At 34.0% G+C, this 230686-nt stretch carries 218 protein-coding genes, 7 pseudogenes, 1 riboswitch and 6 other annotated features (1 of these 232 cut by a window edge); of the genes and pseudogenes, 175 read left to right on the top strand and 50 right to left on the bottom strand.

Translation table 11 applies throughout. The annotated features are described in order from the left end of the window. Nucleotides 1-406, top strand: the 3' portion of a protein-coding gene (locus FH036_RS06190) for a hypothetical protein (protein ID WP_044792580.1). Its footprint begins 164 nt before the window's first position; only the last 406 of its 570 coding nucleotides appear in the window; its start codon lies off the left edge, out of view; its stop codon occupies nt 404-406. A 125-nt stretch (nt 407-531) separates the two neighbouring features. Here the strand turns inward: FH036_RS06190 and FH036_RS06185 are convergent, their stop codons facing one another. Continuing rightward, nucleotides 532-1437, bottom strand: coding sequence for an excalibur calcium-binding domain-containing protein (locus tag FH036_RS06185; protein ID WP_139895517.1), 906 nt, complete (start codon nt 1435-1437; stop codon nt 532-534). A gap of 208 nt (nt 1438-1645) precedes the next feature. Between FH036_RS06185 and exsG the strand changes: the two genes are divergently transcribed. Together exsG and FH036_RS06175 are read left to right on the top strand one after the other, a co-directional pair. Next, a complete protein-coding gene (exsG, locus tag FH036_RS06180) occupies nt 1646-1798 on the top strand; it encodes an exosporium protein ExsG (RefSeq protein WP_000395675.1) in 153 nt (50 codons plus the stop codon). 162 nt (nt 1799-1960) lie between these two features. Beyond that, nucleotides 1961-2170, top strand: a complete 210-nt coding sequence (locus FH036_RS06175) for a hypothetical protein (RefSeq protein WP_000830253.1) — start codon at nt 1961-1963, stop codon at nt 2168-2170. Nucleotides 2171-2265: 95 nt separating this feature from the next. Here the strand turns inward: FH036_RS06175 and FH036_RS06170 are convergent, their stop codons facing one another. Beyond that, nucleotides 2266-3105 carry an arylamine N-acetyltransferase family protein gene (locus tag FH036_RS06170; protein ID WP_000988060.1) on the bottom strand — a complete coding sequence of 280 codons (840 nt, stop codon included), beginning with the start codon at nt 3103-3105 and terminating at the stop codon, nt 2266-2268. Between the two features lie 548 nt (nt 3106-3653). Between FH036_RS06170 and FH036_RS06165 the strand changes: the two genes are divergently transcribed. Next, on the top strand, nt 3654-5255 hold the full coding sequence (locus tag FH036_RS06165) for an esterase/lipase family protein (protein ID WP_139895516.1): 1602 nt from the start codon (nt 3654-3656) through the stop codon (nt 5253-5255). 429 nt (nt 5256-5684) lie between these two features. Continuing rightward, nucleotides 5685-5960: a stage V sporulation protein SpoVS gene (gene spoVS / locus FH036_RS06160; RefSeq protein ID WP_000427804.1), complete on the top strand. Its 276-nt coding sequence runs from the start codon at nt 5685-5687 to the stop codon at nt 5958-5960. A gap of 94 nt (nt 5961-6054) precedes the next feature. Here the strand turns inward: spoVS and FH036_RS06155 are convergent, their stop codons facing one another. Beyond that, the gene (locus FH036_RS06155) at nt 6055-6555 is read right to left on the bottom strand and encodes a YxiF family protein (protein ID WP_000069072.1); all 501 of its coding nucleotides are present in this window, start codon (nt 6553-6555) and stop codon (nt 6055-6057) included. A gap of 84 nt (nt 6556-6639) precedes the next feature. On the opposite strand from FH036_RS06155, the gene FH036_RS06150 reads away from it, so the two are divergent. Beyond that, on the top strand, nt 6640-6831 hold the full coding sequence (locus tag FH036_RS06150) for a DUF3954 domain-containing protein (protein WP_000512861.1): 192 nt from the start codon (nt 6640-6642) through the stop codon (nt 6829-6831). A 319-nt stretch (nt 6832-7150) separates the two neighbouring features. Here the strand turns inward: FH036_RS06150 and FH036_RS06145 are convergent, their stop codons facing one another. The 6 genes and pseudogenes from FH036_RS06145 to FH036_RS06120 form a co-directional block, all read right to left on the bottom strand. Next, nucleotides 7151-7468: a hypothetical protein gene (locus FH036_RS06145; protein ID WP_000734956.1), complete on the bottom strand. Its 318-nt coding sequence runs from the start codon at nt 7466-7468 to the stop codon at nt 7151-7153. Nucleotides 7469-7553: 85 nt separating this feature from the next. After that, nucleotides 7554-7841 carry a hypothetical protein gene (locus tag FH036_RS06140; protein ID WP_014481644.1) on the bottom strand — a complete coding sequence of 96 codons (288 nt, stop codon included), beginning with the start codon at nt 7839-7841 and terminating at the stop codon, nt 7554-7556. Between the two features lie 132 nt (nt 7842-7973). Beyond that, nucleotides 7974-8315 (bottom strand): hypothetical protein, encoded by a 342-nt coding sequence (locus FH036_RS06135; RefSeq protein ID WP_000384716.1) that lies wholly within the window; start codon nt 8313-8315, stop codon nt 7974-7976. Nucleotides 8316-8520: 205 nt separating this feature from the next. After that, nucleotides 8521-8832 carry a contact-dependent growth inhibition system immunity protein gene (locus FH036_RS06130; protein WP_000923400.1) on the bottom strand — a complete coding sequence of 104 codons (312 nt, stop codon included), beginning with the start codon at nt 8830-8832 and terminating at the stop codon, nt 8521-8523. A gap of 16 nt (nt 8833-8848) precedes the next feature. Continuing rightward, nucleotides 8849-9738 (bottom strand): annotated as a pseudogene (locus tag FH036_RS06125) (RNase A-like domain-containing protein); the annotation flags it as partial. A gap of 306 nt (nt 9739-10044) precedes the next feature. Further along, nucleotides 10045-10806, bottom strand: coding sequence for a hypothetical protein (locus FH036_RS06120; protein ID WP_139895515.1), 762 nt, complete (start codon nt 10804-10806; stop codon nt 10045-10047). Nucleotides 10807-10915: 109 nt separating this feature from the next. On the opposite strand from FH036_RS06120, the gene FH036_RS06115 reads away from it, so the two are divergent. The 5 genes from FH036_RS06115 to FH036_RS06095 all read left to right on the top strand — a co-directional run bounded on the left by FH036_RS06115 (nt 10916) and on the right by FH036_RS06095 (nt 15116). After that, nucleotides 10916-11563: an HD domain-containing protein gene (locus FH036_RS06115; RefSeq protein WP_000163595.1), complete on the top strand. Its 648-nt coding sequence runs from the start codon at nt 10916-10918 to the stop codon at nt 11561-11563. Next, nucleotides 11560-13455: an ABC-F family ATP-binding cassette domain-containing protein gene (locus tag FH036_RS06110; RefSeq protein WP_000783207.1), complete on the top strand. Its 1896-nt coding sequence runs from the start codon at nt 11560-11562 to the stop codon at nt 13453-13455. The genes FH036_RS06115 and FH036_RS06110 overlap by 4 nt, the downstream gene beginning before the upstream one ends. A gap of 75 nt (nt 13456-13530) precedes the next feature. Next, entirely contained in the window at nt 13531-14262 is a 732-nt protein-coding gene (locus FH036_RS06105) for a Bax inhibitor-1/YccA family protein (protein WP_001260643.1), read from the top strand. Between the two features lie 105 nt (nt 14263-14367). Next, nucleotides 14368-14622 carry a DUF4318 domain-containing protein gene (locus FH036_RS06100; RefSeq protein WP_000975123.1) on the top strand — a complete coding sequence of 85 codons (255 nt, stop codon included), beginning with the start codon at nt 14368-14370 and terminating at the stop codon, nt 14620-14622. A 158-nt stretch (nt 14623-14780) separates the two neighbouring features. Next, nucleotides 14781-15116, top strand: a complete 336-nt coding sequence (locus FH036_RS06095) for a single-stranded DNA-binding protein (protein WP_000982023.1) — start codon at nt 14781-14783, stop codon at nt 15114-15116. Between the two features lie 28 nt (nt 15117-15144). Here the strand turns inward: FH036_RS06095 and FH036_RS06090 are convergent, their stop codons facing one another. Further along, nucleotides 15145-15735, bottom strand: a complete 591-nt coding sequence (locus FH036_RS06090; RefSeq protein ID WP_044792573.1) for a TetR/AcrR family transcriptional regulator — start codon at nt 15733-15735, stop codon at nt 15145-15147. Between the two features lie 122 nt (nt 15736-15857). Then, nucleotides 15858-16991 carry an FAD-dependent monooxygenase gene (locus FH036_RS06085; RefSeq protein WP_001066846.1) on the bottom strand — a complete coding sequence of 378 codons (1134 nt, stop codon included), beginning with the start codon at nt 16989-16991 and terminating at the stop codon, nt 15858-15860. 257 nt (nt 16992-17248) lie between these two features. Between FH036_RS06085 and FH036_RS06080 the strand changes: the two genes are divergently transcribed. From FH036_RS06080 to FH036_RS06025, 11 genes are all read left to right on the top strand, one after another. Next, nucleotides 17249-18376: a conserved virulence factor C family protein gene (locus tag FH036_RS06080; RefSeq protein WP_000692584.1), complete on the top strand. Its 1128-nt coding sequence runs from the start codon at nt 17249-17251 to the stop codon at nt 18374-18376. Between the two features lie 3 nt (nt 18377-18379). Beyond that, nucleotides 18380-18763 (top strand): thiol-disulfide oxidoreductase DCC family protein, encoded by a 384-nt coding sequence (locus tag FH036_RS06075; protein WP_000634875.1) that lies wholly within the window; start codon nt 18380-18382, stop codon nt 18761-18763. 83 nt (nt 18764-18846) lie between these two features. Continuing rightward, the gene (locus tag FH036_RS06070) at nt 18847-19281 is read left to right on the top strand and encodes a BrxA/BrxB family bacilliredoxin (RefSeq protein ID WP_000063713.1); all 435 of its coding nucleotides are present in this window, start codon (nt 18847-18849) and stop codon (nt 19279-19281) included. A gap of 49 nt (nt 19282-19330) precedes the next feature. Beyond that, the gene (locus tag FH036_RS06065) at nt 19331-20107 is read left to right on the top strand and encodes a class I SAM-dependent methyltransferase (RefSeq protein ID WP_000637469.1); all 777 of its coding nucleotides are present in this window, start codon (nt 19331-19333) and stop codon (nt 20105-20107) included. A gap of 40 nt (nt 20108-20147) precedes the next feature. Then, nucleotides 20148-20362, top strand: a binding site (T-box leader). A gap of 45 nt (nt 20363-20407) precedes the next feature. Then, on the top strand, nt 20408-22096 hold the full coding sequence (gene argS / locus FH036_RS06060) for an arginine--tRNA ligase (RefSeq protein WP_139895514.1): 1689 nt from the start codon (nt 20408-20410) through the stop codon (nt 22094-22096). A gap of 114 nt (nt 22097-22210) precedes the next feature. Beyond that, complete coding sequence (locus FH036_RS06055) at nt 22211-22540, top strand: DUF2085 domain-containing protein (protein WP_000620803.1); 330 nt, start codon at nt 22211-22213, stop codon at nt 22538-22540. A 29-nt stretch (nt 22541-22569) separates the two neighbouring features. After that, nucleotides 22570-22788 (top strand): hypothetical protein, encoded by a 219-nt coding sequence (locus FH036_RS06050; protein WP_000498526.1) that lies wholly within the window; start codon nt 22570-22572, stop codon nt 22786-22788. 135 nt (nt 22789-22923) lie between these two features. After that, entirely contained in the window at nt 22924-23802 is an 879-nt protein-coding gene (locus FH036_RS06045) for a class I SAM-dependent methyltransferase (protein WP_139895592.1), read from the top strand. Nucleotides 23803-24120: 318 nt separating this feature from the next. Beyond that, nucleotides 24121-28323 (top strand): bacteriocin-processing peptidase family protein, encoded by a 4203-nt coding sequence (locus FH036_RS06040; protein WP_139895513.1) that lies wholly within the window; start codon nt 24121-24123, stop codon nt 28321-28323. 146 nt (nt 28324-28469) lie between these two features. After that, nucleotides 28470-28709, top strand: a binding site (T-box leader). Nucleotides 28710-28763: 54 nt separating this feature from the next. Next, nucleotides 28764-31865, top strand: a complete 3102-nt coding sequence (gene ileS, locus FH036_RS06035) for an isoleucine--tRNA ligase (RefSeq protein ID WP_000754919.1) — start codon at nt 28764-28766, stop codon at nt 31863-31865. Between the two features lie 330 nt (nt 31866-32195). After that, a complete protein-coding gene (locus FH036_RS06025) occupies nt 32196-33707 on the top strand; it encodes a M36 family metallopeptidase (RefSeq protein WP_000482291.1) in 1512 nt (503 codons plus the stop codon). Between the two features lie 107 nt (nt 33708-33814). Here the strand turns inward: FH036_RS06025 and FH036_RS06020 are convergent, their stop codons facing one another. Then, the gene (locus tag FH036_RS06020; protein WP_001167915.1) at nt 33815-34294 is read right to left on the bottom strand and encodes a hypothetical protein; all 480 of its coding nucleotides are present in this window, start codon (nt 34292-34294) and stop codon (nt 33815-33817) included. 63 nt (nt 34295-34357) lie between these two features. On the opposite strand from FH036_RS06020, the gene FH036_RS06015 reads away from it, so the two are divergent. From FH036_RS06015 to FH036_RS05905, 19 genes and pseudogenes are all read left to right on the top strand, one after another. Next, a complete protein-coding gene (locus FH036_RS06015) occupies nt 34358-35740 on the top strand; it encodes a UDP-N-acetylmuramoyl-tripeptide--D-alanyl-D-alanine ligase (protein ID WP_139895512.1) in 1383 nt (460 codons plus the stop codon). Nucleotides 35741-35805: 65 nt separating this feature from the next. Then, nucleotides 35806-36017, top strand: a binding site (T-box leader). Nucleotides 36018-36122: 105 nt separating this feature from the next. Then, nucleotides 36123-37409, top strand: coding sequence for an aspartate--tRNA(Asn) ligase (aspS, locus tag FH036_RS06005; protein WP_138322085.1), 1287 nt, complete (start codon nt 36123-36125; stop codon nt 37407-37409). A gap of 200 nt (nt 37410-37609) precedes the next feature. Further along, entirely contained in the window at nt 37610-38374 is a 765-nt protein-coding gene (locus FH036_RS06000; protein ID WP_000966843.1) for a vWA domain-containing protein, read from the top strand. Between the two features lie 10 nt (nt 38375-38384). Beyond that, a complete protein-coding gene (locus tag FH036_RS05995) occupies nt 38385-39158 on the top strand; it encodes a PP2C family serine/threonine-protein phosphatase (RefSeq protein ID WP_000922386.1) in 774 nt (257 codons plus the stop codon). A gap of 29 nt (nt 39159-39187) precedes the next feature. Further along, nucleotides 39188-39550, top strand: coding sequence for a ubiquitin family protein (locus FH036_RS05990; RefSeq protein ID WP_000391133.1), 363 nt, complete (start codon nt 39188-39190; stop codon nt 39548-39550). A 31-nt stretch (nt 39551-39581) separates the two neighbouring features. Next, the gene (essC, locus tag FH036_RS05985) at nt 39582-43589 is read left to right on the top strand and encodes a type VII secretion protein EssC (RefSeq protein WP_139895511.1); all 4008 of its coding nucleotides are present in this window, start codon (nt 39582-39584) and stop codon (nt 43587-43589) included. A gap of 127 nt (nt 43590-43716) precedes the next feature. Next, complete coding sequence (locus FH036_RS05980; RefSeq protein ID WP_000136046.1) at nt 43717-43989, top strand: WXG100 family type VII secretion target; 273 nt, start codon at nt 43717-43719, stop codon at nt 43987-43989. An 82-nt stretch (nt 43990-44071) separates the two neighbouring features. Then, nucleotides 44072-46747, top strand: a complete 2676-nt coding sequence (locus FH036_RS05975) for a tetratricopeptide repeat protein (protein WP_044792559.1) — start codon at nt 44072-44074, stop codon at nt 46745-46747. A gap of 23 nt (nt 46748-46770) precedes the next feature. Continuing rightward, nucleotides 46771-49581 carry a hypothetical protein gene (locus FH036_RS05965; protein WP_180358375.1) on the top strand — a complete coding sequence of 937 codons (2811 nt, stop codon included), beginning with the start codon at nt 46771-46773 and terminating at the stop codon, nt 49579-49581. A gap of 80 nt (nt 49582-49661) precedes the next feature. Further along, nucleotides 49662-49865 (top strand): hypothetical protein, encoded by a 204-nt coding sequence (locus tag FH036_RS05960; RefSeq protein ID WP_241747708.1) that lies wholly within the window; start codon nt 49662-49664, stop codon nt 49863-49865. 7 nt (nt 49866-49872) lie between these two features. Beyond that, the gene (locus FH036_RS05955; protein ID WP_000997786.1) at nt 49873-50265 is read left to right on the top strand and encodes an immunity 22 family protein; all 393 of its coding nucleotides are present in this window, start codon (nt 49873-49875) and stop codon (nt 50263-50265) included. A 335-nt stretch (nt 50266-50600) separates the two neighbouring features. Then, a complete protein-coding gene (locus FH036_RS05945; protein WP_000414658.1) occupies nt 50601-51005 on the top strand; it encodes an immunity 22 family protein in 405 nt (134 codons plus the stop codon). A gap of 710 nt (nt 51006-51715) precedes the next feature. Continuing rightward, complete coding sequence (locus FH036_RS05935) at nt 51716-52501, top strand: recombinase family protein (RefSeq protein WP_139895508.1); 786 nt, start codon at nt 51716-51718, stop codon at nt 52499-52501. 155 nt (nt 52502-52656) lie between these two features. Continuing rightward, nucleotides 52657-53892, top strand: coding sequence for an IS110 family RNA-guided transposase (locus tag FH036_RS05930; protein ID WP_139895507.1), 1236 nt, complete (start codon nt 52657-52659; stop codon nt 53890-53892). 212 nt (nt 53893-54104) lie between these two features. Further along, the gene (locus FH036_RS05925) at nt 54105-54404 is read left to right on the top strand and encodes a hypothetical protein (RefSeq protein WP_139895506.1); all 300 of its coding nucleotides are present in this window, start codon (nt 54105-54107) and stop codon (nt 54402-54404) included. A 4-nt stretch (nt 54405-54408) separates the two neighbouring features. Beyond that, nucleotides 54409-55221: an Imm47 family immunity protein gene (gene imm47 / locus FH036_RS05920; protein WP_139895505.1), complete on the top strand. Its 813-nt coding sequence runs from the start codon at nt 54409-54411 to the stop codon at nt 55219-55221. 491 nt (nt 55222-55712) lie between these two features. Beyond that, nucleotides 55713-55844, top strand: a pseudogene (locus tag FH036_RS27715) (PepSY domain-containing protein); the annotation flags it as partial. 108 nt (nt 55845-55952) lie between these two features. Beyond that, nucleotides 55953-56201: a binding site (T-box leader), on the top strand. Nucleotides 56202-56316: 115 nt separating this feature from the next. Continuing rightward, complete coding sequence (locus FH036_RS05910) at nt 56317-57657, top strand: sodium-dependent transporter (protein ID WP_139895504.1); 1341 nt, start codon at nt 56317-56319, stop codon at nt 57655-57657. 36 nt (nt 57658-57693) lie between these two features. Then, nucleotides 57694-58608, top strand: coding sequence for an alpha/beta fold hydrolase (locus FH036_RS05905; protein ID WP_139895591.1), 915 nt, complete (start codon nt 57694-57696; stop codon nt 58606-58608). A 41-nt stretch (nt 58609-58649) separates the two neighbouring features. On the opposite strand, the gene FH036_RS05900 is transcribed toward FH036_RS05905, so the two are convergent. Together FH036_RS05900 and FH036_RS05895 are read right to left on the bottom strand one after the other, a co-directional pair. Continuing rightward, complete coding sequence (locus FH036_RS05900) at nt 58650-59219, bottom strand: nucleotidyltransferase family protein (RefSeq protein ID WP_139895503.1); 570 nt, start codon at nt 59217-59219, stop codon at nt 58650-58652. 32 nt (nt 59220-59251) lie between these two features. Further along, nucleotides 59252-60049 (bottom strand): lipid II flippase Amj family protein, encoded by a 798-nt coding sequence (locus tag FH036_RS05895; RefSeq protein ID WP_139895590.1) that lies wholly within the window; start codon nt 60047-60049, stop codon nt 59252-59254. Between the two features lie 195 nt (nt 60050-60244). Between FH036_RS05895 and FH036_RS05890 the strand changes: the two genes are divergently transcribed. The 12 genes from FH036_RS05890 (at nt 60245) to FH036_RS05835 (ending at nt 70666) form a co-directional block, all read left to right on the top strand. Beyond that, nucleotides 60245-60910: an HAD family hydrolase gene (locus FH036_RS05890; protein ID WP_139895502.1), complete on the top strand. Its 666-nt coding sequence runs from the start codon at nt 60245-60247 to the stop codon at nt 60908-60910. A gap of 205 nt (nt 60911-61115) precedes the next feature. After that, nucleotides 61116-62555, top strand: coding sequence for a GntP family permease (locus FH036_RS05885; RefSeq protein ID WP_044792543.1), 1440 nt, complete (start codon nt 61116-61118; stop codon nt 62553-62555). 52 nt (nt 62556-62607) lie between these two features. Beyond that, entirely contained in the window at nt 62608-63810 is a 1203-nt protein-coding gene (eutG, locus tag FH036_RS05880) for an alcohol dehydrogenase EutG (protein WP_139895589.1), read from the top strand. Nucleotides 63811-63958: 148 nt separating this feature from the next. Further along, entirely contained in the window at nt 63959-64657 is a 699-nt protein-coding gene (locus tag FH036_RS05875) for an aspartate/glutamate racemase family protein (RefSeq protein WP_139895501.1), read from the top strand. A gap of 87 nt (nt 64658-64744) precedes the next feature. After that, nucleotides 64745-65218 carry an SAM-dependent methyltransferase gene (locus FH036_RS05870; protein WP_044792542.1) on the top strand — a complete coding sequence of 158 codons (474 nt, stop codon included), beginning with the start codon at nt 64745-64747 and terminating at the stop codon, nt 65216-65218. After that, complete coding sequence (locus FH036_RS05865) at nt 65215-65655, top strand: GNAT family N-acetyltransferase (RefSeq protein WP_001223874.1); 441 nt, start codon at nt 65215-65217, stop codon at nt 65653-65655. Before FH036_RS05870 ends, FH036_RS05865 begins: the two co-directional genes overlap by 4 nt. A 164-nt stretch (nt 65656-65819) precedes the next feature. Continuing rightward, a complete protein-coding gene (locus FH036_RS05860; protein WP_000895245.1) occupies nt 65820-66530 on the top strand; it encodes an ABC transporter ATP-binding protein in 711 nt (236 codons plus the stop codon). After that, on the top strand, nt 66523-67722 hold the full coding sequence (locus FH036_RS05855; protein WP_139895500.1) for an ABC transporter permease: 1200 nt from the start codon (nt 66523-66525) through the stop codon (nt 67720-67722). Before FH036_RS05860 ends, FH036_RS05855 begins: the two co-directional genes overlap by 8 nt. Before the next feature lie 285 nt (nt 67723-68007). Beyond that, a complete protein-coding gene (locus FH036_RS05850; RefSeq protein WP_001134413.1) occupies nt 68008-68595 on the top strand; it encodes a YpjP family protein in 588 nt (195 codons plus the stop codon). 105 nt (nt 68596-68700) lie between these two features. Beyond that, the gene (locus FH036_RS05845; protein WP_041184213.1) at nt 68701-69336 is read left to right on the top strand and encodes an HAD family hydrolase; all 636 of its coding nucleotides are present in this window, start codon (nt 68701-68703) and stop codon (nt 69334-69336) included. 1 nt (nt 69337) lies between these two features. Then, nucleotides 69338-69724 (top strand): VOC family protein, encoded by a 387-nt coding sequence (locus FH036_RS05840; protein ID WP_001094656.1) that lies wholly within the window; start codon nt 69338-69340, stop codon nt 69722-69724. Between the two features lie 12 nt (nt 69725-69736). Further along, the gene (locus FH036_RS05835; RefSeq protein ID WP_139895499.1) at nt 69737-70666 is read left to right on the top strand and encodes an aminoglycoside phosphotransferase family protein; all 930 of its coding nucleotides are present in this window, start codon (nt 69737-69739) and stop codon (nt 70664-70666) included. 25 nt (nt 70667-70691) lie between these two features. On the opposite strand, the pseudogene FH036_RS05830 reads toward FH036_RS05835, so the two are convergent. Next, a pseudogene (locus FH036_RS05830) lies at nt 70692-71009 on the bottom strand (S41 family peptidase); the annotation flags it as partial. 122 nt (nt 71010-71131) lie between these two features. Then, entirely contained in the window at nt 71132-72589 is a 1458-nt protein-coding gene (locus FH036_RS05825) for a serine hydrolase (RefSeq protein WP_139895498.1), read from the bottom strand. A gap of 184 nt (nt 72590-72773) precedes the next feature. Between FH036_RS05825 and FH036_RS05820 the strand changes: the two genes are divergently transcribed. The 6 genes from FH036_RS05820 (at nt 72774) to FH036_RS05795 (ending at nt 80776) form a co-directional block, all read left to right on the top strand. Beyond that, complete coding sequence (locus FH036_RS05820) at nt 72774-75356, top strand: alpha-L-rhamnosidase (RefSeq protein ID WP_139895497.1); 2583 nt, start codon at nt 72774-72776, stop codon at nt 75354-75356. A gap of 106 nt (nt 75357-75462) precedes the next feature. Continuing rightward, entirely contained in the window at nt 75463-76419 is a 957-nt protein-coding gene (locus FH036_RS05815) for a thymidylate synthase (RefSeq protein ID WP_044792536.1), read from the top strand. A 19-nt stretch (nt 76420-76438) separates the two neighbouring features. Beyond that, the gene (locus tag FH036_RS05810) at nt 76439-76927 is read left to right on the top strand and encodes a dihydrofolate reductase (protein ID WP_014893782.1); all 489 of its coding nucleotides are present in this window, start codon (nt 76439-76441) and stop codon (nt 76925-76927) included. A gap of 154 nt (nt 76928-77081) precedes the next feature. Further along, entirely contained in the window at nt 77082-79067 is a 1986-nt protein-coding gene (gene pbpC / locus FH036_RS05805; RefSeq protein WP_139895496.1) for a penicillin-binding protein 3, read from the top strand. A gap of 242 nt (nt 79068-79309) precedes the next feature. Further along, on the top strand, nt 79310-79945 hold the full coding sequence (locus FH036_RS05800) for an FMN-dependent NADH-azoreductase (RefSeq protein WP_000170021.1): 636 nt from the start codon (nt 79310-79312) through the stop codon (nt 79943-79945). A gap of 111 nt (nt 79946-80056) precedes the next feature. Further along, nucleotides 80057-80776: a lysophospholipid acyltransferase family protein gene (locus FH036_RS05795; RefSeq protein ID WP_139895495.1), complete on the top strand. Its 720-nt coding sequence runs from the start codon at nt 80057-80059 to the stop codon at nt 80774-80776. Nucleotides 80777-80817: 41 nt separating this feature from the next. Here FH036_RS05795 and trhA read toward each other — a convergent pair whose 3' ends face one another. Next, complete coding sequence (gene trhA / locus FH036_RS05790; RefSeq protein ID WP_000136894.1) at nt 80818-81474, bottom strand: PAQR family membrane homeostasis protein TrhA; 657 nt, start codon at nt 81472-81474, stop codon at nt 80818-80820. A gap of 360 nt (nt 81475-81834) precedes the next feature. Between trhA and FH036_RS05785 the strand changes: the two genes are divergently transcribed. The 5 genes from FH036_RS05785 (at nt 81835) to tnpB (ending at nt 86049) form a co-directional block, all read left to right on the top strand. Continuing rightward, entirely contained in the window at nt 81835-82020 is a 186-nt protein-coding gene (locus FH036_RS05785) for a twin-arginine translocase TatA/TatE family subunit (protein ID WP_000492443.1), read from the top strand. 42 nt (nt 82021-82062) lie between these two features. Then, nucleotides 82063-82806 (top strand): twin-arginine translocase subunit TatC, encoded by a 744-nt coding sequence (tatC, locus tag FH036_RS05780; protein ID WP_000390139.1) that lies wholly within the window; start codon nt 82063-82065, stop codon nt 82804-82806. Nucleotides 82807-83148: 342 nt separating this feature from the next. Beyond that, nucleotides 83149-83400, top strand: coding sequence for a DUF2535 family protein (locus FH036_RS05775; protein WP_000629015.1), 252 nt, complete (start codon nt 83149-83151; stop codon nt 83398-83400). Between the two features lie 152 nt (nt 83401-83552). After that, nucleotides 83553-84395: a DegV family protein gene (locus FH036_RS05770; RefSeq protein ID WP_041184214.1), complete on the top strand. Its 843-nt coding sequence runs from the start codon at nt 83553-83555 to the stop codon at nt 84393-84395. 526 nt (nt 84396-84921) lie between these two features. Continuing rightward, entirely contained in the window at nt 84922-86049 is a 1128-nt protein-coding gene (tnpB, locus tag FH036_RS05765) for an IS200/IS605 family element RNA-guided endonuclease TnpB (RefSeq protein ID WP_139895494.1), read from the top strand. Between the two features lie 236 nt (nt 86050-86285). Here the strand turns inward: tnpB and FH036_RS05755 are convergent, their stop codons facing one another. After that, nucleotides 86286-87260, bottom strand: coding sequence for an MBL fold metallo-hydrolase (locus FH036_RS05755; protein ID WP_044790705.1), 975 nt, complete (start codon nt 87258-87260; stop codon nt 86286-86288). Between the two features lie 334 nt (nt 87261-87594). Here FH036_RS05755 and FH036_RS05750 point away from each other — a divergent pair, with 334 nt between their 5' ends. Then, on the top strand, nt 87595-88182 hold the full coding sequence (locus FH036_RS05750) for an SCO family protein (protein WP_000833353.1): 588 nt from the start codon (nt 87595-87597) through the stop codon (nt 88180-88182). Nucleotides 88183-88220: 38 nt separating this feature from the next. On the opposite strand, the gene FH036_RS05745 is transcribed toward FH036_RS05750, so the two are convergent. Further along, a complete protein-coding gene (locus FH036_RS05745; RefSeq protein WP_001288082.1) occupies nt 88221-88682 on the bottom strand; it encodes an Hsp20/alpha crystallin family protein in 462 nt (153 codons plus the stop codon). A gap of 217 nt (nt 88683-88899) precedes the next feature. Here FH036_RS05745 and asnB point away from each other — a divergent pair, with 217 nt between their 5' ends. From asnB to FH036_RS05700, 9 genes are all read left to right on the top strand, one after another. Further along, nucleotides 88900-90801: an asparagine synthase (glutamine-hydrolyzing) gene (gene asnB / locus FH036_RS05740; protein ID WP_000333816.1), complete on the top strand. Its 1902-nt coding sequence runs from the start codon at nt 88900-88902 to the stop codon at nt 90799-90801. Between the two features lie 93 nt (nt 90802-90894). Next, nucleotides 90895-91254: a GNAT family N-acetyltransferase gene (locus FH036_RS05735; RefSeq protein WP_044790704.1), complete on the top strand. Its 360-nt coding sequence runs from the start codon at nt 90895-90897 to the stop codon at nt 91252-91254. A gap of 48 nt (nt 91255-91302) precedes the next feature. Next, on the top strand, nt 91303-91632 hold the full coding sequence (locus FH036_RS05730; protein WP_044790703.1) for a hypothetical protein: 330 nt from the start codon (nt 91303-91305) through the stop codon (nt 91630-91632). Nucleotides 91633-92017: 385 nt separating this feature from the next. Beyond that, on the top strand, nt 92018-92866 hold the full coding sequence (locus tag FH036_RS05725; RefSeq protein WP_044790702.1) for a phosphatase PAP2 family protein: 849 nt from the start codon (nt 92018-92020) through the stop codon (nt 92864-92866). A gap of 144 nt (nt 92867-93010) precedes the next feature. Then, complete coding sequence (locus FH036_RS05720; RefSeq protein ID WP_044790701.1) at nt 93011-93976, top strand: ABC transporter substrate-binding protein; 966 nt, start codon at nt 93011-93013, stop codon at nt 93974-93976. 126 nt (nt 93977-94102) lie between these two features. Continuing rightward, complete coding sequence (gene dat / locus FH036_RS05715) at nt 94103-94978, top strand: D-amino-acid transaminase (protein WP_000648366.1); 876 nt, start codon at nt 94103-94105, stop codon at nt 94976-94978. Nucleotides 94979-95076: 98 nt separating this feature from the next. Continuing rightward, nucleotides 95077-95724, top strand: coding sequence for a nitroreductase family protein (locus tag FH036_RS05710; protein ID WP_001105300.1), 648 nt, complete (start codon nt 95077-95079; stop codon nt 95722-95724). Between the two features lie 260 nt (nt 95725-95984). Next, nucleotides 95985-96473, top strand: coding sequence for a hypothetical protein (locus FH036_RS05705; RefSeq protein ID WP_000713490.1), 489 nt, complete (start codon nt 95985-95987; stop codon nt 96471-96473). Nucleotides 96474-96893: 420 nt separating this feature from the next. Continuing rightward, a complete protein-coding gene (locus FH036_RS05700) occupies nt 96894-97442 on the top strand; it encodes a cysteine hydrolase family protein (protein WP_044790700.1) in 549 nt (182 codons plus the stop codon). A 36-nt stretch (nt 97443-97478) separates the two neighbouring features. Here the strand turns inward: FH036_RS05700 and FH036_RS05695 are convergent, their stop codons facing one another. Next, nucleotides 97479-97928: an NUDIX hydrolase gene (locus FH036_RS05695; RefSeq protein ID WP_000540509.1), complete on the bottom strand. Its 450-nt coding sequence runs from the start codon at nt 97926-97928 to the stop codon at nt 97479-97481. Between the two features lie 226 nt (nt 97929-98154). Here FH036_RS05695 and FH036_RS05690 point away from each other — a divergent pair, with 226 nt between their 5' ends. The 5 genes from FH036_RS05690 to adhP all read left to right on the top strand — a co-directional run bounded on the left by FH036_RS05690 (nt 98155) and on the right by adhP (nt 103222). Then, nucleotides 98155-98592 carry an Hsp20/alpha crystallin family protein gene (locus FH036_RS05690; RefSeq protein WP_001245061.1) on the top strand — a complete coding sequence of 146 codons (438 nt, stop codon included), beginning with the start codon at nt 98155-98157 and terminating at the stop codon, nt 98590-98592. 296 nt (nt 98593-98888) lie between these two features. Next, nucleotides 98889-99782, top strand: coding sequence for a mechanosensitive ion channel family protein (locus tag FH036_RS05685; RefSeq protein WP_000055420.1), 894 nt, complete (start codon nt 98889-98891; stop codon nt 99780-99782). Nucleotides 99783-99938: 156 nt separating this feature from the next. Next, on the top strand, nt 99939-101057 hold the full coding sequence (locus tag FH036_RS05680; RefSeq protein WP_474001840.1) for a GAF domain-containing sensor histidine kinase: 1119 nt from the start codon (nt 99939-99941) through the stop codon (nt 101055-101057). A 14-nt stretch (nt 101058-101071) separates the two neighbouring features. Then, nucleotides 101072-101722 (top strand): response regulator, encoded by a 651-nt coding sequence (locus FH036_RS05675; RefSeq protein ID WP_000694619.1) that lies wholly within the window; start codon nt 101072-101074, stop codon nt 101720-101722. A gap of 462 nt (nt 101723-102184) precedes the next feature. After that, entirely contained in the window at nt 102185-103222 is a 1038-nt protein-coding gene (gene adhP, locus FH036_RS05670; protein ID WP_139895493.1) for an alcohol dehydrogenase AdhP, read from the top strand. 298 nt (nt 103223-103520) lie between these two features. Here the strand turns inward: adhP and FH036_RS05665 are convergent, their stop codons facing one another. Next, nucleotides 103521-104540 carry an ABC transporter permease gene (locus FH036_RS05665; RefSeq protein ID WP_000836560.1) on the bottom strand — a complete coding sequence of 340 codons (1020 nt, stop codon included), beginning with the start codon at nt 104538-104540 and terminating at the stop codon, nt 103521-103523. After that, entirely contained in the window at nt 104537-105439 is a 903-nt protein-coding gene (locus FH036_RS05660) for an ABC transporter permease subunit (protein WP_138322067.1), read from the bottom strand. The genes FH036_RS05665 and FH036_RS05660 overlap by 4 nt, the downstream gene beginning before the upstream one ends. Before the next feature lie 409 nt (nt 105440-105848). Here FH036_RS05660 and FH036_RS05655 point away from each other — a divergent pair. From FH036_RS05655 to FH036_RS05585, 16 genes and pseudogenes are all read left to right on the top strand, one after another. Further along, nucleotides 105849-106563: pseudogene (locus tag FH036_RS05655) on the top strand (serine hydrolase domain-containing protein); the annotation flags it as partial. A 153-nt stretch (nt 106564-106716) separates the two neighbouring features. Beyond that, nucleotides 106717-108048 (top strand): erythromycin esterase family protein, encoded by a 1332-nt coding sequence (locus FH036_RS05650; RefSeq protein WP_139895492.1) that lies wholly within the window; start codon nt 106717-106719, stop codon nt 108046-108048. A 501-nt stretch (nt 108049-108549) separates the two neighbouring features. Further along, on the top strand, nt 108550-108738 hold the full coding sequence (locus FH036_RS27545; RefSeq protein WP_002036301.1) for an FGGY family carbohydrate kinase: 189 nt from the start codon (nt 108550-108552) through the stop codon (nt 108736-108738). Between the two features lie 42 nt (nt 108739-108780). Next, complete coding sequence (locus FH036_RS27540) at nt 108781-108999, top strand: hypothetical protein (RefSeq protein ID WP_139895491.1); 219 nt, start codon at nt 108781-108783, stop codon at nt 108997-108999. Between the two features lie 151 nt (nt 109000-109150). Next, a complete protein-coding gene (locus tag FH036_RS05635; protein ID WP_000526212.1) occupies nt 109151-110371 on the top strand; it encodes a tetratricopeptide repeat-containing glycosyltransferase in 1221 nt (406 codons plus the stop codon). Between the two features lie 34 nt (nt 110372-110405). After that, the gene (locus FH036_RS05630; RefSeq protein ID WP_070805930.1) at nt 110406-111560 is read left to right on the top strand and encodes a CgeB family protein; all 1155 of its coding nucleotides are present in this window, start codon (nt 110406-110408) and stop codon (nt 111558-111560) included. 144 nt (nt 111561-111704) lie between these two features. Then, nucleotides 111705-112241, top strand: coding sequence for an NADPH-dependent FMN reductase (locus tag FH036_RS05625; protein ID WP_000780354.1), 537 nt, complete (start codon nt 111705-111707; stop codon nt 112239-112241). Between the two features lies 1 nt (nt 112242). Continuing rightward, nucleotides 112243-113472, top strand: coding sequence for an MFS transporter (locus FH036_RS05620; protein ID WP_044790690.1), 1230 nt, complete (start codon nt 112243-112245; stop codon nt 113470-113472). A 63-nt stretch (nt 113473-113535) separates the two neighbouring features. Then, nucleotides 113536-114093 (top strand): YdcF family protein, encoded by a 558-nt coding sequence (locus FH036_RS27005; protein WP_044790689.1) that lies wholly within the window; start codon nt 113536-113538, stop codon nt 114091-114093. A gap of 102 nt (nt 114094-114195) precedes the next feature. Beyond that, nucleotides 114196-115143, top strand: a complete 948-nt coding sequence (locus FH036_RS05615) for an ABC transporter ATP-binding protein (RefSeq protein ID WP_139895490.1) — start codon at nt 114196-114198, stop codon at nt 115141-115143. 3 nt (nt 115144-115146) lie between these two features. Then, entirely contained in the window at nt 115147-116658 is a 1512-nt protein-coding gene (locus FH036_RS05610) for an ABC transporter permease/substrate-binding protein (RefSeq protein ID WP_139895489.1), read from the top strand. Nucleotides 116659-116872: 214 nt separating this feature from the next. After that, entirely contained in the window at nt 116873-118300 is a 1428-nt protein-coding gene (gene arcD, locus FH036_RS05605; RefSeq protein WP_000129464.1) for an arginine-ornithine antiporter, read from the top strand. Between the two features lie 76 nt (nt 118301-118376). Then, entirely contained in the window at nt 118377-118637 is a 261-nt protein-coding gene (locus tag FH036_RS05600; protein ID WP_000398576.1) for a hypothetical protein, read from the top strand. A 106-nt stretch (nt 118638-118743) separates the two neighbouring features. Continuing rightward, nucleotides 118744-120564, top strand: coding sequence for an AAA family ATPase (locus tag FH036_RS05595; protein ID WP_000766183.1), 1821 nt, complete (start codon nt 118744-118746; stop codon nt 120562-120564). After that, nucleotides 120554-122404: a hypothetical protein gene (locus FH036_RS05590; protein ID WP_044790686.1), complete on the top strand. Its 1851-nt coding sequence runs from the start codon at nt 120554-120556 to the stop codon at nt 122402-122404. The genes FH036_RS05595 and FH036_RS05590 overlap by 11 nt, the downstream gene beginning before the upstream one ends. Before the next feature lie 275 nt (nt 122405-122679). Beyond that, nucleotides 122680-123276, top strand: a complete 597-nt coding sequence (locus tag FH036_RS05585) for a hypothetical protein (protein WP_000487805.1) — start codon at nt 122680-122682, stop codon at nt 123274-123276. A 95-nt stretch (nt 123277-123371) separates the two neighbouring features. Here the strand turns inward: FH036_RS05585 and racA are convergent, their stop codons facing one another. Beyond that, nucleotides 123372-123914 (bottom strand): chromosome-anchoring protein RacA, encoded by a 543-nt coding sequence (racA, locus tag FH036_RS05580; protein WP_000456006.1) that lies wholly within the window; start codon nt 123912-123914, stop codon nt 123372-123374. A gap of 353 nt (nt 123915-124267) precedes the next feature. Between racA and FH036_RS05575 the strand changes: the two genes are divergently transcribed. Both FH036_RS05575 and FH036_RS05570 read left to right on the top strand, forming a co-directional pair. Further along, nucleotides 124268-125623, top strand: coding sequence for a hemolysin family protein (locus FH036_RS05575; RefSeq protein ID WP_014481655.1), 1356 nt, complete (start codon nt 124268-124270; stop codon nt 125621-125623). A 133-nt stretch (nt 125624-125756) separates the two neighbouring features. After that, on the top strand, nt 125757-127181 hold the full coding sequence (locus FH036_RS05570; RefSeq protein WP_139895488.1) for an aldehyde dehydrogenase family protein: 1425 nt from the start codon (nt 125757-125759) through the stop codon (nt 127179-127181). Nucleotides 127182-127299: 118 nt separating this feature from the next. On the opposite strand, the gene FH036_RS05565 is transcribed toward FH036_RS05570, so the two are convergent. Further along, the gene (locus FH036_RS05565) at nt 127300-127692 is read right to left on the bottom strand and encodes a YueI family protein (protein WP_000247572.1); all 393 of its coding nucleotides are present in this window, start codon (nt 127690-127692) and stop codon (nt 127300-127302) included. A gap of 245 nt (nt 127693-127937) precedes the next feature. Here FH036_RS05565 and FH036_RS05560 point away from each other — a divergent pair, with 245 nt between their 5' ends. Continuing rightward, nucleotides 127938-129056, top strand: coding sequence for a BA2291 family sporulation histidine kinase (locus FH036_RS05560; RefSeq protein WP_000451748.1), 1119 nt, complete (start codon nt 127938-127940; stop codon nt 129054-129056). A 33-nt stretch (nt 129057-129089) separates the two neighbouring features. Here FH036_RS05560 and FH036_RS05555 read toward each other — a convergent pair whose 3' ends face one another. Next, nucleotides 129090-129839, bottom strand: a complete 750-nt coding sequence (locus FH036_RS05555) for a DUF4397 domain-containing protein (protein WP_000083263.1) — start codon at nt 129837-129839, stop codon at nt 129090-129092. Between the two features lie 990 nt (nt 129840-130829). Here FH036_RS05555 and FH036_RS05550 point away from each other — a divergent pair. The 10 genes from FH036_RS05550 (at nt 130830) to FH036_RS05505 (ending at nt 140136) form a co-directional block, all read left to right on the top strand. After that, nucleotides 130830-132140, top strand: a complete 1311-nt coding sequence (locus FH036_RS05550; RefSeq protein ID WP_001205894.1) for an aspartate aminotransferase family protein — start codon at nt 130830-130832, stop codon at nt 132138-132140. After that, nucleotides 132137-132835 (top strand): acetate CoA-transferase subunit alpha, encoded by a 699-nt coding sequence (atoD, locus tag FH036_RS05545; RefSeq protein ID WP_000208105.1) that lies wholly within the window; start codon nt 132137-132139, stop codon nt 132833-132835. Before FH036_RS05550 ends, atoD begins: the two co-directional genes overlap by 4 nt. Beyond that, a complete protein-coding gene (locus FH036_RS05540; protein WP_000525283.1) occupies nt 132820-133482 on the top strand; it encodes a CoA transferase subunit B in 663 nt (220 codons plus the stop codon). Before atoD ends, FH036_RS05540 begins: the two co-directional genes overlap by 16 nt. Nucleotides 133483-133497: 15 nt before the next feature. Then, nucleotides 133498-134766 carry a peptidase gene (locus tag FH036_RS05535; protein WP_139895487.1) on the top strand — a complete coding sequence of 423 codons (1269 nt, stop codon included), beginning with the start codon at nt 133498-133500 and terminating at the stop codon, nt 134764-134766. Continuing rightward, nucleotides 134763-135608, top strand: a complete 846-nt coding sequence (ablB, locus tag FH036_RS05530; RefSeq protein WP_000878613.1) for a putative beta-lysine N-acetyltransferase — start codon at nt 134763-134765, stop codon at nt 135606-135608. The genes FH036_RS05535 and ablB overlap by 4 nt, the downstream gene beginning before the upstream one ends. 99 nt (nt 135609-135707) lie before the next feature. After that, entirely contained in the window at nt 135708-137093 is a 1386-nt protein-coding gene (gene rocR / locus FH036_RS05525; RefSeq protein ID WP_001997445.1) for an arginine utilization transcriptional regulator RocR, read from the top strand. Nucleotides 137094-137304: 211 nt separating this feature from the next. Next, nucleotides 137305-138726 carry a lysine 2,3-aminomutase gene (kamA, locus tag FH036_RS05520; RefSeq protein ID WP_000902136.1) on the top strand — a complete coding sequence of 474 codons (1422 nt, stop codon included), beginning with the start codon at nt 137305-137307 and terminating at the stop codon, nt 138724-138726. Then, nucleotides 138723-138995 (top strand): YokU family protein, encoded by a 273-nt coding sequence (locus FH036_RS05515; RefSeq protein WP_000995764.1) that lies wholly within the window; start codon nt 138723-138725, stop codon nt 138993-138995. Before kamA ends, FH036_RS05515 begins: the two co-directional genes overlap by 4 nt. Before the next feature lie 72 nt (nt 138996-139067). Further along, the gene (locus FH036_RS05510) at nt 139068-139283 is read left to right on the top strand and encodes a YozE family protein (protein WP_139895486.1); all 216 of its coding nucleotides are present in this window, start codon (nt 139068-139070) and stop codon (nt 139281-139283) included. A gap of 190 nt (nt 139284-139473) precedes the next feature. Beyond that, nucleotides 139474-140136, top strand: coding sequence for a hypothetical protein (locus tag FH036_RS05505; protein WP_000101501.1), 663 nt, complete (start codon nt 139474-139476; stop codon nt 140134-140136). 4 nt (nt 140137-140140) lie between these two features. On the opposite strand, the gene FH036_RS05500 is transcribed toward FH036_RS05505, so the two are convergent. Beyond that, complete coding sequence (locus tag FH036_RS05500; protein ID WP_000456537.1) at nt 140141-140308, bottom strand: DUF3930 family protein; 168 nt, start codon at nt 140306-140308, stop codon at nt 140141-140143. Nucleotides 140309-140458: 150 nt separating this feature from the next. Here FH036_RS05500 and FH036_RS05495 point away from each other — a divergent pair, with 150 nt between their 5' ends. From FH036_RS05495 to FH036_RS05475, 5 genes are all read left to right on the top strand, one after another. Next, entirely contained in the window at nt 140459-140638 is a 180-nt protein-coding gene (locus tag FH036_RS05495; protein WP_000658451.1) for a YozD family protein, read from the top strand. 110 nt (nt 140639-140748) lie between these two features. Beyond that, on the top strand, nt 140749-140931 hold the full coding sequence (locus tag FH036_RS05490; protein ID WP_000473370.1) for a hypothetical protein: 183 nt from the start codon (nt 140749-140751) through the stop codon (nt 140929-140931). Further along, nucleotides 140931-141752, top strand: coding sequence for a serine/threonine protein kinase (locus FH036_RS05485; protein ID WP_000872045.1), 822 nt, complete (start codon nt 140931-140933; stop codon nt 141750-141752). Before FH036_RS05490 ends, FH036_RS05485 begins: the two co-directional genes overlap by 1 nt. Then, nucleotides 141734-142489, top strand: a complete 756-nt coding sequence (locus FH036_RS05480; RefSeq protein WP_000486607.1) for a sporulation protein — start codon at nt 141734-141736, stop codon at nt 142487-142489. Before FH036_RS05485 ends, FH036_RS05480 begins: the two co-directional genes overlap by 19 nt. Before the next feature lie 77 nt (nt 142490-142566). Continuing rightward, nucleotides 142567-143202 (top strand): phosphatase PAP2 family protein, encoded by a 636-nt coding sequence (locus FH036_RS05475; RefSeq protein WP_000833371.1) that lies wholly within the window; start codon nt 142567-142569, stop codon nt 143200-143202. Here FH036_RS05475 and FH036_RS05470 read toward each other — a convergent pair. The 3 genes and pseudogenes from FH036_RS05470 to FH036_RS27535 all read right to left on the bottom strand — a co-directional run. Further along, nucleotides 143192-144073, bottom strand: coding sequence for a cation diffusion facilitator family transporter (locus FH036_RS05470; RefSeq protein WP_000380376.1), 882 nt, complete (start codon nt 144071-144073; stop codon nt 143192-143194). The two genes, FH036_RS05475 and FH036_RS05470, sit on opposite strands and share 11 nt — an antisense overlap. A gap of 290 nt (nt 144074-144363) precedes the next feature. After that, the gene (locus tag FH036_RS05465) at nt 144364-144678 is read right to left on the bottom strand and encodes a thioredoxin family protein (RefSeq protein ID WP_000658775.1); all 315 of its coding nucleotides are present in this window, start codon (nt 144676-144678) and stop codon (nt 144364-144366) included. Nucleotides 144679-144718: 40 nt separating this feature from the next. Further along, nucleotides 144719-144942: pseudogene (locus FH036_RS27535) on the bottom strand (hypothetical protein); the annotation flags it as partial. Between the two features lie 109 nt (nt 144943-145051). On the opposite strand from FH036_RS27535, the gene FH036_RS27000 reads away from it, so the two are divergent. Further along, the gene (locus FH036_RS27000; protein WP_014481658.1) at nt 145052-145213 is read left to right on the top strand and encodes a hypothetical protein; all 162 of its coding nucleotides are present in this window, start codon (nt 145052-145054) and stop codon (nt 145211-145213) included. A gap of 228 nt (nt 145214-145441) precedes the next feature. Here FH036_RS27000 and FH036_RS05455 read toward each other — a convergent pair whose 3' ends face one another. Next, the gene (locus FH036_RS05455) at nt 145442-146050 is read right to left on the bottom strand and encodes a hypothetical protein (RefSeq protein ID WP_044790679.1); all 609 of its coding nucleotides are present in this window, start codon (nt 146048-146050) and stop codon (nt 145442-145444) included. 75 nt (nt 146051-146125) lie between these two features. Here FH036_RS05455 and FH036_RS05450 point away from each other — a divergent pair, with 75 nt between their 5' ends. The 3 genes from FH036_RS05450 to FH036_RS05440 all read left to right on the top strand — a co-directional run bounded on the left by FH036_RS05450 (nt 146126) and on the right by FH036_RS05440 (nt 147840). Further along, nucleotides 146126-146356: a terminase small subunit gene (locus FH036_RS05450; RefSeq protein WP_000883185.1), complete on the top strand. Its 231-nt coding sequence runs from the start codon at nt 146126-146128 to the stop codon at nt 146354-146356. A gap of 449 nt (nt 146357-146805) precedes the next feature. After that, nucleotides 146806-147159 (top strand): hypothetical protein, encoded by a 354-nt coding sequence (locus FH036_RS05445; protein ID WP_080776398.1) that lies wholly within the window; start codon nt 146806-146808, stop codon nt 147157-147159. 405 nt (nt 147160-147564) lie between these two features. Next, nucleotides 147565-147840 (top strand): hypothetical protein, encoded by a 276-nt coding sequence (locus tag FH036_RS05440; protein ID WP_000525898.1) that lies wholly within the window; start codon nt 147565-147567, stop codon nt 147838-147840. Nucleotides 147841-147963: 123 nt separating this feature from the next. Here the strand turns inward: FH036_RS05440 and FH036_RS05435 are convergent, their stop codons facing one another. After that, entirely contained in the window at nt 147964-148101 is a 138-nt protein-coding gene (locus tag FH036_RS05435; protein ID WP_000443219.1) for a DUF3956 family protein, read from the bottom strand. Nucleotides 148102-148305: 204 nt separating this feature from the next. On the opposite strand from FH036_RS05435, the gene FH036_RS05430 reads away from it, so the two are divergent. From FH036_RS05430 to FH036_RS05400, 6 genes are all read left to right on the top strand, one after another. Next, on the top strand, nt 148306-148704 hold the full coding sequence (locus tag FH036_RS05430; protein WP_044790676.1) for a CHRD domain-containing protein: 399 nt from the start codon (nt 148306-148308) through the stop codon (nt 148702-148704). Nucleotides 148705-149076: 372 nt separating this feature from the next. After that, on the top strand, nt 149077-149328 hold the full coding sequence (locus FH036_RS05425) for a DUF3947 family protein (protein ID WP_139895485.1): 252 nt from the start codon (nt 149077-149079) through the stop codon (nt 149326-149328). A gap of 616 nt (nt 149329-149944) precedes the next feature. Continuing rightward, the gene (locus FH036_RS05420; protein ID WP_000401919.1) at nt 149945-150445 is read left to right on the top strand and encodes a sigma-70 family RNA polymerase sigma factor; all 501 of its coding nucleotides are present in this window, start codon (nt 149945-149947) and stop codon (nt 150443-150445) included. Then, on the top strand, nt 150435-151457 hold the full coding sequence (locus tag FH036_RS05415; protein WP_139895484.1) for an anti-sigma factor: 1023 nt from the start codon (nt 150435-150437) through the stop codon (nt 151455-151457). Before FH036_RS05420 ends, FH036_RS05415 begins: the two co-directional genes overlap by 11 nt. Then, entirely contained in the window at nt 151439-151750 is a 312-nt protein-coding gene (locus tag FH036_RS05410) for a hypothetical protein (protein ID WP_138322057.1), read from the top strand. The genes FH036_RS05415 and FH036_RS05410 overlap by 19 nt, the downstream gene beginning before the upstream one ends. Nucleotides 151751-151982: 232 nt before the next feature. Beyond that, nucleotides 151983-152519 carry a C1q-like domain-containing protein gene (locus FH036_RS05400; protein ID WP_001278095.1) on the top strand — a complete coding sequence of 179 codons (537 nt, stop codon included), beginning with the start codon at nt 151983-151985 and terminating at the stop codon, nt 152517-152519. Between the two features lie 926 nt (nt 152520-153445). Here FH036_RS05400 and FH036_RS05395 read toward each other — a convergent pair. Further along, on the bottom strand, nt 153446-153640 hold the full coding sequence (locus FH036_RS05395) for a hypothetical protein (RefSeq protein WP_000412567.1): 195 nt from the start codon (nt 153638-153640) through the stop codon (nt 153446-153448). Nucleotides 153641-154030: 390 nt separating this feature from the next. On the opposite strand from FH036_RS05395, the gene FH036_RS05390 reads away from it, so the two are divergent. From FH036_RS05390 to FH036_RS05380, 3 genes are all read left to right on the top strand, one after another. Next, the gene (locus FH036_RS05390; protein ID WP_000727481.1) at nt 154031-154882 is read left to right on the top strand and encodes a peptidylprolyl isomerase PrsA; all 852 of its coding nucleotides are present in this window, start codon (nt 154031-154033) and stop codon (nt 154880-154882) included. 486 nt (nt 154883-155368) lie between these two features. Next, on the top strand, nt 155369-155587 hold the full coding sequence (locus tag FH036_RS05385) for a hypothetical protein (protein ID WP_000864286.1): 219 nt from the start codon (nt 155369-155371) through the stop codon (nt 155585-155587). 537 nt (nt 155588-156124) lie between these two features. Next, the gene (locus FH036_RS05380) at nt 156125-156460 is read left to right on the top strand and encodes a YolD-like family protein (RefSeq protein ID WP_001000620.1); all 336 of its coding nucleotides are present in this window, start codon (nt 156125-156127) and stop codon (nt 156458-156460) included. A 187-nt stretch (nt 156461-156647) separates the two neighbouring features. Here FH036_RS05380 and gerPF read toward each other — a convergent pair whose 3' ends face one another. Continuing rightward, complete coding sequence (gerPF, locus tag FH036_RS05375; protein ID WP_001141565.1) at nt 156648-156863, bottom strand: spore germination protein GerPF; 216 nt, start codon at nt 156861-156863, stop codon at nt 156648-156650. A 209-nt stretch (nt 156864-157072) separates the two neighbouring features. Here gerPF and FH036_RS05370 point away from each other — a divergent pair, with 209 nt between their 5' ends. The 4 genes from FH036_RS05370 (at nt 157073) to FH036_RS05355 (ending at nt 158871) form a co-directional block, all read left to right on the top strand. Beyond that, nucleotides 157073-157408, top strand: coding sequence for a hypothetical protein (locus FH036_RS05370; RefSeq protein WP_001045105.1), 336 nt, complete (start codon nt 157073-157075; stop codon nt 157406-157408). Nucleotides 157409-157449: 41 nt separating this feature from the next. Beyond that, nucleotides 157450-157650: a hypothetical protein gene (locus tag FH036_RS05365; protein WP_000915131.1), complete on the top strand. Its 201-nt coding sequence runs from the start codon at nt 157450-157452 to the stop codon at nt 157648-157650. 147 nt (nt 157651-157797) lie between these two features. Further along, nucleotides 157798-158457, top strand: coding sequence for a DUF6944 family repetitive protein (locus FH036_RS05360; RefSeq protein WP_139895483.1), 660 nt, complete (start codon nt 157798-157800; stop codon nt 158455-158457). Nucleotides 158458-158658: 201 nt separating this feature from the next. Continuing rightward, the gene (locus FH036_RS05355; RefSeq protein WP_000990223.1) at nt 158659-158871 is read left to right on the top strand and encodes a YqaE/Pmp3 family membrane protein; all 213 of its coding nucleotides are present in this window, start codon (nt 158659-158661) and stop codon (nt 158869-158871) included. A 67-nt stretch (nt 158872-158938) separates the two neighbouring features. Here the strand turns inward: FH036_RS05355 and FH036_RS05350 are convergent, their stop codons facing one another. Continuing rightward, on the bottom strand, nt 158939-159148 hold the full coding sequence (locus tag FH036_RS05350; protein WP_000970367.1) for a KTSC domain-containing protein: 210 nt from the start codon (nt 159146-159148) through the stop codon (nt 158939-158941). Nucleotides 159149-159613: 465 nt separating this feature from the next. Here FH036_RS05350 and FH036_RS05345 point away from each other — a divergent pair, with 465 nt between their 5' ends. Then, nucleotides 159614-162085, top strand: coding sequence for a transglycosylase domain-containing protein (locus FH036_RS05345; protein WP_139895482.1), 2472 nt, complete (start codon nt 159614-159616; stop codon nt 162083-162085). Between the two features lie 100 nt (nt 162086-162185). Here the strand turns inward: FH036_RS05345 and FH036_RS05340 are convergent, their stop codons facing one another. Next, nucleotides 162186-162467: a hypothetical protein gene (locus FH036_RS05340; RefSeq protein ID WP_044790670.1), complete on the bottom strand. Its 282-nt coding sequence runs from the start codon at nt 162465-162467 to the stop codon at nt 162186-162188. 238 nt (nt 162468-162705) lie between these two features. On the opposite strand from FH036_RS05340, the gene FH036_RS05335 reads away from it, so the two are divergent. The 8 genes from FH036_RS05335 (at nt 162706) to FH036_RS05300 (ending at nt 172559) form a co-directional block, all read left to right on the top strand. Beyond that, the gene (locus FH036_RS05335) at nt 162706-163851 is read left to right on the top strand and encodes an MFS transporter (protein WP_000440668.1); all 1146 of its coding nucleotides are present in this window, start codon (nt 162706-162708) and stop codon (nt 163849-163851) included. Between the two features lie 16 nt (nt 163852-163867). Beyond that, entirely contained in the window at nt 163868-164158 is a 291-nt protein-coding gene (locus tag FH036_RS05330; protein ID WP_044790668.1) for a HesB/YadR/YfhF family protein, read from the top strand. Between the two features lie 398 nt (nt 164159-164556). Continuing rightward, entirely contained in the window at nt 164557-165678 is a 1122-nt protein-coding gene (gene mmgD / locus FH036_RS05325; RefSeq protein WP_041184105.1) for a citrate synthase, read from the top strand. 98 nt (nt 165679-165776) lie between these two features. Further along, entirely contained in the window at nt 165777-167213 is a 1437-nt protein-coding gene (gene prpD, locus FH036_RS05320; RefSeq protein WP_000598129.1) for a 2-methylcitrate dehydratase, read from the top strand. Between the two features lie 18 nt (nt 167214-167231). Further along, nucleotides 167232-168140: a methylisocitrate lyase gene (gene prpB, locus FH036_RS05315; protein ID WP_000312655.1), complete on the top strand. Its 909-nt coding sequence runs from the start codon at nt 167232-167234 to the stop codon at nt 168138-168140. Between the two features lie 305 nt (nt 168141-168445). After that, complete coding sequence (locus FH036_RS05310) at nt 168446-170155, top strand: acyl-CoA dehydrogenase family protein (protein ID WP_000416019.1); 1710 nt, start codon at nt 168446-168448, stop codon at nt 170153-170155. A gap of 16 nt (nt 170156-170171) precedes the next feature. Then, nucleotides 170172-171062, top strand: a complete 891-nt coding sequence (locus FH036_RS05305) for an NAD(P)-dependent oxidoreductase (RefSeq protein WP_139895481.1) — start codon at nt 170172-170174, stop codon at nt 171060-171062. A gap of 36 nt (nt 171063-171098) precedes the next feature. Next, nucleotides 171099-172559: a CoA-acylating methylmalonate-semialdehyde dehydrogenase gene (locus FH036_RS05300; protein WP_000633357.1), complete on the top strand. Its 1461-nt coding sequence runs from the start codon at nt 171099-171101 to the stop codon at nt 172557-172559. Nucleotides 172560-172629: 70 nt separating this feature from the next. Here the strand turns inward: FH036_RS05300 and FH036_RS05295 are convergent, their stop codons facing one another. Together FH036_RS05295 and FH036_RS05290 are read right to left on the bottom strand one after the other, a co-directional pair. Then, nucleotides 172630-173262: a LysE family translocator gene (locus FH036_RS05295; RefSeq protein ID WP_000572325.1), complete on the bottom strand. Its 633-nt coding sequence runs from the start codon at nt 173260-173262 to the stop codon at nt 172630-172632. Nucleotides 173263-173484: 222 nt separating this feature from the next. Next, nucleotides 173485-174540 (bottom strand): enoyl-CoA hydratase/isomerase family protein, encoded by a 1056-nt coding sequence (locus FH036_RS05290; protein WP_139895480.1) that lies wholly within the window; start codon nt 174538-174540, stop codon nt 173485-173487. A gap of 316 nt (nt 174541-174856) precedes the next feature. Here FH036_RS05290 and FH036_RS05285 point away from each other — a divergent pair, with 316 nt between their 5' ends. The 4 genes from FH036_RS05285 (at nt 174857) to FH036_RS05270 (ending at nt 179797) form a co-directional block, all read left to right on the top strand. Beyond that, nucleotides 174857-175114 (top strand): hypothetical protein, encoded by a 258-nt coding sequence (locus FH036_RS05285; protein ID WP_001145041.1) that lies wholly within the window; start codon nt 174857-174859, stop codon nt 175112-175114. A gap of 184 nt (nt 175115-175298) precedes the next feature. Continuing rightward, entirely contained in the window at nt 175299-175538 is a 240-nt protein-coding gene (locus FH036_RS05280; RefSeq protein WP_000667348.1) for a DUF2584 domain-containing protein, read from the top strand. 15 nt (nt 175539-175553) lie between these two features. Beyond that, nucleotides 175554-176711 carry an exonuclease SbcCD subunit D gene (locus tag FH036_RS05275; RefSeq protein WP_000765137.1) on the top strand — a complete coding sequence of 386 codons (1158 nt, stop codon included), beginning with the start codon at nt 175554-175556 and terminating at the stop codon, nt 176709-176711. Beyond that, nucleotides 176708-179797 (top strand): AAA family ATPase, encoded by a 3090-nt coding sequence (locus tag FH036_RS05270; RefSeq protein ID WP_138322049.1) that lies wholly within the window; start codon nt 176708-176710, stop codon nt 179795-179797. Before FH036_RS05275 ends, FH036_RS05270 begins: the two co-directional genes overlap by 4 nt. A gap of 222 nt (nt 179798-180019) precedes the next feature. Here FH036_RS05270 and FH036_RS26995 read toward each other — a convergent pair whose 3' ends face one another. Further along, nucleotides 180020-180193 carry a hypothetical protein gene (locus FH036_RS26995; RefSeq protein WP_001142746.1) on the bottom strand — a complete coding sequence of 58 codons (174 nt, stop codon included), beginning with the start codon at nt 180191-180193 and terminating at the stop codon, nt 180020-180022. A gap of 330 nt (nt 180194-180523) precedes the next feature. Here FH036_RS26995 and FH036_RS05265 point away from each other — a divergent pair, with 330 nt between their 5' ends. After that, nucleotides 180524-180823 carry an ArsR/SmtB family transcription factor gene (locus FH036_RS05265; protein ID WP_000214798.1) on the top strand — a complete coding sequence of 100 codons (300 nt, stop codon included), beginning with the start codon at nt 180524-180526 and terminating at the stop codon, nt 180821-180823. A gap of 210 nt (nt 180824-181033) precedes the next feature. On the opposite strand, the gene FH036_RS05260 is transcribed toward FH036_RS05265, so the two are convergent. Next, nucleotides 181034-181219: a YkvS family protein gene (locus FH036_RS05260; RefSeq protein WP_000646794.1), complete on the bottom strand. Its 186-nt coding sequence runs from the start codon at nt 181217-181219 to the stop codon at nt 181034-181036. Between the two features lie 566 nt (nt 181220-181785). Between FH036_RS05260 and FH036_RS05250 the strand changes: the two genes are divergently transcribed. The 10 genes from FH036_RS05250 to FH036_RS05205 all read left to right on the top strand — a co-directional run bounded on the left by FH036_RS05250 (nt 181786) and on the right by FH036_RS05205 (nt 198405). Beyond that, nucleotides 181786-182988 carry an L-lactate MFS transporter gene (locus FH036_RS05250; RefSeq protein ID WP_000748920.1) on the top strand — a complete coding sequence of 401 codons (1203 nt, stop codon included), beginning with the start codon at nt 181786-181788 and terminating at the stop codon, nt 182986-182988. 628 nt (nt 182989-183616) lie between these two features. After that, nucleotides 183617-184387 carry a 2,3-dihydro-2,3-dihydroxybenzoate dehydrogenase gene (gene dhbA / locus FH036_RS05245; RefSeq protein ID WP_001048424.1) on the top strand — a complete coding sequence of 257 codons (771 nt, stop codon included), beginning with the start codon at nt 183617-183619 and terminating at the stop codon, nt 184385-184387. 26 nt (nt 184388-184413) lie between these two features. Continuing rightward, nucleotides 184414-185613 (top strand): isochorismate synthase DhbC, encoded by a 1200-nt coding sequence (dhbC, locus tag FH036_RS05240; RefSeq protein WP_000657801.1) that lies wholly within the window; start codon nt 184414-184416, stop codon nt 185611-185613. Between the two features lie 13 nt (nt 185614-185626). Then, a complete protein-coding gene (locus FH036_RS05235) occupies nt 185627-187243 on the top strand; it encodes a (2,3-dihydroxybenzoyl)adenylate synthase (protein ID WP_139895479.1) in 1617 nt (538 codons plus the stop codon). Between the two features lie 29 nt (nt 187244-187272). Next, nucleotides 187273-188166 (top strand): isochorismatase, encoded by an 894-nt coding sequence (gene dhbB / locus FH036_RS05230; protein ID WP_139895478.1) that lies wholly within the window; start codon nt 187273-187275, stop codon nt 188164-188166. Between the two features lie 31 nt (nt 188167-188197). Then, nucleotides 188198-195355 carry an amino acid adenylation domain-containing protein gene (locus tag FH036_RS05225; RefSeq protein WP_139895477.1) on the top strand — a complete coding sequence of 2386 codons (7158 nt, stop codon included), beginning with the start codon at nt 188198-188200 and terminating at the stop codon, nt 195353-195355. After that, nucleotides 195352-195576 carry an MbtH family protein gene (locus FH036_RS05220; protein WP_098671266.1) on the top strand — a complete coding sequence of 75 codons (225 nt, stop codon included), beginning with the start codon at nt 195352-195354 and terminating at the stop codon, nt 195574-195576. Before FH036_RS05225 ends, FH036_RS05220 begins: the two co-directional genes overlap by 4 nt. Continuing rightward, nucleotides 195576-197018, top strand: a complete 1443-nt coding sequence (locus tag FH036_RS05215; protein WP_139895476.1) for an MDR family MFS transporter — start codon at nt 195576-195578, stop codon at nt 197016-197018. Before FH036_RS05220 ends, FH036_RS05215 begins: the two co-directional genes overlap by 1 nt. Before the next feature lie 59 nt (nt 197019-197077). Continuing rightward, nucleotides 197078-197827, top strand: a complete 750-nt coding sequence (gene sfp / locus FH036_RS05210; RefSeq protein ID WP_044791060.1) for a 4'-phosphopantetheinyl transferase Sfp — start codon at nt 197078-197080, stop codon at nt 197825-197827. A 35-nt stretch (nt 197828-197862) separates the two neighbouring features. Next, on the top strand, nt 197863-198405 hold the full coding sequence (locus tag FH036_RS05205) for a hypothetical protein (protein ID WP_044791062.1): 543 nt from the start codon (nt 197863-197865) through the stop codon (nt 198403-198405). Nucleotides 198406-198442: 37 nt separating this feature from the next. Here the strand turns inward: FH036_RS05205 and FH036_RS05200 are convergent, their stop codons facing one another. After that, a complete protein-coding gene (locus FH036_RS05200; protein WP_001043907.1) occupies nt 198443-198715 on the bottom strand; it encodes an HU family DNA-binding protein in 273 nt (90 codons plus the stop codon). 205 nt (nt 198716-198920) lie between these two features. On the opposite strand from FH036_RS05200, the gene FH036_RS05195 reads away from it, so the two are divergent. After that, nucleotides 198921-199688 (top strand): DUF3891 family protein, encoded by a 768-nt coding sequence (locus FH036_RS05195; protein WP_044791063.1) that lies wholly within the window; start codon nt 198921-198923, stop codon nt 199686-199688. A 14-nt stretch (nt 199689-199702) separates the two neighbouring features. Further along, entirely contained in the window at nt 199703-200227 is a 525-nt protein-coding gene (locus tag FH036_RS05190) for a DinB family protein (protein ID WP_044791064.1), read from the top strand. A gap of 100 nt (nt 200228-200327) precedes the next feature. Here FH036_RS05190 and FH036_RS05185 read toward each other — a convergent pair whose 3' ends face one another. From FH036_RS05185 to FH036_RS05175, 3 genes are all read right to left on the bottom strand, one after another. Continuing rightward, nucleotides 200328-201521 (bottom strand): S8 family peptidase, encoded by a 1194-nt coding sequence (locus FH036_RS05185; protein WP_139895475.1) that lies wholly within the window; start codon nt 201519-201521, stop codon nt 200328-200330. A 232-nt stretch (nt 201522-201753) separates the two neighbouring features. Beyond that, nucleotides 201754-203121 carry an alanine/glycine:cation symporter family protein gene (locus FH036_RS05180; RefSeq protein WP_000451019.1) on the bottom strand — a complete coding sequence of 456 codons (1368 nt, stop codon included), beginning with the start codon at nt 203119-203121 and terminating at the stop codon, nt 201754-201756. Nucleotides 203122-203228: 107 nt separating this feature from the next. Continuing rightward, nucleotides 203229-203349, bottom strand: a riboswitch (glycine riboswitch). Between the two features lie 217 nt (nt 203350-203566). Beyond that, the gene (locus tag FH036_RS05175; protein WP_001170886.1) at nt 203567-204142 is read right to left on the bottom strand and encodes a hypothetical protein; all 576 of its coding nucleotides are present in this window, start codon (nt 204140-204142) and stop codon (nt 203567-203569) included. A 133-nt stretch (nt 204143-204275) separates the two neighbouring features. On the opposite strand from FH036_RS05175, the gene FH036_RS05170 reads away from it, so the two are divergent. The 10 genes from FH036_RS05170 to FH036_RS05125 all read left to right on the top strand — a co-directional run bounded on the left by FH036_RS05170 (nt 204276) and on the right by FH036_RS05125 (nt 216678). Continuing rightward, on the top strand, nt 204276-204635 hold the full coding sequence (locus FH036_RS05170; RefSeq protein ID WP_373995679.1) for a hypothetical protein: 360 nt from the start codon (nt 204276-204278) through the stop codon (nt 204633-204635). A gap of 205 nt (nt 204636-204840) precedes the next feature. Continuing rightward, on the top strand, nt 204841-205461 hold the full coding sequence (locus tag FH036_RS05165) for a YdbC family protein (protein ID WP_138322044.1): 621 nt from the start codon (nt 204841-204843) through the stop codon (nt 205459-205461). Between the two features lie 185 nt (nt 205462-205646). Next, nucleotides 205647-206354, top strand: a complete 708-nt coding sequence (locus FH036_RS05160; RefSeq protein ID WP_139895474.1) for a pseudouridine synthase — start codon at nt 205647-205649, stop codon at nt 206352-206354. 124 nt (nt 206355-206478) lie between these two features. After that, nucleotides 206479-206702, top strand: a binding site (T-box leader). Between the two features lie 39 nt (nt 206703-206741). After that, nucleotides 206742-206965, top strand: a binding site (T-box leader). 44 nt (nt 206966-207009) lie between these two features. After that, complete coding sequence (gene thrS / locus FH036_RS05155; protein WP_139895473.1) at nt 207010-208929, top strand: threonine--tRNA ligase; 1920 nt, start codon at nt 207010-207012, stop codon at nt 208927-208929. Between the two features lie 435 nt (nt 208930-209364). Next, entirely contained in the window at nt 209365-210132 is a 768-nt protein-coding gene (locus FH036_RS05150) for an ABC transporter ATP-binding protein (protein WP_000106430.1), read from the top strand. A gap of 12 nt (nt 210133-210144) precedes the next feature. After that, nucleotides 210145-212025 (top strand): FtsX-like permease family protein, encoded by a 1881-nt coding sequence (locus tag FH036_RS05145; RefSeq protein ID WP_139895472.1) that lies wholly within the window; start codon nt 210145-210147, stop codon nt 212023-212025. 210 nt (nt 212026-212235) lie between these two features. Continuing rightward, a complete protein-coding gene (locus FH036_RS05140) occupies nt 212236-213267 on the top strand; it encodes an alpha/beta hydrolase (RefSeq protein ID WP_138322041.1) in 1032 nt (343 codons plus the stop codon). 220 nt (nt 213268-213487) lie between these two features. Beyond that, nucleotides 213488-214750 carry an MFS transporter gene (locus FH036_RS05135; protein ID WP_000661752.1) on the top strand — a complete coding sequence of 421 codons (1263 nt, stop codon included), beginning with the start codon at nt 213488-213490 and terminating at the stop codon, nt 214748-214750. Nucleotides 214751-214805: 55 nt separating this feature from the next. Next, a complete protein-coding gene (locus tag FH036_RS05130; RefSeq protein ID WP_138322040.1) occupies nt 214806-215672 on the top strand; it encodes an ABC transporter permease subunit in 867 nt (288 codons plus the stop codon). Nucleotide 215673: 1 nt separating this feature from the next. Beyond that, nucleotides 215674-216678, top strand: coding sequence for an ABC transporter permease subunit (locus FH036_RS05125; protein ID WP_000267884.1), 1005 nt, complete (start codon nt 215674-215676; stop codon nt 216676-216678). Nucleotides 216679-216721: 43 nt separating this feature from the next. Here FH036_RS05125 and FH036_RS05120 read toward each other — a convergent pair whose 3' ends face one another. Then, a complete protein-coding gene (locus FH036_RS05120) occupies nt 216722-218422 on the bottom strand; it encodes a pyruvate oxidase (RefSeq protein WP_000467229.1) in 1701 nt (566 codons plus the stop codon). 82 nt (nt 218423-218504) lie between these two features. Further along, nucleotides 218505-219242: a ZIP family metal transporter gene (locus FH036_RS05115; RefSeq protein WP_139895471.1), complete on the bottom strand. Its 738-nt coding sequence runs from the start codon at nt 219240-219242 to the stop codon at nt 218505-218507. Between the two features lie 154 nt (nt 219243-219396). On the opposite strand from FH036_RS05115, the gene FH036_RS05110 reads away from it, so the two are divergent. The 3 genes from FH036_RS05110 (at nt 219397) to FH036_RS05100 (ending at nt 221820) form a co-directional block, all read left to right on the top strand. Then, nucleotides 219397-220167: a class I SAM-dependent methyltransferase gene (locus tag FH036_RS05110; protein WP_001193763.1), complete on the top strand. Its 771-nt coding sequence runs from the start codon at nt 219397-219399 to the stop codon at nt 220165-220167. A 48-nt stretch (nt 220168-220215) separates the two neighbouring features. After that, nucleotides 220216-220845 (top strand): immunity protein Imm33 domain-containing protein, encoded by a 630-nt coding sequence (locus FH036_RS05105; protein ID WP_044791085.1) that lies wholly within the window; start codon nt 220216-220218, stop codon nt 220843-220845. Between the two features lie 108 nt (nt 220846-220953). Then, nucleotides 220954-221820, top strand: a complete 867-nt coding sequence (locus FH036_RS05100) for an MBL fold metallo-hydrolase (protein ID WP_044791086.1) — start codon at nt 220954-220956, stop codon at nt 221818-221820. 78 nt (nt 221821-221898) lie between these two features. Here the strand turns inward: FH036_RS05100 and FH036_RS05095 are convergent. After that, nucleotides 221899-221973: pseudogene (locus FH036_RS05095) on the bottom strand (nucleoside hydrolase); the annotation flags it as partial. 33 nt (nt 221974-222006) lie between these two features. Beyond that, complete coding sequence (locus tag FH036_RS05090; protein ID WP_044791087.1) at nt 222007-222609, bottom strand: DUF2441 domain-containing protein; 603 nt, start codon at nt 222607-222609, stop codon at nt 222007-222009. A gap of 203 nt (nt 222610-222812) precedes the next feature. Between FH036_RS05090 and FH036_RS05085 the strand changes: the two genes are divergently transcribed. Next, nucleotides 222813-223298 (top strand): DUF2798 domain-containing protein, encoded by a 486-nt coding sequence (locus FH036_RS05085; RefSeq protein WP_044791089.1) that lies wholly within the window; start codon nt 222813-222815, stop codon nt 223296-223298. A 298-nt stretch (nt 223299-223596) separates the two neighbouring features. Here the strand turns inward: FH036_RS05085 and FH036_RS05080 are convergent, their stop codons facing one another. Further along, on the bottom strand, nt 223597-223953 hold the full coding sequence (locus FH036_RS05080) for a PH domain-containing protein (RefSeq protein ID WP_044791090.1): 357 nt from the start codon (nt 223951-223953) through the stop codon (nt 223597-223599). Between the two features lie 574 nt (nt 223954-224527). Here FH036_RS05080 and FH036_RS05075 point away from each other — a divergent pair. Together FH036_RS05075 and FH036_RS05070 are read left to right on the top strand one after the other, a co-directional pair. Next, nucleotides 224528-224935, top strand: coding sequence for a GNAT family N-acetyltransferase (locus tag FH036_RS05075; protein WP_000797949.1), 408 nt, complete (start codon nt 224528-224530; stop codon nt 224933-224935). Nucleotides 224936-225001: 66 nt separating this feature from the next. Then, nucleotides 225002-225655: an MBL fold metallo-hydrolase gene (locus FH036_RS05070; protein ID WP_139895470.1), complete on the top strand. Its 654-nt coding sequence runs from the start codon at nt 225002-225004 to the stop codon at nt 225653-225655. Between the two features lie 135 nt (nt 225656-225790). Here the strand turns inward: FH036_RS05070 and FH036_RS05065 are convergent, their stop codons facing one another. Next, nucleotides 225791-226414: a TetR/AcrR family transcriptional regulator gene (locus tag FH036_RS05065; RefSeq protein WP_139895469.1), complete on the bottom strand. Its 624-nt coding sequence runs from the start codon at nt 226412-226414 to the stop codon at nt 225791-225793. Nucleotides 226415-226536: 122 nt separating this feature from the next. Between FH036_RS05065 and FH036_RS05060 the strand changes: the two genes are divergently transcribed. After that, nucleotides 226537-228768 (top strand): MMPL family transporter, encoded by a 2232-nt coding sequence (locus FH036_RS05060; RefSeq protein ID WP_139895468.1) that lies wholly within the window; start codon nt 226537-226539, stop codon nt 228766-228768. A gap of 42 nt (nt 228769-228810) precedes the next feature. Here FH036_RS05060 and FH036_RS05055 read toward each other — a convergent pair whose 3' ends face one another. Continuing rightward, nucleotides 228811-228993, bottom strand: coding sequence for a DUF4021 domain-containing protein (locus FH036_RS05055; RefSeq protein ID WP_044791097.1), 183 nt, complete (start codon nt 228991-228993; stop codon nt 228811-228813). 156 nt (nt 228994-229149) lie between these two features. Here FH036_RS05055 and FH036_RS05050 point away from each other — a divergent pair. After that, nucleotides 229150-229896 (top strand): annotated as a pseudogene (locus FH036_RS05050) (GNAT family N-acetyltransferase); the annotation flags it as partial. Between the two features lie 150 nt (nt 229897-230046). Continuing rightward, nucleotides 230047-230559 (top strand): GNAT family N-acetyltransferase, encoded by a 513-nt coding sequence (locus tag FH036_RS05045; protein ID WP_000153562.1) that lies wholly within the window; start codon nt 230047-230049, stop codon nt 230557-230559. The last annotated feature ends 127 nt before the right edge of the window (nt 230560-230686 follow it).

Below are 230686 nucleotides of genomic sequence, written 5' to 3'. Positions count from 1 at the left end.
AGAATGTTTATGGAATGATGTCGTGCATTTTTTACCACTGCATCCTTATGAGATTTATAAAGTATTATTGGAAATAGGAGTAAACATCCATACAAATAAGCTATTTTATAGAATTCCTATTAGCGCATTGAAGGGTCAGTGTATGGCAATATACAAGTACTCAAAGCACAATTGGGCTGGACCAAATAGCGAATTAAAAGAATGTGAAATAGAATTCATCAATTTTAATGAATATAAAGAATTAAAGCAATTAAATACCTACACAAAAGAATATTATAGAGATGAATACAAAATTGGTAGAAGATTTGGGATGTTTCACTTAATTCCACATGTTCTTGTCAAAGGGAAAGTGGAGGTGAAAAATATTGAAATCATTAATTGGAGTATTGCTCCAGTTAATGGTTAATAGTACAAGTGTTTAAAAAATAAGATGCCATTTTGAATTGATATAGGGCTTAAAAGAATGGAAGAGTAATTAGATCTTATACGTAATAATAAAAAAGAAGCTTACTAGAAGCTTCTTTTTTATTGCTATTTTTCACATGCGACTCCATCGCCATCACGATCAAGATGTGAGGCATAACCTGGTTGTCCTTTATATAGGGGCGCTTTCCCAGCAGCTCTAACTGCGGCACAATTTTTGTAATATGCACTACTAGTATTTCCTGAAGCAGGTTGTGTTTGAGTTTGCTGTGTTTTTTGCTCTTCTTGTTGTTTACGAGCTTGTTCATCAGCCTGGCGTTTTTGCTCTTCTTGTTGTTTACGAGCTTGTTCATCAGCTTGGCGTTTTTGTTCCTCTTGTTGTTTACGAGCTTGCTCATCAGCCTGGCGTTTTTGTTCCTCTTGTTGTTTACGAGTTTGTTCATCAGCAAGACGTTTTTGTTCTTCTTGTTGTTTACGAGCTTGTTCATCAGCCTGGCGTTTTTCATCCTCTTGCTTACGAGCTTGTTCCTCGGCTTGACGCTTCTCATCTTCTTGCTTTTGAGCTTTTTCGTCTGCTTCTTTTTTTTCTAGTTCTTTTTTGTCGCTATCTTTTTGTTCTGTAGTGTTAGAAGCAACTTTTTTACTAGTTGCTGTCGTTTTTTCAGAAGTAGGATTTGAAATACTTGATAACGCACCAAAAATAACAAATAAAATAGCAGTGATAATAAATTGTTTTTTTGCTACACCTGTCTTTTTAATTACAGATAAGATTGCTAGTACAAGGAAGAAAATAAATAAAATGAAACTTAAAATAGTAAAAAATTCGATGACTGGATGTTCTGAATTTGTTGAGCCAGTTACCATCAATATAATCGAAATCATAAAAAGAATAACAGTAGGACGACCATACTGTGTTGCTTTTCCATTTTTCTTGAAAAATGAAATAATACATAAGATTAAAAGAATAAAAGCAATTAAAAATAAAGCTGCACCAATATTACTCAAAATCGCCATTTTTATACCTCCATTTGTAAGATTTTCATTATTGATTATATAGGAACTTACTGGATATTACACGATTTATATAAATTTAGAAAATTAATATTTTTAATAGACTTATAAACATTTATTTTGTATATAAGGAAAAATAGATATATTTCCTATTACGTTTTTAAAGAGAATTCATAAAGTATAGTATATCGATTGAAAGGAGGAGATTTGAATGGAATTTCAATTGTTAGTGAATTGTGTGTTACAAGAAGGTAATGCTTACTTTCTAGTAACGAAGGTAGACGATGTAATTACTTTGAAAGTACCGATTACAGCGGGAGTAGCAGGTTTATTCTTAGCTTTCGGTGTACCAAGATGTTCTTAATTTAAATCTTTGCAGTAGAAAGAGGAGGACAAGCCTCTTTTTACTGTTACATAATAATTTTATGTAAACTAAAATTATATTTTATTAATAGCACATTTAAAATGGACATGCATATACTATAATGTTTTTTAAGTTATGAAAATTAAAGAGGTGCTATTATATATGAAAAGAAGGACATTTGATATTCCAGTTACATTGCGAAGAGAGTGGTTTTTAATAGAATTAGCCCATTTAACGAAGAAATATGGAATTGAAATTGCAACTAGCAAAATGGAAGCTGCACCGTTTTTAAGAGATCAAGTTACGGAATCAAAAATAGGGTCAGGGCTCCAATACGATAAATATGATGATGAGTATATCATTGAAAATTAAAGGATAAGAGCAAAACAAATTTCTTTATAACAAAATATAAAATAAAGCAGATTCTAAATATGGAATCTGCTTTATTATGAAATACTTCTAATCAACTATCCTCTTTCGAGTGTTTTTCCTACATATTTTACTTGCGTTATTCCAAAAGATTCACGAAGAATGCGAGCATAATCTTTTGATTCTATTGGTCGTTTGTTTTTAGTGCCTTTAAAGGTTTCTGTATAATTTTTATTTGTTAATGATACGTGACCATAATCAGTTAATTTACAAGTGATAGCCCCTTTATTAAAAGGAGATTCTTTATGTTCTACAATGACTTTCTGAATGTTATTCACCTTTTTCTCATCTATTGGATCTAAAGTGAAGGCATAGCCTATTTTCCATTCATCTGAAGGTTCAGATTGCAAGAAATTTGTAGATTCCCCGTTAGCTCCTTTTCTCATTTCTAAAATGTGTGTACCTTTTCGGGTAATTCGTTTGCGAATTCGATATTCACCCGTTTGAGAAGAGATGACTTCTCCGTTAAAAGGGACTGGATGTAAAGGTAGATGAGAGGCAAAACCGGCGTCTATAACATAATCTTTATTATTATGATGTAATATGATAATGACATGACCATCATCAGGTTTCCATTTATTTTCATAAAGGTCATAAACAGTACCAGCTACTTTATATACTTGAAATCCACAATCCATTAAAAAGTAATACAATAAGGAGTTTAATTCATAACAAAGACCGCCTCGTTTTTGAATAAGTAACTTTTCTATTAAGTTATTTTTTGAGATGTTTTTAATAGTACCAGCCATAATGTCGAGATTTTCATAGGGGAGAATCAATCCCATTTGTAAGAGAATTTCATCTAAATCATCAAATGTTATTTCTTTTGCAGGAATTTTTAATCGTTTAAAAAACTCCTTTTGTAAATCGGTCATCATAAAGCATTCTCCTTTCTTTTTACAGAATTTTCTTCTGCTCACCGCTAGGTTAGTACTTCTAAAAGTTTAATTCAAGTCTGCGAAAATTATCATAATATATGTTTCTGAAAACCTTATTATCTATTTAGAAATTTCAGTTTAATCTTTCGTCGTAGGAAAGTCTTACAGCATAAGCTTCTATTCGTTTGTTTTGTATTAAATTAAATAAAAGTACATATCTTCATTCCTCTTTTTTTATAACTAGGTAGTAATAAAGTGTTATTTTTCTAAAGTTTTTTCAAGATTTGTATACTTTATATAGACAATGATGATTAAGAGATATTTGGATTTAGTACGGTTAACAATTATTGAGAAACTTTTTTATAGTGTTCTCTCAAAAGGAAGAGATAGAAACAAAGAGAATAACGTGTGTTAAGGAAGAAGGGGTACTAGTAATCTCTTGAGAATAGGAACAAGATTTTGTTTAAGTAAAAAGATTATCTAGTATTAAGAAAGAAGATAAAAAATTACAAAGAGCACCTTCTTTCAAAAAAAGTGGGGGGAGTAACATGCGATTGATGAGAAGATGTGTGGCCTTACTAATTGTATTTTTTATCATGGTTCCAATGATTAGCACAAATGTGCGAGCAGAAGTTGTAAAAGAGCTTAAAACAGGCTTTCCAGATCAAGAAGTCTTTACACCTGGAGATTGGTTTTTAGGGCAAAAACCTGCAAATTATGATGAGAATAAACCTCCAATTCTTTTTGTACAAGGAAGGAATGGGAATGCTGATAGTTGGTATGGAAAGACAGTATATCACGATATAAATGATATGTATGACTATGCTTTAAAAGCAGGCTATCAAACAGTATTTATACAATTATATGATGCTGCTGGAAAAGGATCAGCTAGTCAGTGGGACAACGGAAAATTGTTAGCACAAAAATTAGAAGAAATATATAATCATTTCGGTAAAAAAGTTAATATTGTAGCACATAGTAAAGGTGGTATCGATACACAAGCTGCATTAGTAGAATATGGGGCAAATCGATTTGTCGGAAATGTTATTACACTTGCGACGCCACATCATGGATCAAACTTAGCGGATTTATCATATAGTTGGTGGGCAGGATGGCTTGCTTCTATATTAGGTCAAAAAGATGATGGTACGTACTCATTACAAATGGGCGAAATGGCAAAATTTCGTTCAACGATTGATAATAATCCAGCAGCTAAATTAAACCGTTATTATACAGTTACGGGAACTAGTTGGGGCCCTGTATTCTCGGCGTTATCCATGGGCGGATTATATTTGTCATCATACGGTTCAAATGATGGACTAGTAAATGAATGGAGTGCTAAGCTGCCGTATGGAACTCATTTATTTACAGATTCCAGATTTGATCATGATAATATACGAAAAGGATCAGCTGTTTTCTCGCGAATTGAACCATATTTACGTACATCAAATGTAGCCGTACCAGCTTTAGCAGCATCCAGCACTAGTTCAAATGAAAATATAGAACAATTAAATACAACTTCAAATCAAAACATTTTAGGAGGAGAATTGCCACAAAATCAGTGGATAGAGCAAACTGTTGCGGTTGATAAAAAGGCAGAAGGAATTATTTCTATATTAACTGCTTCGTCGGATGTAGAAGTACAAATGATATCACCAAAAGGAAAAGTGTATACAAATAAGGATAGTGTTATAACTACTGGTGAAGATGAATCTTTCTTTGGTGGCGCAACAATTAGAACATTTAAATTTGATAAAATGGATGTAGGAGAATGGAAAGTTAAAATGATGGCGAAGCAGTCGAAAGATGCATATTTAGTTGTAAGCGATTACAAGATTGGCGCACCATTTGTTCTTCAAATGCCTACAAAAGTTAAAGTAAATAAACCTGAGTATAAACTGAAAAAATCACCTGTAGCACCTGAAATGAAGGGGGATCTTTCCATAACAGTAAGAGTCGTGAATAAAGAAGGGAAACTAGTCTCTGAATATAATGAATTACAAAATGTTAATAACAATACGTTTACTGGTGCTTTGAAGGATATAAAGCAACCAGGAGTATATAACGTTACGATGGATATAAAAGGGATGAATAAAGAAGGACAACCTTATAGTCGTACAATTGTTAAGTCAGTTTATGTGGAGGAGTAAGAAAGAATGAGAAAAAAGTACCGAACTTTTGTAGTAGTAAAGTTCGGTACTTTTTCATGTTTATTAGATTAACAAAAAGGTACAATGAGAATTTTTGAAGGCACAAAGGTTAAGTATTTGGTAGAGAATTCTTGAAATGCAGCAGGGATGCTTTTCATATTGTAGTAACACCTGCAAAAATAAAACCATTATCTTCGGTTGCAATAATGTGATTGTTTAAGTGAATTTATGTCTTTTAAATATTTGTATATATAAGGTTTGGAGTCGTTGACCTTTATTTACGTAGCACAGCAGGAAGAAGACAAAAAGTATCGAATGAATGTACATATGTAGTATTGTTTGCTTTTGGTGTGAATAGTAGTTAAAGATACGTTGAAATATTTTATACGGTAACAAAAGAGTAATTAAATAATAGAGGGAGCAACTTACATGGAAAATATATTAAAGGTATCTTCAAAATCAAGCCCCAATTCAGTCGCAGGTGCAATAGCAGGTGTACTAAGAACAAGTGGAAATGTAGAAATTCAAGCGATTGGAGCGGGTTCATTAAACCAAGCAATTAAAGCAATTGCAATCGCAAGAGGATTTGTTGCTCCAGGTGGTATTGACTTAGCCTTTGTTCCAGCATTTCAAGAGGTTACTATTAATGATCAAGAAAGAACGGCGATTAAATTGATTATAGGTCCTAGGAAGAAACGTTCTTAAAAAGAGTATTGATAAGTGGGATTTGAAAAAACTGATAGATAAAGTAATAAAAAGACCACTCTCATTTTGAAGTGGTCTTTTGTATTTTCGTATTTCATATTGTGGATACACCCCACATACTGAATTCGTAGTGATATTCAGTGCGTTCAATAACGATCCCGAATTCTAAATCATCCCCAGCTAATACAAAATCTGCATATCCAGTTAGAAATCTTGATATGGTTGATAACTCTTCTAAATTCTCAAATACTTCACCAATGTTCAGTTTAACTGCTTCAAATTTACCACCCTTAGAGAAAAAGAGTCTCCCTTGATCAACTGGAAATTTAATGGTTTTAGCTGTTTCTTTTAACAGTACTATTGATAGTCTTCTGTTTTCTTCATAATTAGTGCTACCAAAGTTTTTTATGTTTGAAGTTTGTGTTAGCGTATTAAATAAGTCTTTACAAAATAAATCATTAGATTCTGGCTCCATAAATGAGTCCATAGAAACTGTAACAATATTAGAAAGTTCGTCTATCAGTTCTTTTCTACTACCAGTTCTTTTTGCTTTCATTTTTAGAATTTCAATTCGGCTTTTATTCATATTACTCAAAAATTTTCACACCTTTACTTGCGTGGTGGGTGAATAAAACCACTTACTTCGACAAAGTAATTATAGCATATGGGAGTAATCTTGGTGGGAATTAGAAAAGAAAATCTTGTTGAAATGACAGCTAAAATCGATTTGGGTATAAATGGAATATATGTTGTTGAAAATGGTCAGGTTCAGCTAATAGAACCACCCAAAAGTGGATTTGGTGAACAATCATTTGTATATCAAAGTGGAAAAGTAATTCGGATGGAAAAGCGGAAGACGAGATTAATTTAATACTATTTTAGAAAAGAAGATTTGAGAAAAAATCGAGATTTAAAGGAGTCTTGGAGTGCTAATTTTATGAGTTTTTTATTTTCAAAAAAGTATGTTTTAATTTGCGAGGATGACAGGACTGTGAAAAGGTCTATACGAATTGATATGAGGTAGAGGGTTTAATCATTTATTTTAATTGTAAAGCAATTGAATTAATGGGGAGAGTATGAAACACAAGGCCCAGACAAAGTTTAACTATAATCTTTATCTGGGTTTTGTCTATGTATTTGATATTATAGAGGGTGAAAATGCTATTAGAGAAAAAAGTCAATTTGTAATGTTAATAACTTATACTACCAACTGTATAATCATTACTGTAATCTATACTTGCAGAAACCTTCTTCTGTTTGTCACCAGATATATAGCCAGATACCTCAAGCCTACTACGAGAGATATCTGTAGAAAATTCTACTTTTGTCACTGTAATATCCCAATTTTTCTCCTTTTTAAAATACTCGATAGCGGATTGTGATGCTTTTTCTTTCATTTCATTTTGTTCTTTTTCACTATAAGGGTGGGTAGCCTTATAAATTTGATATATAGTGTACGAACCTAAACCTAAAGTAACCAATAACGTTATTAAAAGGAGTTTTTTCATTTGTAACCACCTCTATTTTTCATTCGGTTTTGAAGCCTGGACATCCCTGTTTAGGTGGTTAACTGAAATCACATAGCTCTCTTTTTTATGGTGAGGAAAGTTCTCTTACTTCGTAATCATTGGTAGAAGATACTACAACTGAAAAAGTTTTATTTTTATCATTAGAAATATATCCGTTAACAAAAAGTTTTAATCCGCCCAATTCACTTGAAAATTCAGTATCTGTAATAGTAACATCAATATTTTTTTCTTTCTTAAAATATTCTATCGTAGCTTTGTTTGCTTTATTTTTAATTTCTTGCTTTTCTTGGGGAGTCATTGACATTAAAGGATTTGCTGTATGTATGAATTTTATAGCTGCGCAAGAAGCCATACCGACAAGAATTACGCTGACAATTATTGTGATTTTTAGTGATTTTTTGATTGTAATTCACTTCCTACTATAATTATACTTATATTACCAAATGAATGGGATTAAGGAAAGAGGGAGAAAGGTTGACTACTACTAATTGTTATTTTTTTCGGTTTTCAATTTTGTGTATTCATTTAACCAAATATCTATTAGATTTCTTAATGTAATAGTTTCTATTTCAAGAGGGATTTCGATTTCATCTTCATCATACTTATTAAATATAACAGTTTTATCTCTTCGAACATCTGCCCTAAAAATATTCGCACTTATTTTTTCATAATCACTTTTTTCATTTAAAACTTTATCTACAGTTTCTGCTATCCAATCACCGAATTCAGATACCTCTACATTTAAAAAAGCTTCTAAAATATCGAATTCCTTTGGTAGTCTAATAACTAAACTTCCTGTACTAAGTAACTCAAATTTGTAATCCATATTATTTTCTCCCTTAAAAATTAAATTATCGACCTTGTCTTGGAAATGCAGAAATAATTTTACCGTTACCATCTAAAAACAAACGAATAGGTAGGCCATTCTATCTTCATCTTTTCGTTAACAATTTATGTAATTGTAAATAAAGCCTATGTGTATGTGAAGTAATATGAACAAAAGACCGCCTATTACGGGCGGTCAATTTTTACTAATTATTTTTTAATGCTTGTTTTATCGTTTTAACTGTTTGTTCAAGCCATTCTAATGGTGTTACTTCTAACCCATCAAAATATATTCCATCTGCAGAATACCGTATGTATTCATTTTTTTCTGTATTACTATAATCGCTTTGAATAAATTCAGTTAGAAAAATAACAGCATCTTGCAAATACTCTTTTGATACCTCTTCTAGTAATTCTTGGAGCGCTTCTTCATAGGAAGTATCTTGGTGAAAAGTACCCGCTAGAAATTGAAATACCTCATCATCTTCGAGATTATCGAAATTGTCTTCTAATAACATAATCTTCCTCCTATTATCAAGATGGATATCCAGTTAAAATAAAACTTCCATTTATATCCTTCTTCAGTACAATTTTTGCATTTGACATATCTTCAACTGTTGTAGAACCTCTTATTACACCTCGTCCAATTATTTCAGTACCATGATAACGTAAAATTAATTTATTATCTCTTGGACTATTTAACCAACTTTGAATGCGTACTTGATTACGAGGGTTATTCAAGACGGTAGTCGCTATTTTTTCAGCTGATGCCCTATCAGTAAAAGTAGATGCACCTGTTATTCTAGGATCACTTTGCATTCTTTGCAATAGTTCTTCATCCGTTTTTCCTACATGTCGTTCAAGTAAATGTCCACCCCTAGCTTCATGTGCGGCTAGTCCACCTCCTGGAGTAAGCGAACTGATATCACCGGATTTCACAGTAGTGGTATTTTCTCCTGTAGCAAACTGATAGGTCGATAGCTTTTCCTCAGCTGCTCTAAAATCAGGTGTATTAAATACAGAGCGTATATTATTTCCACCAGCGAAAGCAAACTCATTGTAATTACGAATGCAGCGTCTTGCAAGCTTTGATTAGCAGTTCGTGAAATCTCAGCTAATTTTGTGCCAGGGTTCAACATTGCAATTTTATCCACGCCTTTTGTTCCTACGAATAGTTGTCCAACAGCCAATATAGTATGACCAGCCGCGCTTCCATACCATTCTGCACCACTATACGAGTCACCATTGGTAACATCACGATTCCAAGAATCAGAAATTGCTTGTTTTATCGCATTGAACGTCTCGACTGGGTGAGAAACGGCTTCAATCGTGTTATTAAATGTGTCAATTGGATGGATAACTGCATCTGCAAGTCCTAATAATTCATCACCTATAGCGTCGCCCACTCCCTTTTTAAAGTGATAGGAAGGTATATTTTCCGTACGCAAGTTCAACAATGGGAACGGTAATAGCTATTTATCAAAATGATTATAATTCAAGATTTATCGTAGAAATTTATGTTAAAAGAATCGTTTTAAATTAGAATTCAAGCTAATACAGTTTAATTAAAAGGTTATTATTTGCTCACAAATAATATAAAAACATGTGAAAAAATATGAAATACCCTTTTGAAGTAGAATACAATATAATAAATAAAAAGCGTCACAAATGCTTGTATAACAGGCACTTGTGACGCTTTTATAGTTTTATTTAATAAAAAATAAACAACCCTAAAACTGCTCATTCTTCTCCCAAGATTCCACAATATAATGTGCAATCGTCGGGTTGAATCCTTTCCCAACTAAAAACATAATGGCAGCAACTTCTGTTAAAGCGTGTTTGTGTGATGTATGTTTTGCTTCATTTAAGCCGTAATCTACCCAAGGTTTTACGAAATCTAGTACAGGTTTCTTTAAAGGTAAAAACTGTGTACCGACAACTTGTTGAATTTGTTGTTGCGTTGGTTCTGTAATTGGTCCAGGTGGTAAGATTTGTGGCTGTGTAATATCTAATGTTGGTCCAGGTGGTAAAATTTGTGGTTGTGTAATATCTAATGTTGGCGGTTTAGGTGGTGAGACACGTGCGTCGTAGTTTGGTTGATACATTTGTTGTTGATATTGAGGTTGTTGTGGCTGAGTTGGGTATGGGTTTTGTTGAAACTGTTGTTCTTGAGTTTGTGCTGCTACATATGGATTTTGTTGAAATTGTTGTTCTTGAGTTTGCGGTGCTACATATGGATTTTGAGGATATTCATAATTTGGACGTGTGTCGTATGAGTTTTGTTGAAATTGTTGTTCTTGAGTTTGCGGCGCTGTATATGGATTTTGTGGATATTGAAGTTCCTGATTTTGCGGTGTTGCGTATGGATTTTGTTCATATTGTTGCTCTTGCTGTTGTAACTCTTGTTCTTCATATTGTTCTGTATATCTTTGTTCTTGTTGCTGAGGGTAAAATGGTTGTTGTGGGTAAGGCGGTTGATTATTATAGAACATATTTATTCCTCCTTCATGATGATGCCTACCACCTAGTGTATGGGCGGACAAGAAAATATGTGATGAAAAAATGCGGGCGTGTTACAATAAGTAACTGGGTGAAGATAAAATGACAAAACTAGAAAAGATAGAAAAAACAATTACTTTTGTAAAACATATTTTAGAAAAAGATGCGAGTGGGCATGATTGGTATCATATTGAGCGCGTACATAAACTGGCGATTTCTTTATCAGAGCAAGAAGGAGGAAATCGTTTTATAATTGAAATGGCAGCATTACTTCACGATGTGGCAGATGAGAAGTTAAATGAAAGTGAAGAAGCAGGAATGAAAAAAGTTTCTGATTGGTTAGAAGAGTTACATGTTGAAGAAGAGGAAAGTAAGCATGTTCTTCATATTATCGCCAATATGTCTTATAAAGGTGGTCATGGCGGTAAAGTGGAGTCAATTGAAGGGAAGATTGTTCAAGATGCAGATCGCTTAGACGCTCTTGGTGCAATTGGAATAGCTCGCACATTTGCGTATGGCGGGGCGAAAGGGAGACTAATGTATGATCCAACTATTCCTCCTCGTGAAGTGATGACGAAAGATGAATATAGAAAAAATAATGACCCATCTTTAAATCATTTTTATGAAAAACTTTTAAAACTAAAAGACTTAATGAATACGAATGCAGCAAAACAAGAGGCTGAAGTTCGTCATCGTTATATGGAACAGTTTATTGAACAATTTATGAAAGAGTGGAATGCACAAATATGAAAATGTTAACTGTGGAAAACTTATCAAAATCATATGGAGAGAAACCGTTATTTGATGGATTATCATTTAGTATTGCAGAAGGACAACGTGCCGGAATTATCGGTGTAAACGGTACTGGTAAATCAACTTTATTAAAAATTATTGCAGGGGCAGAAATTCCTGACACAGGTGATATGACTCATTCACGTGGGTATACAATTAGTTATTTATCACAGCAACCAGAGTTTGATGAACAATTAACAGTATTAGAACAAGTCTTCCATGGTGATACACCTTTAATTCGTCTTCTTCGTGATTATGAAAAGGCGCTATTACATATCGAAAAAGATCCAAGTAATGAAAAGGTACAGGAACAATTATTTGCAGTGCAACAACGTATGGACGCAATGAGTGCGTGGGAAGCAAATGCGAATGCAAAATCGTTATTAACGAAACTAGGAATTACGGATTTCACAGCAACTGTTGGAAATTTATCTGGTGGGCAGAAAAAACGTATTGCGATGGCGCAGTGTTTTATTGAAACACCGGATCTATTAATTTTAGATGAGCCTACGAACCATCTTGACCATGAGACAGTTGAGTGGTTAGAGGAATATTTAGCAAGGTACACAGGTGCGGTATTACTTGTAACCCATGATCGTTATTTCTTAGATCGTGTGACGAATCGTATTTTCGAATTAGATAATGGAAAATTGTATAGTTATGAAGGGAATTACAGTACGTTTTTAGAAGCGAAAGCACTTCGTGAAGAACAAGAACTTGCACAAGAATCAAAACGTCAAAACTTATATCGCCGTGAACTAGCGTGGATTCGCCGTGGTGCAAAAGCTCGTTCGACAAAGCAAAAGGCACGTATTCAACGATTTGAAGAGTTAAAAGGTCAAGAAGGTCCAGCTGCAAAACAGTCAGTTGATATTGCGCTTAGCGGTAGTCGCCTTGGAAAAAAAGTACTTGAGTTAAAAGATGTAACGAAAAAATTTGGCGATAAAACAGTATTAAACAACTTCAATCATATCGTGAAACCAGGCGATCGTATCGGAATTATTGGAGCGAATGGAAGCGGGAAATCTTCGCTATTAAATATGCTTGCAGGTAAAATATCTCCTGATAGTGGTGAAATTGAAGTTGGGCAAACAGTAAAAATCGCTTACTATACGCAAGAAAATGAAGAGATGAATTTAAATCAACGTATGATAGAATACATTAAAGAAATCGCGGAAGTCATTCATACGACAGACGGAAAAGTAATTGGTGCGTCTCAAATGTTAGAACGTTTCTTATTCCCACCACATTCACATGGTACACCGCTTGGCAAATTATCTGGTGGCGAGAGAAGACGTTTATACTTATTACGTATATTAATGGGAGAACCGAACGTACTATTACTCGATGAGCCTACGAATGATCTAGATACACAAACATTAACTGTATTAGAAGATTATTTAGAAGATTTCCCGGGTGTCGTTTTAACTGTATCGCATGATCGTTACTTCTTAGATAAAGTAGTAGATGAATTGTTCATCTTTACGGGAGAAGGAGAAGTACGTGAATTTTTAGGTAGTTATACGGATTACTTAGAAATGGAAAAAACGAGAGAACTTATTGAGAAAGCGGAAGTGCAGAAAGAGAAAAAAGTAGTAGAAGAAGCACCGAAACAACAACGTAAGCGTAAACTTTCATATAACGAGCAGCGCGAATGGGAAACTATTGAAGATACAATTGCGGAACTTGAAGAAAAGCTAGAATCAATTGGAGAAGAGCTTGCGAATGTTGGTTCTGATTTTACGAAAGCGCAAGAATTGTCTGAAGCACAACAAAAAACAGAAGAAGAGCTAGAAAAAACGATGGAAAGATGGAGTGAACTATCGGACATTGTTGAAGGATTAAAATAAAAACAAGCTGCATATATTGAAAAGTAAAGAGAAAAACTTTACACTATTGGTAGAACCTATTTTAGGAGGGAAAAAATGAGAACATCTAATCCAATGTTGAAAAAAGAGGCATTCCGTAAAGAAGGAGCAAGTGCTTCTGCGATGACTATTGGCGGAACAGTAGGCAAAACGTTTATTATGCTTATCTTGCTACTTGCAACGTCTGTCTATTCATACATACAGATGCTAGAGGGTACGATGAAGATGCCAGTATTAATTGGCGCTTTAATCGTTGCGGCAATCATCGCATTTGCGTCTATGTTCTTCCCGCGTATTTCACCGTTTGGTGCACCAATCTATGCGGCGGTAGAAGGGGTTGTATTAGGTAGTATTTCAGCTGTTTATACAATGAAGTTTGGCGATTCTATCGTTTTAAATGCTGTATTACTAACAATCTCAATTCTATTTGCAATGTTAGTGTTATATGCAACACGTGTAGTAAAAGTAACGGATAAATTCCGTACAGGCGTGATGGCAGCAACACTTGGAATTATGGTTATGTACTTAGTCGTATTTCTACTAAACATGTTTGGTGTAACGGTTCCGTACATTCATCAAGGTGGTACAATCGGTATTATTATTAGTGCAGTTGTTATCGTAGTTGCTGCATTAAACTTATTACTAGATTTCGATTTAATCGAAAATGGTGTACGTAGTCAAGCTCCGAAATATATGGAGTGGTACACTGCAATGGGACTAATGCTTACATTAGTTTGGTTATACTTAGAAATTCTTCGTTTCGTTTCTTACTTTACGAAAAATGACTAATAAAAAATCCTGCATTTTTCATGCAGGATTTTTTGTTTTTCAAAGATAAATTGATGATGTGGTATAATATGGATGTTAGTAACTTTAAATTGAAGGGGATGGAATATGATGAAAGAGAAGAAAGGGATTATGAAAAAACTATTTTCTAAAAGTTTTTTCATAGAACTAGATGATGCTTTAACGTATCCATCGGGAGAAGTTATTACTTCAGCTATTGAAAGTTATGCAGCTGAATGTAATGAACAACTGAAATTTGAGAGTAAAGTAAAACCGATAACTTTTTACTTAGAAGAAGTATTGTATCGTGCGGAAATAAAGATGGCCCGTGGAGGATATTACATTTCATGCAGTGAAGTATAAATTTTGAAACCTTACATGTTTAAAATATGTAAGATTTCTTTTTTTCTTTTATAGCATAAAAAATAATCTTTTTTACTTTAAAATATATTATTTTACGCTTTTTACCCTTCATATATTTTTATTTACAATGAAGAAAAATATGTGAGGTGGTATAACTTATGATGAATCGAGTTGTATTAATCGGTAGATTGACAAAGGAGCCAGAATTATACTACACAAAGCAAGGTGTCGCTTATGCACGAGTATGTGTTGCGGTGAATAGAGGTTTTCGAAATAGCTTAGGTGAGCCACAAGTAGATTTTATTAATTGCGTCGTATGGAGAAGGTCAGCTGAGAATGTAACTGAATATTGTAAGAAAGGTTCACTTGTTGGAATTACTGGACGTATTCATACGAGGAATTACGAGGATAATCAAGGAAAGAGAATATATATAACGGAAGTTGTGATTGAGAGCATTACATTTTTGGAGAGAAGGAGGGAGGGCGCATCGTAAGAAGAGGGCTTAGTAATATAGCCCTCTATCACTTTTGATTGATCCCTTCCCAAACAACATCTAATTGTTGGTTGAGTGTATTTTTCACGTTTATTTCATTAGCATGTAATAGTGAATGGGACATTAATGTATAAAAATAAGTGCTCATAACAGTAGAAGTGATAATATGTATATCCCATTGACTGTTTAATTTTCCTGCCTCTTTCGCTTCTGTAATAATTGAAGACAAACCCTCTTGTAGCTGTTGTATACTTTTTAATTCATTTTCTACTAAGTAGTTTGACTTTATAATCTCAAAGACGGCATGCTTCATTAAATCACCATGTCCAGTAAATCGATCCAGTAAATCGCCTAAAACAAGTTTGATTCTTTCTTTTGGATGTTCCACATTTTCGTAAGTTTTTAAACTTTCATTCCATAGCTCAATTTGAGAATCACCTAAAAATAATAATATGTTCTCCTTTTTCGGAAAGTAGTTGAAGAAAGTACCCTTCGCTATCCCACATGCAGTAGTAATATCTTGAACCGTTACATTTTCGTACCCGCGTTCTTGGAAGAGTTGTACTGCTTTTAGGAATATAAGTTCTTTTAATTCTTTTTTTCTCGTTTCTCTCAGCATATAATCTACTCCTAACACAAACAATTATATATGTTTAATAGATAATCTCAAATAAAATCTTACTTCATGATTAAGTTTAATGTAATTGAAAGAAGGATAGAGAATGCTGTTTCTTATTTTTATTATAAATGAAAGTTGTATAGTTCATGTGCTTGCCTTTCAGAAATCCATTTTGGAATACGTTTCATTACTTCATTTCTTACTATAGTTAAAGGTTTACTTTCTATTTGCGCCATTTTTCCAACTGTCCACGCAGTGTTTGAGATTTTTTCAATTCTATCTCGTCGTTTTTGTTCATATTCTAAAAATGCTTGACGATAATGGGCATTATTTTTGATGCATTCCGCCAAAATAATCGCATCTTCAATTGCTTGGCAAGCACCTTGGCCTAAATTCGGAGTAAGTGCATGGGCAGCATCCCCAATAAAAACGATGCGTTTTTCAAAAAATTGATTCATTGGCATAATGTCTACAATATCACGATGAATCATATGAACGTCCGATGCATTATGCAAAATAGATGGTATGGGATTGTGGTAAGATTTGAAATGATTATATAAATCTGCTGTTGTGTAAGCTTTGTATTTTGGATCTCTAGCTTTCGCGTTTATGAGCGCATACCAGTATACTTCGTTGTTGGGAAGAGGGACGATACCAAATCTACCGTTCGTTCCCCAAGTTTCAATAAAGTCATTTGTTAAAGAAAGATTATTAGTAGGAGTTATGCCACGCCAACACGTATATCCTGCATAACGATAATTATCCCTTTGTGTTACTTGTTTTCGAACGACAGAATGAATACCATCGGCAGCAATCAGTATATTGCCAAATGCTTCACTACCATCTTGAAATACTATTTTTAAGGCGTCTTCCTCATTTCGTTCTATTTTTACACATTCTTTTCCCCATTCGACAGTATCTTCTTGTAGTTCAGAAAGTAGCAATTGATGTAAATCTTTTCTATGAATAGAGTACATTTTAGGATAACAAGCTGGGATAATCAATTTATTGAAAATAGTTCCTTTTTCGGATACAAGTTTAAAGCCGTTACTTTCGTTGCCGAATTTTTTTATTCTCTCAGAAATTCCGTACGGCTCAAGTGCTTGCATTGCATTTGGAGCAATGATAATACCCGCACCAGCAACAGTAGGCTCATTGTTTTTATCATATACTTTTACTTCTATTCCTATTTTTTGTAAGGAAATTGCTGCGCAAAGTCCAGCAATACCGCCACCAATAATTATGACATTGTTCATTTGTTATCACTCCACCTTTGAATGACTTTGTTCATAAAATGACCTCGGTCATTTTATGAGTTAAGGTTAATCCCTTTTTATGTAATTGTCAATTATACTTTTAACTATAGTTATGGAATGATTAGGTGAAAATAGAATGAATGAAACTTTCCAGCAATGTAGAAAAGTAAATAGTAAAATTAAGCATCCGAGTAGGAGTATAGAGTGATAACATGTTACAATACAGCTAAGAACATGCAATAAAGGAGAGTTTTTACGTGAAGATTAAAGCAATTGAACCGACGCCAAGTCCAAATACAATGAAAGTTATTTTGAATGAAGTATTACCATCAGGAGCACGTAATAATTATACAAATGAAAATAAAGAACAAGCACCAATGCAAGTGCAAGAAATTTTGAAAATTGAAGGCATTAAAGGTGTATATCATGTAGCCGACTTTTTAGCAGTCGAGCGAAATGCAAAGTATGACTGGAAAGTTTTATTACAGCAAGTTCGTGCTGTTTTTGGCGAAGAAGTAGTGGAAGAAAGTGAAGAGCAACAACTTGCTCATTTTGGAGAAGTGAAAGTGTTTGTTCAAATGTTCTTTACAATTCCAATGCAAGTAAAGTTAACAGATGGAACGACGGAAGAACGTGTTGGTTTACCAGATCGTTTTAAAGAATCAATTATGAAAGTTCAAATGTCTGCACCAAACGTTGTAAAAGAGCGTAAATGGGTGGAACAAAGTACACGTTACGGTAATTTTGAAGAAATCGGGAAAGAAGTAGTAGAAGAAATTGTTGCTGCTTATTCAGAAGAACGTGTAAATGAAACGGTTAAAGAATTATTAAATCAAGCAGGTGCTGTTGAAGTAACGATTCAAAAGCGTGAGCCATATAAAGTAACAGAAGAGATGATGAAAGATGTTGACTGGAAAAAACGTTTTGCAGCATTAGAACAAATGGATCCTACAGAAGAAGATATTCCAGTGTTGAAGATGGCGTTAGATGATGAAAAAGTTTCGATTCGCCGTTTAGCAACAGCATATTTAGGTATGGTAAAAGGTGATGAAGTATTGCCGTTATTATATAAAGCGCTATTAGATCGTTCAGTAAGTGTACGTCGTACAGCGGGTGATTGCTTATCAGATGTAGGTGATCCGGCAGCGATGTTTGTTATGATTAAATCTCTGAAAGATCCAAGTAAATTAGTACGCTGGCGTGCAGCGATGTTCTTATTTGAACTAGGAGACGAAAGTGCGATTCCAGCATTAAAAGCAGCGCAAGATGATCCAGAGTTTGAAGTAGCGATGCAAGCACGTCTAGCATTAGAGCGTATTGAAGGCGGAGAAGAAGCAAAAGGTTCTGTATGGAAACAAATGACGGAGTCTCGTAAAGGGGAATAATGTATGATTGTTTTCTATGATAGTTGGTGTCCGATGTGTACGGCGGTTGCAGAACGTACGAAAAAATTAGATAAAAAGGGTAAGATGAAATTTGTTTCATTTCGAGATGAAGATGTAGTTGAGAAGTATGAACTTTCTCAAGAATTACAAAGTAAGATGGAACAAAGACTGTATATTTTAAAAAATAATAAGTGGTATGACGGCATTCATAGCATACATGTATTAGCAAAGGCCGTTCCATCTTATTGGTTTGCAGTTCCTTTTATAAAGCTATCTATCGTACTTGGTTTTGGAAGTAAAGTATACGATTATATCGCTAACAATAGAAAACTTGTCCCAGTTGGACATTGCCGCGAAGGGATTTGTGAAATCCCTACAAAAAAATAAAATCATCGTTATCTTTCTTTTGCACCTATTAATAGAGCGTGATATGATGAATTTGGAATGAAAGTTGAAGGAGAGATTACAAGATGTCAAATGCTTATGAAGAATACATGCGCCAAATGGTAATCCCAATGCGTCAAGAATTAGTGCGCTCTGGGTTTGAAGAGTTAACTACAGAAGAAGCTGTAACAGAATTTATGGAAAACGTAACAGGTACAACTTTAGTAGTTGTAAATTCTGTTTGTGGTTGTGCAGCTGGTTTAGCACGTCCATCAGCAGGTCAAGCGGTTGTTCGTGCTGAAAAACAACCTGATCATCTTGTAACTGTATTTGCAGGTCAAGATAAAGATGCTACTGCAAAAATGCGTGAATACTTCGGAGAAATTCCTCCATCTTCACCATCTATGGCATTGTTAAAAGGAAAAGAAGTTGTTCACTTCATTCACCGTCATGAAATTGAAGGTGCAACTATGGACGAAATTATTACGAACTTAGAACAAGCTTTCGAAAAGAATTGCTAAAGAAGGGGGAGAGTAAATCTCCCTCTTTTCTTTATATAGAGGTGAAACAATGATAGTAACAACAGCAGGAAGAACGAACAAAGAAATGACAGATTATGCAAACCGGGTAGCAGCAGAATTAAATACTTCTTTCGTTAAACGTAATGACATACCAGTACATAAACTGCATGAGCAGTATGAACAAGATGTACTTGTCGTAGGGAAGAACCGATTAGCTATTTATCCGAAAGGTACGGAAGAATCGTTTTTCTTTCATCCGAACTCAGCGATGTTTCGTGTGAAAAGGTTAATGCGCGGAGAACACGATCCGTTTGTACAAGCCACGCAATTAGAGAGAGGAATGACAGTGTTAGATTGTACGCTCGGGATGGCATCAGATAGTATTGTAGCTAGTTATATTGTTGGTGAAAGCGGAAAAGTAACAGGACTTGAAGGCAATGAGTATATGGCTTATATTATGGAAAATGGTTTGAAAACATGGTCTTCATCCGTTTCTAAAATTGATGAAGCAATGCAACGAATTGATGTAAAGCAAACGGAGCACTTCGCATTTTTAAAACAATGTGAAGATAATAGCTATGACATCGTTTATCTCGATCCGATGTTTGAAGAAACTGTCATAGAATCTGACGGAATTAAAGGATTAAAACATTTCGCTTTGTATCATGATATTACTGATGAAACAATTGCGGAGGCGAAGCGAGTGGCGAGAAAGCGTGTCGTTCTGAAAGACCATTTCCGTAGTTCTAGATTTGAAAAACATAATTTTTACGTATACAAAAGAAAAAGTGCTAAGTTTCACTTTGGTGTAATTGACCCTTGCTAATTGTTTGAAAAGATGTATAATAAGCAATAATTAATTAAATATACTGTCTGTGATGAAGAGAGTAGTCTTTTTTAGAAGGAAAGCGAGCTAGGGATGGTGTGAGCCTAGTGCGGAAGAAAAAGATGAAGCGCACTTCGGAGATGCTTCTTGAACGAATAGTAGAGTAAGCCGAGGCCCCCTGTCCTCGTTATAAACGGGAAAGTGGTTCGTAATGAACAACAAGGGTGGTACCACGGGTTCAAACTCGTCTCTTTTTTAGAGACGAGTTTTTTGTGTTTAAAAAAATAAGGGGGTTGTAGTATGGATTATAAAACACAGTTTGCGGAAAGTTTATCTAATATTTTTACGAATGAATTAACGCAAAAGCAAATTTTAGATTTAATTGAAACACCGAAACAAGATGAATTCGGAGATGCTGCATTTCCATGTTTTTCACTTGCGAAGCAATATGAAAAATCACCAGCTATTATCGCAAAGGAAGTTGCAGAGAAATTAAGTGATCCGTTTTTTACGAAAGTAGAGGCTGTTGGTCCTTACGTAAATGTCTTTTTTAATCGTGAAACAGTAAGTGATGAAGTATTAAAAACGATTTTAGCGGAGAAAGAAGAGTACGGTCAAAATCATTTTGGATGTGAAAAAACGGTTGTTATCGATTATTCCTCTCCTAATATCGCGAAGCCTTTTTCAATGGGGCATTTACGTTCTACAATGATTGGAAATTCATTGAAACATATCGCTGAAAAATGTGGGTATGAAGTTGTAGGGATTAATTATATTGGGGATTGGGGAACACAGTTTGGAAAGTTAATTACGGCTTATAAAAAATGGGGAAATGAAGCAGTAGTGAAAGAGGATCCAATACGTGAACTATTTAAGTTATATGTTCAATTCCATGAAGAGGTAAAAGTCGACGAAGAATTAGAAGAAGAAGGACGTGCTTGGTTTAAGAAATTAGAAGAAGGTGATGAAGAAGCTGTTGAGCTTTGGAATTGGTTCCGTCACGAGTCTTTAAAAGAATTTTCTCGTATTTATGAACTTCTCGGTGTGGAATTTACTAATTTTCAAGGAGAAGCTTTTTATAATAATTTAATGGAAGACTTTATTGGGATTTTAGAGGAACATGATTTACTTGAAGAGTCAGAAGGTGCATTAGTCGTTAATTTAGAAGAAGAGGGCATGCCGCCTTGCTTAATTAGAAAATCAGATGGTGCGACGATTTACGCAACGCGTGACTTAACGGCAGCGTTATATCGTCAAAACACATATGCGTTTGATAAAGCGTTATACGTAGTTGGCCCAGAACAAAGTTTACACTTCAATCAATTTTTCACTGTATTAAAAAAGCTCGGCTACACTTGGGTTGATGGCATGGAACATGTACCGTTTGGGTTCATTTTAAAAGATGGTAAGAAAATGTCCACACGTAAAGGAAGAGTTATTTTACTCGAAGAAGTACTTGAGGAAGCAATAGACCTTGCAAAACAAAATATTGAAGAGAAAAATCCAAATTTAAAACAGAAAGAAGAAGTAGCAAAGCAAGTCGGTGTAGGTGCAGTTATCTTTCACGATTTAAAAAATGAGCGTATGCATAATATTGAATTCTCATTAGAAAATATGCTGAAATTTGAAGGGGAAACAGGACCGTACGTACAGTACACACATGCACGTGCTTGCTCTATTTTAAGAAAAGAAAGTGTAGAATTTGAAACGTGTACGTTTGCATTAAAAGATGATCATAGTTGGAATATCGTAAAATTACTAAACAAATTCCCGGAAGTAATTGAAGCAGCATGTAACAAAAATGAGCCATCGGTTATTTCGAAATACGTATTAGATGTAGCGCAATCGTTTAATAAATATTACGGGAATGTGCGTATATTAGAAGAGAGTGAAGAGAAAGACAGTAGACTGGCATTAGTGTATGCTGTGACGGTTGTATTAAAAGAGGGGTTACGTTTACTTGGGGTGGAGGCACCTGAGGAGATGTAGCATAGTAATAAACTGACAAACTGGGTTTAGTATATAAACCTGGTTTGTTTTTTATTTGGATATATAATTAATTTTCAAAATCAATTAAAATCTTTTTAGAGAGGAGGATTTATATTGATTCGAAATATGATTTTACAAATTCCTTGTCATAGAAGATCAGATAGAAGTTTTCTTAAACTACAAAAATACATACCTTTATGTGCGCGTTGTACAGGCATGCTTATCGGTATATTAATGTTTCCAATTTATTTTTATATAACACTTTCATTTCTTTTTGCAATTATACTATCATTTTCTGCTCAAATTCCGTTACTTATTGATGGATTTACCCAAAAGTGGAAATGGAGAAGTAGCACAAATTTACTAAGAGTAACTACTGGTGTATTAAGCGGTAATGGTATGGGGTTATTTATTTCATCAAGTGTTATTTGGATATTATCTTAAGGTATATAGTAACGGAGGTATTTACATAGATGTTCTGGTTTTACTTAATTCTAATTTTTATTTCAGGTGGAAGTGGAATTGGTTTTATGATTCAAAATAAGTATACAGAAGCAATAATAGCTTTTACTATTTGTATACTATTGTTTGGGCTACTGTATTATTATCTTAAGAGAAACAAAAGAAAGAGAAAAGCAGATTGTGGCGATTTAGATTGTACGGATTGTTTTGATTGTGATTGTACTTGTTAAATTTTTCTTCCAAATAAAAAGCTAGGTATTTTTAATAATACACTAGCTTTTTGCTTTGAAATTTTAAGAAAAGTGTAGGAATACGACTATTATATAGAGAACTTTAGTTTTGTATATAAAAGGAGGCGTTAGATGTTGGAAACGTATGATTGGAACAGTAAACTAACTTATTTAAAAAATACAAGAGATTTATATTACAACGACGATTATGTAAGCTTTTTAGTAAATACAGTTTGGAAGATTAATAAGCCCGTACATATCGTTGATTTCGGTTGTGGATATGGTTATTTAGGCTTAGTATTAATGCCATTACTTCCAAAAGCTTCAAAGTATACAGGCATTGATAGCGGGGGAACATTACTTGCTGAAGCGAGAGAATTGTTTCGTTTACTTCCGTATGAGTCAGAATTTCTTGAGGGAGATGCTACAGAAATTAAATTGAATGATACATACGATATAGCAATTTGTCATGCGTTCTTGTTACATATGAGTTCACCAAAAACGATGTTACAAAAAATGATGCATTCAGTTAAAAAGGGCGGAAAAATAATCTGTTTTGAACCACATTGGATTTCTAATATGGCTTCTTATTTACGAGATGGGGAGAAACAATCGGAATTTATTCCGCTAGGTGTTTTGCAGAAATTATTTGAAAGTGATACGCAAAGAAATGGTAAAGATGGCAATATAGGCATGAAAATACCGATATATTTAAGTGAATTAGGTGTGAAAAATATTGAGTGTAGAGTAAGTGATAAAGTGAACTTTTTAGATTCTAATATGCACCATAATGATAAACAAAGTTTGTATCATTCATTAAAAGAAGAGGGGATTGCAGGCAATCCGGGTGATAAGCCACAATTTATAGAACGTTTAATAGACAGAGGATTAACATATGATAATGCGCTAGCTCAATATGAAGCTGAACTACGATTTTTTAAAGCATTTCATATACATTCTTCAGTAGTGTACGCTCCGAATATGAAAATTACATTTGGTGAAATAGTATGTTAATAGGTAGTAATACGATGAAACATGTCGCTGAATGTCGATAAATCGATATTCGACATACAATCGCTGATATATTTAAATTATCGCCGGTATAATTTCATGTACTGATTTCAACTATATAAAGATAAGGTCCGCATGTAACGTTATTCCATTTAATCAAACAAAATATGGAGAAAAACAATCATTTTTACTATATTTTGTTATAAATCCAAATAATATTAAATAATACTATCTATTATAGGAGATTTTAGTTGAATACATACAATATGATGTGTAAAATCTAAGCAAGTAGCAGTGCAAAAAATTATTCGAGGTGAATACATGCTAGATTTTAAGCAGTTAGATGCTTGTTTGAAAGACAAGAGATTTATAGAGGGATTACAGGAAATAAATAATGAAATTTCATATATAAAAGAAAAGAATACTTTATCTTATGTAAAGAATTGGCTTGCTAATATTCCTTCATATAAGGAGTTTGATATATTAATTCGTCTTACTGATGAAGGGCTTATGCACCAATACAGTTCATTCCTCATTCGCTACGCTTATAAAAAATTCCCAAATATGAGAACGCTCTCTTTATATTGTGATGAGTTAATTGATGAGCGGAAAATTCTTGAAGCAGAACAGTTGCTAAAAGACGCTTTAGAAGAGAGCAATAAAGAAGAAATAGATGCCGATTTTTTAGCGAAAACATATTTTACGTTAGTAAGATGTCTTTTAGAAATGAAACGAAATGAAGAAGCGCTAATCTATATGCAAAAAGCAGAGGAGTACAGTGAACGTGCCGTGTTTGATAAATGGGGATACGTCTATATGCATACAGGTGAATGGGAGAAAGCAGAAGAACAATTTATAGCTGGTATGCAGCATAAAGATTGTGAAGAGTTATCTACCTATTTATTATCACAGTTATATGCGAATAAAGGAGAACAAAAACGTGCATTACAGCTAATTGATGATGCGATTGTAAAGTTCCCGCAAGTACCATATTTTCATTTTGAAAAGATAAAATATGTATTAGATTTAGGGGAGTACGAAGATATGTTATCAGTAATAGATAACATAAATAAACAGCTTCCTTATCATGCGTATAAAGCTTATTTCGTACATTTGCGAGCAGAAGCACTGTACAAAATGAATAAACTTGTAGATTTACAACAGTTATTAAAAGAAGAAAAAAGTTTAAAAGGGTCTTTATATCATAATTTAGAAAAAAATCCAGATGGAAAAAAGGTTCACCTGCCGATCGTTCCCATTGTACAAAAGGATAATTATTGTGTGCCGACAAGTTTAGAAATGATGTTGCAGTTATGGGGAGAAAAACGTACACAAGATGAAATAGCAGAGTTTATTTTTGATATGACAGGATCGAAGTTTTCAGATACTGTTTCTTATTTAGAAGAATTAGGTTATGAATATCGTTATTTTAAAGGGAATGTAGAAAATTATAAGAGACTGTTAGATCAGGGGATTCCCGTTTTATTAAGTATAGATATTGAGCATGCTTCACATGTGCAAGTGCTAGCTGGCTACGATGATATGTTACAAGCTTTTTATGTTCAAGATCCGAATTTTATTGAACCAGTTATTATAGAATATAGTAAGTTGCAAGAAAAATATCGTTATACAGGCTGCTTAGCGATTACGTTTGTTCCGAAAGAAAAAAAGGAACTACTATCATTTCTAAATGAAGAAGAACATCATTATTTTAAATCTATTTTTTCTTTAACAGATCATTTGGATGAACAAGATAAAGAGGGGATTCATGACTTAGTACAGTTTTTAAAAGGGACGAGTGATAATCCGAATACATGGTTATATACGGTTAAGCATTTAGATGTTGAAGTAGATAAAGAATTTATTTTATATTGTATAGAAAAGTTAATGGAGAAGTTTCCTAACTCAGATTTTGTTAAATTACATGGTGCACAGTGCTTTATTCGCCTGGAAGAGTTAGAAAAAGCGGGGCACATGCTTGCGAGTGTTGAGAAGAAAAATAATCGTGCTTTATATCATTTAATAAACGGAAGGTATGCTTTTGAGCAGGAAAGTTATATAGAAGCGATTTCAAGTTTTCGTTCCTCGTTACAATTAGACGCAGATCAGCCGATTGCTTGGAGTTTTCTCGCTTTATCATATATGTATATCGACCAATCTGAAAAGGCGTTGCAGTTTTCTCAAGTAGCTTTAGAGCGTAGTCCTGAAAGATTTACTTTAACGAATCACGGGTTAATATTAATAGATTTAGAAAGATATGAAGAAGCGTATGAAATCTTTAATGATTTGTTAAAAGAATATAAAAATGAGGCACATGTATGGTATGAGCGAGCGAGATGTGCGCATCATTTAGGGAAAGTATATTTAGCGATAAAAGGGCTTAAAATAGCAATTCATTTGGATAGTAATGCACCATACATTTATACGAAACTTGCGGAAATATACGAATCTGATTTGAAGGATGAAGAAAGTACGAAAGAAATTTTATTAAAAGGTATTGAGAATTGTGATGATAAGGCACCTCTATATGTAAAACTGGGTGACTATCATTTTCAAAATGATAGCCTGGAAGAAGCAGAATCGTTGTATACTCGTGCTTTAGAAGAAAATCATGATGATGTTTATTCTCACTTCGGACTTACGCAAGTTTATATGGCAAGAGAACAGTATAAGGAAGCGAAAGAATATATTCTCGGTATTGAAAAACAAATTGAAAAGAGTCAAGATTTTCTTATGAATGCAGGAATGGTTTTATGGGATGCTGAAGTTGAACTTGGTGGAAGTGAAGAAGGGTTTAAAGTAGCATTGTCTAAGTTAGAGAGTGGTATAAAGCAGAGCGAATATAATGTAGCAAGTGCGTTAGATGAATATGTGAATCGAATGAAAGGAACAGTATTTGTACAACGAGGAATAGCATTTTTAAGAACGTTACAAAAAGAAAGAAATGAAGTAAGTGAATACGGTTGTTATACAGGTGTTTTATATGAATCTATCGGACAGTATGGCCAAGCGATGAAAAGATATAAAAGGGCGATAGAACAAAAAGAAACGGCATTACCGTATTACCGAATTGGTGAAACACTTATGCTATTAGGGCAATTGACGGAAGCAAAACAAGCGTATGAAAGATGTTTAGAGCTTGATGGGAATTTCGTAGGTGTACATTTACAGCTTGCAGAAATATACGAAAAAGAAGAAAATCGTTCTAAAGAACAAAGTCATATGGTTCAGGCGATGAAAGAAGAGCCGTTGCATATTAATATGGAATATTTGGCACAGCTTTCAGTAGAAATGAATCTACAGGAGGAATTGCTGACTGAACTAGAACAATTAGCAGACGAAGTGCCTGAAATATGGCGATTAGATGCGATTGCATATGTGTATGGAGCGATGGATGAAATAGATAAAGAACAAGCACAGATTGAAGAGGCACTACGATTAGATGGCGAGCATACAGAAGTTCTATATCATTATGCAAAAGTACTAGTGAAAAATAGAAATGCAAAAGCAATTGAAATTGCCATGAAAGTGATACAAAAAGATGTAAATAATGAACGTATATTTGATGTATATGTAAAAGCGATAGAACAACATAAGAAATGGTCTAACATACGAGATTTTCTTCATATATTAAAAGTGAAAAAGGCAGAAAGAAGTATGGCGTTTATGTATGCAGCATCTGCAGTTACAGAAAGGTGGATTGAACGTCAACAAAATGAACAGCCGAAGAAATCCATAATTACAAGAGCTTTTTATCGCATGAAAAACCGTGCGAAAGAAATTTCGATTATTACTACAATCATTGATTTATATGAAATCTCATTAAAGTTAAATCAAAAAAATAGTATGGCAGCGCAGCGATTTGCAATATTTTATGAGAATGTGGCGATGTATAAAGAGGCGATAGATGTATTGCAAACATCATTAGAAAGTAAATGGGATTACGATGTAGCGAAGCAACTTGTAAATCTTTTCATAGAGTGTGAGGAAGAAGATAGATTACGGGATGCTGCAGAATTAACGAAGCAAATGGTTCGAGAGTTACCAGATGATTATGATACGCTTCTTTTACAAGCACAAGTATTCTTTAAAATGGGAGAAGAAAGAAAAGCAGAAAAGATTACTTTACAATTAACGGAGCAAACACCGTTTGTAAGTAGAGCGTTTCTTGCTTTAGGAGAAATATATCAAAGTCAAGAACGGTTTGAAGAGGCAATTCACGTATTAGAAAATGCTTCTATACATCATCCGAATGAAACAGCAATTCTTCTTTCTTTAGCATCTTCTTATCATGGTGCCGGCCAAACACGAAAGGCAGAAGAAATAGCAAATGAAGCATTAAAAATTGATGCGAGTGATTTGTTAGCGAGATACGATCGTGCTTGTTATTTAGCGCAGTTAAACAGAAATGAAGAGGCGAAGGAAGAGTTTGAAATTGTACTTCGTGAGGATGAGTCGGGATTTTTCGCTGAACTTATCGAGGATGATGAAAATTTAGCAGCACTGCGAGAATTTGAAAAGTAATTGTATAAGAAGAACGAAAAAAGATATAAATAAAGTGAAACTTTAATCAGTGGGGGTCTTACTGCCCATTAAAGCGGGATAAAATATATTTTGAATTAGTTGACAATTTATCGACTGATGGCATAAAATAGCTTTTAACAAAGTATACAAATCTGAAGACGAGAAAGAGTAAAATAGTGTACTGTTCCCCAGAGAGCCGGTATGTTGCTGAAAGCCGGTGTGCAGACTTTATTTGAAAATCATCTCCGAGGAGCCGAGGCTGAAAATGAGTAAGCTCGGACGGATGTCTACCGTTACAAAGAACACGTATGATAGTACGTTGCTAAGTGCTATTAGTGAAGAGCTAATAGAATTAGGGTGGTATCGCGGGTAAACCCGTCCCTATTTTATAGGGACGGGTTTTTTGTGTGCTTTAAAACATTCAAAAGGAGTGATTGTAGATGAAGAAAGTAGATGTAAAAGAGTCAGCTGTAGGGAGAGAAACACGTATTCGTAAACAGTGGAACGAGCAGAGCATTTTCGAACAATCAATTCAGAATCGAGAAGGCGCACAATCTTTTGTGTTTTATGAAGGACCACCAACGGCGAACGGACTACCGCATGTAGGTCATGCACTTGGACGAACAATTAAAGATGTAGTAGCAAGATATAAAACGATGGCTGGTTATAAAGTATTAAGAAAAGCGGGATGGGATACGCACGGCTTACCTGTAGAATTAGGTGTTGAGAAGCAACTCGGTATTTCTGGTAAACATGAAATCGAAGAGTATGGAATTGAACCATTTATTAAGAAGTGTAAAGAGAGTGTATTCACATATGAGAAACAGTGGCGTGAATTCACTGAAAGTATCGGTTATTGGGTAGATATGGATGATCCATACGTTACGTTAGAGAATCCATATATCGAAAGTGTATGGCATATTTTAGGGACGATTCATGAAAAAGGCTTATTGTATAAGGGACATAGAGTTTCACCATATTGCCCAAGCTGTCAAACTTCACTAAGTTCACATGAGGTTGCGCAAGGGTATAAAACAGTAAAAGATTTAAGTGCAACAGTTAAGTTTAAAGTGACAGATAGTGAAAATGAGTATTTCCTAGGGTGGACAACGACACCTTGGACACTTCCAGCAAATGTCGCGCTCGCTGTACATCCAAATATGGAATACGTGAAAGCGAAACAAGAAGGTCATGTATACATTGTTGCAAAAGAACGTGTACAAGATGTATTAAAAGAAGACTATGAAGTACTATCTGTCCATAAAGGTGAAGAATTAGTAAGCACATCTTATATGCCGCTATTTCCAATGAACAAAGTTACAAATGGCTACCACGTTATCGCAGCAGATTTTGTTACGGCAGATAGTGGTACAGGACTCGTTCATATCGCTCCAGCATATGGGGAGGACGATTATAGAGTTGTTCAAAGTGCAGGGTTGTCATTCTTACATGTTGTAGATGAGAAAGGTGAATATACAGAAGCAGTACCATTTTTGAAAGGTAAATTTGTAAAAGATTGTGACGTAGATATCGTTCGTTATTTAGCGAAGGAGGGTTTACTTTATCATAAAGAAAAGTATGAGCATAGTTACCCACATTGTTGGCGCTGTGATTCACCACTTCTTTATTATGCAGGTGAAAGTTGGTTAATCCGAACGACTGCAATTAAAGATACATTTTTACAAAACAACGATACTGTTACTTGGTATCCAGATCATATGAAACATGGACGATTTGGTAAGTTTTTAGAAAACATGGTGGACTGGAATATTAGCCGAAATAGATATTGGGGAACACCATTAAACGTATGGGAATGTGAAAGTTGCGATCATCAATTCGCACCGAAAAGCATTGCTGATTTAAGAAAGCATAGTATGAAAGAGACACCTGAAGACTTAGAATTGCATAAGCCATATGTAGATGAAGTGCAAGTTTGCTGCGAAAAATGCGGAAGTACAATGAATCGCACACCAGAAGTAATTGATGTTTGGTTTGATAGTGGTTCGATGCCATTTGCGCAATATCATTATCCGTTTGAAAATAAAGAGTTATTTGAAGAACAGTTTCCAGCAGATGTAATTGCAGAAGGAATTGATCAAACACGCGGCTGGTTTTATAGTTTATTAGCTGTATCAGCACTATATACTGGAAAAGTACCGTATAAACGAGTGCTATCACTAGGGCATGTTCTAGACGAGGAAGGACAGAAAATGTCTAAAAGTAAAGGGAATGCACTAGATCCAGTTGATTTAGTAGAGAAGTTTGGTGCTGATGCTTTAAGATGGGCTTTACTCGTTGACAGTGCTCCGTGGAATGCGAAGCGTTTTTCTGAAAGAACAGTATTAGAAGCAAAATCTAAATTTGTAGATACATTAGTCAATGTGTATAGCTTCTACGTTTTATATGCAAAGTTAGATGAGTATAATCCGAACGAAACGTATGACGTAAAGCGGACGAAATTGGATGAATGGGTATTATCAAGATTGCATAGTACAACGAAAAAAGTGAGAACTGCACTTGATGATTATCAATTTACGAATGCAGCTCGTGAAATCGCGGCGCTTGTAGATGAAGTAAGTAATTGGTACGTAAGGCGATCACGTAATCGTTTCTGGGAATCTGGTATGAATGCTGAAAAAGCAGCTGCGTATGAGACACTTCATGAAGTGCTTGTAACAATTAGTAAACTAATTGCACCATTTACACCGTTTGTCGCTGAAGATATTCATTTGAATTTAACTGGAAGTAGCGTTCATTTAGCCGATTATCCAGTTGTAAATGAATCACTACTTCAGCCGAAATTAGAAGCAGAAATGGATGCAGTTTTACAAGTTGTTGAACTTGGAAGAAGTAATCGTAATCAACATTCTTTAAAAGTAAAACAGCCGTTAGCGGAACTTGTATTACTTGAGCATAATGAAAATGATATGGATTGGGAATCTTATCGTGATATCGTTATGGATGAGTTAAATGTGAAGGCGTTCCATGTTGAACTCGATGAAACGAAATACACATCCTATCAATTAAAGCTGAATTTTAAAACGGCTGGGCCGAAGTTCGGTAAAAATGTGAATGCAGTAAATGGCTGGCTAAAACAATTATCACAAGACGAGGTACAAAACTTTGTCTCTACAGAAAGAGCAGTTTACGAAGTAGCATCAGGAGAAGAAATAGTTGTAACGACTGAAGATGTAGTAGTAGAGAAAGTTGCGAAATCTGGATTCTCTAATACAACTAACGGACAATATACAGTAATGTTAGATACGAATGTAACGGAAGAATTGCTACAAGAAGGGGTAGCACGTGAATTCATTCGCGCCGTTCAAGAATATCGTAAGCAGTTGAATTTACCTGTTAATTTACGAGTAGATGTAATTCTTGATACAGAGGAAGAACTACAGCAAACGTTAACGAATCATAAAGAGTTGTTGGAAGAAAACTTACTCGTTAAACAATTTACATTTGGTCACTTAACGAATAAAGACGATGAAATTTCTTTAGGTGAGACAAAATTCCGCATTAAATTAAGCTCAGCTAATTAAAGAAAAGGAAGTTGGAATGATTCCAACTTCCTTTTTGTATGATGGAAATTTATCCGGCTATTTTCCGCATAATACATTCGATAGGACCTCTAGAAAAATTCTTTCTCCATAACACGCTAATTAAAATGCTGTTTAAATTTATTTCTACAGTATTGTTTTCGCTTTACACATAAATATTGAGAAAATTTCACTCCTCCTAAATGGAAAGGTAATAGAAATGTTCATAGAGAATTACTCGTAGATTCAATTTTTATCCCCCCATTTTGTGGGGAATGATTGCCTAGTGGTAATGGGATAAGGTTGAGCTACTTTATTAGGGGGAGTGGTTCTATGTTTAATAAAAAAATGGTGGCAATGGCAATGACTGTGCCGTTAGTAATGGGGACGATTACTACAGTTTCGGCATTGGAAAAACAACAGCAAGTAAAGCTAGAAGCTTATTCGCCGCAGAAAAAAGCAACAGAATATTTAAAAGAAAATGCTGCGCAGTATGGATTAAAAGCAGACCTTTCAGACTTACAATATATTTCTACAACAGAAACGTCAGTAGCTTCATATGTTAGGTTCCAACAAGTTGTGAATGGTGCACCTGTATTTTCAAAACAAATTACAGTTACTCTTAATGGAGAAGGAAAAGGAGTACTTGCTGTTTCTGATTATCAATCTGTTAAAGGTGTGAAGGAAGTTACAACAAAAATTAGTGAAAAAGATGCAATACAAAAATCAATGGCGTATGTTGGAGAAGTAAGTGAACAAAACTTATGGGCTCCTACAGAGAAAGAATTTGGATATATTGTTGAAGAAGGAATTGCTCGTCCAGTATATAAAGTTGTAGTCCATTCTAATAATCCATTTGGTGCATGGGAAACATTTGTTGATGCAGAAAATGGAAAGTTAATTAAAAAGGTTGATATAAACCGTAAAGCAGAAGGATCAGGAAAAGTATTTTTACCTAATCCAGTCGTATCTAGCGGTAGTAAAGTAGGTTTAAAAGATAACAATGATGCAGATTCAACAGCATTAACGAACCAATTAAAGACTGTTACGTTAAAAGGTTTAGATGGGACAGGATTTTTAATTGGAGAGTATGTAACGATTTCTTCAAAAGCAAAAACGAAATCTACAAACTTACAATTTAACTATACACGTGCAAATGATAGCTTTGAAGATGTCATGTCGTATTATCATATTGATACTTTACAACGTTACATTCAAAGTCTAGGTTTTAAAAATATTAATAATCGCTCTATTAAAGTGAATGTGAATGGAACAACGGCGGACAACTCATTTTATTCTCCGACAACGAAAGCTTTAACCTTTGGTACTGGCGGAGTAGATGATGCAGAAGATGCAGGTATTATCGCACATGAATATGGACATTCAATTCAAGATAACCAAGTTCCTGGCTTCGGTAGTTCTGCAGAAGGTGGAGCGATGGGAGAAGGATTTGGTGATTTCTTAGGTGCTACGTATGAAGATGCAGTATCGACAACAGGCTACGGAAAAGCATGTGTTGGAGAATGGGATGCGACTGCTTATTCTAGTTCAGATCCAACGTGCTTACGCCGATTAGATAATAATAAAGTGTATCCGAAAGATATTACGAATGAAGTACATGATGATGGAGAAATTTGGGCTCAAGGACAATATGAGATGGCGCAAGCATTTGGTCGTGATGTTGCAACGAAAATTATTTTACAATCGCACTGGTCGTTAACACCAAACTCTAAATTCAGTGATGGAGCAAAAGCAATTAAGCAAGCGGATGCTCTTTTATATGGCGGACAACATGCCGCTGATATCGATCGTATTTGGGCAGCGAGAGGAATTAGTACGAATTAATATAAAAAGTCGTGGCATGTATAAGCCACGACTTTTTAATTTGCCTTAGAACTGGTACTAGTAAAGTAAGCTATATGAATGATAATGTGAATTTATTCGCATTTCATTTATTTTTTTTCGTCTTTAAAAACAAAATGCTCTTTAAATTTTCTAGACTCCACTTTTTGACCATTTCGCATGGAGCGGAAAGGGTGTTCTTGCCAAGTAATCATTACATCAACTTCATCTGCTTTTGTAGCAACTGGAAAATTAGCATGTTCAAATCCAGTTTTTCCGCTTGCTAAACGGTTTTCCTTTAGGGAGAAGAGTTCATATTTCGTTTTTGTTTTTGGCTCGTTGCGGAATACTTCGACTTGTACATTATATACTTCACTGTTTCCAACATTTTTCACTGAAAATTGATATGTTTGAAATTCATCTTTTTTAGCTTGAAGCATATTCTTGTTTGTTTTTTTCGGTTTATCAATATTCACTTGCCATTGATCAGAGTTTTGAGAGATTGGTAAAGATTTTGGTGAATAGGCGTACGTTTCGTTTACTACAATTAGGCAAAACAATAGGAGAAAGAAACTAATCGCTTTTTGCATATACACACCTCGCTATAAAATTTTTATTAATATGTGTAAATAAAACAGTAAATATGTAATTTAATGGAAAAAGGTGATACTTTGATTCAAATGAATTTGAAAAAACTTGAAGAAGTAGTAAATGGAGAAGGATTACAAGAATCGTTTCATCTTATAGAGATACATGGTGTCTGCATAGATTCCAAAAACATGAAAGAAGGAAATTTATTTGTTCCAATCATTAGGATGAAAAATGGGCATGAGTATGTGAAAGAAGCAATGGATAATGGAGCTGTCGCTTCCTTATGGAAAAAGTCTTACGGTACTCCGCCAAAAGGGATTCCAATTATATTTGTAGATGACACTTTGTTTGCTTTGCAACAATTGGCACAATTTTATCGAAGAGAGATAAATGTAAAAGTAATAGGAATTACAGGTAGTAATGGCAAGACTACGGTAAAAGATATAATAGGAAGCATTTTAAGTTCAACTTATAGAGTGCATAAAACAAAAGGTGATTTTAATAGTCAAATCGGTTTACCGTTAACAATTTTAGAAATGGAACGAAATACTGAGTTCTTAATACTTGAAATGGGAATGAGTGAAAAAGGACAAATTCGAAATTTATCACGAATCGCACAGCCAGATGTAGCGATTATTACAATGATTGGACAGTCACATCTAGAGACGCTTGGATCAAGAGAAGAGGTTGCGAAGGCTAAATTTGAAATTATAGACGGATTACATGACGATGGACTGTTCTTATATAATGGTGATGAGCCATTACTTTCTCAACATATTAATATGCTAAGTATAGAAAGTAAGTCGTTTGGTCGAAAGTATACAAATGATTTGTTTCCAACGAACGTACAATTAGATGAATATGGTGTTCATTTTAAATTAAATCATTCAAAAATACAGTACGATGTTCCCTTACATGGAAAACATAATATTTTTAATACGATTGTCGGAATCGCTGTAGGTCAATTTTACAAAGTCCCTATAGAAAAAATACAAGAAGCATTGCAGCAAATAAATATTACACAAATGCGCTTTCAGTTTTTAACCGCTAAAACAGGTTTTACAATTATTAACGATGCATGGAATGCCAGTCCTTCCTCCATGAAGGTTGCAATTGAAACGTTGCAGAAATTAAATGCCTATAAGAAAAAAATGATAGTGATTGGGGATATGTTGGAGTTAGGGAAGAAAGGTGAAACATATCATAGAGAAATTGGTAAAATGTTAAATGAGGAGAGCATTCAATATGTATTTACGTATGGAGAGTTAGCCAAAATTGTAGCGGAAGAAGCAAGAAAGAACTATCATGCAGGAAAAGTACAATCATTTGATAATAAAGCCGAGATAGCAGAGGAAGTATTAAAAATTATAACGCAAAATGATGTTGTATTATTAAAAGGCTCACGTGGAATGGCTTTAGAGGAAATTGTACAAAACTGGATGTGAAAAATTAAAATATATTAAAAGTGCTTGCATTTTATAGTGTGAAGAGATAGAATACTCTGTAAATATAAAAAGTGATGATCAGGAAAAGTACATGATGCAAAGGTCTACAGAGAGCAATTGGTTGCTGAGAAGATTGCGATACCGCATGATGGAAAGACACCTGTGAGTGTTGCTTTGAACGTGATAATTAGTAAAAGCAAACGGTACCTACCGTTATCAGGGCTAAGATGGTCATTATGACAATTTGGGTGGTACCGCGGAAAAATCCGTCCCTATTTATAGGGGCGGATTTTTGTATTCTTTGAAGGGAGGTGAGTGACCGTGGATGATGCCGATGATAACAATAACGTAAATAAATATAAATTTACTGGAGGGAAATGTAATGAAGCGTTCACTCACAAAAGAATGTACAAAGCAAAGCGGAAAAGTTGTATTACTTCAAGGATGGGTAAAAAAGATTCGTCATCTAGGTAATGTTAGTTTTTTATTAATAAGGGATCGATCAGGGGTTATGCAATGCGTATTAGAAAACGAGCTAGCTGGATTTAAAGTAGATGTGGAGAGTGTTGTTCAAGTCGTAGGCCAAATAGTAGAGACTTCGAAAACAGAATTAGGGATTGAAGTGCTTGCTCACGAAGTGAAAATATTAAATGGCGCAGAACCACTTCCATTTGAAATAAATAAAAAGAAGTTACAAGTTGGCTTAGATCAACTACTGAATGAACGGGTATTATCATTAAGACATGAGCGAACCGCGGCTATATTTAAAGTGAAATCTACGCTCGTCCAGAGCTTTAGTGAATTCCTTATAGAGAACGATTTCACACGTATATATACTCCAAAAATTGTTTCGCAAGGAGCAGAAGGAGGAGCAAATGTTTTTAAGTTGCCATACTTCCAAAAAGAAGCGTATTTAGCTCAATCACCACAGTTTTATAAGCAAATGATGGTAGCGGGAGGATTAGAACGTGTGTTTGAAATTGCGCCTGTATATAGAGCGGAACATCACAATTCTTCCCGTCATTTGAATGAATATATATCGTTAGACGTAGAGATTGGCTTTATAAATGATTTTCATGAAGTGATGCAATTAGAAACGGATGTATTACGATATATGTTTCAACAAGTAGCAAAAAACTGTGAGAAAGAACTACAACTATTACAAATAGAAGTACCTGTTATTACAGAAATACCGAAAATTACATTGTTACAAGCACAAGAAATCTTAAAAAGTAAGTATCGGAAAGAATCGCCAATTGGTGATTTAGATACAGAAGGTGAGAAGTTACTAGGGAAATATGTGAAGGAAACATATAAGAGTGAGTTTGTTTTCATTACACATTATCCGAAAGAAGCGAGACCGATGTATACGATGCCGAATAACGAGAATCCATCTATTACTGATTCGTTCGACTTACTATATAAAGGATTAGAAATAACATCAGGGGCACAGCGAATTCATAATTATGAAATGTTACTAACTTCCTTTAAAGAAAAAGGATTACATCCAGATAAATTTCAATCTTATTTAAATACATTCCGATACGGTTGTCCCCCGCACGGTGGTTTTGGAATTGGGTTAGAGAGAGTTGTATATAAATTTTTAGAATTATCGAATGTGAGAGAAGCGAGCGCTTTTCCAAGAGATTGTACGCGTCTTATACCATAACATGAGCACCCTTCTATAGTATAGAAGGGTACTTTGCATTTTAATAAAAGTGGAAGAGAATAATAATATTTTTTGTGTGAAAATATGTAAATTATATTAAGAACATTTTATAATGAATTGAGAAAAAGAAAATTCATAAGTTATAATGAAATATGAATATAAAAAAAGTTCATATAATAATGTATGGAAGGGTATGAAACATGTTATATCAAACTCAAGCAACACAACAAACACCAGCTTATATAATTTATCTTCTTGATGTAAGCGCATCAATGAACCAAATGATGGATGCAGGCGGAGAAGAAAAAAGAAGAATTGATATTGTAACGGATGCTCTTTCTTTAGCGATTCGCCAAATGGTATTTCGTTCAACAAAAGGTAGTCGCCTGCTTCCAAGATATAAGTTATCTATTTTAGCCTATAGCGATCATGTTTTTGATTTATTGGGTGGTGTGAAAACAATAGATGAGGTAGCAAGACTGCGCCCATTAGAAAAAATTCAAACGCATCGTTTAACTGATACAGCAAAAGCTTTCTCTGTAGTGGAGAAGTTATTGCAAAAGGAATTACCAAATTTACAAGATGGACCAGCCCCTGTTGTTTGTCATATGACAGATGGGGCTTCAACTGGTGAAGATCCAGAATTAATTGTACGAAGAATTATGAATATGTCTGTACCTGATGGAAACGTACTAATTGAAAATATTTTTATTTCAGATGAAATTATGCAAGAGCAAATTTCTAATATAAAGAAGTGGGAAGGGATTATGCCAAATACAGAGATTACAGATGAATATGGTGCAAAGTTGCAAAGACTTTCATCGCCTATACCTCAAAGCTATCGTGAGATGATGACGGAGCATGGGTTTCATATTACAGATGGTGCTGTGATGATGTTTCCAGGGACAAATGCGGACTTAGTATCACTTGGATTTCAAATGTCTGCCGCAACGCCGGTTCGATAGGAGGGGGAGTATGTTGAAATATATCCTCTCGCAAAAGAAAGAAACGATATTGCAAGAAAAGAAAATGAAACATTTTACATATCGATATAGCTATGTAAGAGCAAAGGAAACGCAGGATTTAAATGAGGGTGGACAAGACTTCCTAGCATTTCAAGATAATGGAACTCGTTTCATATTTGCGTTATGTGATGGTGTAGGGCTGTCTTTTCATGGTGAAATTGCTGCAGAATTTCTTGGTATGAAGTTAGTAAACTTGTTTGATACATGTCAAGGAAGTGGACTGGATATTGCTACATTATTAAATGAACAGTTAAATAATTGGATAGAAGAAGCTTCAGAGGAAGTGAATGCATTTCGATTGCCAGAACAAACACCGTGGTTACTTCGCGATGTCTTGGAGGAAAAGCGAAAACAAGGTAGTGAAGCTATGTTTATTGGTGGGAAAATAGAACTTATTCCAAATGAAGATAAAGTACAAATAACGATAGTTACACATGGCGATTCATTTGTACAATTGTTTCAAGATAAAGAGAATTGTTCGAATGTAATGAAGTTTGAGAGAAATATAGAGAAAAGATGGTCTACACGGCGAGGCATTATTGGTGGGGAATTGGCGGTTTTTTCAAAGACATTATCTAGACAAGAAGCGAATCGGATAGTTATTCACTCAGACGGACTTACGCTGCTTAAGCAGTATAACGTTGAGGAAGTGTTAAAAGAAATTGAGAGGGCACAGAACTCTCCGACAAGCGATGATATTTCATTTTTAGATGTTTCTTGGTAATAAACACGATGGAAAAAAGGTGAATAAACGTGGAAGAGATTATTGTGACATACATAAAACAGTCAAATGAAGAAATTGATATTGCAATTCCAAATGACGTAAAAGCGGTACAAATTATTGAAGCAATTTTACATCATGAAAAAATAGATGAAACATTGAGCGGTATGTATGAAATTAGAGTGACAAAAGATAAAGAAGAATGGCATTCTATTCGAAATGATGAAACGTTGCGCGATAATGATGTGTGGGATGGACAATATGTAATGCTACATAAAAAAGGAGCAATTATCCCTTCTTTTGAAATGATGCCAGCAGAAGAAGTTTATAATGAACCCGTTAAACAAGATATGTCTTCTAGTGAAGAAGATTATGTATGGAAAATCATTGAGTAATAGTTTTTGGATGGGGAAGGAGAAATGTTTTGTGCAAAAGTCACCGTATTTTCAACGCTCTCCGCGTGTGAAAGTAGATATACCAACAGGGGATGTTATTATTCATGATCCACCGAATATACCGGAGGAGCCGAAGTTTTCAATTGAAACAATGTTAATGCCTGCAATGATGACGGTTTTAACATTAGTGTTATATTTTGTAATGATGAAATTTATGAAGATGAATGCAAGTTATATGCCATTAATGATGGTTTCAAGTATTCCGATGTTGGGATCATATATAATTACAACGATGGGACATTTCCGTAAAAAGAAAGAACATCGTCAAATGGTTGAACAATTACAAACAAGATATTTAGAGCAAATTCAAAAGCATCGAGTGGAATTAGATACGTTAAAGGTTGAACAAGCAAAATATTTAATTACACAAAATCCAAGCCCATTAAAAAGTGTACAAAGAATTGAAAATCGGGAAAGTAATTTATGGGAGAGAACACCTGAAAGTCCGGACTTTTTAGATATTCGTATTGGAACTGGAGAAAGACCATTCCTTGTAGAATTGAAGGTGCCTGAGCAGAAAGGTTATGAAGAAGACCCATTAGTTACAGAAGCACAAAATGTGAAAAGGGATTTCAATACGATACCGAATGGCCATATTTCAATTTCTTTGAAAAAAAATGATGTAATTGGTGTAGTCGGAAATAAAGAAGATAGACTAAACTTTATTCGAATTGTAACGACGCAAATTATGACGCATCATGCACCAAATGAAGTGAAAATAGCAGCATTTTATCATGAGAAGGAGAAAAAGCAGTGGGATTGGATGAGGTGGCTTCCTCACGTATGGGATGAACAGAGAAGTATGCGCTTTTTATCTGAAAATCAACAAGATGCACAGAAACTAGCTGAAGTACTATTTACCCCACTTAATATGCGTAGAATCTATAATTCTTCTGCGCAAGCAGATGCAAAAGTTCCTTTAATTCCGATGTATGTATTTTTCTTATCAGCGAGAGAATTTTTAGAAGATGATCCTTTAACTCCAATGTTACTTAGAGAAGGTGAAAGTGTAGGAGCTTCTACATTTATTTTTGCGGAACAAAAGGAACGCTTACCGATGGAATGTGATCTTGTAATAAGCTTAAATGGAGAAAATGGTGAGTTAGTAGAAACGTTTTCAAGCTCAGCTGAAAATAGTGGAACAACGCGTGCTAGTTTTAAAGTGGATCGACTTTCATTCGAGCGATGTGAACTAGGAGCGCGAAGCATTGCTCCAATTCGAATGAAAAGTTCTACAGCAGCCAACATTCCGAAAGTATTAACATTTTTAGACTTGTTTCAAGCTAAAAATATGGAAGAGTTACAAGTGCTAGAGAGATGGAAAGAAAATCGATATCCGACTTCATTACCGGTTCCAATTGGTGTAAGAGAAGGAAGTAAACCTGTTTTTCTAAATATTCACGATAAAATAGAGAAAAAAGGGCATGGTCCACATGGTCTAATGGCTGGTACAACAGGATCAGGAAAAAGTGAAGTAATTCAGTCTATAATAGCAGCGTTAGCAGCAACCTATCACCCTCATGAGATGGCATTTATGCTTATCGATTATAAAGGTGGTGGGATGTCAAACACATTTGCGGGATTACCGCATATTATTGCATCTATTACGAACTTAGAGGACCCGAACTTAATTGAGCGTGCCAGAATTTCATTAAAGGCAGAACTAGAACGGAGACAAAAATTATTCATTCAAGCTGGAAATGTTCAGCATCTAGATGAATATTATGAAACAAGCTGGCGTGAAAAAGAACCTTTACCACATTTATTTATTGTTATTGATGAGTTTGCTCAAATGAAAAAGGAACAACCAGAATTTATGGACGAGCTAATTAGTGTCGCTGCAATAGGAAGGACATTAGGAGTTCACTTATTATTAGCAACTCAAAAACCTTCAGGGGTTGTAAATGACAAGATTTGGAGTAACTCACGTTTTCGAATTTGTTTACGTGTACAAGATGACGCGGATAGTCGTGAAATGTTAAAGATTCCAGATGCATCTAAAATCAATGTACCAGGGCGAGGATATCTTCAAGTTGGTAGCAATGAAGTATTGGAATTATTCCAATCTGCATGGAGTGGAGCACCTTATAATCCAGATGAAGAGAAAGTTCTTGATATTGTTGACTTTACAGAAGTGAAGCTTTCCGGTGAAAGAATAAAAGTGAAAAAGCGTCCAAAACCAATGACAAATAGTCCAAAGCAATTACAAGCTTTTATTCAATATGTACAGAGCGTATCAGAAAAAGAAAATATTAAAGCATTACCAGGACCTTGGCTGGATCCATTACCGGAAAAATTATTGTTAAAAGAATTTTATGCTATGGAAAATTGGACAATTGGTGAGTGGAATAAACCGAAAGAATATTTACAAGTAACAATAGGATTAATTGATGATGTTGCAAATCAAGCGCAATTTCCGTTGAAGTTAGATTTACAAGAAGGACATTTAAATATTTATGGTATGCCAGGAACAGGAAAAACAACGATGTTACAAACAATTATTATGTCCTTAGCAGTATCTCATACATCAGAAGAAGTGAATTTTTATATTATTGATTTTGGTCGTATGTTCTTAGATTTTAGAGATTTACCTCATGTAGGCGGGGTTGTACAAGAGGACGAAAATGAAAAAATGAAACGTCTATTCGGATTTTTAAAGAAGGAAATCACGCATAGAAAAGAGAGTTTTTCTAATATAGGTGCAAAGTCATTCTCTATGTATAATCGAATGGTTGGAAAGAAAATTCCTGCTATCGTTGTAATGGTAGATGGTTATATAAGATTTAAAAATGAATTTGAAAAAGAGAATGAAGTATTAGAAATGTTATTACGCGAATCAAGCACATATGGCGTGTACTTCTATTTCTCACTTAATCAAACAATTGATATGTTTGATCGTGTTCGTAATAATATACCGATGGCAATTACATTTGAATTGCAAGATAGAGCTGAATATCCTAGTTTAGTTGGTAGACCAAATTTCCCGTTAATTGAAGTTCCTACTGGCCGTGGGTTAATGAAAGGTCAACCACCTGAATTGTTCCAAGCAGCACTACCGTTTATAGGTGAAAGTGAATTAGAATACTCACAGCAATTAAAAACGATTATTCAAAAAATGGGCAGTGAATGGAATGGTGAAAAAGCAAAAGAGATTCCAATGGTTCCTAAAGAAATATTTGTAGAAGATTTAGTTGAGCAATTAGAACCAACTCAAATTTCTGCAGGAGTTGAAACAGATGATATCCGTTTGCAAAATTTTTCATTGGACGAAATGAATCATATATTTATCGGTGGAAGAATAGAAGGTGGAAAAACATCATTATTACAAACACTTCTTTTCACTACTACATACCAATACTCTCCAGAAAAGGTTGAGCTATACTTAGTAGACCTTGGTGAAAGACCTACTGGCATATTAGCTCTTGGAGATTTACCTCATGTGAAGAAGAAAGTTACAAATGATATGCAATTAAAAGAAATGTTAGATGAATTGTTAGAGCTAATAAATAATAGAGAAGCAGTAGTACCTTCTATAGATCCAAACGTAGCAGTGGAGTTTCCATATAAGAAAATAATCATTGCAATTGATGATATTGATCAAATGTTAACTGTATTATCTATTGATTATGAGGCGAAAAATAAAATGGAACTAATAGTTCAAAATTGTAAGAATAAAGGGATTCATTTTTTAACGGCGGCTACAACATCTAGTGTAAATAACTTTTCTCATGAAAAATGGTTTGCGGAAATTAGAAAGAGAAGTATTGGTTATTTATTAGGAACGACTCACAATAACGATGTGTATTTCTTTAATATGAAACTTCCACATGCTGAAATGGATCAAGAATTATTAAGTGGGGATGGATATTGCATACGTAGAAAGCCAATAAAAATAAAATGTGCATATACACCGTTACATTTACTTCGCACGATGACAGACAAAATTAGTGTGAAATGGTCTGAATTAAAAGTGAAATAATATTAAAATAGGGTTAAATTACTATAAAATAGAATTTTTTTGCAATTTAACTCTTTTAAAATTGTATGAATATAGTTTATAATCTAATTGTTGTATCATTTATGATTTGAAAGGGGAAATTAATACAATGACAGAAATTAAAATTAGACCAGAAGACCTTGAAAGAATTGCTAATAACTTTAATAACGCAGCTGCGGAAGCGCAAAGTCAAGTTAATAGACTTGAAGGCGATATTAAAAGTTTAGATGGTCAATGGGCTGGGTCAACACAAGCGAAATTCAGAGGGGAATTTGAAAATTCTAAACAAAAAATGCAACAATACATTCCTATTTTAGAAGGAATTTCGAGAGACCTAAAACGTATTGCTGAGAAATTCCGTAGTACAGATAACACATACTAAGAATAGAACAATTGCAAAAGACCAGGAGCTATTGTTCCTGGTCTTTTTTTGAAAAATTGTTATACGAGAGTAAGGGGATAAAATGGGATTCCGACCAGAAGTAGGAGAAAAAATTAATCTTAATAAAGATGTTTATCGTTTTGAGAAACACCCAGCTGTAATTGGTATTGAGATGCCCTATGGTCAAGAGGGAAGACAAGGAACAGTTTATCAATTACAACAGGAAAATGGTGTAGAACGAATTGCATTAAAAGTTTTTAAGGAACGCTATCGTGAGGAAAAACATCAACTAGCATTTTTGAAACCACTTTCTTCCTTAGTGGGTCTGAAAGTATGTTCACGCTATATTGTTACTAAAGAAGAACATACATCTGCTATCGAAAAATCAGAAGATCTTGCTAATAGTATTGTAATGCCTTGGATTGAAGGTCCAACTTGGGCTGATATTTTACAAGAACAACGAATGTTATCAAAAGAACAATGTTTCTTTATTGCAGAAGCATTTCTTACAACACTTAAAATGATGGAAGAAAATGAAGTTGCTCATAATGATTTATCGTCTAGCAACGTACTTGTACCTTTCTTAAGTGAAAATGCAATTGAAGGCCAACACAATATAGAACTTGTTGATGTTGAGCAAATGTATGGCCCAGAAACGAAAAGACCTTCATTATTGCCAGCAGGTTCAGCGGGTTACGCACCAAAGTATTTGACAAGTGGAGTATGGCAAAAAGAAGCCGATCGATTTGCTGGGGCTATTTTATTAGGAGAAATATTAAGTTGGTGTAGTGAAGAGGTTCGAAATAAAAAATGGACGGATGCAAGTTACTTTAAAACGGAAGAAATGCAGACAGAATGTGAAAGATATACGTTACTTCAGCAAGTATTACATAATCAATGGAACGGGGAAATTGCAAAATTATTTAAGCAGGCATGGAGTAGTAATTCTTTCGCAGAATGCCCAAGCTTTGCACAGTGGTACGATGTATTTAATAGCGTGAGAGAAAGAATAAAAATTGATGCGGAAAGGCAGTCAGCAGAAGAACACTCTCTTTTTGTATCAAAATGTTTGGAAATTGCAAGATTATTAGAAGAGAGAGGATTTAAACAAGCGGCATTATATGAATATAAAATAATTTTCAATTCACTCAATCCATCAACAGCTCTGCAAAAAGAACTCGCATATATCATTCAAACTATGGAGAGTCAAGAGCCTGAAATAAATAATAAAATGGTCCTACAACATTATTTGGAATTAGCTACTGAATTGGAACGTGAAAACAATGCAGCATTTGCTTGTTTCGTCTATTCACGAATCGTACAATTTCCAAACATTGATCAGGCGTTAAAACAGGAAATTGAAAGCATTATTGAAGAGATAAAAGAAGGCGAAGGAACAGAGTCGCAGCAAGAAGTAGCAGCTACAATTACAGTTCCAAATAGCATTCTACAGAGCCGGAAACAAACGAAAAAACAAGTGGAATATGATATAGATGATGAGATTTTAAATGCAAAAGCATCAAATCAACCACTTACAATAGCGCATGAACAAAGTGAACCATCGGCTTTTTCTACATGGTGGAAAAAGAATAAAAAACGGATTTTGATTATTAGCTCAACTGTAGTTGTTGTAATAGGTGGTTCGACGTTGTTTTATTTCTACACAACAAACGCGAAATATCAAAAGTTTATGGAACAAGCACGACAAGCTTATGATGATAAAAAATATACAAAAGCAGAAGAAGCTGTTGGACAGGCAATTGCTGTGAAGAGTAAAGACGAGGCTTATCTCCAATTAGCAACGATTTACGTTGCTGAAGGAAAAAATAAAATTGCAATCGATTATATTACAAAACTAATAAAAGATAGAGAAATAGATAAAGAAAATAATGAAGCTGCTTATCTATTAGCCTCAGCAAATTTCCGAATTGGGAAATATCAAGAAGCAGTGCAAAATTTTGAACAAGCGCTAGCGAATAATGCAAAGGGAATTGAACCATACAAAAAAGATGCAATGCGAGATTTAGCTGTAAGTCATATGAAAATGAAAGAATTTGAAAAAGCGGAAGATGTTATTGTCAAAATGAGTACGAAAACAAATGAGGATAAGGCAATTGTTTCATATTTAAAAGGTCAACTATCAACCGCAACAGTACAGTTAGACAAAGCAGAATCTTTCTTTAAAGAAGCTATCATGCAAGATTCAAAGAATGCCATATATACAATTGAACTTTCAAATTTATATGTGCTTTGGAATAAAACAAACTTAATTGATAGTGCGAAGAAAGAAATGAATTATCAACAAGCATCTCACATTTTACAAGTAGCAATTCAAAAAGATATGAAAAATATTGAGTTGTTAAATCAACTTGGAATTGTGTATTACGAAGCGGGTCAATTTTATGAAACGCGAGATGGTGCAAAGAGTACTGCTGCATATCAGCAAGCGTTAGAAGCTTACAATAGAGTTGTCAGCAGTGGAACACGCGACATAAATACGCTTGTAAATATAGGGATTTTATACGATAAAGTGGGACAAGGGAATGAAGCAGAGAAGCTTTTCACAGAAGCATACGCACAAAACGATGAAAATCCGCATGTGAATTTTGCATTCGGGATGTTTAAAATTAAACAGAAAAAATACGAGGAAGCAAGTCGTTTCTTAAGAAAAACAGTGCAAGCAAATGAAAATGAATCTGAAGTAAAAGCCGCGCAAGAAAAGCTAACAGAAATGAAAACAAACGGTTGGATTCAATAAAGATAGGAAAAGGGGAAAAGGACATGGAGGAAAACAATAATAACTTAGGGAAAAAAGTCGCTATATCAGTAATGTCGGTAGCATTACTAGGAACATCAGGATATCTTGTGTATGACAAAGGCTTTAAAACAGCAGGAAAAGAACCAGTAAAACTAGCAAGTAATACAGAAGAGAAAAAAGATGATCGTATTACAGGGGGCGATTTACAGTCTATGTTCCCAAATTTAGTCGCTGATCCTGCAAAAAAAGATGAAAAACCCGGCGAAAAACCAACTATTAATTTAGCAGACTTAATTGGAAATAATAAATCACCAATTACACCGGTAACGTATAAACCAGATGAAGTATCGGTGGAAAAGAAAGATCCACAAATCAAATTATCGGATGCACCAACTCCACAAAAACTAGATTTACCAACTAATGTGGTTGGACCTGTGGCGGAACCAAGTAAAAATAATGATAATGCTCAAATACCTACATCTACTGTAGAACCGCCAAAAACTAACACCGAAACAGGAGGAACTGGAACAGGAGGAACTGGAACAGAAGGAACTGGAACAGGAGGAACTGGAACAGAAGGAACTGGAACAGGAGGAACTGGAACAGAAGGAACTGGAACAGAAGGGACTGGAACAGGAGGGACTGGAACAGGAGGGACTGGAACAGGAGGGACTGGAACAGGAGGAACTGAAACAGAAGGGACTGAAACAGGAGGAACTGGAACAGGAGGAACTGGAACAGGAGGAACTGAAACAGAAAAACCAAAACCAGAACCAAAACCAGAACCAGAACAAAAACCGGATCCAACACCAACACACCCAACAATTACAGTATCACCAAAAACGGGTGACATTTTAGTTGAGTGGTACGCTGGAAATGGAAAATATTACTCATCTGTTTTCTTTAATGATTTTTATACGAGTCAAAAAGAACTAGATGAAAATGCATTAAATAATTTAACGAACTACTATAGTAAAAAAGAAGACTGGACGCTCGTTAGCCAATTGAATACACCATCAAAATCAAAATCAATAGCTGAACATAAGTTAGCATTAGATAATGTAGAACAAATTCTTACAAGTGGTGAATATTCAAATGAGAGAGCGCTATTCTATTTACGTAATCAAATGAACGTACTGAATGAATCGGTTACCACTCAAGAAGAGCTACAAAGATATTTAAGTGAAAATAAGAAGGATTATATTAAATCTGTAGCAGAAAAAGTTTATCAAACAGCAATAGAAGAAAAAAGAGAGTGGTCAAATACAGGGGATGTAGCATCTTTAGAACAAGCATTAAGTAAATTTTATTTAGTTACATCAGTATTTGAAAGTGTAGACCCTGCATTAGTAGAAAAAGCGAATCAAGATGTAGAAGAGATTTTCAACAAGTTATTACAAGAAGAATTACAGAACCTTAATATCCAAACATCAGTAGTGCAGTCTACAACTAAAACAAAAGAAAATGCAAGCACGGTAAAAGAAAATACTAGTAGTAATGAAGAAAAAGTAGTTACAGAAGAAAATGAGGCAACAAGTACACTAGCTGAGAAAAACCAAAAAGATGCAAAGACTGAAGGTGCCAAAAATAACGAGAAAACAAGTAATATCGATTCAAGTACTCAAAAAGCACAAGTAAAATCTGAACCATTTAGTCAAGAAATCAATCAAATAGAAACATATTTAAATCCAGCGAATCCACAATATGAAAATGCTTTACTATTAGCAAATCAGTATGTTGATGGGGCAACAGGAGAACAAAAAGAAAAATTAGAGCAGCAATTTAGTGCGGCTGTAGAGGGACTTCGTGGACAAATTAAAGATTCTAATTTCAAAGTCGAAGATGCTATAAATAAAGCGAATTTATTAGCAAATACGGCAAGAGTAGAAAAATCTGTTCAAGATGAATCTCGTAAATTATTAATGCCGCTAATGTTTGAAAGAAAAGCAAACGATGCTGCAAATAATGGGGAATATTATACAGCGGTATTAAATATTGCAAATGCAATTCGTACAAAGCACCCATTGGAACGTTCAAGAGAAGAAATGGTGAATTATGCGAATAAATTATGGACAGATACAGAAAATGAATGGAATAAAATAAATGGAACGACAGGATGGCAAAGTGAAGTAGGTAAAACATTATTACCATCATACACATTACTTGCACAGTTAAAAGATATTGATAAAACGATTGGTCAAATTAGTGGTATGAATATGATTGATAATGCATCCAAAAAAATGGAGGGAATTCAGCTTGTGCAATTAGCAGGTGATGAAGCAAATAAAGAAGGACAAACGAGCCTTTATAATGCTTTACATTATTATGGTCAAGCAGCTTCACGCGGTGTTGTTGACAAAACAGGATTTTCTAATGTTGCTGGTCTTGTAATTAAAGAAGCAAAACAGTTAGAAAAAACGCAATATAAATCAGCGTTAAACAACTATCAAATTTTATATAAAACACCAGGTATCGAAGAATTAGGAATTAAAGATGGGGTAAAAGCGGCAATTGAGTATTTGAGTACATTTGAAGCTGCAAAGGTAAGTGGAAATAAAGATACGATTGAAGATTTAGCTTCAGCAATTGAATTAACTTACCACTCTATGAAACTAGGATATCCAGAAGCAGATGCAAAAGAATGGATGAATACGGTAGCTCTAAAAATGTTGAATAAAGGTGCAGGATATATGTCCGCAACTGACACGAATAATGCATATAAATGTTTTGAATTTTTAAGTCGTGATAAATATGCAAATGCTATTAATGGAGAAATAACGAAACAAGCAAAAGAGAATGTAGATACAATTAAATCTATGAACGTTAAAAAATAATTTGCTTTAACATTCGCCATCTTACATTGCGTAAGATGGCGAAATTATTTCGCATAATATCAATGAATGATATAAAAGAAATGAGAACTTTAACAAAAGATGTAAAATTTGTTAATCCACCTGGTGTTCATGGTGGCGAAGGTTCTACAGTAGCTCATAATCAAATTCTAAGAATTATAGATACATCAAAAGATTATGAAACCTTTGTAAAAAGATTAAATAATTGGGCAGAAGATAGATTGGAAAGCGGAAAGATGGGATTACCAATTGAATTAAGGAGGTAGTAAAATTATGAATGACCATGTATCAATATGGATTGGGAATTTTGAGAATGAGGAAGAGTTAATGAATTATACAAATATTGAGTATACAGAAGATGGAGACAGTATTTCTTCAACTTTCGAAAAAGACTTTAACTTAGATTATTATGATCGCGATTTAATTGAAAAGAAATGGATTAGTAAATCGACAAACAGTGTGAAGGATTTATTAGATGGATTTTCTTACTCCGATCAATTTTTAGAACAGTTTGATACTATAAGATATAGTGAAGAATTTAATACTGCTATTCTAATTTACAATTTGGAATATGATGCTCAAAAAACAAAAGGTAAATTTAAAAATAGTGATTTGAAGTTTATCGGTGTGGCACAATATACAATTACTGTAGATGATAGATGGTAATTTTTTAACTTTATGAAAGTATATGAGTTAAATTAAGCGTATTAAAAACCTTGAGTGGCTGATTGCCTTTCAAGGTTTTTTTACTTTAGTTTAAATTAAATAAGCTAATATTTGAGTGGGACAATTTGTTAATCCAATAGGTAAACATGGTGATATAGGTTCTACTACAACACATAATGAGTTGTTAAAAATTATTGATAGTTCTTTAGATTATAGTACATTTAAAAGAAGATTAAAAAATTGGGCACATTTTAGATTGAAAGGTGGAATAAATTCATTACCTGAAGGCTTAAGATAAGTGATGTTACTATAATTTATATATAGGGGGATTCATTATGGAAAAACCGGGCGTAATGTCTTTATGGATAGGTAATTTTAGAACTAAGCAAAGTCTAAAAGAATATGTTGAAATTAAGTTTGATGAAGTTGGGGACAGAATTCAATCTAAATTCATGAGAGACTTTAATATTGATTTTATTGATTATAACCAAGATTTATTAGAGAGTATCTTGATAGAGGGCTCCACTACATCGTTGACTACCCTTTTAAGTGGTTCCTCTTACGAAGCGGAAATTTTATCACAATTTGTGGAACATTATGGGGAAGAATTGCCAGAAACCTATGATTCTGTTATTAGATTATATGATTTTGAGTACGATGGAGATATAGATGAAGTTAAATTTAAAAGTGGAAATTTAATTTATATGGGGTCAGTTGTATATGAGGAATGGGATGAATAGTTTGTGATTTAGTGAAGGAAACCAATACAATTAGCTATAGTAACTGCCTAAGTATTTATTACAGGACTTATAGGTTATATACTAGAGTGATAAAGCATGTGGTACTAAAATTGTATACACAGTCAGGTAAGGCATGAGAACGAAAAAGAATAGGCTGTTAAAAAGTAAAGACCTCATGATGGTTGTACCATCATAGAGTGTTATGTGCAATGATAGAATAGAAAATAAAGTACGAGCTTAGGCGAGATGACATTTTACCGGGCGATAAATATAAACACATGGAATGTATATTAAACTAACGAACTCGTACAAACTCGTAAGTTTTAACGTAGTAGTTGTCACGACATATAAAAGGTGTCATACTGTTACTACAAAACTTACAAATTTACGCGACTTAAAAACATATGAACTTAAAGCACTTGATTGTCAATTAAAGGCAACAAGTGCTTTTTTGCGTTTTAGCGTAGAAATTTAAAAGAGCATTATAATTTTATAAGTGGATTAAGTGTTAAATTTTTATTGTTGTTTTATAGATTGTAATGGCTATGTACAGTGTACGACGATAGTAGAGGGGAAAATAAAGGGTTGTGTTATTTTTTGAAGTCATCGTAAAGTACGTTTTAACGGATGGACGTTATGCATACGTTATCCGCAAAAAAACGGGTAAACGTTACAGGGACTTTAATTGCTGTAACGGGAAGGGGCTCAATATGGGAGAGAAAGTAGTTGGTTATGTACGAGTTTCAACAGAAGGACAAGTACGTGAAGGTTATAGCTTAATGTATCAAGTAGAAGAAATCGAACGGTACTGCACTGGAAATAAATTACAACTTATTCACATATACGAAGATAAGGGAATTAGCGGAGCGACAGTAGATGAAGATGGATTAACAGTTGAACGTGAAGGTTTACAAGGATTATTGTCAGATATGGCGTATCATCAAGTGAGCAAAGTTATTGTACTCAATACATCTCGGTTATGGCGCTCTGATATGGCAAAAGTGTTAATACAACGAGAGCTAAAGAAATACAAGGTAGATGTGAAAGCAATTGAACAACCAAATTATAGTATATACACGCATGACCCAAATGACTTTTTAGTAAATGGCATGTTAGAACTACTAGATCAATATCAACGTCTTGAGATTGCATTAAAGCTAAGTCGAGGTAGAAAAAAGAAAGCGGAACAAGGGGGATATGCAGGTGGCGGTGTGATGTTTGGTTATAGAGTAAAGAAAGGACAAAAAGTGTTAGAAGTAGATGTGGAGAAAGCAGTAGTTGTACGGAGACTATTTGAATTAAGACACTTTTTTAAACATTGGTCGCTAACTCAATTGGCAGAAAGACTGAATAGGGATGGTTATCGTACAGAGAAAGGAAAGCTGTTTACGAAAGTACAAGTGAAACGTATGTTAGACCGAGAGAACTTTTATCGAGGGGTGTATACATACGGACAAATACAAACAAATGGGAAACATCCAGCAATTATTTTATAAATTCACTTAAAAAATTAGCTCATTTTACTATATGTACTTATGAAATTATGAAAATGGATAGGCTTGCGTACCTATGCGCATCGGAAGATGAACGCTCGAACTAAGGTTGCCGACATTTTTATATATGACTAAATCATTGAATAGAGGGATGAGTTATGCATCATAGACAGAACTATTTGTATGTAGGAGTAGATTTACATAAGGAGCATCATACGGCTGTTATGATTAATTGTTGGCAAGAGAAACTAAGAGAAATACAATTTGATAATAAACCATCTGCATTTTCGAAGTTCTTATTAGAAGTAGAGACATATGTGAGTGATGGTTTATCAGTTGTATTTGGTTTAGAAGATGTTGGTGGTTACGGAAGAGCGTTAGCGAAATATTTAGTAGATCATGAACAAGTAGTGAAAGAAGTAAATCCAGCTTTATCATTTTTAGAACGAAAGAGCCAAGTGATGATACAAAAAAATGATAGTTGGGATGCGGAATGTGTGGCACGCATATTGGTAAACAAATTTAATCAATTGCCAGATGCAAAGCCAAACGATTTATTTTGGTCGATACAACAATTGGTTTCAAGAAGGAATGCATTAGTAAAAGCACAAAGTGCATTAAAGAACCAATTACATATTCAATTAAACCACCATTATCCAAGTTATAAAAAGTTTTTCTCAGAGTTAGATGGAAAAACAGCATTAGCGTTTTGGCAGCAATATCCGTCACCCTCTTGTTTAGAGGGGGCAAATATAAAGCAATTAACAGCTTTTTTATTAGATGTTAGCAACAATACATGTTCAGTAAAGAAAGCAAGCGACATATTAAACTTTGTAAAAGAAGATGGACATACAATGAAGGAATATCAAGAAACACGAGACTTTTTAGTAAGAAGTATTGTACGGGATATTGAGTTTAAAAAGACAGAAATGAAATACATCGAGAGAGAATTAAAACAGCTAGTAAAACTACTAGATTATCAATTAGATACAATGCCGGGAATAGAACTTGTGACTGCATCAGCATTAATTGCAGAAATTGGAGATGTAAGGCGATTTCCAAATGCCAACAAATTAGCACGATTTGCGGGGATTGCGCCTGTTTACTTTGGTTCTGGTGGGAAAGGTAAGACACATAAAAGTAAACAAGGAAACAGGGCGCTACACGCTTTATTTTATAATTTAGCTGTACAGCAAGTGCAAGTAGCGAAAGGAAGTAAGATACCACGGAATCCAGTGTTTCATGCGTACTACCAAAAGAAATTAAAAGAGGGAAAAACAAAAGGACAGGCTTTGGTGTGTATTATGAGAAGGCTTGTAAATATTGTATATGGCATGATGAAACATAAAACGGCATATGAATTGCCGGTAGTAGAAGAAAAAGAAGTAGTTTAATAAGGTGTACATGGTTTGCTTTTTTATTGTGAGGGTTTAAGATTACAACATAGGGTACGGGTAATAATTCTTCGAGTAAGGATGTTTATGGACCTTATTATGATGAGGCAAAAAAATTACACGAAACTAACCCTGATTGGTATCCTAATCCTGATGAATCTACAATAGTAAAGGGGAAATAACTAAAGGAAGCAAGAGCAGACTATCAAGCGTTGGTTAGAAGAGGGGAACTTGAAAAAGGTCACCATGTACAAGGTTTATCTTTTGGGAGAGAGAATGTAAGTTCAAATATAAAGAATACAGGAGAATCGACTATTCGTCGAGAGAAAATTGATGATTTGAATTTGGATTTTTATCATGAAATGGGTTATGGTAAAGAAAATGCTAAGGTACTAAAAATACATGAGAATGAAAATGGGATTATTGTATTTGGTAATAATCCACAACATACTGAGGTTACTGTTTTTCAAAATAAAGTTCTGAAATGGCAACGAGAAAATGGAAAGAGATAATTTAATGAAAGTAGGTGTATTTATGGGAGAAACGAGAAATCTTATGAATAGTATATGGTTTGGAGAAAAAACAATTTTAGCTAAATCGGAAATAAAAGAAAAAATTTTAAAATCTTTAACAGAAACGGAAGTTTTATTTAACTTAATAGAATTATTTAAAACGGGGGATTTTACTCAAAAACCACTATTAGTTCAATTAATGAATCAGACTAAAGATGAAGCGGTTCTGAATTTATGTATTAGAGTATTTTTATCTGTCGCAACACATGAAGACTTAAGGGATTCAAATAATCTCCGTTTTCTTAGTGAGGTAACTGAAGAAACAGTAGACACTTTTGCATCAGCAGCCACAACCTCACTTTCTCTTGAGGTAATTCCATATTTATTGGCTTTACTTGAAGAGTGGGAGGAATTCAGTGATACAGCTACTATTATAAGAGACTCTATTGATTCCTTTATTAATTTTGAAGATCAAATTGGTGAAGATGCAACTATAGATGAAATTGGAAATTTTTATTTTAAGTATTGTCAGGAGAAGGATACAAATAGTTATTATTTTCAACAGAATTTAGCTTTTCCTGGAGACTTAGCTAAAAAATTGATTCAGCGGGTTATGATTGCTGCTAATAATGAGGAGCAATTAAAAATGGAATTAATACCATCTTTATTATCAATTTGGACTGGTAAAAGAGTACCTGCGGATTACAACACTATTATTAGTGCAAGTAATTATAAAGATTTTATTGACTATATAAACGAACTTTCAAGTGAAAACTGGGAAAAGGGACAAAAATATTTTTACGGATATAAGCTTTAACTATAATCTATGGAAAACAAAATATATGTGAAGTGGATAGGAAAAAATAATAGTGTGTTTGAAAATACATACTTCATGATGGTTGTACCATCATAGAGTATTATGTGCAATGATAGAATAGGAAAAGAAGTACGAGCTTAGGCGAGATAACATTTTACTGGGCGATGAATATAAACACATGAACTGTATATGAAACTAATGAACTCGTACAAACTCGTAAGTTAAAACGTAGTAGTTTTTATGACATACAAAAGGTATCATATTTTTACTGCAAGATTTACAAATTTATGCTACTTAAAAACATATGAATTTAAAGCACTTGATTGTCAATTAAAGGGAACAAGTGCTTTTTTGTGTTTTAGCGTAGAAATAAGTTGGTACACGTATAATTTTATAAGTGTATTAAGTGTTAAATTTTATAGACTGTAATGGATTTGTACAGTGTATGATGATAGTAGAGGAAAAACTAAAGGGTTGTATTATTTCTTGAAATCATCGTAAAGTACGTTTTAACGGGTAATGTAAGAATACATATAATAAGAGGTGGAGTTATGTCTACTACAACGGTAAATAACGCTATTCAACAAAGGGAGTCATCACAACAACAAGATGACGAAGGATAATGAAAAATAAAAAAGGATTTCTCATTAAATTTTAATAGATACCTTGACAGTTACAAATATAACCGATATACTTCATATTAATTTCAAAAGAAAATATATTCTAAATATTAAAATGTGTTGAATAGGAATAGTAAGGTCGTATATTTGTACAGAGAGCTATGGGTTGGTGTGACATAGTCAAATGACATCCTGAACTCGCCTAGGAGCAGTAAGGTGGAACGGAATCACATTCTTAGTAAATCTTAACGGTTAACCTTCGATATTAGGTTTGTAATCAAACGATTACTACTAAGGTGGATTCATAATGGAATCAATAAGAGTGGTACCGCGTTAAGCAAATGGCTTAGCGTCTCTTTATATAGAGACGTTGGGCCATTTTTTATTTTATAGAAATAGAAATGGAGGGTTTATTTGAATTGGTCTATAAAATTTGTTTATTTATATAAAAAGATTTAATTAGGAGGAAAATGAAATGAAACAAACGGAGCAATGGACTTCGAAATTAGGTTTTATAATGGCAGCAGCAGGATCAGCAATTGGACTAGGTGCAATATGGAAGTTTCCTTATATCGCTGGCAAGAGCGGGGGAGGAGCGTTCTTTTTAATTTTTATATTATTTACAGTATTAATTGGACTACCACTACTTATAGCTGAATTTATGATTGGACGCAGTACACAGAAACAAGCGGTTGGAGCATTTAAAAGTATTGCACCAAATACAGGGTGGCACTGGATTGGACGCCTTGGCGTCGGAACGTGTTTTATATTACTTTCGTTTTATAGTGTTGTAGGTGGATGGGTTTTAATTTATTTATTCAGGGGAGTAACGGGACAACTTATTACTCCGGGACAAAATTACGGAGCATTATTTACTGAAACAATTGGAAATCCGACTTGGGCGATTATGGGACATTTCGCTTTTATGTTCATTACGATATGGGTTGTATCAAAGGGTGTACAAAACGGAATTGAAAAAGCAAGTAAATATATGTTGCCAGCATTGTTCGTTTTATTTGTCGCTCTTATTATTCGTTCATTAACACTTGATGATGCAATGAAAGGTGTGAAGTTTTTCTTACAACCGGACTTCTCAAAGGTTACTTCGGAAAGTATTTTGTTCGCAATGGGGCAATCATTCTTTGCGATTAGTATCGGGATTTCAATTATGGTTACGTATAGTTCCTATTTAAATAAAAAAGAAAGTTTACCAAAATCAGCAATAACAATTGTTGGATTGAATTTATTTGTTTCATTATTTGCAGGACTTGCAATTTTTCCGGCCGTATTTTCATTAGGAATGGAGCCAACAGAAGGGCCTGGATTACTATTTATCGTATTACCATCAGTATTTAGTCAAATTCCATTTGGTGCGGCTTTCTTAACAGTATTTCTTGCACTATTTACATTTGCGACATTAACATCAGCATTTTCACTATTAGAGACAGTTGTTTCAGCAGTGACAAATGGTGAACAGGAAAGAAGAACGAAATTATCATGGATGATCGGTTTCGGCATTTTCTTAGTAGGTATACCATCAGCGTTATCATTTGGAGTATGGAGTGATATTACGATTTTCGGAAAGAATATTTTTGATGCAGTAGACTTCTTATCTAGTAATATATTAATGCCACTTGGTGCACTATTTATTAGTATTTTCGTTTCATTCAAAATGGAAAAGAAGGTGCTAGAAGCAGAGTTTTTTGTAGGTGGAAATTATGGAAAGAAAATATTTACTTGTTGGGCGTTTTTACTTCGATTTATAGCACCGCTTGCAATTATCATCGTCTTTTTAAATGTAATAGGGATTATTTAAGGTGAAGTGTTATAATATTCAGTAAAAAAGAAGGTGATGATCATAAAGGCGAATTTGATAGAAGCAGGGAAATACATGCATATTAGAGGCAAAAAGCTATACGTTGAAACGCATGGAAACCCTAAAAATAAACCAGTTCTATACTTACATGGTGGACCGGGAGAAAGTTGCTATGATTTTTCATTTCATCAAGCGGAACGTTTAAAAGATTCTTTATATGTAATTATGATAGATCAAAGAGGTGTTTGTCGCTCAGAAGAAATTACTGAAGACGAAGCTTTTGGATTAAATGATTTGATTGAAGACTGTGAGGAATTAAGAAAATCATTACAAATTGAAAAGTGGTCTATAATCGGACATTCTTTCGGTGGATATGTAGCATTGTTATATGCATCGATATATCCAAGTTCAATAGAGAAAATCATATTCGAAGGACCAACTTTCGATTTCGCGTTAACAAGTAAGGCCTTGTTACAAAAGACAGGGCGTTTATTAAAAAAGTATGGAAAAGAAGAAGTAGCAGAAGAGTCTCTTGCTTATTCATCTAGCAATGCTAGTTCAGAAGAGTTGTTAGAAGCTTATATAAGATTAAGTGAAGAACTAGAAGAAAATAGAATGGAGATTTACAATAATAAGGAAGATGTGACAGACGAGAGTTTGTATAGTGATGAAGAGTGGGAAGTATTTTCAAATCGCTCCAAGATTCATTTTGATAAATTAAAATTAGAAGGAGCATTCCATACTTCATTATTACCTAAGATAAAAGATATAACAAACCCAATGTTATTAATTGTAGGAAAACATGATGTAGTAACGTGTGAAAAACAAATTGAAACGTTTAATAAAGAAGTTCGAAACGGTAAGTATATCGCATTTGAAGAGAGCGGTCATTCACCTCATTATGAGGAAGCAGATAGGTTTGCAGAAACAGTCATACATTTTTTGAAATGAAGAAAAGGGTGCTTCTATAAATGAGAAGCACCCTTTTTAATTTATGGATATGTGATTGTAATGTTGGGCCAATTACTTTGCCAATTCTTTTTCATAACTCTATTTTTGTACATATGTATACGCTCTTTCGATTCAAGAAAATGGGCTGTTGGTCTCACTTGTAAGGAAAGAACATCTTCAATACCGCACGGAGCTGTTAATATAACATTGTTTTTTTCGTCTAATGTAACTCCTAAAGACGTTGCTGTTTCAGGGAATTTAGAAATAGCATCAACAGAAGAAGAATACGGTGGCATATTATTTACTACATGCATACGAGCTTGATTCTTTACCGACCAAGGAATCGTAGCATCAATATTCTTTAATTTATTTTCTAATGATTGTTCGTACATCTCATCTTTATGTAGACTATCATAATAAATTACATCAACATCAGGCAGAGCAGTTCTAGTCTCACAGTTATGTAAAGTATCCCAAATTTTAGAACGAACAAAGCCGGCGCAAATCCACCAATCAGGTAGCTCTAGTGATTTTGCTAATTGTAATACGTTTATCATCCATTCGTCGTTTTCTATTAAGCGGACTATATCTTGCTCTGTTTGTATTTTCATTTGTTATCTCACCTTCTTTTTTAGAGAGTGCATTAATTCATAAGCTTTATAATCCATGTAATCCAGTAAGCACCTGGTATGAATAACAGTTGAGCTAGTAATGTACCAAAAAGTCTAGAAATCATTAGCCAAGCATACATTTTACTCATTGTTTCAGCACCTTCTTCTGATTGAAGAGCACGCTCTGTTAAAAGAGCAATACGTGGATCTAATAGCACTGTTAATAAAATAGTAGCAAAACCATTAATAAGACCAGAAGCTGTAGTGGCTTTTGTTGCGAAAGCTGGAATTAAAAAAGAAGCATATAATGCGGAAAGAACCCCCGCTGTATAAATAGCAGTAGCAAACATGTTAATAAGCATAATACGTTTTGGAATACCACCGATACGTAGCCTATGAATCATTTCGAATTTTGGAAAGCGTATATATTTTTTGGTGTACTTTAATTTTTGGATGTTATTCGTTTTCATCATTCGAATGAATGAACCATCTGTTTCAAAATTTTGAATGACGTATCCAAATAGTTTTGTCAAAGTTGGATATAGTATAATCGCAAGCAACGTACCAACAGAAGCCGATAATAGAACGAGTCGCATAATATTCTCTAAATCAATAGAAGAATCTAGTTTTGCTTCATCGACAATCCCGCCAAGTAAAAAGGCTTGTAGTAAGTTTGACGTTCTTGAAATGAGTAATACGATTCCTACGACAGATAATGCAACAGCAATCTTCTTTAAACGAACTCCTGCTAATCGAATACTATAAGAGCTTGTTTCAACTGCGTGGATTACAATCGTGAAAGCCATTATAAAGATTAACGTAATTGACATTTGTTTCACCAGTTTCTATTAGAATAATTGTAACTTTTTTACTTTATCATATCTATTACATTTTGTAACTGAAAGTATGTGACATAGGAAAAGTAATTTTTCAGAAAAAAGATAGTGATAGTATTATAATAGAAGGGAAAGAGGGGAAATCTGTTATAGGTTACTTATAAAGTAAAATGAGTGGGGGATTGAAACGTGTACACAACATTTTTATTTGATTTAGATGGAACATTGACGGATCCGAAAGAAGGCATTGTAAATTCAGTTTTATATGCATTAAAAAAGCTTGGAATTGAAGAATTACATATAAACGATTTACATTCATTTATCGGTCCGCCCATCCAGCAATCATTCGTAGAGAGATATAATATGAATGAAGGAGAAGTTGAACGAGCTGTTTTTTATTTCAGAGAGTATGTAAAGCAACGAGGATTGTTGGAGAATAATGTTTACGAGGGTATTCCAAATCTTTTAAAACAATTAAAAGATACAGGCAATCGTTTGTTTATAGCTACTTCAAAACCTACTGTATTTGCAAAACAAGTACTAGATCATTTTCAACTAACGGATTATTTTGAAGGTATCATTGGAAGTAATTTAGATGGTACAAGAATAAAGAAAGAAGAAATTATTGCTCATATTTTACAAACAAATGAAGAACTTAATAAAGAAGAAATTGTTATGATTGGAGATAGAAAGCACGATATAATTGGTGCGAATCAGAATGGAATTGCATCAATCGGCGTTTTATATGGCTATGGTAGTGAAACAGAATTGACCGAAGTTGGTGCGACTCATATAGTAAATGATGTAAAAGAATTACATTATTTTTGTGTAGAAAATAGTTTGGTAAAGAAGTAAATATAGAGACTAAAAATCCCTCTATAACAGATGACGATGAATTCGTTTATGTTTAAAGGGATTTTTCATATGTAATCGAATACTTATAATTAGACATTTTTAGCATGAAAAATTTGTATGAATTAGAGGAGGGATGTCAGAAATAAAAGATTAGAATAAATTTATCAATAAAATTTAGAATTTTCAGTTTAATGGAGGGGTATACTTGGAGCTAGTTATTATATTATTAGCACTTAGTTTATTAATGTTTGTAGCTTATAGAGGGTTTTCTGTTATTTTATTTGCACCGATATTTGCATTATTTGCGGTATTTTTGACAGAGCCTAGTTTTGTATTACCTTTCTTTTCGAATATTTTTATGGAGAAAATGGTAGGTTTTATTAAACTATATTTTCCTGTATTTTTACTCGGGGCAATATTTGGGAAAGTAGTAGAAATGTCAGGGATTGCGGACTCAATTGCAAAGACAATTATAGAGTTAGTTGGTGAAAAACGTACAATATTAGCGATTGTATTAATGGGTGCTATTTTAACGTATAGTGGTGTTAGTGTGTATGTAGTAGTGTTTGCTGTATATCCGTTCGCAGCTAAGTTGTTTCGACAAGCGAATATTCCAAAACGTTTAATTCCTGGAACGATTGTTCTTGGAGCGGTCACGTTTACGATGGATGCGCTACCTGGATCACCACAAATTCAAAACGTAATACCTACAACTTTTTTCAAAACGGACATTTATGCTGCGCCGATACTTGGTATTGTAGGGGCAATTTTTGTACTTACGTTAGGTTTACTATATTTAGAGAGTAGACGTAAGAAGGCAAAGGCAGCTGGAGAGGGATATTTTGGTTTTAACGATGGGAATACGGAAATGGCAGCTTCTTTACAAGCAGAACAAAAAGATATGCAGCTGGTTAAAAATATTGAAATTACAAGAGCGCAGCAAGTAATTGCTTTTATACCACTTATTTTAGTAGGTGTAATGAATAAAGTTTTTACTATTATGATACCGAAGTGGTATCCGAATGGTTTTGATTTTTCTGCAATTGGTATGAAAGCATTTGGAAAAGTAGAATTAAGTGCAGTAGTTGGAATCTGGTCAGTAGAATTAGCACTTATCATAGGTATAGTAACAACGTTATTATTATATTGGAAACGAGTCGTAACAGGATTCCAAGCTGGATTGAATAAAAGTATTGGTGGAGCGCTACTTGCAACAATGAATACAGGAGCTGAGTTTGGATTCGGTGGTGTTATCGCAGCACTTCCAGGTTTTGCGATTATGAGAGATGGCATTTCTGCCACGTTTACAAATCCACTAGTGAACGGAGCAGTCACGACGAATATTTTAGCTGGCATTACAGGTTCTGCATCAGGAGGAATGGGAATCGTTTTAAGTGCAATGGGTGATAAGTTTATTGCAGCAGCTAATCAATTTGATATTCCGTTAGAAGTAATGCATCGTATCGTATCAATGGCATCAGGAGGAATGGATACATTACCACATAACGGAGCTATCATTACTATTCTTACAGTCACTGGGTTAACACATAAACAATCTTATAAAGATATATTTGCTATTACAGTTTTGAAAACGCTTGCTGTTTTTTTAGTTATCGCGTTCTATACTTTAACAGGAATTTATTAAATAGATATTTTATAGACGAAAATATTAATTAGGGAAAGAAGAGGTGGAGTACTTGCAAGAAGTTGCTGAATTTCGTATGCCGAAGTCTGTATTATATGGAAGAAATTCGCTTGAAAAACTGGGGGAACAATCCAAGAAGTTTGGAAAAAGAGCTTTTATAGTAACCGATACAATTATGGAGAATTTAGGATATGTTGAGAGTTGTATACAACAATTAAATACAAAAGGTATTACCGTTATTACATATAATAAAGTAAATGCTGAGCCTACAAATATACACGTGTTAGAGGCGTTAACTATTTGTAAAGAGGAAAAGTGTGATTTTATTATCGGTCTTGGTGGTGGAAGTTGTATCGATGCAGCAAAAGCAGTTGCGGTGTTATATACAAATGGCGGAGAAGTAGAAGATTATGTCCAAAAGGATATGGAAATAGACAATGATCCGCTACCGCTCATTGCAATTCCAACAACTTCGGGTACTGGGTCAGAAGTAACAAGTGTAGCAGTAATTACGAATAAACGAACAGATGTAAAAATGATGATGAAGCATCCGAGTTTTACCCCGCAAGTAGCGATTATTGATCCGATTTTAACACGTTCTGTACCACCTCATATTACAGCAGCAACAGGGATAGATGCATTATGTCATGCAGTCGAAGCATATATTTCTAAAGTTTCACAATCACTTACAGATGTACTCGCTCTTTCCGCTATTGAAAGTATTATGAAATATTTACGTATTGCATATGAAGATGGAGACAATATGGAGGCAAGAGAAGCGATGATGATTGCTTCCTTACAAGCTGGAATTGCATTTTCAAACGCATCTGTTACATTAGTTCATGGAATGTCAAGACCAGTAGGAGCGTTATTTCATGTACCACATGGTATATCAAATGCAATATTATTACCTACAGTTTTAGAATATACAAAAGGTAGTGCGGTAAAAAGATTAGCGGAAATTGGCCGCTGTTTAAATAAAGATATGTATTCTTATTGTGATGAAGAAGTAGCCGACTACACGCTGATGGAAATAAAAAAACTTTGTTTTGATCTTCGTATTCCAAATTTAAAAGAATACGGAATTGGTGAGGTTGAATTTGAAAAAGCTGTTTCTAAAATGGCGTCAGATGCAATTGAAAGTGGAAGTCCAGCAAATAACCCACGTGTGCCATCATATGATGAAATTAAACAGTTGTATCGAGAATGTTTTCATTATCGATATGAAGATTCTATAAAAAAATTAGGTGGTTAATTTCAGAATATTCTTATAAAATTTCCTTGGAAATAGTTAAAGCAAGACTTTATATTTCAAACGTAAAGTCTTGTTTTATTGTGTATAATATACATAATAAAATGTCGTAATTATCTTGAATAAATAGTATAAGGTGGGTGTGGGTTTAATGAAAACGATAGGTCTTATTGGTGGTATGAGTTGGGAATCAACTGCTGAATATTATCGAATCATAAATGAAGAAATAAAAAGTAGATTAGGTGGGTTACATTCAGCTAAATGTTTAATTAATAGTGTAGACTTTGAAGAGATTGAAGGATTCCAGACTAGCGGTGATTGGGATAGTGCAGGAGAAATTCTAGGGAATGCAGCATATTCATTACAAATGGGAGGCGCAGACTTTATTATTATTTGCACAAATACAATGCATAAAGTAATTGAGAAAATAAAGGAGAATATTCATATTCCAGTTTTACATATCGCAGATGCAACTGCGAAAGAAATGAAAAGAAAAGGTATTCAAACTGTTGGTTTACTTGGAACAAAATATACAATGGAGCAAGATTTCTATAAATCACGTATTAAAGAGAATGATATAAAAGTCATAGTGCCATTAGAAAAAAATAGAGAAAAAATAAACGAAGTCATATATACAGAATTATGTTTAGGAAAAATCGTATCTCAATCCAGAGAGTATTATAAAATAGTTATAGAAGATTTAGTGCAAAAAGGCGCACAGGGTATCATTTTAGGATGTACAGAAATAGGATTATTAATTAAGCAGGAAGATGTATCCATTCCGATATTCGACACAACCCATATACATGCAGTTGAAGCAGTTCATTTCGCTTTACAAAATAGATTATAATTATATTATGTAACCTATTTCGTATGTGTGGAAAACATTCAGAAAATATTTTATAATGTAAGTGGTTACATTATAGGGGGAATGCGTATGTTTTTAGTTCAACCAATCGCATTTGTACATAATGAAAGAAAGGAAATAAAAGATGATCAGTGGGGAGAAGTAAGATCCTATATTACTTTAACTGAAATGTATACAGAGGAAAGTATACAAGGGATTGAAGATTTTTCTCATATTGAAGTAGTTTTTTATTTTCATAAAGTAACTGATGAACAAATTCAATATGTTGCTAGACACCCTAGAAATAATAATGATTATCCTAAAGTAGGCATTTTTGCACAGCGCGGGAAAAATCGTCCGAATCGCATAGGAGCAACCATTGTAAAGGTAATGAAAAGAGAAGGTAAATCAATTATTGTTGAGGGGTTAGATGCTATTGATGGCACCCCTATATTGGATATAAAGCCAATAATGAAAGAGTTTATGCCGAAAGAAGAAATTGTACAGCCTAAATGGGCAACGGATATAATGAGACAGTATTGGAAGGGGAATGGAGTAAAATGAGAATATATGAGGCAACAATTGCAGATTTAGATGGACTAGCATCAGTTTTTAATAACTATCGTATGTTTTATAGACAAGATTCCGATCTAGAAGGAGCAAAAGTATTTTTACGAAATCGAATGGAGAGAAAAGAATCTGTTATCTTCGTAGCAGTTGAAGACGGTGAATATATTGGATTCACGCAATTATATCCATCATTTTCTTCTATTTCGATGAAAGAATTATGGATTTTAAATGATTTATTTGTACAAGCTGCTAAGCGCGGGGCAGGAACAGGGAAAAAATTATTAGAAGCTGCGAAAGGATTCGCCTTAGAAAATGGTGCGAAAGGTGTAAAATTACAAACAGAGATTGATAATTTATCAGCACAGCGATTATACGCTGAAAATGGATATTTGAGAGATAATCGTTATTTCCATTATGAATTAACGTTTTAAATAATATTAGATGAAAAGAGGCGCTTTCATTTTGAAGGCGTCTCTTTTCATCTGCATTATAGTTGACTTAAAAGCCAATAAAATAAATATTTTATAATGATATATAGATAGTTATATGTTATTCTTTTCCTAGTTTGTATTGGAAATGGAAAGAAGGGGAATGTATGTTAGAAGTAAATATCCGTTCTGCTGGATATGAAATAGGTGAAAAAACAATTCATGATATTGCCTTTTCGATTGAGCAAGGCGAATTAGTTGCTCTTATTGGCGCAAATGGTGCCGGGAAAAGTACGACGATTAAAACGATGCTCGGGTTACTTGTAAATGTGGATGGTGAAATATCATTTGGCGAGAAGAAAAATCCGTATGCATATGTGCCAGAACACCCGACATATTATGATTATTTGACGCTTTGGGAACATATTGAATTATTAATGGCAGCTCGCGAGAACGAAGCCGGAAGCTGGGAACGGAAAGCTGAAGAGTTATTACATATGTTTCGAATGGATAAGCATAAACATGAGTATTTATCAAAGTTTTCTAAAGGTATGAAACAAAAATCGATGCTTATATTAGCGTTTTTAACAGAACCAGATTTTTATATCATTGACGAACCTTTTATCGGACTAGATCCAGTAGCTACGAAAGAGTTTTTAAGTTATTTATATAAAGAAAAAGAACGCGGGGCAGGAATTTTACTTTGTACGCACGTATTAGATACAGCTGAAAGAATTTGCGAAAGATTTTTACTCATCTCTCAAGGTACATTAGTCGCAGATGGCCATTTAGAGGCAATTCAAACGTTAGCAGAAATGCCAGGAAGTTCATTATTAGATTGTTTTGATGTAATCGTAAGGCGTGAACAGCATGATTAAAAAACAATTTTATAAAAGATTACGCCATGAACTGGGGCGCAAATGGAAGTCCATACGTTCTATAACTGATTGGACGGTTGCGCTATATATTATTATTCCGGCACTTATATTTATGGGAATTTATTATCGTTCACTATGGATGGAAGAACTAGCGATAGGAGAGACGGTTTATTTCGGATTAGGCCTACTCGCATTTTATGTGATTACATATGCAAGAGGAGTTCGGTCATTTTTTGAGCAAGCGGATAGTTTATTTTTAATTTCGTATCCTGTTCACATGAAAAAGTTAATCCAGTATGGCATGACATATACGTTTATTCGAATAGCAATAACGAATGTAGTAGTTGTTGTTGCGATGTTACCAGTGTTGATGAAAAGTATTGGAGTGACGAAGATACAAGTCGTATTATTTTGGCTATTCTTTACTGTATTTCGATTTTTGTTGGCGTTATTAACGAGATTTATTCATGTACGTGTGGGGAAACGATGGCTACTATGGATTATAAAAAATGTAATATTTTCTATAGGTCTATCCTTTTTTGGATTGAGTTTGTTTCTTATTTATAAAAATCCATTGTATTCTATACTAAGTATCGGTCTAGCAGTGTTTCTAATTATCATATTGATAAAAGAAAAATTAAATTATAAAAATTGCTTTTTTAAAGAAGTTGAGAGAGAAAAAGAAGAAAGTATGCGCTGGACGAGTGGGATTATGCAAGTTGGTGGTCATACAGCTAAACCGAGTAGTTCGAATAAAAAGCCGTGGATGTTTCCACGTTCTAAAAAGTTTTTAGGGAAGAAAACTGATGATCGTATTGTTGAATCCTTTTTGAAAGAATTTTTCCGTACAAGTAGTGCACGAATATTTTATATTCAAATTGTATGTATAAGCGCGATAAGTATTGTTATGAGTCCTAGGTGGATTGCAGCTATTATTCTTGCATTTGCTTTATTTGCAATTTCCCGCTATGCACGCGATTATTGGGTTGAATTTGCGAAAAAAATGTTTCTTCATTTATATTGTGATGAAGGCAAATTACTATTGTTAAGATGGAAGGCAGATCGCTATTTATTACTTCCAGTAATCCTTTTATATGGAATAATTATCCTTTCTTATTTTTATTTATTAGCAGCTGTAATTGCCGGGATTATTTTTATAGTATTAATTGGTTGGATAGTATTCTTACCATAGAAAAAAGAGCCGAAAAATGGCTCTTTTTTCTAATCCGTAACACATTGATAAATAAAATATACTAAAACGAGTATGCTTGCGGCGGAATACATGACATCTAAAGTCATCGGATCTCCTCCTCATTATTGTTGTATTTTTATTGTATGAAATCTTACAATTTCATATTCAAGTGAAAAATATGTGAACGTTAACAAAATTGTAAAGTGCAAAAATTACAATCATTTTGTATAATAGAGAAAACAACCGTTATATAAAATATAATGAGTGAAAGGGGAGGAAACATACATGCCAAATTGGTTTAGAAAAACCTTAGTCGCATTAATTACCGTATTTACATTTGGTTTAGTGACGCCTCCTTCCATATTGCTTGATAATGCCAAAGCTGCGGACAAGCCTACAAGCACAGCTGGGCAACAAAATTTGGAGAGTACGTCCTATACATATGAAGAAACGAATGACAGGTTAACCACCGATACTTTTATTACTTACGCAATGCAAGAAGCAGAGAAGCAGTCGATGCAAAAATTTGGGACTAAAATTGGTCCGGTAATTGAAGATGAATTTAAAGATGTAATACTACCAAAAATTGAAGAGGCAATTGCTGAACTAGCAAATGATGTACCGGAAGATTCGTTACAATCATTAGCGATTTCTCAAAAACCAGCGGGTGGAAATAATGAAAAGATTTTTCACGTTTACGATACGAAAACAGGAAATGACTTATTGCGTTTCCACGTAAGAAGAGATCATCCACCGCAAGATGGGTATTATTTTAATTTCCACTATCACCGTTTTGATGATGGGTACTCTGGACACCATGAGTTAGGGAATATTTATTGGAATACGAATGTACCGCCAAAGTGGCTTTCTTAAAAAGAACAAGAGAAAATCTTGTTCTTTTTTATGTTTATAGAAGGGTAAGAGGACTATGTTGTTGAATAAGATAGGTTTAGAAAAAGAGGCAAAGGGAGTATGGGAATGCAAAAATATATTGTTTTTGACTTTGATGGCACATTAGTAGATTCACAAAATATATTTGTACCGATTTATAATCAACTTGCTGAAAAACATGGGTATAAAGCAGTAAAGGAAGACGAAATTGAACATTTACGTAAATTAACGATGCCAGAGAGATGTAAACAACTTAATGTACCACTGTATAAACTACCGATATTAGCGTTGGAATTTTATAAATTATATCAGCCTGCTATAAAAAATTTCGTTTTGTTCCATGGGATGAAAGAAGTATTAGATGAACTACATAAAAAAGGCTACGGAATTGCAGTCATCTCATCGAACTTAGAAGAGCACATTCGGGCATTTTTACACAATAATGATATAGAAAATATACAAGAAGTGTATTGTTCTAAAAATTTATTTGGTAAAGATAAAATGATAAAAAGGTTTTTAAAATCGAAAAAAATAACAGAGAAAGATATGTTATACGTCGGTGACGAGCAGCGAGACGTAGCAGCGTGTAAAAAGGCTGGGGTGAATGTAATATGGGTATCTTGGGGGTATGATGTTATTGAAACAGTGAAAAAAGATGCACCAGATTATATGGTGAATACACCGATGGAAATTGTGCAAGTAGTACAAGGGGCGTATTCTTAATATGAATACACTTCGAGCAGGTATTCATCATATTGAATTTTGGGTAGCGAATTTAGAGGAGTCCATTTCTTTTTATGATATGTTATTTTCTATAATTGGCTGGAGAAAGTTAAATGAAGTAGCATATAGCACAGGAGAAAGTGAAATATATTTTAAAGAAGTAGATGAAGAAATCGTAAGAACTTTAGGACCAAGACATATTTGTTACCAAGCTATTAATAGAAAAGTAGTTGATGAGGTAGCAGAATTTCTTTCTAGCACGAAAATAAAGATAATACGTGGTCCGATGGAAATGAATCATTATTCGGAAGGGTACTATACGATTGATTTTTATGATCCGAATGGGTTTATTATAGAAGTGGCTTACACACCAAATGTAGAAATGTAAGGAGGAATATACATGAAAACAATTGCAACATGGCAAAACAATATACAAATAGTAAAAGATGCAGCGAATATTGAAGAAATTTCTAAAGGTTTCTCACCTGATAGGAAATATATAGTTACGACAATTAATAATGAAAAATATATGGTACGGATTGGCGATGTACAAGAGTATGAAAGAAGGAAAATAGAGTTTCAAATTTTAAATGAAATGGTAAAACGTAACGTAAAGGTGCAAAGGCCGATTGAAATAGGTATATTGGAAGAAGAAGGTGTATATAGTATTTTCTCATATATAGAGGGGGAAGATGCGAAAAAGTTGTTGCCTACATATACGCCAAAAGAACAATATGAGATTGGTATAGAGGCAGGGAAAGATTTAGCAAAAATGCATACATATGAAGCTCCTGAGGATATTCTTCCATGGTATGAAAGAGCAATGAAAAAACATCAAAAATATGTAGAGGCATATAAAACGTGCGGAATAAAAATAAAAAATGATGATAAAATCATTAAGTTTATCGATGAAAATGAAATATACTTAAAGAATCGCCCAAATCGATTTCAACACGATGATTTTCATTTAGAAAATATAATTGTACGGGATGGGAAATATGTAGGTGTTGTTGATTTTAATGGTTATGATTGGGGCGATCCACTTCATGATTTCGTAAAAATTGCACTATTTGCAAGAGACATTAGTATTCCGTATTCAATCGGACAAATAGAAGGATACTTTAATGGTATAATACCAAAGGAGTTTTGGAAATTATATGCGGTGTACGTAGGTATGACAGTTTTCTCATCAGTTGTCTGGTCATTACGAGCAGCACCGCATATGTTAGATGATACGTTAGAACGCCTTACTATCGTTTTAGAAGATCATAAAAACTTTGAGTTATTAAAGCCAATTTGGTTTCAACCAGAAAAGATTGATATGAAATAGAAAAGGTAGGTGTGATTCACACCTACCTATTATTTTTTACCATTCTTCGTTTTGAAGTAGTTGTAACATATAAGCGGTCTTCGTATCTTTTCACTTGGAAGCCAACACTGTTAAGAGGTTGATTGTTAGAGTTCATTTTGAAAAACATATGATTATCTTTAAAGTCTAGTAAGTAATCACTTACAATTTCAGTGAAGTGAACAGGTGTCAGTTTACCTTGTTTCTCTAATTTCTCGATTGTTTGTAAATAAGTAGTAGGATCATCCCATCCTTTTTTATCAATACAACCGGAATAATCGTGATGAGTAATCGAAACAACTTCTTTAAAAATTTCTGTGTACATAGCTTTTCCTCCAGATAATTTAATTAGATAAATAATAGAATTCGGTATCCTTTATGTATTATCCTTTTTGCATAGAGAAAAGGGGAATAGAGGGAAGAGTTATCGTCCCTCTATTAAAATATTTATTTTGTTTTCTTAAATACAAGTGGCTGAGTACTAAGTGTAGCTGGCACATGTAACTGAAGGGATGGAAATTCACCACTCACACTCATTTCATAAGCGAATAATAAACTCATTTTCATTTGGAATAAGTCAACTTTTGCAGAGAAGATGTCGTAATGATGATGTGTTAATTGAATGTCCATTTCCATGAATTGCACAAATAATGAATCATCACGCTTGTATACTTGTAATGTTCCGTATGCAGGATGTTCGAAAGTACCAGTATAATCCTCTAATTTGTGAGAAGGTGTAGTCCCTTTAATTTGTTCTGGAATGGATTCAGTTGCTTCTTTCATCATTTCCTTCATTTTTTCAGTATCTTCTACAGCACGTTTATGCCAATCAATGGATTCTAATTCAAGTAGTTCGTCATAAATTTGATTAGCTAGATAAGTAGGCAGTAATGTGCCTCCAGCATTCGTTAAAATGACAAGGCCGATGTTTTCTGTTGGTATGAAAGAAACAAGCGCTGAAAATCCATCAATATTACCACCATGATGAATCACCTTATTACCACGATAAGCGCTTATAAACCAACCAAGGCCGTAACTATTTAATGGAGATTCAGGAAGTGATAAAACTGGTTGATCTGGAATTGAATTGTGTGGTGTATACATTTGTTGTAATAATTCAGAGGAGATTAATTCGTGATCTCCAAATTTTCCATTGTTTAAGTGAAGAAGTACCCAATTTGCCATATCTTCAATTGTAGAATTAATACATCCAGCAGCACCGACTGTATCGATGTTGCGGAATGGAACTTCTTTTATTTCACCATCATTTTCAATGTAAGGTAAAGCATAGTCTTCTGTCGTTTGTGAATCGGTAACAGAGAAGTTTGTATGTCTCATATTTAAAGGTTCTAAAATATGTTCTGTAGCGTATTGCTCCCACGTTTGATTTGTGATGTTTTCTACAATATAGCTAATTGTCGCATACATTAAGTTGTTATATAGAAATGAAGTCCGAAACGGTGCATCAAGTGGTAAATGCTTTATTTTTTCAACGAGATCTTTTCGAGATAAGGAAGAGCTATACCAAAGAGCCTCATGGCGGCTTACGCCAGTTCGATGAGAGGCTAAATCTCGTCCGGTAACTTGTGAGCTAGCAAGTAGTTCAGATAAAGAGAAGTTTTGTATATAAGACTGGACAGGAGCATCCCAATTAAACTTTTTTTGCTGCGCTAATAAGCTTAATGAAAGTGTGCCAAAAGCTTTCGTTGAGGAACCGATTGCAAACAAAGTACGCGGTGTAACAGGGGCTTTTGTCTCTAAATTACGATAGCCGAAACCTTCTGAAATAATCATTTCACCGTCTTTTATAATAGCTACAGCAGCTCCAGGCACGTTTAAATCCTTCATCATTTTTTCAACCGTTGTTTGTAAAGAAGTCATAACAGGCGTTTCAATTTTAGACATACTTCAAACCTCCAAATATAAATTTTGTTCTACCGCACTATACTTTCGGTAATAGAAAATGAAAACCTTTTTAATTATGGAAAGTTAATAATTTTGTAAGGATGAATAAAATTATTATTTATTTAGAATTTTATTTTTATTATAATTAATTTAAATTAAAATTTAGAAAAGACGGTGAAGAAGTGTGCTAACAATAAAGAAATTGCTCTGTAATAATAAAAATAATCCGATAGGTATAGATACGCAAGTTGTTAAAATTAGTTGGCAACTCGAGTCGAGTAACCGAAATGTAAAACAACTTGCGTATCAATTGCAGGTTGCGAAGGATAGAGGGTTTAAAACTATAGTATTTGATTCGCAGAAGGTAGAGACAGATCAAAGTTTATATATACCAATCAATTCGTTTTCATATAGTACGGAAACATGCTATTTTTATCGAGTGAAGGCATGGGATAATCATGAAGAAGAGTCAGCTTGGTCAGAAGTAGCATTTTGGGAGACTGGATTACAAGGGCAAGGTAACTGGAGCGGAAAATGGATTGCTGCGAAAAAAGAGCGCACGCAAGTTATGTCTTTTCATAAAAGCTTTTCTATTAAAAAATTAGTTAAAAAAGCACGTTTATATATCACAAGTTTAGGGTTATACGAGTCTTCTATAAATGGTGAACGTATTGGAAATTGTTATTTTACACCTGGATGGACAAGTTATGATAAAAGGGTATTGTATCAAACATATGATATAACCCCTGTATTAAATATTGGGCATAATGATATTTCTACTTTGGTTGGTAACGGCTGGTATAAAGGGCCGATTACTATGCAGCATGTACGTAATTATTACGGGAAAAGACGTGCGATAATTGCTCAAATACATATAACATATGAAGATGGAACGAAAGAAAAAATTGTAACAGATGAATCATGGAAAGTAACTCCAAGCCCTATTTTGTACTCAGAAATTTATGAAGGTGAAGTATACGATGCTAGGCTTGAGGAAAGTGGGCAAGTGCTAGAAGATGTTGAAATAATTGAGTATTCCAAACAAATAATTGTTGCACAAGAAAATAAAGCGATTCGCAAAATGAAAATAATAAAACCAATTGCTATTTCAAAACTATCAAATCATGAATGGCTTATTGATATGGGACAAAATATGGTAGGATGGATGCGTTTTACAGTCCATCATGTTTATATTGGACAAAAGATTGAATTGCATCATGCTGAAATATTGAATAAAGACGGTAGCTTTTATACTGGGAATCTCCGCAAGGCAAAACAAAAAATAGTGTATATAGCAAAAGGAGGAGAGGAGGAAACGTTTGAACCTCATTTTACATATCAAGGCTTTAGGTATGTGAAAATAAGTGGATTAACTCAGCCACCTCAAATAGCAGATTTTGAAGGGATTGTATTACATACTGACATGGAAAAAGCGTCAGAATTTGAAACGTCCAATCCATTAATCAATCAACTTCATCATAATGTGGAATGGTCTCAAAGAGGGAACTTTTTTGATGTGCCAACAGATTGTCCGCAGCGGGACGATCGACTCGGATGGACTGGAGATGCACAAATGTTCATTGGAACAGCTACACAAATTATGGATGTACAATTGTTCTTTAAAAAGTGGCTCCAAGATTTATCATTAGATCAAAATGTGAATGGAGCTGTGCCCTTAGTTATTCCAGATGCATTTGGGAAAAGAGCGGATTTTGATTTACATACTTCTGGCGGTTGGGGCGATGCAGCAATTATTTGTCCATGGGTTCACTATTTACATTACGGAGATGTATCCATTTTAAAAGAGCAATATGACAGTATGAAGAAGTATATAGATTACATACGTTCACAAGGTGAAAATGAGTATTTATGGGATACAGGCTATCATTTAGGGGATTGGCTCGCATTAGATACGAAACCTGATGTATATGAAGGCGGAACAGACAAGCATTTTATTGCGACAGCTTATTACGCGTATTCTACATCGCTTTTACGAAAGGTTGCTGAGATTTTAGGTGAAAATACAGATGCTAAGTTTTATGCTGAGCTACATGGAAATATTGTTCAAGCGTTTCAAAATGAATTCGTTACACCGAATGGTAGGTTAATTTCAAATACCCAAACAGCCCACATATTAGTACTTCTTTTTGAACTAGTGAAAGATAATGTAAAGGAGAAAGTATTTAATCGATTAATTGAGCTTTTAAAAGCAAATAAAAATCATTTAACAACAGGTTTTATAGGAACACCGTATTTAAATTTAATATTAAGCAAGTTTAACCGTTATGACCTTGCTTGTAAGCTTCTATTTCATGAAGATTATCCATCATGGTTATACCAAGTGAAACGAGGTGCCACAACGATTTGGGAACATTGGGATGGTGTGAAAGAGGATGGAACCCTTTGGAATGATAGTATGAATTCTTACAATCATTATGCATATGGCTCTATCGTTGAGTGGATATACCGTTATATTGTTGGATTAGAAGTGGATGAAGCCAAACCTGCATATAAACATTTTTATGTACAACCACATTTTGATTCAAATTTAGAATGGATTAAAGTGAAACGTGAAACAGCTTATGGAGAAATTAAGATTGAGTGGCGTTTAGAAATGGAACGAGCATCTTTACATGTATATGTACCACCTAATACGAGTGCTACATTACGGATAGACGAAATGAATTGGAAAGCAGAGCATAATATTGAAAGAGATTTAGGGTCAGGTGATTATAAATTTACATTTTGTAAAAATATAAAGCAGTAGAATTCTGTTAATATAGAAATATTTTTTATTGATTATGATGATTAAATTTACTGTTTTTCATGGTATGATAAATTCCATATAAGATTGAAAGAAGGTTTTTCTACATATGAAACATGCTGAAAATGAATACTTAAATTTATGCCGCCATGTAATGGAGCATGGTACGAAGAAAGAAGACCGTACAGGGACAGGCACTGTATCTGTATTTGGATATCAAATGCGTTTTGATTTAAGTAAAGGTTTTCCTTTATTAACGACAAAGAGAGTGCCGTTTCGCCTTGTAGCAAGTGAATTGCTTTGGTTTATGAAAGGTGATACAAATATTCGTTATTTATTGCAGCATAATAATAACATTTGGAATGAATGGGCATTTAAGAGTTGGGTAGAAAGTGACGAGTATACGGGTCCTGACATGACTGATTTCGGTCTTCGCTCACAACAAGATGAGGAATTTAAGATTCAGTACGATGAGCAAATGGAATTGTTTAAAAAGAACGTTTTAGAAGATGATGATTTCTCAAATAAATATGGTTATTTAGGAGACGTATACGGTAAGCAGTGGCGTGCCTGGAAAACGACAGCTGGTGAGACGCTTGACCAATTAAAAGATGTAATTGAAATGATTAAAAAAACACCAGATTCGCGTCGCCTAATTGTTTCTGCTTGGAATCCTGAAGATGTACCAAGTATGGCATTACCACCTTGTCATACGTTATTCCAATTTTATGTAGCAGATGGCAAACTTTCTTGTCAGCTATATCAAAGAAGTGGTGACATATTCCTTGGAATTCCATTTAACATTGCAAGTTACTCACTGCTGACACATTTAATTGCACATGAATGCGGACTTGAAGTGGGAGAATTTGTTCATACAATTGGAGATGCACACATTTATACGAATCATTTTGAGCAAGTAGAAAAGCAATTGGCACGTGAACCACGTCCATTCCCGAAACTTACATTAAATCCAGATGTGAAATCTGTGTTTGATTTTGAAATGGAAGACTTAACGATTGAAGGATATGATCCACACCCAGCAATTAAAGCACCGGTTGCAGTGTAATTGTAGAGGAGATGAAAAGATGATAGTTTCATTTATGGTCGCAATGGACGAAAATCGAGTAATTGGTAAAGATAATAATTTGCCTTGGCGTTTACCGAGTGAATTACAATATGTAAAGAAAACAACGATGGGTCATTCGCTTATTATGGGAAGAAAAAACTATGAAGCGATTGGTAGACCACTGCCTGGAAGACGTAATATTATTGTAACTCGTAATGAAGGGTATCATGTTGAAGGCTGTGAAGTAGCACATTCTGTAGAAGAAGTGTTTGAGCTATGCAAAAATGAAGAAGAGATTTTTATTTTTGGCGGAGCGCAAATTTATGATCTCTTTTTACCTTATGTAGATAAGTTATATATAACAAAAATCCATCATGCATTTGAAGGAGATACATTCTTTCCAGAAATGGATATGACAAATTGGAAAGAAATTTTTGTTGAAAAAGGTTTAACGGATGAAAAAAATCCGTATACGTACTATTATCATGTATATGAAAAGCAACAATAATAAAAAGATTGATGTGAATATTCGCATCAATCTTTTTATTTGTATCCATTAATATAGGTTTATAGATGAGATTCGATAGTGCTATAATGAATGGTAGCATGTAAAAATGCTAAAATTTTCAAGAGTATTAAGATAGAAAGAGGAGGAGAATCGATTGAGAAAAATATGGGGGATTCTTTTTCTTTGCTTAACATTCATGTTAGTCGGATGTGGTAAAGAAGAAAAACCACAAGAAGCATTTGATACATATGCAAAAGCATGGAATAAACAAAAATTTGCAGAAATGTATGATCAATTATCAGAAAAGGCAAAAAAAGATATTTCAAAGAAAGAATTCACTGAGAAATATGAAAAAATTTATTCTGGCATTGAAGTGAAAGACTTAAAAGTAGAAGCAGGAGAAGTAAAAGAAGATAAAAAAGATGAAGGTCCTGTTCCTTTTAAAGTAAGCATGGATACTGTTGGTGGTAAAATCAATTTTGCCCATGAAGCAAAAATGGTGAAAGAAAAGGATGGAGATAAAGAATCTTGGAAAATAGATTGGACTCCTGATTTTATATTCCCAGGTATGACGAAAGATAGTAAAGTGCGTATGCAAACGACGCAGCCGAAGCGCGGAGAAATATATGACCGTAACGGTAAATATCTTGCGGTAAATGGTAAAGCTTCTGAAATCGGATTGATTCCTGAAAAATTAGGGGATGCAGCTCCGCAAACGAAAGAAACGGTAGCAAAGTTGCTAAATATGTCTGTCGAAGAAATTGATCAAAAACTAGCAGCGAAATGGGTAAAACCAAATTACCTTGTACCAATTGGAATATTGCCTGAAGGAGCAACTCAAAATACGTACATAGATTTACCAGGTGTTGCAACAAAGCCAGTCAATGTTCGTTCATATCCATTAGGAGAAGAAGCAGCACATCTTACTGGCTATATTGGAAAAGTGAATGCTGAAGATTTAAAAACGCTACAAAAGAAAGGCTATCAAGCAGATGATCCAGTAGGTAAAGCTGGTTTAGAGCAAGTACTGGAAGAAAAGTTACGCGGTAAAAAAGGCGGTCGTGTCTTCATAGAAGATGCACAAGGAAAAGAAATTAAAAATTTAGCAAAAACAGATGCTGTTGATGGAGAAAATGTAACTTTAACGATTGACAGTGCAGTTCAAAGCGAAATTTATAATGAAATGAAAAATGAGGTAGGATCAAGTGCAGCAATTAATCCAAAGACTGGAGAAACACTTGCACTTGTGAGCACACCAGCTTATAACCCAAATACCCTTACAAGAGGGGCGTCAAAAGCGCAACGTGATGCGGTAAATAATGATCCGAAAAAACCGATGACGAATCGATTTACACAATTATCAGTTCCAGGATCTGTATTTAAGCCGATTACAGCTGCAATCGGTCTTGAAACGAAAACAATTGATCCAAAAGAAGAGTTAAAAATTGAAGGATTAAAATGGACAAAAGATTCTTCTTGGGGTAATTATTATGTAACTCGTGTAAAAGATGCAAATCCGATTGATTTTGATAAGGCGATGAAATACTCGGATAATATTTATTTCGCACAAGAAGCTTTGAAAATCGGAAAAGACAAATTTATGAGTGAAGCGAAAAAATTTGGATTCGATGAGAAATTACCAATTGAATATGGATTCCCAGCTTCTAAAATCGCAAATGATAGTATTAAAAATGATATTCAAATGGCAGACACAGGTTATGGACAAGGCCAAGTATTAATGACACCACTCCATCTAGCATTAACGTACGCACCAATTGTTAATGATGGAAACATACCTTCTCCATACATTATTAAAACAGATAAGCAGCCAAAAGTTTGGAAAGAGAATGTCATTTCAAAAGGTAATCAGGATATATTAAAAACTGCTATGACGAAAGTAATTAATGATCCAGATGGTACTGGGAAAATTGCTAAAATTGATGGCATGACTCTTGCTGGAAAAACAGGTACAGCGGAATTAAAAGTATCAAAAGAGGCTGAAGGAAAAGAACTAGGCTGGTTCGCTGCATTTGATTTAAATTCACCAGATATGGTTATTACTATGATGATTGAAGATGTAAAAGGTAGAGGCGGAAGTAATATTCCAGCTGAAAAAGTAAAACATGTATTTCAAAAATAATATGTAATAAAAGGTTAGCTCTATAATTTGTAGAGCTAACCTTTTTCTATGAAAGAATTCTTAATATCTATATACTGAATTTTAAGGAAACAAAATAAATCATTAACTTACGAAAAAAAAGTAGCTATTTTTTATTGACATCGAATGAAACTTTTTGTATTATACTTACATAAGGTAAGTTATTTACTTTAAAATTATAAATCTCAAATTAAAGATAAAATGTAGAAAAGGGAGAGAATACAATGACAAAAGTACTATTTATTACAGCAAATCCAAATTCAGCAGAAGGTTCTTTCGGAATGGCAGTAGGGGAAGCATTCATCGAAGCTTATAAAAACGAACATCCACAAGATGAAGTTGTAACAATTGATTTATTCAATACTACAGTACCAGCAATCGATGCAGATGTATTCGCTGCTTGGGGTAAATTTGCAGCAGGTGAAGGATTTGAAGCTTTAACTGAAGCTCAACAACAAAAAGTTGCAGCAATGAACACAAACTTAGAAACATTTATGAATGCAGATCGTTATGTATTTGTAACTCCAATGTGGAACTTTAGCTACCCACCAGTAGTAAAAGCATACTTAGACAACGTAGCAATCGCAGGTAAAACATTCAAATATACTGAAAATGGTCCAGTTGGCTTGTTAGAAGGTAAAAAAGCACTTCACATTCAAGCAACAGGTGGCGTATATTCTGAAGGAGCATACGCAGCTGTAGACTTCGGACGCAATCACTTAAAAACTGTATTAGGATTTGTCGGTGTAAATGATACTGAATATATTGCAGTTGAAGGTATGAATGCAAACCCTGAAAAAGCACAAGAAATTAAAGAAGCAGCAATTGCTAATGCTCGTGAATTAGCAAAACGTTTCTAATATATCATACTTAAAAATGTCCAAACACTTGTTGTTTGGACATTTTTTCTTCTTTTTCCTTCGTTTGTCTAGTATAATGAAGGTCGGAATGATAATAGGTGGGGGTTCTGTATGATTCAAACGTTTTTTAAAATCTTTTATTTAATTTTAATCGTAATTGCGATTACACCGAGAATGTGGCGTCTTAAAAGACAAGTAAATACGATGTCGCCACAAAAAAAAGATAATGCTGTGTACAAAACGACAAATTGGTTTGGTAAGAAAATGGTACGTGTAGCTGGAGGAACAGTAGAAGTTAAAGGACTTGAAAATGTTCCGAAAGATAAGCCGGTACTAGTTGTAAGTAATCACCAGAGTAATATGGATATCCCTGTTTTACTAGGTTATTTAAATAAACCAATTGGCTTCGTTTCAAAGGCAGAGATTAAAAAATTCCCAGTTGTACCAACTTGGATGGAACTTATGAATTGTGTATTTATGGATCGTAGCGATCGTCGCCAGTCACTTCAAGCGATTAAAGATGGGATTGAACTATTGAAGAATGGACATTCTATCGTAATTTTCCCTGAAGGAACGAGAAGTAAGGGTGGCGAAATTGGAGAGTTTAAGGCTGGGAGTTTTCATCTTGCTGTAAAATCTGGTGTAGCAATCTTACCTGTAACATTAGATGGGACATATAAAATGTTTGAAGCAAATGGAAATCGTATGAAGCGAGCTCGTGCAACAGTAACAATTTCTAAGCCGATTACACCTGAAGAGTATGCGACTATGGATATTAAAGAGTTAACGAAGTATACACAGGATGTTATCGCATCACAATTACATAAGTAATAAAAAAGGTTTCAGCTTACATTAAGCTGAAACCTTTTTTATTATGCTGTAGGTAAGACGTAAAAGAGTACGCAGAAGAACATCATCGCACTACCACCTAATACGAAAAGATGCCAAATGGCATGGTTGAAAGGTAACTTTTCCCAAAGGAAGAATATAGCTCCTACAGAATATAAAATTCCGCCTGCTAAAAGGAGTGAAAAACCATGTCCAGTTAGATTTTCATAAAGTGGTTTAATAGCAACGATTATGAGCCATCCCATTATGATATAACATAGCGTCGATGCCTTAATAAAGCGACGTACAAAGAAAATTTTGAAGATGATACCCCCGATTGCTAGTGTCCATATAATTGCGAGTAACGTCCAACCTAATGGTCCACGAAGCGTAATAAGTAAAAAAGGAGTATATGTGCCAGCGATTAATAAATAAATGGCTGAGTGATCTAGTATAGTAAATAATTTTTCTACTTTTGGATGGTGAATGCTATGTAACAATGTCGAAAACAAGTACAGTAAGAACATGCTTACACCGTAAACCGTAAATGCAACAACAGCAGATGCGGTACCATGTTTAGAGGCATGAATAATCAATATGATTAAGGCAGGGATGCTTAAAATGGCACCGATACCATGTGTAATTGCATTTGCAATTTCTTCTTTCACAAATTGTGTCATTCGTGTCATTTTTTCAGTCATAATGGTAATCCTTTCTATTATTATAAAGTGAAACTTTAATCAGTGGGGGGCATCCCCCACTGATTATTAGTTGAATCAATCGGGCTTTTACGGGCAGCCCACCCCCCACGTAACTTCTTTGCTTGCACTGAATTTTAAGGTGATGGTTCTTACTACCCGTTAAAGCGGGATAAAATAATATGTCTTTTCCCTTACCATATCATACACAAGAGCAATAGAAAATGAAATTTGTATAATTGATTATATTTTTGAATTTTTTTGACAAAAGGTAATGGTTTTGTTGACGTTTTCAAACTTTTTTGACAAAATAAAATTATGCAATAGTAGGACAAGGAATCTACTAATAAAGGGGATGGAGAAATGTTTTCAAATATTGGCTTTCCAGGATTAATTTTAATTTTAGTAGCTGTACTTATTTTATTTGGGCCGAAAAAATTGCCGGAAATCGGAAAGGCTTTAGGGGAAACGTTAAAAGAATTTAAAAAATCAACGAAAGAATTGACTGATGATGCATTTCAAGAGAAGGAAAAGAAAGAAAAAATGTAATGAATTTTCTTCGAAATGGATAAATAAAGTGTGGTGAACGAGATGGAAGATCGGGAAATGAGTGTAGTAGAACATATAGTTGAGCTTCGCAAACGAGTAATATATACCGTGTTATCCTTTGTACTATTTTTAATTGTTGGGTTTACTTTTACGAAGGATATTTATTTTTGGCTTGTAAAAGATTTACCAATGAAATTAACTGTTCTCGGTCCAAGTGATGTATTGTGGATTTTTTTCTCGATTGCTACAGTATTTGCTATCGTTTGTACAATTCCTTTTGCTGCTATACAAATTTGGTTATTTGTAAAACCGGGTTTACATCCAAATGAACAAAAGATGACGTTAATGTATATACCGGTATTGTCTATATTATTTATTGCAGGTTTATGCTTTGGATATTTCGTTGTAATGCCGTTTTTATTTCATTTTTTAACTACGATAGGTAATGAAATGTTTAATACGATGTTTACGACAGAAAAGTATTTTCATTTTGTTCTTAATTTAACAGTTCCATTTGCTGTAATTTTTGAATTGCCAGTAGTAGTAATGTTTTTAACGAGTATTGGACTATTGACGGCGGAATTTCTAATAAAAATAAGAAGGTATGCTTACGTAGCATTGATTATCATTGCATCGTGTATATCACCGCCAGATTTTTTATCACATAGTTTAGTTGCGGTACCGCTTATTTGTATTTATGAAATTAGTATCGCTTTATCAAAGATTGTTAGTAAGCGAAAAAAGAAAAGAGAAGAAGAAATTCAGTCGAAAAGTGCCTCGTTATAAAGGCACTTTTTTTATTTATTTGTTATACTCTAGTTATAAACGTATACAATATAGAGAAGAAAAAAATTATAGAATCTCCAAAATTTAGACAAACTTTGCGCTTTTATAAGTTTATACTGAATATATTAAGCAATATACGGATAACGAGTCCTTATCTTATTAGGAATTTAGGGTGGGGGATGGATTAGGTGAAGATGAATAGAGTATAAATCTTCTAACCATAAGGACTACAGAGATTGTCTAAGGATACTTTTGTATTCATAGGAGTCGCCACTTTAAACAACGTGTTACAGCGTAAAGTAGAAGAAGTTCAAAAATCCAATGAAAAAGAGGATTGATATTGTGATTACGAAAAGTTTTTATTTCACTCATTCAACAGGGGAGTGTATTAAAATATTTGAAATCCCTGTCCTACAAGCGCAGCATCCATTATCGTTTCTAATACAGTCTCGTCTTCAATTATTTATTGCAAAAATTCAAAAACAAAAGCACCCAAGATTTTCGTATTCTTTCCGTGAATATTTACAAAATTGTTTGAAGTGGAATGATTATTTAAATGTATATAAAACAAATACTCTTGAAAAAAATGCATAATATAGAGTGGGGACAGGGTTAAGAGCTCTGTCTTTTTCATTTTAGATATAAAAATATAATTAATTTAATGAAATTTCGTTTCAAATTGTTGAAAGCAATGGGAATACTAGTATAATAACAAGGAGAGCGTATTGGAAAGGGAAGAATATAATATGCAAAAAATTAAAATTGTAACAGATTCAACGGCAGATTTATCACAAGAGGTAATTGAGAAGTATGACATCCATGTTCTACCATTATCAATCTCTGTAAATGGACAAACATATTTAGATCGCGTTGATCTACAACCAGATGAATTTATTGAAGAAATGATTAAATCAGAGGAACTACCAAAAACATCACAACCAGCAATGGGTACATTTGTAGAAATGTATGACAAGTTAGGGGAAGATGGAAGTGAAGTACTTTCCATTCATATGACAAGTGGAATGAGTGGTACTGTGGCAACTGCAAATAGTGCTGCATCAATGACCGACACAAAAGTAACAGTTGTTGATTCGCAATTTATTACACATGCTTTAGCATATCAAGTAGTTGAAGCTGCGAAAATGGCAAATGAAGGACGCTCACTAGAAGAAATTTTAAAACGTGTAGATGAAGTAAGGAAGAATACTCGATTATATGTAGTAGTAGATACATTAGAAAACTTAGTGAAGGGTGGGCGTATCGGTAAAGGAAAAGCGTTTATCGGTTCGCTACTTAATATAAAGCCAATTGCTAGCCTTGAAGAGGGTGTTTATAACCCTGTAACGAAAGTGCGTAGCCAAGGTCAAATTGTAAAAACGTTAGCTAAGTTATTTGAGGAAGATACAGCTGGAAAAGTTGTAAAAGCTGTGGCAATTCCGCATGCGAAAGCAATTCCTTTAGCTGAAAATGTAAAAGCGGCTGTTGAAAAAGTAAGTGGATTTGCTAAATCAGAAATTTTCTTTACAACGCCTATTATTAGTACTCATACAGGTCCGGGTGCAATCGGATTTATGTATTTAGCAGAATAATAAAAAAGCTACTTGAAATGAATTTTCAAGTAGCTTTTTTATGCTGCTATTTGCGGACAGTAGGACTCCCTACATAAAGAAAAGAAGTTACGCAGGAGATGTCCGATTGATGTGGGCTAATAATCAGTGGGGGATGAAGCCAAGCCCTCACTGATTAAAGCTTCACTTTATCATTTCCCGACAGAAAACTCCCACCTCAAGGAATGGGTAGGACGTGTTCCAATGAGTAGGTGGGAGCTGAATGACGGTTAGGCAACAGCCTAAAGGTTCTTTTTGGTGAAGAATCAGTATAAGGTACCGGTATCGTAATCAGTTCGTTCCTATAGAAAGAAAATGTTATAGCTCAGAGGAATTTTTACATCTACGAAATTGTTTCATTTGTATTTTTTTGAAAGGGACAGAGGACTTTCGACAAAAAAGAAGAAATAATACGTGATCAGTATTATTTGGTTATATCATGATATCGTTCCCACGTATATCATGAAAAAGATTGTAAACAAATAAAAAGGAAGTGAGGTGAAAAGCGGTGCTTATCCATAAAGCGTATCAGTTTCGGATCTATCCTAGTTTAGAACAAAAAATAGCTATTACGAAAACAATTGGTTGTTCACGATTTGTATTTAACTACTTTTTGGAAAAGTGGAATGATAGGTATAAAGAAACAGGAAAAGGGTTATCCTATGGCACTTGTTCTTCGCAATTACCTATTCTCAAAAAAGAATTTGTATGGCTAAAAGAAGTGGACAGTATCGCTCTTCAATCTTCTCTTCACAACCTAGCTGACTCGTATGCAAGATTCTTCAAAAAACAAAACAAAGCACCTCGGTTTAAATCGAAAAACAATAAAGTCCAATCCTATACAACGAAACATACAAATGGAAACATTGCGATTATAGATAATAAATTGAAGTTACCGAAACTTGGTTTTGTCAAATTTGTCAAAAGTCGTGAGATAGAAGGACAAATTTTGAGTGCTACTGTCAGAAGGAATCCAAGTGGAAAATATTTTGTCTCGATTCTTGCTGAAGCAGAAGTACAAGAATTGCCGAAGACCGATTCCACTGTTGGTATAGATGTTGGGGTGAAAAACTTTGCTATTCTTTCAACGGGTGAGGTATTCGGTAATCCAAAATGGTCTCGGGTATTAGAAAAGAAACTCGCTCATGCCCAGCGTATTCTATCTAGACGTACAAAAGGCGGAGCGAATTGGAATAAACAGCGAATGAAAGTCGCTCGTATTCATGAACGAATCAAAAATGCAAGAACGGATTACTTGCAAAAACTCTCTACAAGGATCATCAAAAACCACGATGTGATTGGGATAGAAGATTTGCAAGTATCGAATATGTTACAGAATCACAAACTAGCGAAATCGATTCAAGAAGTATCATGGGCACAATTCAAAGCGATGTTGTTGTATAAGGCAAGCTGGTATGGGAAAAAAGTGATTGTGGTGTCAAAAACATTCGCTAGTTCCCAAACCTGTTCGCATTGCGACTACAAAAATAAAGATGTGAAAAGCCTAAACCTGCGTGAATGGAAGTGTCCTTCTTGTGGTATGTATCATGATAGAGATGTGAATGCAGCGGAAAATCTGAGAAAAGAGGCCATAAGGCTGCTAACCGTAGGGATTACGGGGATTGCCTACTCATAAAACTGAGGGATACCTTAGTGTTCGTAGGAATCCCCCACTTCAAACAGCTCGTTAGAGTGTTAAGTGGGGGTAGTTCAAGTGAATAGAAAGTAAGAAATAAGAAGGGCTATACATGCGCTACCGCTAATAATATAGCGAGTCTGTAAATATTCATTCATAAAAAAACACCTACTGATTAAAGTTTCACTTTATGATTTTCTATAGTATATGTTGAATATAGAAAATAAGTAGTTATGTTATACATGTAACGTTTCGCTTTTTTCATTTACTTGTTTATCATTTGTTACGCTATTATAAGTGAAAGTTTGACCTAAAAAGAGTACATGCAGTTGTTCCCACGGTAACATACGTAAATTCCAATTATTTCGAAGCCTTGTTATTGCCTCGCGAGGTGTTTCATCAGCGAGTGCAAAAGCTCCGTAATGCATTGGTATAAAGTGTGTAGCATTTAAATCTAAATAAGCTTGCACTGCTTCTTCAGGTGAAACGTGAGATATTTTCATAAACCATTCTGGTTCATAAGCTCCAATTGGCATAAGGGCAATATCAATTGAAAAGCGTTTGCCAATTTCTTTGAAACCTTGGAAATAGCCACTGTCTCCACAAAAATAAATGGTTTCCTCCACATTGTCATTTTTAATAATCCATCCACCCCAGTGAGATGTGTTCATATCAAATAATGATCTTCTCGTCCAGTGCTGAGCAGGTACGAAGTGAAAGGAAACATCATCAATAGTCGTACTTTCCCACCATTTATACTCTTCTACATTGTTGAATTTTTTACGAGTAAATAATTTTTTTAGCCCAATGGGTACTAAGTATAATACGTCATCATTAAGTTGGCGAAGTGTTGAAAAATCTAAATGATCATAATGACCATGTGAAATGAGGACAATATCAATTTTAGGTAGTTCTTGTATAGAAAGACCAGGTTCAGTAAGTCTTGAGACTAGCTTCAATTTATTGGCCCATACTGGATCCGTTAATATATTAAGTCCATTCGTTTGGATAAGAAAAGTAGAATGCCCAATCCATGTGACAGTCGTTTTTTCAATATTACTTTGCAAAAATGCACTTTGTTTAACGGGTGATTGTTCTACTAAGAAAGAAAAATCTTTTTTGTTTTGCTTTCGTTCTTTACGCCAGCGTATAAAAGAGCGAATTGATTTTTTTGTACTCACATTATCCATATTTTCATAGCGCTTTGCCATGAACATCACCTCATTTAAAATCGTTGTAATTGTATTGTACCGAAATGTTGTTAAGGAATACAGTGTATAACATGGATGAATGTTTAAATAATTGTAAAAAAACAGGAAGATGCATTTACAAAAATAACAATAAAATTAGTTTTGCGACGATTATTTAGAGAAATAATAGTAAAAAAATTATTTTGTCTAGTAATTCGCTTGAAATAAAGAAGTAACATACGTAAATTCGTACGATTTCGTGAACAAATGTAGTAAACAATTTTCTCGTAGTGTTAACTTTTGTTATGATAAACATAACCTATTTAAATTTAGGATAGAGAAAAGAGGTTTATAAATGAAGCGTTATCAAAAAGTAATTGGTCTTATGGTTGTATTTTGTCTCTTTGTACTTGCTGGATGTAGTGGATCAGGTTCAAAGCTTCGTAAACCATTGAATTGGGATTTAGAAACTTTCCAATTTACGAATCAAGATGGAAAGCCATTTGGTACAAAAGATTTAAAAGGGAAAGTTTGGGTTGCAGATTTTATGTTCACAAACTGTCAAACAGTTTGTCCGCCAATGACTGCTAATATGGCGAAATTACAGAAAATGGCAAAGGAAGAGAAGTTAGATGTTCAGTTTGTATCATTTAGCGTAGATCCTGACCTTGATAAGCCAGAAAACTTGAAAGCTTTCATTCAAAAGTTTACAGAAGATACAAGTAACTGGAACCTGTTAACAGGTTATTCGTTAGAAGATATTACAAAGTTTTCAAAAGATAATTTCCAATCACTTGTAGATAAACCTGAAAATGGTCAAGTGATACATGGTACGTCATTTTATTTAATTGATCAAAACGGAAAAGTAATGAAAAAGTACAGTGGTATTAGTAATACGCCGTATGAGGACATTATACGTGATATGAAGCGATTAGCAGAATAAAAAGAAGGGTGCAGATTAAAGCACCCTTCTTTTTTACATTAATCTATGGATAAAATGTCATGTTGCTGTGGAAGTTTTGGAGCCCGAATTTCTAACACGCCATTTTGATACGAAGCTTTTGCTGCTTTTTTATTAATGGAGTACGGTAATTTAATTAATCTGGATGCTTCTGAAATAGAACGTTCTCGGCGATAATAGTTATGGGATGTTTGCTCTTCTTCTTCCAGTATCTCTTCTTTTACAGAGACTTTTAAGTATTCATTTTGTATTTCAATTTGAATTTGTTCTTTTTGTATACCTGGTAGTTCAGCTGTAACAACGAGTTCTTCACCAACTTCATATAAATCTACAGGGAATGTTAATAAACGATTTCCTTTTTGGAAAAAATGATTTAAATCAGCAATTACATTGCGAAGTGGTGTTTGCTCGAAGAAATCATCAATTTGCTTTAAATAATTGCGAACCGGTGGGCGAGAAGAGTCTTTTTTTTCTTCACTCATGGTATTCCCTCCTAGAAATCAATTTGCAATATCATATGACAAAAGCGGAGAAAGGTGATTGCCTAATTTTCATGTTTTCATAAAAAATTGTTAAAAATGTGAAATGGAGTGATTTTTTTATAGTTTTTGGTCGCCATATTCAGTTGATTATGCTAGTATAAATAGGGTTGATATAGTAGTATAGAGACAGAATGAAAACTGAAAGAGGGTAAGAAGTATGTGTGGTTTTGTAGGATGTTTATGTGAAAACCCTAGAGAGTTTTCAGAAACAGAAAAACATCAATTTGAAAATATGAACACGATGATTTTCCACCGTGGTCCAGATGACGAAGGATATTTTCGTGATGAGCATGTACAATTTGGCTTCCGCCGTTTAAGTATCATTGACTTAGAGGCAGGACATCAGCCGCTAACTTATGAAAATGATCGATATGTAATTATTTTTAATGGTGAAATTTACAACTATGTAGAATTACGTGAAATGTTACTTGAAAAAGGTGCAACGTTTGCAACGCAATCTGATACAGAAGTTATCATTGCATTGTATGCACATATGAAAGAAAAATGTGTAGACTACCTTCGTGGTATGTTTGCATTTATGATTTGGGATCGTGAAGAAAAGAAACTTTTCGGTGCACGTGACCACTTCGGTATTAAACCTTTATACATCGCACAACAAGGTGATACTACATTCTTCGCATCTGAGAAGAAAAGTATTATGCATGTGATGGAAGATAAAGGCGTTAACCCAACGTCATTACAACATTACTTTACGTACCAATATGGTCCAGAGCCAGAAACATTAACAATTGATGTTAATAAAATCGAACCTGGTCATTATTTCGTAAAAGAAATCGGTAAAGAGATGGAAATCCATCGCTACTGGAAACCTTATTTCAATGCTTCAAGTGCAACGAAAGAGGAGCATATCCAGGCAATTCGTGATGTGTTATATGATTCAGTAAAAGTGCATATGCGCAGTGATGTACCAGTAGGTTCATTCTTATCTGGTGGTATCGATTCATCTATCATCGCTTCTATCGCAAGAGAAATGAATCCAAATCTTTTAACATTCTCTGTTGGTTTTGAGCAACGTGGTTTCAGTGAAGTTGATGTTGCGAAAGAAACTGCTGAGAAATTAGGTGTTAAAAACCATAACGTATTCATTTCAGCGAAAGAGTTTATGGATGAATTCCCAAAAATCATTTGGCATATGGATGATCCTTTAGCAGATCCAGCAGCTGTACCGTTGTACTTCGTTGCAAAAGAAGCACGTAAGCATGTAACAGTTGTTCTTTCAGGCGAAGGTGCAGACGAGCTATTTGGTGGTTATAACATTTATCGTGAGCCAAACTCACTGAAAATGTTCTCTTACATTCCTAGCCCAGGTAAGAGCGTTCTAAAAGCACTAAGTGGTGCTCTTAAAGAAGGATTTAAAGGAAAGAGCTTCCTAGAGCGTGGATGTACGCCAATTGAAGAGCGTTACTATGGAAACGCGAAAATCTTCCGTGAAGAAGAGAAAGCTGAATTAATGAAGTATTACAATGAAAGTGTTAACTATATGGATATCACGAAACCATTGTATAACGAAATTAAAGATTATGATGATGTAAGCAAAATGCAGTACATTGACATGTTCACATGGTTACGCGGTGACATTTTATTAAAAGCTGATAAAATGACAATGGCAAACTCATTAGAACTTCGTGTACCGTTCTTAGATAAAGAAGTATTCGATGTTGCATCTAAAATTCCAACTGAATTTAAGATTGCTAACGGAACTACGAAAGCTATTTTACGTGAAGCAGCACGCGGAATCGTTCCAGATCACGTATTAGATCGTAAAAAACTTGGATTCCCAGTACCAATTCGTCACTGGTTAAAAGACGAAATGCATGATTGGGCTATCAATATTATAAACGAGAGTAAGACAGAGCATTTAATCGACAAACAGTATGTATTAAACTTACTGGAAGCACATTGTGCAGATAAAGGCGATTATAGCCGTAAAATTTGGACTGTACTTGCGTTTATGGTATGGCATCAAATTTATGTTGAGCATAAATACGATACGAATAAGTTCCACGAAGAAACGAAACGTGCGTATAGCTTAGTTTAATTAGAAAAACCTTAAGATCGCATACGGTCTTAAGGTTTTTTTCATAAATAGGACGTATTATTGATACAATAATAGTAAAAGGATGGACAACATATGATTACGTTTGAAAAAGTAACTGTAGAAAATGAAAACGTTGTGAAAGAAATGTTTCGCTCACATAGTTTAACTGAGAATCAAGTACAGTATTGTGTGAAGGTTGATGATACATATATCGGTGTAATAGACTATAATGTACAAGAGGAGACTGCGATTTTATCTCAGTTAATTATTCACTTTGACTATCAAAGTTATGGTTATGGGACAAATACGTATTTCACATTTGAAATGATGATGAAAGAAAGAAATGTGAAAGAGATAAAGGTATTACAAACGGAATTAACAGAACAAGCGAAATCTTTCATAGAGAGCTTTGGATTTAATGTGGAAGACGGAATATATGTGAAGAAAATATAGCGATGAGTAGTTATGTGGGATAAAAATAAGGCAGGTGGATGTATGACGATGACTTCTGGTCTTGTATTAATTGGAGGGTGTTTTTTAGTAGCGGAGCTAAGCCATATGTTTATTCGAAAAAGAATAAATAAGAAGAGAAAGCCGTATGAATTACAATATGCTCCAGTGTTTTTCCTTTTGTTTTGTATGCTACTTACATTACAAAGCATAACGAACTTTTCACCGCTTTTAAATGTTTTTTTAAAGTTCGGTTTGCTGTATAGTACCACTGGAATAGCCCTTTTATTTCTTTTATTTTGCATACGTTATATTCACTATCAATCGTATATATTTATATTAAATTGGTTAAAGCAAAATGATAGAAACCGCCTTACTTAAGGGCGGTTTTTTTATTTGTAATTAGAGTGATTTTGTATATAAAGCCCAAAAATCATTGGAAATCTATAAAAATGATTGGATGTTTTAACATATTATCTATTATTAGTATGTGGTACTATATGTTCTTAACATGTAAAGTAAGTAGGTGTATAAATTTGAAATGTTAATCAACTAGTTTATCCCACTTTAATGGGCAGTAAGAACCCCACCTCAAAATTCAGCGAAAGCAAAGAAGTTAGATGGGGATCGGGCTGCCCATTAAAGTCCGATTGGTGAGGGCTAATAATCAGTGGGGGATGAAGAAAACCCCCACTGATTAAAGTTTCACTTTATATGAAGTGCTGAAAAATAGCAGAATTAAATTTTAGGGAGGTATCGTGTTTGTATGTTTAATATTGATATGTTATTTCTTGAATGGATGATCAGTCTGGAGGGAAGTGTACTTACAGCATTTTTTAAACTTGTATCTATTATTGCAAATGAAACATTATATTTAATTGTTATTTCAATTTCGTATTGGTGCGTTTCTAAAAGAAAAGCATTTCATATGATTGTTATGCTTTGTTTCTCTGGATATATAGGGATAGTGATAAAAGAATTTATGAAAATTCCGCGACCGTATACATACGACGGAATTCAATCTTTATATGAAAAATCAGCTGCAAGTTATTCTTTCCCAAGTACACACGTGCAGTTAGCAACAACGTTTTGGGGTTCATTCATGATTTTATGTAAAAAGAGAATCATTTGGATCATTGGTATTGTTTTTATTATATTAGTTGCTATTTCTCGTCTATATTTACGTGTACATTGGCTCAGTGATATAATAGGTGCCGTTTTATTTAGTGTCATAGTTGTTTATTTATATACGAAGGTAACAATGGGATTAAGTGATAGGAAATTTATATTGTTACAACGAATTATATTGGCTGTTTCACTCATTATGTATGTTATGACAAGCCAAGTAGATAATCTTAAATTACTAGGAGTTTTGACAGGTTCTACGATTGGTATCATGTTAGAGAATCATTTTATTAATATGAATGAAAGTAATGATTTTAAAATGCAAGTGGTAAAAACAGTATTGGGCCTAAGTATCATGCTAATAATGCAGTTTATACTAAAAAAAGTAATACCTGATATGTATTATTTACGTTATGCAGTGACTGGAATTACAATTACTTTCTTATGTCCATTTATTTTTCATATGTTACGATTAAAAAAATTTGAGTAGCAAATAGGCACAAAAATATTTTGAATAAAAATGAGGGTGTAATTATATATATTGAAAAAGTTTTCTGATATATCTATTGACAATGTATGAGATATACATTAACCTTTAAGTGTAAATGATAATCAATTTCATCCAGGAGGGCTTATGACACGCACTAAAAATATTCTTATACTTTGCGTTATGTTACTAATGGTCGTAATCGCAGGGTGCGGTAAAGAAGAAGAGAAGAAAGATAAAGATACATCAGTAAAGGCAAAAGGTTCTTATAGTATAAAGCATGCAATGGGAGAAACGACAGTAAATGGTACGCCAAAAAGAGTTGTGGTTTTAACAAATGAGGGCGCTGAGGCACTTTTATCTGTTGGAGTAACGCCGGTTGGAACGACGAAACCACGAGCTGGTGATGAATGGTATCCTCATTTAGCGAAAGAGTTAAAAAATACGAAAGTAGTAGGAACTGAGCGTGACATTAATTTAGAAGCAGTAATGAAGCTTCAGCCGGATTTAATTATCGGAAATAAAATGCGTCACGAAAAAATATACGAGCAATTAAAAGAAATCGCGCCAACAGTATATGCTGAAACATTACGCGGTGATTGGAAAGAAAACTTTACACTTTATACGAAAGCTGTAAATAAAGAAAGAGAAGGGCAAAATGCTCTTAATGATTATAAAAAGCGTATTGCGGGAATAAAAGAAAAATTAGGTGATAAAGTTAACTCTAAAGTTTCTATTATTCGTTTCGTCCCTGGTGACGTTCGTATTTATCAAAAAAATTCATTCTCAGGTGTTGTATTAAATGATATTGGATTTAAAAGACCACCATTACAAGATAAAGATGAATTTGCAATTAAAGGAATTACAAAAGAGCAAATTCCAAATATGGACGGGGATTATTTATTCTATTTCACATCTGATAAAGACGCGGATAAGAATAATGAAGGAAATACATTAGCAAAAGAATGGACAGAAGATCCACTATTTAAACAACTGCAGGCTTCTAAAGATAATAAAGTATTCCAAGTAGATGAAGTGATTTGGAATACAGCAGGTGGTATTGTAGCTGCAAATCTTATGTTAGATGATATTGAAAAATATTTTCTGAAGTAAATAAAAAGTGCATCACCTTAAATAGGTGATGCACTTTTTATTTTGTTAAAATACAGAAAATTCCTTCTTTTGATCGTGCATAAGTTGTACAATTAAAACAATCATGTAATAAAGGAGTGGGAATAAATGAAAGCTACTCATAAAGATTGGATTTTATTTAACGGAAGAATTGTAAATACGAAGGAAGAACAGCCAATGATTCCATTAGAGGAGAGAGGCTTTCAATTTGGTGATGGTATATACGAGGTATTCAGACTATATGATGGGAAGCCACATTTATTAGATTTACATTTAGAACGATTCTTTCATTCTATGGAAGAAATAAAATTAATTCCACCGTTTACTAAGGAAGAGTTAGTGGAAGAGTTATATCAAATGATTGAAAAAAATAAATTTCAAGAAGATGGGAATGTATATTTGCAAATATCAAGAGGGGCTCAAGCGCGTAATCATGTATATGAGTCAAATATGCAACCAACATATTTTGCAAACATTGTTTCTTTTCCACGACCAATTGCTTCTATGGAACGAGGAATAAAAGTTACTGTAGAAGAGGATATACGCTGGAAGTTCTGTCATATAAAATCCTTAAACCTGCTACCTAATATTATGATCAAAAATAAAATAAACGAACAAGGCTATCAAGAAGCGATATTAGTACGAGATGGAATTGTAACGGAAGGGTGTCATTCAAATTTCTTTATGGTGAAAAATAATAAATTGATTACACATCCGGCTGACAATTTCATTCTACACGGCATTACACGTCACTACGTTATTACATTAGCGAAAGAGTTACATATTGAAGTAGAAGAAAGAGAATTTCCACTTCAAGAAGTGTATGAGGCCGATGAATGCTTCTTCACAGCGACACCACTTGAAATATTCCCAGTCGTTCAAATTGGTGACGAGCAGTTCGGGAACGGGGAAAGAGGACCGATCACAAAGAAACTCCAAGTTGCATATGAAGAAAGTATTCGTTTGTTTAAAGTTACGAACTAATATTGAAGAAAAAAGCTGGTATTACTCCAGCTTTTTTTCATGATATAATTCAAACATAGGACAAGATTTGAAAACGCTGTAAAAAGGGGATTTAATGTATGAATTATGAAGATTTTAAAGAAGTAATTCACGGTAGACGAAGTGTTAGAAAGTTCACAGAACAAGAAGTATCCACTAGTGATATAAAAGAAATTATTGATTGTGCTCGTTATGCACCGAGTGATACGAACTCACAAACTTGGGAGTTCTTGGTCATTATGAACCGAGAGAAAATTAAAGAAATTGAACAAATGACATGGGATGCATTACATAAACTTGCGGCAAAAGCGGCAGAAAACGGAGAAGAGAAAGCAGGGAAATTACTTACACGTTCTTTTGGACCATATGCAACAGCTTTCTCGGAGGCACCAGTATTAATCGTATGTTTGGCAACGCCATATGAATCAAAGTTTCGTGAAAAAATATTTGATCCGATTGCTTTTGTTCCAGATTCAGTTTGGGAAGAAGAAGGAATTAAGAGCAGCTGTTTAGCGGCACAAAACTTAATGTTAGCTGCACATGCGAAGGGGCTTGGTACATGCCCAATGACAGGACCGGTATTGTTAGCTCAAGATGAACTACGACAATATTTACAAATTGAGCCTGAAAAACAAATAAATATGGTTATTTCACTCGGTTTTCCGAAAGATAAGCCGAAGAAACTTCCAAGAAAAGAAGTGGATGAGATTACAACATTTGTTTTTTAAAGCCGAAAATAAAAAGACATTGAATGAAACAATGTCTTTTTATTTTGGATAGGTATGTAATTAATCCATTAGGCTAAAATGATAGATAAGAGGGAATTACTATTTATTTCATAAAAAAAATTAATGTTCTATTAAGGAAAGTATGATACATTAATCGTGAGCAAGATTCTAGTTGTTCATGAAAGTGTTGAAAGTAGTCTTAAAATTTAAAAGTTATTTTTGTATAATAAATTATAATGAAATGACAGGGGGGATGAATTTTGAAAAAATTCATAATCACTGGATTGTCTGTATTGTTATTAGTTGGTTGCGGTGCTCCAAAGGAAAAAGAGGGTACACAATCAAAGCCTGAAGAACAAGTCGTAAACGCAAGTAATGAGAATATAGTTGTATTTCCGGAAGGCGTAATGCCAATTGGAGAAGGAAAAGTAAAAGTTATTACACCAGACGGTACTTCTGAGAATGGTAATATACCAGCTGTATTCATTAAAAAGGATACTTTAATTCAACACGTTGAATTAGAGCTCTCTAATTTTCAAAATGATAAAGAAACATTCGTATTTGTAGATCGAGTGTTTGCAGATAAATATCAAGTAACTAGTACAACACAGACAACAGTACAATTAAAAGAAAAGACGCTTGAAACAGGTAGTCATACGATTACGGCAGTTCAGTATGAAAACAATGATCCGAAAGGAAAGGTTATTAGTTTTAATCAAGCAACATTTGAAACAAAACCAGCGTCATAAGAAGAATAAAAAGTACATTACTCAAAAAGTAGTGTACTTTTTTGTTTATACTAGAGGTTGTAATAGTGAATCACTTGTTTCGTTTTCTAATATGATTAAATTAGGAAGAGACCACTTGTTACTACTATGACAGAAAAAGCGGTTGAAGAGGTGAACTGGTGTATTTGTATCTTCTTGATTAATATGATGATGTCAGTAATTTGGTTTATGATGCAAGTTAAGTTCCATTATCAAATTTATGACTTATCGATAGGGTCTATTTGTTTTACCATTGTTTAGCTATTATATGATAAACTCGGAATAAGGTAAGTTTCAGAAGAAAAATGTAGGTATTTCATTTGAAATGTCGAATAGTACATACGATGTCGTAATAACAAATTTTCTATTGTTTACTGTGAAACAGGAGAAGGAGAGATAGTAATGAAACGAGCTCTTATAAATATTGATTATACATATGATTTTGTAGCTGAGAAAGGTGCTTTAACATGCGGAAAACCAGGACAAGAAATTGAGAAGGAAATTGTCCATTTAACGAAGCAATATATTGAAAATGGAGATTACGTAGTCTTTGCAATCGATAAACATGAAGAAAACGATGTATATCATCCAGAATCAAAGTTATTCCCGCCTCATAACATAGCCGGTACAAATGGAAGGGATTTATTTGGTGAATTACAAGATGTGTATGAAACATATAAAAATGCAGAGAATGTATATTATATGGATAAAACACGATATAGTGCATTTGCAGGAACAGACCTAGAGATGAAGTTACGAGAAAGAGGAATAGAAGAAGTTCATCTTGTAGGTGTTTGCACTGATATTTGTGTTCTTCATACAGCAGTAGATGCTTATAATAAAGGGTTTAAAATTGTAGTTTATGAAAAGGCGGTTGCATCTTTTAATGCGCAAGGGCATGAATTTGCACTTGGACATTTTAAATCTTGCTTAAACGCAGAAGTGAAGTGAAAAAAAGAGGCCTTTAAAAAAGGTCTCTTTTTGCGTTTAAATTGAGACGAGGTTTTGCTCAATTAACTTTTTTATAAATGGGCTAATATTCTCTGGTAGCTTATCAAAATCAAAAAATTGTACACTTAATGATTCGATCCCATCAGCTTTTAGCAAGCCGCCTTTAATGTCTTTGCAAAGATATGCGATTGTTATAGGATAAAACTCATCCCCGTTTGGTAATTTTACAAAAAATTCTTTTCCAGAAAATACGCTTATTAACTGTAAGCTTCCTATTTCAATCCCTGTTTCTTCGAGCACTTCTCGTCTCCCAGCTTCTTCTGTTGATTCACCAAGTTCAACGAATCCACCAGGAACACCCCAAATACCATTTCGCCTTTGTTGAAGTAATATTTGTCCTTGTTCATTGAAAACAGCTACAGCAACTCCTGCTAGATTGAGTGGTCTTGATCCGACAAATTTTCTAAGTTCTTCAATATACCCCATTGTATGTAACCTCCGTAAGAAAAAATAAGAGCAAATATACTATTCGTTGTTATGTGAATATTTTCCTCTTTATAAGAGGGAGAGAAGTCATATAACTTATTTGTTTTATTTGGTAAAATATACATCAAAAAAGGTCAAATAAAATCTTTGACCTTTTTTGACCAAGTGTTATAATAAAGGCAGAAAGAGATAATCTTTCATTCATAAATAATAAGGAGGAAAAAATATGCGTAATTTATTTCCAGAGATAACAAAACGTCAAAATGGTATTTTTGATTTTGGGCCTTCTTTATTAGAAGGGATGACAGATGCTTTCTTTAAACCGATGAACATGGATACTTTTAAAGTAGATGTTCATGAACAGTCTGATAAATATACAGTAAAAGCAGATTTACCGGGTTTTCAAAAAGAAAACATTCAAGTTGAATTTGAACAAGATGTATTAACGATTCAAGCAACTAATCATAATGAAGTAGAAGAAAAAAATGAGAATGGCATATATATTCGTAAAGAACGTTCTATAGGTTCTGTAACTCGACGCTTTAATTTTCAACGAGTTGAGGAAGAAAATGTTAAAGCAAATTATAAAGATGGCGTACTGACAATTGAATTGCCAAAATTGAAAGAAGAAAAAAACAGTAAAACAACAATTAATATCGAATAAAAGAGCTGATAAATTCAGCTCTTTTTTTATCTAGTTAATGAATAAATTAGTTGAAATCGTAATGAGTAGAATAAAGTTTTAACGTTTAAAAAATTTCACGATTAGCTCCCCTTAGGTTATTAAAAAGGGTATATTTAAAGGGGAAGGAAAAGAACATCTAGACATACTGTTTAAAGTGAATTAGTAATAAAGTCAAAATACATAGTAAGGGTAGCGACGTTTTAGAGAAGATAATAGATTTTCCTAGAATAAACTGAGACGATTATGAATTTTTTAATTAGTAAGGAAGTGGTTAGATGAGTTTATTAACGTATACTGAAGAATTTTTTAATTATGTAAGAGAGTTTTTACTTTTAAGATTTTTACTATTTGCTTTCGTTCTAATCATTATTTCATTTGTCATAAACCGCATTATTGATTGGTTTTTTAGGAAATCAAGCTTTTTTGATGAAGAGGTAGAGCAAACGATTCAAAGTGTGATTCGATCTATTTTTAGATATATCATTATCATTAGTCTAATCATATATTTAATTAGCCAATTTGTAGATATAAAAAGTATCATTGCAGGTGCAGGGATAGCGGGGGTTGTTATCGGTTTTGCTGCACAACAGATGCTGAAAGATGTTATATTAGGCTTTGCGAGATTAGCGGACAAAGAGTTTCGTGTTGGCGATTTTGTTACTTTTAACGGAACAAACTCAGGAACGATTGAGGAAATTAGTATTCGTTTTATGCAAATTCGTGAATGGTCAGGAAAACTCCTTACCATACCACACGGAGAGATTAGAACGATACAAAATTTTAATAAAGGTTGGATGCGTGTAATTGAACGAATTACGGTAAGTTATCAGGAAGATCCGACAAGAGTTAAGGAATTGTTAGAGGAAGTTTGTGTGAATTGTAATGAAAAGTTGACTCCAAGTCTTTATAAAGTAGAGGATGAAGCTGTTGAACCTTTTAAATATGTAGGTGTTACAGATTTAAATCCGAATCTGAAATACGTTGGATATGAATTTTGTATTACAGGTTTAATAAAACCGGAAGATTATTTTGAAACTTCTAGACAAGTAAGATTTGAATTAATGTCTATGTTCCATAAGAATCAAGTGCAAATGCCAGCAGCAAATATGGTTGTTACTACTGAAAGTTTACAGCATAGCCAAGGTGGACAATATTTATCGGACAGCTAAAGTAGAATAGTTTGGTAACGGAAATGCTGCTTTCAGCATTGGATAGAAAAATAATAATAAAATGATTGATATAAAAAAGAGCTGAAGAAATTCAGTTCTTTTTAATTTGTAGAATTTAGAAATTTCTTAATGTTATAATGATAGATGGTGATGAAAATGAACTTTGAAGAAAAAGAGATGCATCGTTTAGAGGCATTAAAAGCAATTGCTGAATTATTAAATGAAGCAACAGACTTACAAGACATGTTGGAAAAAGTGTTACATACATTGTTACAAGTTATGAATTTGCAAACAGGCTGGATCTTTTTTATTGATGAAAGTGGAAAGCACCGTATGCTTGTGGATGAAAACTTACCGCCAGCTCTTACGTGGCAAGAGAAGAAGCCGATGTGTGAAGGAGATTGCTGGTGTGTAGAGCGTTTTGTGAATGGCAGGTTGGAAAAAGCGACTAATATTATTGAATGTAAGCGAATAGAGGATGCGATTGAATGTAATTGGGGAGATACCGAAAATGTTACGCACCATGCGACAATTCCCCTTAGGTCTGGATCAGAGAAGTTTGGTCTATTAAATGTGGCCTCGCCTCAAAAAACAAATTTTTCAGAGGAAGAATTAGCATTATTAGAATCGATTGCATTTCAAATAGGAACGACAATACAACGTATTCAGTTAGTAGAGAAAGAACGTAAATATGTAGTGGTAGCTGAAAGAAATCGATTAGCCCGTGATTTACATGATTCAGTAAAACAATTGTTATTTTCTATCATGTTAACCACAAAAGGTACTCTAAATATGACGCAAGATAGAGACTTGCAAGAGATGTTGAGCTATATTGGAGAATTATCACAGGAAGCATTACAAGAGATGACACTCTTGATTTGGCAATTAAGACCGGAAGGATTAGAGAAAGGGTTAGCTGAAGCAATTAAAAATTACGGAAAGTTGTTAGGAATTCACGTGGAAGTTCGAATTGATGGAATGGTTTCAATTGGTGATGAAATAGAAGAGGTTTTATGGCGTATTAGTCAAGAAGCGATACATAATTGTAAAAAACATGCTTCATGTGAAAAGGTACATGTTCTTTTAAAAATAGAAGATAACCAGTTGTATTTTTACATAGAGGATAACGGAATAGGATTTATACAAGAGCAAGTAAGAGAGTCAGCACTCGGTTTAAAAAGTATGAAGGAACGTATTCAGTTAATGAGGGGATCATTTCAAATAAAAACGGAGCTGAAAAAGGGTACGAAAATTGAAATTCAATTGCCAGTTTGAAGGGGAGAAGAAGGTTGAAAATTAAATTACTACTAGTTGAGGATCATCATATCGTTCGAAGAGGACTTATATTCTTTTTGAAAACGAGAGAAGAATTTGAAATTGTTGGGGAAGCAGAAAATGGAGAAGATGCGTTAACATTCGTCCAAACAAAAAGGCCAGATGTAGTATTAATGGATCTATCAATGCCGAAGATGGATGGCATCGAAGCAACAAAACGAATAAAACAATATGATGAAACGATAAAGATACTAATATTAAGCAGTTTTTCAGAGCAAGATTATGTTTTACCAGCACTTGAAGCCGGAGCAGATGGTTATCAATTAAAAGAAGTACAACCTGAGCAACTTGTAGCTTCTATTATTGCAGTACATGAAGGAAATACGAATTTTCATCCGAAAGTAACACCAGCACTATTAGGACGATCAGTAGTCAAGAAAGAAAAAGAAAACCCTTTTTCTATGTTAACGAAAAGAGAACAAGAAGTACTTCGTGAAATTGCGAAAGGGCGAAGTAATAAAGAAATTGCAGCAGTGCTTCATATTACAGAACAAACTGTAAAAACACATGTTTCAAATATTTTAGCTAAATTAGAAGTAGATGATCGTACGCAAGCTGCATTGTATGCAGTGAAACATGGGGAAAATAATAATAAGTATGAATAAATGTTTCGTATAGTATGACAGAATACATAAGAGCAATTAAAATGTTATAGTTAAGTCTAATAAAGGTGCTTTTTAGCCAAAATCGAATAAAAAGTGAAAGGCAGAAATGTTGATTTTATAACGTTTCTGCCTTTTCAATTTCATGTGATCTTACTTCGAAAGAGACTTATGAGACAGCCCCTTTTTTATTAGTGAATAGTTTGTTTATTTATTTTCTTGTAGAAATATGTGACTTACTTATAGCCAGTGATGACTCTCATTTAAAAAAATATAAAACGATTTATACAACAATTCAAACATCGTTCATAATTTCACAATTTGTTTTTGAAGTGTCATGTTATGATGAACATGTAATGATGATTGAACACTTAAACTTGGTACAATGATTAGCCAAACTAGTGAGGACAGAAGTTGTGAGATGAACTCATGAAAAATTCTAAAACACTAAAGGGGAGATCACATATGAAAGCAGTAGTAGTTAATAAAAATAGTAAAGCAAACATTGAAATTATTGAAAAAGAATTACGTCCGTTACACTCAGGTGAAGCGTTAGTAGATGTAGAGTATTGTGGAGTTTGTCATACTGATTTACACGTTGCAAATCATGATTTTGGAAATACAGATGGCCGTATTCTTGGTCATGAGGGTATAGGTATTGTGACGAAAATCGCTGATGATGTTACTTCACTAAAGGTGGGGGACCGTGTAAGTATTGCATGGATGTTCCAATCTTGTGGACGTTGTGAATATTGCGTAACAGGTAGGGAAACATTTTGCCGTGAAGTTAAGAATGCTGGTTATTCAGTAGATGGTGGTATGGCTGAACAATGTATTGTGACAGCTGATTATGCGGTGAAAGTACCAGAAGGATTAGATCCAGCTCAAGCATCATCAATCACATGTGCGGGTGTAACTACATATAAAGCTATAAAAGTATCGGATATTAAACCTGGCCAACCTATCGTAATCTATGGTTGTGGTGGATTAGGTAACCTAGCTATTCAATATGCTAAAAACGTATTTAGTGCAAAGGTAATTGCAGTAGATATTAATGACGATAAATTAGCCTTAGCAAAAGAGGTTGGAGCTGATATGACAATCAATCCAATTTCTCAAGGTCCTGCTGATAAGATTGTTCAAGATGAGTTTGGTGGTGCTTATGCTGCTGTAGTAACAGCTGTTTCAAAAGTAGCATTCAACTCTGCAGTTGATGCAGTACGTGCTTGTGGTAAAGTCGTTGCAGTAGGTTTACCAGTAGAAACGATGGATTTAAACATTCCGCGACTTGTATTAGATGGAATTGAAGTGGTTGGCTCTCTAGTCGGTACTCGTAAGGATCTAGAAGAGGCATTTATGTTCGGTGCAGAAGGAAAAGTAGTGCCTGTTGTTCAAACTTGTTCTCTAGATAAAGTACAAAATGTATTCGAAGAAATGGAACAAGGTAGAATTCAAGGACGTATGGTAATCGATTTTAAACAGTATAATTGTGATTGCAAATAATTCACATTAAATATAAAAAATATGAGTTTAACAAAGTACATGTAAAAAAGTTAGACTGCATAAAAAGATGATCCCTGTATGCAATGAGGGCACTGAAAAACTCCACTTCATAAGAAAAAGGATCCCATCACCTACTATATACAGATGACGGGATCCTTTTTAATTTCAACATATTGATGAAATATGTGTTATTTTTTCAAAGCAACCACTTTTTCAGTGGCCTCGTATGCAATAGGGATCATCTTTTTTATATTCTACTAATATCAATGCCAATCCATACTTGATTAATGAGACAGGATTAAAGGTTCACTTTATTTGCAAAAGAAAAAGAATCTTTACCTTTAACAAATTTTTTATGATCAGGAACGGTTTGAATTGCTACAGTTTGCGAATCTCTTGCTTTCAGTGCATCTTGAATCCCGATTGTCATAAGCTTAATAAATAGAATCGTAATAAAGAAAGAAGCGAGAGTATAAAAAATAATCCACCATGAAAGATTCATTTCATTACGATTTAAGCCAATAAGACCTGCCCAATCATTAGATAGAGAAACAGGTTTGAGTACTCCGTCATAGAGTTCACGCATTTGAATCCCGCCAATTACAATGTTAAGCAACGCTAAATGGATAACGAGTATGAGTGTTTGGACGATATGTTCCATAAATAATACAAATAAGCGGTCAAGTAATAAGACTCGTAAGTGTTTTTTCATAATATGAAAACGGCTAGCACCCAATAATTGTGAACTTAAAATGTAATCTCGTTTCATAAATTCATCAACCTCTGAGGATATATATAAAGAAAGTGTAGGCAGAGCGACGAAAATAAGTACGAGTACTTGATAAAACGTAAATGAAATATTTGGATTTAACCCATCAGCATTTGATGTGATTACAATATTAACGGGTGTGATGAGTATGAATGCGATAAATAGAGTTGGAATATAATAAAAAACTTCTGAGCATGCCTGGAAAAATCTCTTGAGTTTTGGAGCATATAAACTTAAGAGGATTCCTATACATGTTCCGCATAAAATTCGAAAGAAGCTAATTGCCACGGCTAATAGAATAGTAAATTTTGCTCCTTCTATAATTTGAAAGAAAACAGACTCTCCAAAACGATCAGATCCAAAAGGCGGAATTAACGACGGCGGAAAGGGAGCCTTTCCAAGTAATTCGTTATTGTCATTGTAAAGTAACTGAGGAGGTTTTGGGATGTTATCTTTAAAGAACCAACTATAAATAAAACTAGCTGAAATAAGTATAAATAAATAGGTAAAGCCGATTAAAAAGCGTTTTGATTTCCAAATAGATTTCATAATGCTACTCCTTTCAAGTGCTTTTGCCATCTATTCATCATGAATGAGGTTATTTGAAAAATAGTATAAAACGGTAAAATAATCATAACCAGTATGATAAATGCAGCTGGAGGTGAAATAAACGCCTTATTAAATAAGAATTGAATAATGCCTTCCATATTAAAAACAAATTCTAAAATGAATAAATTAGAAAGTAAGAAAACAAAAATCGTTTTTAAATGGTGGAAGAAGTGGATAGATATATTTTTGAATAAATGAATGCATAGTATATAACTTGATGAAAGGCCTTTTCCATAGGCAACCTCTACATAATCTTTTCCATGTTCTTCTTTTATGTATAACACCATCATCCGAAACATTTGTAATGTAGGTAAGACTGCTAAAGATACAATTGGGAGTAAATAAGCTCGATTTTCATTAAAAGAAATAATGGTGAAAGGAGCTTCCCCGAATTTCCTAAGTACCCATATGAAAAATATTTGCAAACAAATCATCATCATCATATCAGGGACAGCTTCTAATATGAACACAATTCGGTTTATCCATTTTTTTATATAATCTTTTGCTAAAAAATAAAAAAATGCCATGCTGGATGATAGAAAGAGCGCAAGTAAAAAGGCTAAAAATAATACAGTAAATGAATATAGGTAAGGTTCTAAAACAGTTGGGAATAAGGGTATTTTTTTGAAACCACCAAATTTTGGATCTGATCCTATCACTACTAATGATTCAGGGGAGAAAACATCTTTTAACATAGTAACAATCTGATTAAAAAAAAGAATTGGTTGAAAGGTAAATCCATTTTGAGTGATAAATAAATAAGGTAAATTTAATAATAATAAGAGTGATAAAAGAATTGATGAAAGCTTAATTGTGAATTGAGATATTTTATGTAACATTAAATCCCTCCGACATCTTTTTACAACATTATACAATAAATTCTGGTATATTTTTATATTTTTCTGAAAAATAAGAAATTGATTAAGTTTTATAATTATAATACGCTATATTTTTACATAAGGAAATTTCTATATTGAGGACCGGATTTCTATGTCTATCAAGAGGAATTCCTATTTTTTCTATTTTTGAAGCATTTACTTTACTTCAATTGATTGGCATTTGCTGTTATTCCAATGTTACAAAGTTAATAGAACTAAATTTTCTTAAAACAAAAACCACCGAAATATAGAAGTAGTTTTGAACGTAAGGAATTTGTAAGGAAGGAGTAAGAAAAAAGAGATTTTCAATGTGTATGATCAAAATATAGAGAAGAACGGGAGGGGGAGTAGTTACTATCTATTTATATAAAAACAAATATTGAATCATACAAGTGGTATTGCTGAATATATGAATTCAAAAGACTTCGATATTATGGATACAAAAAAATCGTATACGGCTGAAGAATTTGTAAAGATGGGGATTTCCCTTCCCCCAGACTTTGCCCCGGGAAAGGGTTGGTCTTATTCAAACACAGGATACGTATTACTGGGGATCCTTATTGAAAAAGTAACTGGCAACAGCTATGCGGAAGAGGTTGAAAATCGGATTATTGAACCTCTTGATTTGTCAAATACATTCCTACCTGGTAATTCAAGCGTGATTCCAGGCACCAAGCATGCCCGTGGTTATATCCAACTAGATGGAGCAAGTGAGCTAAAAGACGTTACGTATATTAACCCAGGTAGCTCGGATGGAGATATGATTTCTAATGCTGACGATTTAAATAAATTCTTCTCATACTTACTTACTTAGTGGTAAATTGCTGAAGGAACAGCAACTAAAACAAATGCTTACTACAGTTCCTACAGATAGAGAAGGAGCGGGATATGGTCTTGGAATCGTTGAATTTAAGCTTCCGAACGGTGTCTCGGTATGGGGACACAGAGGTAGCGTTCTAGGGTTTTCCACTTTTGTTGGTGGAACACTTGGAGGCAAGCATACATTGGCCGTCAATTTGAACAGCTTTAACTTTAGTAATCCTGATCCTTTTAAAAGTATTTTACTTGCTGAATTTAGGAAGTAGGCAAAAAGGCGAAATGGATAAGTTTTGTCATAGGTTTATAGTTTAAAATATATCATTTTGGTGCAAAAAACAACTTGCTCTAAAAAAATTTAATACTCGTAATTAAGTATAAAAGAACGCTATCGTTTTAAGTAAATATTTCAGGAGGGTTTTATGAAAAAGAAAATGATTACTGCACTTGGTGTTTCTGCTATAATACTGACTAATTTTGTAGGAAGTACTTATGCAGACTCTAAAACAGGAGTTTCTGTTACAGCTCCCTACAATAAAAATCAAATAGCGGAATGGTTAGAAATGCACGCGAAGCCTTTAAAAACAACAAATCCAAATACACCTTTTAATGATTTAAAACCATTTAAGAATATGGTGGGTTCAGCTTCAATTGTAGGTTTAGGTGAAGCTACGCATGGGGTTCATGAAGTTTTTACGATGAAAAACCGTATTGTAAATTATTTAGTATCTGAAAAGGGTTTTACCAACCTAGTTTTAGAAGAGGGGTGGGACAGAGCTTTAGAACTTGATCGATATGTTCTTACTGGTAAGGGTAATCCAAGCCAGCATCTATCACCTGTATTTAAGACGAAAGAAATGTTAGATTTACTTGATTGGATTCGGCAATATAATGCTAATCCAAAACATAAATCTAAAGTGCGTATCATCGGGATGGACATTCAATCAGTAAACGAGAATGTTTATAATAATATAATAGAATATGTTAAAAGAACCAATTCAAAACTTGTGCCGAGGATAGAAGAGAAGATAAAAGGTCTTATTCCTGTAACAAAGGATATGAATACTTTTGAAAGCCTTACGAAAGAAGAAAAAGAAAAGTATATTTCAGATGCTAAACAAATTAGTACTTTATTAGAGGAAAATAAAAGTTATTTAAATGGGAAATCTAAAGAGTTCGCATGGATAAAACAAAATGCTCGTATTATTGAACAGTTTACTACAATGTTAACGTCACTTCCTGATAAACCATCTGATTTATATTTGAAACATGATATCGCAATGTATGAAAATGCAAAGTGGACTGAAGAACATTTAGGAAAAACTATTGTATGGGGGCATAATGGCCACGTTTCGAAAACAAATATGCTTCCTTTTGTATACCCTAAAGTAGCTGGGCAGTATTTAGCAGAGTATTACGGAAAACGGTACGTATCTATTGGAACATCAGTTTATGAAGGACAATACAATGTCAAGAATAACAATGGTGAATTTGGCCCATATGGAATATTAAAATCGGATGATCCAAACAGTTATAACTACATCTTTGGACAAGTTAAAAAAGATCAATTTTTTATTGATTTACGTAAGGCAAACGGCGTGACAAAAACTTGGTTGAACGAACAACATCCAATTTTCGCTGGAGTAACTACCGAAGGGCCTGATATACCAAAAATAGTTGATATATCATTAGGTAAAGCGTTTGATATACTTGTTCAAATTCAAAAAGTGAGTCCATCTCAACTACATCAATAAATTTAGAATAATGTACCTTAATGAAGTGTAGTGTTAAGTGTCAATAGAGTTGTTTGAATATGTCAGTTAGGTTATTTTCATTAAAGGATTATTAAATGGAATAAATGTTTTCAAATTAGAGACGATGTGGGATAGAAGCACAGTATCATCAAGTTAACAAAATAAAATTCTACCTAAAATGAAAAAATACGCTATTCTTTCTATAGAATTATAGGAAAGGATGGCGTTTTTTTATTTAATCTATTATTATAATTTGCTCAAGGAATCTAAAACTTTTTCTCCCCTAACATATTACGCAATCTTGCTAAAAATTTTAAGTTTGTACAACAAACCACATATCCATTAAGCTAAAGAACAAGTTAATTAAAAACTAGAAAAAGAGTGTGTTTCGAAACGGATATTATGTAACTTTACCGGACGGAAAAGCTACATATAGTATGTAAATGAAATGGAATAAGGGGATTTATTTTTTGTGATGAAAAAATTTTCTAATTGTTATGGATGAAAGAAGAGGAGCCAGAATTATATAAAAGTACTTATAAATTTATTTCTATTAAAGAGTATGGGATTTATCAATTATTTTCACGCTACGTAGTTGATGATTCTATTGCTTCTGCTACAGGGTTATTCAATTTAGAAACGTTAAATTGGGATGTTGATGTGCTGGGAATATTAAATATTTCTACATAACAATTATCAACTCCAGTACCAACTACATATATTTTATCGGGTATGAAATCAGAATTAGCACCAAAGATGGGGATTCGTAAAGATACTCCAGTTGTTATTGGTGCAAGTGATGGAGTTCTTGCGAATGTAGGCGTTGGTGCAATATCGCCTGGCTCAGCTGCAATTACGATTGGAACTTCACCAAAAGATCCAGGGATTATTGATTCTATTAAACTAGGACTTGGTAATACGTTAGGATTTTTAGAAATAGTTTTAGCATGAGGAACGATGCATGAAATATATCCCAACATAAAAATAAGAATAAATAAAATGAAGTTTTCATAAATAGTAAAAGAATGATTATGTCATCAGTGTAGCTAAGAAATGATGTTACATATGGAGAGAGCGTGTTAAAAAAATATGAGGTGGTTAAATGGGAAATGAGCAAGTGAAGAATGTAGGGGAAGAAAAAAAGTTATGTCTTTGTATGATTGTTAAAAACGAGTCTAGAATTATGGAAAGATGTTTAAATGCTACGAAATCAATTGTAGATTTTGTTTCTATTTGTGATACTGGATCAACTGATCATACGCCTGAAATTATTGAAAATTGGTGTAAGGAAAATGAGATACCTGGGACGGTTCATCATGAGCCGTTTAAAAACTTTGGTTATAACAGAAGCTTAGCTGTATCGTTAGCGCAAAAAACATACCCAGAAGCAGATTATTTATTAATATTAGATGCGGATATGATTTTAGAGGTTGATCCGAATTTCGATAAAACGAGCTTAACGGAAGACCATTATCTTACATTACAATATGATATTCATATTAAGTATTGGCTTACACGGCTTTTAAAAGCGTCTTTACCATGGAAATCAGTCGGTGTTACTCATGAGTATTGGGATATAGATCGTTCCAAAGTTGGAGAGGATTACAATACGAGAGTAGCTAGACTGGAGACGCTTGTCGTTAATGACCCTGGTGATGGTGGGAGTAAAGCGGATAAATTTGAAAGAGATGAGAGGCTGTTGTTACAAGGGCTGAGTGATCCAGAAACTACGCCAGATTTGCATATAAGATATTTATTTTATTTAGCCCAAACGTATTTTCATTTAAGTCAATTTGAAGATTCGATTAAATGGTATAAAAAACGAGTGGAAGCAGGGGGATGGGTTGAAGAGGTATTTTATTCGTTATTGCGAATAGGATTTTGTTATGAACAATTAGCAACTCGTTCAGCAAATAAACAACTTGAAGTAACAGAAGTGGATGAAAAAGAAAATGCTAAGAAACAAGAAGAGCAATATACAGCATTAGCTGTTCTTTATTTTCAAAAAGCGTGGGAATATAGACCAACTAGGGCTGAGCCATTATATCAACTTGCAAGAATGTATCGATTAAAATCTCAAAATAATATTGCTTTGATGTATGCTCTGCAAGGGAAGGAAATTCCTTTTCCGAAAAATGATCTTCTATTTGTAGATTATCATGTGTATGATTACTTATTTGACTATGAAATTTCTATAAATGCTTTTTATATACCACATAAAAAGCATTTAGGTGCAGTGTCACAAAAATTTTTGGAATCGAAAAAAGATGAGTTACCGTTGCATATAGCAAATATGGTAGAAAGTAATGCGAAATTTTATTAAATACAATTTCGGTTAAAGGAGTAGTGGAGTAATAATGGAATTAATACGATGGGCGCTAGAACTAGGAGAATCTGTGCATGGAAATACGTATGAAGAATTGTTGCCACTACTAGATTATTATTATGATCGTGATCATTTAAAAGCGTATTGTATCGCAAATCTTCTGTTAAACATGGACGTATCAGATGAACATCAGCAAAGAATTGAATTAAGAAGGTGCATTGCTGCTTATTATGCTGGACTATATAAAGTAGCAAAAAAACATGCAAAGGATCTTTTACTGAAATATCCGGATGTAGATTTATATAAGAATAATTTAAGGCTAATGGAAGCTTATTTGAATAAAGAATATGATTATTGTTTGTTTATATGTCCAAAGACGTATGGTAGTTTTATAGATGTTGCGCGAGCTTTGAAATGGCGATTGGAGCAAGAGGGAAATACAGCAATCATATCAGAAACAATACTCGAAAATGTGGGGAATACAATTGTTTTTGGAGCGCATACATATGCACATAGCCCACATCTCCTTCCGAAAAATGCAATTATTTATAATTTAGAACAGCTATATGAAGGAAGCCCTTATGCGCATCCTCTCTATTTAATGTTATTAAAAGATAAGGAAATTTGGGAATATAGTAAACAAAATATAGAATGGTTAAAACAAAGAGGAGTAGGAAAAGAAATAAAACATGTAGGCATGAACTATGCACCAACTTTAGAAATAAAAAAAGATGCATTTGATGAAGAATTAATTGAAGACATTGATATACTGTTTATAGGTGCTCTTAACCCAAGACGGCAAGCTATATTGGATCAATTAAAAGTCGTTGCCCCGAATTTAAATATTGTTTTTAAAAATAATGCATGGGGAATTGTTAGAAATGAGTTAATTGCTAGGTCTAAAATTATATTAAATATCCACTTTTACTTATCTGGTATTCTTGAAACTCCTCGAGTTTCTTATGCAGTGGCAAATAAGAAATTTATTATTTCGGAAAATAGCAACCCGGAGGACGAAATAGATTGGCCAGGTATTGTATTTACTCCGTATGAAAAAATAATTGAAAACGTAATGAAATATATAGAATTACCAGAAGAACGGAAAAGATTAGCGGAAAAAGCATATAACCATTTTAAAGCAAATGAAAGTTTAGGTACATTGAGCATGAGAGATGAAACAAAGTAATTGTACGAAACTCATACGAAAGTATGAGTTCTTTTTTGTTTATCATACTATTTTATGAAACAAGTTAACTCTTTATATTGTGTTTTGTGTAGAAATTTCTGATAATATATAAGTAGAAATTGAAAACAAAGGGGAGAAATAATCATGAAACTAGTTGTTATTAACGGTACACCAAGAAAATTTGGTAGGACTCGCGTGGTGGCAAAATATATTGCGGATCAATTTGAAGGGGAATTATATGATTTAGCAATTGAGGAGTTACCTTTATACAATGGAGAAGAGTCACAACGTGATTTAGAGGCAGTGAAAAAATTAAAAACGTTAGTGAAAGCTGCGGATGGGGTTGTATTATGTACACCAGAATATCATAATGCGATGAGCGGTGCGCTGAAAAACTCTTTAGATTACTTAAGTAGTAATGAATTTATTCATAAACCAGTTGCGTTGTTAGCGGTTGCTGGTGGCGGTAAAGGTGGAATAAATGCATTAAACAGCATGCGAACGGTCGCTAGAGGTGTTTATGCAAATGCAATTCCAAAACAAGTTGTTCTTGATGGATTACATGTGCAAGATGGTGAACTTGGGGAAGATGCAAAACCATTAATTCATGATGTAGTTAAAGAATTGAAAGCATATATGAGCGTATATAAAGAGGTGAAAAAGCAACTAGGGGTTGAGTGATATGTCATCTCTTTATAAAGATTCACGCTTGTATTTCATTCTAGGGGCCAATAGTCTATCAGCTATTGGTTCTGGTATTGTAATGATAACGATTCCATGGTTGTTAATTAAAGAGAGTGGAGGAGAGACAACGTTTGGTTATGTTTCCATCATCTCAACACTGATTATGTTTTTGTTAACTCCGTTTATCGGGCAAAGTATTGATCGTTTTTCAAGAAAATCTTTATTATTATGCAATGAAGGTATTGGGATAGCCGTAATCGGAATAATGGTTATATGGGGATTTGCTGGGCAATCCTATCATTCTATTCATTATATTCTTATTTATATAGCAGGCTCTTTTTACTATCTATTATTTTATCCTACAATTTTTGCGTTCAACCAAGAAATTTTTCAAGCAGAACATTATAAAAGTTTAAGTGGAACGATGGAAATACAGGGACAGTTAACACAAGTTATTTCAGGAGCAGCCGCGAGCTTCCTAATTGAAGTTGTGTCTTTGAAGTGGATATTGTTAGTAGATATGTTAACTTTTGCAGGAGCATTTTTGCTATTTTTATGTATACCGTATGTCAAGAAAAAAGAGATTAAAAAGAAAATAACATTTAAGAAGCAATTGTTCGAAGGAATTCACTTTATGAAAAACCGTCCTAAGCTCTTTTGGTTCTTACTTGCTACTTATATGCCGTTTATAGGTGTCATGATGGCAAATTATTTAATACCAGTTTATATTTCGGATATACTTAAAGCTAATGCCTCTGTATACGCGATAGAGGGAATGATGTACGGTGTTGGAGCTGTTGTTGCAGGAATCTGTATTCCACTCATAATGAAATATGTCAAAACAGAAGTTTCAATCGTTATGACGATGTGCATTTATGTAATTTCAATTACCGTAATGATTATCGAACCATCCGTATTATTTTTATATGGACTAGCGATTTTTCATGCGATTGGAAATGCGGGGACAAGAGTGGCGAGAAATGTATTGATGATGGAGGAAATTCCAAATGAAGTAATGGGACGTGTAGACAGCCTATTCCGATTAATTGGTACAGGAATACGAATTGTATTGTTAATGTTGTTTACAGTTGGTGTTTCTAAAGTAGGTGTCATAGTACAGTTTTATTTACTAAGTTTCATATTAATCCTTTCGTTAGCAATTGCTATAAACTATGTAATCTCAAAACGTAAATTCGAAGCGAGTATTTCTAATAAATCGATTGTTTAAAAAACACTTCTGCCTTCCTTTCTTTTTTTATATAATAAAAAGAAAGGAAGTGTAAACTTATTTATGAACAAATGGATCTTACTTATAATCGTATTATTACCTCCACTATACATCCTTTATATGACGTTTCGAATGAAGAAAGCTGCTCGTGAAAAGTTGAGTCATCACTCTCCATACGTTCTTATATTAGGTGCAAAGTTATTTGGAGATAAACCATCTTTATCTCTTCAAAATCGGTTAGATGTAGCGTTGGAATATTTATATTCTCATCCTGAAGTGAAAGTAATTGTTTCAGGTGGTCAAGGAGAAGATGAAGATATACCGGAAGCTCATAGTATGAGGAACTATTTAATGGTACATGGTATAGATGAGAGTCGTATTTTAATAGAAGATCAATCTACAAATACGTATGAGAATGTAAAGTTTAGTATAGATTTATATGATGTGAAACATGCGGTAGTTGTAAGCAATACGTATCATTTATATCGAACGAAAATAATTGCAAAACGTTTAGGAATGAAGATGGAGGCATTAGCTGCTGAAACACCAATACGTTCTAAGAGAAAAATGTATGTGCGTGAATATGCAGCAATAATGAAAACAATATTGTTCGACCGTTAGGGCTCAAATGTGAGCTCTTTTTTTGTAGAATAATGCGTATCATTTGAAATGAATTCCATATTCCATCAAAATAAAGGAAACAACGATAAAGGAGTTGTATTTGTGATTCAGTTTAATCAAGTGTCAAAATCATATGAAGATGGCACAAAAGCAGTGGATTCATTGCATTTAGAAATTAAAAAAGGAGAATTTTTTGTTCTCATTGGTCCGAGTGGTTGCGGGAAAACAACGACAATGAAGATGATTAATCGTTTAATTGAAACGACAGAAGGCTCAATTTTAATCGATGGAAAAGATATTCAACAATATAATATTAATGAATTACGCTGGGATATAGGATACGTGTTGCAGCAAATCGCTTTGTTCCCGCATATGACAATTGCAGAAAATATTGCAGTTGTTCCTGAAATGAGAAAGTGGAGCAAAGAAAAAACAAAAGCCCGTGTCGATGAATTGCTACAGATGGTCGGGCTAGATCCAGACGTATATCGCGATCGTATGCCTGATGAATTGTCAGGAGGTCAAAAGCAGCGCGTTGGTGTTGTACGGGCATTAGCCGCAAACCCGAAAATCGTTCTTATGGATGAACCATTTAGTGCGCTAGATCCATTAAGTAGAGAACAGCTTCAGAAGGATATCGTACAATTGCAAAAGAAGATTCAAAAAACAATTGTATTCGTAACACATGATATGCAAGAAGCATTATCACTTGGAGATCGTATTTGTGTTATGAAAGAAGGAAAAGTTGTTCAATTAGATACCCCAGAAGGAATTATACATAACCCGAAAAATGAATTTGTAGAAGAATTCATTGGAAATCGTGGAAGACCTTGGTATGAGGGGAAAAGTATAGAAGATGTATTGCCACTTGATGAAAGTATGCGGATAGAAGGAGAGGCACTATCATTACATACTTCTTTACAAGAAGCATTAGTTCGTCTGCGAGCTGATGAAGTCGTTCCAGTTGAAGAAAATGGTCGATATGTTGGAGCTTTAACGAGTCGTCATATTGTCAATTATATTGTTGAACAAATGAAGAAAAGAGGCTAAACAGTGACTAATTTTATACAAACGTTTCAAGAACGAAAAATAGAATTACTAACTGCATTAAGTGAGCATTTACAAATATCGCTTATTTCATTATTTTTTGCAGTAATTATTGCGGTACCGCTTGGCATTTTATTAACGAGAAAAGAGCGAATGGCTGAATTTATAATAGGAACTTCTGCAGTAATGCAGACGGTGCCATCACTTGCATTACTCGGACTATTAATTCCGTTAGTAGGAATCGGAAAAATCCCGGCCGTTATTGCATTAGTTGTGTATGCACTATTACCTATTTTACGCAATACATATACAGGAATACGGGAGTTAGATGAATCTTTAATCGAAGCAGCGAAAGCTATGGGGATGAATAGTTGGAGAAGACTGTGGAAGGTAGAGCTTCCTCTTGCGTTACCAATTATTATGGCAGGTATTCGTACGGCAATGGTATTAATTGTTGGAACGGCTACATTAGCAGCTCTTATAGGTGCTGGAGGGCTCGGTAAACTCATATTACTAGGTATCGATCGGAATGATCATGCGCTTATCATTCTAGGGGCCGTACCAGCCGCGTTACTTGCTTTATTCTTTGATATAGCACTTCGGGTACTTGAGAGTCCAAAACGTTCGTCTAAGCGTGTTATATTGACGATATGTATTGTTTGTATAATGGTTGCTTCTCCATTTCTTTGGAATACAGAAAAGAAAGATATTGTTATTGCGGGCAAACTTGGATCAGAACCTGAAATTTTAATTCAAATGTATAAGCAGCTTATTGAACAAGATACCGATTTACATGTACAATTAAAACCAGGTCTTGGAAAAACAGCATTTGTATTCGAAGCATTGAAATCAGGGGAAGTAGATATATACCCTGAGTTTTCGGGAACAGCTTTATCTACATTCGTGAAAGAAGAGCCAAAAAGTACAAATCGGGATGAAGTATATGAGCAGGCTCGCGTTGGAATGGAAAAGAAATATAGTATGGTTATGTTGAAACCAATGGAGTATAACAATACGTATGCACTAGCTATGCCGAAAAAAATAGCAGATCAAAATAATATAAATACAATTTCTGATTTAGGAAAAATTGCACAGGATGCGAAAGTAGGGTTCACATTAGAATTTGCTGATCGTGAAGACGGTTATAAAGGAATGCGAAAATTATATAACTATAAGTTTTCAAATGTAAAAACGATGGAACCGAAACTACGTTATAGTGCAATTCAATCTGGGGATGTTAACGTAATTGATGCATATTCAACTGATAGTGAACTTGAGCAATACGGACTTAAAGTGCTAAAAGATGACAAAGGATTATTCCCACCATACCAAGGTGCACCGTTATTAAGAAAAGAGACGTTACAGAAATATCCTGAACTTGAAAAAGTATTAAATAAATTATCTGGGAAGATTACAGATGAAGAAATGCGAAAAATGAATTATGAAGTAAATGTGAATGGTAAAAGTAGTGAAGAAGTCGCAAAACGATTTTTACAAAAAGAGAATTTACTTCGTTAATTTTACAAGAAATATACAAATTTATATGTATGAAATGACCGTTCATTACAAAATGAACGGTTTTTTTTGTGCATACTTATACATTTTTTCAAAAAAGTATTCCATTTTTCTTCATTTTCTTTTAGAATAAGTAATGTTTTCCTGAAAAAATATAAGAGAAACGTCTATTAGAGAAAAAGGTGACTTTAATAGTTGAACGAGCATAACACCTAGAATGACAGATGGGGTGGTACAAATAGAAAAGAAGTTAGGGTTTTTTCCATTAATTGCATTAGTAGTCGGAACAATGGTTGGTGGCGGTGTTTTTAGTTTACCGCATGATTTAGCAGTAGGAGCAAATAGCGGCTCTATCATAATTGGCTGGTGTATTACAGCGATGGGAATGATTCCACTCGCACTCGTATATCAAACGTTAGCAAGAAAAAAACCAGAGCTTGAGGGCGGAATTTATAGTTATGCACGTGCTGGTTTCGGTGAATATATCGGATTTAATAGCGCTTGGGGATACTGGTTAGCAGGAATTTTAGGAAACGTTGCAACAATCATGTTACTGTTTAGTACATTAGGTTATTTCTTCCCCATTTTTAAAGGTGGAAATAGTGTTGCGTCTATCGTAGGAGCATCACTTTTATTATGGACACTTCATTTTCTAATTTTATTTGGCATTCGTGAAGCATCTATTATGAATGTGATTGCAACAATAGGGAAATTGGTTCCAATCGTATTATTTATTGTTGTAATGGTAACAGCGTTTCGCTGGGATACATTTACACATGATTTTTGGGGAGAAGGAACTATTTCAGTTTCCTCTATACTTGGTCAAGTGAAGAATACAATGCTTGTAACTCTTTGGGTTTTCATCGGGGTTGAAGGAGCGGTAGTATTATCTGGAAGAGCGAAAAATAGTCGAGACGTCGGTAAAGCGACAGTATTAGGACTTATTTTAGTAATGTCTATTTATATTTTAATTTCTGTCTTGTCAATGGGAGCGATGACAAGAGGAGAGCTTTCTGTTTTAGAAACGCCGTCAATGGGACATGTATTAGAACATGTTGTTGGGACATGGGGCGCAGTAGCGATTAACATCGGGTTAGTTGCTTCACTTGTAGGTACATTAATAGGTTGGTTTTTACTTGTTTCTGAAATTTCCCATGTAGCAGGAAAAGATGGTGTGTTTCCGAAAGTCTTTACGAAAACAAATAAAAAACAAACGCCGCATATGGCATTATGGATCTCAAATGGCGTTGCCCAAGTTATATTTATAATCGTTCTGTTTTCAGAGTCAACATATCAAATTATGTATTTCATAGCGTCAACATCAATTTTAGTACCATATTTATTATCAGCGTTATTCCAATTCAAATTAGTGATTACAAATGAACTAAAAGATGCAAAAGTGAAAAATGGTTCGCTAGCTTTAATTGCTTCACTTTACTCTGTATGGCTTATTTATGCAGCTGGTTTGAAGAATTTATTGCTCGTTTCAATCGTATACGGAATTGGGATCATTGTTTATGTGTACGCAAGAAAAGAAAAAGGAAATCGTTGTTTTACTCGTATAGAGAGATATGTAATGTGGGCAATTGTTGTAGCAGCTGTTACATCTCTTTATATGTTATTGACTGGAAATATAAAAATGTAAAAGTCCTTTTCATTTAAAGGGCTTTTTTCTTTGTCTATAGAATATTTAATACATAAGATATTCAGGAGGGATGAAAATGGAAGGAAAAGAACAGTTGAACAGAATTGTTGATTTAGCGAGTGAAGTAAGGAAAGTGTTAGTGCAAGAATCTTTTTTTAATCATCATCCTGAACTGCGAGGAGTGATTGAAAATTTAGCGAGTGCGGTAGAGAATTTGGCGGAATTACAGCAACATAAAGATGAAAACGCTGAAGATCGTTTACGATATGTACTTGCTAAAATGAAAATTGCTCATAATGCCATCTTACAAGAGAAAAACGCATTTCCATCTCATTAATATACGATTTCATTTTGAACCTGGCGGATAACGTCAGGTTTTTTGTTTCTAGTTTTGCGTTTCTTTCATACACTAAGAATAGTATGAAAAAAAGAAGGTGACGAAGGTGAAATTACATAAAGCTCTTCAGCCAAGTTTTATAAAACGAATGTACTATATGAGGTTTATTGGGAAGTTTACAAAAGCAGAGAGTGAGAAGAGTGGAGAGAATTTCTTTGTACAATGCCTATCGCCAATACCATTCACGTTGCAAGAACAATTGAAAAATGAACCATATGTATTTGAAGGTTTATGTAGCAATAAAAAGAATGAAAAAGTCTTTTCGGAATTAAAGAAAAGAAAACTAGAAAAGCAATTGATTATGTTTCGTCTCTATTATGAAAGAGGACATATATACGTGGAGTTAATTTGTACAGAAGAAGCGCGAGAAATAGCAAACGGTTATAAAATGATTCCAGTACCTAAAGTTTCTGATTATAAAAAGGGAGAGTCTTTAGAAAGAAAACTTAGTAATGGTTATTTGTCATTTCTAATGCCAAAATATCCGAAAGACTTTGAGCCTCCTGAGTTATTGTGGCATGAGGGAAGGTTATATGGAAATATATCTTTAAAGTCATCGTCAATTAGTTCAATCGCATATTTTGAACAGCAGCGGGAATGTAAGTATATAGAACTTAATGATTGGATGAAGTATGTAGAAATAGCGGTAGAAGATCAATTATATTTTGTAAGCAATCATGTGTATGAGCAATTAAAAAAACGAATAACTGAAGAAGGTAAGCTTGTAGAGGTAGAGGAAATAAAAGTGCAAAAGGATGAATGGGAATGGGATGAGCGTGAATCCGTCTTTTTACAGTATGTGAAAAGTTTTGTACGTAATAAAGGGCTATATCTGGATGAAACAGATATTTATAACTTTCATATAAGTACAAAAACAAATATGTTGACGATTCTGGGGGGGATACCAGGTGCTGGAAAATCCCGTTTTGTGCAAGCTTATGCAGAAGCACTTGGATTACAATACGGGGAAGAATTGGTTTGGATCCCGATTTCACCATCATATCAAGAACCACATGATTTACTTGGTTACCTTCATCCAAATGGTACTTTTATTGAAAGTGAAACAAAATTAGTTAGGGCGTTAATGAAGGCAAAAGAAAATCAAAATCAGCTGTATATAATCGTTTTTGATGAAATGAATATGTCACATATTGAGCATTGGTTTACTCCATTTCTATCTGTTCTTCAACTTGAAAAACAAAATCGTATTTTAAATTTATATGAAGGTGTGCAAGAAAAAGAAAATTCAATTCCGCCAACAATTGAAATTGGAGAAAATATTATATTTGTTGGTACTGTGAATTTTGATGAAACAACGAAGGAGCTCTCAGATCGATTATTAGATCGGACGAATGTAATAACTTTACGAAAGATTCCGTTTTGTGAGATGTGTATGGAGCAAGAGAAAGTTGTATTACAACCACCTCTGAAAGTAACTGCAGGAGAATTTCGCATAAATTGGGTCAGGAATAAAACGATGATTGAGGTGTTTTCTGAAGAAGAGTTAGAGCTATTAGATAAGTTACATGGTGTATTGTCATCACACGATACGTCAAAGGGAATTTCTTTTCGATGTGCAAATGCAATTGCTACTTATTTGCAAAATATACCGTTCCAAAATAATCATTCTTATATGATTAGTAGAGAGGAAGGATTTGATTTACAAATAAAGCAACGTGTATTGACGAAAATAAGAGGGACTGAAATGATGGTTGGGTCTTTACTTTCAGAGGAAGTAAAAAGGGGGGCAACATTAGTACCTCTTTTGCAATCTCCACTTGCAAACAGAGTATCTACATTTGAACACTCTTTAGCATATATAAGAGAAAAGCGTAGAGAACTGGAGTTGTATGGTTATGCAAAATGATGGACGATACGAAACAGAAATCGTTGATACGAAAGAAACGTTTCCTTTTGTATTAAAGTTAATTATTGGAACGGAGTCAAAAGGAGAATATATTTTATTAAATCGTCTTTGTACCTCTGCAACAGCATTAGCTCAATGTATTTATAAAGTGCAAGAATTAAAACCAATTAGATTGCAATACCATTATGAAAATCCAATGAATATTACTTTTATATGGAATAAAGTCTATGAGGGACAGAAGAATATAAAAGAGACAAAATATGAAATAAATGACCAAAAACAAAAGGTATTAATATATGAACATGGAAAAACGGAATTCTTTTATCCATGGCGTTGTGGTTTATATCATTTTGAAGTGAATATAGAAGAGCGAACGTATTATGGCGCTTTTCAAGTCGTTCCCAAAAATTTTTTTGATGATCAATTTGAAATGATTCAAAACTATGTGAAGTCGATTTTAAATGAGTTGATTTTAGATAGAGGTTATTATAAAAAGACTTTCTCTGCACTTAGCGATATTGAAGATTCTTCTTATTTAGTGTTACTTAGAAAGTTGCCGCAAAAAATGAAAAAGATAAAGCAAATTTTTAAGAAAATAGAATCAAGTTCAAAATTTATACATGAATATAAATGGGAAGAAAAGGAGCGGAAAGCAACGAGGAAAGGAGCGGTAGTGGCGGAAAGAAAACCGTATGCAAAATATTATAATCGTAAGTTTATCGAACAAAAAAATAGTATAGAAAATGCATTTCTTAAATTTAAAGCGATGCAATTTTATCTCTATTTACTTGAAGCGGAAAATTTTTTGCGTCAAACAATTGAAATATTAGAAAGAGAAAAAAAGAAGAAATCAGAAGAATTTCAAGCTGTAAAAACGATTATACAAACAATTGAGCGTAATGGATCAGTGACCGATAGAGAGAAACAAAAATATAAAAATATACATTTACTAAAAGAGGCGGATTTACGAAAAAGTTCTATGAAGATACAAGAATATAAAATTTTAGCGCATTTTGTACATGATAGTGTACAATACTTTCAAACTTTAATGCATTCTCCATTTTGGAGAGAAGTTTCTGAAACAGGTAAGATGAATTCATATAATTTACCGATACCACATCAACAATTACTACAGCATTTAGATTTACTTCCACAATATACAGATCAATCTCCATCTTTATTATTTGTTTATAAACCAACTTTTTTAGTGTATGAATATTACGCTTTTTTTATCGTTATTTCCATGTTAGAGCAAATTGGTTTTGAAGCTAGAAATTCCATTCGTGAACAAATACAAGAACATTTTTATGTAGATGGATTACAAGATGGAACGACAGTAGTTTTACATCGAGATAATATGAAAGTCCATGTCGCATTTAATGATTTAATTGAAACACATCCTCTTATTGCATTAAGTAAAGGGAGTAATTTTTATAATGGAGAAGACACGAAGAAGCCAGATATTCGATTAGACTGTTATGTAAAGGAGGAAGAGAAATACGTATATCAATCTTCTATTATTATTGAAGTGAAGTATAGCCCAATGTACAATATTTTTCAGCACGTTGGAAATACGAAAGCAACTGAGCAAATGTATAAGTACTGGTCTATAAAATATGTAGAAGAACAAGATGGAAAGCGAATCTATCATCGAAGGGCCATTTATGAAGTCATTTGTGTATACCCAGGAAGTCATATGCATAGTAAAAAAATTGAGTCTGGATGCGGTGTTTTTTTGCAATTATATCCATATAAAACGAAACAAGGAGAAGAGAAATTAGCGGGGAAACATGGAATGGTACAAATTTTTGAGAAGTGGTTAAAAAGCATGAAGAAGTAAAAGAAATCCTTTTTTATAAAGGATTTTTTTAGATTAAGAAGAATTATATGCAGTGTGGAAGAAAGTTCCATGAGATATGAATTTGGTAGTAATATAAATATGTTATTAGAAGGACGATACATGAGGGATAAAAGACGATTAAGATGGAATTTAATTCGTTTTGCAGAATATAATAAGGCGTAAATATTTTTAGTTGCATACGAAGATTTGTTCTTATATGATAGATAGTGAAAGCGTTATCAAAAATAGAGCGGCGATGGGAAAGGCGGGGAAATATGTTCCAGCGTGTTCAAACAAAGGAAGAACATTTTTGGTTCGAGCAACTGTGGGGAGATTTTTGTGAAGAAAGAAACTTAATGTTCGTAGAACGTAATTTAAATCCATCACGATTTTTATTAATAGAAGATGAACATCATATCGGTACAGTAGAATGTATGAAGTATACGGTACCAGAACAATCAAATTCTGAGTTTTTCTATCCGTTTTCTAAAAATGATTTAGTGAAAGATTTGCAAAATGTATATGAAATAGGCAAGTTAAGTATTGCGAAAACGTCTCGTGGGAGAGGGCACTTCAAAAGACTAACAGCTATTTTATTTATGCATGCATTAGAAACAAAAGCAGAATGGTATATCGCAGCGGTTACAAAAAGAATGTATATGTATTTATTAACACTCGGTTTCCCAATTGAACCGATAGATAAGCCATTTCAATTTCATGATACTTTACAAGGTGTACCAGTACGAATTCATGCCCGAAAAGGGGCTACGCATTTGTATTCTTTAAAAGAATTTCGAGATGTAATTCAAGGAAATGCCCATGCACAGGCATTAATCGCAGAATACAGTAAGAATATTATGTTAACCAAATAAAACGAAATGAATATGTATAATAAAGAGAATGCGATTTTAAAATGAAATCATTCTTCATGAAAAAGACCCTTATTATTTTAATAAGGGTCTAAAAATTATAATCCAAATATACTAAAAATCATTTTACGGCGCTTCGGTTTCTTTTCACGTTCATATATTGGCTTTGTATCGGGAGTAATATAGATTGGTTCTTCTTTCTTGAGGGTAGCTTCTAGTTTTTGAATTCGCTCTAACATTTCCTCCATTTCACGGCGATGTTGTAAAAGTTGGTACGTAACAACATCATTTGCCTTATCTTGCATTTGTTCTTCCATTCGATCTAGTCTTCTCGTAATTGTGTTTAATTGAGCGGTTAATTGCTCAAAATCATGTGATGATATGTTTTGAACAATTGTATTTACTTGATTTTTCAATTCTTCAACATCATTTGATGATGTTTTTTGAGTAGGGTGAGTGTTTTGGGACTTCTCTATTTGTGAAAGATGGTATTCTAACATTTGGTCTAAATCATCTTGTGTAAAAATAAAGTGACCATATTTATTTTTTTCTATAGTAAGATTTAATTGTTGTGCAATCCGGACAACAGCCTTTGGGCTAACACCTAATTTTTTTGCGATAAATGGTGTTTTATATTCCAAAATAATCCCTCCTATATATATCCTGTTGAATGATTTCGATCTATGAAGTAAGTTCCCTTCCAGTGTGACAAAAGAAGTGTGGAATCGGCAAAGAAAGTGTTTTTTCACGAAATGAAGCTAGGAAGAATATATCGTGAATATAAAAGTTTTTATCTTAAAATTTAGAATCATTTGACTGAGGGAAATGAATTAGATTATCATAATGATAAATATCTTTTTTATGTATGCATATAATATATAAAAAGGTGGTTGCAAATGTAGAATTTTGTTAGAGTATTAGAATGCTTACTTCACTTGAATAAAATTAAGTAGGAGGTGGCTTCCTTGCTTACAATGTAAGTAAGGAAAAGTATTTGGACATATATAGTATAAGTATAGTGATTGTTTTAATTGCCTTAACGGCATTTTTCGTTGCAGCAGAATTTGCAATTGTTAAAGTGCGAAGTTCAAGAATTGACTATTTAATTGCAGAAGGAAATAATCGCGCAACATCTGTCAAAACAGTCATTACAAACTTAGACGAATATTTATCTGCTTGTCAGCTAGGAATAACAGTTACAGCACTGGGAATTGGGTGGTTCGGTAAACCTGCGTTAAAGCAAATGTTTGACACATTTTTTGTGAATTTGAACATTTCTACTCAACTAGCAGATATTTTTGCTGTAATTTTAGTGTTTTTGTTTATTACATTTTTACATGTTGTAATAGGGGAATTGGCTCCAAAAACATTTGCGATTCAAAAAGCTGAACAGGTGAGTTTATTTGTTGCTAAACCGTTAACTTTCTTTTATCGTATGGCGTTTCCATTTATTTGGCTATTAAATGGATCAGCCCGAATAATTACGAAGTTGCTAGGGCTGAAACCACCGAAAGGGCACGATGAAGTTCATTCAGAAGAAGAATTACGGTTATTAGTTTCAGAAAGTTACAAAAATGGAGAGATTAATCAGTCTGAATATAAATATGTAAATAAAATCTTTGAATTTGATGATCGTATAGCAAAAGAGATAATGGTACCCCGAACCGAGATGCATATTATAAGTAAAGAAATGCCTGCTGAAGAAGCGTTGCAAAAAATGTCTCGGGAAAAATATACGAGATATCCAGTTGTTGATGGCGACAAAGATCACGTAATAGGCTTTGTGAATTTTAAAGATATTTTCACAGATTTTGTGCAGCATAATGCCGTTAGTAATAAGAAAGTAGAGCAATATATGAGGCCGATTATTTTAGTTATCGACTCCATCCCAATACACGACTTATTTTTAAAAATGCAAAAAGAAAGAACACATATTGCTATATTGATAGATGAATATGGTGGTACGTCTGGACTTGTTACTGTTGAAGACATTTTAGAAGAAATAGTTGGAGATATTCAAGATGAGTTTGATACAGATGAACAGCCAGAAATTCAACAAGTTAGTGAAACGAAAACGATACTAGAGGGAAAAGTACTTGTTAGTGAAGTAAATACGTTATTAGGTTTAACGATTGATGATAATGGTGTTGATACAATAGGTGGATGGATTTTAACGAAAAATATAGAAATTGCCGAAGAGGATTTCATTGAAATCGAAAATTATAAGTTTTGCGTGAAAGAATTAGATGGACACTATATAAAGAGACTAGAAGTTACAAAAACTGTAGAATCAATTGTTATTTTAGAAGATGAAAAACAAATTTCATTACAAGAACAAATTAGTTCGTAGACTCTGCTAGATGGCAGAGTTTTTTTTGAGCATAATGTTTTTGGCAGAATAAGGGCTATGTTACAATGAAATAAGTCAGACCTTTCACTAGGTGAAGTATTGTTGTATACATATATTTGAAAGGGGAAGAATTATGAAAAAGCATTTATATATAAATGGAGATTGGAAGTCTGTAAACACGTATAAACCATTATACGCACCATACTCTGAAGAAACATTAGCGGAAATTGCACAAGGAACGGAAGAAGATGTAAAAGAGGCTGTTACTGCTGCAAAAAATGCAATGAAAGAAATGAATACATTATCTGCATATGATCGTGCGACTATTTTAGAGAAAGTCGCACAAAAAATGGATGAAAGAAGAGAAGAATTTGCAGAGATTATTGCAAAAGAGGCTGCAAAACCAATACGTGCTGCGAGAGGAGAAGTAGATCGTACCGTTCAGACATACAAATTTGCAGCGGAAGAAGCAAAGCGTATATACGGCGAGACATTGCCACTTGATGCAGCACCTGGTGCAGATGGACGTATTGCATACACAATGCGAAAACCAATCGGAGTTATAGGGGCTATTACACCATTTAATTTCCCGTTAAATTTAGTGGCACATAAAGTCGGCCCTGCAATTGCTGCTGGAAATACAGTTGTATTAAAACCAGCTGATCAAACGCCTCTATCGTCTTACGCTTTAGTTGAACTATTTGAAGAAGCAGGATTGCCAAAAGGAGCTTTAAATATTATTTCTGGTCCTGGTTCGACTGTAGGTGAAGCGATTGTTACAAATGATGATGTTGCTTCCATTACTTTTACGGGAAGTCCGAAAGTTGGAATTGGAATTAAGGCAAAGGCTGGGTTAAAGAGAGTTACGTTAGAACTAGGATCAAATGCTGCAGTTATTATTGATGAAGATGTAGAATTAACAGATGAATTAATTGAACGTGTAAAATGGGGAGCATTTGTTAATAATGGACAAGTTTGTATTTCGGTGCAACGTGTTTTTGTACATGAAGAGAGAATGGATGAATTTCTATCGAAGTTACAGAAAGCGATGGAAACAGTTGTTGTTGGTGATCCGCTGATTGAGGAAACGGATGTATCAGCTTTAATTTCGAAAAAAGATGTCGACCGTATCGATAACTGGGTGCAAGAAGCAGTTAAAGAAGGAGCGAACGTTTTATATGGTGGTAACAAACGTGATGAAAGGATTTTTGAACCTACTGTATTAACGAATGTTCCAAAGCATGTATCTGTACAGTGCCAAGAAGTATTCGGTCCACTTATGACAGTAAATACATTTAAAGAATTTGATGAGGCTATAGAGCAAGTAAATCATTCACGTTACGGTCTACAAGCAGGTGTATTTACAAATAATTTGTTTAAAGCTATGCGTGCAATTGATGAGCTTGAAGTTGGTGGTGTCATGATAAATGATATTCCAACGTTCAGAGTAGACCATATGCCTTACGGGGGTGTGAAAGAAAGTGGTACGGGGCGTGAAGGAATTAAATATGCAATCGAAGAAATGACAGAAATGAAATTAGTGTGTATTAAAAAATAAAGGAACTAGAACTTAAACATCGCAAAAAAACGAGTAGGAAATGTTTACGATTCCATACTCGTTTTTTTTTGTTTATTTGACGTTTCTTAGAATGATTTCATTTAATCAAGTGTACCTTTTACTTCATTTCTTGTTTGAAAATAGCATCTTCTACATAAATTTGTTCTTTGTCGACAGCAGTGCTATGAGATAATACTAAACCGATTGGTGTTTCTGTACCTTTATTTTGAACAATTGTAAAAGGAACATTTTTTTCGTTCGCTAATTTAATGTATTTTGATAAATGTGGGTAAGCAATGCCACCATTTAGGAATATTTGTAATGATTGAGAAGAGCGCATGCTACTAGCTACTTCAGAATATACATTACTTTGCATTACTTGACCGATAGTTAAAGCGATTTCTACACGCTCACGTAATGTAGTTAAATACATATTACGTTCTTCTGGTTTGTTTTGCTTTTGGCCGTAAATGCCTTCTTGGAGATAATCTTCCACATTTTTATTTACCATATTTTTCACACCTTTCCTTTTCTATTGTACGAAAGAATGAAGCAGGATGCAAAAAAAGTCGCATCGAATATAAAAAATTTGAATGAAAGGAAGGAAAATGGAATGTATCAATCTAAACAATTAATAAAGTTATAAAAATTTTATCAACACATATTAACAAAATGTGACAATAATCTATTAACGAATCATGTTTTTTGTGTTAATATTCAAAATATAAAGGGTGTTCGTCGCATGGAAATGGAGGAATGGAGGTTTTTCCAATCGATAAGGATATTAAAGAAGTATTTTGTTCGCACTTGAAAAACAACAGGCACCAATTCGTTGAGAACTGGAAAAACAAAATGATAATTTCCGATAAAGATCCATTTAGACTAGAAGCAGTTCAAAATGGAGAGGATTTATTAGAGTTTATTATTGAACTTACTATGGAAGAAAAAGATATAAATTATCTTCAGCCATTATGCGAGAAAATTGCTATTGAACGTGCAGGAGCAGATGCGAATATAGGTGATTTTGTTTATAATGCAAATGTAGGAAGAAATGAGCTTTTCGAAGCGATGTGTGAATTAGATGTTAGTGCACGTGAATTGAAACCAATTATGGCCCAAATACATACTTGTTTTGACAAATTAATTTATTACACTGTTTTAAAATACTCGGAAATTATATCAAGAAATTTAGAGGAAAAACAGCAATATATTAACGAAACACATAAAGAAAGGCTGACAATTTTAGGGCAAATGTCAGCTAGTTTTGTACATGAATTTCGTAATCCGCTTACTTCCATTATGGGGTTTGTCAAATTATTAAAGGCAGACCATCCTAGTTTATCGTATTTAGATATTATTTCTCATGAATTAGACCAATTAAATTTTCGCATTTCGCAATTTTTACTCGTATCGAAAAAAGAAATGTGGACTGAATCTGAACGGTTTTGGCTAAATGATTTGTTTCAAGACATTATACAGTTCTTATATCCAAGTTTGGTCAATGCAAATGTTTCTATTGAAAAGAATTTGCCATATCCAATTCCGCTTACTGGTTATCGGAGTGAAGTGAGACAAGTATTTTTAAATATATTAATGAACTCAATTGACGCTCTTGAATCAATGAAAGAAGAACGAAAAATTATCATTGATGTATTTGAAGAAGATCAATCGATTCGGATTGTAATAAAAAATAACGGGCCAATGATTCCAGCTGAAAATGTAGAAACGATTTTTGAACCATTTGTAACTACTAAAAAGTTAGGAACTGGTATTGGGTTATTTGTATGTAAACAAATTGTAGAAAAGCATAATGGGTCCATCATGTGTCGTTCAGATAATGATTGGACAGAATTTCAAATTGCATTTCAAAAATAAACAGTCTACACCAAATGAATGGTGTAGACTGTTTTAATTCGTAAGTATAACGGCTTCTAATTTAGGATCTTTCGTTGAATAACCTAAAATTGAAATTGTATAAATAATGTTCGGTTCGACTTTGAAATCCGGTATAGTTAGTAAGACACTTTGATGATCTGCGAGTGAAACTTCTATATCCGCTGTACCAGGGCTAACTTCTAAAAAATCTGTTATTTGTTTAAAGAGTACATTTTCAAATAAATGATCGCCAGCTTTTAAACTTACATTTACAACAGGGGTATCGGGAGAAAAGTGTGCAAAGCGTATTTTTGCCTGGCCTGCTGGTAAATGAGTATTATCAAGCATAGGTTGTAATTGTAGATGATTATCACTATTTATTGCGGCAAAAGTATAAGTGTGATTTCCCATTATTGGTACTAAAGCTGAAAAGATGGGCGTTTCATTTCCAACAGGAACGATATCTATTCGGTACTTACCTTGTACTAATGTTAAATAAGGACTAAATTGTTTAAATGAAATATTTTTAATTACCTTTTGCCCGTTTACTAAAATGTCAACGGCAGGTGTATTTGAAGCAGAGTGAAAAAATCTTATGTGCGATGGTAAAGCAGCTTCTTGTGAATTTCTTTTTTCGTATGCCTGTACAAGATTCGTAAGCGCATCATAATATTTCATATATAGTTCTACATATTTTTTTGGATTATGAAATTGATAGTAACGAGCGAGCTGTTCGTAACGTGCAGCTTCTTGTCCATATTTTTCGATTTCAGATTGAGACATGAACATTCCTCCTTTGTCATCATTAAAACTATATGCTTAGCAAGAATGAGGTTATGCGAAAAAATTGTTTTTTAAAGGAGAAAGGTTGAAAATTAATAATAAGTATTTTTTAAGGATAAGCTAAGTTTAGGTGAACGAGAGTTATAATTTTCTAGAGGATACAAAAATATATCATCCATATTGGCAGAGGAAGTGTGTATTTCGAAATGAAAAATTTGAGAGCATAACACGTGACATGTCGAAACCATGTCCTGAAACCCTTAGGAAACTAGGGATTTTTTTAATTATGGGCAAATACACATACAAAGTAATAATTGTCCTACATAAATTATAAAGGAAAGGTAGTTTGAAATTAAGGAAAGGAATGAAACTTTGGGATGGGGATATCCCGCAAGGAATTGTGAATGGAGTTATGGACGGTTTTGTGCTTTATACTGTAGGATGAATTGTGATTTTGTAATACTATTGTTTCTATTTATGTTAGCAAGTGACGGTATTAACTGATAACAGAGCGTCGTGCCGAACTGATTAATGTGGTTAATCGGTTCTTTTTTTATTGTATAAACCAGAGCGAAGTATATGTGAAATATTGGTTTCTATAAAAATAATTGCTATGCATTTAGTAGGATTAATTGTCGAGATTTGTTTAAAAATATGCAATATAAAGTAGGAGAACAGGAAGGAGTTTAAAGGGAGTTTCGTCGAAGTTTACACAATGTCGGCATTTGAGGGAAGCTGACATTATGTTAGAAAAACATTTAGTGAAGCGTTAATTTTATATAAGGGAGGGTTATTTGAGCATATAGATAAGGGTTGGTCTTTGAATTAAGTTCTGAATTTTCTGTTTTTAAAATTGGTATTTAGCACTCATTTGTATATTTTATAATAGTTTTTTGATAAATTCACTGCTTTCGCAGAGGGTTCTTTTTTATGAAAGAAACGTCAATTTTCTTCATATATATATACAAATTGGAGAAATGGGGGAGCGCTATGCGCGATTACTTAATTAAACCACTTGTTGGTCAGCCGTATCCAATGATTTCACATGGAAAAGGTGTCTATTTGTATGATCAAAACGGAAATAAATATTTTGATGGCTCGTCAGGAGCAATTACGGCAGGTATTGGGCATGGCGTAAAGGAGATTGCGGACGTTATCAAAAAGCAAGCTGAGGAGATTGCTTTCGTTTATAGATCACAGTTTACGAGTGAACCAGCTGAAAAATTAGCTAAGAAACTAAGCGATTTAAGTGTAGGAGATTTGAACTGGAGCTTTTTTGTAAATAGTGGTACGGAAGCAAATGAAACAGCTATGAAAATTGCAATCCAGCATTTTCAAGAGCGAGGTATTCAAGGGAAACATAAAATATTGTCACGATGGATGAGTTATCACGGTATTACGATGGGAGCCTTATCAATGTCTGGGCATCCACTGCGTAGACAACGTTTCGTGTCAATTTTAGAAGATTATCCAACTATTCCAGCTCCATATTGTTTTAGATGTCCAGTACAAAAGGTATATCCAACTTGTCAGCTTGCTTGTGCGACTGAACTAGAAAGATCAATTGAAAGGATTGGAGCAGAACATATTGCGGCTTTTATTGCTGAACCGATTATTGGAGCAGCTGGAGGTGCAGTCGTTCCGCCGAAAGAATATTATAAAGTTATTAAAGACATTTGTAGTCATTACGATATTTTATTTATTGCTGATGAAGTAATGACTGGGCTTGGGCGTACTGGTGCATGGTTTGCGATGGAGCATTGGGGTGTAGAACCGGATATTATGACCCTTGGTAAAGGTTTAGGAGCTGGATACACACCGATGGCAGCGACGGTTGTAAGTGACCGTGTTATGGAGCCAATTTTACGAGGATCGCGTTCTGTTATGAGTGGACATACGTTAAGTGCAAATCCATTATCTGCAGCAACAGCTCTAGCTGTTATTGAATATATGGAGAAACATAATCTACCTGAAAAAACAGCGGAAAAGGGAGAGTATTTAATAAAAGGATTACAGAAAGTTCAGCAACAATCGACAATCATTGCTGATGTGCGTGGAAAAGGATTGCTGATTGGAGTAGAATTGCAACCGTTTACAAAAGCGTCGGAACTTATTTCGGTTGCAGCTAAAAATGGTCTTCTTTTATACCAAGCTGTTTCAGGGCAAGCAGGAAAAGAAGATAGTGCACTGCTTGTAGCACCGCCAATGACAACTACATATTCCGAGTTAGATGAATTACTTTCAATTTTTGCAAAAAGTGTAGAAGAAATGATGCAAAAAGGAGGGCATAGTATCGCATGACAACTATTACGAATACATTCGGTAAATTAAAAGAGATAGAGGAAGTAATTTCTTTGTTCCACGATGATATGACATTAATGTTTGGGGGATTTGGGGGGATTGGATCCCCTCCATCATTAATACAGGCGATTTTAGAAAAAGGAGTTACAAATTTAAATTTAATAGGAAATGATACGGGGTTTCCTGATGTAGGAATTGGTCGTCTCGTTACGAATGAAAGAGTAAAATCATTAATTACTTCTCATATCGGTTCAAATCCAAATGCAGGAAGACAGCTAAACGAAGGAAGGTTACAAATTGAGTTTTCTCCCCAAGGAACACTAGCAGAGCGTATTCGCGCTGGTGGTGTAGGACTTGGTGGTGTATTAGTTGATGTAGGTGTTGATACGATTGTAGAAGAAGGAAAACGTACTGTTGAAATGAATGGTAAAACATATTTAGTTGAAACAGCATTAACTGCTGAGGTTGCGATTGTATATGCGAAAAAGGCGGATCCGTTCGGTAACCTTGTGTTTGATAAGAGTGCTCGTAACATGAATCCTCACGTTGCTATGGCCGGGGATATAACGATTGTAGAAGCAGAAGAAATTGTTCCACTTGGAAGTTTAGATCCAGAAGAAATTGTTGTCCCAGGAGTATTTGTAAATTATATCGTACCGTCGGAAGGAGTGAATTGGAAATGGGTATGGGCGTAGAAGTGAGAGATAAGATTGCTAGACGTGCGGCGAAAGAAATACAAAATGGCATGATTGTAAATTTAGGTATTGGTATACCATCGCTTGTACCGAATCATTTGCCTGACGATATAAACGTTATGTTTCATGCGGAAAATGGAATTGTAGGTATGGGACCTACGCCAAGCAAAGGAAATGAAGACGAAAATTTATGTAACGCAGCAGGTTTGCCAACTTCTCTTATTACAGGAGCAAGTTATTTTGATAGTTGCACAGCGTTTGGGATGATTCGAAAAGGTTTACTAGATATAACGATTCTTGGTTCATTACAAGTAAGCGAGAATGGTGATTTAGCAAACTGGATTGTTCCAGGGAAACGTGTTCCAGGTATTGGAGGAGCAATGGATTTAGCTCAAAAAGCGAAGCGGGTCGTTGTTGTGATGAATCATGTCGATAAATACGGAAATGCAAAAATTGTTTCGGAGTGTACATTACCATTAACTTCAAAAAAATGCGTAGATTTAATTATTACGGATATGGCAGTAATGGAAGTAACGCAGGGTGGACTTATTTTACAAGAATTGATGAGCCCATACACAGTGGAAGATATAAAACAACATACAGAAGCGGATTTTAAAATTGGCTCTAACTTACTAGTAATTGAATGAGGGGAGATATAATATATGGAGCAATTAAAAAAACAAGTTTGTGATTATATTGAGAGTCATGAAGAAGAAAGCGTAAAATTTTTAAAACGATTAATTCAAGAAAAGAGCGTATCTGGTGATGAAAGTGGTGCGCAGGCAATTGTGATTGAAAAATTACGTGAGCTAGGCTTAGATCTTGATATATGGGAGCCATCATTTTCTAAAATGAAAGATCATCCTTATTTTGTTTCACCGCGTACAAGTTTTTCAGATAGCCCGAACATTGTGGCAACCCTTAAAGGAAGCGGCGACGGGAAATCTATGATATTAAATGGGCATATTGATGTCGTACCAGAAGGAGATGTGAATCAGTGGGACTATCATCCTTATAGTGGTGAGAAAATAGGAAATCGTATATATGGTCGTGGAACGACAGATATGAAGGGCGGCAATGTCGCATTAATGCTTGCGATGGAAGCAATTATTGAATCTCGTATTGAATTAAAAGGAGATATTTATTTTCAAAGTGTAATAGAAGAAGAAAGCGGCGGAGCAGGAACATTAGCAACTATATTACGAGGATATAAAGCAGATGGTGTTATTATTCCGGAGCCAACAAATATGAAGTTTTTCCCGAAACAACAAGGATCCATGTGGTTTCGTCTACATGTGAAAGGGAAAGCAGCACACGGTGGGACGCGTTATGAAGGAGTAAGTGCAATTGAAAAAAGTATGTTTGTTATAGATCATTTGAGAAAGTTGGAAGAGAAGAGAAATGACCGAATTACAGATCCATTATTTAAAGGAATCCCGATCCCAATTCCAATTAATATTGGGAAAATTGAAGGCGGTAGCTGGCCAAGTTCTGTTCCTGATTCGTTAATTTTAGAAGGAAGATGCGGTATTGCGCCGAATGAGACTATAGAGGCAGCAAAAGAAGAGTTCGAGAATTGGATCGCTGAATTAAATGGTGTGGACAGTTGGTTTGTTGAAAATCCTGTAGAAGTGGAATGGTTTGGAGCAAGATGGGTTCCAGGTGAACTAGAAGAAAATCATGAGTTAATTACAACGCTTGAACATAACTTTGTTGAAATCGAAGGGAACAAACCGATTATTGAAGCATCACCGTGGGGGACTGATGGAGGTTTATTTACACAAATCGCAGGTGTACCAACGATAGTATTTGGCCCAGGAGAAACGAAAGTAGCGCATTATCCAAACGAATATATAGAAGTTGATAAAATGATAGCTGCCGCGAAAATTATTGCATGTACATTACTAGATTGGTGTGAGGTGAAAAAATGAAATACTATGAATCTTTTAGAGAACAGACGAATGGCTATACAGTAGAAGGCGTTTTGGACTATTTTAATAAACGTATTCGAGTAGACCACTACACAGGAAATATTGAGAGAATCATCCAAACAATTGACGAATTAGCAGAGAAACATTCTTTCACTAAATGTATTGTTAAAGGAAAGGGAGAGCATGTTTCAACATGGCTCTCTTTCGGTTTTTTATTAGAAGCAACAATACCACATTATTTTCAAGGTCACGATGCATACTTCTTCGTGAAATTTAATAATGATGAAAGACGAAATAGTATTCATTGGGCTGAGGAAGATACCATTTTAAGCGGTGTAAAAGCAAAAGAAGTAAAGGAAAAAATAGTTCCGGAAAAATTCCTATTAAGAAAAGCGACAGAAGAGGACGCAGAAGAATTAGCAGCTGTCTTTGGAGAAGTATTTGAAGTGTATCCGACTCCTTTAAACGAAGCGAGTTATGTAAAACAAACGATGAAAGAAGACGATACAATTTACTATGTGTATGAATTCGAGGGGAAAATAATTAGTACAGCGTCTGCAGAAATGAATATAAAAGAAGGAAATGCAGAATTAACGAATTGTGCGACCTTACCCGAATATCGTAAACATGGGTTTATGAAAAGTTTATTAATTAAGTTAGAAGAAGAACTTCAAGAAAAATCGATTTTCTGTTCTTATACAATTGCTCGATCGCTTTCTTTCGGAATGAATGCAGCCTTTCATCAGTTAGGCTATACGTATACGGGAAGATTGGCGAACAATTGCTACATTTTTGATAAGCTAGAAGATATGAATATATGGGTAAAAGATTTGTCTAAATAGTACGTTATAAAAATAGAGCGGAATCGTCATGCTTATAATCGCACATAGGTATGCCGGAAATTCGGCATATTATTTGCTGAATTTTCGGCAAGAGGGGGGATGACATTGCTAGCAGTTTCGACACAAGAAGTCATTGAGGCGATTTTGGGCAGTATTGATGAGGCTATACACGCAGTAGATGAAAATGGTATTACAATTTTCTATAATACTGTAGCTGCAAAACACGATGGATCAAAAATTGAAAAAGTGTTAGGTAAACATTTGTTAGAAGCGTTTCCTTCTTTATCTAGGGAAACAAGTACGTTGATGAAAGTATTAGATACAAAAAAGCCAATCGTTCATCAAGTGCAGCACTATCAAAACTTAAATGGGGAAGACATTTGTACAGTAAATACGACGTTACCTATTTTCATAGATGGAAATATTGCTGGAGCTGTTGAAATTGCAAAAGATTATTCCACAGTACAAAAACTTACCGATACAATAGTCGATTTGCAGTCGAAAATAAAGCGGTCATCTAGAAAAAAAGCGGTCAAAAAGGATGTTGCATTTGAGACGATCGTGACGAATGATGCTCGGTTTAAACAGACGAAAGAATTAGCACAAAAAGTAGCCCCAACTGATGCGAATGTTTTAATATATGGGGAAACAGGAACAGGGAAAGAGTTATTTGTACAAGCGATTCATGAAGCCTCTAAGCGGAAGAACAAGCCGTTTATTGCACAAAACTGTGCAGCTTTGCCAGAGTCTCTATTAGAAAGTTTATTGTTTGGAACGACGAAAGGTAGTTATACGGGGGCAATTGAACGAGCGGGATTATTTGAACTTGTAGATGGAGGGACATTGTTTTTAGATGAACTGAATTCAATGCCACTCGATTTACAAGCGAAAATGCTACGTGTATTAGAAGATGGTGTTATTCGTCGTATTGGTGATAATAAGACGAGAAAAGTAGATGTTCGCGTTATTACCGCAATGAATCAGCCGCCAGAAATATGTTTAAAAGAGAATAAAATTCGCACTGATTTATACTATCGATTAAATGTCTTTTCATTATATATTCCGCCGCTCCGTGAAAGAACGGAGGATGTATTATTGTTAGCGTCTTATTTTTTGAAAGAATATAATAAAAGTTATAAAAAAGGTGTACTTCAAATGGATAAGGAAGCGAAAGAAAGACTACAAGCTTACCAATGGCCTGGAAATGTTCGGGAGTTAAAACATACGATTGAACATGCTGTCATTATTGCAGAAGGGAATACATTAACAGCCAATTGTTTACCGCGTACATTTCGGAAAGAGAGTTTTCCAAAGAAGAAGGGCATATTGCCTCTTAGAGAAGCACTTCATCAAACGGAAAAAAAATTAATAGATCAAGCGTTAATTGAAACAGAAGGGAATATATTACAGGCTGCAAAAATGTTAGGTATCCCTCGTCAGACGCTTCAATATAAACTGAGTAAGTACGACAAAACCGCCGAATAATTGGCGGTTTTTGTGTGTTTGCACCAATAAAAGAGCGTTTACATATATAAAAAGTAATGAATATGATAGTATGTATGGATTTCATACAGTGCTTAAAAATATTTTTTTCGCTTATATAATAGGGTTATCCGTACGTTTACTTATCAATAAAGTAAAGTTGGCATAACTATTGCTTATATAAAGGATGAGCGTATAAAAAGGGGGAATAGCAATGTTACATGATGTATACAAACCAAATCGTCACTGGAAGGATATCGAATTATGGAAAGATGTTACTGAAGAGCAATGGAATGATTGGGTTTGGCAATTAACGAATACGATCAAAACGTTAGATGACTTAAAGAAAGTGATTAACTTAACACCTGATGAAGAAGAGGGCGTTAAAATTTCAACGAAAACGATCCCGTTAAATATTACACCGTACTATGCTTGGTTAATGAATCCTGATGACCCACGCTGTCCGATTCGGATGCAATCTGTACCGATCTCGGAAGAGTTATATAAAACAAAATATGATTTAGAAGATCCGCTTCATGAAGATGAAGATTCACCAGTTCCAGGGTTAACACATCGTTATCCTGACCGCGTACTATTCTTAGTAACGAATCAATGTTCTATGTATTGTCGTTACTGTACACGCCGTCGTTTTAGTGGACAAATTGGAATGGGTGTGCCGAAGAAACAATTAGATGATGCAATTGCTTACATTCGTGAAACACCACAAGTACGAGATGTATTAATCTCTGGTGGTGATGGTCTTCTTATTAACGATAAAATTTTAGAATATGTATTAAAAAATTTACGAGAGATTCCGCATGTTGAGATTATTCGTATCGGAACGAGAGCGCCGGTAGTATTTCCGCAGCGTATTACAGAAAACTTATGTAACATTATTAAAAAATATCATCCAGTATGGTTAAATACACATTTCAATACATCTATTGAAATCACTGAAGAATCGAAAAAAGCATGTGAAATGTTAGCGAATGCTGGTGTTCCAGTCGGAAACCAAGCAGTAATTTTAGCTGGTATTAATGACAGCGTTCCAATTATGAAAAAACTAATGCATGACTTAGTAAAAATCCGTGTACGTCCATATTATATTTATCAATGTGACTTATCTGAAGGTATTGGTCATTTCCGTGCACCAGTTTCTAAAGGTCTTGAAATTATTGAAGGTTTACGCGGACATACGTCTGGTTATGCAGTACCAACATTCGTTGTTGATGCACCAGGAGGAGGCGGTAAAATTGCGCTTCAACCAAACTATTTAATCTCGCAAAGTGCAGATAAAGTTGTACTTCGTAACTTTGAAGGTGTTATTACAACGTATCCAGAGCCAGAAAGCTACATTCCAGGAAGAGCAGAAGGGTACTTTAAAGAAATTTATCCAAACTACGAAGAAAAACGTTCAGATGTTGGTATCGCAGGCCTTATGAGCGATAAGAAATTTAATCTTGTTCCAGACGATTTACAGCGTATGAACCGTCGTAAAGACTATGAGGATAATGAAACGCATGCAACATTAAAAGATAAACGTGATAAGCGCGACCAATTGAAAGATAAAAAATATCAAGCACAAATGGCTAAATTAGAAGAAAACGACAAAAAAACTGAGGGTGATGCAGTATGAATTGTATGTGGTGTGACAGTACAGAAGCAAAAGAAAGCTTAAATACTGTATATTGGGAATTACCAGATGGTACGAAAGCCATTGAAATCCAAGAGACACCATGCATTTCTTGTTCCTCATGTGGTATGGACTATCAATCAGATCAAACAGTGAAAGAAATAGAAGATCAATTGTTTCTAATTTATACGAAAGACTTACCAAAACAACTAACATATGAAGAATTAATGGGAAGACCACGTCTATTAAAAAGAAATTATTTCGACTTTTAACCAGCTTTTATGCTGGTTTTTTTCTTTTTTGCCTTGTATAATGTACCCAAGCTAGAAAGGTAGGGAATATTTTTGAAAAAGACATTTTACCACTATATGATGAAGCATCGTGCAGCTTTATTTAGTAATGAAATATCGAATTTAGCAGAGGCAATGTATGATGATTTAAGTTTTCCGAAGCAATCTGAAGATTACGATCAAATTAGTTCATACTTAGAGCTAAGTGGAATGCTAGAAAGTATGTCTATATTTGATGAAGCGTGGGATTTATACATACAAGATAGATAAAAACTATATGAACTTTTTTCGACATGAAGCTAGTCTATTTGCTAGCTTTTTTTACGTTGTAAATAAATTTTCATATGATGATATTTTTTATTGAAAAAATTTATGAATATACGCTTCTGTGATAAGCGTTTTTAAGTAGGTTGCATATACTGTTATCAAAATCACGACGTCAAAAAAAGGAGAGATATAGATGGCAAGGAAAAAGCAACCTAAATATAACGTAGGGGACATAGTCGTGATTACGCTATATGGAACCGTTGGTAAAATCACAAATATGAAGGTTTTAGATGGAGTTTACGTATACGAAGTCAATAATCACGATGGATTTTACGTAGAGCAAACATTGCAGCACGTTACAGAGCAAGATATGAAAAAAGGTGAAACTGAGTGGATTGAATTAAACTATAATTTCACATTTGGTGATCTCGTGCAAGTAACAGGATACGATAAAGATGTGTTTCGAATTGTTGGTTTTCGTACAGAAGTATGGAGATATAAAAATGACGCATGGGAAGATACAATATATGAACTGTCACGAATTACGGATGGTGAATGGTTAGAAGCGGATGAGTCAGATTTAACGTTACTTGCCAATGCTCAAACGGCAAATGCAATTTTGAAGAAAATGAAACAAGATAAAGCAGGTATGAATAAATTAGATTTAGGAAAATTAAAGTCAATTAACAACTCGAAAAAAGTGAGTGTTAAGACAAATCGTCAAGAAATCATTGATGGATTACTTGATATTTATAACGATTATCAATTGTTATTTGATACATTTAAAGATGAAGAATACAAAATTGTTATGGATGTTGTTCATAATTATTTAGTTAAATTGACAGAGAAAAAATAGTTAACTAGAAAGAGAGAATGAATTGAACAACAACATATGCAGTATAAGGTATGCCTACAATTATTAAAAAAATAAAAAGCCATTTAATAAGAGAGTCTGCCCATTGATCTTCATGCATGAACTCTTCTTTTGTTTGTCCTACTTCTTGCTTTACCTCGTATTGATATTCCATAATTATAATCCCCCTTTTTGATAGCTTGTACTACCATCGTATGCACCTTGTCCAAAGGATATGACCTATAAAAAAGAAAAACTATTTTTCTAATCTCATATACATATTTTTGAGATTTTTTCATAAAACAGAAATAAAGGAGTGATGCTCATGAAGGAAATTGAAGTCGTAATTGATACGGAAGAGATTGCGGAGTTTTTTTATGAGCAACTAATTGAAAGAGGATACGTCCCAAAACGAGAAGAAATTGAAGATCTCGCAGATATTACATTCGAGTATTTATTAGAGAAATGTATGATTGATGAAGTGTTTGATGAAGAGGATGAGTGAAAGTAACGACGGGCTTAACTCGTCGTTTTTTACTCTTTACAAACTTGTCACAAATGTAGCCAGCAATACTTGGTATAATTAAAAGAAAATTTTACTCAAGAGGTGAAGGGATGTTCAAAAAAATTATTGATTCTTTATTAGGAAAGAAAAAATATCGTTCGTATTCTAGTAGTGATTATCGCCATAGAGGTCGCTCTTATTCAAGTAGCGATTATAAACGACGTTCATCTGGTTATGGGCATCATCATTATAAAAGAAAACGTAAAAGCCGTAGCTTCTTTTCAAGTAGTTGATGAAATGGCGTCGTATACTAGCTTTATTTGATAGACCACTGCGAAAAAATACAATTGTTGTAGAACGTTATAAAATTGAATCAGTAATTGGAATGGGTAGTTATGGGGTTACATATGTCGTTAATGATTTACAAATAAATAGATATAAAGTCTTAAAACAATTAAGACAAAGTAAACAAAGATATGAGTCTGGTAGAAAATCATTTGAACAAGAGAAAATGATTTTACAAACATTAAATCATCATGCAATTCCTAGTTTATATGATCATTTCGTATGGGAGAAAAAAAGCTTTTTTGTGATGGAATATATGCCTGGTAAAAATTTTGAAGATTATATTTTCTTAGATGGACATGTATATACAGAACGTGAAGTTTTAAAAATTTTATATGAAATATTAGAAATTGTATCAGTGTTTCATAGTAAAGGTATTATTCACCGAGATTTACGCATTCCAAACATATTAATGAAAGAAAACCAAATTAGTATTATTGATTTTGGGTTGGCGAAATTGAAAGGTGAGGGTGATGAACGAGCTACAACGTATGAAGGTGAACAAGCTTTGATGCGAGAAGTTCACTTTCGTAGCGATTTTTATGCGCTTGGTCATTTCTCATTATTTTTATTATATGCAGGCTATGAATCTAATGAAAAATATGAAAAACCATGGTATGACGAATTAACTTTGGAAAATTACAACCGTGAAATGCTGATGCGAATGTTACAAATGAAAACGCCGTACTATGAGAATGTACGAGATTTAAAAAAAGATGTAGCTTTTGCTTTAGAAAGGATGGAGGATCCATGTTTCAAAAGTTTTTAGCAAGCGTTGGTATCGGTAATGCAAAAGTAGATACAGTTCTTGAAAAAGATGAGTATATTGTTGGTGAAGAGATATACGGAAAGGTTCATATAACTGGAGGTTCCGTTAGCCAACAAATTGAAAGCATTTACTTAACGCTATCAACATCGTATGTACGAGAAGTAGATGATAAAAAAGTAACAACAACATATGATTTAGAGCGAGTTCGTTTAACAGAACCTTTTTCTGTTGAGCCGAATGAAAAAAGAGAAATTCCATTTTCATTTAAAATGCCAGTTGAAACACCGCTTACTCTTGGAATGAAAACAGTTTGGATACACACAGGCCTTGATATTAAACGTAGTATAGATCCAAGTGATCGTGATTACATTCAAGTGTTGCCAAATGCACTATTAAATAGTGTGTTAGAGAGTGTCAATCAATTAGGCTTTAAAGCGCGTCATATTGAGTGTGAAGAATTACCGTATCGACTACGTAAGCAAGTTCCATTCGCACAAGAATTTGAGTTTGTTCCTGTTTCCGGACAGTATTATGGGAAATTAGATGAACTAGAATTGTTGATTTTGCCAAGTGCTTACGATCGCCTAGAGATTATTATGGAAGTAGACAGAAAATCTCGCGGATTAGCAGGTTTATTTGCAGAAGCACTTGATCTTGATGAGAAAGTGATTCGCTTTACAGTAACGAATGAAGATATTCCAACAATGAAAGAAACAATTAACAATTATATTTTTTAATAAACTATGCATAAAAAAGAAATGGAGAGGAAAACTAAAACAACCGCTCCATTTTTTTGCATAGTGAGGTTATGTATGTGAAACGATATCGACATTTATACTTGTTAAGTTCAACGCTACTCATTTGTTTTGTCGTATTATCACTTTCGTATCATACCGCTTGTATTGAGAAATTTGACAATATAGTCGCGCATTTTATTCAAAGTTTTCGAAACGATTATTTGACAGCCTACTTTACTTGGGTGTCTTTTATCGGTTCCAAAAGAATATATTTTCCGTTACTCATTATTCTTGTAATGTATTTTCTCGTTAGAAAAAAGTTGCTTAGTGCATTACTTCTAACAATTAATTATTATGGATCTCGTTATTTAAACAGTATGCTTAAACTATGGTACGAGCGAGCAAGACCTGATGTGTCGCAGCTTGTTACTGCAACTGGATATAGTTTTCCGAGCGGTCATACGATGAATGCTACTGCTTTTTTAGGATTTATTGCATACGTCACGATTACAGAAGAACGTATTACGTTGCATAAAAAATTGTTGATTATTTTTATAGCGAGCTTTGTTGTATTATCTATTTCAGTTAGCCGAATATATCTTGGCGTTCACTATCCATCTGACATATTAGCAGGATGGGCAGCTGGCGGTAGCTGGCTCGTTTTATGTGTTATATTTCATAAAACGTTCATTAAAAAAGAACCTATGTCATAATAGGTTCTTTTTCCATTGGTTCAACATGAATGTGCGCATGATAAATGCCAAACTTTTTCCGAAGCATTGCCTCGATGTTGTCAGTAATACAGTGACTTTCTCCAACATCCATACGAGCATCTACCTCAATTGTAATATCAACGTACGTTTGATTCCCGTACATACGAGCGCGAATATCTACGATGTTTTCCACGCCACCAATATGTTCAATCGCATCAGCGTATTCTTCCATCTTATCTGGATCGATTCCATCCGTTAACATATGAGAAGCTTCTACGAAAATCTCCCATGCAGTTTTACAAATAATAAGACCGACAATTAAAGCAGCAATAGGATCTAAAATAGGCATTTGGAACTGCGAACCGACAATACCTACTACTGTACCAATACTTACGAGAGCATCTGATAAATTATCCTTTGCAGCTGCTTCTAATGATTTACTTCTTGTTCGTGCTGCAATCTTTTTCGTATACAAATACACACAGTACATAACGACAGCAGAAAATAAAGCTACCCATGCAGCAAGTACATTAGGTGCTGCTTGTTTCGGATTTAAAAAAGATTGAATGGCACTAATAACAACTTCTAATCCGACCGTTGCCATAATAAAAGAAGCAACAAGTGATGCAATTTGTTCTGCACGCGAATGCCCATATGGATGATCTGGATCACGAGGTTTCCGAGAGATTTTTAGACCAATTAATATCGCTAAAGAAGCACCGATATCGGTTAAGTTATTTAAACCGTCAGCACGTAATGCGCTAGAGAGGGTAATATAACTGATGATGATTTTCATAGAGGATAAAAATATGTAGGCCAAAATGCTGACAATAGCACCTTTATCAGCTTCTTTATGAGAAAGAGTATCCATTTTAATCACTCACCTTTCTACAAGGAATTTCTTTCTATAAATAGAGTATCAAACGAAAGTCGTGTGGGTCTATACAAACATTGTTGACGTTTTATAGCTTTTTAAGAAGTGGATAACAAAGTTTCATGAAGGAAAAATATGTTGGAAAGTGCAAAGTTAGGGTATGCAAGCGATTTAGATCTATGTATAACCGGGGAAGGAGAAGGGAGTACAAATATGTACACTTCTGACAGCTGATTTGGAAAAAATAAAAAAACCCTCTAGAAAATATTTTTCAGAGGGTTTTCATCTTAGTATGCTTCTAAAAACTCAGTAACTTGCTCTTCAGTTTTTGCGTTAGCACTATGTAAGTGGCCTAGCTTCTCCCCATTTTGATATACAAGTAAACTTGGAATACCCATTACTTGATACTCTTCAGCGATATTTGGGAACTCATCTTTATTAATAGAATACCATTCAAACTTATTGAACTCTTCCATCACATCTCCGATAAAGTTGTCCATACGCACGCAATCTGGACACCATGTAGTAAAGAACTTAACAACTACTGGCTCCTCGCTTGCGATGATGTCTTTGAATTCCTGTTCAGATTTGATTTCTTTCATGTTTTGTTTCTCCTTTTTCACTATCAATATTTTTGGTTATTTAGTTGGTGTATTTGCTGTGGAAGGGAGAACCTTTCTTTTCGAAAAATTCGTTAGCAAATTGATCCATCGCAGTTTCTTGAAGTCCTGGTACATATGAGTAGATATCCAGTGTGATTCTACTTTTTATGTTCTAGTCTTATATGCATCTTAAATCTAGAAATGAATATTAGGAACCTCACTTTTCTTTATAAGCTTTTTCGTGAGCTGTGTCAAACTTCTGAAATTGTAAGGCTACTATTTATTAGTAAGGTAAATTGTATTCATGATAGCCATTGCTATAAAGTTCTTTTCCCCATATATTTTTATGAGGTGTTGTGAGAGAAGAGATTAAGTGGCGTTAGCGGAGTTCCAGCAACAATTACATCTAAATAAAGTAATGCAGGTAAAAGAAGCAAGGCTAACAAGAAGGGAAATTGCGACTCTGTATAGAGTGAAAGAAAAACATGATATGGAGCGAGAAAGGAATCGTAAGAACATGTTAGGAAGTATTTAGCGGTAGAAGTTAGGGGGAATGTAGATGTGATAGAAAGACAGTATTACATTATTCTTTCAAAGGGGTAACTAGGATGTTGAAATGGGTAAAGAAATTAATTTTTTAAAACGCCCACCCTGCATTGTTTGTGAGAAACAAGAAGGTGAGCTTCCATTAAATGAATGTAGTTTGTGAAAAATGTGACCAAATTACGTATGAACAAGACATAGAAAGAGATTCCTAAACCCTTTATATCTTATTCCATAAATAACAAAGCTGGTGAGCTTCTGATTCAAGAGCTATTACATGATCATTATTAATAGAGTTATTCGTATACATTTTGTTCTTTTGGATGTTAAGGACTGTATAATTCACATCGTTATATTCATTTGAAAATGTTGATTCGTTTAATAATGTTAGTGTTGAGTTGATGTTATATTTATCAATTCGCTCTTTTTTTCCTTTGAAAAACAGTTTAATAAGATGCGGCTCATCATTAATGAGCAAACCGAGTTCAGGCGATGAGCGGACGATTAAATTATGTGATAACCAATGCGATTTACCTGGATCAAACCAAGAGACGTCTTTGTTTTTAATAAATTTTTTGTACTGTTTTATAACATCAATGTAGTTTTGCTTTTTCTTCTGGTCAATAGTTTGTACTAATGTTTCAAAACAATCAAAAGATAGTTCGTTTTTATGAAATTTAATAACAGTTTCTCGTAATTGTTTCCAGTAATCAAAAACCGGGTGATATTCAGGTTGAGATTTTAAATTCTTTACAAAATTTGTTTTAGCAGCACTACTTTTCAGTGTAAAGTCTAAAAATTGTGTAAGTCCCACTTTAATTTCCGCCATGTTACACCCCCTTTCCGAACATTACTAATTCGATAGTGGAAAGGGAAATCCTGCATTTTTAAGGAGGTGAACGAGATGCTAGATGATGAAGAGTTGACGGAACAAGAACGGTTCTTTTGTTTGTATTATGTGAAATACTTTAAAGGGAAACAAGCTGTACGGAAAGTTAGGTATGTAAAGAGAAGCACGCATAGTACGAGTAGTCGATTACTTAGAAGAGAACGTATAGCATTTCAGGTCAGAGAGCTTAAAGCAAAAATGGTTGAAACTATATTTGGGGAAGTAATGAGTGGGTTAAATGAGTAAATCAAGATTGCTTTTACTAATATGAAAAAAGGTCCTGTTGTTTCCAACAGGACCTTTCCTAAAATGGCAAAGGGTAACTCTTACCTTACCCTTCTCGTATATAATACATGAAAAAGATAGATGTGTATACAACAAGAAATTCCAATATAATTATTCGAATATAGTGTTGAAAAATAAAGGTATGTAATTTGGAAGAAGGAATTAAATAACAAATGTTGATTTATCAAGTGATTGGAATGAATTCCTGTTAAGTTATAGTAAATAAAGTAATATTGAGATAATAAAATATGTAATTTTGCATTTTGAATTTTTAAAAGTAAACAAGGTTATAAAATATATAAATGTTCCGGAAGTTGAGGAAGTAAATACTAAAATTCATTTGATTTTTTACTGAAATAAATAAATTCATTTGAATCGTAGTAAAAAATAGAGGTTTGCCTTAAACATTTATAAAAGTAAAGAATATTTATAACAAAGGGAGTAAATACACAGGTCCAATTTTTGTAATGATGGAGGGAATTGTTGTGGACATAACTCAAAGTATGGCACGAATAGTGGTTAATGGGAAAGATCTTCCGTTTAATTCAGTTAGAACTTCTGTATGGAATCAAGGGCCTGTAAATGATTTAATTGTTTCAACATATCAGAGAATCGAGGAGTTTTATCAATTTATGTGGTCACAAGTGCCAGTAATGCTTGCGATGTATTTTCTTCAAGGGGCAGACTTAATGAGATTTGCTAGAATTACTGGGATTAATCAAAGTGTAACGGGGGAATATATATATCATTTCTCTTGGGGATAAAATGAATGTAAAGTAGCGTAACAGCTGCTTTTTTATTGTGGAAAGGAATTTTAGAAGCTGATGGTATAGGAGGTTAGAAAAATAAGGTTAGAGTGTGATATAGATAATTTGTGACTGTTTTTAAACTCATAAATATAATTAGTTGCTTCTTTTAACACAAGGGAGCGATTGATAGACTAGCTTAAAAAATAAGATTGTAACTATCTTTTAAAATAATAAATGGTAATTTTTACTTTTTTGGATGAACTATTTTTATATAAAAATCATATAATATGTTGTGGGACAAGCAAACAGCTTATAAACTATTGAATACTCAATGAGATTACCTTTTGTATATCTTCGTATTTACTGATCCAGATGTTCTTTTTTATCGAACAAAACGCCCATTATGATAGGAGGTTAATAATGGGGATGACATTAGAGGAATTAGAAAAGTGTTATATTAAAGCCTTATTTGAGGGAGCAGAGTACGTAGCTGTTCAGATTGAAATAGATGGATTTCATAGTGAGGAAGTAATTATTAACGACAAATATAATATAGATTCTGAATTAAAGTATTATAAGAAAACATACAATGAAAATTTAGAACATAGATGGACCCCAGGGATTCGTATTATAGGTTTTGCATATGGCTATTCGTTCTCAGAAATTCTACATGAATTAGGGTTGCTAGTGAAGTAATGATAAAACAAATCGCAATTATTGTACGTGATGCCGTGATTTTAATGGCGTCTTTTTTTGTTGTGAAGGAAAGGTAAAAATAAAAAAGAGAGCTTAAGCCCTCTTTTTATAAATGCCTAACTTTTATGCACAGATTGGAATTCCTAATGCTATTAAAGTCAATGCTACTTGAAGAGAAAGTTCTAATCTAGCAATTTCGATTCCAGCAACTGATACCACTAAAAGAGGTTGTCCATTAACGAACAAAACACAACTTTCCATATTTACACCTCCCTTCTAGTAATCTACTACAATATATGAATTAAATTTAAATAACGTTATAGTTAAATTGAAGAATTTTATAAAATTGATAAATTAATCTATCATATAAAATGAATTTTTATTGGTCTAACAACTGCTTCTTTATCACCTTATATAAAGGGTATGAATATATTAGTAGTATATAAAAGCATAGGAGTGATAGATATGTTTTTTGCAAAGCTACGTGGTAGAAATGAAGTTCCACCAGTAGAAACAGACGCTCGAGGGGAGGCTTTCTTTAAATTAAGCCATGACGAGCTTAGCCTAAAATTTAAGTTGGATTTATTTGATATAGAGGATGTAGTAGTTGCCCATCTGCATATTGGAGCAAAAGGAACTAATGGTCCTGTTGTAGCTTTTTTATTTGGACCTATAACAAATCCGGTTTCAATAGAGTGTTCAACGCTTACGGGAATAATTACTCAAGAAGATTTGGTTGGGCCGTTAGCGGGTCAAACATTAGCTACTCTTGTAAATGAAATCATATCTGGAAACATTTATATTAATGTTCATACAGTACAACATCCTAATGGTGAAATTCGTGGACAATTGAATTATTGCTAAGAAATTATAGTAGTGAAAAATAAAGCATCCGTTTAGGGTGCTTTTATTTTGTGGAGGATGTATAGATAATTTACCTTTAATAATCTTAAAAATTCATTTTTATAGTTTTGAAGGTAATCGAATGGAATTAGAAATAGTGAATTTTTTACCTTTTTAGTTTGTAAAGTAATTATCGAAAACTTGTAAATGAAATGCCCCTCCGAAAATTAAATTAGTATTAGGAGATAAACTTTGTAAATAAAATATGAAAGTGTAAGAGATAATAGAAATTTTTAAACCTAATCAAAGCTAATAGACTAACTTTCAGCACCCACTGAAATAAAGAATCATAACATAATTTGTAATAACTTATATGAAAGTGAGCTGAAAAAAATGTTTTATTCGTATTTTTATTCTCAAGCGGGTATGCGACCAGCATATGGTACATCAATAACGTTTAGCGGAGCACAAAGTACAGTTCAAGCTGTTCAACAAGCGTTACAAATGCAACAACAAATGCAAATGCAACAACAAGGTATCCAGCCGTATTATTCATCTATGGAGTATTTTTATCCAGTGCATCAAATCACAACGTATGGAAGTTCTTTTCTTACGATTCCATATGGAACTGTCTTCAATCTATAAGCTGAAAATTTTATGAATAGGAGCAGGTATCCCAAACCGATTATTAATCTAACCATTACCAATTGGATATATACGGGAAACCCAGCTCCCACCTACCTTTATCACAGATGCCGAATTTTGAGGTATCCGCAAATAGCGGAAATAATTGAGGGGGATGAGTATATATGTAAGCGTCAAATAGTTCCATCTACAATTTGTAAATAGCTGATGAGATAATCTTTGTACATACTCTACAAGTTGTTTTTTGATAAGAAAATATCGTCGATCGAAGAAAGAATGAGAATTATCTTATCATGACAAATGATGGATAGTGGCACTATATGAAAAGATACATGAACATTTATTAACGCGAACCAGGACGAGAGGTAGCAACGAAATCCTATCTGTGGTTATATCGTACAGGAAGATTGTCCTATGACTATCAATTTACAAGAGCAGGAGAACATCCGAACCGTTTTTCCCCATTTTGAAGTATATTTATAGCCATAACATCTTATGTTTTGTTTATAATTGTAAATAGTTATTGAAATGTATAAATATTTTTTATGAATAAAAAGGAAAAATAATGCAACTTTTTAATTTGTTTATTCGTGTTATATATGAAAGGAGGAGGGGGATGGAGATTGAAGAAATATATAAAGTTTATATAAACGATGTGTACCGGTATTTATTTTCCCTTTCTCGTAGCCATCATGTAGCGGAGGACTTGATGCAGGAGACTTTTTATCGGGCGTTTCTTTATCTAGAAGACTATGAAAACCAAAAGGTGAAATCATGGCTTTTTAAAGTGGCATATCATACCTTTATTGATTTTGTTAGGAAAGAGAAAAAAGTAGCTTTTGTAGGAACGGAGGAATTAGAAACAATTCAAGCAGGTGAATCTACAGAAGAGTATGTAGTCGCAAAAAATAGTTATGAAAAATTAATTCAGATTATTCATACTTTACCAGTGGTAGAGGCGCAAGCTATTTTATTATGTGACGTACATCAATTAACGTACGAAGAGGGTGCTTCTGTATTAGATTTAAAGTTAAACACGTATAAAAGTCACATATTTCGCGGGAGAAAGAGATTAAAAGAATTGTTAAAGGAGGAAAAGAGTCAAAATGACAAATGATAAACCTCATTCTGAACAAGATGATTATAAAGAATTGTTACAAGAAGCTCTCCATCAAAGGCCGGATGCACTTTCTAATGGAAAACAGGAGCAAGTGATGAAAATAGGGAAAAAAAGAGCGCGTATTACAAATGTTTTAATTGTATTTACTTTTTTATTACTTATTCAACCTATATTATATATATCTACTCTCGCATACTATGTATTTGCACCTACAAACGCAATGGAGATACGGAATGTAGTAAATAAAACATTAAGTGTAACAGAACCAAATGTATTTTTGAAAGATAGGGACATGGAGCAAACATTGTTACCGCTTAGTTTACAATTGCATTTTGATTTGTATAAAAGGGTAGGGAAGAAAGATATTCGAATAGGAGAAGAGAAAACAGATTATATATTTAGTAGAGCAACGAAAGTTAGCCGTGAATATACAACAGATGAAAAAATTCCGGAAGTCCCATATATAGATAACGAGGTATTGTCTCATCCTAATAATTATAATTCATCCTATAATAGTAGTGAAGAAGCGCAAGTATTAAAGGGTCTTCCGCAAGAATCTGTTGTAGAAGCATTTATATCTTTTAGAGAATTGTTGAGTGTACAAGAGGTAACGAATATGTTTCCCACTATTGATATTGTCTGGTATGCCGTTAATACAGGGTTAGAGGAGAAGCAAACGAATGACGAGGGTATGTATGTTGCTCCGATTGGTTTTCCAGCAGATATGATTTCAAGACCAAGTGGTGCTTTTGTGAGTGATTCACCTCATGAGGAACAATTTATTGATGTGTTAAAGTCATTACAAAAGCATGAAGATTTAGCGATGAAGCTATCTAGAGCGAAAACATTAGAGTTGTCAAAGCGTATTTCTTTCCTTGAAAAAAATGGGGTAAAAACATATGGGGCAGTTGTAACAGGACCTAAAGCAGAAATTGAAAAATTAATGAGCCACGAAAAAGTTAGAAAATTGAAAGTAGGTGAAGCAAGGTTATGGAATTGGCATTCTTAAAAAAAAGAAAGAATCATATTTATAAACAGGAAACGTGGATGGGGACTATTTCATTAATTATTGCCTTTCTGGCGTTATTATATTTGAACATTATATTGCTTATACAAGAAACATTTATAGGTAAAGGTTTTCTGCAAATAGTTGGTATTGGATTGGTATGCTCAGTCATAGGAATGATCACAAAAAGAAAAAGTCGGAAATATGCATTGTGGGCATGTAGTTTATATCTTTTTATGCTATTGTTTTCTATATTTGGATTTATGTTAGGTTGGATGATAAGCTTTGGATCATAAAAATGTGTGAAAGGACGAATGTAGGTTCGTTCTTTTTTATGCATAAAAAGTAAAGGGATTTATCAAATTTGAATAGAGATCACTATACTACTAGGTTGTTGTGTTATTGAAATGTCTTCCGCTTACGTGTATATAAATAGGCGACAAGTATAGGGGGAAAACAATAGTTCGTCCAAACATTGTGAATCTCTTTTACATAATATGGAGTAATAAGCATGAAAGGGGAACGAGTATGTCTTGCTATTACTACTGTAAGTATTGTAAAGAATATAAAAAGAAACAGCATAACTGTTGTAAGAACGATAGTAAGTGTAATGACAACAAGGATAGTCTTGTTAGGGCATCAGCATTTAGAGCTAGAAATACTGTGGATCAAAATGTTCCTGCTAATACTTTTGTGAAAGTGTTATTCCAAAATGAACAATTTGATTTAGCGAATGAGTATAATCCAGAAACATCTATTTTTATTCCGAAGACTAAAGGAGTATATTCTTTTATTGGAACGATTGGTTTCTTTCCTAACGATCCAAGTTTAAATTATAGAGCACGGGTAGAAATTCGTGTGAATGGAAACGCAGCAATAGCTATAGATAATGACTTTTTTGGTCCAATCGGTTTTGGAAATGTAGTAAGTGTTTCGACGATTATTCAATTGCATGAAGGAGATCAAGTTGAGGTTTATGCACAAAGTAGCATAGACGGAGTTTTAAGTCCTTCAGAAGACGGCTCACATTTTGAAGCAGCAAGATTCCCTTCTCCAATTAAATAACGAAGAGAATAAAATACTTTTCAGTAGGTCTAGTTAATCCCCTGTACCGAATGGTGGGGGATTATTATTGTTTATTAAAAATATACAAGTGAATCGATTAAATATAGTTTGTTTCATGAAAATTTCACATGCTAAAGATGTAATGATGAAAGGTAAATTTTAAAAATTATTTTTTACAGTTTTGATGTTGAAAGGGCTATCTTATTTTAAGTATTAGATCTTCTGCAGGTAATAAAAAGAGTAAGTAACTAGGTTGTAAAAGTTCTTTGGCGTTACATTTGCTAGTTGCCTAATGGTATAAAAAGACATCTTAATTTATGTCCGTATAATTAAAGGCTTTTTCATTACTATATAGAAATTACATATTTATCAAAGGTTTACGCAGGTATTGCTATTGAATAGAAAGGAATAACATGAAGGCAAGTACACTATATAAAAATAAAATAAATCCTAAGATGAGTAGTATGGGATGCAACTTGAACATATTTGACCTCCTTGAGTATATAAAGAATTTTAATACATCTTTGGTGAATTTAGAAGGAATATATATTAGATAAATGGTGCTTGAATGGATACACGAATTTAATAGAGTAGTGAATGTCTAATAAATAAAGAAGTATTATGGGGGACACCTTGACTAGATTATTTATAAAGGGCAGGTCGATTTACCCGACGTGAAATATAAAAGTGATCAGATTTATATGTACAGAATAAGGGATAAATAAAAAAGAGCATACATAAAAAGTACGCTCTAAAGAAAGATAGGTTTTATGAGTGGATAATCTCCATACGATAATATATGTTCGGTTGATGTAAATGTGTGAAAAATCAATAAATTATCAATGGAATATCATGAAATGAGTAATCTTAGTTTATTAATAAGGTTTTGTAGTTACCCAAATTGTAAGGATTTTGTATAGAATGGATTAACAACTCGATAATAATCGTACTTCAGTTTCATATTTCGTATAGTTTGGATATTGTGTAATAGTTTGACATTTAGGTGTAGAAAGTTGATTAATTATAGAAACATTTGTAATGACTTCGTTACAAGGACCGAAAAATGTAACTTTTAATTTTGAATTTGGTGGGACTTTGAAAACAATAGGTTTTTTCTCCATGAAATCAGCTCCTATGATGCAGTATTGTATACTGCGTTTTTTGTTTAGATTATAAAGGCATATTAGTATAATATGAATCTTTAGTTGATAATGATATAAAGTTCACTACTATGCAGAGCCTGAATGTATAAATTATTAAGGGAATATTAATGAATCAAAATTTTTACATGTGTGGGCAGAGCGAAAAATGCGGTACATATTGGATAAAATAATTGGATACTAGAAGAGCATGTAACTATAGGTAGTTACATGTGTTATGAATACGTAAAGAGTCCCTTTACTGATACATAGTTTATTCAAATGAAATGAATTACATCTAGAAAACACATTGTATACACAACAACACTGTATAGTTATTCTTATATAATAATAAAAGTGAGGTATTTTGAATTGAAAAAGAAAAAGCTATTTTTAGGAACAATTATTTCATGCGTAGTACTGGCATTATCCGCATGTGGCTCCTCAGACAACGTAGTAACATCAAAAGTAGGAAATGTTACAGAGAAAGAGTTAAGTAAAGAATTAAGACAAAAATATGGGGAAAGTACTTTATACCAAATGGTGTTAAGTAAGGCGTTGCTCGATAAATATAAAGTTTCAGATGAGGAAGCAAAAAAGAAAGTAGAAGAAGCAAAAGATAAAATGGGTGAGAACTTTAAAGCGACTTTAGAACAACTTGGATTGAAAAACGAAGATGAATTAAAAGAAAAAATGAAGCCAGAAATTGCATTTGAGAAAGCGATTAAAGCGACTGTTACAGAAAAAGATGTAAAAGATAACTATAAACCAGAAATGAAGGTAAGTCACATTTTAGTAAAAGATGAAAAGACTGCTAAAGAAGTGAAAGAGAAAGTAAATAACGGAGAAGATTTTGCGGCTTTAGCGAAGCAATACTCAGAGGATACTGGTTCAAAAGAACAGGGCGGGGAAATCACTGGTTTTGCTCCAGGGCAAACGGTAAAAGAATTTGAGGAAGCTGCATATAAATTAGATGCAGGACAAGTAAGTGAACCAGTAAAAACAACTTACGGTTACCATATTATTAAAGTGACAGATAAAAAAGAATTAAAGCCATTTGATGAAGTAAAAGATTCAATTCGTAAAGATATAGAACAGCAAAGACTACAAGACACGACAGGTAAATGGAAACAACAAGTAGTCAATGAATTATTGAAAGATGCTGATATTAAGGTGAATGATAAAGAGTTTAAAAATACATTTGAATTTCTAGAAAAGAAATAATGACTGTAATTAGAAAAGGGAACCTTTAAAGGTTCCCTTTTCTAGTTAGTGTGTGAGTTATAAATAGATAGTAAGACAATACAATATTACATATAAATATTAAGAATTACAATGGAAATTTATGTAATTGTCTTGAAGTAGGTTAATCATCACTTCATAGAATGTTGATATTATAATGTTTTGTTTCATCTCATTAAATATAAAACGAATTAATTAATTTTAGCCCATTATTCGTAGGCAGTAAGATTTGCGTAGGCTAATTATTAGTCAGGAATAAACAAAGCTTGAGTGGATTAAAGTTTCACTTTATAGAAGTCGATAAACATAATTTGCAGAATGAAACATACAATAAGATTGAAATATATTGACGTTAAATGAAGTGAAAAGCAGAGCATTCTATTAAGATGGATGTTCTTTTTCGTATGAAATTTTAAGGTGAAGAATGAATTATTGGATAGATAAATAAATGATGTAGGGGGAGAAAATGTGAAAGTAATTTTTCAAAGAGAAGACGGAGGGAAAATTTTTGAATCGTATGATGAAGATATAAATAACCTATTAGCTATTTTAAAAGAAACGAAAGGGATTAAGATCGGGATGGTTGAATATGAGGTATTAAAATACGAATTAGAGTATTTTCGAAACCCGAAAAAAGCAGTAACAGAGAGGGAGTTACATATAATAGTACAACCAAAATATATTTAGTAATTAGAGTGAATTATTGATGAATAGTTTTATGTAGTATGTACGAAAAGAGAGTGTTTAAATTGCTCTCTTTTCATAGAAATTCATAAGGAACGAATGGAGGTCCATTATAAATCCCTTAAATTTTGTGAGTTCGTTCTTTATAATATATGCTTTCATTTATAGATGGTTAATAAACTCGAAAAAATTAAAACTGTTTAGTTGATCTTTTCACCTCCCATTTAATAGGAAGTGAAAAGATTATTTGATGAAGAAAAAATAAATCTCTTCTCAAAAGAACGTAAGTTCGTGTATAATTAGAACGAATGTTCTTGTAAGTGTAGATAGTATAAGATTTAGAAATAAAGTGAAACTGTAATTAGCGGGTGTTTACGGGAAGTTAATCTTCGACTTACTTTCCTTGTATGTCTTGAATTTTGAGGTGGGAGATTTCTTACCTGTTCATGCGGGGGAAATATGAGCCGAGCAATTATTAAAGAATAATCGAAGCGCAATATGTTTGAAATAGAATGGATAAATAATCGAGGAGATAGAGAAATGAATGATGTAAAGATGCAAAGAGCAAAAAGAGAATGGGTTCCATTTACAGTAATGTCGGAACAGTTATTAAGTATGCGAAAGGTTATTGGGGAGAAATTTAAAGTACAAAAACCATTTTTAACAAAAGAAGCAAAAGAGGGAATTTCTGATAAATTATTAATGTCATTATTGTCTGAGAAAGAAATATTGGTGACATATTTTGAAGATGGATACATACTTACAAGCTACATGACAGTTGTACATATAAATCCGCTAAAGCGCATTGTAATGTGTACTGACGCGTTTTATAAAACTTACGTATTTAATACCACGGATATTATTGAAATAGCGTAAAGTAAGCTATGTTAGATGTGAAACAGAAAAATGAAACGGAAAAGCAGCTAGCTTCATACTAGCTGCTAAGCCCCAGGGAAAGGGAGAAAAAGATAGGGTACTCCAAAAATCAACAATAGCTGTATAACAGCCTGATTATAGTATGGGCAAATTAAAAATTCTTAAACAGAACGATGAAAAAATAGGGTTAAGCTGTACCGACTTGGTTTTGATCCGCAAGGTCAGAATCAAACGTATTAGTCGCACTCACACCATTAAAAGTATTAACAACAAAACCAACGTTGGAAGCACCAGATCCATTATAAGCCTTCGTGTTTTCTTTTGGAGAAACGTTATAGAAATCACCTAAATTAAATGAACCGTTACTATTTTGTACAACTAAATTCCCTACAACTGAGGGCATAGTTCTCACCCACTTTACAATCATTTGTTAACACTACTATATGGTCTTATAGTCCAAATGGTTCATCTAACGAAAATTGCGGAATAATAAAACGTTTGAAGTGTAGCTTAATCCCATAATAAAAGTGTGTTAAACTGAATGTAAGGTTACGTAATTAAAAATGGAAATTGTATAATTGTCATATACGAAAACAAAGGAGGCAAAATGTAATGAATAAAGTTATAAAAAAAGTAGATTTAACAGATGCAAAGTCAAGTAATCTTGTTGCACTTATTTATAGCAATGAAGTTATATTGGTGGAAGAAGCATTTTGTCCAAAGGAAATAAAATTAAAGTTTAATGAAATTGCAATTTTATCGGCTATTAAAACAGCGCATATAATGAAAGTATCCATTAGAAAAGAGCTTGACGCGTTTTTTCATGACACGGGTGTTTTATTGGTGAAGCATAGTGCTGAGTATGGAAACAGTCAATCTATCACTATGCATTTTGAACAATTTAAAAAGTTACAACATGAGATTGAGTATTTAAGTAAAAGTATGTAATAAGGCAAGAGGAAGATTCTTGCATAGAGGTGAACAGTTCTATGTTGAAAAAATGGTTTGAAAATTTTTTAGACGAATCTCACTGTAAACATAAATATAGTTTTATTAAGATGCAGGATAATGAAGATTTCAAAAGTGGTAAGCTAGGTGTAGCTTATGTGTATAGGTGTGAGAAGTGCGGGAAAGAGAAATTGAAATTTAAAAGCAATAACGAAATAAATAATGAATTTTTTGATATATAGGAAAGAGTAACTGTTATGGGTTACTCTTTTTTGTATTTTTAACACATTATAGAATGCACAAAATTACATATAGATAATAAATATGAGTTAAAGGAGGCTATTTATGTATTTCGAAAGCACCAGAAAACTTCTAAATAAGTGATAAGAATGAATCCAAGTGGTTTAAAAGTGACAGGAGCATGGTTTCAAGTAGGAGGAAATCTTACAGCGGCAATTGGGACGACAAGAGGATTTATGGGGGAGGAGAAAGCTGAATCGAAAATTGTAATTGTAGGAAGCTCATTACAAGCCCTCGGGTATATATTGCAAATTATAGCGAGTAATGAAACCGAAGATGAAGGTGAAAGAGAAAATCAAAGTATGTGTTTGGAGAATAAAAGTGAAATGCTTGATAAAGTGGGCATTGAGTTATTAGCGTTAGGGAATATATCAAATGTAATAGGAACATATTTTAATATAAAGGAACAATTGAAAGAGAATGATTATCTCATTATTATAGGGAATAGCTTACAATCGATTGGAGCTTTTTTTGGAGTAGAAGCGGCTTTGCTCCAGATGAAAACGGTACAGAAAATTATAATACTAGGCAATTCTCTGCAAAGTTTAGGGGCTGGACTTCAAGCGTATCAAGGCATTATTAATGTGATGAAGAATAGAATCGAAAATGAAGACAGTATAGTTGATCAGAAAGATGAGAGAATAATAGCACTCATTGGTGTTTGGATACAAGCGATAGGAACTGTTATTTCTGCAATTGGATTAACTATAATAGAGAAAGAAGAACAATTAGAAAAAATAATCATATGAAATTGTTCATGGAAAGATTGTATGTAAAATTTCAATTTTACATAAGTAGAAAAGTTGAAGTGGTAGGTTTTTTGACATTGAAAGAGAATATATAACAGTAGAACAGTTATTAGTGGTTAATAAAAACATTAGAAATGCAAAAGTCATTGGTTTGTATAGCGTATGGAGAGAGAAAAATACAAAACAAGGAGTTTTCAAGAGATGATGTATTTGTTGGCAATTCTTCTTCCACCTGTAGCCGTATTATTTTGTGGAAAACCATTTCAAGCAATAATTAATTTCATATTAACATTAATATTTTGGGTTCCAGGTGTTATTCATGCGATATTAGTTGTACATGATAAAAAAGCAGATCGGCGTTTAAAAAAACAAATTCAAGCATATGATGAAATAAATAAAAAGAACAGAAGATAGCTGAGTTGTGAAACGATTTTAAAAAGAAAGGGGGACCACCTCCTTTCTTTTTTTATTCTGGTTAAGTTTATATTTTGGTGTAGCGGTAAGAATTTTTAATATAAGTATTGTGATAACTCGTTTTAGAGTGTGCGTTTAGTAAACCGGTGTAAATGTTTTCAGGAACGTTAAAGAAATCATACAGTCCATTCTTTAATTGAATGCGTAAAATCATAGAAAAAGGATTATATCCAACAGCAACTATAGTTTTGGAAATCACGGGAGATAACTCCATCATTACGCAACTCCTCACTTTTCATTTTTAATAATTTCTTATAGATGTTGAGGTTGTGATGTTGAAATCTTTATAATTAAAGAGGTATTATACTTATATGCAATATATTAAATGTTCGTTATACGTAATTATAAGGAAGTTCACACGAAGTACATATCGTTGTGCTATTTTTATTTCACCTTTGATTTATAAATAAGAAAATATTGACCATTTGAAAAAAAGGTATATTATTTATACGAGGTATTAAAAATTCACTTTTTACATTCTATGCTTAAAGGGGCAGCATTATTAGAAAAATAGAAGTGAAAATACTTTGTGTAACAAGCATTCTAAAATTTATAATCTGTGAATTAGCAAAATATTGAATGCTCCAGGTCAATATACTTTCTTAATTAAATTTATTTTAGAAAGTGACCTCAATATTTTTAAGTAAATCAACGGGAGAATTGAAAGGCAGGAGAAAGTAACATGTCAGAAAATTATCGTTCTCGAGAGGAGCGACGACAAGTTAAAAAGAAAAAACAGCCAGCTTCTAAAACACAAAAACCAAAAGGTAAAACATCATTTTTTCGCAAGTTTTTAATTACTTGTTTATTACTTGGTATTGTTGGTTTAGTGGGGGGAGTTGCTACCTTCTTTGTAATGATTAAGGATGCACCAAAACTTGAGAAAGCAAAACTTGTTAATCCGTTATCCTCAAAAATTTATGATAAAAATGGCGATTTGGTATATGAATACGGGAAAGAAAAGCGGACGAATGTTACGTATGATCAAATTCCTAAATTAGTAGAAAATGCATTTTTAGCAACAGAGGATGCACGTTTTTACGAGCATAGCGGAGTAGACTTTAAAGGTACTGCCCGTGCTGTTTTGGTGAGTCTTAAAGGAGATTACGGTTCACAAGGTGGAAGTACAATAACGCAACAGGTTATTAAAAACTACTTCTTATCGATGGAAAAAACATCAAAACGTAAAGTTCAGGAAATTTATTTAGCGTATAAACTAGAACAACAATATTCAAAACATGAAATTTTAGAAATGTATTTAAATAAAATTAACTTAGGAAACCGTTCGTATGGTATCGCAACAGCAGCACAAAACTACTATGGTAAAGAATTGAAAGAGTTAACATTACCAGAAGTTGCGATGCTTGCAGGTTTACCAAAAGCACCGAATAACTATGATCCGACGAAAACAGAAAATATTGAAAGAGCAACAGAAAGAAGAAATGTTGTACTAAAATTAATGAATCGACATGGTTATATTACGAAGGCAGAAATGGAAGAAGCTTCGAAAGTTAAAGTTACAGATGGACTTAAGACTGCAACTGTACAAGCGATGCCATATCCTGCATTTATGGATGCGGTTGTGAAAGAAGTTGAAAAGGAATTACCAGATGCTAATATTGGTTCTGACGGTTTAGAAATTTATACAACTTTAGACGTAGAAGCACAAAAGGCTGCCGACAGGATATTAGATACTAATATTATTAATTATCCAAATGATAAATTCCAAGGTGCATTCACATTTATGGATACGAAAACAGGAGAGGTTCGTGCTATAGGTAGTGGACGCGGTGAAAATAAAGCAGTATTTAAAGGGCATAATATGGCCATTGAATTAGATCGTGCAGCTGGTTCGACGATGAAGCCAATCTTTGATTACGGTCCTGCAATTGAATACTTAAAATGGGCTACGTATCATCAAATTGATGATTCTCCATTTAAATATTCAACTGGACAAGAACTTCGAAATGCAGACAGAAGTCATTTAGGTCCAATTACTATGCGTGAGGCGTTAAAAATGTCACGTAACGTTCCAGCAGTTAAAACTGCAAAAGAAGTAGGACTTAATAAATCAAAGGAATTCTCTGAGAAATTAGGTATTACATTTAAAAAAGCGCCAACAGAATCTACAGCTATTGGTACAAACGAAGTATCACCAACTGAAATAGCGGGTGCTTATGCGACATTTGGTAATGGTGGAAAGTATGCAAAACCGCATTTTGTTAAGAAAGTAGTTTATCCAGACGGTAAGTCACAAAGTTTCGGGCAAAAACCAAAACAAGTTATAGCTGACTCTACAGCATATATGATTACTGATATGCTTCGTTCAGTAGTGACATCAGGTACTGGTACAGCAGCAAATATAAGTTCTTTAGATGTAGCTGGAAAAACAGGTACAACAAACTATGATTCAAAACAATTAGCAAAATTTAATATTCCGGAAAGTGCAACTCGTGATAGTTGGTTTGCAGGTTATACGCCGCAATATACGATGGCAGTATGGACTGGGTATATGAAAGATGGTAAAGACGAGTATATTAGTAGTAAAAATACGAAAATTGCACAGTTGATCTTTAAAGCAATGATGAGCGAGATGGCTACAGATAAATCAAGATTTAAAATGCCAAGTAGTGTAATTCAAGAAGGTAGTGAGCTGCGTATAAAAGGTGAAAAACGTGATTCTTCTCCAAATACGAGCGTACCGGATACAACGGAAAAACCAAAACAAGATCAACAGCAAAAAACTGAAGAAGAGAAAAAGCAAGAAGAATTAAAGAAACAGGAAGAACTGAAAAAACAAGAAGAACAAAAGCAACAAGAGGAACTTAAGAAGCAAGAAGAACAAAAGAAACTAGAAGAGCAAAAGAAACAAGAAGAAGAAAAGAAACAAAATGAACAAAATAATGGAGGAGGCCAAGGGAATACGACACCTCCAGCAAATAATGGAGGAGGCCAAGGGAATACGACACCTCCAGCAAATAACGGAGGAGGCCAAGGGAATACGACACCTCCAGCAAATAACGGTGGAGGTCAAGGGAATACGACACCTCCAGCAAATAATGGAGGAGGCCAAGGAAATACAACTCCACCAGCGACCACACAACCAGAAACTGGCGGTAATGCAGGAGAGGCCCCTGCTAATAATGGACAATAAGAAAATTTTATAAAAAATATTAAAAAGCACTTAAGATTTGTAAAATTACAATCTTAAGTGCTTTTTTCTTTTAAATGCAGTAGCTATGAGACAATGTATTTTAAATATTAAAAGTACCATAGAAGTTTTGAAAATAAATTGAAGGAAAATGATAAAAAATTTGAGATTGAGGTAACGGAGGATAAGCGTGGCTTTGAAAGGGGGGACTACTTGGATGTGCGCCATGATGCCAAAATGAGGGAGTAATTTGACTGGGAATTTGATAGTGTTGCCAAGTTGCGGGAAGTTCAATACCGACATCGGAACTAGCTGTATGAACAGCGGGAACGTGTATTTCGGGGGTCGAAGGAACTACGGCAGTTACTCTTGATGATACCCACATAAAAATATTCACTCCTAAGTTGCGATAATAAAGTAGTATATTCTTTTCACACATATAAAGGTACAAATAAATGGGACTTTAGGCTAAAACATACGTATAAAGTTGTAAGACCAATTTAAATTGATTTTGGACCATTTATTATAAAAAGATACGTCTATTTACGGAGGGAAAAGGAACGAAGAAACTGTAAAATGGAGGTGTTAATTGCAATAACTTACGTGTTTATGGAGGAATATGAATGGAACGATTATGGACGAAATCATTTATTCAAATGACTTTCGCAATGTTATTTTTATTTACAGGATTTTATTTACTAGTTCCAACGCTCCCACTCTTTATTAAAGAGATAGGTGGTAATGAATCACAAGTAGGACTTATGATGGGAATGTTTACAATAGCGGCAGTTGTAATACGACCGATTATTGGAGGAATGTTGGATCAATATGGTAGAAGATCCTTTATTATTTTCGGGCTCATCTTTTTTGGGTTAACGATGTATTCTTATAATTTAGCGTCGACTATTGTCCTTTTAGCTGTTTTGAGGGTTATTCATGGAGTAACATGGGCTGTTTCTACAACAGCTGTTGGAACAGCGATAACTGATATTATTCCAGATTCACGCCGTGGTGAAGGGATGGGTTGGTACGGGATGGCCATGACAATTGCAATGGCCATCGGGCCAATGATTGGATTAGCGGTTGTACAAAATTATTCATTTCACGGCCTATTCTTGTTAGCAACTCTTTTATCCTTTATGGCAGTCTTATTATCGTTAATGACGAAAATGCCATTCACACCACAAAAAGAAAAAGGGAAAATACAACTGTTTGAAAAATCCGTTCTATCCATTACGATAGTTGTATTTTTTTTATCATTTGCATATGGAGGCATTACGACGTTTTTACCGCTATTTGCATCGTCAATTGATGTGAATCCTGGGACATTCTTTCTTGTATATGCAATTGCTTTAACAATCGTAAGACCAATTTCAGGAAAACTATTAGATAAGTATGGAGAAGTATTTATCATACTTCCGGCACTATGCATTACTATTATTGCAATAGTTGTATTAACGATTTCAAATAATTTAATAGGTGTAGTTATCGCAGCTACATTATATGGTGTTGGATTCGGTTCAGCACAGCCAGCTTTGCAAGCGGCAATGCTTACAATTGTCGATCCGAGTAAAAGAGGAGTTGCGAACGCTTCATTTTTTACAGCGTTTGATTTAGGAATTGGATTAGGTGCTATTTTACTTGGGGTTGTTTCACAAATGTTTGGTTATCGTATTTTATTTTCAGGGAGTGCAATTTCAGCATTAACAGCCTTAATTATTTTCGTCTTCTTTGTAAAACAACGATTAGGAAAAAAAGAGTTTGCATAAACTGGGGGGAATAAAGATGAAAATTTCAATTGATCGTAAAGCTCTACAATGGTTCCAGGAAGAATTACGTATAAAGCACGGTGAATCTGTACGTTTTACTGTAAGGTACGGAGGGAACAGTTCAATTCAGCCGGGATATTCTTTAGGGATTGTTGCAGAGAAAGCAGATGGGGAAATCGTGTCAGTTGAGAAGGAAGGTATTATATTTTTTGTAGATTCTGATGATCTTTGGTATTTTCAAAACTATGATTTATTTGTAAGTTATCATGAGGAAATAGAAGAAATTCAATTTAATTATGTAAAATAATAACTTTATTAAAAATAAATAAATTTTATATGGGAATTATATTTAGGGAATAGTGAAATAAATATAATGCGAAAAGCGAGTTGTATATGAATACAGCTCGTTTTTTTATTTAGTAAAAGAAATTGTAAAGTAGGTATATATTTAACGGGATTATATGAATCAACTTTATATTTTGTTTTAAAGATGAAGAAAGAGAAGTCTGTCCTTTCTTTGTAAAATATGAAAATTATTGTTGAAAAACTGTATTGTTACATCGGTAAAAGTATAGGAAACTTATCATTATAAAATAAATTGAAATCTTCTAAAAACTCTGATACATTGAAATAGAAATGTAGTTTCGCAATATTGTAAAGGCTTACAGTTATGTGCACGAAGATCTATTAGGATTGGAGGAAATAATGATGAAAGCTGAAGAAAAATTTTCCCCGGGATTAGATGGTATAGTGGCAGCGGAGACGAAGATTTCGTTTCTTGACACAGTGAAAGGTGAAATTGTAATTCAAGGGTATGATTTAATCGAACTCTCAAAAACAAAAGAGTATTTAGACATTGTGCACCTTTTATTGGAAGAACATCTACCGAATGAGGATGAAAAAGCAACACTTGAAAAGAAATTAAAAGAAGAATACGCGGTACCAGAAGGTGTATTCAACGTACTGAAGGCATTACCGAAAGAAACGCACCCTATGGATGGATTGCGTACAGGTGTGTCCGCATTAGCTGGTTATGATAATGATATTGAAAACCGCTCGTTAGAAGTAAACAAAAGCCGCGGATACAAATTATTGAGTAAAGTACCAAACATTGTAGCGAATAGCTATCATATTTTAAATAATGAAGAGCCAATCGAACCACTTAAGGAATTATCATATAGTGCGAATTTCTTCTATATGTTAACAGGTAAAAAACCAACTGAACTTGAGGAGAAGATCTTTGATCGTTCCCTTGTTTTATATAGTGAACATGAAATGCCAAACTCTACATTTACAGCGCGCGTTATTGCATCTACACAATCCGACTTATATGGTGCTTTAACAGGTGCGGTTGCATCTTTAAAAGGTAGCTTACATGGCGGTGCGAACGAAGCGGTTATGTACATGCTTTTAGAAGCTGGTAATGTTGAAAAGTTTGAAGAGTTATTACAGAAGAAACTATATAACAAAGAAAAAATTATGGGCTTTGGACACCGTGTATATATGAAGAAGATGGATCCAAGAGCTTTAATGATGAAGGAAGCTTTAAAGCAGTTATGTGATGTGAAAGGTGATTATACACTATATGAAATGTGTGAAGCTGGAGAAAAGATTATGGAGAAGGAAAAAGGAATTTATCCAAACCTTGATTATTACGCAGCTCCAGTATATTGGAAGCTTGGTATTCCAATTCAACTATACACACCAATCTTCTTTAGCTCTAGAACAGTAGGACTATGTGCGCACGTTATTGAGCAACATGCGAACAATCGTTTGTTCCGTCCACGTGTAAATTATATTGGCGAGCGACATGTGCTTAGTAAATAAGAACAACTGGGGAGTTGTTAGCACCGCCCGCCAGATGGGTGTTTGACCGACACCCATCATTAATAATAACGAATTTTCGACAGAAAGGGAAGGATAGCATGATTAAAACAAATGAAATTAAACAAAAAGATGCATTATTAGAAGAGATTACGGATTATGTATTAAATAAAGAGGTAACAAGTGCAGAAGCATTCAGTACTGCTCGTTACGTATTACTTGATACACTTGGATGCGGAATTTTAGCATTACAATATCCAGAATGTACGAAATTATTAGGACCAGTTGTACCAGGAACAATCGTGCCAAATGGTACACGTGTACCAGGTACGTCATATGTACTTGATCCAGTGAAAGGTGCATTTAATATCGGCTGTATGATCCGTTGGTTAGACTATAACGATACTTGGCTTGCAGCAGAATGGGGACATCCATCTGATAACTTAGGCGGAATTTTAGCTGTGGCAGATTATATTAGCCGTGTTCGTATTTCAGAAGGAAAAGAACCGTTAAAAGTACGTGAAGTATTAGAAATGATGATTAAAGCACATGAAATTCAAGGTGTACTTGCTTTAGAAAACAGCTTAAACCGCGTTGGTCTTGACCACGTATTATACGTAAAAGTAGCAACAACTGCTGTAGTTGCGAAAATGCTTGGCGGAACACGTGAAGAAATCTTTAATGCATTATCACATGCATGGATTGATAATTCTAGTCTTCGTACATATCGTCATGCTCCAAATACGGGATCACGTAAATCATGGGCAGCAGGTGATGCAACGAGCCGCGGTGTTCATCTTGCAATGACTGCTCTAAAAGGTGAAATGGGTTACCCTACGGCATTATCTGCACCGGGCTGGGGATTCCAAGATGTATTATTCAATAAACAAGAATTAAAATTAGCAAGACCATTAGATTCTTATGTAATGGAAAATGTATTATTTAAAGTTTCATATCCAGCAGAATTCCATGCACAAACAGCTGCAGAATGTGCTGTGAAATTACATCCAGAAATTAAAGGGAAATTAGATGAAATTGACCGTATTACAATTACAACGCATGAATCAGCAATTCGTATTATTGATAAAGAAGGTCCATTAAATAACCCAGCGGATCGTGATCATTGCTTACAATACATTACGGCAATTGGTTTATTAAAAGGGGATATCGTTGCGGATGATTATGAGGATGCAGTAGCAAATGATCCACGTGTAGATGAATTACGTAATAAGATGGTTGTTGTTGAAAACAAACAGTACAGTTTAGATTACCTTGACCCGAACAAGCGCTCAATCGCCAACGCTGTTCAAGTCCATTTCAAAGATGGCACTGAAACAGAAAACGTGGAATGTGAATATCCACTTGGTCACCGTTTCCGTAGAGACGAAGCAATTCCAAAAGTTGTTCAAAAATTCACTGCAAATATGGCAGGTCATTATTCTAGTAAGCAACAAGAACAAATTCATGAAGCTTGTTTAAATGAAGAGAAACTAGAAAATATGAACGTAAACGAATTTGTAGATCTATTCTTAATTTAATAATAGGGGGAATTTAGAATGGCTTGGGTTGTGAATAAACAGTCAACACAAGAGGAGCTTGCGAATCGCTTCCGAGCTTTAGTAGAAGCAAATGAAATTTTGCAAATTCCAGGTGCTCATGACGCAATGGCAGCTTTAGTTGCGAGAAATACAGGGTTTTCAGCTCTTTATTTATCAGGAGCTGCTTATACTGCAAGTAAAGGGCTACCTGATTTAGGAATCGTGACGTCTACTGAAGTAGCAGAGAGAGCAAGAGATCTAGTAAGGGCTACAGACTTACCAGTTCTTGTTGATATTGATACAGGATTTGGTGGTGTACTAAATGTGGCGAGAACAGCTGTAGAAATGGTGGAAGCGAAAGTAGCAGCTGTCCAAATTGAAGATCAGCAATTACCAAAGAAATGTGGACATTTAAATGGTAAGAAACTCGTTACGACAGAAGAATTAGTTCAAAAAATTAAAGCGATTAAAGAAGTTGCACCGAGCTTATATATTGTAGCGCGCACAGATGCTCGCGGCGTAGAAGGCTTGGATGAAGCGATTGAAAGAGCAAACGCCTATGTAAAAGCAGGTGCAGATGCAATATTCCCAGAAGCGCTTCAATCAGAAGAAGAGTTCCGTCTATTTAATAGTAAAGTAAATGCACCTTTACTTGCCAATATGACTGAGTTCGGGAAAACGCCGTATTATAGTGCAGAGGAATTTGCGAATATGGGCTTCCAAATGGTTATTTATCCTGTAACTTCACTTCGCGTAGCAGCGAAAGCGTATGAGAATGTGTTTACTTTAATTAAGGAAACTGGTTCTCAAAAAGATGCACTTTCTAATATGCAAACGAGAAGTGAGTTATATGAAACAATTTCATATCATGACTTTGAAGAACTAGATACTGGAATTGCAAAAACAGTATTATCAGAGGATCAATAGATAAAGTGAAACTTTAATCAGTGGGGGTTTTCTTCATCCCCCACTGATTATTAGTTGAACCAATCGGACTTTTATGGGCAGCCCGCCCCCCGCCTAACTTCTTTGCTTTCGCTGAATTTTGAGGCGGGGTCTTACTGCCCATTAAAGCGGGATAAAACAACTAAGGCGATGAGAATACATCTTTGGCAAGACAAACTGCTTGATGTGAAAATTCATCGCCTTCTGTTTTCAAAAATAAGATATTCCACTCATCGTAGACGAGCATATGTAGTAGCAAGTAAGGCCGAAATGATAGGGGGATTCAGATGGAGAAAACGAAGTTACCGTGGGATGAATTTTTTTCACTTAATAAAGATGTGAATCATGCTTTCTTTACGCCAGAAGATTTTTCAGGAGACGAAGATTTAATCGCAAAAACGACTGAACAATTCGTTAAACAAGAAATTGTTCCACAAATGGAGAATATTGAACAACATAACTATAAAGTTTCTCGTCAATTGTTTGAGAAAGCTGGAGAACTTGGATTATTAAGTATCGAGGTTCCAGAAGAATATGGCGGATTTGAATTAGGAAAGGCAGTTTCAGGGCTTGTAGCAGAAAAAATGGGATACGCTGGTGCATTTAGCGTTTCATTTAATATACACGCAGGTGTAGGTACATTGCCTTACATATATTACGGAACGAAAGAACAAAAAGAAAAATATTTGCCGAAAATTGCATCAGGAGAATGGATTGGGGCTTATGCTTTAACTGAACCAAATGCTGGTTCTGATGCTTTAAGTGCAAAAACGAGTGCAGTATTAAATGAAGATGGTACTGCTTGGAAGCTAAATGGTGAAAAGCAATGGATTACAAATGCTCATATGGCAGATGTATACGTTGTTTTTGCGAAGACAAATAAAGGAATGACAGCGTTTATTGTCGAAAGAACATGTGAAGGGGTATCTATTGGGCTAGAAGAAAAGAAAATGGGGATTAAAGGTTCTTCAACAGCGACGCTTATTTTAGAAGATGTTGTCATACCTGCTGAAAATGTTTTAGGGGAAGTTGGGAAAGGGCATCACGTAGCTCTTAATATTCTTAACTTTGCTAGATTAAAACTTGCCTTTGGAAATATTGGAACAGCAAAGCAAGCAATTGGATTGTCCGTTCAATACGGAAAAGAACGTAAACAGTTTCAAACGGAATTAGTAGACTTTACGATGATTCAAGAGAAAATTGCAAATATGATCATTGCTACATACGGAGCAGAAAGTGCAGCGTATCGTACAGCAGGTGTAATTGATGAAGCAATTCATGAGAGCGATGAAGATCTTATGAAGAAAATGTCTCAATTTGCAATTGAATGTGCACTGAATAAAGTAAATGCTTCTGAAACACTTGGTCATATCGTAGATGAAGCTGTACAAATTCATGGTGGTTACGGTTATATGCAAGAGTATGAAGTAGAACGATTATACCGTGATGCTAGAATTAGTCGTATTTTTGAAGGGACGAACGAAATTAATAGATTAACAGTTGCCAAAATGTTAATGAAGCAAATGGAACAAATTGAAGATACTGAAATAGAGATTGATGTAGAAAATGTCGAAAGAAACCATCGTTACATTTTATTAGCGAAAAAATTGTTGAAACAATCTTTGAAAACGCTCTCTAAAACTCCAGGTTTAAAAATTGATCAAGAGCAAGAATATTCACGTGTATTATCAAATATGTTAACGGACGTGTACGTCATGGAATCAGCATTTTTACGTACGAGTAAAGCAATTAGTAAAAATGGTGCAGAAAAAGAGCGTACGAAACAAATGATAACTGACGTTATTTGTGAAGAAGGCTATCGCAAAGTAGAAGAATCAGCGATTTCTATACTTTCCGCGGCTATTACAGAAGAACAAGATAGACACGTGATTTTAACTGAAATTCGTCAATTATTAGTGCCTTTATACACGAACGTATTTACAAAAAAGAGAGAAATTGCGAAAGCTATTATAAATCGCGGAAAGTATATTGTGTAAATAGGAGGAAAGCGATATGAAAAAGATTGGTTTTATTGGTTTAGGTAACATGGGTCTTCCGATGTCTAAAAATTTAGTTAAATCAAGTTACACAGTATATGGTGTGGATTTAAATAAAAATGCTGAAGCTTCTTTTGAAAAAGAAGGCGGAATTATCGGCTTATCAATTTCAAAACTAGCGGAAACATGCGATGTAATTTTTACAAGTTTACCTTCACCTCGCGCTGTTGAAGCAGTATATTTTGGCGAAGAAGGATTATTTGAAAATAGTCACTCGAATGTAGTTTTAATTGATACAAGTACTGTATCTCCACAGTTAAACAAACAGTTAGAGGAAGCTGCAAAGGAAAAGAAAGTAGACTTTTTAGCAGCACCTGTTAGTGGTGGGGTAATTGGAGCTGAAAACCGTACATTAACATTTATGGTTGGTGGATCAAAAAAGGTATATGAAAAGACGGAATCTATCATGGGTGTATTAGGTGCGAACATTTTCCATGTTAGTGAGCAAATTGATAGTGGGACAACAGTTAAATTAATTAATAACCTATTAATTGGTTTTTATACAGCTGGTGTGAGTGAAGCTTTAACATTAGCGAAAAAGAACAATATGAATTTAGATAAAATGTTTGATATTTTAAGTGTAAGCTATGGTCAAAGTAGAATTTATGAGCGCAATTATAAAAGTTTTATTGCATCAGAAAACTACGAGCCAGGTTTTACTGTAAATTTATTAAAGAAAGATTTAGGGTTTGCAGTAGATTTAGCGAAAGAAAGTGAGCTTCACTTACCAGTAAGCGAAATGCTATTAAACGTATATGAAGAAGCCAGTGAAGCTGGGTATGGTGAAAACGATATGGCTGCTTTATATAAGAAAGTTAGTGAACAATTAATTTCTAATCAAAAATAATAGACTTATAAACATCATAAAAAAGGAGAGAATATAATGATTACAACTGAAATTAAACGAGTAAAAAATCATATTAATGGTGAGTGGGTAGAATCTACTGGTACAGAAGTAGAAGCAGTTCCAAATCCGGCGACTGGAAAAATTATCGCTTACGTTCCGCTATCTCCGAAAGAAGATGTTGAAAAAGCTGTTGAAGCGGCAAAAGCAGCATACGAAACATGGTCTAAAGTACCAGTTCCGAATCGTTCAAGACAATTGTATAAATATTTACAGCTTTTACAAGAAAACAAAGAAGAACTTGCAAAAATCATTACGCTAGAAAATGGTAAAACATTAACGGATGCAACTGGTGAAGTACAACGTGGTATTGAAGCAGTAGAACTAGCAACATCTACTCCAAATTTAATGATGGGACAAGCACTTCCGAATATTGCAAGCGGCATTGATGGATCAATTTGGCGCTACCCAATTGGAGTTGTTGCTGGAATTACGCCGTTTAACTTCCCGATGATGATTCCATTATGGATGTTCCCGCTTGCAATTGCTTGTGGTAATACATTCGTATTAAAAACATCTGAAAGAACGCCGCTTTTGGCTGAAAGACTTGTAGAGTTATTCTATGAAGCTGGTTTTCCAAAAGGCGTACTAAATTTAGTACAAGGCGGAAAAGATGTTGTAAATAGCATTTTAGAAAATAAAGATATTCAAGCTGTTTCGTTCGTTGGATCTGAGCCGGTAGCTCGTTACGTATACGAAACAGGTACAAAACATGGAAAACGTGTACAAGCGTTAGCTGGTGCGAAAAACCACGCGATTGTAATGCCAGATTGCAATCTTGAGAAAACAGTGCAAGGTGTAATTGGATCCGCATTTGCAAGTAGCGGAGAACGCTGCATGGCATGTTCAGTAGTAGCAGTAGTTGATGAAATTGCAGATGAGTTCATCGACGTACTAGTAGCAGAGACGAAGAAGTTAAAAGTAGGTGACGGTTTCCACGAAGATAATTATGTTGGACCATTAATTCGTGAGTCTCATAAAGAACGCGTATTGGGCTATATTAATAGCGGTGTAGCAGATGGAGCTACTTTATTAGTAGATGGCCGCAAAATTAAGGAAGAAGTTGGAGAAGGTTACTTTGTAGGTGCGACAATCTTTGATGGCGTAAATCAAGAAATGAAAATTTGGCAAGATGAAATTTTCGCTCCAGTATTAAGCATTGTCCGTGTTAAAGATTTAGAAGAAGGTATTAAACTAACAAATCAATCTAAATTTGCAAATGGTGCGGTTATTTATACGTCAAACGGTAAACATGCACAAACGTTCCGTGATAACATCGATGCGGGTATGATCGGTGTAAACGTAAACGTTCCAGCACCAATGGCATTCTTCGCATTTGCAGGAAATAAAGCGTCATTCTTTGGTGATTTAGGTACAAATGGTACAGATGGCGTTCAATTCTATACACGTAAAAAAGTTGTAACTGAGCGCTGGTTTTAATATAAAATAAACAGCAAAATGAGTTATTAAATGAAAACCACCACTATTAATAGTGGTGGTTTTCATTTTGTTAATTACTTTTTTCAAAAGCTAGTTTAATACCAAAACCAATTAAGACAATTCCTGTTAACCCTTGAATATAACGTTGCGTCTTCGGTTTTTTCATAAAAGCACTAATTTTATCAATTAAAAATATATAAAAAGCGAACCATATAACTGTTAAAATGAGGTAAGTAAGGCCCATTATGAGAAGTTGGATAAACGTATTATGATTTGGATTTAAAAATTGCGGTAAAAATGTTAAAAAGAAGACTGCAACTTTAGGGTTTAATAAATTCGTAAGAAACCCTTGACGAAAGCAAGAAGTGTGTTCGTCTTCATTATGCAAAGAAATATCGTTCGTATCGACGCCTTCTTTATTTCTTACTGCTAAAAGGGCTTTAATACCAATATAAATTAAATATAGAGCTCCAACGTACTTGAAAATAGAAAATAAAAGAGCTGACTTTACAATAAGTGCAGAAAGGCCGATTACTGCTGCTAAAGTATGGATCAATAGTGCAATACATGTACCGAACACTGTTTTCACCCCGCCCACTTTACCAGCAACTAATGTGTTTTTCGTAGCCATTGCAGTATCAGGGCCGGGTAAAATGATAAGACAAATAGACATAATGATGAAAAGAAAATAATTTTCAATCATAGTCGCTCCTCCTTTTTTATTTTTAGAATATTTGATTAAAAATAGTGTAGCACATATTTCGATTTAATAAAATTAAATTTTATTAAAATTTATTAAATAGGAAAAAGGCTATATAGGCGTGTAATTATACGACTATATAGCCTCAATTTAATCCCGTATGAAAGGGCGATTGCTTCTACTAATAATAAGAGGGAGATAAACCCTACTTATTAAATTCTCACTTTACGCATTAAGTAAGTTAAAGAACCGATTTACATCTTCTTCTGAAACATCACTTAACTGCTTATATTTATAATTTGGATTTTGGTCTTTATCAACGACAACAGATCGTACTCCTTCAAAGAAATCTTCATGTCTCATGAAGTTTTTAGCAAGTACAAGGTCAGTAGCGAAACATTCTTCAACGGACTTATTTTGTCCATCAATAAACTGTTTTAATGTTACTTTTAGTGAAATAGGAGATTTTGATAATAACGTTTCTTTCGCTTTTAAAGCAAAGGAACTTTGATCTTTCTCTAATGAATGAATAATTTCTTCAATTGTATCGAATGCAAAATGTGAATTAATTTCTTCTAATGAAGGAGCAAGCTCGCTTTCTAATGTTGGAGCAGTTGCAAATGTACGGATGACTTCTTTTAAATGAGTATGTACATCGTCTTCTTTATGCCAATTTACACTTTCCAGTTCAGTAAGGAACTTGGGTAATGAATCAGATGTCATAAAGTAATCAGCAGCGTTTATAAATAATACGTCAGAAGCTTTTAAAATAGATGCTGTTAAAGCGACATAGCGGCCGGCATACCCTGGAGCTTTATTTAAGAAATAAGCAGCACCAACGTCTGGGAAGAAGCCGATATTCATTTCTGGCATTGCCCATTTCGTACGCTCAGTTACAATTCGGTATTTCGCACCATTTGTAAGACCGACACCACCACCCATTACAATTCCATCTAAACAAGCGATAATCGGTTTTTTATATTGATAAATATATGTATCAATTTCATACTCTTCTTCAAAGAAACGTTCCGCATGCTGCAATGCAGCTTCATTTGAACGTGCTTCATAAAGAGTTTTAATATCGCCACCTGCACAAAAACCTTTTGTGCCAGCTCCTTTTAATACGATTAGCGCAATTTGCTCATCATTTTCCCACTCTTTCAGTTTTTGCCCAATTGGCTGCAACATGTCATAAGATAAAGAATTAAGTGCTTTTGGGCGGTTTAAAGTAATTGATGCAACGCCGTTTTCGCTAACAGAAAATAAAACGTGTTCAGTCATGATTCATCCTCCCTTACATATCTTCTTATTCTTAATTCTTTATACGTACTGAAATGTCCTTTATAAATTTTGTCTAAAGTTGGCGGTATATGTTAATTTATCCACTGCATATTTTGACGAGTTATATTTGCAGGATTTTGGAGGTTGAAAATGAATATTACAACATTACTGTAATTGTAATTATTTGAAGTTACCATGATAAACACGCTATTATATATGTGTAAATTGTACATAATCACTTCGAAAAGAGTATTTGAAGTGATTATAATGAAAGAAAAATTGCTTTTCATTAGAAATAGAGAAAGGAGAAATCGGAATGCCAGTACCTTTACTATTGTCGGTGATTATTTTGTCTTCTTTAATGATAGGGATAACGCAATATTTTCATCATACAGATACGACAGAGGAAGTGAAGGATAAAGTACGACTTGTATTTCCGATTTTTATCATATCTATTTCTTTTTGCATTTTATTAAATAAAGATGGGTACATTGTTGCAGTATTTTCATTTTTTGTAGCGATTGTTTTCATTACAGTTTTATATTATGTAATGAAAGAATTTATCCAAAAATAAAGATGTCATATGAGACATTTTTATTTTTGGAAAGAATAAAATTTCACATACCGTATTATATGTGAAATTAAAAAAACATATCGCAATAGAAAAGTATGTACTTTACCGTGTATTTACTTGTCAATCTTGCATAGCCAATATACTATTAATAGTGTAGAGATTAGAAAAAGGGGTTGTATCTATCATGAAATTTGAGATGCACACAAAAATTATTTCAAATGAAAAAGAAGTAAGATTACATATAGAAGAAAACATATTTCAATTAAAATTGGATGGTTATCACTTATTTACAGTTCAAGAAATATTACCTTTATATAAATCAAATGAAGAAAGAATCGGTAGTGCAATGATACAAAAGTTAGAATGGGAGAACGGAAAAACTACAATAAACTATCAACTTGTATCACTAAATTCAGTAAATTAAAAGGAGCAGGAAACCATGAAGTTATTTCATACAGCCGATTGGCATTTAGGAAAGCTTGTTCATGGCGTGTATATGACTGAAGATCAAAAGATTGTATTAGATCAGTTTGTACAAGCTGTTGAAGAAGAAAAACCAGATGCCGTAATTATTGCAGGGGATTTATATGACCGAGCAATTCCACCTACGGAAGCAGTAGACTTATTAAATGATGTGCTGCAAAAAATAGTGATTGATTTACAAACACCAGTTATTGCAGTCGCAGGAAACCATGATAGTCCAGATCGTATTCATTTTGGAAGTAGTTTAATGAAGAAACAAGGATTATTTATTGTGGGGCAATTTCAATTTCCATATGAGCCAATTATATTAAATGATGAATATGGGGAGGTTCACTTCCATCTCATTCCTTATGCGGATCCAAGCATAGTGAGACATGTATTGAAAAACGAAGACGTACGTTCTCATGATGATGCGATGCGTATTTTTATGAATGAACTTTCTGAAACGATGGATAAAGAAGCTAGACATGTATTTGTTGGTCATGCATTTGTAACTTCTGCGGGCGAAGCGGAAGAGAATACAAGTGATGCTGAACGACCGCTTTCAATTGGTGGTGCTGAATACGTGAATAGTCATTATTTTGATAAGTTTCATTACACAGCGCTTGGACATTTACATCAAGCGCATTTCGTACGTAATGAGACAATCAGGTATTCAGGTTCTCCACTTGCATATTCTATTTCTGAAGAAAAACATAAAAAAGGATATTATATTGTGGAATTGGACGAGCAAGGTGAAGTAACAATTGAAAAAAGGTTACTTACACCACGCCGTAAAATGCGAACAGTAGAAGCGAAAATAGATGAATTGTTACAACATCCAGTAAGTGAAGATTACGTGTTTGTAAAATTATTAGATGAAAATCCTGTCTTGCAGCCAATGGAAAAAATACGCTCTGTTTATCCAAATGCAATGCATGTTGAAAGAGCCATTCAAAGACGAGAGTTCACTGAGTCAAATGAATTAACTGTTTCAAGACATAAAATGGATGATTTATCATTATTAAAGGCTTTTTATAAAGAAATGAAAGGCTTAGATTTATCAGAAGAGAAAGAACGTCTATTTGTAGAAGTATTACAAACAGTGCAAGAACGGGAAGGTGAACGAGGATGAGACCGATTCAGCTTATTATGACGGCATTTGGCCCATATAAACAGAAAGAAGTAATTGATTTTGACGATTTGGGAGAGCATCGTATTTTCGCCATTTCTGGAAACACGGGCGCCGGAAAGACAACGATTTTTGATGCGATTTGTTATGTTTTATATGGTGAGGCAAGCGGAGAAGAACGAAGTGATACGAGCATGCTCCGCAGTCAATTTGCTGATGATAATGTGTATACAAGCGTAGAATTAACCTTTCAGTTAAAAGGGAAACGTTATGAAATAAAACGACAACTGGGACATAAAAAACAAGGGAACAAGACGATTACGGGACATGCAGTAGAATTATATGAAGTAATTGATGAAGAGAAGATTCCGGCTGTTGATCGTTTCCATGTAACGGATGTAAATAAAAAAGTAGAAGATTTAATTGGTTTAAGTAAACATCAATTTAGCCAAATTGTTATGTTACCGCAAGGGGAATTCCGAAAACTATTAACATCTGAGACAGAAAACAAAGAAGAGATTTTGCGTCGTATTTTTAAAACAGATCGTTATAAGTTAATGCGTGAGTTACTTGACCAAAAACGAAAACAATGGAAAGACGTCTTACAAGAAAAACAGAAAGAGCGAGAGTTATATTTCCGTAATGTTTTTAAATTACCAATTCGTGATGGAGCATTATTAGAGACATTAGTGGAACAAGACCATGTAAATACGCATCAAGTAGTAGAGGCATTAGAACAAGAGACAGCTGCGTATAAGGCAGAGGTGGAGCAATTACAAGTAGAACAAGATATTCAAACGAAGCAATTAAAGGATGCTGAAACACGTTTTCATGCAGCGAAGTCTGTAAATGAGAAATTTATAGATTTACAACAAAAGAATGAGAAATATAATACATTACAAGAAAACCGTACAGTCATTGAAATGAAAGAAACATCTTTTAAACGTGCGGAACAAGCGAAGCGCTTATTACCATTTGAACAATGGTATGAAGAAGCAATGCAAAATGAGCAGAGAGTTGAAAGTTTGTTAAAACAAATAATCGCTAAAAAAGAAAATATAACGAATAACTTTAAACTTGCTCAGGAGAAATATGAAGCAGTAAAGAATAAAGAACCTGAGAGAGAAAATGCAAAAAAACTTGTTCAAAGATTAGAAGAGTTACAACCGATTATTGCATCATTGGCTGAGAAACAGTTGAATTTACAAAATGCAGAAGTTCAAGTAGGGAAATTAAAAGTAAGTATGCAAAATTTAGAGCAACAATTAGAAGTGCATACAAATCATAAACAGCTAATGTCTGATGAATTACAGCAATTAGAACGAGCACTTGAACAATACGTAGCTAAAGTAGAAGAACTAACGAATATGCGAGAAGATGCAAAAGTTTTAAAGCAAGCATATGATGTTTGGCAAGAAAAACAAAAATTCGAGAAAGAAAAAGAAGCGGCATATAATAACATGCAATCGGCAGTGAATGCATATGAAAATATGGAACGTCGCTGGTTAAGTGAACAAGCTGGTATATTAGCTCTTCATTTACATGATGGTGAATCTTGTCCAGTATGTGGTAGTACGACCCATCCGAAAAAAGCTACAGAGCAAAGTGATGCGATCGATGAAAAAGTGTTAAATGATTTAAGAGATAAGAAAAATATTGCTGAAAAACTATTTGTTCAATTAGAGGAGAAATGGAATTTCTATCATCTTCAATATGAGCAAGTAATAGAAGAGGTTAAGAAGCGAGGCTATCGCTCAGAAGAATTAGCTGAAACATATAGTGCGCTTGTTCAAAAAGGAAAACAATTAGCAACTGAAGTGAATACGTTAAAAGCAAGTGAAGAAACGCGTAAGCAAACAGCTGCGAAAATAAAAAGCATAGAAGAAAAAGTAGATGCACTTCAGAAACAAAAACATGAGGTAGAAACAGAACAGCACCGTATAGAAATGGATTGTATGCAGCTTCGTACGTCATATGAACATGATAAGAAAAACATTCCTGAAAACTTACAAACAGTCCAAGCTTGGAAAGTCCAGTTTGACCAAGCTATGCATGAGCTCAAATTAATGGAGGACGAATGGAAGAAAGTGCAGGAGGCGTATCAACATTGGCAAAATGAAAATATACGTATTCAAGCAGAACAGGAAGGTGCTTCTAATCAATTTGAAAGTGCAAAATCGAAGAAAGAAGAGACTTTCACGCGCTTTATGAAAGAGCTTGAACAGAGTGGATTTACAGATCAAATTACGTATAAAGAAGCGAAATTAAGTGATGCCGAGATGGATATGTTACAAAAAGAAATTCAAAGCTATTATTCATCTCTTGAAGTACTTGCAAAACAAATTGAAGAGTTACATGCTGAATTAAAAGATAAAGAGTATATGGATATTACGGCGTTAGGTGAACACATTAAAGAACTAGAAATTAACCTTGATATCATTAAAGAAAAACGTCAACGTTCGCAAAATGCGGTAACTTATATTTCTGATTTACATGAAAATATTAGACGTATTGATGAGCAAATTCATGAGGAAGAAAAAGCTTTCCAAGAACTTGTTGACTTATATGAAGTAATGAAAGGTGATAACGAAAGCCGTATATCATTTGAACGTTACATCTTAATTGAGTATTTAGAACAAATTGTTCAAATTGCAAACGAACGATTACGTAAATTATCAAATGGACAATTTTATTTAAAACGAAGTGAACGAGTTGAAAAGAGAAATCGTCAAAGTGGATTAGGGTTAGATGTATACGACGCATATACTGGCCAAACACGCGATGTAAAAACATTATCTGGCGGCGAGAAATTCAATGCCTCACTTTGCTTAGCGCTCGGCATGGCAGACGTCATTCAAGCGTATGAAGGCGGTATTTCAATCGAAACGATGTTTATCGACGAAGGATTCGGTTCATTAGATGAGGAGTCATTAACAAAAGCGGTTGACGCCTTAATTGACTTACAAAAATCAGGTCGATTTATTGGTGTAATCTCACACGTTCAAGAGCTGAAAAACGCAATGCCAGCTGTATTAGAAGTAACGAAGCAGAAGGATGGGTGTAGTCAGACACGGTTTGTGGTGAAGTAAGTTCAATTGTAATTCATATTATTTGCGATTCTTTAGTATAGAACTTTTGATAAAATAAAGGGACTGTCTCATAAGTCTCTTTCGAAGTAAGATCACATGAAATCGAAAAGGCAGAAATGTTATAAAATCAACATTTCTGCCTTTCACTTTTTATACGATTTTGGCTAAAAAGCATCTTTGGGGACAGCCTCTTTATTTGTTATTCAAAATTAGATAATTCACCTATGAGTTATCTGTAGAAGGAGGCGTATTTTCCAACCGATTATAAGCTTTAAAAGCCGAAATTGCCGAGATAACACCACCTACTAAAAATAAAGCCGATCCACCGACCAAAATGATACGACTGACATATGTTTCGCGCGCTTCTTCAACTTCTTCTTGTAACATTGTAGGCATTTGAATTCCCCCTAAATAACATTTATTTTGTATATAGTATATACAAACGCCTAAAATATGTTAAAATCACTGGATAGTGTTATGAGGGAGTATATAGTTAGATGTGAATTATTTGAAAAATCTTCATTATAAATTTATGCTAACTTCACATAGAGCACATATTAACATTGTATTATGTATATGTACCAAATAAATAAAGTGAATTGTATTTCGTTCTGTTTTTAAAAATTTAAAATTCTATTATTTTTATATAAAGGTTTCACATCGGAGTTTTAAATATTTTGGAAATAGATCTAAATAAAAGGAATTCATATAAAAGGGGAATGTCTTATGACAACATATACGAGTGAAATGAGAAAAAGTTTAGTTTCAGAAGAAGATGTAGATATTTTAAAAATTATGGCGCACCCAATCCGATTACAAATTGTAAATGAATTAAGCACGAGAAAAACTTGTAACGTAACACAACTAACAGAATTACTAAATATTCCACAATCGACTGTTTCGCAACATTTATCAAAAATGAAAGGTAAAGTGTTACGAGCTGAGAGAAGAGGTTTAGAAATTTATTATCATATTAATAATTTAAAAGCGAGTAAGATTGTAAGTGTTTTAGGATATATAAACTAATGAAGTATTTTCATATAAAATAGCCGCTGCTGGTGGGCAGGGGCTATTTTGTGTTGTTCTATCACGCGTTAACCGACAGTAAAACTCCCACCTCAAAATTCAGTTGGAGCAAAGAAGTTAGGTGGGAGTCAGGCTGTCCGTAAACGTCTGATTGGTTCAACTAATAATCAGTGGGGGATGAACAAAACCCCCACTGATTAAAGTTTCACTTTATGTATTCGTATTTAATATTTTATAGTTTTTATGATTTACAATTGTTCGTTCAAATTCAAAAGTACCACCGCTTACATTTGTAATTTCAACTAAGACCGATTCAGTATAAAGTTTTAGTACAGATCCTGTAATCTTTAAATTGTTTCGTTGAAAAAGTATAGTATCCCCTACGTTTGCTTTCATAGTACCTCCTCATTAAAGACAGAAATATTTTTTATTATATATATTAAACCACGTATAAGTATATTAGTGAATATTTAGTTTTATTTATCAAAAAAATATTTGTAGTCTATGTGTGCAGAATTAAAAGAAGTTTTAACAAGACGTATTAAAAACGCTTTCATTATGATGGAATTTGTAGAGCCAATTATTACATTTGAAGAAACAATTATAAATGTATAAAGAAAGTCAGGCTTATGAATTAATTTAATAAAACCGTCTCTTTAATGTTTATTAAAGAGACGGTTTTATTGTTTTACTATTGAAAAAAGGATTCAAAAACATATGTAAATTTAACTTATACAAAACAATATGAACAACTATTACGTATTTAAAAAACATTTTTTTGTATTTCATCCTTCGTTTTCTGTAACTGATTCCATGTTTTTGACGCCTTGTCTTGTAAGTGCTTACATAACTGAAAACATCTTATACAATGAAGGTGTTAAATCAAAAGAGATGACCAAAATGAACATAAAAAAACAAGACTTAGCGAAAAGCATTGAAATAGAAAGAGGAGGCGGAAAGGTATGAAAAAATCAAAGGTTAATCCATGGCTTGTTGTCCTTGGTACAGTAATAGTTCAAATGGGACTTGGAACGATATATACATGGAGTTTATTCAATCAGCCTTTAGTTAGTAAATACGGTTGGAGTCTTAACGCGGTTGCGATAACTTTCTCAATTACTAGTCTTTCCTTAGCATTTTCAACTTTATTTGCAAGTAAATTGCAAGAAAAATGGGGACTTCGTAAACTTATTATGATAGCTGGACTAGCATTAGGACTAGGATTAGTACTTAGTTCACAAGCTTCTTCGTTAATATTGCTTTATGTACTAGCAGGAGTTGTTGTAGGTTACGCAGATGGTACAGCTTATATTACTTCACTATCTAATTTAATTAAGTGGTTCCCTGAACGTAAAGGTTTAATCTCTGGTATATCTGTAGCTGCATATGGTACAGGTAGCTTAATTTTCAAATATATAAATGCAAAGTTAATTGATTCCGTTGGTGTATCGCAAGCGTTTATATATTGGGGTTTAATTGTTACAGCCATGATTGTCCTTGGAGCTTGTTTAATCCATCAAGCTGCTGATCAAGGTGCAGTTCAGGAAACAAACACTCATGAATATACAATGAAAGAAATGTTAGGCACAAAACAAGTATACTTATTATTCATCATGTTATTTACATCATGTATGAGTGGCTTATACTTAATTGGTATGGTAAAAGACATTGGTGTTCAACTTGTAGGGCTTAGTGCAGCGACAGCAGCTAATGCGGTGGCTATGGTTGCAATATTTAACACATTAGGTCGTATTATTCTAGGACCGTTATCAGATAAGATTGGTCGTTTGAAAATTGTTACGGGTACTTTTGTGGTTATGGCGAGTTCGGTATTAGTTCTAAGTTTCGTAGATTTGAATTACGGTATCTACTTCGTATGTGTAGCAAGTGTAGCGTTTTGCTTTGGTGGAAATATTACTATTTTCCCAGCTATTGTTGGTGATTTCTTCGGTATGAAAAACCATAGTAAGAATTACGGAATTGTGTATCAAGGATTTGGATTTGGAGCGCTTGCAGGTTCCTTTATCGGTGCACTTCTAGGTGGATTCAAACCAACTTTTATGGTGATTGGTGTACTATGTGTCGTGTCATTCATTATCGCAATTTTAATTCGAGCACCTAAACAGAAAAAAGAACAAGAAGAAGAGTATCGCAGCGTAGCATAAGTATATAAATCTTCTATAACACTATAGTTACGAAAAAGCATCCTGTTAAATAGGGTGCTTTTTTGAGTTATTTTAACAAGGTTAAATTACTTTTTATTTTTTTTGATATAAAAGTGAGTGAAATATCCGTTTGGATTATATTGGAATATAATAAATCGATACATCGTATTCGAAATATGTATTAAATCTTAAATAATAAAGAAAATATGAATTGATGTTTGCAAGATATATTTTCAGACAAATATTGAGAAAATAAATGCTCGACTTTTTGTTAAGGCTTTGTAACTGAAGAGATCTTCAGTTTATCATCTTCAATTTTTACAAAGAGGGGTAAGAATTAAAGTATTAATGTAAGTATTTATTAATACTTTTAGATGTAATTGTATTGAAAAGCACTAAATTTTTTATCTGAAAAATAAAAATAGGTTGACAAGTTTATTGAGAAAGATTATCATTTCGGTGTAAGAACGTTAAATGAAAAACATTATCAATGAATAATATTTTAATGAAAAGTACACTTGACCAATTAGTTTAGTAAGTGTATTATTTTTTACATCAATAATGATAATCATTATCATTATTATTATTTGTTTAATTAGATTGATTTTTAAATGAAAGGATAGAGGAAATGAACTTAGGGGAATTTGATGGGAAAACTGTTTTAGTAACAGGTGCAGCTCAAGGTATAGGTAGTGTTGTTGCTAAAATGTTTTTAGAAAGAGGAGCTACAGTTATTGCGGTTGATCAAAATGAAGAGGGATTAAACGAACTCTTAAATGAAATACATTTGAAAACGTTTTGCTTAGATGTGAGTGATAGTACCGCAGTTGAACAGATGGTAAATGATATTGAAAATGAAATAGCGCCAATAGATATATTAGTAAATGTTGCAGGGGTTTTACGTATGGGAGCGATTCACTCGTTAAGTGATGAAGATTGGAATAAAACATTTTCTGTAAATTCTACAGGAGTTTTCTATATGTCCCGAGCAGTAAGTAAACATATGATGCAAAGAAAGTCAGGGACAATTGTTACAGTTGGTTCAAATGCAGCAAATACGCCGAGAATGGAGATGGCTGCATATGCTGCATCAAAAGCTGCTACGACGATGTTTATGAAATGTTTAGGATTAGAACTTGCAGCGTATAACATTCGCTGTAACGTAGTTTCTCCAGGTTCTACTGAAACTGAAATGCAAAGGCTACTATGGGCTGATGAGAATGGAGAAAAAAATATAATTGCTGGTTCTCAAAGTACATATAGACTTGGTATACCGTTACAAAAAATTGCACAGCCTTCAGAAATTGCTGAAGCAGTATTGTTTTTAGCTTCAGATAAAGCTAGTCATATTACAATGCATAATTTATGTGTTGATGGCGGAGCTACATTAGGCGTTTAATAAAAAATTCAGGGGGTTACTATACAATGAAGGAATTTACGGCTGTAAAGGAACTGTCAGAAAAATTACTAGAAGATTATAAGACTGAATCTTCATTCTTTTTCGCTTCACCAACTCGAACGATATTAGCAGAAGGAGAGTTTACTACAGTAAAGCATCATGAAATTGAAAGTTTCCCAGAACTTGTACAAGCAGTATTATGTAATGCAAAACAAGCCGGAAATCCGAATCCTATCGTTGTCGGTGCTTTGCCATTTGATCGTAGAAAAGAAGTCCAACTTATCGTACCAGAATATAGTAGGACTTCTGAGCGATTACAATTGGATACAACAAATCAGCTTGAAATAAATGAGAACTTAACATTCGAAATGACGCCTGTACCAGCGCCTGAAGTGTATATGAATGGTGTGAAGCAAGGAATTGCAAAAATAAAGGGCGGGGATTTAAAGAAAATCGTTCTATCCAGATCGTTAGATGTTAATTCTTCCGAAAAGATTGATAAGCAAAAACTTCTTCGAGAATTAGCAGCGCATAATAAGCATGGATATACATTTGCTGTGAATGTATCGAAAGATGAAAATGAGAATAGTAAGACGTTAATTGGAGCGAGCCCTGAATTACTCGTCTCACGTAATGGTATGCAAGTTATTTCTAATCCGTTAGCTGGTTCAAGGCCACGTAGTGAGGATTCAGTTGAAGATAAGAGAAGAGCAGAGGAATTACTTTCTTCTCCAAAAGATTTACATGAACATGCGGTAGTAGTAGAAGCAGTTGCTGCAGCGCTTCGTCCGTACTGTCATACATTACATGTTCCGGAAAAGCCATCCGTTATTCATAGTGAAGCGATGTGGCATTTATCTACTGAAGTGAAAGGTGAACTAAAGGATCCGAATACTACTTCTTTGGAATTAGCAATTGCTCTTCATCCGACGCCAGCAGTTTGCGGCACACCGATGGAAGAAGCGAGAGAGGCGATTCAAAAAATTGAGCCATTTGACCGTGAATTCTTTACAGGAATGCTAGGGTGGAGTGATTTAAATGGAGACGGTGAATGGATTGTTACAATTCGTTGTGCTGAAGTACAAGAAAATACACTCCGTTTATATGCAGGAGCGGGCGTTGTTGCTGAGTCAAAACCAGAAGATGAATTAGCAGAAACATCAGCTAAGTTCCAAACAATGTTGAAAGCATTAGGATTAAATGATAGTTCACTTAATGAAAAGTAGGGGGGCAGAAAGAATGCTAACAGGTTATACAAAATGGCCAAAAGAATTTGCTGATCGTTATCGAGAGGAAGGGTGTTGGCTTGGGGAAACATTTGGCGGGATGTTAAGAGAGCGAGCTGAAAAATATGGCGATCAAATTGCAGTTGTAAGTGGTAATACGCATATTACGTATAGTGAGTTTGATAAAAAAGTAGATCGATTAGCTTCAGGGCTACTGAATTTAGGAATAAAGCAAGAGGATCGAGTTGTAATCCAGCTACCTAACGTTATTGAGTTTTTCGAAGTATGTTTTGCGCTATTTCGAATTGGGGCACTTCCTGTTTTTGCATTACCTTCACATCGAAGCAGTGAAATTAGTTATTTTTGTGAGTTTAGTGAGGCGAGTGCTTACGTTATTTCAGATAAAGCTCTCGGTTTTGATTATCGAAAACTAGCAAGAGAAGTGAAAGAGAAAGTGCCAACTTTACAACATGTAATTGTAGTGGGAGAAGAAGAAGAATTTGTGAACATAAGTGATTTATATATAGATCCCGTTCCATTACCAGAAGTTCAGCCAAGTGATGTTGCGTTTCTCCAATTATCAGGGGGGACAACAGGACTTTCTAAATTAATTCCTCGAACGCATGATGATTATATTTATAGTTTACGTGTTAGCGCTGAAATTTGTAATTTAAGTGCAAAGAGTGTCTATATGGCCGTTCTTCCAGTAGCACATAATTACCCGATGAGCTCTCCTGGAACATTTGGAACTTTCTATGCGGGTGGAAAAGTTGTGTTGGCAACTGGAGGTAGTCCAGATGAGGCATTTGCACTTATTGAAAAAGAAAAAGTTACGATTACTGCTCTCGTACCGCCATTAGCAATGATATGGCTTGATGCTGCATCTTCACGTAATAACGATTTATCGAGTCTAGAAGTGATTCAAGTAGGTGGCGCGAAATTTAGTGCTGAAGTTGCAAAACGTATACGCCCTACATTTGGATGTACGTTACAGCAAGTATTCGGTATGGCGGAAGGATTAGTGAACTATACAAGATTAGATGATCCTGAAGAAATTATTATTCATACACAAGGTAGACCAATGTCTGCACTCGATGAAGTACGAGTTGTTGATGAAAATGACAACGATGTAAAACCTGGCGAAGTAGGTAGTTTATTAACAAGAGGGCCATATACAATTCGTGGTTATTATAAAGCAGAAGAGCATAATGCACAATCGTTTACAAAGGATGGATTTTATCGCACAGGAGATCTTGTGAAAGTAAATGAACAAGGTTACATCATTGTAGAAGGAAGAGATAAAGATCAAATTAATCGTGGTGGTGAGAAAGTTGCCGCGGAAGAAGTGGAAAATCATTTATTAGCACATGATGCAGTGCATGATGTAGCAATTGTATCGATGCCTGATGACTATTTAGGAGAACGTACTTGTGCATTTGTAATAGCTCGCGGACAAGCTCCGACTGTAAGTGAATTAAAAATGTTTTTAAGAGAACGCGGTATAGCAGCTTATAAGATTCCAGATCGAATTGAATTTATTGAAGCATTTCCGCAAACAGGTGTTGGAAAGGTAAGTAAAAAAGAGTTACGTAAAGTCATTGCTGAGAAACTTATTACGGTAAAACGATAAAAATATAAAAATTGGAAGGAAGTGATTAGATGGCTATCCCATCTATTTCAGTATACAAAATGCCAGTTGAATCCGAACTACCAAAAAATAAAGTGAACTGGACGCCGGATCCAAAACGTGCGGTTCTTTTAATCCATGACATGCAAGAATATTTTCTTGATGCATATAGCGATAAAGAATCGCCAAAAGTAGAACTCATTTCAAATATTAAGGTGATAAGAGAAAAATGTAAGGAACTTGGTATACCAGTTGTTTATACAGCTCAACCAGGTGGACAAACGTTAGAACAACGAGGGTTATTACAAGACTTTTGGGGTGACGGTATTCCTGCTGGACCAGATAAAAAGAAAATTGTTGATGAACTTACTCCTGATGAGGATGATATATTCCTAACAAAATGGAGATATAGTGCATTTAAAAAGACAAATCTATTAGAAATTTTAAACGAACAAGGAAGAGATCAACTCATTATTTGCGGTATTTATGCGCATATTGGCTGCCTATTAACAGCTTGTGAAGCATTTATGGATGGAATTCAGCCGTTCTTTGTAGCAGATGCAGTTGCTGATTTTTCACTAGAGCATCATAAACAAGCGTTAGCGTATGCATCTAATAGATGTGCAGTAACGACATCAACTAACTTACTGTTAAAAGATTTACAAAGTGCAAAAGGTGATGAGAGTAAAGGAATCACTTTACAGGAAGTACATGAACTAGTTGCACAATTACTTCGCGAACCGGTAGAGAGTGTTGAGACGGATGAAGATTTATTAAATAGAGGACTTGATTCGGTCAGAATTATGAGTTTAGTAGAGAAGTGGCGTCGCGAAGGAAAGGAGATTACTTTTGCGGATTTAGCAGAGAACCCAACGGTTGTTGATTGGCACCGCTTATTATCTCTGCAAACAGAACGTGTACTTTAATATAGACTACATAATAAAGGGGTAGTGAAGAATGCCTAATAGTCAAAAGGTTCGTCATTCGTTATCATCTGCGCAGTCTGGTATGTGGTTTGCGCAAAAATTAGATCCACTTAATCCAATTTATAATACTGGGGAATATGTAGAAATAAACGGAAATATTCATCAAGACATTTTTGAATTAGCTGTACGTAAAGTTGTAATGGAAGCAGAAGCACTTCATGTTCGCTTCGAAGAGGATGAAATTGGCCCATGGCAAGTTATTGAAGAATCACAGTTTCATATGCATTTTATTGACGTTCGTAAAGAAGAAAATCCTGAAGAGGCTGCTAAAGCATGGATGAAAAATGATTTATCTATGCCAGTCGATTTGAAAAAAGATACTTTATTTACTGAAGCACTTATTCAAGTTGAAAATAATCGTTTCTTTTGGTATCAGCGCATCCATCACATTGTGATGGATGGCTATGGATTTTCACTTCTTAGCCAAAAGGTAGCGAATGAGTATACATCACTTATAGAAGAAACAAACAAGAATGAAAAGACATTTGGTTCTCTTGCAAAAGTTGTGCAAGAAGATATGGAATATCGTGAGTCTAAACAATTTCAGGAAGATCGTGCTTTTTGGTTAGAAAAATTTGCGGATGAACCAGAAGTTGTAAGTTTGGCAGAACGAGCACCGAGAACATCAAATGGATTTTTACGTGAAACAGCTTATTTATCTAGTTCTAGTACGAAAACTTTACTAGAAGATATTAATGTTTCTTTAACAAGTTGGCCAGAATTTATTGTCGCTGTAACAAGTATATATATGCATAAATTAACAGGTGCAAATGATATTGTTTTAGGTTTACCGATGATGGGGCGTCTCGGTTCAGCATCTATTTATACACCGAGCATGGTAATGAATTTAGTACCACTTCGTCTCACTGTAACTCCAAATATCACTCTTGCAGAATTATTACAGCAAGTTTCTAAAGAAATCCGAGACGTACGTCGTCATCATAAATATCGTCATGAAGAATTAAGGAGAGATTTAAAGTTACTAGGCGAAAATCAAAGGTTATTCGGGCCATTAGTGAATGTGATGCCTTTTGATTATGGGCTTAACTTTGCTGGGAATCATGGTATTACACATAATTTGTCAGCCGGACCTGTCGATGATTTATCAATAAATGTTTATAAACGTTTCGATGAAACTGAGCTAATGATTCATTTTGATGCGAATCCGGAAGTATATAATGGCGCGGAACTAACGCTGCATAAAGAGAGATTTATGAATGTATTAGAATTAATGATAAGTACATATCAAAAAGACGCGTCGATTGGAAGCATAAACATTACTCTTCCTGAAGAAAATCATAAAGTTTTATTGGAATGGAATAAAACGAAGGAAGACGATGAGTTAATCAGTCTACCTATATCATTTGAAAAACAAGTGCAAAAAACTCCAAATAAACTAGCGATTACTTGTGACGGTGTAAACTTTACGTATAAAGAGCTAAATGAACGAGCGAATGAACTAGCACATTATTTAGTAGAAGAAGGAATACGACCAAATCAGTTTGTAGCTTTAGTATTTCAAAGATCAACGGAAATGATAGTTAGTATGCTAGCAGTTTTAAAGGCTGGTGCAGCGTATTTACCGATAGATCCAGAATATCCAGCCGAGCGAATCAATTATATAGTAAATGATGCAAAACCAGTTTGTATCATAACACATTCATCTGTTTCATCTAAGTTAGTTATAGAAAATGATATGAAAAAAATTGTATTAGATAACGAAGAAACGAAACTAGCATTACATACATATTCTCGTATGAATATAGAATGTAAGAATGATGTATCACTTTTAAACCCAGCCTATACAATATATACTTCAGGCTCAACGGGTAACCCAAAAGGTGTAATTGTTCCTATGAGAGGTTTAAGTAACTTTTTAATGGCTATGCAACAAAAGTTTTCGTTACATGAACATGATCATTTATTAGCAGTTACAACATTTGCGTTCGATATTTCTGCTCTAGAAATTTATTTACCTCTTATTAGCGGTGCAAGTATAACAATTGCTCCAAAAGAGGTAATTCAAGAACCTTCGGCGTTAACGGCGCTGTTACAAGAAGAAAGAGTGACAATTATGCAAGCTACACCGACGCTCTGGCAGGCGTTAGTAACTGAATATCCAGAGAGGATACAAGGGCTAAATGTGCTCGTTGGTGGTGAAGCTCTTCCAGGGCATTTAGCAAATAAATTAAGAGAATTAGGCTGCTCAATAACTAATTTATATGGACCAACTGAAACGACGATTTGGTCTACCTTCATGAACATTGATGAAAGTGAAAAGGGGATACCTCCTATCGGAAAGCCAATTTGCAATACAGAAGTGTATGTATTGGATGCAGGGTTACAACCAGTTCCACCTGGAGTTATTGGTGAATTATATATTGCAGGGGAAGGACTTGCAAGCGGATATTTAGGAAAACCAGAGTTAACAGCTGAACGGTTTGTTGCAAATCCTTATGGAAAACCAGGGCAGCGCATGTACCGTACAGGTGATCTAGTAAAATGGCGCAGTGATGGTGTTTTAGAGTACATGAACCGCGCAGATCATCAAATTAAAATTCGTGGTTTTCGAATTGAATTAGCTGAAATTGAAATGGTATTACAACGCCATGAAAATATTAAGCAAGCAGTAGTAATGGTACGAGAAGACCGCCCAAATGATAAACGAATCATTGCTTATATTGTTGCCGAAGAGAAGGAAACGATTCATCTTTCAGAAATTCGTTCTTATGTTTCAGAAAGTTTAGCGAATTATATGGTACCATCAGCACTTGTATTGCTAGAAGAATTACCATTAACACCAAATGGAAAGGTTGATAGAAAGAAATTACCTGCGCCTGATTTTAATGGCATGAACAATGAGAGAGTTGCTAGAAATCCGAAAGAAGAAATATTATGTGATTTATTTGCAGAAGTACTTGATGTTTCTCGTATTAGCATTGATGATAATTTCTTTGAAATGGGTGGCCATTCGCTTCTTGCATCGCGTTTAATGGCAAGAATTCGTGAAACGTTAAGTGTTGAATTAGGAATTGGAAAACTATTTGAATCGCCAACTGTTGCTGAACTAGCGAAGCAATTGGATCAAGCAAAAAATGCTAGACCAACTATTAAGAAAGTAAGTAGACCAAGTGAAGTTCCACTTTCATTTGCACAGCGTAGGTTATGGTTCTTACATTGTTTAGAAGGTCCAAGCCCTACTTATAATATTCCGTTAGTCATTCGTTTGTCTGGAAAGTTAAATGAGGAAGCATTACAAGGTGCCTTTTATGATGTAGTCGAGAAACATGAAACACTGAGAACAATTTTCCCTAACGTATTAGGTAGTTCCTATCAGAAAATTTTAGATATAGAAGATTTAAATCTAGAAATGATTAAAACAAAAATATGTAAAGAGGAATTAGAAAGTGTGCTTGCAGAAGCGATAAGATATAGCTTTAACCTTGATGTTGAGCCAGCAGTTCGTTTGCAACTATTTACAGTGAATGAAAACGAACATGTATTGCTAATTCTATTGCACCATATTGTAGGGGATGGCTGGTCATTACAACCGTTAACGAGAGACTTTACAACGGCATATAAAGCACGATGTCAAGGTGACAGCGTACAGCTGGAAACACTTCCAGTTCAATACGCAGATTATGCACTTTGGCAACAGCAATTGTTAGGGGATGAAACTACACAAGAAAGTCTCATTTCAACACAATTAGATTTTTGGAAGAAAGAGTTAAAGGGATTACCAGATCAATTGGAGTTACCTACAGATTATCAGCGTCCAATGGAAACGAGTTACAGAGGAGAAACAATTCATTTTCATATAGATGCAGGTATGCATAGTAGGTTAGTAGAGCTCGCACGGAAAAACGGAGTTAGTTTGTTTATGGTATTGCAAGCAGGACTAAGTGCGCTATTTACAAGATTAGGTGCAGGCACTGATATACCAATTGGAAGTCCGATTGCTGGAAGAAATGATGATGTACTTTCAGATATTGTTGGTTTATTTGTAAATACATTAGTGTTACGTACAAATACTTCAGGAGATCCAAGTTTTAAAGAATTATTAAATAGAGTGAAGCAGGCAAATCTTGCAGCTTATGAAAATCAAGATGTTCCATTTGAACGACTCGTTGAAGTGTTAAACCCGGTGCGTACTCGAAATAGTCATCCGCTATTTCAAGTTATGTTAGCTTTCCAAAATACGCCAGAAGCAATCTTTGATGTCCCGGATATAGAAGCGAGACTTGAAATTCAAAGTGTTGGCTCTGCGAAGTTTGATTTAACATTTGAAATTAGTGAGAGTAACGGGGTTGATGGTACTCCGAACGGTTTACATGGATTACTAGAGTTTAGTACCGATTTATATAAACATGAAACGGTTCAAAAACTAATAGAACGATTCATTTTGTTATTAGATGATGCGGCGACAAATCCAGATCAATCCATTGGCAGATTAGAAATATTAACTTTAGCAGAGAAAAATACAGTGTTAGAAAAGTGGAATGGTGGTTTTCAAATTGCACCAGACATGACATTGCCACAATTATTTGAAAAGCAGGTTCATATTAATCCAAATGCTATTGCTGTCGTCTTTGAAAATAAGAAATTAACTTATGAAGAGTTAAATAGAAAAGCAAATAAAATAGCTCGATTCCTAATAGCAAAAGGAATTGGTCCTGATCAACTCGTTGCTTTAGCGATGCCAAGATCATTAAATATGGTTGTAAGCTTATTAGCTGTTCTTAAAGCTGGTGCTGGATACCTTCCGTTAGATCCAGATTACCCAGCAGACCGTATTTCGTTTATGCTACACGATGCGAAACCATCATGTGTTTTAACGAATTCAGAAGTGGAAATTGAATGTAATGAAGCACTAAAAGTTTTAGTTGATAATGTAAAAGTAATAGAAGAAATTGAGAAACATAGTGAAGACAATATTGATGAAATGGAGCGCGTGAAGCCATTAACTCCATCACATATTGCTTACGTTATTTATACATCAGGTTCAACAGGTAGACCGAAAGGCGTTATGATACCTCATCAAAATGTAGTAAGACTTTTAGGAGCAACTGATCATTGGTTCCAGTTTGATGGAAACGATGTGTGGACGATGTTCCATTCATATGCTTTTGATTTCTCGGTTTGGGAAATTTGGGGACCTTTATTATACGGAGGGCGTTTAGTTGTAGTTCCACATACTGTAAGTCGATCGCCGAAAGAATTTTTACAGCTTCTTGTTAAAGAAAAGGTAACTGTTTTAAACCAAACTCCATCAGCATTCTATCAATTGATGCAAGCAGATCGTGAAAATGAAGAAATTGGCCAACAATTATCTTTACGATATGTTGTTTTTGGAGGTGAAGCACTTGAGCTAAGTCGATTAGAAGATTGGTATAGTCGACATCCTCATAACGCACCGCAGCTTATTAATATGTACGGTATTACTGAGACGACAGTACATGTTAGTTATATTGAGCTAGATGAGAGTACCGTTTCTTTACGAGCAAATAGTTTAATTGGGTGCAGTATACCTGACCTTAAAGTATACGTATTAGATCATTATTTACAACCAGTGCCACCTGGAGTAGTTGGAGAAATGTATGTTGCAGGTGCTGGGCTTGCTCGTGGATATTTAGGAAGAGCAGGTTTAACTGCAGAACGTTTTATTGCAGATCCATTTGGCAAGCCGGGTACAAGAATGTATCGTACTGGAGACTTAGCACGTTGGCGTCAAGATGGGACGCTAGATTATATAGGACGCGCAGATCATCAAATAAAAATTCGCGGATTCCGAATTGAATTAGGGGAAATAGAAGCAGTCATAATGAAACACCCTACAGTTGAGCAAGTAGCCGTTATTGTACGGGAAGATCAACCAGGGGATAAACGATTAGTTTCTTATATCGTCGCATCAAATAATGAAATGATTGATACGAATGAAATGCGCCAATTTGCTGGAAGTAGTTTACCAGATTACATGGTTCCATACGCTTTTGTAGTAGTAAATGAGTTGCCATTAACTCCAAACGGTAAATTAGATAGAAAGGCATTGCCGGCTCCAGAATTTATCGCATCAGCTTCTAGTCGTGGGCCAAGAACACCGCAAGAAGAAATGTTATGTGACTTGTTTACAGAAGTTTTAAGTGTGCCGCAAATTGGAATTGATGACGGATTCTTTGATCTAGGTGGCCATTCACTTCTTGCAGTGCAGCTTATGAGCCGTATTAAAGAAGCACTTGGGATCGAATTAAATATCGGAACTTTATTTGCAGCACCTACTGTTGCAGGTCTTGCTGAAAGACTTGAAGTGGGAAATGGACAAAGTGCACTCGATGTGTTGCTTCCATTACGAGTAAGCGGAGACCAATTGCCACTATTTTGTGTACACCCAGCAGGTGGATTAAGTTGGTGCTATGCAGGACTTATGAAATCTTTAGGAACAGATTATCCAATCTATGGTGTACAAGCACGTGGTATCGCTAGAAATGAAGAACTTCCAAGAAGTTTAGAGGAAATGGCAGCGGATTATTTAAAACACGTTCGTGAAGTACAGCCTCACGGACCATATCGTTTACTCGGTTGGTCACTTGGAGGAAATGTTGTGCATGCAATGGCGGCGCAACTGCAAAATGAAGGGGAAGAAGTAGACTTACTCGTTATGCTAGATTCTTATCCTGGTCACTTTTTACCGAATACGGAAGCGCCTACTGAAGAAGAAGCGTTAATCGCACTACTGGCTCTAGGTGGATATGATCCAGACAACATGGATGGCAAACCACTTACGATGGAAAGTGCGATTGAAATACTTCGTAAAGATGGAAGTGCATTAGCAAGTCTTGAAGAAGAGACTATTTTGAACTTGAAAGAAACATATGTAAATTCGGTAGGATTGTTAGGGAAATATGTACCGAAAGTTTATAACGGAGATATTTTATTCTTTAGATCTACTGTTATACCAGACTGGTTTGATCCTATTTCTCCAAATACGTGGCTAAATTATTTAGATGGGCAAATTGTACAATACGATATTGATTGTAGACATAAAGATTTATGTCAACCAGGACCACTTACAGAAATTGGACAAGTATTAGCGAAATATTTGCAGGATAAGAAAGGGGTAAGTACAGTATGACGAATCCATTTGAAAATGATAATTACACATATAGAGTATTAAAAAATGAGGAGGGCCAGTATTCTCTCTGGCCTGTCTTTCTTGACGTACCTATTGGTTGGAATGTTGTACATGAAGAGGCTAGTAGAAATGATTGTTTACAATATGTTGAAAATAACTGGGAAGATTTGAATCCAAAAAGTAATGAAGTTGGCGAAAAAATATTAGTAGGAAAACGATAATGAAGGCAAAAATAAATCCAAAAGTAGTTGTAAGCATCGTATATATAACAGCGATGTTTATGGCTGCAATGGATGCAACAATTGTGAATGTAGCACTCCAAACGATAAGTAAAGAACTACAAGTGCCGCCATCCGCAATGGGGTCAGTTAATGTTGGGTATTTAGTTAGCCTAGCTGTTTTCCTTCCAATTTCCGGTTGGTTAGGAGATCGATTCGGTACGAAAAGGGTATTTTTAATTGCTCTTTTCGTATTTACAACTGCGTCTGCATTATGCGGAGTAGCGAACGATATTACTTCATTGAATATTTTTCGTATTATTCAAGGTGCTGGTGGGGGGCTTTTAACACCAGTTGGGATGGCGATGTTATTCCGAACATTTTCACCAGAGGAAAGGCCGAAAATTTCTCGGTTTATTGTGTTGCCAATTGCTGTTGCACCGGCAGTAGGACCAATTATTGGGGGCTTTTTTGTAGATCAAATGTCTTGGCGCTGGGCATTTTATATTAATTTACCATTTGGAATTATGGCGTTACTATTCGGTCTTCTATTTTTAAAAGAGCATATTGAAAAATCAGCTGGTCGCTTTGATTACCTCGGTTTTGTTTTTTCAGCACCAGGGTTTGCGATGCTAATCTATGCGCTCAGTCAAGGGCCATCAAGAGGCTGGATTTCTACAGAGGTTATAAGTACTGGAATAGCTGGGATTGTATTTATTACACTGTTTATCATTGTAGAACTTAAAGTAAAGCAACCGATGCTAGATTTAAACTTATTAAAAGAACCAGTCTTTAGAAAAATGAGTCTTATTTCATTGTTTTCTTCAGCTGGTTTACTAGGAATGTTATTTGTTTTTCCGCTTATGTATCAAAATGTAATAGGGGTATCCGCACTGGAATCAGGCCTTACTACATTCCCAGAGGCCATTGGATTAATGATATCGTCACAGATCGTACCATGGTCATATAAGAAATTAGGAGCTCGTAAGGTAATTTCTATAGGGTTAATTTGTACGGCGATTATCTTTATTTTATTAAGTTTTGTAAATCACGATACGAACCCTTGGCAAATACGGGTATTATTGTTTGGCATAGGTATTTTCTTAGGCCAATCAGTTGGAGCAGTTCAATTTTCTGCATTTAACAATATAACGCCGCCTTCTATGGGGAGAGCAACTACTATATTTAATGTGCAAAATCGATTAGGTTCAGCGATAGGAGTTGCTGTTTTAGCTAGTATACTAGCCGGTTTTGGAAATAGCAGTGTACAACATAATACTCATTCAGATTTATTGCCATATCAAGCAGCATTAATTGGATCAGCAATATTTTTACTCGTAGCATTACTATTTTCTTTACGTATTTCTGATAAAGAGGTAATGTCAAAAAAGAAGAAAAAACCGTTACCTGTATTACAAAAAGAGAAAGAAATTGTCAATGAATAAGTTTGGTAATGGTATTTTGGAATTAATCTACATTGGGTATTTAGAAGGAGAGAGTTTACATGATAGAAAGTAAAGTTGTAGATTCTATACCAATTTTGAATGAGAATGATTGTCAAATATGGTGGGGAAGGATTTCGGATTTACAATCATGGCATTACAATTTACTAAATGATGTTGAACGAGAAAAAGCAAATTCATATCATCATTCGGCAGATCGTGCCCGTTTTATAATAGGCTGTGTAATTAGTAGATTAGTTCTAGGTAAAATGCTTTCTATGTCGCCAGTTCAAGTTCCAATTAATCGAATGTGCCCAGTATGTAAGTTACAACATGGTAGACCACAATTACCAGAGGGGATGCCGCAGTTATCGGTTTCACATTCGGGTGAGTGGGTTGTAGTTGCATTTACAAAGTCTGCACCTGTAGGCGTTGATGTTGAACAAATGAATCCAGATGTTGATGTTATGAAAATGGCAGAAGGCGTATTAACCGACATTGAAATAGCGCAAGTTATGAAGTTACCTAATGAACAAAAAATAGAAGGTTTTTTAACATATTGGACTAGAAAGGAAGCTGTGCTCAAAGCGACAGGTGAAGGTCTAATGATTCCACCAGTGGATATTACTATATCAGCTCCAAATGATCCTCCAAACTTGTTAGTTTTTCAGGGTAGACAAGAGTTAGTAGAAAATACAGTGATGAGAGATTTAAGGCCAAGTGTAGATTATATAGCTTCAATTGCAATATGTAGTAAAGAAGTCACAGAAATCATACAGCTGGATGCAGTAGCGCTTTTAAATTATAAATAAGTTTAATAAAATACTTTATAGAAGAGGTGTTCCTCATGCTAGTAGCGGAAAATAGAACAAATGAATCCACTTATAATGTACAAGCAATTAAAAATATTTTATTTTCTGGAGATACATCATCTATTCATGCTTTAGAAAAGTTATTGAATGATACAGTTCAGTTTGATGTTTTAGAACAAGAGGTGCTGGATAGACAGTATATCCCGAAAGAAGCAAAGAGTTTCTTTGATAAAAACGGAACATTTCTTTACCGTGTATCCAATATTAGTTATAAAGGAAAAGTATTATCTGAAAATCTCATTTTTGCGGATACCTCGTTTTTACCAAATACAATAAAGATGGAGCTAGAGAGTGGAAACATTCCAGTTGAAAAACTTATAGAAAAGATGGAAGTAAGAAGGAACGTATTATATGAAGGATATCAGCCTTCTGGGAATATTATTGAATTGTTCGATGGATGCTCTGTTTCGGCGCATGTGTATCCAACAAGAAAATATCAAATTGTAAGTAACTGCAGATGCATATTTTATATTTGCGAGGTGTATCATGCAGAAAATATAAAGCAATTACTAAATTAAAACAAGAAACCAGCCTATAAAATGGCTGGTTTCTTGTTTATTTCACAGCTTCTTTTAACTCTTTACCTGCTTTAAATGCAGGAACTTTACCAGCAGCGATTTGAATTTCTTCGCCGGTTTGTGGATTACGTCCTGTACGAGCAGATCTTTCACGCACTTCAAAAGTTCCAAAGCCGATTAATTGAACTTTATCGCCAGACTGTAATGCAGTAGCAATTGTGTCAAATACAGATTGTACAGCTGCAGAAGCATCCTTTTGAGAAATATCAGCTGATTGTGCGACATTTTTAATTAATTCTGTTTTGTTCATGTTTTCACCTCATAAAAAAATTTTTTGGAATGAATGATTTAGTATAATAGATAGGAAAGATAAAGCTCTTTATATTGTTAGAAAGAATGCTATATAGTTATGTTAATTTCGTTGCAGGAAACTGAATCCCTGCTAATAATTAGGGATTAATTAAGAAATGATGCATAGAAAACGCTGTAATATGAGGATGAGGGGGAGTATACGGATGATTTTTCGTGAAAAGGATGAGAAAGAAAGTATATTAATTCGTCAACATGATCATGGTTTTTTAGCTGGAGAGATTGCAAAGCATATAAAAGAAGATTTTTTTAAAGATGATACATATTTAAAAGAGACAATTGATGCAATATATGAGCATGATAGAGGATGGATAGAACTTGATAAAGTACCAATTTTAAATGATGCTAAAAATATCCCATATACATTTATGGATTGTCCAAGTTCATTACGTTTTGTCTTTTATACGATTGGTTTGAATGAAATTGAGGATTCCAATCCATACGGAGCATTACTTTGTAGTAAGCATTTTTTATCATTTCCATTAAATGAGGAAGATGAAGAGATGATGTCATTTTATACAGGGGAATTAGAACGACAAAAAAGAATATTGACGACGCTAACAAAAGAACAATTTGCGATGTTCGATAAACATTATAGATTATTAAAGTTTTGCGATGAACTTTCTTTATATGTCTGTATGAATAAACCAGGTGTAGAAAAGGAAGAGGAAATTGATTTGTTTAAAGATGGTTTTGAAGGAACAGAAATGTTTAATAGTAAGGAGGAGAAACCTATACAAGCTGAATGGGTGGACAAGGAAACAATTCGGATTACACCGTTTCCATTTCAAACGGAATTTCATACGTATGTAAAATATAAAACTATAGATAAACGTGAAATTGAAGAAAAAGGAATTGTAAAGGCTGATAGAGAATCAGAAATAAAGAAACAAACTATTCGTTTCATACAATAAGGAGGCGATTTTGGTTGAAAGAGTACATGTTAAAACAAGTGGATTACCATGCTTGGGCTAATATACGATTATTCAATCGACTAAAAGAATTACCAAACTATGAGACTATTTTTACTGAACAGATACAGAGTATATTTCCATCCATTAAGGATACGTTTGCGCATATTTATATTACAGATCAAGTGTGGTTACACATATTGCATGGTAAAAGTATGAATGAAGCAATACAAGACCGAGAAGATTTACGAAAACAAATGGAAAACAAATCGTTACATGAATTAGAAAAAATGTTTGAAAACATGGCAGATCAATATAAAGACTTTTTAAGTACAATACAAGATGTGAATGCTGCATTTGTTATTGAGAATCCATATGTAGGAAAATTAGAAACTTCAATTTTAGAGTTAGTACAACATGTCGTAAATCATGGTACATATCATAGAGGAAATATAACAGCGATGATTCGTCAACTTGGTCATTCGTCGACAATGATGGATTTTGTTCTGTATTTACATATGGTTAAAAAGCAGGGAGAGTAATATAGTTTATAAGAAGGAGAGGCTTTAGTTGTAGAAGTCTCTCCTTCTATTTTATTCCGCATGAATGGTAGATCAACTGATTAAAGTTTTACTTTATTTCTTAAGAAGCTTTATTTTCTTGTAATTGCTTCGCATATTGTACAGCCTTATATGCATTGACTCTACCATTTTTCCAGTACGTACCTGTACCACTAATTTTATCTGTAGTAGACTCAATAATTTGGCGAATTTGTGTATTGCTATATCCTTGATTTGCTAAAAGAGCAGCAACTCCTGCAACGTGAGGTGTTGCCATAGATGTACCACTTAATGATTGATACGCGCTTCCTTTATATGTGGAATATATATTTGAACCTGGTGCTGCAACATCTACCCAGCTACCATAAGTAGAAAATGAAGATTTCTTATCTGATTGATCTGTAGAAGCAACTGCAATTACTTCGCTGTAATAAGCAGGGTAATTAGCTTTTGTATTTCCAGCATTTCCAGCAGCTGCAACTATAACAGAGCCTTTATTCCATGCATATTGAACGGCTTGTTGTAATGCAGTACCACCATTTGGAGCTCCTAAACTTAAACTAATTACTTTTGCACCCGAATCAGCAGCTTCTCGAATACCTTGCGCTACAGCATCGAGAGTACCACTTCCTTGATTATCTAATACGCGAACAGCATAAATGGAAGTTTGTGGGGCAACACCAGCAATTCCGACGCTGTTATTCGTAAGTGCTCCAGTAATTCCAGCGCAATGTGTACCATGACCATTACCATCATCAGATGTATTGTCGTTATCAACATAATCATGCCCGTAAATTACTTTCGAAGCCAAATCAGGGTGTGAGCCTTGAACTCCTGTATCAATAATGGCTACTTTTACACCAGGATCACTTCGTTGGCTATCCCAAGCTTGTGGAGCTTGAATCTTTTGTAATCCATATTGATTTTTAAAATATGGGTCGTTTGGAATCCAAAAGGCGTGAACGTAATAATTCGGTTCTGCATATTCCACATCTGGATTATTTTTATAACTCTTTATTTTTTCTTTTACAGTACCTTTTGAAAATTGAACGACTTCAAAACCTAACTTATCATCTTTAGATAAGACATTAGCTCCGACAGATTTATGAAAAGATTGCACATTACTTAAAGATGCATTTTGCTTGAACTTAACGATTAATTGGTTAGGAACGTAATCAGTAGATGATGTTTCAGCGCTTGAAGTATTTGTGTTAAAGAAGAAACCACCAATAATAAATGACAAAACAGATAGGAAAACAATGATTTTGTTTTTCAAAAGATTTTTCCTCCCTTTTCTTGGATGAGTTTTTCAGCGACACTTTAATGTCGCATTCCTTTTCAACTATATAGTTAGACCATACGATTTATGACATTTATATGAAAAACTTTTGGAGGAATAAAAAGGAGTAAACATTGATATAAATATATTTTTAATGATAGTAATAAAGTGAAAGAGGGGATGAAAAAAGGAATGCTCATCATGTATGAGTCATTCCTTTTTTCATAGATTAACTTGCCTGTTTTTTATTATTTTCTTTCAATTTCTCTGCTTGTAAAAAGCGATTCGTTTCAGCAACAACAATACCACTTAACCCAATAAGACCAATTAAGTTTGGAATCGCCATAAGTCCATTTGCAATATCCGCAAATGTCCATACGATGCCTAATTTTAAATTCGCACCAATAGCAATCATGACAATAAAGATTGCTTTATAATATTTAACAGCACTTTCTCCAAATAAATAAGCCACGCATTTCTCACCGTAATACGACCAGCCTAAAATAGTAGAGTAGGCGAATAAAATAATTGCGATACCAAGAATCATACTACCAGCAGTACCGAATACAGATTGAAACGCAAGTGTTGTAGCTTCAACCCCAGTTTTACCAGACTTCCATGCACCTGTAGTAATTAATACTAGCCCTGTAATTGTACATACAATAAACGTATCTAGAAAAGTACCAGTCATTGAAACTAAAGCTTGCTTTGCAGGGGAATCAGTTTTTGCAGCCGCCGCGGCAATAGGGGCACTCCCTAAACCAGCTTCGTTCGCAAATACGCCGCGCGCCATTCCAATTTGAATAGCTGATGCAACTGTTGCACCGATAAAACCACCAGCAGCTGCAGTACCATTAAACGCACCAGAAAAAATAAGTGAAAATGCTTCAGGAATTTGATCGTAGTGATAGAAAATAATGATAAGACCAGCAATGATATAAAAGAAAGCTTTAATAGGAACAACATATCCTGTTACTTTCCCGATTTTTTTTACACCGCCTAAAATAACGATAGCGATTAAAAATGACATTACTATACCAGTTAAAGCAGGAGGGAAAGAGAAATTAATTCGCATTGCCTCTGCAACTGAATTAGATTGCACCATGTTACCGATACCGAAAGAAGCAGTTGTACCGAATATAGCAAATAAAACTGCAAGCCATTTCTTACCTAAACCACGTTCTAAATAGTACATGGGTCCACCTGAATATTCACCATTTTCATTACTGACACGGTATTTCACCGCAAGAATTGCTTCGGCATATTTTGTTGCCATACCAAACAAAGCAGTAATCCACATCCAAAAGATGGCACCAGGTCCACCAATCGTCACAGCAGTTGCAACACCAGCTATATTTCCCATACCAATCGTTGCCGCCATAGCTGTCATAAGTGCTTGGAAGTGGCTAATATCTCCAGAGGAAGATGTATCTTCTGATTTTTTAAAAGCTAGTTTGTGAGCGTATAATAGTTTACTAAACTGTAAACCTTTTAAACGCACTGTGAGAATAATACCAGTACCAACGAGTAACAACAACGTTGGTAATCCCCACACATAGTGATTGATTTGTTCTAATACTTTACTTACTGTCTCCATCTTTATTCTCCTTTTTTAGAAAAAATAAAAACCACTTCAAGTAAATGAAATGGTCTCTGGAGAAACAAGGGATAGAAAAATAAACCGATACAAATCGGCATTTTCTTTCGCTTGTCTCTGTCCTTTTACCTGAGAGATTATCCGCTATAGTAGCGGATTTGCTCCTTCGGTGCTCGTTTTCCTCTACACTAATATAAAGCGAGAGGGAGTCTCTCCAGAGATTCGTCCCCATGCAGTTCTACTTGTAAACAAGACCTGAGAGTTTCAAAGTCGGTTAACAACTTTTTGCCCCGTCGGTAGATCAATAGACCTTCTCCTGAATGGTTCATCCGAATTATAAAATTAATAACCTATACGTATTGAATGTGTATAGAATCAATAAAAACATTATAGATATACAATTAATGAAATGCAATCATTTTTTATTTTAAAATAGTAAAGAATTCTATTTTTTCGAAAGTCCTAATTTCTCTTCAACTTCAGTTAAAGTAGATAAAGCGATGACAATATGTTGATCTGCAAGCCCTAAAGCATGTTTCGTATTTTCAATTGTTGCACTGTTTAGAGTAGAGTTAGTGGCTCCGTCTATAATTAAATCTGCCGCGTTTTTCATAAATTTAGAAGCAGCCTTAAATTCAGTTGTGAAATAAAGAAGTTGTTCTTGTATTTGTACTTCCGATATATCTTCTTTAATTTTCAAAATGTCTATTTCATTCATAATGTTTTCATATTGTTTTGAAACAGCATTCATTGTAACTAATAGTTTATCTCTGTCTACTGAATCACTGTTCGTGTTAATCTCTTCCCAGGCAGGCAACCAATCTTTTTCGATGATATCATTATAATTAGTAGTCAATTCATTAATTTTAGGCTGTAATTTCGTTTTGAAAGTTTTTGTATCCGTTGTTTCTACAGGTGCTTTTTCTTTGTTATTTTTAACATTAGTAACGTAGAAAATTGTACCGAAAATGATGAAAATAGAAATAACAACTGTCCATTTAGTAAAAAGTAATTTTTGCAATATGTAACGCCTCCAAAATTAAAAAACTTATAATTATAATATATAACAATAATGTTGTTTTAAGTAGAGAAAATAGGTTAGAAAGTATATAATATATATTTTTTTATATACATAAATAATTAAAGTTAGTAAAATGATGATAATATGTAAGAAAAGAGGATTTTTAGTGGAAATGAATAGAAGAAAACTAGTTTCAAATATTTCAATGGCTATATTATTAGTTTGTTTAATTGCATTCATATTTATGAATAAAGAATCTAAAATTAAAGATTTTCCAATACCAATGTCAGCAATACATATTAACGATGATAAGGAAGAGGATTATAAATATATAAGTGTAATGCCTATTACAACGGTAAGTGGATGGGAGAACTTAGGTGAAAACGGGCATACTGTTAGTTTTAAAAAAGGGGAGCGGAAGGTAACTGTATTACATTATCCGGGAGAAATTACGTATTATTTATTTGAGAAAAAGATGAATAAGGGAGATTAGCTAAAGATGTAATTCATTAAGAGTTACATCTTTTTTTGTATTCTGAATTATTTGAAATTAAATTCGATAGATGTTTTGATAGATGTAGTGATAAATATAATTAGTTCTATATGTCTATAAAGAGTATTAGGGTGATTATAAAAATATTATGTGAACTAATTGTTGTGAGAAGAAGATAAATTATATGCTAAAGGGGGAATTAAACATGCTACTAAAAACAATTTACTGTAAGGTGGAAGAAGAGAAAAAGGAATTGTTTTCAAAAGCACAAGAAAAATGGCGTGATATACAGCATCTAGATGGTTTTTATGGACAATTTGGTGGATGGAATGAAAATGAGGCATGTGTATTTACTTTATGGGAAGATAGAAATGCATATCAATCATTTATGAATGGTGCTCACGATACAATTTATATAAATAGTAATCAAGAGGATACGTTTCTTTCATGTGAAATCGAATTATTTCAAACATTGTATGATATAGCAGAAGTGCCTTTGAAAGACGTTGTTACAGAAGGATCCTTCGTAAGGGCGGCTGTATGTGATGTAAAGGAAGAAAAAGAAAAGCAATTTTTACATAAACAAGAAACAATTTGGAATAAAGGAATGAAAAATATAAAAGGGATGCTAGGTGGGGTAGTTGGGAAGTCTTTACAAAATGAAAATCGTTACATCGTGTTAACTTATTGGAAAGATGGAATGGCGCATCAAAATTATGTAGAAGAGATTTTCCCTGAGTTGTATAAACTGGCTAATATTCATGAAGATATAGAAGATATGAGAGGTCAACAAGTTGTATGTAAGGAAGAATGGTTTGTATATTAAGCACGGAAAAAGTGTATAAATGAATGTATAATAAAGATATTTTCTTATAAATAAGTAATTAATAGAAGACGTTATATGCCCTTTCATGTTAATATATTTAAGTTATAATAGGAGGCTTACCCTTTTGTATTGTACGGTAGAAGCAGTGTGAGCTTGAAATTTTTTTAGAAAAGGATGTGCCTAATTTGCGTATCAATAAATTTATTAGTGAAGCTGGAAAAGCGTCTCGACGCGGAGCAGATAAATTAATTAATGAGAGAAGAGTAATTATTAACGGTAAGGTTGCAAAAATTGGTGACCAAGTGAATCCAGGTGATGATGTACGCGTAAATGGAGAGCAACTTCGTATTGCTCGAGATCACGTATATATCGCTTTAAATAAACCAGTAGGTATTACATGTACGAGTGAAAAATCAGTAAAAGGTAATATTATCGATTTAGTGAATCACCCTTTACGAATTAGCCATATTGGACGTCTTGATAAAGACTCAGATGGTTTAATTTTGTTAACGAATGATGGTGATATTGTTAATGAAATTTTACGTGCTGAAAACAAACATGAGAAAGAATATATCGTTTCAGTAGATAAGCCAATTACACCTGATTTCTTAGAAAAAATGGCAGCGGGTGTTAAAATTCTAGGTACAAAAACACTTCCTTGTGAGATCATACAGTTATCAAAATATGAGTTCAAAATTATTTTAACACAAGGGTTGAATCGCCAAATTCGTCGTATGTGTGAAGCTTTAGGTTATCAAGTATACACGTTAAAACGTACGAGAATTATGAATATTGAATTGAATAATTTACCTGTTGGACAGTGGAGAGATTTAACGAAGAAAGAGAAACGACGTCTATTTGCAGACTTAAATTACGAACCACAAGATTGGTAAAATTGAGAAGGAGAAACCAAAAACATTTTTTGGTTTCTTTTTTATTAAATAAAAAATCTTTTCCAAACACTTGCAAAAATAAAATGAATAAGATATAGTAAATAACAATTAATGGATGTATTTAAAAAAAGCAAAGAAAAGGACACGAGTTATTTTCCCCGGTTATACAGAGAAGGAAGGAAAGCTGAGAACTTCCTAACGCAGAAAAATAACTTACCACCTTAGAGCTGCACTAGGGAAACGAAGTATCTAGTGCCGTGTAAGCGACGTTATCGCAAAAGAAGCCATTATGTTTTTTGTGATGGGAATCTGGGTGGAACCACGGATATAAGCATATTCGTCCCTATTTTAGGGATGAATATGCTTTTTTGCATTCAATTTCATAATAAATAAGCGAAGAAAAGGACACGAGTTATTTTCCCCGGTTATACAGAGAAGGAAGGAAAGCTGAGAACTTCCTAACGCAGAAAAATAACTTACCACCTTAGAGCTGCACTGGGGAAATGAAGTATCTAGTGCCGTGCAAACGACGTTACCGTAAATGAAGCCATTATGTTTTTTATGATGGGAATCTGGGTGGAACCACGGGTATAAGCACGCTCGTCCCTATTGTAGGGATGAGTGTGCTTTTTATTATGAAATGGAGAGATGAAAAATGAAAGAACAAATGATTGAAGTTAAATTTCCAGATGGTAGTGTGAAAGAATTTGTAAAAGGAATTACTTTAGAAGAAATTGCGGGATCCATTAGCAATAGTTTAAAAAAGAAAGCAGTCGCGGGGAAAGTAAATGATGGGTTATATGATTTGCGCCGAAATATTGAGGAAAATGCGGAAGTAGAAATTATTACTTTAGATTCAGATGAAGGTGTAGAAATTGCAAGACACTCTGCGGCACATATTTTAGCGCAAGCTGTAAAAAGATTGTATGGTGATATAAATCTTGGAGTAGGGCCTGTTATTGAAAATGGATTTTATTATGATATGGATCTTCCAAGTAGTGTAAACGTACAAGATTTACGGAAAATCGAAAAAGAAATGAAAAAGATCATAAAAGAAAATATAAATATAGAGCGAGTTGAGGTGTCTCGAGAAGAAGCAGCAAAACTATTTCAAGAAATGAATGATCGCTTGAAATTAGAACTTTTAGAAGCAATTCCTAGTGAGGAAAGTGTAACACTATATAAGCAAGGTGAATTTGTAGATTTATGTAGAGGGCCACATTTACCATCTACAGGTTATTTGAAAGCCTTCCAATTAACTCACGTTTCTGGTGCATATTGGCGAGGAGATAGTAATAACCAAGTGCTTCAGCGTATATATGGTGTTGCATTCTCTTCTCAAAAAGAATTAGAAGAGTATTTACATTTCGTTGAAGAAGCGGCAAAAAGAAATCATCGTAAATTAGGCAGTGAGCTTGAGTTATTTATGTTTTCTGAAGAGGCTCCGGGAATGCCGTTTTATTTACCGAAAGGCCAAATTATTCGTAATGAATTAGAAGCTTTTTTAAGAGAAATTCAAAAACAATATAATTATCAAGAAGTACGCACTCCATTCATGATGAACCAAGAAGTATGGGAAAGATCAGGGCACTGGGGACATTATAAAGATAATATGTATTTCTCAGAAGTGGATAATAAAAGTTTTGCATTAAAACCGATGAACTGCCCAGGGCATATGTTAATGTTCAAAAATAAATTGCATTCTTATCGCGAATTACCGATTCGTATGTGTGAGTTTGGTCAAGTACATCGCCATGAATTTAGTGGGGCGTTAAACGGATTATTAAGAGTACGTACTTTCTGCCAAGATGATGCACATTTATTTGTAACTCCAGAACAAATTGAAGATGAAATCAAATCTGTAATGGCGCAAATCGATTATGTATATAAAACTTTTGGATTCGAATATGAAGTAGAACTTTCTACTCGTCCAGAAGATTCAATGGGTGATGATAAGTTATGGGAGCAAGCAGAAGCGTCATTAGAAAATGTATTACAATCGCTAAATTATAAATATAGACTAAATGAAGGTGATGGTGCATTTTACGGACCGAAAATTGACTTCCATATTAAAGATGCTTTAAATAGAAGTCATCAGTGCGGAACAATCCAGCTAGATTTCCAAATGCCAGAGAAGTTTGATTTAAATTATATAGATGAGAAGAATGAAAAGAAAAGACCGGTTGTCATTCACAGGGCAGTATTAGGATCTTTAGATCGTTTCTTAGCAATATTAATTGAGCACTTTGGAGGTGCATTCCCAGCATGGGTGGCACCAGTTCAAGTGAAAGTCATTCCAGTTTCAAATGCAGTCCATGTACAATACGCAGATGAGGTTGCAGATAAATTAGCACAAGCTGGTGTTCGTGTCGAACGAGATATGCGAGATGAAAAATTAGGATATAAAATTAGAGAAGCACAAATGCAAAAAGTTCCTTATGTACTTGTTATTGGGGATAAGGAAATGGAAAACGGAGCTGTAAATGTGCGTAAATATGGGGAAGAAAAGTCGGAAGTAATTGAACTAAATGGGTTTGTGGAAAGTATAAAAGAGGAAATAAAAAATAAGAAATAGAGATTCATAATAAAATACACCATTAACATGTATTACTGGATTTAAAGTAATGAAAGAATCATAATAAATGATGAAGGGATAGCGATTAAGCTATCCCTTCATCATTTATTGCCATATACTTCATCTCAAACTGTTAAATCATTTTCTGATTTTATTTGAATGGCTTCTTGTAAGAGCTTTTGGAGATTACTACAAAGAGAGTCACCTTATGAAATGATTTGTAATATTTTTTACCTTACAAAAATGTAAGGTAAATGTAAGCGAAATCGAAGGAACGAGTTGTAGAAAGATGAGAATATGAAGTAGGAAATAGTTCATGTTATCTGTATAACCTTTTTAGTTTGAAGAATTAAAAAATTCTTAATAATTTACATGAGAAAAAGATAAGAAATGTGTGAGAAATTAAATTTATACAAAAGGGATGGAGTGAAAGAGATGTCAACAAATGTAGTTACTGTAGAAAGTGTAGAAAAAACGTATGGGAAAAGAAATGAGAATCAGTCAAAAGCATTAAGGGGTGTGTCATTAAGTATTAAAGAAGGGGAATTTGTAGGGATTATGGGTCCTTCTGGATCTGGAAAGACGACTTTACTGAATGTGATTAGTACATTGGATCAAGCGACAGGTGGTAGTGTGACAATAGCTGGTACAAATATTACTTCTATGAAGGGGAATGCATTATCAGATTTTCGATCTCAAAAATTAGGATTCATCTTTCAAGATTTTAACTTACTTGAAAACTTATCAATTTATGAAAATATCGCTTTACCACTTTCTCTGCAAGGCGTACCTTCAAGTGAAATTACTGGAAAGGTAAATGAGGTGGCGAAGAAATTAGGAATTACTGAAATTTTAACGAAATATCCAACTGCTGTTTCTGGTGGACAAAAGCAAAGAACAGCGGCAGCACGAGCTTTAGTACATAATCCAGCAATCGTATTAGCAGATGAACCGACAGGAGCACTTGATAGTAAAAATGCAAAAAGCTTACTAGAAGCGATGCAAGATTTACATGAAAATCATAATGTAAGTATTTTGATGGTTACACACGATGCATTTAGTGCCAGTTATTGTGAGCGTATATTATTTATTCAAGATGGTCTTCTATATAAAGAATTAAAGCGTCAAGGAACGCGAGAAAGTTTCTATCAAGACATTTTAGGTGTGCTCGCTCATATGGGCTCAGCTGCTGAGTCTAAGTAGGGGGGAGAGACTATGTTATTCAAATTATCACGTCATAGTATGAAAAAAATGTTAAAAGATTATATGGTTTTACTTATCGGTCTCGTTATTAGTATTAGTATTTTTTACATGTTCCAAACGATGGCGATGAATAGTGAATTTACGAAAGATAATAGTCTTATTAGTAGTATAAGACTCGTATTCTGGGTAGGTGCAATACTATTATCTTTCATTACAGTATTTTATATTATATATGCGAATTCTTTCTTACTCACGTTAAGAAGAAAAGAACTCGGTATGTACATGATGCTTGGTGCGAAAAAGAAAAAAGTAGCACAATTATTATTTATTGAAACATTCGGGATGGGTATTGTTAGTATTATTATCGGGATTTTAGTAGGGATGTTACTAGCAAGTGTAGCAGGAAACTTTTTAATGAATGGTATGGAAATTTCAGCAAAGGGTAGTTATTCATCTGTATATACACCAGCAATCATAGTTACAGCTATATTCTTCTTAATATTATTTTTTATTACTGGTTTAATGAATAGCATCCGTTTATTACGTAAAACAGAATTAGAATTAATACGTGAAGATGAAACACTAGATGAAGTGAAGAAAAGTAAAACTCGCATTATTATAATGACTGTACTTGGTGTATTACTAGTAAGTACAGGGTACTATTTTATGATCAATGTAAAAATATATGCTGAATTTGGTTTTATAATAGCGACAATCGTTACAACGCTTGGAACATATTTTATCTTTAGTTCATTGCTCCCATTTTTTGTGATGAAAATTAAAGGGAATAAAAAACGAAATGAAACGGGCTTAAATAGTTTTACATATGCACAGCTACGCTTTCGAGTAAATAGCTTGTCGAGAGTATTAGGTACTGTAGCAATGTTAATTGCATTAGGCGCAGGTGCGATGACAGCAGGTATGGCGTTCCAAAAAAATGTAGGTATTATGACAGACTTCTCACGTGTGTATGATGTCGTAATTCATGATCCGAATGAACAAGATACAGCTGCATTAAAAGAAATGGAAATTGTTGAAGAAAGCCAGTATAAGTATAAAGTAGATGGAGAAGCGGTTTATTACTTACGTAACGATTTAACTGCGAAACCGCCACTTGTTTCAGACCACTTTGATACAAAAACTTTAAAAGAGCCTGTTCGTAAACGTGTGACTGAACCTTTAACTGAACCTGTATATTCTGCTTTAGAGGCTCCTGAATTAGCAAAATTCCCTCGTATGCCGAGAGATTGGGAAGATGCAATTGTAAGAGAAATACAAATTACACATAATCAATTTAATGGAAAACCTGTAAGAATTGCAGATGAAGCGTATTATAAAGGAATTCAAGGAACAGAACACACTGTAACATTAGCAAAAGTAGATGATATGAAAAAGTATAAACCGTTGTTGATTGAAATAGATAAGAGACAAAAAGAACAAATTGAAAAAACAACAGGTACAAAAGTAGACATATTTACGAAAATGACAATTTATCAGTTAACGAGCAGTTTAATGAGCGGAACAATGTTTATGGGATTTTTCCTCGGAATTGCCTTTTTAGCGATGATGGCAAGTTCACTAATGTTCAAAATATTAACAGGTGCTTCTCGTGATGTACGCCGTTATGAAATGTTACGAAAAATCGGTGTGAGACGTAGTATGTTAACGAAAAGTATATATAAAGAAATTTCATATTTATTTATCTTCCCAGCAATCATTGGTATTTCTCACGTGTTAGTAGGGCTTAACTTATTTAGCTTCATATTAGTTGACCCGTTTGTAAAAGTGTGGGTGCCAATTGGGATTTTCTTAGTCATTTATTTCATCTATTACTGGATAACTGTTCAACTTTATAAAGGTATGGTAATGCCGAAAGAAGAAGTAGCTAAATAGTTTATGAAAAGAGTCCTTGTTTGAAAACAAGGGCTTTTTTCTATATTTGTAATACATGTGATCAAGTTTTTCTACGATTAATCTATTGAAAATTAAGAAAATATTAAGAGTTTATATATCGGAATGTTAAGAAGTGTATGGGATATTAATAATGTAGTTTTATAGAATTAAATTGTTATTTTGACAAATTTATAAGAAAGGATGCATCTCATGAAGAAGATAAAAAAATTAATAACATTTATTGGAGTCATAACTACACTAACACTAATGGTAGCGCTAGTATTTCCTACATGGACTTCGCAAATAAAAGGGGAAAACAGTATAAGTACATTAGAACAAATAGAGATAAATGGAAGTGGTCATGAAATTATGATACGTGGCAAAGATAAGAACAATCCAGTTATTATTTTTGTACATGGTGGACCTGGTTCTTCAGAAATACCATATGCTCAAAAGTATCAAAAATTATTGGAAGAGAAATTCACCGTAGTTAATTATGATCAAAGAGGAAGCGGGAAATCGTATCATTTCTTTGAGGACTATTCAAATCTTACATCAGATCTTCTTGTAGAGGATTTATTAGCTATGACAGAGTATATTTCAAAACGTATGGGAAAAGAAAAGGTAATATTGATCGGCCATTCTTACGGTACATATATTGGAATGCAAGCCGCTAACAAAGCTCCTGAAAAATATGAAGCATATGTTGGTATAGGGCAGATGAGTGATACAGTAGAAGGTGAGATGGATAGTTTAAAGTTTGTCATAGAAGAAGCGAAAAATGCAGGCAATGAAGAGGAAGTTTTCTATTTAAATGGATTGACTGAAAAAATTAAAAATGGCGATACATACACTCCGCGAAATTATGTTGCGAAATATGGCGGAACATCAAGACTCATTGAAAACCCAGATGGTGATAACATCGGAATGTTACTCAGTAATGAATATAACTTGTTTGACGTAATTCGTTATAGCGTTGGGTTATCAAAATCTCAAACTGTCTTATTAGAAAAGGATTTAAAGAATCCATTACCAAATAAGGTGAATAAAATGAAGCTACCGCTTTATTTCCTTATGGGGAAATATGATTATAACACTTCATTTCACGCAGCAAAAACATATTTTGATACGGTTGAAGCAGAGCAAAAAGAATTTATTACTTTTGAAAAATCCGCGCATTATCCGCAATTTGAAGAGAAGGAAAAGTTTTATGAGTGGATGTGCGATACATTTGTAAAATAAATAAAGTGTATCCGAACTATAGAGAATTAAAAAAGTTAGCGAGATATATCATAAAAAAAGCGAAGTTAAATAAAAAAGACTCTTGTATAAAAAAACAAGAGCCTTTTTTATAATGTTCTCTATACAGAAGGAAAAGATTGGATAATAGTCGAAAAATATAATATAACTTCCAAGAAATGACTAGAATAATAAAATTTTGTCGAGAGAAAGGATACGAAGTATGAAAGAAATGCTACAGTTATTTCGCAACAAAGTGTATGCACGTTTTTTTCTAGCAAATATTTTAGAGCGACTCGGTTCTATGATTGCTGGAGTTTCTTTAATGTTTTATTTGCTAGATCAATATGGAAAACAACCAGTTTACGCAACGATGACACAAATTATGATGGCATTACCTGCATTAATCTTTTTTCTATTAGTAGGGACAGTAGTGGATCGTTTTGATAGACAGCGTATATGCACGGTAAGTAACATATGTTGTTCGCTCTGTAATATTGGAATTCTAATTTCGCTTTATTACGGGATGATTATACTCGTCTTTATATTTTTATTTTTGGAAAATGCATGTATACAATTTTTCTCTCCATCAGAACAGTCGATGATACAGGGTGTAGTTGAATCCGACCAATACGGTGCAGCAGCAGGTGTGAATCAAATGGTGAATAGTTTGTATGCTTTGTTTGGTGTAGGAATTGCAACGATGGTGTACTGGACTTTTGGAATATACGGGAGTATTTTAGTAAATACGCTCACTTTTATTATGAGTGGTATTTTAATTCAAACAATCTCCATTCCAGAAAAAGTGCGTTTGCCAAACGGTATAACAAAATGGAAAGAAGTTAATTTGAAAATGTTAATAACAGAGTTTCAAGAAGGGATCAAGTATATATATCAAAATGACACTTTAAAAAAATTACTTTTAGGATTTATCGTGTTTGGACTATTAAATGGTATTTTAAGCGTATCCACAACTTACATATTAAAATATAAATTAGCACCAGCAACGTATGAAAGTTTAGCAATGGTAGGCGGTGTGGTTGGAGGGATTTCATTACTAATTGGAAGTATAGTAGCAACAAGTGTAGGTAAGAAATATGCACCCAAACCTATTATTGTATTTGGTATGGCGGGATCAGGGGTCTTTTTCGGTATGTGTTACTTTGTAAACCACGTATGGTCTTTTTACGTATGTATCGCTTTTGCGACATTCTTTTTACCGTTTATTAATGTTGCAATCATGGGCTGGATGTATGAAATTGTAGAAGAGTCATTCATGGGGCGCGTACAAAGCTTACTTAGTCCATTAACGACAGGATTCCAGCTTTTATCTCTCGGTGCGATAGCGATGTTATTCCCAAAATGGATTCGTGCAGATACATTGTATATTATTTTATTTGGTTTATTATTGTTTGTTACATGTTTATATCAAGCTATTTTACCAAGTGGGCAAAAGCAAGTACATACAGTAGCTAAAGAGATGTGATATATTTAGTTTTTTTATTTCTGAATATTCTATTGTATGGTAAGGGGGAATTGTTATGTTGATGCGAATTGTTAAATGGTGTGGGATTACTTGTTTACAACTAGTAGCTGCAATTTTATGTATAATCTGCCTAGGAGCGCTACCACGTTTATTTAAGGGATTACAAATTGATTTAATCAGTTTTTGGAATACGATTGTATTTCTTGGAGGGAAGTTACTTCAACCGGGTGAAATTACATATGGATTTCGGGATTCAAGAAAATTATTTCCGCAAATATGGATTCATTATATTGAAACGATGATTGTATTTCTTTCAGCTTTTTTACTCTCTTTGCTTATAGCGTATATACTTGTCATTTGGGTATTACAGCGTTCTCATATGAAACAGAAAATGTGGAACGGGATTTTTCTTACGCTTGAGAGTATACCAGATATATTACTTATTTTATTATCGCAACTTTTTGTCGTAATTATGTTTCAAAAAACAGGATTTATGCCGATCAAACTGGCTGGATTAGGGGAAGAAAGGATACGCTTGTTACCAATTATATGTCTTACAATACCAACAACATTATTGTTTATTAAACTGTTGTTATTACGGTTTAAAGAAGAATTAGAGAAAGATTATAGTTTATTTGCTAAAAGTAAAGGGCTTAGTTTAAGACATATTTTAACACATCATATTTCAAGAAATGTTTTGTTAACAACGATCTATTATGCAAAAACAAATATTTTATTTATGTTATCAAATTTATATATTATTGAATGGATATTTAATACGTACGGTATGTTTGTTTTTGTAAAAGAAAATTCGAAATTAGAAATATTTACAGTGAGTCTAGTAATATTATACGTACCGCTTTTTATACTGTTTCGTTTATTACATACGTTCTTACAAAATATTATAAAGGAGCGTGTGTAACATGTGGCAAGTTGTAAAAAGAGATGTGCGATTTTGGATAGGTATTACTTTTTTGAGTGTACTAATGATTGTTAGTATTGGATATACGTTGTTTTTTGATGGGAATATTCGTGAACTTACGATGATGTATAACGAAAAAGGGGAACTAGAGGCAGCTCCATTTGCACCATCAAGTAAATTTTGGTTTGGAAGTGATGTGAAAGGTCGTGACCTTGTTCAATTAATAATAGAAGGTGCAAAATGGACAGTTGGTGCAAGTATAATTATAGCGATTTTACGAGTTATAGTTGGAGGGGGAATTGGTTTACTTCTTGGTATGTATGGTAAACGTTCTTTTCCAGTTATTTCATCCTTTTTTGACCCTTTTAGTATTGTACCGATGGTTATGATTTCTTATTTTATGTTAAATGAAGTATTAACGTTTGATAGTGGAGCAGAAGTTGTGCCGTTATATTTGCGTGTGGCATTTCAAATTATAGTTCTTGTATGTCTCGCTGTACCAACAGTGATGTTGTATGTAGCGCAAGAAGTAAAACGTATTAAGAAAGAAGAATTTATGTTGGCAGCCACTGTGCTCGGCGGTAGTAAGTGGCAGAGGTTGAAGCGCCATATATGGCCTCATATGTTACCACCATTTCTTTTATTAGTAGCACAACAATTTGTAAGTACGTTATTACTTCTTTTACATCTTGGTTTGTTACAATTATTTTTTGGCGGAACAATAACCTTCAGTGGAATGGATCCAGATAGTGTAACAAAAGAATGGACTGGCCTAATTGGTCAAAACTTCCGCCATTTAACTACACATACATGGATTGTACTTATACCGATTGCTTTTTATAGTATGACAATTCTCGCAGGAAATCTAGTTAGTAATAGTATGCAAGATGCGATTAAATTAGGAAATACGAGAAGGCCAGAGCGGAAAGGTAGAGAAGTGCAAGCAGAGAAACAAGTACAACCAACTACGAATGACTTTTCTTTTTATAGAGAGATACAAAAATAAAAAGATAGCTGAAAGCAACTTGTTTTCAGCTATCTTTTTCTGTTTATAGTGGTGGTAAATCAATCTTACCTTCTTCAAATAATTCTTTTATCATATGCTTCGTATAACCAGCGGCTTGACCAAATGTGATTTTTGCTGGCATTGGTGCTTCGTTAGCATCTACAACTACATCAATAATGCACGGTTTATTTTGTTTTACTGCATTTTCGAAAGCGGGAAGTAGTTCATCTAAATTCTCAACACGGTATCCAATACCTCCGCATACCTCTGCATATTTTGCAAAATCAGGGTTCGTTAAGTCTGTTTCGAATTCGATATTACCCATCACTTCTTGTTCGAATTTAATCATCGCAATTTTATTATTGTTTAATACGACGACAACGATTGGTAGTTTATATTTAACAGCTGTTACGAAGTCATTCATCGTCATTCCAAATCCGCCATCACCACAAACTGCAAATACTTGTTTATCCGGGAATGCAATTTTTCCAGCAAGAGCACCAGGTAAACCGCAACCAAGTGTTGCGAGCCAGCTAGAAATGACAAATTGCTGGTTTGTCATACGGAAGTGCCTTGCGGTCCATACTGTTACATTTCCGACATCGACTGATAGAATTGCGTCATCATGTGCTACTTGCTGCAGAGCATGCATAACGCGTTGTGGTTTAATTGGAATGGAAGAGTCTTCTTCTTGATCGTGTAATTTTTCTTCCCACTTTTTCATCATGTCTTGGTGATGTTCTAAGAAGGAATGGTCTGTGTGTTCTTCAACATTTTCAATTAACCATCGTAATGTTTTATCAGCATCACCAGCTAAACCAATATCTGTCGCATAACGTTTTCCGATTTGGGCAGGATCTGTATCGATATGAATTGTTTTTGCTTTTTCAGGTAAGAAGCCTGTGAACGGATAAGAAGTACCGACCATAATTAAAGTATCTGCATGCTTCATTGCTTCATAAGAAGGTTTCGTTCCAATTAATCCTAATCCACCAATACAAAGAGGGTGTTCATCAGGAATAATTCCTTTAGCTGGTAATGTAAGTACGATTGGAGCACCAATATGTTCTGCCAATGCAAGTAAAGATTCTCTCGCATGTTTTGTTCCTTTTCCAGCTAAAATCACAGGCTTTTTCGCTTCATTTATTGCGAATTTCGCTGCATCTAAATCTTCTTTTTGTGGAAACAACTCAGGCAAAGTAAAAGAAGTATTTGTAATACGAGCACCATTTTTTACTTCGAATTTCGGGACATCATCTGGAATTGTAAGAACGGATACACCTTTTTTCGTATAAGCCATTCGAATTGCTTGATTCACTACGGCAGGTAGTTGCTCTGCTGACATAATACGCTGGTTATAAACCGCGACATCATCAAACATTCTTTCTAAATTTACTTCTTGGAAAAAATCCGTTCCGAGTAAATCGGTTTCTACTTGACCTGAAATTGCTAGAACAGGGGCTTTATCGAGTTTCGCATCATATAAACCATTTAATAAATGAATAGCACCAGGTCCTGCAATTGCCATACAAACGCCAAGTTTTCCTGTTAATTTCGCATAGGCAGCCGCTGCTAATGCACCAGCTTCTTCGTGGCGAACTTGAATGAATTTAATTTTATCTTGTTTTTTTCTTAAAGCTTCAATGATAGAATTGATGGAATCTCCAGGCATACCGTATATGTGTTCTACGCCCCAGTCAATTAATAGGTCAACTAGTGCTTCACCGGCTGTTTTCCCAAACATAATTTTTCCTCCTTATAATCAGGTAGATACTATTATGTTTTGGAGAAAAAGGAAAAATATACAAATGATAATATTATTATCTTTAATGATGACCAGCGAATAGTGTAAATACTGTTATTAGTAAAAATCCACTAGATGCCCATGTTAAAAATGAAAGGAAAGAGAGCTGCTTCTTTGCTTTCCAAAGCATTTCATGAATTGTGACATAGCCAAGTGAACCGATAGCACTTCCCATAATGAGTCCTTGCAGGTGAAGAGCTTTTCCTTCCATCAAAATACCAAAAACCGTACCAGTACCGAGAATAAGAGAAAGTAATAAAGTTGTTAATAAAAATGAAATATATTTATGCTTTGTAAAGAGAAAGGGGATAATTAAAGCTAATCCTTCTGGAATATGGTGAATGACGATTGCCATTAAAAAGGGTATGGCAGAGTCAGCATGATTAATAAAAGCAGTACCTAAAGCAAATCCACTCGGCAAATTATGAATAAATATAGCGAAAGAGAGAAAAAGGAAGGTTTGCCATGCCTGTTGATCTTTTTTATGTATCATTGGATGGTGACAATAGTTGTCTAATAAGCTCATAATTAAAATACCGATAGCTATACCAAGTATAGGTCCAATCATTTCATAGCTTGAAAATGTTTCAGGAATAATTTCAAGGGATAAAAGCCCAAGTAAAATTCCGCCACATAATGCATATAAACGATGCATTTTTTCTTCAATTAGCTGGCGCGTAGCAATGCCAACAGCACCGCCTAATAATAAGCCACCAAATGAAAAAAATGTAACTATCATAGGAATCCATAATCGTTCCATCGTATCACACTCCGATTCTTCCACCTTATTTTTAGCTTACGAAAAGGAAAGTTAGATTAGTCCAAGTAATTGTGTTTGATTATAGAGAAAAAACTAATAATTCGTTATAATTTATATATTAAATTTAAGTGTAAATATGAAATGAGGAATAATTTTGCAAACGAAGTGGAGTTTATCTGAATATGAAAATCCAAAACGATATGATATAGAAAATAAAAGTTTATCAGATTTTCCGTTTTTACTATCATGGGCACAAAAACTAAATATACAAAATGAATGGATTTTAGATCTTGCCTGTGGTACAGGAAGGGTTACAATTCCATTTATAGAAAATGGATATCAAATGATTGGTGTAGATATACATGAAGGCATGCTTGCTGAAGCAAAGACAAAAACTACGGATTGTAAGAAGGTAAAATGGTTACAACAAAACTGTTTACAATTAAGCATGAATGAAACAATTCCGTTAGCATTTATGGTGGGGCACGGATTCCAGCATTTCCTTACGAATACAGATCAAGATCAGTTATTAACATCTATTCATCACGTATTAGCTGACAATGGTATATTTATATTCGATACACGCTTTCCTTCAAAAGAAGAATTAATACAGCCCTCTACAGAAGAATATTGGACAACTATTAGTGATGAAAAGGGAAGAAAATGTGATTTATATACTGAAATGACATACGATTCAATTCAGCAAATACAGCACTACATAACAACAAGAAGGTTTTATGAGGGGGATACTCTAGTAGAGGAAATAAAAACAACGATAGATCTTCGTTATACGTACCCGCAGGAGTTAGAAAGATTATTAGTAGCGAATGGTTTTGAATTATTACATATATATAATGATTGGGAAGGCAATGAGTTGGGAGAAGATTGCTATTCTATGGTAGTAGTCTGCCGGAAGAAAAAATAGTATTATTTTAAAAATATGAATGTGAAAAGCCTTTAAGGAGAGGAAAAAATGACTTGGTACTTAGATAATGTTTATGAATTAAATAAAGAAGCGCCCTATACATTCTACCTTCCTAGCTCAGAAGTTTTGGAGAAATTAAAGGTTGAGGATTTGGTAAAGCTAATTTTTGTATCTAAAAATGAGGAAGAAGATGGATTTAATGGTGAAAGAATGTGGGTTGAAATCATTGAAAGAAATGAGAAGAAGTTTGTAGGGGAACTGAGCAATGAACCATATCGCTTAGATTTAAAAATAGGTGATAAAATTTCATTTGGGATTGAAAATATATGTGATACGGAATATGACGATCCATCTTCAAAAGATTGGGATTTTTATTTTGATACGAAGGTAATTGTTAGTAATGATGTACTTGAAAAAAGAGAATTTAACTTTATGCTTAAAGAAGATTCAAGAGAAGAAGGTGACTCTGGTTGGTCAATTTTAAGTGGCTATGAAAGTGATGACTATGTGAATGATCCTAAAAACTTTCAAATTATTTCAATTGGAGTCATATTGAATATAGATGATACTATTTTGAAATTTCTTGAGGAACCACCTTTATGTGCATATGAAAGAAATGATAAAGGTAGTTTTTATAAGATTGAAGACTATGATTGGGATACTTATTTAAATGGATAGAAAAAGTTATTACGTTTTAAAGAAAGCAATATAATTTCACCCTATGTGCTTGATAAAGGTTCTACAGATAATAATTCAAGAGAGTAATAGTAAATGGAGGAACAAATGATGCAACAAATTAAAAAAATAGGAAACTCATTTTGGTATATGACACCCGTTTCCGAAACAGATAGACCTATATTAGGAATGGTCATTGGAAAAGAAAAAACTTTAATGATCGATGCAGGGAATTCAGAGGAACATGCACAATTATTTTTAGAAATGTTAAAAGAAAAAAATGTATCGAATCCTGATTTTGTAGCACTAACGCATTGGCATTGGGATCATATTTTTGGATTATCTGTATTACAGAATGCATTAACTATTTCACACGCTGAAACGAAAAAAGAAATGCAGGCAATAGTATCTTATGAATGGACAGATGAAGCGTTGGACGCACGCGTAAAAGAGGGTACGGAAATTGCATTTTGTGCGGGTTGCATCAAAAAAGAGTTTGAAGAAAAAGCGAGAAATATTAAAATTATTCTTCCAACCTTAACGTTCCAGGATCAAATTGAATTAGACCTTGGTGAGGTGACCTGCGTGTTAAAACATGTGGGCGGAGATCATGCACATGATTCAATTGTTATGTACATAAAAGAAGAAAAGATATTGTTTTTAGGAGACTGTATATATGCAGATATTTTTTCCTCGAAGTGGAACTACACGACGAAAAGAACGTTTGCATTAATAGATGAATTAGAAAAATTTGATGCTGAGACATATATTCTCTCTCATGGGGAAGCGATAAATCGAGAGGAGTTTTTACAAGAGATTCGTATGTTAAAAACAGTAGGAACTTATACTGAAATACATAAAGGCGATGAAGGGAAGATAAAGGAAGCGTATAAACGAGACATAGATAGAGAATTAAATGAAGATGAACTAGAAACAATAACGTTTTTTGTAAATGGTTATGAAATGAATAATCAATAAGACACGACATGAATCCAATATAATTAAATTGCACAAAAAGAGTATTGAACTTTAATTCAATACTCTTTTCAATAGTTAAATCTGAAGTAATAAAAATAGTGAAATTAAATCATCTACACCACCATCATGATTGAAGTACACTTTTTTCATCATTGTAATCTCCATCCTATTTGATTTAGTTAGAAATTAAACATGAATTGAGGAAAAGTCATCAATAATTTCGACTACTTCAATTTCGCCATTAATGAGTAGCTCAGGGAGTTCGTTATTCACATTTCCTTTCCAATATTCTCTAGCTTGTTCCATTTTTTGAGAAAAAGGAATAGCATCTTCTTTCGGTAAAAGATTCCCGTCACCTTCAAAAGAACTTCCGATTACTCGTAGTTTAACAATCTGCAAAACTTCTCGATTGTAAGAATCAAATAATGCTTTCCATTTTAAAGCATCTTCATAGCTTTTAGCAGCATATAAACAAGACAATCTTGATGGATAATTAGGATATTCTTGCAGCCTAACCATTTCCACAATCGTTTCTCTAATGGCTCTAATTGTTTGATCCATGTAATTCATAACTACTGTAGCATTTTCATTTTTTATATGTAATTCTTCATTTGTATAATGTTCTTTTAAAATTTGTATAGAATCTTCACCACTAGAATTTAAATGTTTTCTTTCAAAAAAGAAGTGGAATAGCGTATTCGTTTGATTTTTATTAAATTGAATGCTTTGTCCGATCTTCATTTTTTTCCTTGTTACGATATGATATACGAAAAATCCTTGTTCATTCATGGTTCTCCTCCTAGTAGTAATGTTTCAATTTAGTAATTCAACATTGAAATATATAAAACCTTTATAAGTAAAAGTGAGAATTTGAGTTGAAAGTAAAGAAAATATATGAAAACGTTTTAAATTTGTTCACAAAATGTTCACTTACGAAGAGGTTTCCAATATCGATATAATGACAAAGACTCAAAGAGAAAGGATGATGAATTTTGCCAACAACAAGAAAGGAAAACCTCCAATTTGGTATGATGATGTGCCTTGGGATGGTTATCGTAATGACGTTTTACAATTTACTAACGAATGGATCAGGAGGGCCAATTCATATTAAGGAGATCGCATTAGAACTACTAATTGCATTTATTATTGCGCTATTAATTGAAATATGTATCGTTGGACCTTGTGCGAAAAAAATTGTATTCATGTTGCCATTTGATAAATCTAAGAAAATCAATATTATCGTTGCAATGGCGACAACTATGGTAATCGGAATGGTGTTCTTTATGTCATTTTTCGGTATGGCTATGATGCATTTACATGGTGGACTACAAGGAGATTCATTTGTTTCAATTTATTTTTCGATTTTTATTAAAAATTTCATAATGGCATATCCATTACAATTAATTATTATGGGGCCACTTGTGCGTTTCTTATTTGCAAAGTTTATTTTGAAGAATAAAGCTGTAAAAGTAGCGTAAATAAATTTGTATTATCTAACTATAAAAATTTTATAATATTAAATGTGATCTATTGAAAGATTGTAGCATGCATAATGAAGATAATCTAAATCATACGTTTAGTTAGGTGAAAACATTATGAAAATTAAGAAGGTATTATGAGTCAAAAGAAAAAATATAAGTAGAGCTATGTGTGAAAAAGAGATTTTAAAGTAAAACAGTGACATGTACAAAGAGGGGGGCAAATGCACCCCTCTTTATACATTCTATAAGCTTTACCGTGCCAAGGAATATGGTATATGTAAGAGTCTTGATAGGTTTATTGCTTGGATTGAACCAACTTAAAAAAGGATTGTACGTTTTGTGGGCTTGAAAAATTATCAAATACAATAAAATCGTCTCCATGGTTCATAGTTATTTTTTTGATAAAGGGGATTGCAGACATCTCTAATACAACCCCATCCGTATGACTGAAATCTTCTATTTCAGTGTATTTGAATTCCCATTTTAGTCCTTTTCCAAACATAGCATCAGAACAGAACAATAATCTTTTATTTGTAGCAGCTAAAATACCAGATCGGCTCATATAACCAAAATTTATTACGCAGTAGAGTGTAGAAAGAATATTTTCCTCACTGTTTAAGTATTTTTTTATTGTACTTAGATTCGCCTTCATAAGCAGGTCTCCTTATTGTTGAAAGTAAAGTGTAGAGTTGTTTAATCCATTTTACCATATATTAATCTTTTTGGATTTATAAAAGTGTAATTTTCTATAGAATAGAAGCGTCTAGTAAGGACTTTTAGGTGAGGGATGAAAAGGAGAAGAGAATTTTTTTTAGTTTCTAGTACAATAAAAAACAATGAGAATATGACTAGAAATTAAAATATTACTAAATATACGTAACTAATGAATACAATGTCTTTTTCAGTTATTAAGTTGTAAATCATTTTATGATAAAATCTTTTACATAATTTAATAAAGGGGTAGTATTCAATGGGTTATTTCTCAAATGGTTTATTAGTTTTGTTTGTGCTAATCGTATGCAGTTGTATATTTTTTGGTTGATAATATAATGAGAGTCTTACATAAAAGAAGTTATCTCAAGCGAGATAACTTCTTTTTATTTTATGTTGAGAAGGAATTCTATCTTTCTTATTGAAGGTTGTTCTAGTTATTTTCACGTCAATCGCAATTTTCATAAGGGAAATTTTATGGAACATTAACAAACTATAGAATAAGGAGTATTTACATGAAAAATAGTATACACTACACAAGTGAACATCCTACAAAATTTAATGAATTATTAGCTTTATATGAATCTTTAGGATGGAATTCTCTTAAATTAACAGTGAATGAATTAGAACAAATGTGTAAACAAAGTTGGTATGCAATATACGCATTTAAAGAGGAACAATTAATTGGGATGGGGCGTGTTATATCCGATGGAGTAATAACAGGCGTTATTTGCGGTGTATGTGTAATGCCGGAGTATCAGTATATTGGTATTGGAAAAGACATAGTGAAACGATTAATCCATCACTGCGAACAAAACAAGGTTATTCCGCAACTTATGTGTGTGGAAAAATTGCAATCTTATTATGAATCTATAGGGTTTGAAGCATTCTCTATTGGGATGACAAAGCATATTATGAGATAGCGGCGCTTTATATTTTCATTATACTCGTACATATTTTCAAACTTCAGTATAAAGGAGAGTTACTGTATGGAGATTGCTAAAGGAGTAGAAATGTTACAACTTGAGTTTCAAGAATTTATCATTCACCCAATTCTTTTATGGGATGATGAAATGGCAGTTTTAATAGATACTGGTTTCCCTGGACAATTCGAAGATATACAAGTAGAGATGGAGAGAGTTGGGGTATCTGTTGATAAGCTAAAAGTTGTGATTTTGACACACCAGGATATAGATCATATAGGTAGCCTTCCTAATGTATTGGAGAATGGTGTAAGCGATATTAAAGTATATGCGCACGAGTTAGATAAGCCATATATTGAGGGAGATTTACCTTTATTGAAAGATGTACAATTAGAGGACCTACCAAAAGGAAAAGTGAGTGACACTGTGATTGACGGGCAAGAACTTCCGTATTGCGGTGGGATACTAATTCTCCATACTCCAGGGCATACTCCGGGGCATATTAGTTTATATTTGAAACGAAGCAAAATTCTTGTCGCTGGAGACTCGATGTATAGCGTGAATGGAGTGTTAGGAGGAGTTCATGCTCCAACAACTTTAAATATTATGGAAGCACGGCAGTCTTTGAAGAAGTATTTAAATCTAGATATTGAATCTGTAGTTTGTTACCACGGGGGATTAAGTAAGGGGAATATAAAGATTCAACTTCAAAATTTGTAAAAGTCGAAGATAATAATTTTTTAATAATGGATGCTAAAGTGTAGTCTAATTGTTGGTATATAAATAAAACACTTAAATGATAAAAAAGCATGTTTGAAAAAATTCAAACATGCTCTTTTATTAAAGGAAATCTATTTAATATGAATGACCTAACCCGTTCCAATAAAAAGAAACGATTTCTTGTGCTAATTCATCTATATTTGTAAGAATAGGATTATGATTCTCATCTTTGAAATTCCCAATTGATAATAAAGATACGAATGCATGAGCAGTAAATTTAGCGTTTCCTTTCGGGATTTCTCCAATTTGCATGGCGTTATCGAGTGCTTTTTCTAGCACTTCATACATGCTATCTTCAGCATTTTTTAATTGTTTCAATTGTTCTTCAGATAACGATAGTTTTGCATCTTTCATAAAATTTTTCATATCAATATCCATTGTTGCGTGTAAGTAGACTTTAGCGAAGTCCAATAATCTTTCTTTTAAAGTCTTATTTGTAGAAAGGATTTGAGACATATTCTCGCGTATACGTACCATCATTTGAATCATAGTAGCGGTAAATAAATCTGCTTTTGTTGAATAGTAATAGTATACGGTTGCTTTCGTAACACCACAAACTTTTGCGACTTCATCCATGGAAACGACTTGATAATTTTGAGTAAGAAATAGCCGAGTTGCCACTTCCAAAATGGTTTCTTTTGTAGATTTTGTATTTTTATTTTGACGAGGCCTTCCGAGAGGACGTTGTTTTTGTTCCAAATCTATTCGCTCCTGACATGTATTGTTGAGATAATTATAACACAAATTTTTATTCATTCTTGATTAATTAACCGACCAGTATATATAATTAAAAGTGGAAGAGAAAAGAAAGGTGGGTTTTTATGAAAAAGCACCCGTTACATATGTTAGGGAGGCTTGTAGCAGGGAAGCATACACAATGGATCACTTTATCGGTATGGATTCTTATTACATTAGTACTTTCATTTACGTTACCACAAGTAAACAGTACGAAAGAACCGAATCCGAAAAATTTACCTGAAACAGCTATGTCGCAGCAAGCGGAAGCAATTATGAAAAAAGAGTTTCCGAATAATGCGGGGAATCCGTTGTTAGTAGTATGGTATAGGGATGGTGGATTACAGTCACAAGATTATAAACTTATACGAGATGTGTATAAAGAGTTAAAAGCTAGTCCTTTAAAGGAACAATCAACATTACCACCATTTGATACGATCCCGGAACAAGTATTATCAAAAAGTGCATCAAAAGATGGTACATCATTTGTTACACCGGTATTTTTTAACAAGTCGGCTGGAACAGATATATTAAAAGGAAATCTTGAAGATTTAAGAAACATAGTGAATAGTAAAGTGGATGAAGATCCATTCAAACGAAAAATTAGTGACGCTGGTTTACATGTTCGATTATCTGGACCTGTTGGCATTCAAACGGATGCAGTTAGTTTATTTAGTCAAGCAGATGTGAAATTGTTAGTTGCTACTGTATTACTTGTATTAGTCCTATTAATTTTGCTATACCGTTCACCAATTTTAGCAATTTTACCTTTACTTGTTGTTGGCTTTGCATACGGTATTATTAGTCCTACACTCGGTTTTTTAGCTGATCACGGATGGATTAAAGTCGATGCCCAAGCGATATCAATCATGACAGTGTTATTGTTTGGTGCTGGAACGGACTATTGCTTATTTTTAATTTCGAGATATCGGGAGTACTTGTTAGAAAAAGAAAGCAAATATAAGGCGCTGCAACTTGCAATTAAAGCTTCTGGCGGGGCAATAATAATGAGTGCGTTAACAGTTGTACTTGGATTAGGAACATTATTACTTGCTCATTATGGTGCCTTCCATCGATTTGCAGTACCATTTAGTGTTGCTGTATTTATTATGGGAATCGCTGCTTTAACAATTTTACCAGCGTTATTATTAATTTTCGGTAGAGCTGCATTCTTCCCGTTTGTACCGAGAACAACTTCGATGAATGAGGAATTAGCAAGAAGGAAAAAGAAAGTAGTAAAAGTTAAAAAATCAAAAGGTGCCTTTAGTAAAAAACTTGGAGATGTTGTAGTACGTAGACCGTGGACAATCATTATGCTTACTGTATTTGTATTAGGTGGATTGGCATCATTTGTACCACGTATTCAATACACGTATGACTTATTAGAATCGTTTCCTAAAGATATGCCTTCACGCGAAGGGTTTACGTTAATTAGTGATCATTTTTCAGCTGGGGAACTAGCGCCAGTAAAAGTTGTTGTTGACACGAAAGGAAAAGAGCTTCCTATTAAACAAGAACTAGAGAAATTTTCTTTCGTAAAAACAGTGAAAGACCCAAAAGAGGGGAAAGAAAATAAGCAAATTAAAATGTATGAGGTTTCTTTAGCTGAAAATCCATACTCAATTGAAGCATTAGATCAAATCCCTAAATTGAAAACTCGTGTAGAAAAAGTATTAAAAGACGCTGGAGTTAGTAATGCAGAAGATCGACTATGGATTGGCGGAGAAACGGCTTCATTATATGATACAAAGCAAATTACAGAACGTGATGAAGCGGTTATTATTCCAGTAATGATTAGTATTATAGCTTTATTATTACTTGTTTACCTACGATCAATTGTCGCGATGATTTATTTAATTGTAACTGTTGTTTTATCATTTTTCTCTGCATTAGGAGCCGGATGGATATTACTTCACTTCGGTATGGGAGCACCGGCCATTCAAGGTGCAATACCGTTATACGCATTTGTATTTCTAGTTGCTTTAGGTGAAGATTATAATATCTTTATGGTTTCAGAAATATGGAAAAACAGAAAGACACAAAATCATTTGGATGCAGTAAAAAATGGCGTTATACAAACAGGTAGTGTCATTACATCTGCAGGTTTAATTTTAGCCGGAACTTTTGCTGTATTAGGAACACTTCCAATTCAAGTGCTCGTTCAATTTGGTATTGTAACAGCAATTGGTGTATTACTAGATACGTTTATTGTAAGACCACTACTTGTACCGGCAATCACAGTCGTTTTAGGCCGCTTTGCTTTTTGGCCAGGAAAACTTTCAAGGAAGAGTGAAGAGATACAAAAAGTGGATGCGTAGTTGAAAGAGCCAAGGATACTTTCCTTGGCTCTTTCAATGTAATTAATTTTTTGAAGTCAAATCATCAGATGTAGCATGATCAGCATCTTCAATAGCGGTTTCTGGCATTCCATATAAGCCGTTCATTGCTTGCTCTTCGATAGTAAGATTGGCAGTAGTATTATTTTGAATAGGTGTAGCGTTTTCGATAACATTTTCTTTTTTATTTACATTTTTGTTATTCATGTATGAATCCTCCAAATTTCATTTGATTTATTTATAGTATGTGGATGGATTTCCAGAAATATGTGAATTGATTCTTATAGATGTAATATAATTAAATAAACAATTAGGGTGAAATGTAAACTGTTAGGGAGTGAACAATTATGGTGAAAGCAAGGAAAATTGAACTGTTACAAAGTGATAATGGATGGAAAAATAATCGGGGGAATTATAGTTACGATCTCAGGTAAGTCATATGGCCGGATTGATCGTATTTTTGTAGAGCCTGTTTATCAAGGGAAAGGAATTGGATCAAATGTTATTAAATTAATAGAAGCGGAGTATCCAAGCATAAGGATTTGGGATCTCGAAACATCGAGTAGACAAATTAATAATCACCATTTTTATAAAAAGATGGGTTACCAAACAATTTTTGAATCAGAAGATGAGTATTGTTACGTGAAAAGAATAGGGACGAGCTCAAACAAAGAAAGTGTATTTAAAAATGAAGACATGAAAAATAGCCAATATGAAAACTGTAACTTGGAAAATACCGAGTATTATCAAGTAAATTTAAAAAATAGTTCATTTGTTGGCAGCAATATAAGGAATATGAATATGAGCAATTGTAATGTAAGTCAATCCAAGTTTAGAAATATTAATTTTAGAAGTTCTTCATATGCAGATTTAAATCTTTCTGGCAGTAAATTTAGTTTGGTGACTTTAGGTGGAGTTCAATTTAAAGATACAAGTCTTGGAGATGAGAAGGAACCTATTTTATTTGATAATTGTGATTTACAAGGTAGTGTAATACATGATAGTAACTTGAAGAATATTGAAATAGAAAATTGTGATATAGCCGGTATGAAAGTAAATGGTATTCCAATGGAAAAGCTGCTTGCATTATATAATAAAGTAAAAAGTTAACCGGTTAATGTAGATAAGTTTGTTCGTAAAGCTAATATTATGCCGAAATAATTATATAAAAATAACATAAAGAAATAAAGGAGAGAAGGGATTTCATGCAGGAGGCTAGAATGAATATATGTATTGTTAAGAATACGGAGGGAAGAAAATATGACGATCAAAGTAAGAGCAGTAGAAATACAAGATGCCAGAGCGATTCACCGTATATGCATACAAGATGACGTTTTACCTTATATGGTTTTCTTACCTAGCATGCGTGTAGATGCGATGGAAAATAGAATTCGAAATTTAGCACCAAATCAATTTGAATTTGTCGCAGAGTATGATGGGGAAGTTGTAGGATTTGTTGGGTTAACCCAAAGTCCTGGACGTAGATCTCATTCGGGTGATTTGTTTATCGGGGTAGATAGTGAATATCATAATAAAGGCATTGGAAAAGCTCTTCTTACAAAAATGCTTGATTTGGCTGATAATTGGTTAATGTTAGAGAGAGTAGAACTAGGTGTTTTAGAAACGAATCCTAAAGCGAAAACTCTATATGAAAAATTCGGATTTGTAGAAGAGGGAGTAAAGATAGGAAATTTGAAAGCTCACGGAAAGTTTATTAATGAAATTATGATGAGTCGTTTTAGACCTGATGGTTTAATTGTACATAATGGATAGTGAAAGAGGTTGTCCCAAAAGTAGCTGAATAGCTACTTTTGGGCAACCTCTTTCTTTACAGAAAATATAAAAAAGAATCGTCCATCTTTGATATAATTAAGTCACCACAACCAAATCATCAAAAGAA

The organism is Bacillus sp. CD3-5, from assembly GCF_006349665.1.
Classification (GTDB): Bacteria; Bacillota; Bacilli; order Bacillales; family Bacillaceae_G; genus Bacillus_A; species Bacillus_A paranthracis.
This window is presented reverse-complemented; position numbering and strand designations above follow the sequence as displayed.

What these genes read in the sequence shown, in the direction of transcription:
- FH036_RS06185 (WP_139895517.1), bottom strand. Translation starts at nt 1,437, where the DNA reads ATGGCGATTTTGAGTAATATTGGTGCAGCTTTATTTTTAATTGCTTTT.
- exsG (WP_000395675.1), top strand. Translation starts at nt 1,646, where the DNA reads ATGGAATTTCAATTGTTAGTGAATTGTGTGTTACAAGAAGGTAATGCT.
- FH036_RS06175 (WP_000830253.1), top strand. Translation starts at nt 1,961, where the DNA reads ATGAAAAGAAGGACATTTGATATTCCAGTTACATTGCGAAGAGAGTGG.
- FH036_RS06170 (WP_000988060.1), bottom strand. Translation starts at nt 3,105, where the DNA reads ATGATGACCGATTTACAAAAGGAGTTTTTTAAACGATTAAAAATTCCT.
- FH036_RS06165 (WP_139895516.1), top strand. Translation starts at nt 3,654, where the DNA reads ATGCGATTGATGAGAAGATGTGTGGCCTTACTAATTGTATTTTTTATC.
- spoVS (WP_000427804.1), top strand. Translation starts at nt 5,685, where the DNA reads ATGGAAAATATATTAAAGGTATCTTCAAAATCAAGCCCCAATTCAGTC.
- FH036_RS06145 (WP_000734956.1), bottom strand. Translation starts at nt 7,468, where the DNA reads ATGAAAAAACTCCTTTTAATAACGTTATTGGTTACTTTAGGTTTAGGT.
- FH036_RS06140 (WP_014481644.1), bottom strand. Translation starts at nt 7,841, where the DNA reads ATGGCTTCTTGCGCAGCTATAAAATTCATACATACAGCAAATCCTTTA.
- FH036_RS06135 (WP_000384716.1), bottom strand. Translation starts at nt 8,315, where the DNA reads ATGGATTACAAATTTGAGTTACTTAGTACAGGAAGTTTAGTTATTAGA.
- FH036_RS06130 (WP_000923400.1), bottom strand. Translation starts at nt 8,832, where the DNA reads ATGTTATTAGAAGACAATTTCGATAATCTCGAAGATGATGAGGTATTT.
- FH036_RS06120 (WP_139895515.1), bottom strand. Translation starts at nt 10,806, where the DNA reads ATGTTCTATAATAATCAACCGCCTTACCCACAACAACCATTTTACCCT.
- FH036_RS06115 (WP_000163595.1), top strand. Translation starts at nt 10,916, where the DNA reads ATGACAAAACTAGAAAAGATAGAAAAAACAATTACTTTTGTAAAACAT.
- FH036_RS06110 (WP_000783207.1), top strand. Translation starts at nt 11,560, where the DNA reads ATGAAAATGTTAACTGTGGAAAACTTATCAAAATCATATGGAGAGAAA.
- FH036_RS06105 (WP_001260643.1), top strand. Translation starts at nt 13,531, where the DNA reads ATGAGAACATCTAATCCAATGTTGAAAAAAGAGGCATTCCGTAAAGAA.
- FH036_RS06100 (WP_000975123.1), top strand. Translation starts at nt 14,368, where the DNA reads ATGATGAAAGAGAAGAAAGGGATTATGAAAAAACTATTTTCTAAAAGT.
- FH036_RS06095 (WP_000982023.1), top strand. Translation starts at nt 14,781, where the DNA reads ATGATGAATCGAGTTGTATTAATCGGTAGATTGACAAAGGAGCCAGAA.
- FH036_RS06090 (WP_044792573.1), bottom strand. Translation starts at nt 15,735, where the DNA reads ATGCTGAGAGAAACGAGAAAAAAAGAATTAAAAGAACTTATATTCCTA.
- FH036_RS06085 (WP_001066846.1), bottom strand. Translation starts at nt 16,991, where the DNA reads ATGAACAATGTCATAATTATTGGTGGCGGTATTGCTGGACTTTGCGCA.
- FH036_RS06075 (WP_000634875.1), top strand. Translation starts at nt 18,380, where the DNA reads ATGATTGTTTTCTATGATAGTTGGTGTCCGATGTGTACGGCGGTTGCA.
- FH036_RS06070 (WP_000063713.1), top strand. Translation starts at nt 18,847, where the DNA reads ATGTCAAATGCTTATGAAGAATACATGCGCCAAATGGTAATCCCAATG.
- FH036_RS06065 (WP_000637469.1), top strand. Translation starts at nt 19,331, where the DNA reads ATGATAGTAACAACAGCAGGAAGAACGAACAAAGAAATGACAGATTAT.
- argS (WP_139895514.1), top strand. Translation starts at nt 20,408, where the DNA reads ATGGATTATAAAACACAGTTTGCGGAAAGTTTATCTAATATTTTTACG.
- FH036_RS06050 (WP_000498526.1), top strand. Translation starts at nt 22,570, where the DNA reads ATGTTCTGGTTTTACTTAATTCTAATTTTTATTTCAGGTGGAAGTGGA.
- FH036_RS06040 (WP_139895513.1), top strand. Translation starts at nt 24,121, where the DNA reads ATGCTAGATTTTAAGCAGTTAGATGCTTGTTTGAAAGACAAGAGATTT.
- ileS (WP_000754919.1), top strand. Translation starts at nt 28,764, where the DNA reads ATGAAGAAAGTAGATGTAAAAGAGTCAGCTGTAGGGAGAGAAACACGT.
- FH036_RS06025 (WP_000482291.1), top strand. Translation starts at nt 32,196, where the DNA reads ATGTTTAATAAAAAAATGGTGGCAATGGCAATGACTGTGCCGTTAGTA.
- FH036_RS06020 (WP_001167915.1), bottom strand. Translation starts at nt 34,294, where the DNA reads ATGCAAAAAGCGATTAGTTTCTTTCTCCTATTGTTTTGCCTAATTGTA.
- FH036_RS06015 (WP_139895512.1), top strand. Translation starts at nt 34,358, where the DNA reads ATGGAAAAAGGTGATACTTTGATTCAAATGAATTTGAAAAAACTTGAA.
- aspS (WP_138322085.1), top strand. Translation starts at nt 36,123, where the DNA reads ATGAAGCGTTCACTCACAAAAGAATGTACAAAGCAAAGCGGAAAAGTT.
- FH036_RS06000 (WP_000966843.1), top strand. Translation starts at nt 37,610, where the DNA reads ATGTTATATCAAACTCAAGCAACACAACAAACACCAGCTTATATAATT.
- FH036_RS05995 (WP_000922386.1), top strand. Translation starts at nt 38,385, where the DNA reads ATGTTGAAATATATCCTCTCGCAAAAGAAAGAAACGATATTGCAAGAA.
- FH036_RS05980 (WP_000136046.1), top strand. Translation starts at nt 43,717, where the DNA reads ATGACAGAAATTAAAATTAGACCAGAAGACCTTGAAAGAATTGCTAAT.
- FH036_RS05975 (WP_044792559.1), top strand. Translation starts at nt 44,072, where the DNA reads ATGGGATTCCGACCAGAAGTAGGAGAAAAAATTAATCTTAATAAAGAT.
- FH036_RS05965 (WP_180358375.1), top strand. Translation starts at nt 46,771, where the DNA reads ATGGAGGAAAACAATAATAACTTAGGGAAAAAAGTCGCTATATCAGTA.
- FH036_RS05960 (WP_241747708.1), top strand. Translation starts at nt 49,662, where the DNA reads ATGAGAACTTTAACAAAAGATGTAAAATTTGTTAATCCACCTGGTGTT.
- FH036_RS05955 (WP_000997786.1), top strand. Translation starts at nt 49,873, where the DNA reads ATGAATGACCATGTATCAATATGGATTGGGAATTTTGAGAATGAGGAA.
- FH036_RS05945 (WP_000414658.1), top strand. Translation starts at nt 50,601, where the DNA reads ATGGAAAAACCGGGCGTAATGTCTTTATGGATAGGTAATTTTAGAACT.
- FH036_RS05935 (WP_139895508.1), top strand. Translation starts at nt 51,716, where the DNA reads ATGGGAGAGAAAGTAGTTGGTTATGTACGAGTTTCAACAGAAGGACAA.
- FH036_RS05930 (WP_139895507.1), top strand. Translation starts at nt 52,657, where the DNA reads ATGCATCATAGACAGAACTATTTGTATGTAGGAGTAGATTTACATAAG.
- imm47 (WP_139895505.1), top strand. Translation starts at nt 54,409, where the DNA reads ATGAAAGTAGGTGTATTTATGGGAGAAACGAGAAATCTTATGAATAGT.
- FH036_RS05910 (WP_139895504.1), top strand. Translation starts at nt 56,317, where the DNA reads ATGAAACAAACGGAGCAATGGACTTCGAAATTAGGTTTTATAATGGCA.
- FH036_RS05905 (WP_139895591.1), top strand. Translation starts at nt 57,694, where the DNA reads ATGATCATAAAGGCGAATTTGATAGAAGCAGGGAAATACATGCATATT.
- FH036_RS05900 (WP_139895503.1), bottom strand. Translation starts at nt 59,219, where the DNA reads ATGAAAATACAAACAGAGCAAGATATAGTCCGCTTAATAGAAAACGAC.
- FH036_RS05895 (WP_139895590.1), bottom strand. Translation starts at nt 60,049, where the DNA reads ATGTCAATTACGTTAATCTTTATAATGGCTTTCACGATTGTAATCCAC.
- FH036_RS05875 (WP_139895501.1), top strand. Translation starts at nt 63,959, where the DNA reads ATGAAAACGATAGGTCTTATTGGTGGTATGAGTTGGGAATCAACTGCT.
- FH036_RS05870 (WP_044792542.1), top strand. Translation starts at nt 64,745, where the DNA reads ATGTTTTTAGTTCAACCAATCGCATTTGTACATAATGAAAGAAAGGAA.
- FH036_RS05865 (WP_001223874.1), top strand. Translation starts at nt 65,215, where the DNA reads ATGAGAATATATGAGGCAACAATTGCAGATTTAGATGGACTAGCATCA.
- FH036_RS05860 (WP_000895245.1), top strand. Translation starts at nt 65,820, where the DNA reads ATGTTAGAAGTAAATATCCGTTCTGCTGGATATGAAATAGGTGAAAAA.
- FH036_RS05855 (WP_139895500.1), top strand. Translation starts at nt 66,523, where the DNA reads ATGATTAAAAAACAATTTTATAAAAGATTACGCCATGAACTGGGGCGC.
- FH036_RS05850 (WP_001134413.1), top strand. Translation starts at nt 68,008, where the DNA reads ATGCCAAATTGGTTTAGAAAAACCTTAGTCGCATTAATTACCGTATTT.
- FH036_RS05845 (WP_041184213.1), top strand. Translation starts at nt 68,701, where the DNA reads ATGCAAAAATATATTGTTTTTGACTTTGATGGCACATTAGTAGATTCA.
- FH036_RS05840 (WP_001094656.1), top strand. Translation starts at nt 69,338, where the DNA reads ATGAATACACTTCGAGCAGGTATTCATCATATTGAATTTTGGGTAGCG.
- FH036_RS05835 (WP_139895499.1), top strand. Translation starts at nt 69,737, where the DNA reads ATGAAAACAATTGCAACATGGCAAAACAATATACAAATAGTAAAAGAT.
- FH036_RS05825 (WP_139895498.1), bottom strand. Translation starts at nt 72,589, where the DNA reads ATGTCTAAAATTGAAACGCCTGTTATGACTTCTTTACAAACAACGGTT.
- FH036_RS05815 (WP_044792536.1), top strand. Translation starts at nt 75,463, where the DNA reads ATGAAACATGCTGAAAATGAATACTTAAATTTATGCCGCCATGTAATG.
- FH036_RS05810 (WP_014893782.1), top strand. Translation starts at nt 76,439, where the DNA reads ATGATAGTTTCATTTATGGTCGCAATGGACGAAAATCGAGTAATTGGT.
- FH036_RS05800 (WP_000170021.1), top strand. Translation starts at nt 79,310, where the DNA reads ATGACAAAAGTACTATTTATTACAGCAAATCCAAATTCAGCAGAAGGT.
- FH036_RS05795 (WP_139895495.1), top strand. Translation starts at nt 80,057, where the DNA reads ATGATTCAAACGTTTTTTAAAATCTTTTATTTAATTTTAATCGTAATT.
- trhA (WP_000136894.1), bottom strand. Translation starts at nt 81,474, where the DNA reads ATGACTGAAAAAATGACACGAATGACACAATTTGTGAAAGAAGAAATT.
- FH036_RS05785 (WP_000492443.1), top strand. Translation starts at nt 81,835, where the DNA reads ATGTTTTCAAATATTGGCTTTCCAGGATTAATTTTAATTTTAGTAGCT.
- tatC (WP_000390139.1), top strand. Translation starts at nt 82,063, where the DNA reads ATGGAAGATCGGGAAATGAGTGTAGTAGAACATATAGTTGAGCTTCGC.
- FH036_RS05770 (WP_041184214.1), top strand. Translation starts at nt 83,553, where the DNA reads ATGCAAAAAATTAAAATTGTAACAGATTCAACGGCAGATTTATCACAA.
- FH036_RS05755 (WP_044790705.1), bottom strand. Translation starts at nt 87,260, where the DNA reads ATGGCAAAGCGCTATGAAAATATGGATAATGTGAGTACAAAAAAATCA.
- FH036_RS05750 (WP_000833353.1), top strand. Translation starts at nt 87,595, where the DNA reads ATGAAGCGTTATCAAAAAGTAATTGGTCTTATGGTTGTATTTTGTCTC.
- FH036_RS05745 (WP_001288082.1), bottom strand. Translation starts at nt 88,682, where the DNA reads ATGAGTGAAGAAAAAAAAGACTCTTCTCGCCCACCGGTTCGCAATTAT.
- asnB (WP_000333816.1), top strand. Translation starts at nt 88,900, where the DNA reads ATGTGTGGTTTTGTAGGATGTTTATGTGAAAACCCTAGAGAGTTTTCA.
- FH036_RS05735 (WP_044790704.1), top strand. Translation starts at nt 90,895, where the DNA reads ATGATTACGTTTGAAAAAGTAACTGTAGAAAATGAAAACGTTGTGAAA.
- FH036_RS05730 (WP_044790703.1), top strand. Translation starts at nt 91,303, where the DNA reads ATGACTTCTGGTCTTGTATTAATTGGAGGGTGTTTTTTAGTAGCGGAG.
- FH036_RS05725 (WP_044790702.1), top strand. Translation starts at nt 92,018, where the DNA reads ATGTTTAATATTGATATGTTATTTCTTGAATGGATGATCAGTCTGGAG.
- FH036_RS05720 (WP_044790701.1), top strand. Translation starts at nt 93,011, where the DNA reads ATGACACGCACTAAAAATATTCTTATACTTTGCGTTATGTTACTAATG.
- dat (WP_000648366.1), top strand. Translation starts at nt 94,103, where the DNA reads ATGAAAGCTACTCATAAAGATTGGATTTTATTTAACGGAAGAATTGTA.
- FH036_RS05710 (WP_001105300.1), top strand. Translation starts at nt 95,077, where the DNA reads ATGAATTATGAAGATTTTAAAGAAGTAATTCACGGTAGACGAAGTGTT.
- FH036_RS05700 (WP_044790700.1), top strand. Translation starts at nt 96,894, where the DNA reads ATGAAACGAGCTCTTATAAATATTGATTATACATATGATTTTGTAGCT.
- FH036_RS05695 (WP_000540509.1), bottom strand. Translation starts at nt 97,928, where the DNA reads ATGGGGTATATTGAAGAACTTAGAAAATTTGTCGGATCAAGACCACTC.
- FH036_RS05690 (WP_001245061.1), top strand. Translation starts at nt 98,155, where the DNA reads ATGCGTAATTTATTTCCAGAGATAACAAAACGTCAAAATGGTATTTTT.
- FH036_RS05685 (WP_000055420.1), top strand. Translation starts at nt 98,889, where the DNA reads ATGAGTTTATTAACGTATACTGAAGAATTTTTTAATTATGTAAGAGAG.
- FH036_RS05680 (WP_474001840.1), top strand. Translation starts at nt 99,939, where the DNA reads ATGAACTTTGAAGAAAAAGAGATGCATCGTTTAGAGGCATTAAAAGCA.
- adhP (WP_139895493.1), top strand. Translation starts at nt 102,185, where the DNA reads ATGAAAGCAGTAGTAGTTAATAAAAATAGTAAAGCAAACATTGAAATT.
- FH036_RS05665 (WP_000836560.1), bottom strand. Translation starts at nt 104,540, where the DNA reads ATGAAATCTATTTGGAAATCAAAACGCTTTTTAATCGGCTTTACCTAT.
- FH036_RS05660 (WP_138322067.1), bottom strand. Translation starts at nt 105,439, where the DNA reads ATGTTACATAAAATATCTCAATTCACAATTAAGCTTTCATCAATTCTT.
- FH036_RS05650 (WP_139895492.1), top strand. Translation starts at nt 106,717, where the DNA reads ATGAAAAAGAAAATGATTACTGCACTTGGTGTTTCTGCTATAATACTG.
- FH036_RS27545 (WP_002036301.1), top strand. Translation starts at nt 108,550, where the DNA reads ATGAAAGAAGAGGAGCCAGAATTATATAAAAGTACTTATAAATTTATT.
- FH036_RS27540 (WP_139895491.1), top strand. Translation starts at nt 108,781, where the DNA reads ATGAAATCAGAATTAGCACCAAAGATGGGGATTCGTAAAGATACTCCA.
- FH036_RS05635 (WP_000526212.1), top strand. Translation starts at nt 109,151, where the DNA reads ATGGGAAATGAGCAAGTGAAGAATGTAGGGGAAGAAAAAAAGTTATGT.
- FH036_RS05630 (WP_070805930.1), top strand. Translation starts at nt 110,406, where the DNA reads ATGGAATTAATACGATGGGCGCTAGAACTAGGAGAATCTGTGCATGGA.
- FH036_RS05625 (WP_000780354.1), top strand. Translation starts at nt 111,705, where the DNA reads ATGAAACTAGTTGTTATTAACGGTACACCAAGAAAATTTGGTAGGACT.
- FH036_RS05620 (WP_044790690.1), top strand. Translation starts at nt 112,243, where the DNA reads ATGTCATCTCTTTATAAAGATTCACGCTTGTATTTCATTCTAGGGGCC.
- FH036_RS27005 (WP_044790689.1), top strand. Translation starts at nt 113,536, where the DNA reads ATGAACAAATGGATCTTACTTATAATCGTATTATTACCTCCACTATAC.
- arcD (WP_000129464.1), top strand. Translation starts at nt 116,873, where the DNA reads ATGACAGATGGGGTGGTACAAATAGAAAAGAAGTTAGGGTTTTTTCCA.
- FH036_RS05600 (WP_000398576.1), top strand. Translation starts at nt 118,377, where the DNA reads ATGGAAGGAAAAGAACAGTTGAACAGAATTGTTGATTTAGCGAGTGAA.
- FH036_RS05590 (WP_044790686.1), top strand. Translation starts at nt 120,554, where the DNA reads ATGCAAAATGATGGACGATACGAAACAGAAATCGTTGATACGAAAGAA.
- FH036_RS05585 (WP_000487805.1), top strand. Translation starts at nt 122,680, where the DNA reads ATGTTCCAGCGTGTTCAAACAAAGGAAGAACATTTTTGGTTCGAGCAA.
- FH036_RS05570 (WP_139895488.1), top strand. Translation starts at nt 125,757, where the DNA reads ATGAAAAAGCATTTATATATAAATGGAGATTGGAAGTCTGTAAACACG.
- FH036_RS05565 (WP_000247572.1), bottom strand. Translation starts at nt 127,692, where the DNA reads ATGGTAAATAAAAATGTGGAAGATTATCTCCAAGAAGGCATTTACGGC.
- FH036_RS05560 (WP_000451748.1), top strand. Translation starts at nt 127,938, where the DNA reads ATGGAGGTTTTTCCAATCGATAAGGATATTAAAGAAGTATTTTGTTCG.
- FH036_RS05555 (WP_000083263.1), bottom strand. Translation starts at nt 129,839, where the DNA reads ATGTCTCAATCTGAAATCGAAAAATATGGACAAGAAGCTGCACGTTAC.
- FH036_RS05550 (WP_001205894.1), top strand. Translation starts at nt 130,830, where the DNA reads ATGCGCGATTACTTAATTAAACCACTTGTTGGTCAGCCGTATCCAATG.
- atoD (WP_000208105.1), top strand. Translation starts at nt 132,137, where the DNA reads ATGACAACTATTACGAATACATTCGGTAAATTAAAAGAGATAGAGGAA.
- FH036_RS05540 (WP_000525283.1), top strand. Translation starts at nt 132,820, where the DNA reads ATGGGTATGGGCGTAGAAGTGAGAGATAAGATTGCTAGACGTGCGGCG.
- FH036_RS05535 (WP_139895487.1), top strand. Translation starts at nt 133,498, where the DNA reads ATGGAGCAATTAAAAAAACAAGTTTGTGATTATATTGAGAGTCATGAA.
- ablB (WP_000878613.1), top strand. Translation starts at nt 134,763, where the DNA reads ATGAAATACTATGAATCTTTTAGAGAACAGACGAATGGCTATACAGTA.
- rocR (WP_001997445.1), top strand. Translation starts at nt 135,708, where the DNA reads ATGACATTGCTAGCAGTTTCGACACAAGAAGTCATTGAGGCGATTTTG.
- kamA (WP_000902136.1), top strand. Translation starts at nt 137,305, where the DNA reads ATGTTACATGATGTATACAAACCAAATCGTCACTGGAAGGATATCGAA.
- FH036_RS05515 (WP_000995764.1), top strand. Translation starts at nt 138,723, where the DNA reads ATGAATTGTATGTGGTGTGACAGTACAGAAGCAAAAGAAAGCTTAAAT.
- FH036_RS05505 (WP_000101501.1), top strand. Translation starts at nt 139,474, where the DNA reads ATGGCAAGGAAAAAGCAACCTAAATATAACGTAGGGGACATAGTCGTG.
- FH036_RS05500 (WP_000456537.1), bottom strand. Translation starts at nt 140,308, where the DNA reads ATGGAATATCAATACGAGGTAAAGCAAGAAGTAGGACAAACAAAAGAA.
- FH036_RS05495 (WP_000658451.1), top strand. Translation starts at nt 140,459, where the DNA reads ATGAAGGAAATTGAAGTCGTAATTGATACGGAAGAGATTGCGGAGTTT.
- FH036_RS05490 (WP_000473370.1), top strand. Translation starts at nt 140,749, where the DNA reads ATGTTCAAAAAAATTATTGATTCTTTATTAGGAAAGAAAAAATATCGT.
- FH036_RS05485 (WP_000872045.1), top strand. Translation starts at nt 140,931, where the DNA reads ATGAAATGGCGTCGTATACTAGCTTTATTTGATAGACCACTGCGAAAA.
- FH036_RS05480 (WP_000486607.1), top strand. Translation starts at nt 141,734, where the DNA reads ATGTTTCAAAAGTTTTTAGCAAGCGTTGGTATCGGTAATGCAAAAGTA.
- FH036_RS05470 (WP_000380376.1), bottom strand. Translation starts at nt 144,073, where the DNA reads ATGGATACTCTTTCTCATAAAGAAGCTGATAAAGGTGCTATTGTCAGC.
- FH036_RS05465 (WP_000658775.1), bottom strand. Translation starts at nt 144,678, where the DNA reads ATGAAAGAAATCAAATCTGAACAGGAATTCAAAGACATCATCGCAAGC.
- FH036_RS05455 (WP_044790679.1), bottom strand. Translation starts at nt 146,050, where the DNA reads ATGGCGGAAATTAAAGTGGGACTTACACAATTTTTAGACTTTACACTG.
- FH036_RS05450 (WP_000883185.1), top strand. Translation starts at nt 146,126, where the DNA reads ATGCTAGATGATGAAGAGTTGACGGAACAAGAACGGTTCTTTTGTTTG.
- FH036_RS05440 (WP_000525898.1), top strand. Translation starts at nt 147,565, where the DNA reads ATGGGGATGACATTAGAGGAATTAGAAAAGTGTTATATTAAAGCCTTA.
- FH036_RS05435 (WP_000443219.1), bottom strand. Translation starts at nt 148,101, where the DNA reads ATGGAAAGTTGTGTTTTGTTCGTTAATGGACAACCTCTTTTAGTGGTA.
- FH036_RS05430 (WP_044790676.1), top strand. Translation starts at nt 148,306, where the DNA reads ATGTTTTTTGCAAAGCTACGTGGTAGAAATGAAGTTCCACCAGTAGAA.
- FH036_RS05425 (WP_139895485.1), top strand. Translation starts at nt 149,077, where the DNA reads ATGTTTTATTCGTATTTTTATTCTCAAGCGGGTATGCGACCAGCATAT.
- FH036_RS05420 (WP_000401919.1), top strand. Translation starts at nt 149,945, where the DNA reads ATGGAGATTGAAGAAATATATAAAGTTTATATAAACGATGTGTACCGG.
- FH036_RS05415 (WP_139895484.1), top strand. Translation starts at nt 150,435, where the DNA reads ATGACAAATGATAAACCTCATTCTGAACAAGATGATTATAAAGAATTG.
- FH036_RS05410 (WP_138322057.1), top strand. Translation starts at nt 151,439, where the DNA reads ATGGAATTGGCATTCTTAAAAAAAAGAAAGAATCATATTTATAAACAG.
- FH036_RS05400 (WP_001278095.1), top strand. Translation starts at nt 151,983, where the DNA reads ATGTCTTGCTATTACTACTGTAAGTATTGTAAAGAATATAAAAAGAAA.
- FH036_RS05395 (WP_000412567.1), bottom strand. Translation starts at nt 153,640, where the DNA reads ATGGAGAAAAAACCTATTGTTTTCAAAGTCCCACCAAATTCAAAATTA.
- FH036_RS05380 (WP_001000620.1), top strand. Translation starts at nt 156,125, where the DNA reads ATGAATGATGTAAAGATGCAAAGAGCAAAAAGAGAATGGGTTCCATTT.
- gerPF (WP_001141565.1), bottom strand. Translation starts at nt 156,863, where the DNA reads ATGCCCTCAGTTGTAGGGAATTTAGTTGTACAAAATAGTAACGGTTCA.
- FH036_RS05370 (WP_001045105.1), top strand. Translation starts at nt 157,073, where the DNA reads ATGAATAAAGTTATAAAAAAAGTAGATTTAACAGATGCAAAGTCAAGT.
- FH036_RS05365 (WP_000915131.1), top strand. Translation starts at nt 157,450, where the DNA reads ATGTTGAAAAAATGGTTTGAAAATTTTTTAGACGAATCTCACTGTAAA.
- FH036_RS05360 (WP_139895483.1), top strand. Translation starts at nt 157,798, where the DNA reads ATGAATCCAAGTGGTTTAAAAGTGACAGGAGCATGGTTTCAAGTAGGA.
- FH036_RS05355 (WP_000990223.1), top strand. Translation starts at nt 158,659, where the DNA reads ATGATGTATTTGTTGGCAATTCTTCTTCCACCTGTAGCCGTATTATTT.
- FH036_RS05350 (WP_000970367.1), bottom strand. Translation starts at nt 159,148, where the DNA reads ATGATGGAGTTATCTCCCGTGATTTCCAAAACTATAGTTGCTGTTGGA.
- FH036_RS05345 (WP_139895482.1), top strand. Translation starts at nt 159,614, where the DNA reads ATGTCAGAAAATTATCGTTCTCGAGAGGAGCGACGACAAGTTAAAAAG.
- FH036_RS05340 (WP_044790670.1), bottom strand. Translation starts at nt 162,467, where the DNA reads ATGTGGGTATCATCAAGAGTAACTGCCGTAGTTCCTTCGACCCCCGAA.
- FH036_RS05335 (WP_000440668.1), top strand. Translation starts at nt 162,706, where the DNA reads ATGGAACGATTATGGACGAAATCATTTATTCAAATGACTTTCGCAATG.
- FH036_RS05330 (WP_044790668.1), top strand. Translation starts at nt 163,868, where the DNA reads ATGAAAATTTCAATTGATCGTAAAGCTCTACAATGGTTCCAGGAAGAA.
- mmgD (WP_041184105.1), top strand. Translation starts at nt 164,557, where the DNA reads ATGATGAAAGCTGAAGAAAAATTTTCCCCGGGATTAGATGGTATAGTG.
- prpD (WP_000598129.1), top strand. Translation starts at nt 165,777, where the DNA reads ATGATTAAAACAAATGAAATTAAACAAAAAGATGCATTATTAGAAGAG.
- prpB (WP_000312655.1), top strand. Translation starts at nt 167,232, where the DNA reads ATGGCTTGGGTTGTGAATAAACAGTCAACACAAGAGGAGCTTGCGAAT.
- FH036_RS05310 (WP_000416019.1), top strand. Translation starts at nt 168,446, where the DNA reads ATGGAGAAAACGAAGTTACCGTGGGATGAATTTTTTTCACTTAATAAA.
- FH036_RS05305 (WP_139895481.1), top strand. Translation starts at nt 170,172, where the DNA reads ATGAAAAAGATTGGTTTTATTGGTTTAGGTAACATGGGTCTTCCGATG.
- FH036_RS05300 (WP_000633357.1), top strand. Translation starts at nt 171,099, where the DNA reads ATGATTACAACTGAAATTAAACGAGTAAAAAATCATATTAATGGTGAG.
- FH036_RS05295 (WP_000572325.1), bottom strand. Translation starts at nt 173,262, where the DNA reads ATGATTGAAAATTATTTTCTTTTCATCATTATGTCTATTTGTCTTATC.
- FH036_RS05290 (WP_139895480.1), bottom strand. Translation starts at nt 174,540, where the DNA reads ATGACTGAACACGTTTTATTTTCTGTTAGCGAAAACGGCGTTGCATCA.
- FH036_RS05285 (WP_001145041.1), top strand. Translation starts at nt 174,857, where the DNA reads ATGCCAGTACCTTTACTATTGTCGGTGATTATTTTGTCTTCTTTAATG.
- FH036_RS05280 (WP_000667348.1), top strand. Translation starts at nt 175,299, where the DNA reads ATGAAATTTGAGATGCACACAAAAATTATTTCAAATGAAAAAGAAGTA.
- FH036_RS05275 (WP_000765137.1), top strand. Translation starts at nt 175,554, where the DNA reads ATGAAGTTATTTCATACAGCCGATTGGCATTTAGGAAAGCTTGTTCAT.
- FH036_RS05270 (WP_138322049.1), top strand. Translation starts at nt 176,708, where the DNA reads ATGAGACCGATTCAGCTTATTATGACGGCATTTGGCCCATATAAACAG.
- FH036_RS26995 (WP_001142746.1), bottom strand. Translation starts at nt 180,193, where the DNA reads ATGCCTACAATGTTACAAGAAGAAGTTGAAGAAGCGCGCGAAACATAT.
- FH036_RS05265 (WP_000214798.1), top strand. Translation starts at nt 180,524, where the DNA reads ATGACAACATATACGAGTGAAATGAGAAAAAGTTTAGTTTCAGAAGAA.
- FH036_RS05260 (WP_000646794.1), bottom strand. Translation starts at nt 181,219, where the DNA reads ATGAAAGCAAACGTAGGGGATACTATACTTTTTCAACGAAACAATTTA.
- FH036_RS05250 (WP_000748920.1), top strand. Translation starts at nt 181,786, where the DNA reads ATGAAAAAATCAAAGGTTAATCCATGGCTTGTTGTCCTTGGTACAGTA.
- dhbA (WP_001048424.1), top strand. Translation starts at nt 183,617, where the DNA reads ATGAACTTAGGGGAATTTGATGGGAAAACTGTTTTAGTAACAGGTGCA.
- dhbC (WP_000657801.1), top strand. Translation starts at nt 184,414, where the DNA reads ATGAAGGAATTTACGGCTGTAAAGGAACTGTCAGAAAAATTACTAGAA.
- FH036_RS05235 (WP_139895479.1), top strand. Translation starts at nt 185,627, where the DNA reads ATGCTAACAGGTTATACAAAATGGCCAAAAGAATTTGCTGATCGTTAT.
- dhbB (WP_139895478.1), top strand. Translation starts at nt 187,273, where the DNA reads ATGGCTATCCCATCTATTTCAGTATACAAAATGCCAGTTGAATCCGAA.
- FH036_RS05225 (WP_139895477.1), top strand. Translation starts at nt 188,198, where the DNA reads ATGCCTAATAGTCAAAAGGTTCGTCATTCGTTATCATCTGCGCAGTCT.
- FH036_RS05220 (WP_098671266.1), top strand. Translation starts at nt 195,352, where the DNA reads ATGACGAATCCATTTGAAAATGATAATTACACATATAGAGTATTAAAA.
- FH036_RS05215 (WP_139895476.1), top strand. Translation starts at nt 195,576, where the DNA reads ATGAAGGCAAAAATAAATCCAAAAGTAGTTGTAAGCATCGTATATATA.
- sfp (WP_044791060.1), top strand. Translation starts at nt 197,078, where the DNA reads ATGATAGAAAGTAAAGTTGTAGATTCTATACCAATTTTGAATGAGAAT.
- FH036_RS05205 (WP_044791062.1), top strand. Translation starts at nt 197,863, where the DNA reads ATGCTAGTAGCGGAAAATAGAACAAATGAATCCACTTATAATGTACAA.
- FH036_RS05200 (WP_001043907.1), bottom strand. Translation starts at nt 198,715, where the DNA reads ATGAACAAAACAGAATTAATTAAAAATGTCGCACAATCAGCTGATATT.
- FH036_RS05195 (WP_044791063.1), top strand. Translation starts at nt 198,921, where the DNA reads ATGATTTTTCGTGAAAAGGATGAGAAAGAAAGTATATTAATTCGTCAA.
- FH036_RS05180 (WP_000451019.1), bottom strand. Translation starts at nt 203,121, where the DNA reads ATGGAGACAGTAAGTAAAGTATTAGAACAAATCAATCACTATGTGTGG.
- FH036_RS05170 (WP_373995679.1), top strand. Translation starts at nt 204,276, where the DNA reads ATGATGATAATATGTAAGAAAAGAGGATTTTTAGTGGAAATGAATAGA.
- FH036_RS05165 (WP_138322044.1), top strand. Translation starts at nt 204,841, where the DNA reads ATGCTACTAAAAACAATTTACTGTAAGGTGGAAGAAGAGAAAAAGGAA.
- thrS (WP_139895473.1), top strand. Translation starts at nt 207,010, where the DNA reads ATGAAAGAACAAATGATTGAAGTTAAATTTCCAGATGGTAGTGTGAAA.
- FH036_RS05150 (WP_000106430.1), top strand. Translation starts at nt 209,365, where the DNA reads ATGTCAACAAATGTAGTTACTGTAGAAAGTGTAGAAAAAACGTATGGG.
- FH036_RS05145 (WP_139895472.1), top strand. Translation starts at nt 210,145, where the DNA reads ATGTTATTCAAATTATCACGTCATAGTATGAAAAAAATGTTAAAAGAT.
- FH036_RS05140 (WP_138322041.1), top strand. Translation starts at nt 212,236, where the DNA reads ATGAAGAAGATAAAAAAATTAATAACATTTATTGGAGTCATAACTACA.
- FH036_RS05135 (WP_000661752.1), top strand. Translation starts at nt 213,488, where the DNA reads ATGAAAGAAATGCTACAGTTATTTCGCAACAAAGTGTATGCACGTTTT.
- FH036_RS05130 (WP_138322040.1), top strand. Translation starts at nt 214,806, where the DNA reads ATGTTGATGCGAATTGTTAAATGGTGTGGGATTACTTGTTTACAACTA.
- FH036_RS05125 (WP_000267884.1), top strand. Translation starts at nt 215,674, where the DNA reads ATGTGGCAAGTTGTAAAAAGAGATGTGCGATTTTGGATAGGTATTACT.
- FH036_RS05120 (WP_000467229.1), bottom strand. Translation starts at nt 218,422, where the DNA reads ATGTTTGGGAAAACAGCCGGTGAAGCACTAGTTGACCTATTAATTGAC.
- FH036_RS05115 (WP_139895471.1), bottom strand. Translation starts at nt 219,242, where the DNA reads ATGGAACGATTATGGATTCCTATGATAGTTACATTTTTTTCATTTGGT.
- FH036_RS05105 (WP_044791085.1), top strand. Translation starts at nt 220,216, where the DNA reads ATGACTTGGTACTTAGATAATGTTTATGAATTAAATAAAGAAGCGCCC.
- FH036_RS05100 (WP_044791086.1), top strand. Translation starts at nt 220,954, where the DNA reads ATGCAACAAATTAAAAAAATAGGAAACTCATTTTGGTATATGACACCC.
- FH036_RS05090 (WP_044791087.1), bottom strand. Translation starts at nt 222,609, where the DNA reads ATGAATGAACAAGGATTTTTCGTATATCATATCGTAACAAGGAAAAAA.
- FH036_RS05080 (WP_044791090.1), bottom strand. Translation starts at nt 223,953, where the DNA reads ATGAAGGCGAATCTAAGTACAATAAAAAAATACTTAAACAGTGAGGAA.
- FH036_RS05075 (WP_000797949.1), top strand. Translation starts at nt 224,528, where the DNA reads ATGAAAAATAGTATACACTACACAAGTGAACATCCTACAAAATTTAAT.
- FH036_RS05070 (WP_139895470.1), top strand. Translation starts at nt 225,002, where the DNA reads ATGGAGATTGCTAAAGGAGTAGAAATGTTACAACTTGAGTTTCAAGAA.
- FH036_RS05060 (WP_139895468.1), top strand. Translation starts at nt 226,537, where the DNA reads ATGAAAAAGCACCCGTTACATATGTTAGGGAGGCTTGTAGCAGGGAAG.
- FH036_RS05055 (WP_044791097.1), bottom strand. Translation starts at nt 228,993, where the DNA reads ATGAATAACAAAAATGTAAATAAAAAAGAAAATGTTATCGAAAACGCT.
- FH036_RS05045 (WP_000153562.1), top strand. Translation starts at nt 230,047, where the DNA reads ATGACGATCAAAGTAAGAGCAGTAGAAATACAAGATGCCAGAGCGATT.